Origin of the sequence: Streptomyces sp. NPDC020917 (assembly GCF_044333795.1) — a bacterium.
Taxonomy (GTDB): domain Bacteria; phylum Actinomycetota; class Actinomycetes; order Streptomycetales; family Streptomycetaceae; genus Actinacidiphila.
The window spans coordinates 1-227,343 of record NZ_JBIRRR010000006.1 but is presented as its reverse complement, the minus strand read 5'-3'; the positions used below and the strand labels follow the sequence as shown (position 1 = coordinate 227,343).

The window sequence follows — 227,343 nt, the reverse complement described above, 5'->3', positions numbered from 1 at the left end:
ACGTGCGGCCCACCACCCTGCGCGAGACCGCGAACGGCTACGCCGTCCTCACCCGCCGCGCCGATCTGCAGTGGGTGGTCAGCTCCTTCGCCGGCTTCTACCGGACGCTGCTCGCGCAGTACGCGGCACGCGGCGAGTACCCGGTCAACGGCCAGGTGGAGATCAGGGTGACCGGCCTGGAGGACCCGTCCGTGTGCGGCGTCCCGGGCGCGCGGCCCCCGCTGCTGTCCGCCCTGCGGCCGAGCTCCGACCGGCCGGACGTCGACACCGCCGTGTGGATCGACATCCTGTCCCTGCCCGGCACGCCCGCCCTGCACCGCTTCTACCGCGACATCGAGCAGTACCTGCTGTCCCTGGACGGCGACCGGGCGACGGTCCGCGTCGAGTGGTCCAAGGGCTGGGCCTACACCGACACCGCCGCATGGGCGGCCCCGGAGGTCCTCACCGGAGCGGTCCCCGACTCCCTTCGGGCCGGGGGCGGCCCCGGCTGGGACGCGGCGGTGGCGGTCCTCGACCGGCTCGATCCCCACCACGTCCTGTCCAGCCCGTTCCTCGACGCGCTGCTGCGCTGAGAAGGCGCGGGGCCCCGGGCGGGCGGGACCCCTCAGGCCGCAGCGTCCGCCTCAGGCGGCCGTGTCGAGCACGACGCGGAACCGCGCCTCGCCGGACAGCATCCGCGCGTACGCCTCCGGCGCCCGGTCGAAGGGCATGACCTCGATGCCCGGGCGGATGCCGTGGGCCAGGCTGAACGCGAGGTTGTCCTCGTTCTCGATCGACGATCCGGTCAGGCTGCCGGTGATGGAACGCGTGCCGAAGATCAGGTCCGGGGTGGCGACGGTCAGCGGGTCGGGCGCGGCCCCGACCACCACGAGCCTGCCGTTCGGGGCGAGTCCGCGGACCAGCGGGTCCATCGAGGCGCCGCTGGACGCGGTGGCGACGATGACGGAGGCGCCGCCCAGGGCGCTCAGCGCGGCCCCGGGGTCGGTGGTGCTGCTGTCGATGTACTCGTGGGCGCCCAGCTGCCGCGCGTAGGTCTCCTTCGCGCCGCCCCGGGCCACGGCGGCGACCCGGTAGCCCAGGCTGCGGGCGTACTGCAGGGCCAGATGCCCCAGCCCGCCGATGCCCTGCACCGCCACCAGGGCGCCGGCCCTGGCCGCTCCCTGCTGGAGGGCGACGAAGGTCGTCAGGCCGGCGCAGAGCAGCGGGGCCGCGTCGAGGGACGCCATGCCGTCGGGGACGCGCACCAGACCGCTGGCCCGGGCGTGGACCACCTCCGCGTACCCACCGTCGATGGTGGTCCCGGTCTGCTCCTGGTTCCGGCAGTTCACGAAGTCGCCGCGGCGGCAGGGCTCGCACTCCCCGCAGTGGCCGTTCAAAAAGCCGACGCCGACCCGGTCACCGGGCTGCCAGGCCGAGACACCGGCCCCGACCGCGTCGACGACGCCGACGATCTCGTGCCCCGGAACGACGGGGCGGGAGGGGTCGCCGCGCAGCCCCTCCACGGCGAGGACGTCCGTGTGGCACACCCCGCAGGCCTCGACGCGCACCCGCACCTGCCCGGGGGCGGGATCCACCAGCTCGCGCTCCACGACCCGCAGGTTGCGGACGCCGGTGGCCTCGAAAGCCCGGTATGTGGACATGGCTGCTCCTTTTGACGACTGGACGGCGCGCACGGCTTCGGCGGCCGGCCTCGAATCCAAAATGACCGGTCGTCTTAGAGCGTAGCCGATGCCTCCGCGGGCTCGCGGGGTAAGCTCGACTCAGGAAATATGGCCGGTCGTCTTCGACTTTCGACGAGGCGGCCGCACCCCCGGCGGAAGGTGAACGGCATGGGACGGGCGTCCAAGCGGGAGGAGATCGCCCAGGCAGCGCTGGAGCAGTTCCACGCGCGGGGCTTCAGCGCCACGGGCATCAGCGACATCACCACGGCCGCCGGCGTTCCCAAGGGCTCGTTCTACAACCACTTCTCCAGCAAGGACGAGAGCGCCCTTGAGGCGCTGCGCCGGTACGGGACGGGCCTGCGATTCGAGATGCTCGCCGCGCCGGACCGCGCCCCGCTGGAGCGGCTCCGGGAGCACTTCCGGTTCCTGGGCGGCGACACCGTCGAGAACGGGTTCGTCCGCGGATGCCTGGTCGGCAACTTCGGCGCCGAGGTCGCCGACCACAACGAGGAGATCCGCGCCGCGGTCAAGGAGGGCTTCGACCGGTGGGCGGCCGAGATCCGCCGGCTGCTGGAGGAGGCCCGGGAGGCCGGCGACCTCAGCCGGGACCTCGACCCGCAGGCCACGGCGCTGTTCGTCCTCAGCGCGTGGGAGGGGGCACTGATCACCGCGCGGGCCGGCAAGTCGGCGGCGCCCATCGACGCGTTCTTCGTGACCGTCTTCGACGTGCTGCTCCGCTAGCCGGGAGCCCGCCGGACCGGGGCCCGGCGGGCCGGGTTCCTCAGCCGGACGGGTGGGGCCAGTGCGCGAGGCTGTCCGCCGCGGGCGCGGTACTCGTCGCCTGCTCCGCCGAGGGGTGGAACTCATAGCTCTCGCCCATGCCGCTGAGGTCGAAGATCCGCAGGATCCGGCCCGGGACGGAGGCGATCCGCAGCGATCCCCCCTGCTCGCGGATGCGCTTGGTGATCGCCACGATCACGCCCAGTCCCATCGAGTCCAGGAACGTGACGAAGCCCATGTCCAGGACGAGATCGCGGTGTGCCCCGGGTGCGCCGTCCGTGCCCGGCTCGCCCGGTTCCCCGTCGAGGAGCTTGATGACCGCCTCGCGCAGCATGGACGCGGTCTGGGCGTCGACCTCGCCGTCGATCTCGACGACGGTCCACCCGTTGACCACGTCGTAGCTCACCATCATGTTCTCGTGCCGGATGATGTTCGTTCGCATGGCCATCCCTCTTCAGGTCTGCAGGCGGCGCGGCGTGGGGCGTGGACGGCGGGGGCCGTCACCTTCGGCCGCCGGCGTGTCCGTCACCCTTCCCGCCGGGTCCGGCCAGCCACTCGGCGAGGACGGCGGCCTGGCTGTGGTCCACGTCCTTGGTGGCGGTCAGCAGCATGACCTTGTCGTGGGCGGCCAGGTCGCGCAGGCGGTCGGCTGCCGGGAGGTGGTCGGCGTCGTGCAGTTCCGCCAGGTAGCGGCGGCGGAACTCGGGGAAGCGGCCGGACTCGTGGCCATACCACTTGCGCAGCCCGGTCGACGGCGCGACGTCGCGCAACCACGCGTCGAGGTGGGCGTCCTCCTTGCGCATGCCCCGGGGCCAGACGCGGTCGACGAGCACGCGCCGGCCCTCGTCCGGAGAGGTCTCCTCGTAGACCCTCCGGCAGGTGATCCGTCCCGCCATGGCCGCGCCCCTTCCGACCGGCGGGCGCGCCCGGCCCCCAGCGGGTCGACGGAGCGTGCCCTGATACGGAGTGGATGTTCCCGACCAGGACATTTTATCGGGGTTTGTCGCACCCGGTCGGGCGAGCGGGAGGGACAAACCCCGATCACCGCGGGCGCGGGCCGCCGGCACCGCGGTCAGGGCAGCAGCGAGACCTGGTAGTGGGCGATGGACCAGCTCTCGCCGACCCGCTTCACCAGCAGGCCGAGGTTGACCGTCAGCGGGGCCCGGTCGGTGAAGGCGAACACCACCTTCTGGTAGCCGAACACGACGTCGTCGGCGAGCCGCCGGGTCTCGAGGATCTCGTACTCGGCCGTCATGCCGAGGGGTTGGGACGCGTAGTACGCGGCCACACCCGCCCGCCCCACGCTGTACGGGTGCAGGCCCTGGAACACCGCGTCCTCGGTGAAGCCGGCGGAGACCCGCTCGGGTTCGTGGGCGTCGACGGCCGCCTTCCACGCGTCGAGAACGGAGCGCAGGATCGTGGCGCTGTCCGTCGGACTGGTCATCGGGGTCTCCTTGGCTGTCGGTCCTCGGGTCTGCGCCACGCCTGCGGGCCGGACCTCAGGCCGCGGCCGGGAGGCCGCCGGCCCCCGAGGGGTCATTGTCCTGACATGTGCGGCGGGGCCGCCACCGCGGGCGAGCCGGGTGACGGCCCCGCTCCTGGCGCGCGTCGCCGGCCGGCTCAGTGGCCGGCGCTCATCCCGCCGTCGACGTGCAGGATCTCGCCCGTGACGAACGGGGCGTTCTCCAGGCGGAGCACGGCGTCCACGACGTCGCTCGGCTCGCCCATCCGGCCGACCGGGTGCCGACCGGCGAGGACCTCATGGGCCTCCACGGGGTGCATCGGGGTGTTCACGGTGCCCGGGGACACGGCGTTGACCCGGACACCGCGGGTCGCGTACTCGATGGCCAGCGACTCGGTGGCGGACTGGAGGCCGCCCTTGGTCAGCGAGGCCGGCGCGGACGGCACGCGCGCGTCGGCGCTGTCGACCAGGCTGGCGATGATGTCGGTGATGTGGCCGCCGCCCTGGGCCAGCATCTGACCGCAGCCCCGCGATGCGAAGTCAAAGGCTGGAAAGCACCTGGTCAGGACCTGTTTTCACGTACCTGGGAGGCGCCGACTCCCAGCGCAGGCAGGCGCCGGTGCGACCGCCGTCCTGCCGGCGGTCGGAGGGCTCCGCGGACCCCGCTCCCAGGATGGCGAGGCAGCTCGGCCACAGGGCGCCGCTGCCCTTGGGAACGCCGGCCGCCCGGCAGATCTCCGCGGTGCCCAGCGCCGCGTAACCCCGCTGCGCCATGAGCGTCCGCGCGGCGCCGACGATCCTCTCGCGTGCGGTGCTGGTACGGCCCATGGCGCCAAAATACGACCGGCCGACTACCCGCCGGACGGGACGGCCGGGCCGCGGGCCGTCCCGCCCGTCATCCGCCGGGCAGGGCGTACCCGTCGCTCACCCCACTCCCTCGATGACCGCCTGGAGGGCCGCACCGCTGAGGTCGACGACGACGGCGTCCGCCTGGAGCTCCACCGGGAGGTGCCGGCGCTGTTCTTCGGTACCCAGGATGGCCACCCCCTCCGGCAGGAGGACGACGGCGTCCAGCTGTTCCGCCAGGTCGGCGACGATGTCGAGGATCCCGCCCCAGGAGAACCGGCTGACCGCGACGCTGCCCGGGCCCGCGTAGACGTCGGCCTCACCGCCGTCGCCCGCCCGGATCCGGGTGAACCCGTACTCCGGCATGCTGCTCACGACGTGGGGCGCCAGCAGCTTGCGCCCCAACGCGTCGTCCATCGCGGCGGCATCGCCGTGCGCGAACCGCTGGACGTAGATGCCGTAGCTCACGGCCCGTCAGGCGCCGGCCGGTTCGGCCTTGTCCGACGGCTCGTCGGACGAGCCCTGGGTGGACGCGTAGAAGACGGAGGAGCCCTGCTTGCTGCGGTGGGCCAGGCCCTTGGCGACCAGGCTCTCCGCCGTGGTGCGCACGACCGTCGCCTTGATCCCGCGGTCGGGGTGGCTCGTGGTCAAGGACGCGGTGATCTCGGCTGCCGAGCGAGGCTCGGCGTGTCCGGCGAGGTGCTGGCGCACCAGGGCGATCAGCGTCGGCTTGGCCTCCTTCCCCGCCGCCTTCCCGGCGGCCTTCTCCGCGGCCTTCGCCTCCGGCTTCTTCGCGTCGGCCGGCTCGGCCTTCCTGGTGCTGCTCGGCTCGGCCTTCCTGCGCCGCGCGGGCTTGGACACGCCACTCCTGCGGCGTGGCGCGGGAACGTTCGCCGAGCCGGTGTCCGTGCTGCCGGCGTCCGAAGGCTGCTGGGACTCGGCCTCCTGGCCGCCCGGCGCCTGCTGGGCCCCGGCGCCCTGGCCGCCCAGCGCCTGCTGGACGCTCACCAGGAGCGCGTGATCGCCCTCCAGTGCGTCCAACTGCGCCTTCAAAGCGGCCATTTCGGCTGCGATGCGCTGCTGTTCCTGCGTGTTGTGCTCAAGGTCCGTGGCCACTTGGGCCACATACTGCGCCTTGATGTCGGGGGTCTCCAACGAGGTCTGCGACATGGCCAGTTCCTTCTCCTTGCACGGTGGACTGGGCAGGGATCGTACCTTGCGTGCACCTCATGCCTCATGTCCAGGTATGAGACCGCGCGCCCCGATCTCCGCGGAGAGCCCCTCGGCTTCGGTTGCCGAAAAGCAGAAACACGGCACGGGAAGTGGTTGACGTTCGCGCTTATGGCGCATATCGGCGATGCCGATGGCGCGATCGGAATCCCCGGAGATATTCGACGCTTGGCACTTCCGTCACCTCATAAATGAGGGGACGGAGCGGTGGAGAGCGACGTGCGCGGCTCCTCCGGCTCCGACACTTCCATGGCGAAGGAAAGCACTCATGGGTTCGATCGATCTGGCCGGCCGTGTGGCGCTGGTGACCGGGGCGACCAGCGGAATCGGCGCGGCGACGGCCGAGTTGTTCGCCGAGCGCGGCGCGTACGTGCTGGTCGCCGGTCGCGACGCGGTACGTGGCGAGTCCGTCGTCGCCGGTATCCGGGAAAGGGGCGGGAAGGCCGACTTTCTCGCCGCCGATCTGGCGGACGCAGATTCGGCGCACCGGCTCGCGCAGCAGGCGACGGAATTGGGCGGAGGAGCGGTGGACATCCTCGTGAACAGCGCCGGCGTCTTCCCGTTCGGGCCGACCGCGGACGCGTCCGCACGGGACGTGGACGCCGTGTACGACCTGAACGTGAAGGTGCCCTTCCACCTTGTGGCACGGCTCGCCCCGGCGATGGCCGGGCGCGGGTCCGGGGCCATCGTGAACGTCAGCACGATGGTCGCGGAGTACGGCGCGGCCGGGATGGCCCTGTACGGCTCCAGCAAGGCGGCGCTCAACCTGCTGACCAAGGCGTGGGCCGCCGAGTTCGGCCCCAGCGGGGTGCGGGTCAACGCGGTCGAGCCCGGGCCCACGCGTACGGGAGGAACGGCCGCCATGGGGGAGGGACTTGACGCCCTCGCCTCCCAAGCACCCGCCGGACGGCCCGCCGAGGCCCGGGAGATCGCCGAGGCGATCGCCTACCTGGCCGGCGACGCGGCGAGCTTCGTCCAGGGCGCGATCCTCCCGGTGGACGGGGGCCGCACGGCGGTCTGACGGTCGCCAGCAGCGGGGTCGTGCCTCGGCGGCACCCTCGTCCACGGCTCCGCCGCGGCCGCCGGCTGACCGCGCGAGCCGCCGTCGCCGCCTCCCCCCGGCCCCGGACCTTCCGGCCACCGCGTGCGGGCTGCGCACGTGTCGTGGGAGGGGGCCGGGGAGCGGGGGAGCTATCGTCGGCGGGACAGCGATCGCGGCTGCTGGGGGGCACCGGACGAGTACCTGATGGAGCGTCATGACCGCAGCGGGCTCCGAGCGCCCCCCGTCGCGTGCACGCGCGTCCGCGGTCGTGCGCCACGGCAGGCTGTGGATCGTGCCGACGGTCCTGTCCGCACTGGTCGCGCTCTTCCTGTCGCTGCTGTACATGGGCGGCATCGTTGACCCGAACGGCTCCCTGCACCGCCTGCCGATCGCCCTCGTCGACGCGGACCAGGGGCCACCGCTGCCCGGGCAGCAGCAGACGCTCGGCGAGCAGCTGAGCCGGGAGGTCGTCGCCTCCACGCCGTCGAAGTCCGTGGAGTGGCGCCGCCTGAGCCAGGCCCGGATGCAGGAGCAGATGGCGTCGGGCAAGATCTACGGCGCGCTGGTCGTCCCGGCCGACTTCACCCGGTCGGTGGGGGCGCTGACGACCACCGGCGCGCGCGTGCGGCCCACCCTCCTCACCCTGTCCAACCCCGGGCTCGGCAGCCTCGGTTCCTCGCTGGCGAGCCAGATCACCCAGCGCGCCGCGCACCAGAGCAGCCTGGCGATCGGCCGCGAACTCACCGCCCAGGCGACCGCCGCGGGTTCCGACGCCACCCTCCACGTACTGCTCGCCGACCCCGTGACCGTGACCACCCAGGTCGGCCACCCGATCGGCCGGCACAGCGGGCTGGGCCTGACCGCCTTCTACTACACGCTGCTCCTCGTCCTCACCGGCTTCGTGGGCGGGAACATCATCAACAACGGAGTCGACGCGGGCCTCGGCTACACCGACAACGAGATCGGGCCCTGGCACACGCGGCGGCCGACGGTCCCGATCAGCCGCACGCAGACCCTCCTGCTGAAGATGCTCATGACCGCGGGCATCGTCGTCCTCACCTCCAGCCTCGTCATGGTCGCCACGGTCGCGATCCTCGGCATGGACGCGTCGCACCTGCCGATGCTGTGGCTCTTCTCCTACTGCGCGAGCCTGGCCGTGGGCCTGGGGGTGCAGGCCATCAACGCGGCCTTCGGCGGCATCGGCCAGGTGGTGTCCATGTTCGTGTTCATCGCCCTGGCCCTGCCGTCCTCGGGGGCGACCGTCCCGCTGCAGGCCGTGCCCGGCTTCTACCGATTCCTGTCGCTGTTCGAGCCGATGCGGCAACTGTCCGACGGCGTGCGGGCGATCCTCTTCTTCGACGCCCGGGCCGACGCGGGGCTCAGCCGGGGCTGGGCCATGATCGGGATCGGCCTCGCCCTGGCCCTGCTCTTCGGCTTCGCGATGACCCGCTACTACGACCGCAAGGGCCTCGACCGGCTGACCCCCGTGTCCGGGTGAGCGAGGCCCGGGCGGGGTCAACCGGAGGATCGGAGCATCCGCTCCGACACGGTCCACAGGCGGGCCGCGTCGTCCTCGTCCAATGCATGGGGAAACACGCCGTGTTGCAGGCTCGGATCGGTGGTGACCTCGGCCTCGCTGCCGTCCTCGAAGTAGCGGCCGGTGACGCCATGGACGAGCGGGGAGGCGGCGAGGAGGACAGAGGTCGCGGCGCCCTGCTCGATGGTCCGCCAGGGGAACGAGTCGAAGGTAGCCTGGACTTCGGGGGTCATCGCGGCGAGCTGGTGGCGCAGCAGGTTGGTGCGGATCGTGCCCGGCATCACGGCGTTGGCGGTGATGCCGTCGCCGGCCCACCGCCGGGCCGCCTCGACGGCGAACAGCGAGTCGGCGGTCTTGGACTGCCCGTAGGCCGACCAGGGGTCGTAGGCCCGGTGCTGGAAGTGGATGTCGTCGAAGACGATCGGCGAGAGGTGATGGCCGTAGGAGCTGACCGCGACGATCCGCGCGCCCCGCGCGGCGGCGAGCGCCGGGCGCAGGCCCGTCGCCAGCGCGAAGTGGCCGAGGTGGTTGGTCGCGAACTGCAGCTCCCACCCTTGCGGCGTGCGGTGCAGGTCGGGCAGGGCCATGATGCCCGCGTTGTTCACCAGGATGTGCAGAGGCCCGTGCCAGGCATCGGCGAACCGGGCGACGGAGGCGGGGTCGGTGAGTTCCAGTTCGGCCGCCCTCACCCGGTCGTTGCCGGTCTTCGCGGTGATCTCCTCCGCCACCGTCTCGCCGGCCCCGGTGTCGCGGACCGCGAGCACCACCTCGGCGCCCGCCGCCGCCAGGGCGCGTGCGGTCTCGGCGCCGATACCCGCCGCCCCGCCGGTCACGACGGCCCGCCGGCCGCCGAGGTCGATTCCGGCGATGACGTCGTCCGCGGTGGACGCGGGCCCGAACGGGGTGGTGACCCGGGCGCGTTCCCGCATGGTCCCCATCGTCGCTCTCCCTTCGTTTGCTTCTCTCTCCGGCCGGACGGTCATGCCGCCTGCCGGGACGCGAGGAGTTCGCCGATCGACTGCGATGCCTGGACCGCGCGGGCGAAGCCGGCGGGGATCGTGGTGAGGTAGACGACCTCCTTCAACTCCTCCTCAGTGACACCGGCGTTGAGGGCGTAGCCGCCGTGGAGTTTGACGAAGTCGCCCAAGCCGAGCGCCGCGAAGGCCGCGACAAGGGCGAGTTGGCGGGTGCGCACGTCGAGAACCGTGCGGGCGAGCACCTCGCCGACGGCGTAGGAGGTGAGGGCGTTGGCCAGGAACGGGAACTCCCGGTCCAGGGCCTCCAGCAGTGCCGGGTCCGGGTCCCCGCTGAGCTCCGCGGCGATCCGCTCGCCGCGCTGCCGGCGGGTGGCCGTGGTCTCGTTCGGGTCGGGGGTGTCGGCGTTCATCGCGCCTTCCTCTCGTCTGGTCGGGCGTCGTCTGGTCGGGTGCCGTCTGGTCGGGTGCCGTCAGGTCGGATGCCGGGTCGGGTGCCGGGTCGGGTGCCGGGTCGGGGGCCGGGCAGAGCCGCCCCGTGCGCTGCGTGTCAGATGCGGACCACCGTCTTGCCGCGTGCCCCGGCGCCCCGCCGCAGCGCGCCGGGAACCTCGCTCAGGGCGATGGCCCGCTGGATCGGGACACTGATCCGTCCGGCGGCGGCCTCGGCGGTGATCCGCGCGAGCAGGTCCGGCTTGTCCCGCATCATGAAGTTGCTCACCGCGATCCGGTCCGAGGCGAGCAGGTCCTCGCCCGCGACGAGCGCCACGGACACCGCGGCGCCGCCGTCCCGCACCAGAGCGGCGTTGGCCGCGAACCGGGCCGGGTCGTCGGTCAGATCGAGGACGGCGTCCACTGCGCCGTGGGACCTGCGCACGAGCGCCGCCACATCGCCGGTCGTGTAGTCGACGGTCGCCGCGGCGCCGAGATCCCGGATCCAGCGGTCGGCGTCGGGCCGGGCGGTGGCGATCACCTCCACGCCGCGCGCCGTCGCGAGCTGGACGGCGAAGACCCCCACCCCGCCGGTGGCGCCGGCGATCAGAAGCGACTGTCCGGACCGCAGTCCCATGGCGTCGAGGGCGCCGAGCGCGGTCATGCCGGCGGTCGGCAGCGCCGCCGCGACGTCCGCGGGCATTCCGTCCGGGATCGGCTGGAGCGCCCCGCTGTCCGGGGTCTCGGTGACGACCGTGTACTGCGCGAAGGTGCCGTGACCCAGCGGGGCGCGCAGGAACTGGCCGTGCACGAGGTCGCCGGCGGCGAGCCCGCGCACCTCCTCGCCGACCTCCGTGACGCGACCCGCGCCGTCCACGCCGAGGACGAGCGGGAAGACCCGCGGCATGGGGAGCCGGCCCTCCGCGATCCCGGCGTCGATCGGGTTGACGGAGGCGGCCGCCAGCTCGACGAGGACCTCGCCCGCCGCCGGGCGGGGCGCGGGCAGGTCCATTGGCTCGGGCGTGGCGCCGGTGGCACCTACCGCAACTGCACGCATGGCATCTCTCCTGTTCGTCGGGCGGTCCACCGGCCGGTGGTGTCACCTGCCGGGGGCCTCACCCGCCAGTGAAGTCGCCGCCCGGACGGAACAGAAATACCGATCCGGGTCTTGTTGATACCCTGGAGGTATGAATGAGCTGGAGACGCGGCAGCTCCGGTACTTCGTCGCAGTGGCCGAGGAACTCCACTTCGGACGTGCGGCCGAGCGGCTCGGCATGGCGCAGCCGCCCCTCACACGGGCGATCAAGGAATTGGAGCGCCGGCTCGGGGTGCGGCTGCTGGAACGCACCACGCGCCAGGTCGGCCTCACCCCCGCCGGCGAGAGCCTCCTGGGGGACGCCCGGACCGCACTGGAGGCGGTCGGCGCCGCCGAGCGCCGCGCCCGGCATGCCGGCGCGGCCGAGCCGGCACTGCGGCTCGCCCTCAAGGCGGACATCGACGGCGGCCTGCTCCCGGACATCCTCGACGCCTACGCCCGGGAAGAGGCGTCCCTGCGCGTGGAGTTCGTCCTCGGCGGGGTCGGCGAGCAGGCGCAGGCGGTCAGGGACGGCCGTGCGGACGTCGCCCTGCTGCTCAGCCCGTTCGAACGCCGCGGCCTGGACAGCGAGCCGGTGCTCACCGAGCCGTTCCTGATCGCCCTCACGGCCGACGATCCGCTGGCCGCGCGCACATCCCTGCGCCTGGCCGACCTGGCGGGCTGGTCCCTGCCCGACGGATCGCCCGCAGAGCAGGGACCCATCTCCCAGGAGCACGGCATCAAGGGCGCGCCCCACCGGTCACGGCCGCCCGCCGGCCCCGCGTCCCTCGGGGACACCTCCCGGGACGCCTCGGACCTGCCGCAGATCTTCAAGCTGGTCGAGCTGGGACGCATGGTCTGCTTCTTCCCGAGATCGCTCACCGTCCGCTACCAGAGGCCCGGGATCGCCTACCTCCCGGTCGAGGACCTCGATCCGGTGACGCTGGCGGTGGCCTGGCCGCAGCAGTCCCGCTCGGCCGCCGTCGCCGCCTTTGTCCGCGTGGCAACCTCGGCGGCGGCGGCCACGCGGCAGGACCCGGCCGCACGGCCGTCACCCGGCTAGGTCCGCGCCCGGCGGCGGGGCACCCCAGGGCGCGTGGCCGGTGCCGGTGAGCCGTTCGACGGCGGCGGGAGCCGAGTCGCCGATCAGGTGGGGCGCACGCATGATGGAAGGGCGTACTGCCTTCAGAGCCGGCGGCTGCGGCCGCCGAGCAGCCAGGAGGAGGCTCCCGTGCACGAGAAGCTGCTTCACCGGGCCGGCAGCCGGCTCGTCCACCGGCACCATGACGAGCCCCCTTCGTCCGCTCGGACCGGACCCGACGGGTTCGGGCTCGACCAGGCCGATGTGGGCCGGTTCACCGCGGGCACGCTCGGCCCGCAGGACGAGGCGAGGCTCGCCCAGGAGGTGGCGGAGCTGCTGCCCCACGGCTGGGACCTCCCCTACAAACCGGAGGAGTCGCTGCGGCGCATCGTCACCCACCTCGGCGGTCAGGAGGAGCTGCTGGAGTGGCTGGACGGCTACCAGGGGCTGCCCCAGCTGACCGCGCGGATCTACGCCTTCCTCGGGCTGCTGGACCAGTACGGCGACGAGCCGGCCGTGGTCACCGCACTCCGCGAATCCCGCGGCCAGCAGCCGTACCCGGCGGGGCTGCGTGACTTCCTGGTGCCCCAGACCAACGAGGACACCCTGTCCAACCTGGGTTACCGGGTCGAGGAGTTCCTCTCGGAGGGGCAGGACGACAACGCCACGGCCCTCGCGCTGGCCACCGCGGACTGGCTGCGCCAGTCGCTCTCCCAGCCCGACGCTCCGCGGACCGACCCCGGCGACCTCGCCGACCTGGTGGGTCACGCCCGGACGGACATCGACGAGGCGGCCGCCTCGGGGAACGGCGGGGAAGGCGAGACGCGGCAGTCCTGACCGGTGGCTGTTCCACCCGTGCGACCGCCGCACCGCCGGCCCCGATCGCCGCGTTCGGCCCCGCCCGGCATCCGCGTCGCCCACCGATCGTCACCGGCGTGCTCACCGGCCGGCCGCAAGTGGCTCATCGCCTCGCCTGGGAAGTGGCCCACGCGCGGGGACCAGCCGCGGCATACGGTCGGGATCACGACGCGCGGCGTGCCCAATCTGTGCCCGGCTGATCCGCGCGTACTCCATCGCCGCTGCTGTCGACCCTCAGAGGAACCGCCATGCAAGCCATCACCGTCAGCGACCGTGAAGCCGGTGCCAGCGGACTCGCCCTGGCCGAACTGCCCTATCCGCACGCGTCCGAGAACGACGTCATCGTGCGCGTGCACGCCGCGGGTTTCACCCGCGGGGAACTGGACTGGCCCGCGACGTGGACCGACCGGGCGGGCCGGGACCGGACACCGAGCGTGCCGGGGCACGAACTGTCAGGAGTTGTCGCCGAGTTGGGGTACGGCACCACCGGACTCACCGTTGGCCAGCGGGTCTTCGGGTTGGCCGACTGGACCCGTGACGGCTCGCTGGCCGAGTACACCGCGGTCGAGGCCCGCAACCTGGCCCCGCTCCCCGCGGACATCGACCACACCACGGCCGCCGCGTTGCCGATCTCGGGACTGACCGCATGGCAGGGCCTGTTCGACCACGGGCAGCTCAGGACCGGGCAGACGATCGTGGTCCACGGCGCCGCCGGCGCTGTCGGGTCCGTCGCGGTCCAGCTCGCCCGCGAGGCGGGGGCCCGCGTGATCGCCACCGGCCGGTCCGCGGACCGGGACACCGCCCTCGGCCTGGGCGCCGACGCCTTCCTGGACCTCGGGGCCGACCGGCTGGAGGACGCCGGGGAGGCCGACGTCGTGTTCGATGTGATCGGCGGGGAGATCCTCGACCGCTCGGCCGCGCTGGTGCGCGCGGGCGGCTCCCTGGTCACCATCGCCGCGCCGCCCACCGTCACACCCCGGGACGGGCGCGCCGTCTTCTTCGTCGTCGAGCCCGACCGGGCCCGTCTCGCCGACCTCGCGCAACGTGTGAGGGACGGGCGCCTCAAGCCGATCGTCGGGAACGTGCGGCCGCTCGCCGAGACGCCCCAGGCCTTCGCGCCGGGCGGCCGTTCCGGGAAGACGATCATCCGCGTCGTGACGGACGACCCCGCGTCGTGAGGGACGACCCCGCGTCGGCGCACCGACCGTGACCCGCACGCCGCGCCGTGGGTGGGCCGGCCGGAGCGTCGAACCGCGCCCCGGCCGGGCGCCGCATCACGCGCGGCTGAGTTCGAGGACCGGGATGGTGCGGACTCCCGCCGTCTGGCGGGCGTACTCGGCGAAGCCGGGGTAGCGCCGGGCCTGCTCGGCGTAGACGCGGTCGCGTTCGGCGCCGGGCAGTTCGCGGACGGTCACCCGGTACGCGTCGGTTCCCCGTTCCACACTCCCGTCGCCGGCGGCGACCAGGTTGTGATACCACTCCGGGTTGGTGGGTGCCCCGGCCTTGGACGCGAAGACGTAGACGACGCCCGGGTCGGCCTCGTGCGGAAGGTACATCACCGGCGTCACGTACTCCTGCCGGCTCTTGCGGCCGAGGTGGTGCAGCAGGACGAGGGGGGCGCCCTCGAAGACCCCGCCGACCCTGCCCTCGTTCGCCCGGAACTCCGCGATGATCTGCGCGTTCCAGTCGTGCGCGTCGCTCATGTAGAACTCCCGCTGTCGTTGCGCGCCGGCAAGTCGCCCAGCCGGGTTCTGTCCGGCTCCGGCCGGACCCAGCGTATGCGTGAAAGTCCGCGGGCGGCCGGCTGCCCGGCGCCGCGGCCCGCGAATCACCGGGATCCGGTGACACCTCCTCACCTGACTGGCGGCGACGTGCACGGTCTTCCCCACGTCGTGCGTCGCGGCGCCGAAGAGGACCGCCTCGCGGTCGAAGTCGAGGCCGGGGCAGTGCTCCTCCAGCCGGCCGACCAGCCGGTGCGCGGCATCGTGGACGGCTCGCAGGTGGGCCGCCAGCCGGGGCGGGCAGCTCAGCGCGGACACCAGCTCCGCGGCACGATCCGGCAGCGGGAGCATCGGCGGGTCGGCGGTGCCGCGCATGGCCCGCGCGAGGGTGGGGTCGTTCGTCACCGCGTCAGGGTACTGACGGCCGCCTCCGCGCGTGCCCGATGCCAGGACGGCCTCGGCCAGGGGCTGGATCGCGGGGCGCAGGACGCCTTACGGTGATGCCATGAGTGATCATCAGGACGCGCCTGTCACGCCCGTCGAGGCATTCGAACCCCCCTACTACGTGGCCGTGTTCACCACGGTGCGCACCCAGGAGCAGGGCGGCTACAGCGAGACCAACGCGCGCATGGAGGATCTGGTGAAGGACGTCCCCGGCTACCTGGGGATGGACCACGCCCAGACGCCCGGCGGGTTGGGCATCACCGTCGGGTACTTCCGGGACGCCGACGCCCTCGCGGAGTGGCGGACCAACGCCGAGCACCGCGCGGCGCAGAAGCGCGGGCAGGCCGAGTGGTACCGGAACTACACGCTGCACGTGGCGAAAGTGGAGCGCAGCCACGGATTCACGCGCGCGTAGATCCCGCGGAACACGGGCGTGGCCGGCCCGTGTTGCCGTCGCGGGCGGCGCCGGCCCAGCCCTCGGATCAGGTGTCGCCGCGTTGCCGGCTGCGGTACCGCCAGAGGCCTCCCGGGCGGTGATCGTGTTCGAACTCCGGGCCGAGCGGCCCCACGAGGTCGTAGGCCTGCTCGGTGCGGGGGTCGTCGCGGAGGGCGAGGCCGAACGCGCCGGCCAGCCGCAGCTGCTGGTCCTCCTCCCGCATCAGGGCAGCGAGGGCTTCGGCCACCTCGCTGGTGCGGTCCGTGGAGTGCGAGAGGGTGGCGGCGGCACTGCCCCGGACGCCCGGCTCGGAGTCCTGGATCAGGGTGAGCAGCGCCTCCCGGACCGCGGGGTCGAGGTCGTACCGGCTGCTGAAGCACCCCGCCACGACCTCGCGCACCTCGGGGTCGGGGTCGCGGGTCATGACGAGAAGGGCGGCGGTGCCGGCCTCGCTCAGCGGCCCGGCGTCCCCGCTCCAGCAGTACGGCACTTCGCGGCGTACCCGCGGGTCGGGGTGGGCCATGAGCCGCAGGCCGATGGACTCCCGGGCGGCGTGGACCTCGTTGGTGTAGCAGTCCAGGATCTTGGCGAGGACGCGGCCGTCCGACTCCTCGAGGGCCCACGAGGCGAGGAAGTCCAGGTCCTCGCCGACCGGCCGGCCGGCAAAGCTCGCCCACCAGACCCGCCCCCACACGACGTCCGCGAGGAACAGCCGGTGCAGGGGGTCGGGATGGTCGCGCAGGCCGGTCAGGGCGGAACGGACCTCAGGGCTCCTGCTCCTGGACAGGATGTGGGTGACCTCGGACCAGTTGACGTGCGTCTCGTCCGGGTACCGCAACGCGCGAGCTGCGAGTTCCGCAACGGTCGGCAGCACGTCGAACGCCGCCTGCAACAAGGTGAGGACGCCGCTGTGCCCTGCTCGCACCGTGAGCCCGCCGAGTGAGACCTCCTCGACGCAGTCGTACCCCAGATCCTCGACCGTGCGCCGGGTCGCGGGGCCGGCGTCCCCGGTGCGCCGGCGCAGTTCCTCCTCCGCTCCGGTCTCGTACCAGTGCCGCGCCAGGTCGAGCAGCCGCTTCTGCTCGGCGTCGCTGAGGCGCTGCCGCGGTGCGTCGTCGAGCAGGGACCTGACGAGCGCCGGCGAGCCGAGATCGACGGCCCGCACGAGCGGTGTCGTGCCGTCCGGCAGTCCGGCGCCGGCGTCGGCGCCGGACTCGGTGAGGGCCATCACCGTGTCGTGGTCGAAGCCGGCCACGGCGGCGCAGAGCAGCGGAAGGCCGTCGGGACCCGACGCGTTCGGGTCGGCCCCCTCCGCCAGGCGGTCCTTGACCGCGTCGGCGTCCCTGCCCGTCACCGCCGCGACGAGTGCGCCGTCGAGCTCGTCCTGCGATGCCGCCATCCCGCCCCCTGATGAACCGTCGTCGTGCACGGTAGCGCCCCGAGAACACCCCGAGAAGACACGGAACCCGATCCTGGCGCCGGGTCACATTCGTACAAGACGGAGCCTGATGCCCAGGATCTCATCGCTGGTGGCCCAATGACCCACGCATTAAACTCCGTCGACTGCCGGGGAAGACCGCCGGCGTCCACGGACAGCCGCAGCCGGACCCAGACCGCCCTGCTGCGCTGACGAACACCGCAGCGGCGACGAAAGCACCGTCGTGGACCGTCCATGGCTGCTGCACTGGTACACCCGCTCCGATGTCGAGAAGCTCGCCGCGGCGGCCGGACTCACCACGGTGTCGGTCACCGACGAAGACGGCGACGACGTCGGCGGCGACGCCACCTCCTGGTGCTTCCGGCTACGGCGCTGAGCCGCGCCGCCGGTGGCCCCGGCCGGCGGAGGACGCCAGGCTCGCCGGAATGACGGCGTCGCTGCCGAACCGTGCCCGGGCGCGGTCCGCGGCGGCCTCCACCGCGCGGGCGCGGTCGTCCTCCGGATCGAAACTGAGCTGCCGCACCGCCTCCCCGTCCGGACGCAGTGCCTCCAACCGCAGCTGCACACGCCGGACCCGGGCCCGCTGCAGTCCCAACTGCTCGTACAGGGCGTACGCGGTCCGGGCCAGCGCGGCCGAGTGCGCGGTCGACTCGGGCAGCACCCGCTTGCGCACCGACGTGGACCTGTCCGCGTACCCCACCGTCAGCACCATCGCGCCGGCAACCTGCTCCTCCCGGCGCAACTGCCCACCCAACGCGTCCGCCAGCGACAGCAGCGCGGCGCGGTGCCGCTCGGGATCGAGCACGTCGGCCGGGAAGTCCACCGCCCTGGTGAGCGAGCGCGGCAGTTGTGCCGGGGTGACCGGCCGGGGGTCGATCCCCAGGGCCCGGTCACGGACCGCTCTGCCGGCCGTGCCGCCCAGGATCCGCTGCAGCGTCGCCAGCGGCAGGTCGGCGAGCGAGCCGACCGTGTGCAGACCGTACCGGCGCAGAGACTCGACGGTGGCCGGCCCGACGCCCGGCAGCGCCGCCACCGGCAGCGGACGGAGGAACGACGCCACGGCCTCCCGGGAGGCGCCGACGACGGTGACGCGGCCCGGCGGTGTGACGGACGCGGCCATCGCCGCGAGCTGACGGTTCGTCCCGGCCCCGACGCAGGCGCGGTCCAGCCCGAACAACGCCACCAGGCGCACCTGCACCAGGTACGCGATCCCCCGCAGATCCAGGCCCCAGAACCTCAGCGCACCCGTCACGTCCAGGTCCGCGCCGTCGGGCGGGATCGCCTGCACGACCGGCGTGATGTTCGCCAGCGACTCCAGGACCTCGGCGTACAGGGCCTCGCGGTGGCCGTCCGGAAGCAGCAACCGCACATGCAGCACCTGCCTCTCGCCGACGAGGGGCATCCCCGCGGCCGAGCCGCGAGCCCCGCTCATCCCGCGCTCCCCTGGCTGCGGTGCCCGAGCCGGCGCACGTCGGCCGACCGGGTCCCGGCGGGCTGCAGATCGCTGTACGGGTGCATCCGGGCGCCCGTGGTCGGGTCGGTCAGGGTGCGTTCGGGCTGCGCCGGGGTGGGCTGCGGCGCGTCCCGGCCGAGCAGCTCCAGCGCGGCCTCCGGTCCGCGGTCCCGGCGCACCGCGGCGACCGCGTCCAGGTCCCAGGCCATCTCGCCGACGACGGTGCGGCGGCGGCCGCGGACCTCGACGGTGCCGCGGACCAGCAGCAGACCGGAGTGGAAGACGGTGTGCGCGCACGCCTCGTGGGAGTCGTCGAAGAACGCGAGGTCGACCAGGCCGCTGCCGTCCTCCAGGGTCACGAAGATCACGCGCTTCCCCGAAGCGATCGGCGGGGTCTGGGTCGCCGAGCGCACACCGGCCACGAGGACCTGCTGCCCGCGGTGCAGGCGCTGCAGATGCACGGCGTCGGTGGCGCCGATCTCGCGGAGCAGCCGGTAGTGGTGCTCCATGAGGTGGTGGTCGACGTCGACCCCGAGGATCTGCAGCTGCGCGCCGACGGTCTCCCGGCGGCTCATCTCCGGCAGGCCGCTCGGCTCGCCCGCCCCCACCGGGCCCGTCCTGAGAGGGACCTGGCCGTGGCCGGCGGCCCGGGCCTTGGACTGGCGGTGCAGCTCGGTGATCTGCAGCAGCAGGTCCCGGCGGGTCACACCGTCCGGGCGCAGGCAGTCCAGCGCGCCGATCTGGGCGAGGCGTTCGGCCAGCGGCCGCGACGGGTGCGCCCGCTGCCAGAAGTCCGACAGCGACCGGTAGGGCCGGCCGTCCTGGACCCGCAGGCCCTCCTGCTCGGTGATGCCCCGCACCCCGGACAGCGCCAGCCGCACCCCCAGCCGCCGGTCGGTGTCGGGGCCGGCGGCCTCCACGCGGTAGTCGACGGTGGAGGCGTTGACGTCGACGGGCAGCACCGGCACACCGTGCCGGCGGAAGTCCGCGACGATGACCCGCGGCGGCCACATCCCGGGGTCGGCCTGGAGCAGCCCGGCGAGCAGCGCGGCCGGGTGGTGGGCCTTGAGCCAGGCCGACTGCAGGGCGGGCACCGCGAACGCGACGGCGTGCGCGCGGCAGAAGCCGTAGGCGCCGAACGCGGCGATGGTCTTCCAGACCTGGTCGCGGACCTCCTGGGAGTAGCCGCGGGCGGCCGACGTCTCGTGGAACCAGGCCTCGATCCCCGGCATCCGCTCGGCGTCGGCGAGCGCGCGGCGCGCGACCTCGCCGGCCGCCCGGTCGCAGCCGGTCATCACCGCGAAGGTGGCGATGATCTGCTCGTGCCAGATCGTCACCCCGTAGGTGTCCCGGAGCACCGGCTCCAGGTTCGGGTGCGCGTAGCTGGGCTGCGCGCCGTGCCTGGCCGCGATGTACCGCTCGGGCATCCCGCCGGCCACCGGGCCCGGCCGGAACAGCGAGATGTCGGCGATGACGTCCTGCGGGTCGCGGGGCTGCAGCCGCGACAGCAGGTCCTGCTGGCCGGGCGACTCCAGCTGGAACAGCCCGATCGTCCGGCTCTCCTGGATCAGCTTGAACGCGAAGAAGTCGTCCAGCGGGACCTGCGCCTGGTCGTCGAGGTCGATGCGGTCGCCGGTGACCCGTTCGATCTCGTCGACGGCGTGGGCCATGGCCGACTGCATCCGCACCCCGAGGACGTCGAGTTTGAGGTTGCCCTGGATCTCCACCTCTTCCTTGGCGGCCTGCAGCATCGGGTAGTCGCCCTGCGGGGTGGGCTGCACCGGCAGCCGGTCCAGCAGGGTCGCGTCGGAGATGATCACCCCGCACGGGTGCATCGCCATGCCGCGCACCAGCGCGTCCAGGCCCTCGGCCAGCTCGAACAGCGGCCCGAACCTCCCCGTGGCGGCCTCGGCCGCCAGGCCCCGCAGCTCCGGCAGCTCGGCCAGGGCGCTGCGGATGTCGCAGGCCCGGATGTGAGGAAACGATTTTGCAATCCGGTCGGCCTCGTAGGGGGCGATGCCCAGGGCGAGTGCGGTGTCCCGCAGCGCGTGGCGGGCCCGGTAGGTCTCGGGCATCGCGGTCACCCCGACCCGCTGCCGGCCGAAGCGCTCGAAGATCGCGTCGTAGCACTCCAGCCGCCGCTCGCTCTCCACGTCGAGGTCGATGTCGGGGAAGGAGTTCCGGCGCACGGACAGGAACCGCTCGAAGAGCAGGTGGTGCTCGATCGGGTTGGCGGTGGCGATCTTCAGGGCGTGGCAGATCATGCTTCCCGCCCCGGAGCCGCGGGCGGCGACGCGGATCCCCGACTCCCTGATGTCGGCGACGACCTGGCCGACGGCGAGGAAGTACGGCGCGTAGTCCAGGCGCGCCACCACGTCGAGTTCGTAGTCCAGGCGGTCCCTGGCCGCGCGGTCGCGGTCCAGGCCGCGGTCGGCCAGGCCGGCCAGGCTCCGCTGGCGCAGCAGCCGGTTGGCACCGTCAGGGCCCGGGTCCGCCCCCACCACGGAGGCCTCCGGGAAGTGCCGCGAGCCGATCCCCAGATCCTGCTGTGGATCGGCGCGGCAGGCGTCCGCGACCGCGGACGTGTCGGCCAGCAGCCGGCCCACGCGGCGCTCGCCCATTCCGGCGCACTCCACCACCCGCCGGGCGATCGCGGTCATCTGCTCCGGGCCGGCCAGCCAGCGCCGCCCGGAATCCAGACGCCGCGGATCGGCCGGGCGCAGCAGGCGCGCGGCATCGAGCACGTCGGCGAGCCGGTGGTGCGCCGGATCGGCGTAGCGGACCGCGTTGGTCAGCACGGCCGGGACCCGGACGCGGTCCGCCAGCGCCAGCGTGCGCGCGGCCAGCCGCAACGACCCGGGGCCGGTGCCGGCCGCGTCATGGCAGACCACCTCCAGCCGCACCCCCTCCCCGAACACCTCGCGCCACGGAGCCAGCAACCGCACGGCCTGGTCCTCACGGCCCGCGGCCAGCGCCCGGGCCGGCTCCGACATCGGCCCCAGCAGCACGATCAGCCCCTGCCCGCCCAGTTCGCGCAGCGCCTGCCACCCCACCTGCACCGGCCGGGCCTGACGGGCGGTGCCGTCATGCGCGGCCGACGTGATCCGGCACAGCCGGGCCCAGCCCGCACCATCGCGCGCGAGCAGCGTGAAGCGCAGCGCCGGCTCCCTGACGTGCGCACCGCCGCGGTCCGGGGTGCGCCGGCGCGGCGCCGGCGCACCCGGCACCACGGGCTCCACCGCCAGGTCGATCCCGAAGACCGGCCGCACCCCGGCGGCCGCGCAGGCCTGCGCGAAGCGCACGGTCCCGGTGACCGTGTCCCGGTCGGTCAGCGCCAGGGTGTCCATCCCGCGCTCGGCGGCCCGCTGGACCAGCTGCTCGGGGTGGGAGGCGCCGTACCGGGCGGAGTAACCGGACGCGACGTGCAGATGGGCGTAGCCCGCCATACCGCACCTCCATCACTCCACCCCATTTCATGCTATTCCAGTCCAAAACGGATCGCACGTTCGTTCGAATCGCAGCGTACAGCCCTGTCTCGGGCACGGCGACACGACACGGCGGACCTCACTCGTACGAGCGACGCCGCGCGCTGACCAGCCATGACGCAACTCGCGCCCGCCGTCCGGCACTTGCTGCGCCCTCGGGGTCGCGCAGGGCACCCGGAACGAGACCGACGCCACACGGGATGCCCCGGCGCCGGCACCGGGTACCGGGCGGGTCCGCCGGCGCGGCCCGGACGCGGTGGTGAGCGCACCGTCACAAGAAACCCCCAAGAAGCCGTGCAAGCTTCCGCGGGCGAGGGGCACGGGACGCCCGGAGCGGCGGAAGAGGGAACGGGTGGCTTCGACGATGGGCGGCGCGGGTCCGGTCACGGGACCGGGGGAGGGCGGTGCGGTGTCGCGCCGCAGGTTGCTCGGGCTGTCCGGGGGCGCCGCCGCGGCGGCCCTGGCGTCGGGGTGCGGGCCCTCGTCGACCTCGACCTCATCGGCACGGTGCTGACGCTGAAGTTCCCGTACCAGAACCCGCCGCTGCCCGCGCCCGGCAGCACGCCGGGCGAGAACCCCGTCTGGCTGCCGCAGTTCCGTGCCGCCCAGCACGGCTGAGCAGGCGTTCCTGCGCGGGCGCCCGCGCGTCGACGGCAGCCCGCAGCATGTCGATCTCTGTCACGGCCCGTCGACTCACATGTCACAGAGGCGTCTTGAGTGAACTCCGGCCGCAACTGGCCGCCGGGAAGCGGGTGTCCCAGAAGACGATCACGGTCCGCTCAGCCCGAGTGAGCCGGACGACACCACTTCGCCGGAGTACCGATGCGCCTCAAGAAGATCCCCGCCCTCGCCCTCGTCGTGACCGCTGCCGGCCTCTCGTTGACCGCGTGCAACGGCAGCAAGGGATCGAGCGCGGCTGCCGACAGCAGTGCGCCGGTTGCCGCGAGCAGCTCCACCGGCGGCCAGAGCCCGACCTCCGATTCCTCCGCGTCCGGCTCCTCCACCGGGTCGGCCAGCGGCTCCGCGAACGGGTCCGCCAACGGTTCATCCACCGGGTCCGGCACCGGCTCCGGCACCGGTGGCCGGTCCGCCGTCCCGATCCCGTCCAGGGCGTCGGGAGCGATGTGCAGGACCGACGCCCTCGGTTTCAGCGCCGCCTCCGCGGGAGTCACGAACGAGATCGTCGTCAACCTGAAGAACACCGGTTCCGGCACGTGCAGCATGCACGGCTTCCCCGGCGTCCAACTGGTGGGCCCCGACGGCCTCGGCGACACCGGTCCCGACGCCGCACGCACCGACGCCTCCGCGTCCACCGTCACCCTCGCGCCCGGCGAGGAGACCCGCTTCCTGCTCCGCTACCTCCCGGACACCAGCGGCTCCGGCAAGACCTACACCAGGCTCTCCGTCACCCCGCCGAACGAGACCGTCTCGGAGATCGTGAACCTCGGCCACCAGGACATCACCGTCCCGGCCTCCGGCGGCAACGCGCCCGACGTCTACGTCGACCCCGTCGGCTACCACGTCGGCTTCGGCAAGTGAGCCCACCGGCGGCTGCGCGGTGTCCCCACGGAGTGTGCCCCGCCGCACCGGAGCCGGGCCGGAACCCGTAGGCGTGCGCAGAGCACTGCGCGCCTCGGAGGGGCTGGGCTAGCGTGGCGGGCATGGAATGCTTCGCAGCCCGGCGTACCCGCGACTGAGGGCTCCCCGCCGTTCACCTTCGGCGCGAGTGAGCCCGTCGATGCCCGTTCCCCAGGTTGTCGACCCTCAGCGAGAGGCGCATTTCCATGCTCATTCGCACCCTCGAGCCGCGGGACCGCGCGCGGCTCATCGAGCTCACCCTCGACACGTTCGGGCCGTTCTACGAGGAGTTCTTCCGGCCTCTGGCCGGCGAGGCCGTCTTCACGCGGCAGCACGGCGGGTGGCGCGAGGACTACCACGCCCTCCTCGCCACCCTGCACGACCCGGAGCGCGACAAGTACGTCGCCGTCGCGGACGTCGACGGTGAGATCGCGGGCTACGCGGGGTGGGAGATCGACCACTCCCGCGAGCACGGGCGCATCACGATCCTGGCCGTCGCCGCACACCACCGCGGCCGCCACCTGGGCACCGCGCTCTGCGAACACGCCTTCGGCACGATGCGGGCGCGCGGCGCCGTCTACGTCGAGATCGGCACCGGCGGCGACGAGTTCCACGCCCCGGCCAGAGCGCTGTACGAGAGCCTCGGCTGCGTCAAGGTGCCCGCGGCCGTGTACTTCCGGGAGCTGTGATCCCGCACCCAACCGACCCCCGGCCGGAACCGCTCACGCTCCGCGGGTCCGACCACCGACACTCACGTCTCCCGGGCCGCCGGCCGGGCTGCTCCTGCACGGGGAGGTGTTCTTCGGGGGGTGCGAGCCGGGCGGCGGCGCGGGGGTCAGCGTGTTCTGCGGTCGCCGGGCGAGAGGAACTCGCGCCAGTCGACGCCGGTGTCGATCAGCCGGCCGACGGCCGCTCCGGCGGCGCCGAGCGAGGCGACCAGGAGGAACGCGCCGAACCCCCCGAACCAGCCGGCGAACGCCAGGGCCATGCCCACCAGCAGGCCCAGTGCTGCTCTGCTCATCGCGGTCCTCGCTCACATCACGGGTACACGAGGGGAATTGGGGGAGGGGACGGGACGTCACTCCACGCGCGACTCGCCGGAGTCGTCATCGTCGTCGGGCAGATGGACGTCGTTGACGGCGACGTTGACCTCGACGACCTCCAGGCCCGAGATGCGCTCCACCGCGGCGATCACGTTCTCCCGCACGTCGCGGGCGACGTCGGTGATGGGCACGCCGTACTCCACCACGATGTCCAGGTCGATGGCGGTCTGGCGCTCCCCGACCTCGACCTTGACGCCGCGGCCCACGTTGGGGCGGCCGCCGGGAACACGGTCGCGGACCGCGCCGATCGTCCGGGCCAGCCCGCCGCCCATGTCGTACACGCCGGGGATCTCCCGGGCGGCCATCCCGGCGATCTTGACCACCACGACGTCGGCGATCGACGTGCGCCCGCGCGTCGCGGCCGGCTTGTCGGCACCGGCCGATCCCCCCACCACCGTGGTCGCACCCGCCACCGAACGGTCGGCCCCCGCACCCCGCGCCGCGCCGTTGGCCGCGCCCTTCCGGGTCTCGGTCTCCATCTGCTGAGCCGCCATCGCGAACCTCCGAGTCGTCCTCTTCCAGCGTTGCCTGCGGGAGTTGGACACGGCGAGGCGGCCCCGTGTGACGCACCGGCCGGAGATTTTTTCGCGCGCCTGCCCGCGCACCCGCCCGCGCGCCTGCCCCTACGGCTCCCGCCGGCACGATCGGCCCGGCCGGGCACGACTCGCACCGCGATCCCGGATTGAGGACGGCGCGGCGGAACAGGAGGTACCTGGCGGCTCGCGCGCGTGCCGAGCCGGGTGGCACCGGACCGGTCCTCCATGACCAGGTGGGCCCGGGCCGGAGGGGACGGCGGACGGCGGCGTCACATCCGCTGGTGCGCCGTGTCCAAGCCATGAGGACGAGCGAAGGGGGATCTGCGTGCCAGGGGCCACGCGAGCGATGCCGGCGCCCGGCGCGGAGCGCGGTGATGCGGTGGAGCCGCTGCTGGTGGTGCGCGCCGCGGAGGGGGACGAGGAGGCCTTCGAAGTCCTCATCCGCAGGCACGCGGCCGGTCTGCTCCGGCTGGCGGCACGGCTGCTCGGCGATCCGGCCGAGGCGGAGGACGCGGTGCAGGACGCGTTCCTCGGCGCCTGGCGCCGCCTTCCGGAGTTCCGGGGCGAGGCCGCGTTCGGCACATGGATGCACCGCATCGTCACCAACCGCTGCCTGAACATCCTCCGGGCCCGCCGCCCGGTGGCCGACCTGTCCGAGGTCCCGGAGCCCGCGGCACCGGAGCACTCGTCGTCCCCGGTCCGCGCGGCGGAGTCCCACGCAGCGGCCCGGGAACTGGCCCGGGCACTGGCGCTGCTCTCCGCCGAGCAGCGGGTCTGCTGGATTCTGAGGGAACGGGACGGCCTGCCCTACGAGGAGATCGCGGAGATGGTCGGGATCGCCGCCGATGCCGCCCGCGCCCGCGTGTTCCGCGCCCGACGCTGCCTGACGGAGGCGATGACCGCATGGCGATGAACCCCGGCGCGGACATGCCCACCCCCGGCCCGGACCCGGGCGACGACGAGCGGTTGCCCTGCGGCCGGTTGCTCTCCGAGGTGTGGGACGCCGGCGAGTCCGGCACCGAGGACCCGCACATGGCGTCGTGCCCGCACTGCGGCGAGGCGCTGCGCCAACTGACCCGGCTCGGCGAGGTGGTGCGGGCTGCCGGCGGCACCGGGAGCACGGATCCCGACGCGTCGACGCTCGCCGACCGCGTCATGGACGTGGTCAGGCTCGAACTGCGCCCGGGAAGGCCCCTGCCGCTCGGGGAGCCCGACGAGGACCTGTGGGTGCTGGAGGCGACCGCCGCCAGGACGCTGCGCGCGGCGGCCGACGCCCTGCCCGGCGTCCGAGCGGGCTCGTGCCGCATCGCGCCCGCGGGCACGGGCCGCCAGGACGGACCCGGCCGCGGTCCCGTCTCCGTACGGCTGGAGGTCGTCACGCCCTGGACCGCCGATCTGCAGGCCCTGGCCGACGAGATCCGGCGGCGCGTCCACGCCGCCGCGGACCTCGCACTCGGCATGCCCGTCGCCGCCATCGACGTCACGATCACCGATATCACCGATATCACCGGCATCGCCGGCGTCGACGACAGCACCTACAGCACCGGTATCGACGGTATCGACAAGATCCATGAGATCCACGGCAGCGCCGCCACGGACGCGCCGCCCGCACCGGCGACCGGTGACCGCGGCCGGACCGAGGACGCCGGAGAGGAGGAGTCGTGACGGACGACCGGAACCGCGCGGGCCGGGGCCCGGCGACGGACGCGTCCACGCGCCGCGCCCTGGGGGAGGCCGCCGCCCGCGCCGCCCTGGAGGTACCGGGCGTCGCGTTCCTGCGCCCCGGCATCGCCGACGCCCTGCGCGGCGCGGGCCGGTCGCGGGAGGTCCGCGCCGGCGGCGGACCGCCGGCCGGGGTCGGCGTCAACCGCAAGGGCCGGGGCGGCTCTTGGGAGATCCACGTGCAGGTCGTCGTCCGCCGCGACCGTCGCGCACTGGACGTCGCGCGCGCCGTCGAGACCGCGGTCACCGCGGCGGCGCGGGCCGCCGTGCCGGGCGCGCTCCGGGCACCCGGGGTCAAGGTGACGGTCGCCCAGACGATCTGACCTCGCCCCGGACGATCTGACCTCGCCCGGACGAGCTGACCGTCGCCTGGACGACCCGCCCCCCCCACGCGTGGCCCCCGAACGGCCGTGCGGGCGCGGCCGGTTCAGCGCGGCAGGTCGGGGGCCGCGGCGGTGACGAAGCTCTCCGCGTCGGTGCAGGCGGTCGCCGAGTCGCTCTTCGGGGCGACCATGATCACGCCGATGGAGCCGAAGGACGTCGGCCACCAGATGGCGCAGCTGTCGGCGTCGCCGCCGGAGGCCGTGCCGATGTGCTCCATGGTTCCCGACAGGCCGCGGACGGAGACCGGCGAGGCGGTCCCGACCCAGTCGTGCACGGTGGCGGCCGTGAGGTACTGGAGCACGATGCCGAGGCTGACGCCGCGGTAGTGCCCGGGCCAGGTGCACTGCCGCATGGTCTTCTTGTTCACCACGTGGTCCGCACCCTGCATGGCGAAGCGCTCGCGGACCGAAGTGCTCGGCGCGTCACAGGGCTTGGACAGGCTGCTCAGCGGTACCGCCGCCCGGCTGGTCGGTGCCTGGGTCGTCGGCTCCGCGGTGGTCGGGGGCGTCGTCGTCGGCTGCGTCGTGGGCGGCGTCGTGGGCGGCGGGGGCGTGGTGGTGAGGGCGGAGGAGGGACCCGGCGGGGACGACGCCCCGTCCGTGCCGGAAGCGCCGCCGTCGGTCAGGAAGCCCACGACCAGGGCGACGACGGCCACGAGGACGACGGCCGCCGCGCCACCCGCCGCGTACCTGCGGCGCCGTGCGGCCGCCGGGGAAGGGCCGGGTGCGGCCGGGGTGGCCGTCTCCGTCACGGCCTCGTCGGCGCCGGGGAGTTGGGCCCGCAGCGTCGGCGTGGGAGGCACGGTGGTGGCGGCGGTCCGGGTGCCGTCCAGGGCGGCGAGGGCCTGCGCCGCGGTGGGGCGCCGCGACGGGTCCTTGTCGAGCAGCCGGGTGATCAGCGGGGCCAGCGCCCCCGCCCGGACCATGGGCGGCGGCTCCTCGTTGACGACCGCGTACAGCGCGCCCATGGCCAGTTCGCGGCGGAACGGCGAGACGCCCTCGGCCGCCTGGTACAGCGTCACTCCGAGCGAGAAGAGGTCGCTCGCGGCGTTGCCGTCCTCGCCCCGGGCCCGCTCGGGCGCGGTGTACTCGGCGGAGCCGAGGAAGGTGCCGGTGCTGGTGAGCGCCGTGTCGGTGGCCCGGGTCGCGATGCCGAAGTCCGCCAGCAGGACCCGCCCGTCATCGGTCAGCATCACGTTCGACGGCTTGATGTCGCGGTGCACGATCCCGGCCGTGTGCGCGGCGTCGAGGCCGGCGAGCAGTCCTGCGGCGATCGCCGCGACCTGTTCCGGCGGCAACGCCCCCCGCTGGTCCAGGTACTGGGCGAGCGACCGCCCCGCCACCAGCTCCATCAGGATCCAGGGCGTGCCGTCCTCGACGATCACGCCGTGCACCGCGAGGACGTTGGGATGCGCCCGGAGCTCCACCGCGTGCCGGGCCTCGCGTTCGGCCCGCGCCAGCCACCTGGCGCGCTCCCCGGACGAGGACGGCGGCAGGAAGATCTCCTTGAGCGCGACGTCGGTGCCCGTCTCCTGGTCGCGGGCCCGCCAGACGGTTCCGAACCCGCCCGAGCCGAGCTGCTCGGCCAGCCGGTACCGACCGGCGACGATCCGCCCTTCCCCGGCGTCGTGCGGCATCGCTCCCCCTTGCTCCCGCCGTCTGCCGCGCGCGCGGTCCCCACGCGCCGGGCGTCGCACCAGGCTAGACCCGCGGACGTCGCCATCGGGCGGATGCCGGGGATTCTTCGCCGCACCGGCACCGACCACCACGACGCCTTCACTCCCAAGCGGCACCGTTCTCCGCGCCTGCCCGCAAAGGGAGTTGGGGCGCGCAGAAGGACGGGAGCCCGATTCAGGCGTCCGGTTCGGCGAGCGGGGGGAGGGCGGGCTGGTGGACCCAGGCGTCGAGGACCGGGGCCAGGGGGCGGGAGGCGTACTGGGCGGCGTGCGCGGCGAGCCGGGCCGTGGTCACCACACCGTGGCGGTGCACGGCCGTCCAGCCCCGCAGCATGCGGAAGAACGCGCCCTCGCCCAGCGCCTGGCGCAGCGCGTGGACCGCCAGACCGCCGCGCTGGTAGAGCCGGTCGTCGAACATCAGCCGGCGGCCCGGGTCGCCGAGCGTCAGGTCCTGCCGGAGCCGGGCCAGGTACGCGTGCGCGTTGGCGGCGTGCGTCGCGGCACTCGGGCCGCCGCTGTGCTCGGACCACAGCCATTCCGCGTACTTGGCGAAGCCCTCGTTGAGCCAGATGTGCCGCCAGTCCCCGATCGAGAGGCTGTTGCCGAACCACTGGTGGGCCAGCTCATGGGCGACCAGCCGCTCCGAACGCCGTTGCCCGCCCAGGTGGTTGCTGCCGAAGGTGGCCAGCCCCTGCGCCTCGACCGGCACGTCCAGCTCCTCGTCGGCCACCACCACCGTGTACTCGTCGAACGGGTACGGCCCGAAGACGTCCTCGAAGAAGTCCATCATGCGGGTCTGCCGCCCGAAGTCGACGGCGAACTCGCGGCGCAGCGCGGCCGGCACGTACCCGGTCTGCGGCACGGGGCGGCGCGGGGCGAACACCGAGCTGCCGCCCACCAGTTGCACCGGCTCGTAGCGGCCGATCGAGACGGACACCAGATACGTCGAGGTGGGCGCCGCCTGCTCGTAGACCCAGGTGGTGCTGCTGGCCCGGGTGGTCCTGGACAGCAGCCTGCCGCTGACGACCACGGTGTACACCGACGGGGCGGTGACCGAGATCTGGTACGACGCCTTGTCCGCCGGCCGGTCGTTGCACGGGTACCACGAGGGCGCGCCGATCGGCTGGCTGGCGACCAGGGCGCCGTCGGTGAGCTCCTCCCAGCCCAGGCCGCCCCACTGGCTGGTGAGGGGCTGCGGATTGCCGGTGTAGTGCACCTCGACGGTGAAGGCCGCACCCGCCTCGACGGCCTTCGCGGGACGGACCCGCAGCCGTCCCGCGCGGTGCGTGTAGTGCGCGGCCCGGCCGTCGACGACGACCCGCTGGAGCCGGAAGCCGGCCAGATCGAGGGCGAACTCGCGCAGCGCCGCGCCGCCGGCCACCGCGCTGAGCCTGGCCGTGCCCCGCAACCGGTTGGACGCGGGCCGGTAGTCCAGGGCCAGTTCGTAGCGGTGGACCCGGTAGCGGGTGTCGCCGTGGGCGGGGAAGTACGGGTCCGCCTCCGGCGCCGCCGTTCGCTTCTGGGTCACCAGTCCCTCGCTCCCTCGTGTTCGCCGGACGCGGCGCCGCACACGAACCGCGTCCCGTCACCGTCACCGGCCCCTGGTCATGTCCCTTCCCGCCGCGGCTCCTCGTCGTGCCACGCCTCGGCCGGATTGCCCAGCCAGCGGCTGTCCGCGGGGATGGACTCCGCCCGCATCACCAGCGACGCGGGACCCAGCGTGCTCCGGGCCCCGACCTCGCTGCCGGGCAGCACGATGCCACCGGGACCGAGCGTCGCCCCCGCGCGGAGCACCACCGTATCCATCCGCATGATCCGGTCGTGGAACAGGTGGGTCTGCAGGACGCATCCGCGGTTGACGCTCACCCCGTCCTCGAGGGTGACCAGGTCCGCCTCGGGCAGCCAGTAGCTCTCGCACCACACGCCCCGGCCGATCCTCGCGCCCAGCCCCCGCAGCCACAGGTTCATCACGGGCGTACCCGGTACCGCCCCGACCAGCCACGGCACCGCGAGCACCTCCACGAAGGTGTCGGCCAGCTCGTTGCGCCACACGAAGCCGCTCCACAGCGGGCGTTCCACCGCCCGGAAGCGGCCGGCCAGCAGCCACTTCGCGGCGATCGACACCACGGCGGCCACGCCGCCCGCGGCCAGCAGCAGCGGCCCCGACAGCAGCGCCGCGACCAGGATCCCGTCCTGCGCCAGCCGCGCCAGCGCCGCCAGGACCAGGACGGCCAGCGCTGCCGAGCACAGCACCGGCACCAGCCGGCAGACCTCGACCAGCGCCCGCGCCCACACCAGGCGGGCGGGCGGCGCGTACGTCAGGCTCTGGTCCCCGTCGTCCGCGGTCCGCGGTAGCCGCACCGGCGGCATCCCGAGGTAGGAGCGGCCCTCCTTGGCCTTCTTCGGCGTGGCCGACAGCACCCCCACCAGCCCGCGGTCCGGGACGGCGCGCCCCGGCGCGGTCATACCGGAGTTGCCGAGGAACGCCCGCTCGCCGATCTCGGCCGGGCCGATCCGCAGCCAGCCGCCGCCCAGCTGGTACGGGGCGACCAGGACGTCGTCGGCGAGGAAGGCGCCGTCGCCGACGGTGGTGAGGCTGGGCATCGCCAGCACCGTGGAGACCTCGGCGCCGCTGCCGACCTTCATGCCCAGCGCGCGCAGCCACACCGGGGTGATCAGGCCCGCGTACAGCGGGAACAGCCGGTCGCGGGCGGTGTCCATGAGCTGGATCACCGTCCAGGACTGCCAGCCCACCCGGCTGTGCAGGGGGTGCCAGCCGGGGCTCAGGCGCAGGCTCAGCAGCCGGACGGCGGCCAGCAGCAGCGCCGCGTACGTCAGGCCGAACGCCAGGGTGGCGGGCACCAGGGCGATGAGCGCGCCGCGGACCGCGTCCGCCAGGCCGCTGCCGGTGGGCACCAGGGCGCCGGCCACGGCCAGCGCCGCGACGGCGGCGGCCGGCGGGAGCAGCGTCAGTCCCACCGCGCTGGTGCCGTACGCCGCCGCCCACCGTGCCCTGCGGGCCGGGCGCTGCTTGGGCCAGCGCCGCTCGGCCCGGCCCACCTTGACCGCGGGCGCGCCGGCCCAGCGCTGCCCGGTGGGCACCTGGCCCGTCACGCTGGACCCGGCGACGATCTGCGCCCGCTTCCCTATCCGCGTGCCGGGCAGCAGGGTGCTGCGGGTGCCGACCACGGCACCCGAGCCGACCTTCACCGGGCCGACCTCCAGCCGGTCGCCGTCGAGCCAGTAGCCGCTGAGGTCGACCTCGGCCTCGATCGCGCAGCCCCGGCCGAGCTTGAGCAGGCCCGTGACGGGAGGCAGCGAGTGCAGGTCCACGTCCGGGCCGATCCGGGCGCCCAGCGCCCGGCCGTAGCGGATCAGCCACGCGCCGGACAGCGCCGTCGCGCCGGTGGCGTCGGCCAGGCGCTCGGCGGCCCACAGCCGCAGATGGACGCCGCCGCCGCGCGGGTAGCTGCCCGGCTCCAGCCCGCGCAGCAGCAGCCGGGCCCCGGCGGCGGCCAGCGCCAGCCGGCCGGGCGGGCTGAAGAGGATCAGGGCCGCGGCGCCGACCAGCCACCAGGAGGCGGTCGGCGCCCACGGGTAGTCGCCGATCGCCGCCAGGACGTTGCCCAGGGCCAGCAGCCCGGTCGTCCAGCGCAGCCCGACCAGCGCGTACAGCGGCAGCAGCGCGAGCAGCTGCACCGCCTTGGCGCGATTCGGCACCGGCGCGACCTCCCTGGCCTGCCGTTCGTCGCGTACCGAGCGGTCCAGCATCCGTGCCAGCTTGCGCACGGTGGACGCCTGGTAGATGTCGACGACGGCCACCGAGGGGAAGCGGGTGCGCAGCAGCGTGGTGAGCTGGGCGGCGGCCAGGCTGCCCCCGCCCATCGCGAAGAAGTCGTCGCGCGCCTCGATCACCGGTACGCCCAGGACCTCGGTCCACTGCTCGGCCACCCACGCCTCGGTGCCGCGCAGCGGTTCGGCGGGCTCCTCGCCGGGGGCCGGTCCCGCGGACTCCGGCAGCGGCCAGGGCAGTGCGGCCCGGTCCACCTTGCCGGAAGTCCTCGTCGGCAGTGCCTCCACGGTCGCCAGCAGCGGCACCAGCGCCGCGGGCAGCCGCGCCGACAGCGCGGCGACGGCCGCGGCCCGGTCCCAGCCGTCGCCGGCCACCACGTAGCCGACCAGCAGCTGGTTGCCGCGCCGGGTCGTCCGCACCGCCGCGGCGGCGCCGGCGACGCCGGGCAGCGACTGGAGGGCGGCGTCCACCTCGCCCAGCTCGATCCGCCGCCCGCCGAGCTTGATCTGCTCGTCGGCCCGGCCGAGGAACAGCAGCCCTTCCGGTTCGGCCCTCACCAGGTCGCCGCTGCGGTACGCGCGCTGCCAGCCGAGCGACTCCAGCGGCGCGTACTTCTCCGCGTCCTTGGCGTCATCCAGGTACCGGGCCAGTCCCACGCCGCCGATGATCAGCTGGCCGCTGCCGCCCATGGGCACCGGCTCGCCGGCCTCGTCCACCACGGCCAGCTCCCAGCCGTCCAGCGGAAGGCCGATGCGCACCGGCCCCTCGCCGGTCAGCAGCGCCGCGCAGGCGACCACGGTCGCCTCGGTCGGGCCGTAGGTGTTCCAGACCTCGCGCCCCTCGGTGACCAGGCGCTCGACCAGCTCGGGCGGGCACGCCTCGCCGCCGAAGATCAGCAGCCGCACCTCGTTGAGGGCCTCCGGCGGCCAGAGCGCGGCGAGCGTGGGCACCGTGGACACCACGGTGATCTCCTGCTCGGCCAGCCACGGGCCCAGGTCGCTGCCGCCGCGCACCTGCGAGCGCGGCACCGGCACCAGGCACGCGCCGTTGCGCCAGGCCAGCCACATCTCCTCGCAGGACGCGTCGAAGGCCACCGACAGCGACGCCATCACGCGGTCGCCAGGACCGATCGGCTCCTCCTGGAGGAACAGCGCGGCCTCGGCGTCGACGAAGGCCGCGGCATTGCGGTGGGTGACCGCGACGCCCTTGGGGCGGCCGGTGGAGCCCGAGGTGAAGATGATCCACGCGTCGTCGTCGGGGGAGGGGCGCCGGGCGGCGGGCGCGGCGCGGCGGGCGGCGCCGGTCGGGGCCAGGCTGCGGCCGGCGCCCAGCACGGCCGCCACGCCCGCCTCGCCGAACACCAACTCCGCCCGCTCGTCCGGGTCCTCGGCGTCCACCGGCACGTACGCGGCGCCCACCGCGAGCACGGCCAGGATGCACACGTAGAGGTCGTTGCTGCCCGACGGCACCCGGACGCCCACCCGGTCGCCGGGGCCGATACCGGCCGCGGCCAGCGTGCGCCGCAGCGTGTCGACCTCGGCGGCGAGCGCGCGGTAGGTCAGCGCCGTGCGGCCGTCGTCCAGCGCGGGCTCCTGCGGGTGGGTGAGCACGGTCGCGTGGAGCACGTCCATCAGGGTCCGCGCCCCGGCCGCCGGGCGCCCCGCGAAATGGGCACGCGGCACGCCGGGCCGCTCGCCCGCGCCCGGCCGCTCGTCCACGCCGGTCCGCGCGTCCGCCCCGGGCCGCCCGCCCACGCCGATCAGATCGGCCGCACCGAGTTCGCCCATCAGCAGGTCGGCGTCCCGCAGCGGATCGCCCTGCACCTTCAGATTCATGCGCTCCTCGTCCCTCGTCCCCCTTCGGGGCCCCGCACCCGGCTCCGGGTGCGCGATGGCCGGCCCCTTCGGGCGCCGCATCCGTACCAAAGCAGCCCAAGCCGACCAATGCTAAGTGGCCGCCGCGCGCGGCGCTTCCCGAGCCGGACGGGCCCGCACCGGGCCCCGGAACGCCCCGGACCGGTGGCGCGCCCCCTCTGACCTGCGGGGGAACGGAGCCGCGGCGGCCCGGCGCCGACACCCCGTCAGACGGCCCAACGTGCCGCAACACACACTCCGGGCAGGAGCCACAGGCCGAACCCGCCCCGCGCGCCAGCCGCCCGCGCCAGGCACAGGTGGCCCCCCAGCAGGCGGGGGACGACGCGCCGATGACGGCCGCCGGGGCGAACTGCCGCCGCGGCAGGCCGAGTCCGCGGCGCGACGCGAAGACCTCCGGGCGGTGGGGATGCGACATCCCCACCGCGCCGGAGGTCTTCGCATGGTCAGGACCCTCGTGCGGCACCGCTCGTGATCGAACCCCTAGGGTGTGAGGCTGACCGTGACCGTGTTCGAGCAGCGGTCGGATCCCGCGTCGCACACCTGGTAGCTGTACGGGGAGCCGCCCGCGCCGGGGATCCGGTCGAGATGACCGCCGGTGTTGGGTACGGTCGCGATCACCGTGCCGTCGCGGACCACGTCGACGTCCGGGGTGCTCGCGCCCGCCCAGGCCAGCTCCGCGGCCGGGGCGTCCCGTACGGTCGTCGGGGCGGCCCGGAGCGTGTAGCGGACACCGACCCGCACCTTGACCACCCGGCCCGGGGTGGTGTGCGTGCCGAAGTAGGCGTAGTCGCCGTTCGGGTCGATGACCGCCGAGTCCAGCGCGTTCTCGCCCAGGTTCATCGTGGCGGTGTCGAGCCTGGTGAACGTGGTGAGGTCGATCATCGCCACGTGCCCGGCGATGCTCTGGGTCCCGAAGGCGGCGAACTGGCCGTGCGGATCCATCACGGAGGAGAACACGCCGCCTCCGCCGACCGGGACGGCCCCGGTGCGCTGGAAGGTGGACAGGTCGATGCGCACCACGTTGCCCGCCGTGCCCTCACCGGTGCCGAAGTAGGCGTACCGGCCCTCCGGGTCGACGACCGACGTCCGCAGGTACGACTCCCCGGGCGCCATGGTCAGTTCGCCGACCTTGGCCATCGACTCCAGGTCGACCTTCAGGATCCGGCCCGGCGCGTCCAGCGTGCCGAAGTAGCCGTACCTGCCGTCCGGCGAGACGACCGCGGTGGAGAGGTACTGGTCGGCCGGGTCGAGAGTGGCCTTGCCGACCTCGGTGAAGGTGGCCAGGTCGACCTTCACCACCTTGCTCGCGTACGGGTCGGACGCGGTGCCGAAGTACGCGTACCGCCCGGCCGGATCCATGATCGCCGACCGTACGTTGTTCTCTCCGTTGGCGAGCTTCAGCGACCCGGTGACCTTGAACGTGGCCAGGTCGATGCGCAGCACCAGGCTGGGCGTGGACGCGACGGCGAAGTAGGCGTACTGGCCGGCCGGGTCCATCACGCCGCGCGTGATCAGCTTCAGCCCGTAGTTGACGGTGATCACGCCGACCCTTTTGAAGGTCCGCAGGTCGACCTTCACGATGTACCCGTAGGACAACTGCGCGGTGTTGTACGTGGCGTAGTACGCGTACCGGCCCGACGGATCGATGACCGCGTTGTCGAGATTGTCCTCCAGCGAGTGCGTCTGGATGCTGGCCGCCCGCGCCGGACGGGAGGTGCCGGTACCGGTCAGCGTGAGGTGCGCCGAGTCGTGGATCGAGGTACTGGTCACGTCGGCGCTGCCGGTCGACGAACCCTTGGCCGTCGGGAGGAACGCGAACTGCACCGTGCAGGTCTGCAGCCGCGGCAGCTGGAACGGCGTGTCGGGGCACGTCCCGCCGGCGTGCACGAAGCTGCCGTCGTGGTCGGGCAGCCGGCGCACCGTCACCGGCGCGTTGCCGGTGCTGGTGAGCGTGACGGTGATCGGGTCGCTCCTGGTGCCCACGGCGGTGGTCGGGAAGTCCAGCTCGCTAGGGGTCGCGGCGAGGCCGGGCCCGCGCGGCGCGTCCAGCGCCAGATCGAGGCCGGACGTCCCGTCCTGGGTCACCGTCGCCGGCCCGCTGCCGGTGCGGTACCCGAGCCCGCCGGCCGACACGGTGTAGCCGCCGGCCGACGCCGGGATCCGGTACGTGCCGTCGGCGCCGGTGAGGTGGGGAACCCCGACCTGGCCGGACGCGTTGCTCAGCTGCACCGACGCGCCGGCGATCGGAGCCCCGGTGTCCGCGTCGCGCACGGTTCCGGTCAGCACGCCGGCGGCCCCGCGCGGCGCGGCCTGCACCGCCGCGTACACGTCGAGCTTGCCGTTGCCCCACACGTTGTTGAGCTCGGCGGTGCCACCGCACGACAGGTCCTTGACGTGTGTGGCGGTCTTGTCGAGCAGCAGCCGCGTCTCGCCGATGTCGTGCTCGAGCGCCGGCGCGGCCGACCACAGCAGAGCGATCGCCCCGGCCACGCTCGGCGCGGCCATCGAGGTGCCGCTGGCCACCGCGTACGTGCTGCCCGGCCAGGCGGAGCGGATCGCCACGCCCGGCGCCGACACGTCCGGCTTGATCAGCCCGTTGTCGAAGTCGGAGGGGCCGCGGCTGGAGAACGACGCGATGTTGCCGTCGGAGTCGAACGCGCCGACCCCGTAACTGTCCACCAGGTTCGCCGGGTTGGCGTCGGTGTTGCACACCGGGCCGTCGTTGCCGTTGGAGAACACCGGGAAGATCCCCGCCGCCACCCACGCCTGCACCGTCTGCTGGAACCACGGGTCGGTGTCCGCGTCGCCGCTGCCCCAGGAGTTGTTGACCACGTCGGGGCGCAGATCGGGCCGCGGGTTGCGGCCGTCCAGGTCGGTCGGCGCGAGCATGAACTGGCCGCTGGACAGCAGCGAACCCTGGCTGCAGCTGCTGACCTCGCAGCCCTTCGCCGCGATCCACTTCGCCTTCGGTGCCACACCGATGTGGTTGGTGCCGTCGTCGCCGACCATGATGCCCATGGTGTGGGTGCCGTGCCCGATGTTGTCGCACGGGTACGTCTCGATGACCCCGCACACCCGCGCCGGGTCCCACCAGTTGTAGTTGTCGTCGAAGGTGCCGTCCCCGTTGTTCCCGCGGTACTGGTGCACCAGCGCCGGGTGGGTGTACTCCACCCCCGAGTCGATGCTGCCGACCACCATGCCCGCGCCGGCGGCGTGGTCCTCGCTCCACACCTTCGACGCGCCGATCGCGTCGACGCCCCACTCGACACCGGCGTCGGAGGGTACCGCCGCGGCCTTCCGGTCCTTCGGCAGCGCGTACGTGCGGTCCGCGGTGATCCGGCCGACCTCCGGCAGCGCCTCGATCTGCCGCAGCAGGCCCGCGTCGCCGGTCACCTCGACCGTGTTGGCGATCCAGTACGACCGGTACGCGGCGTGGGCGGCGTCGAGCAGGCCGACCAGACCGGCCTGGCTGTCGTGGGCGGTCGCCTTCAGCCGGCTCTCGACCACCTCGCCCTGCCGGTCGCGGTCGGTGATGCGGGCGGCGTCGGACAGCTTCGCCGTGCTCCTCAGGTAGACCCAGAACGTCGTCGTGCGGTGCGCGGCGAGCTGGCTCTCCACCTTCGGCTCCACCTGCGGGCGCGCGGTCGGCGCCGCGGCCGGCACCGCCGACGCGGTGACCGCCGGCAGGCACACCGCGGCCAGGGCCGTGACGACCCCGGCGACGAGGGTGCGGGTGGAGCGGCGGGTTCTGCCGCGTCTCGATCTGGTTGCCATCACGATCTTCTCCCAGGTGGGCAGCGTGGTCACAGGGGTTCGAACCGTTCGGAGGGCCGCGGCGGTTCGTCCGCGGACGGCGGGTCCTGGACGTCGTCGGGGACCGGTTCCGCGCGTTCCGGTTCGGCCGCGTCGGGCTCTGGACTGGTGCTCATGGCCGAGAGCATCACGGCGCCGCGCGGGAGTCGCGAGTGGTCAAATGACCCAATCCCGCGGCTGCGCCGGGTCACCCCGGCGCCGTGACGGCCGGTCAGGTCGCGGCGCCCGAGGGGCCGAGCAGGCCCGCCTCGGCCGCGGCGATCGCCGCGGCGGTACGGGTGGTCACCTGCAGCTTGCGCATCGCCGAGCCGAGGTGGCGGCCCACCGTGCGCGGCGACAGGAACAGCGCCTCGCCCACCTCGCGGTTGGTCATCCCGCGCGCGACGAACGCCAGGACCTCACGTTCGCGCGGCGACAGCTCCTTCCCGTACCCGCGCTGACCGTGCCGCCAGGTGCGGGCCACGTCGGCGCCGTACCGCCGCAGCAGCCGCGCGACCCGGTCCGCGTCGCGCCGTGCGCCGAGTTCCCCCAGTCCGGCCTGCGCCTGACCCAGCAGCTCGATTCCGTCCGCCGTCGACCCGCCCGCCACCAGGCACCGGCCGGCCCCCTCCAGCGCCAGCAGCCGGTCGTACGGCCGGGGGAGCGCGGCCCACGCCGCGGCGGCGGCCCGGTAGTCCTCGGCCGCTGCCGCGGTGTCACCGGCGGTCTCGGCCAGCACCGCCCGGCAGGCCGGCAGCGCCGCGGCCGGGGCCGGCGCGTCCCGGCGGTCCAGCGCCGCGGCGAAGCGGCCGGCGAACGATTCCGCCGCCGCGCGCGACCCGGCGCGTGCCAAAGCCTCGACGTGCACCGCGGCGAGGTCCGTGTACCACAGCCACACGTCCTTGCCGGCCACCAGTTCGGCCGCCGGTGCGAGCCACGCCACCGCCCGCTCCGGATCGCCTTCGCCCAGCGCGGCCCGGCCCAGGACGGCGAACGGCAGCAGCACCGTCGGCTCGGTGATGCCGAGCTCGAACAGCTGCCCGGTGAGCTCGCGCAGCGCCCGCTCGGCGTCCGGTCCCGGCGCGGTGACCAGCCGCAGCACCCCCTCGATGAGCCGGGCGAACAGCCGGTCGTGCGTCTCGGTGGTGTCCGCGCCCGCCGGCCGCGCCAGCTCCGCGGCGAGGCCGTCCCACCGGCCGGTGTACCAGCACAGCGTGGCCTCGATGATCCGGAACCCCTCGGCCACCCGGTGGTGCTCGGCGTCCGGGATGAACTCCGCGGCGGCGTGCAGCAGCCGGCGGGTCTCCTCGTACCGGCCCCAGGACAGCGATGCCCCGGCCACGTTGAGCAACCCGGTCGCGTGCAGGGTCAGTTCCCGCGCCCCGGCCGGGTGCGGCCGGTCCAGCGCGGCCACCGACGCCCACGCCGACGCGTGCCCCAGCAGCAGCAGGGTCGAGGCGCGGGCGGTACCGACCGCCACCGCCAACTCCCCCGAGCCGGTGGGCTCGACGAGCTCCGCGGCGCGGTCGAGCCAGCCGAGGTGACGTTCCGCCGGCCAGTCCGGGACCAGCGGCAGCGCCAGGTTGCACATCATCAGCCCGGCCAGGTCCGGCCGGTCGCCGAGATCGGCGATCGCCGCCTCGAACTCGCCGAACGCGGCCCGCTGCCGCCCGGCCCGCCACAGCATGCGCCCCAGCAGCAGCCGCAGTTCGCCCCGGTTTCCCCGGCTTGCCCGGGGATCGTCGAGTACCTGGTGGATCGCCTCGATCACCTCGTCGGCGATGTCGCCGAGCGCGGCGCTGCCGTAGAACACCGCCTCACCGAGCCGGGTGGCGTACCGCTGCCGCCGCTCGACCGGATACTGCGGGCCGGCCAGCAACTGGAGCAGCAGGGTCACCGCGTTGCGGTCGTCACCGGAGGCCAGCGCGACGTCGGTGGCGGCCTCGGCGTACCGGCACCACGCCTCGGTGTCCCCGGCCTCCCGCGAGTGCCGGGTCAGCCGGTCCAGCGCGTCCGGCTCCCGCCGCTCGTACGCGGCGGTCGCGGCGGCGTGCAACTGCCGCCGGCGCAGCGCCGGTACGGAGTCGCCGACCGCCTGCGCGTCCAGGGCGTGCCGGAAGGCGAACCGGCCCGGCTCGGTCTCCTGCAGCAGGCCGGAGGAGAGCGCGACCTCGACTCCGCCGAGGGACGCGGCCCCGTCGAGCCCGGCCACGTCCCCCAGCAGCACCGCGCCGGCCGGCACGCCCAGGACCGCGGCGGCCTCCAGGACCACCCTCCCCTCCGGCCGCAGCCGGGCCAGCCGTTCGCGGACCGAGTCTCGTACCGTCGCCGGCACCTCCAGCCCGTCGAGCACCCGGCGGGTCCACTGCCCGTCCTGCCGGACGATGTCGCGCCGATCGGTGAGCAGCCGCACGCACTCCTCGACGGCCAGCGGGACCCCGTCGGTGTGCTGCCGCAGGAACGTCGCGAACTCGGTCGACACGTGGTCGGCGCCGAACATCGACCCGATGAGCCGGCCGGTCTGATCGACGGTCAACGGCCCCAGCCCGACGCGTAACCGGTGCAGACCCGCCGGTGCCCACGACGTCAACCGCAGCAGGGGCGACACCGGGTCGATCTCCGCCGGCCGGTAGGTCACCACCAGGGAGCGGGAGTGCCCCCCGGCCGCGACCAGCGTCAGCAGCAGCTCCAGCGTCGCGGTGTCGGCCCAGTGCGCGTCCTCCAGCACGAGCACCGACACCCGTAGCCGGTCGAGCAGTTCGACCAGCGCCCGGAACACCCGGTGCCGGGTCTCCCCGGCGGTGGGGAGCGGTTCCAGCGCCGCCGGCAGCAGTTCCGACCACTCGGGGAAGAGCGGCCGCAGCGCCCCCGCCATCGGGCTCAGCCCGTCCGGCAGCCGGTCCGCGCACAGCCGCCGGAGGCCGCCGGCGATCGGGCCGAGCGGGAACGGTTCCCGCAGCGGCGGTGAGGTGCACACCAGTACCGTGCGGCCGGGCAGTTCGTCGAGGGCCCGGCGCACCAGCCTGGTCTTGCCGATCCCCGGTTCGCCCTCGACGAGGACCAGCGCGGGTCCCTCGGTGACGGCGCCGACGATCGCGGCCAGTTCGTCGTCGCGACCGACGAAATCGGGTGCGGCGTTCGCCCCGTGCTTGCCGTTCGCCGGCACCCGGCCCACTGCGCCCCCTCGCTGTCCGCGCGCTGCCCGGCACCGGAGCCCGGCAGTATTTCGGCCGTCGGCGATCCGGGGCCGCTTCCTCGGTGGGCGTTCCCGGCCTGAGGACGCAGGCAACGTCCCCTCTCCCGAGCGGGCTCCGCCCTCATCGGGACCGGCGCCGTGCACCGGCCGGTGCGCTGCGGGCCGGCGGGCCGGACGCGGCGGACGGGTTTGCCGCGGGGACGGCGGTGGCCGCGAAGGATCGCAGAAGCACGCAAGGACTCCCGGAATCGAGGGGGCGGTCGCGCACCGATGCTGCCAGCAGGAGGGGCGTCAACACGGCTGCGAGCGTGGCGACTTGACGACGCGACGCAAAGTCGCCAGGCCGCACCGACCCGGACGCCGAGTCCCGGGCGGCGCCGGCCGGGCGCCTTGCCGGGGCTTCTCCCGCTCCTGATCCGCCCACTGCCAGGCGATATTGACGGTCCCTCAGCCGATGCGGAGCGGAACGGTCTTGGCGAGATCACGTCATGCCGGATGCCCGCCAGGGCAGTTCGTGGCCCCCGGCCTCCGCGGTGGCCAAGCATGCCCTTCGTCACGTCCGCTGACGAAGGGAGTCCGATGTCCCCCGGATCGCCACGCCCGCCACGGCGCTCGGGGCGCAGCAGCCTGCTGCTCGCCCTCACCGCGTCCCTCGCCCTGCTGTCCTCACCGCTCGCCGCCGCCGAGTCCCAGGGCGATGCCGCACCCGCCGGCGCCACCCGGAGCCTGGACGCCGCGGCGCCGGCGCCCCGGCACAGCACGGTCACCCTGGTGACCGGGGACGTGGTGGACGCCGACGTCGCCGCGGACGGCCGGGTGCTCTCGGCCGCGCTGCGGTCCGCGGACGGCACCGACCACGCCTCCGCGGTCTGGCAGGACGGCCGGCACACCTACGTGTTCCCGCAGGGCGTCGAGCAGTTGGTCGACGCCGGGACGGTGGACCCCGAGCTGTTCGACATCGACCAGCTGATCGCCGACGGGTACGACGACGCCCACACCGCGGCCGTCCCGCTCGTCGTCGAGTACGGCGGCGGCATCCGGCCCAGGGCCGCCGCCCCGGGCGTGCGGACCACCGCCGCGCTGGACTCGATCGGCGGTGCGGGGCTGTCCGTCGACAAGGCGTCGGCCGCCGGGGCGTGGAAGAGCCTCGCCCCCGTCGCGGTCGCTCCGCGGGCCCGCACGGCCGGCGGCGTCAGCAGGATCTGGCTCGACCGGCCCGTGCACGGCAGCTCGCTGGGCACGCCCACCGTCCCGCTCACCGGCGCCGGAGCGGCGCACGCGCTGGGTCTGGACGGCACCGGCGTGAAGGTCGCGATCCTGGACACCGGCGTGGACACCGGCCACCCCGACCTGGCCGGCCGGGTGCTGGACTCCCGGTCCTTCGTGAACGGCGAGACGATCGAGGACCTCAACGGCCACGGCACGCACACGGCGTCGACCCTCGCGGGCACCGGCGCCGCCTCGCAGGGCCGCTACGCCGGGATGGCGCCGGGGGCCGACCTGCTGGTCGGCAAGGTGCTGGCCGCCGACGGCTCGGGCTCGCTCAGCGGCATCATCAGCGGCATGCAGTGGGCCGTCGCCTCCGGCGCCAGGGTCGTCTCCATGTCGCTCGGCTCGGACGGCGCGACGAGCTGCACCGGTCCCGACGTCGACGCCGTGGAACAGCTCAGCGACCGGGCCCTGTTCGTCATCGCGGCCGGCAACGCCTCGCTGCGCGGCACCGTCTCCACCCCCGGCTGCGCCCCCGACGCGCTGACCGTCGGGGCCGTCGACCGCAGCGGTCACACCGCGTCCTTCTCCAGCCGCGGCCCCTCGGCCGACGGTGTCTCCGCCAAACCGGACATCGCCTCGCAGGGCGTGGACGTGGTCGCGGCCCGGGCCGGCGGCCGCGGGGACCAGGCATACGTCTCCTACTCCGGCACGTCGATGGCCACCCCGCACGTCGCCGGCGGCGCGGTGCTGCTGCTCCAGCAGCACCCGGACCTGACCCCGGCCCGGCTGAAGGCCCTGCTCACCTCGTCCGCCGCGGCGACGGACGCGCCGGTGCTGGAGCAGGGCGCGGGCCAACTGGACCTGGCCCGCGCGATCACGCAGCGCGTGGTGGCCGCCCCCGACCTGACGCTGGGCGACTTCGCCTACCCGCAGCGGCAGTCGGCCCCCGCCGACGCGCCGGTCACCCTCACCAACCTCTCGCCGTCCGACGTCACCCTGTCGCTGGCCGTCGCAGGCGTCCGGGGCGACGACGGGTCCGCGGTGCGCGGCCTGGTCTCGCTGCCCCGGCGCACCGTCACCGTGCCGGCCGGCGGCAGCGCGGACGTCCCCGTGCACCTGGATCCGTCGGTGCCCCTGACCGCCGGCGCGTACGGCACGGTCACGGGCCGGCTCGTCGGGACGTCACGCGACGGGCAGCGGGTCACCGTGCCCTTCGGCGTGCACATGGAGGAGCCGTCCGCGAACCTCACCGTCAACGGCCTCGACCGGCACGGCGACCCGGCGGCGAGCCCGTCGACGTTCCAGCTCTTCGACGCCCACCGCGGCACCGCCAGGCGCTACACCCTCGGCTACCCCGCGGCGGGCAGCACCACGATCCGGGTGCCGCTGGGCACCTACGCGCTCTCCGGCACGGTCATGACCCGTGACGAGCCGGGCGGCGTGGGCAGCGTGGCCTCGGTGGCCCAGCTCTACCGGCCGAAGGTGGTCGTGAACGGCGACACGGCCGTCACGGTCGACGCCCGCGACGCCCGCGCCATCGGCTGGGGCACCGACCGGCCGTCGCAGCCGCGCGGGTTCGCGATGGGCATCAGCTTCGGCCTCGACACCACCGGGCAGCTCAAGGCCGGCTATCTGACGACCATCCCCGCCCTCACCGAGGCCGTCTACGCGCAGCAGGCGGCCGGCGACGACCGCCTCGCCTTCATGGCCTCGGCGCGGCTGGCCGCCCCGGCCGCGGCGCTCACCTCGTCCGGCGGGCGGACCCTCGACGCCGTACCGGTGCAGAAGGGCACGGAGTTCGACGGGCAGGGCTCGGCCGACCTGGTCTATATAGGCCCGGGCACCGACGCCGCCTTCGCCGCCCACGACCTCAAGGGCAAGCTGGTGCTGGTCGACGCCGGAACGGGCGGCGGCAACCCCTACCTGTGGAGCACCTCGGCCGCGAAGGCCGGGGCGATCGGCGTGCTCTCCGCCGTCCCGGACACGGCCGGCCGCTTCCAGTTCACCGGCCCCGAGGGGGTGCCGCAGGCGTCCGTCACCTGGGCCGACTCCCTGGCACTGCAGGCCGAGTCGGCCCGCGGCCCGGTGACCGTGCGCTGGTCCGGCACGGCGACGGCCGCCAGCCCCTACCTGTACGACCTGGCCCGCACCACCACGGGACGGACCTTCACCGGCGTGCAGAAGGTCCACGACAAGGACCTGGCCGTCCGCGACGCGCGCTACCACGTCCAGGGCCCCGACACCACGTACTGGTCCGACGTCCAGGTCGGTGTTCCCGGCATGCCCTCGGTGTGGGCGGGCGGCACCACGCTGCCCCTGCACGCGCCGCAGCAGCGCACCGAGTTCTTCACGCCGTCGCCCCGGCTGACCTGGACCACGCTGATGCGCCGCACCCTGTCCCCCTACGACGGGACGGCGTACGACGGCCCGCACACCGTCACCGCCGGGCGCGCGGACGCCGACTGGTACAAGACGCCGTACGGGGCGACCCGCACCACCTATGCCCGTGCGCTGGTCCGGCGCGACGCGAACCGGCTCACCACCGTGATGCCGCCCGTCGGCGACGCGGGCGGCCACGACTCCACCCTGGACCGGAACGACACCGGCACCCGGCAGCTGCTGCTCGACGGCGTTCCGCAGGTCCCCGTCTCGGGCGTGTACGTGGTCCCGCAGGACCAGGCCGTGGTGACGCTCCGCCAGCAGTGGTCCCGCCCGGCCGGACCCGCCGACAGCCTGGGCCTGGCCTACCGCACCGAGTGGACGTTCCCCACCGACGCGGCCGCGCAGGGCCCCCAGCCCCTGCTGGTGCCCGTCGTGGACGTCCCGTCCGACCTCCGCAACCAGGTGCCGGCAGGCCGGGCGGCCACCGTGCGGCTGGCGGCGGTCACCGACGCGGCCGGCGGACCGGTGCCGCTGGACGGCGTGCGGCTGCAGTACGCGTACGGCGACGGGACCACGGTCGACGACGTCACCGGCTGGCGGGACGCGCCGGTCGCCCGGTCCCACGGCGCCTGGGCCGCGACGGTCGCCGACGACGCGCCCGCCGGCACCTTCGTCCATCTGCGCGTCGTCCTCAGCGGCGCCCACGGCACGCGGGTGGACCAGACGACAGTGCGCGCCTACCGCCTGGCGTGACCCCCGGGCCCGGCCCGCTCCCCCCGTCCGCACAGCTCCGGCACGGCCCGGACCGGTCCGTGCCGGCGCGGGTCCGCACGGGCACGGCGGTGCGCCCCGCGCGTGCCGCCCTGCCCTGCGACCCGCACCCCTCACCCCGCGATCAGGAAGAGAGACCATGCCACGCCAGCACGCCCGCCGCAGAGCCCGGCTGACCGCCGCGGTCCTTGCGGCCGGCCTCACCGCGGCCACCCTCGCGCTGGGGTCCCCGACCGCGCTCGCCGCACCGCCCGCGAGCACCGGCCGCACCCCGCACTCCCTGGGGGCGCCGCGGACCACCACCGCCAAGGCCGACCCGCACGAGAAGTTCGGCGCCCGCGACCGCACCCTGCTGCAGAACGCGCAGAGCCGGAAGGCCGCGACGGTCACCGTGCTGCTCGCCACCGCCGAGGGCCGGACCGCGCAGGTGCGGGCGGCCGTCGCCGCGCTGGGCGGCACGACCGAGAAGGCCTACGACCGCCTCGGCTACGTCCGCGCGACCGTACCGACCGCCAAGGCACCGCAGTTGGCCGCGCTCGACGCCGTCACCGCGATCGACCTCGGCGAGACCTACCAGCTGTCCGACCCTTCCCCGGTCACCGCGCGGGACCGGCAGGCCGGCAAGGGCGACGCCGCCGCCGCGCCGGGACCCGGCACCCCGGCGGACAATCCCTACCTGCCCACCGCCGACACCGGCGCCGTGGACTTCGTCAAGCAGCACCCCTCCTGGGACGGCCGGGGCGTGACCGTCGGCATCCTGGACACCGGCGTGGACCTCGACCACCCGGCGCTGCGGACCACCACCACCGGCGAGCGCAAGGTCGCCGACTGGGTCACCGCCACCGACCCGGTCCTGGACGGCGACCCGACCTGGCTGGAGATGCGCACCAAGGTCACCGTCACCGACGGCACGTTCCGCTCCGGCGGCGTCACCTGGACCGCGCCGGCCGGCGACTACGAGTTCCAGACCTTCGCCGAGAAGACCCTGTACAGCAGCGAACTGGGCGGCGACGTCAACCGCGACGGCGACACCAGCGACGTCTTCGGCGTGCTCTACCGGCCGTCGGACCACACCGTGTGGGTCGACGCGAACCAGGACCACGTCTTCGGCGACGGCGACATCGTCCGCCCGTACGCGCAGAGCGGGCAGGTCGCGCACTTCGGCACCGACGACCCCGGGACGGCCGTCGCCGAGACGGTGCCGTTCACCGTCGAGTACCGGGACGGCGTCGACCTCTCGGCCCGCGGCGGCAGCTACACCGGCAAGACCGCCGACTTCGTCAGCCTCGGACTGGTCTCCGGCACGCACGGCACCCACGTGGCCGGCATCACCGCGGGCCACGGCCTGTTCGGCGGGCGGATGAACGGCGCCGCGCCCGGCGCCCGGATCGTCTCCGAGCGGGTCTGCGTGGCCGCGGGCTGCAGCAACTACGCGCTCACCGAGGGCATGATCGACGCCGTGGTCAACCGGCACGTCGACGTGGTCAACATGTCGATCGGCGGCCTGACCGCGCTCAACGACGGCTCGGACGTACGGGAGTTGCTCTACGACCGGCTCATCGACGAGTACGGCGTGCAGTTCTTCGTCTCCGCCGGGAACGACGGTCCCGGCATGAACACCGTCGCGGAACCGTCGACGGCCGACGAGGTCGTGAGCGTCGGCGCCTCCGTCAGCAAGCAGACCTGGTGGGCCGACTACGGCTCGAAGGTCGCCGCCTCCCAGGCACTGTTCCCGTTCTCGGCACGCGGCCCGCGCGAGGACGGCGGCCTCAAACCGACGCTGGTCGCACCCGGCGCCGCGGTCTCCACCGTGCCCCTGTGGCAGGCCGGCGAGGGCGTGCCGCAGGCCGGGTACGACCTGCCGCCCGGCTACGCGATGTACAACGGCACCTCGATGGCCTCACCGGAGGCCACCGGCGCCGCCGCGCTGCTGCTCTCCGCGGCCGCGGCCGGCCGGTTCCAGGTCACCCCGGCCGCCCTGCGCACCGCGCTGACCAGCAGTGCGGACTTCCTCAACGGTGTCCCCGCTTACGCCCAGGGCGCCGGCCTGATCTCCGTCGGCCAGGCGTGGAAGGTCCTGGCCAAGGGCGCCGGGCCCACCGCGTACGGCGTCCGCGCGCCGGTCTGCACCGTGCTGGCCGACGCGCTGGTGACCCCGCGCACCGGCGACGGCCTGTACAACCGCTGCGCACCCGGCCAGGGAGGCCAGCGGCCCGGGACGGCACGGACGTACCAGGTGCAGCTCACCCGCACCGGCCCCGGCAGCGGCGTGGCCGACCTGTCCTGGCTGGGCAACGACGGGACGTTCACGGCGCCTTCGCGGGTGGACGTGCGACCGGGGCAGGCCACCGCGATCGCGGTGCGCGCGCTGCCGCGCACCGGCGGCGCCCACTCCGCGGTGCTGCGCGTCGACGACCCGGCCACGCCCGGCGTCGACAAGCTGGTGCTGGTCACCGTGGTCGCCGCCGACGACCCGGCGGCGCCGTCCTACGGCGCGGCGCAGAGCGGCCGGATCGACCGCAATGCCGCGGCCTCGCTCTTCGTGGCGGTCCCCGCGGGCGCCCAGGCGGTGAAGGTCGACCTGTCGGGCCTGGCCGACGGCAGCCAGACCCGCTTCCTGGCGATCGACCCGCAGGGCAAGCCGGTCGAGGACACCGCCGCGAGCCGCTGCTACGCCGCCTACTCGGACCCGCAGGACTGCGACCCGGCGACCCGCACCTACCGCCGGCCGATGCCCGGCGTCTGGGAGTTCCAGGTCGACAGCCGCCGCACCTCGCCGCTGCTCGCCAACCCGTACCGGCTGACCGCGGCCGTGCAGGGCGCCGTGCTGAGCCCGTCCTCGGGCACGGTCGACGAGGCCGCGGTCCACGAGCCCGTCGAGCGCACGTTCACGGCCACGAACACCTTCGGCCCGGTCACCGCGCACGTCGCGGGCGGTGCGCTGGGCGCCATGGCGCAGGACCACCCGACCGTCGCCGATGGGCAGATGACCGGCAAGCAGATCACCGTGCCCAGGGACGGCCGGCGCCTGGAGATCGCCATGGGCAACGCGACGGACCCGCAGGCCGATCTGGACCTGTACCTGGTCAGCGCCACCGGCGCCCTCATCGGCTCGTCCACCCACGGCGGCTCGCAGGAGTCGATCACCGTCGACGATCCGGCTCCCGGCTACTACGAGGTCTACATCGCCGGCACGCACGTGCCCTCCGGCAGCACCGCCGTCGACATCCAGGACACCGTCTTCTCGGACTCCCTGGGGTCGGTCACGGTCGACGACGCCGCGCCCGTCGACCTCCCGCACGGCGGCACCCTCACCGTCCGCGGCCGGCTGACCGCCGACACCCGGCCGCCCGCCGGGCACCAGCTGGTCGGCCGGTTCTCCGTCGCCACCGACCAGGGCACCACGATCGGCAGCGCCGACCTGGTGGTGGGCACCCTCACCCAGCCGCAGGCCACGGTCACCGGCAGCTTCGGCCCCGCCACCGGCTTCAGCCTCACCGACCTGGGACAGGTCGCCGGCTCCCAGCAGTCCGGCGGCCGGAGCGTACCGGTCCGCTGGGACGCGGCGACCGGCGTCACCGCGCTCGACAACGGCGGCGCCACCAGCGGCTACGTCCTCGGCCAGAGCCGCACCGCCGGCTACGCGGCCGGCCAGCTCACCATCGGCGGCCAGACCCACGGCGGCCTCTGGGACGCCGGCGGGAAGCTCACGGTGCTGCCGCTGCCGGACTGGAAGGCGTACCGCTTCGACCGGGCCTTCGCCGTCAACGACTCCGGCACCGTCGTCGGCAACGCCACCGGCTACGTCACCGACCCCGCCACCGGCCGGCAGACCGAGGTCAACGACGCGTTCGCGTGGACGGCGGCCGGCGGCTTCCGCGCGCTGCCGCACCTCACCGGCAGCGCGCAGCTCACCGAGCCGCTGGCGATCGGCGACGACGGCACGGTCGTCGGGCACTCGTCCGTCGACGGCAACCGCCGCGCCGTCAAGTGGGCGCCGGACGGCACCCTCACCGACCTCGGCACCCTCCCCGGCAAGGCAGACAGCTACGCGCAGGCCGTCAACGCCTCCGGGGAGATCGTCGGCACCAGCGGCGACGACGCCTTCGTCCTGCGGCCGGGCGGCACCATGACCCGGCTGCCGGACTTCGGGTTCGACGCGCACGCGCTGGCGGTCAACGACGCGGGGTGGATCGCCGGCACCGCCGAGACCGCGCCGGACGAGACGACCGCGGTCGTCTGGGATCCGCAGGGCCGGATGTACGACCTCGGCGCCATGGTCGACGCGCGGCACTGGCGGCCGACCGAGGGCATCGGCCTCAACAACCGCAACCAGGTGGCCTTCTACGCCTACGACCTGACGGACCAGGGCACCACGAAGGTGGTGGTGGCCCAGCTGTGAGCCGGTCCGCCGGATGAGCGCGGGCCGGGTCCGCCCCCGGGTCAGGGGCGGGCCCGGCCCGTCACACCCAGTTGTTGCGGATCGCGTACCAGCCGAGCTGGACGCGCGAGGACACCGCGGCCGCGTCCATCAGCGCGCGCAGCCGGCGCTGCACGGTACGCGGCGACGTGCCGAGCTGGTTGGCGGTCGCCGTGTCGGTGAGCCCCGACAGCATCAACTGCAGGAGCCGCCGGTCGTCCGGGGCGAGGTCGCCCTCCTCGCGCAGATAAGGGCGAGAGCGCCGCCAGTGCGCCTCGAACAGCTCGGTGACCAGCATCACCAGCGGCGGGCTCAGCACCATCGACCGTTCGGGACTCACCTGCACCATCGCCACCTGCGCGTCGACGACGACCAGTTTGGTCAGCGGGTGGTCCATCACCCGCACCCGGTGGCCCTCCGCGAGCCGCTCGTCCAGGGCGTGCACCGCCGTGGGCTCGGACAGGAAGTCCCGGTCCACCAGGACCCGGTAGTCCACCGCGGCCAGCTTGCTGCGCGGATCCTCCCGGGGGCCCGGGGACTCGGGCGCGGGGGTGGTGAACGTCGACGGCACCGGGGCGACCCGGTTCGCGCCGGACTGGCAGACCAGGATCGAGGTCCGGGCGCCGTACTCCAGTTCCAGCAGCCTGCGCCCCTGGGCCTCCCGTCCCTCCACGAACTCCACCAGCCCGGGCATCGCCGCGCCGTGCTCGCGGTCGCACGCCTCGATCACGCCGGCCACCGCCGACTCGGCACGGCGCAGTTCGTCGTGCAGACGGGCGAGGGCGGGTCGCAGCGCGGACCCGTCGGGCGGCGGTACTCCGAGGTCGGACGGCATGCCGACCAGTGTGGTCGATCTTTCCGGCGGTGTCACCGCGTTCCCGGGGGGAGCCCGCAGCCTCCGGCCCGCGCGCGGGGGCCGTCCACCGCGTGGCGACATCTCGTCACGTCGCGGTCTCGCCATCCGATCGGATGTCGCGCCCGTCCGGCGAACGTGCATCCTCGACGGACACCGTCCGCCACCGGCTCCGCACGCGGGCGGGCCATGCCCCGTCCACGACTGGAACGCCCCGATGAACCCTCGCACCGCACACCCCCGGCGCCGGTGGACCGTGCCGGCCGCCGCGCTGGCCGCCCTGCTCCTCGGCCTACCGGCGCAGGCCCACGCCCAGCCCGAGCAGCGCACCTCCACCGCGGCCGGCCACAGCACCGCCGAGCAGCTCCTCGCCTCGCTCAACTCCCAGCAGCGGCAGGCCCTCCACCGGCTGAGCAGCATCGACGCGGACGGCCTGCACTTCGCCGACCCGTCGGTGCTGGCCTCCGACCGGCCGGTCGACGTGGTCGTGCAGTTCCGGCAGCCGGCCGCGGCCGCCGCCCGGCTGATCGCCGCCGAGCAGGGCCGCGACCTGTCGGCGGCGTCGGCCCGGCAGGCCGTGCGGAACGCCCACACCACGTTCACCTCGGCGCTGGCCAAGGCGTTTCCCGGCGGTGCCGCGAGGAAGGCGGGCAGCGGCGGCTACACCCTGCGCCGCGCCTACACCGACGGCTTCGACGGCGTCAGCATGTCCCTGCCCGGCGACAGGGTCGCCGACCTGCTCGCCGTCGACCAGGTGGCGTCGGTCTGGCCGGACACCACCGTGCACGCCCTGGACGACACCGCGCCGACCGGCGCGGCGGACGCCGCCCCGGCGGACGCACCGGCCGCCGGCAGCAGCGACGAGGACGCGATCGCCGCCGGTATCCGCCGACTGCACGCCGAGGGCGTCACCGGCGCGGGCGTGAAGGTCGGCATCATCGACACCGGCATCGACTACCACCACCCGGACCTGAAGGACGCCTACGCCGGCGGCTACGACTTCGTCGACGACGACGCCGACCCGATGGAGACCACGTACGCCGACTGGAAGGCTTCCGGCAGGGCGGAGACCAGCAACGGCGAGACGTACTACACCCTGCACGGCACCCACGTCGCCGGGATCGTCGCCGGCCGCGGGGACGAGTCGACCGAGCGTGCCGCCCACGGCGTCGCACCCGGCGCGAAGGTCTACGCGTACCGGGTGCTCGGCCCCTACGGCAGCGGCAGCACGAGCGCGGTCCTGGCCGGCATGGACCAGGCGGTCAAGGACGGCATGAACGTCGTCAACATGTCCCTGGGCGCGGCCGTCGACGACCCGCTGAGCCCCGAGGCAGTGGCGGCCGACACCATGGTGCTCGACGGCATCACCACCGTGATAGCCGCCGGCAACAGCGGCCCCGGCGCGTACTCCCTGGGCACGCCCGGAGCGGCGGCCCTGGCGCTCACCGTCGGCGCCAACGACACCCCGCTGCACCTGCCGTCGTACACGGTGGCCGCCGGCGGCGCCTCAGCGCAGGCCCGCCTCCTCGCCCAGCCGTACGACGACTCCCTCGCCCAGCTCGGCCGGAACACCTACCAGGTCGTGGACGCCGGCACCGGGACGGCCGCCGGCTACACGGGCAAGGACGTCACCGGCAAGGCGGTCCTCGTCCAGCGCGGCGGGATCACGCTCAACGAGAAGGTCATACGCGCCCGTTCGAAGGGCGCGGCCGCCGTCCTGCTGGTCAACACCAACGCCGACGAGGGCCACATCCCCGCCTACCTCGGCGAGAGCAACACCTTCGCCCCGGCCTTCTCCCTGACCACCGCGGACGGCGCGGCACTCGCCCAGCAGACCGCCGCCGGCGCGACCGTGTCCTTCACCCCGGCAGGGGAGTTCACCCTCGGAACCGGCGGGCTCGCCGACTTCAGCTCGCGCGGCCCGGTCTACGGGACGAACACGATCAAGCCGGAGGTCACCGCGCCGGGCGTGAGCGTCCTGTCGTCGGTCCCCGCCGACGTGGTCGACCCGAACGGCGCGAGCGACGACTACACCTACGCCTACGAGCGGCTCAGCGGCACCTCGATGGCCACCCCGTACGTCGCCGGGGCCGCGGCACTCCTGCTCCAGCACGACCCCTCGCTCACACCGGACGGCGTGAAGACCGCCCTGATGAACACCGCCCGCCCGCTCCCCGGCTCCACCAGCGTCTTCGACAGCGGGGCCGGCCGCATCGACCCGTACGCCGCGGTGCACGCGACCACTGCCGTCGCCGTCGACGCCACCGCCGCGTACATCGCCCTCGACGGCTCCTCGACCCGGCGCCACTACCGCACCGGCGCCCTGGACTTCGGCACGCTGCCGCTGGGCAAGGAGACCTCCCGGACGGACCGGCTCCAGGTCGCCAACGACTCGGGCAGCACGGTCCGCTACACCGTGGCGGCCGCCTTCACCCGCGGCAGCGGCTCCTCCGGCGACGCCGCCGCGGCGGGCATGACGCTCACGGCGACCGGCCACGTCCAGATCGGCGGGCACGGCAAGGGGTACGTCCGCACCGACCTGAAGGTGCCCGCCGGCACACCCGCCGGGTACTACGAGGGCGAGCTGACCCTCACCCCCGGCGACACCGGACACCCCGCCCTGCACGTGCCGTTCGGCATGCGCGTCGTCAAGACCGGCCTGGCCAGGCTGGAGATGACCAAGTCCGTGCTCTCCACCAACCAGGGCACCGGCGCGGCCGGCGCCTCCGGCGGGCAGGCCACCTTCGACCTGCAGATGGCGGGCCAGCTCAGCTCCGTCGACGTCTTCCTCGACGACGCCTCGGGCAACGACATCGGCTACATCGGGTCCATCGACACCACCGGGCTCACCGAGGGCGTGCTGTACGGCCCGGCCGAGGTGGAGGGCTACTACCACCCGCTCACCGGCCGCGCCGACACGCCCGTCGACCCGCGCGGGAAGTGGCCGGCCGACGGCCACTACAAGCTCCGCATCATCGGCACCGACGCGCAGGGCACCACCTACCCCGAACTGCGCGACATCTACGTCGACTCGCAGGCCCCGACGTACACCGACGCCTACGGCGCCTGGGACCCGGCGAAGCCCACCGTCGTCGAACGCCCGGCCGGCACCACGGCGTTCGACGTGTCGGGCACGCTGCTCGACGCCCAGGCCGACACCATCCGCACGGCCGGGATCGACATCGGGCAGGGCGACAACCGGCTCTACTACTCGACGTTCAACCCGATCGCCCCCGACCACCAGCTCGCCCCGGACGCCGCAGGCCGGATCTCCGCCCAGGTCTCGCTCCCCTCCGGCCCGCCGGTCGGATTCGTGAAGCTGTGGCCCACCGACGCGGCCGGCAACATCGGGGACGTGCGGATGATCAACGTGATCGACGCCGGCCGGCCCTACGTCGTCGGCGACGCCTCCGCCGCCGCGGCCCGCCCGGGTGACCGGGTGACCTACACGCTGACCGGTCACGACCTCCAGCAGTGGACCTCGTTCAGCAGCCAGATCCGCTACGACGCCCGCAACACCAGGATCGTGTCGATCGAACCCACCGCGGAACTGGCGAAGTTCGGCCCCTCGCAGATCCGGACGGCGGACGGGGGCAGCGGCACCGGCGCGTACACCACCGCGTCGTTCGACGTGTCGGACGCCGGCGGGATCACCGGCGACACGGTCCCGCTGCTGAAGGTGACGTACGAGGTCCTCGACGGGGCGTGGACCGACACCGCGAGCCTGAACACCGGCACCACCTCCGCCACCCGGGCCGACGGCACCAAGGTGTCGCTCAACACCCAGTTCTACGGATCGGTCCGCAGGCTCAACCAGGCGACGGACTTCAACGCCCGCCCCGCGGCGCAGGCCCTGCTGACGCCCGGGTACGCCTTCGACCCGGCACGCGACTACTCCGCCGACGGCCTCACCGCGACCCTCACCGCCCCCGACGGCACCCGGCACGACCTGAAGCCGGACACCACCGGCCGCATGTCGCTGGGCGGCCTGCCGCCGACCGCCGCGCCCTACCGCTTCGAAGTGCGCGTCCCGGGCCACTTCACCTGGTACGAGGACATCGGCACGGCGCTGCACGGCGCTTGGGGGATCGCCGGCACCACGGCCACCTCCGCGGCCGCGCTGGTCGCCGGGGACGTCAACGGCGACGACGTCATCGACGTCCGGGACGCCGCCGCCGTCTACGCGGCCCGCGGCACGGCGGACCGCGCGGCGGACATCAACCACGACGGCGTGGTCGACGCGAAGGACATGCACTGGGTGGTGGCCAACTACCTGGCGCGGAACAGCACCGCCGACCATCTGACGGCGCCGGTCACCAAGGTGGAGGGGAAGACGCTGGAGTACTTCGCCGACCGCATGTGACGGCACCTGGTGGCGACGGAGACCGGGGGCGGAACAGCGAAGGGGTGTCAGGTGAGCGTACCGACGAGGCAGCACGAAGGCGCTGCCGCTCCCGACTGGCAGGCGCTCGGCCTGGCCCCCTTCGACCGCGCGGTGTACCTGGCGGCCCTGCGGCACCCGGACGCCGGCGCCCCGGGGTGGGCCGCGGCGCTGGACGCCCCGGCGGCGCGCGTCCGGCGGGCGGCGCAGCGGCTCCTCCAGCAGGGGCTGCTGCGCCGCTCCGTCCGGGGTTCCGGCCGGCTGGAGCCGGTCGACCCGCACGAGGCGCTGCGCTCCCTGGCACGCCGCCGTCAGGAGGAGGCGGCCCGGTTCACCGCCGCCGCCCGCGACCTGGCCGAGGAGCTCGGCGCCGAGTACCAGCGGGGACGGGTGCACCACCGCCCCCACGGCACCCTGGAGGTCGTGCAGGGCGGCGCGTCCGTCGCACGCCGCGTCGAGGAACTGGTCGCCGGCGCCGAACGGGAGCTGTGCGGCATCCAGGCGCCCCCGTACGTCGGGGAGCAGGAACTCCTGGCGCGGGCCGGGGCGGAGGCGCTGGCCCGCGGCGTGCGGGTCCGCTCCCTGTACGCCGCGGCCGTCCTCGACGACCCGGCCCGGCTGGCCCACGTGACGGCGATGGTCGCCGGCGGCGAGGAGGCCCGCGTCCTGGCCGGGGCGCCGCTGAGACTCCTGCTGATCGACGGCCGTTCGGCCCTGCTCCCGCTCGCCGTCGGCGACAGCGCGCACGGCCACCGCGCCCTGGTGGTGTACGGCTCCGCGCCGGTCGACGCGCTGCGGGCGCTGTTCGAGGACCTGTGGAAGCAGAGCACCCCCCTTCGTGGCCGCCTCCCCGATCGCCGGCTGCCGCCGGACGGCGGACTCGGCCCGGGCGACCAGGAGTTGGTGGAACTGCTCGGCGCCGGGATGACCGACGAGGCCATCGCCCGGAAGTGCGGCGTCAGCGTGCGGACGCTGCGCCGCCGGGTGCGGGTCCTCCAGGACCGGCTGGGCAGTACCGGCCGCTTCCAGGCCGGGGTGCGGGCGGCCCAGCGAGGATGGCTGTAGCCGCACCGCACCCCTGCCCGGAACCCTGCTGCTGGGCGCAGGTGCGTGCGGGGTGGCGAAGTCTCCAGGCCGTCGGATCGGCGAACCGTGCGGGCGGTGGGGTGCCATTGGATCGTACGCAGAGCTAACCTTTCTGGTATGAGGGCCGCGGAATTCCCCGACACCCTCGCGGACGTGCTGGCCGGCATCCAGCGGCAGATCCGGCGCACCCTGCGAAGAGGGACGCCGGCGCCCGCTCTGCGCGGGGCCCAGGTGGAGCTGCTGCGGCTGGTCGAGGAGAGCCCCGGGATCGGGGTGTCGGAGGCCGCCAGGCAGCTCGGCCTGGCCGGGAACTCGGTGTCCACCCTGGTCAACCAGCTCACCGGGAGCGGGCTGCTGCGCCGTGAGACGGCCCCCGGCGACCGGCGATCCGCGCGGCTGATGCCGACCCCGCAGGCGCGGGCGCGGCTGCGGGACTGGCACGAGCGGCGGGGCGCGCTCGTACGGGAGCAGGTCACACGGCTGTCCGACGAGGACCAGGCGGCGCTGGCCGCCGCGCTTCCCGCGCTGCGCCGGCTGTCGGCGGGCCTGCACGAGGATCTGGAGGAGCGGTGAGCGAGCCACCCGGTGGCGGAGCCACCGAGGCCACGGAAGCCCTCGCGGCGACCGGAGCACCCGGAGCCGCGACTGCCGCCGGCCAGGACGCGGTGACCTGCAGCGCGCTGGAGTACGCCTTCGGCACCACGAAGGCGGTGGACGGCCTGGATCTGTCCGTCGTACCGGGCGAGGTCTTCGGGCTGCTCGGCCCCAACGGCGCGGGCAAGACCACCGCGATCCGCTGCATCACCACGCTGCTGTCCGTGCCGGCGGGCATGGTGCGGGTCTTCGGCCACGACGTGGCCAGGGAGCGCATGGCGGTGCGCCGCCTGCTCGGTTACGTCCCCCAGCAGCTGTCCGCCGACGCGGGCCTCACCGGGCGCGAGAACGTGGCGCTGTTCGCCCGGGTCTTCGACGTCTCGCGCCGCGAGCGCGCCGAACGCGTCGCCCAGGCACTGGACGCGGTCGGGCTCACCGACGCCGCGGACCGGCTGGGGAAGACGTACTCGGGCGGCATGGTGCGGCGCCTCGAACTCGCGCAGGCGCTGGTCAGCGCGCCCCGCCTGCTGATCCTCGACGAGCCGACGATCGGCCTCGACCCCATCGCCCGCACCGGCGTGTGGGAGCACATCAACGCGGTGCGGTCCGCGACCGGCATGACCGTCCTGGTGACCACGCACTACATGGACGAGGCCGACCAGTACTGCGACCGGGTCGCGCTGATGCACCGGGGCCGCATCCACGCCCTGGGCACGCCGGCGGAGCTGCGGGACGACCTGCGCGAGCGCCGTCGCCGCGAGCCCGGCGGGGCAGACGCGGCGACCACGCTGGAGGACGTCTTCCGGGACGTCGCCGGCAGCGGCCTGGACGACCAGGGAGGAGATTTCCGCGATGTCCGCAGCACCCGCCGCACAGCGTCCCGTGTCGGCTGACGGCACGTCCGAGCACACCTCGGCGGAGCGGTACGGCCTGCTCCTGACGGCGCCGCCCGCCCGCAGGGGCTGGCGTGTGGTCGCGGCCAGGGTGGGCGCGATGTGCGCCGTCGAACTGCAGAAACTGCGCCACGACCGCACCGAGCTGTACACCCGCGCCGTGCAGCCCGCCCTGTGGCTGCTGATCTTCGGCGAGACCTTCACGCGTATCCGGGCCATCCCGACCGGCGGCATCCCGTACATCGACTACCTCGCGCCGGGCATCATCGCCCAGTCCGCGATGTTCATCGCCATCTTCTACGGCATCATGATCATCTGGGAGCGTGACGCCGGGATCCTCACCAAGCTCCTGGTCACCCCCACCCCGCGGAGCGCGCTCATCACCGGGAAGGCGTTCGCCGCGGGGGTCAAGGCGCTGATCCAGGCCGTCGTGGTGATCGCCATCGCCGCCGTGCTGGGCGTGGCCCTGACCTGGAACCCGCTGCGCCTGCTCGGGGTCGCCGCGGCCGTGATCCTGGGCTCCGCCTTCTTCTCCTGCCTGTCGATGTCGATCGCCGGGATCGTCCTGACCCGCGACCGCCTGATGGGCATCGGCCAGGCCATCACCATGCCGCTCTTCTTCGCGTCCAACGCCCTGTATCCCGTTTCCGTGATGCCCGGCTGGCTGCAGGCCGTCAGCAAGGTCAACCCCCTCAGCTACCAGGTCGACGCCCTGCGCGGTCTCCTCCTCGGCACCCACGCCCACCTCGGGATGGACTACATGGTGCTGGTCGTCGCGGCGGCCCTCGGCATCACCGCGGCCTCCGCGCTCCTGCCGCGGCTGGCCCGGTGAGCGGGAGGCGGTGCCGCCGTCGCGGGCGGGGCGGGCGGTCAGCCCTGGGAGCCGCTGCCGTCGTGGTGGCCGAGTTCGAGGTAGCGGGTGCGGGTGCTCCAGGAGCCGAGGTCGGGGGTGTCGGCCAGGACGTCGTGCCAGGGCCGGGCGTCGGGAGCGGCCGGCTCACCGGCAGCGGCCTCGCCGGATGCCGTTTCCGCGGAAGCCTGCTCGCCCGAAGTCGCCTCGCCTGAACCGGCCTTGCCGGAAGGCTCCGCGCCGCCCTCGCCGGGGACGGGCGGCGCGGAGCCGGGACGTCGGGCCCAGAGCCGCACTCCCGACCGCGCCTCGCCCGTGGGGACCCGTTCCCACTCGCCCATCGAGAACATGCCGGCGAGCTGGTTCATGGCGATGGCGCCGGTGATGACGGCGTCCTCGGGGTCCGTGCGGCCAAGCCGGCCGGCGACGGCGTGCCGCAGGAAGTACATGCTCGGCAGCCGTATCCCGGGCCTGAAGCGGTACACCAGCCGCTCCAGCCTGATCGAGCCGACGCGCGGCAACTCCACCTCGGTGAGCGGGACGAGTTCGCGCTCACCGCCGTTCCAGGCCAGCCGCTTGTTGCGGCCCAGGTAGCCGGGCTCGCAGAAGACCGTGACGTAGAGCCGTTCCCTGCGCTCCCGCCGGCGGTTGTGCGCCAGCCCCGCGCCCACGGCGCCGCCCACGGAGGCCAGCCCCGCCAACAGGAGTGTCTTCCTGCGCTTCATCGCGATGCCGCACCTCGCTTCTGACGGGACGTGCGCTCCCCATCATGCGCCGCCCGGGGCCGCCGATCCAGGTTTCCGGCCTTCCTCAACCTGACGTGGGGAACTGGCAGTTGAGACGGATCGGGCAAGGGTGGCGGGGGTGCCCGCCCGGGGACGGCGCGGCTGCGCGGAGTAGCCTCGCACGCTGACGGTTGCGGCGGGCTCTGGTGGGGGGCGGCAGTGGCAGGACGGATCGTGTTCAGGGACGGCGAGGGGCGGGAGCTCACCGAGGAGGATCTCGCCGGGACCACCGGCAGGGTGCGGTGGGAGATCGTCGGGGGCGGCGCGGTGCCGGCGGAGGCACGGCTGCTGCATCAGCAGGGCAGGGAGGCGGGCGGGCGCGGCGCGTACGAGTCGGCGCTGCAACTGCTGGGCCGGGCACAGGCACTGGCCCCGCAGTGGCCGTACCCGCTGTACGACGCGGCCTTCACCGTACTGCTGCAGGGCGACACCGCACGCGCCGAGGAGCTGTACGCGCAGGTCGACCGGCTCGCCCCGCGCGGCTTCTTCACCTGCAAGACCACCCTGGACATGCTGCGACGCGAACGCCTGGGCGAACTCTTCGACGGCTTCAGCCAGGCCTTCATGCAACTGGAGTGGATGGGCGACCCGGACCGTAAGCGCGGGCTGCTGCAGGGGATCGTGGCGCGGTACCCGGGATTCCCCCCGGCCTGGAAGGAACTGTCCTCGCTGCTGACCGATCCGGCCGAGCGGAGGGCGGCCCTGGAGCAGGGTCTGGCAGGCGACCCCGATCCGGAGACCCTGGGCATGCTGCTGATCAACAAGGCGCTGCTGCTCCGTGACGGCGACCGCGCCGCCGCCGTCACCCTCCTCGGCAGCCTCGCCCTCGACCCGGACTCCACCCTCGCCACGGAAGCCCTGGCCAAACACGCCCTGGCCCACCTCGACTGACCCGCCCCCCACACGGCCCCACCCGTTCCGGGAAAGCGCAGGGGCGGTCAATTCCCGCTGTGGGCCGATGAGTTGACGCTCACGCCATCAATCAAGAGTGACAGCCCACAGGCTTTCATCGGGATTTCCCGAGGCATCGAGGCCAAAGTTTGCTTCGCCTGCACATTCATCGCCGGACTCGCCGTACAGGACGAGGCGCAGCGGCGGATGCAGAAGGAGTCTCTGGCGGTTGATGTCGGCCACACTCCTTGGATGGCGCAACTGAACACGCCCCAGCGCGTCGCGATCGGAGAAGTCGGCCCAGACGCGCGGGGGTGTCGTCTCGGCCACGTAGGAGGCGACAACGCCGTCCTCGGTCTCCCGGAGCAGCCGACCGCAGTTGTCACAGAGCCAGATCGACGAAAAGGACTTCTCGATGGCCTGCTGACGTTCTACGGACGCCACATCAGAATCATCGGGAAAGGCGATCAGGTCAAAGAGCTCGTCAGGGACCATCCGGAACTGCTCACCAGGGCCACCTGAGTCGCTCAACAAGTTCCCGCAAGAGCATTTGATACTCAAAGATTCAATCCTCCAACGCCACGAACGACCATGGATCATATCGCGCTCATTCAATGGGCTCAATGGGATCGATGGGCTCGATCGGATCAACCGGCTCCCCGGGTTCCACCGGTTCAGGAACACCCCTGGGGAACCCTCCGTCCTCAGGGTTGCGTCTCGTCCTGCCGCCATCGCCGGGCGGACCGTCCCGGCTCCCGCCGCCCCCGGCGCCGACAACCGGATCGACGTCAGAAAGGCGCGATCCACCGCTCTTGAGCGCCTCGGTTATGTCATAGGAGTGATCACCGTCCATGCGAATGGCCCGCACTCCATCAAGATCGACACCCTGCCTACGGGCCTCGTCCAGAATCTTGTTGGCCTCCTCGGCGCTCAAGCCCTTCAGGTTGAGCACCGCCGCATCCGCCTGCCTCGACTTCCCGGCAAGCTGACCCGCCTTGTCTTTGAGCCGCATGATCGCGCCATTGATGTTGGCGTTGGCACGGGTGACGATATCGACCCTCGTCACCTCGACGATTCTTCCTCCCTCCCATCTCACCCGCACCAAGTCGGCCGTGCGAGCGCCGGGTCGCCGCAGCACGGGGAGATACTGAACTCCGTCGCCACCGTTCTCCGCATACTTGCCATCGACCTTGAGGCCATTGTTCAGGTAGTCGAGCACTTCTCTCTCGGACGGATTCGTATTGATCTCGCGGTCACTGATCCGATAGTCCTGGCCACCATACGTAAGCAACCGGTCGCCGGAGAGCGACTTGTCGGGCTCGCTCAACGTGGCAACAGTGCCGGGAATGCCTTCAACCGATGTCGGCGTCGCCGCGGCCAGCGCATTTGCCTCCTGCGCCTGGACGGCCACGTCCGAGGTGAGGACCGGGCCGACCGAGCGGGCCGGGAGCACCAGGCGGAAATGCCCACCGGCCAGCGCGAAAGCATTTCCGACGACCGTCACGTGCCGGTCGGTCTCGTAGATCCGACTCAGCAGGCTGCTCACTTCGATGCCAATCGTGTCCGACTGGCGATGAGAACCGGTCAATCCATAGATGTCGTTCCCGAAGTCCACAGCCCCAGTCTGGTATGCGACGATGTACTGGTTGAAGGCTCCTCGGACCCATGCCGCCAACTCTCCGATAGCACTGGTGGCCTGGACCGAGTACTCAAGCAACTTTTCAGGCGTGGCAGAGGCGTGTCCCATTGCGCGCCTCTCAATGTTTTTCAGAGCGGGCCCTGAGGGCCGATTCCGTCGCCGCATCGACCTGAGACTTCAATCTCATCGCCTCTGTGGCGAAGTGCGCGAGCGCGGCTTGCTCCGCATCGAAGTGATCTCGAAAGTCATTCCAGTTCTGCCCACGCCAGGGCACCGATGCGGGCGGCATGTCAGGGCAATCAAGGTCTGCCGCCCGCAACTTCGAACGAAGCCTGGCCACGTCGTGCAGCCTGGTGCTGAGGTACTTCAGAGCCCAGCTGAGGTCTTCCGCAGCAGCGAAGTTGTACCTGACGTCTTTACGTGGATGCGCCACAGGCCACCGTCCCTCCCGGAGAGTCATCCCGTCAGCTCACGCTCGTGCTCTCCTCCTCGGCTCCCGGGCCGAGTCAGCCGAGTGTCCCGCGGCCCCTGCCGTCAGTCATCGGCACCGAGCGCACAGGAGTTGATCGCTGGTGCAATCCCAGGACGCGGCCGTCCCGGCAGTCGCGTACTTCCCCGCGCCCCTCGGCCTCCGGAGCGCCCCTCGGGCGATTGCCGACCTGCAACCACCACCGCGGCCAGACCGCACTCGGCGGCCGGCCACCCATCAGGCGCGTCAACAACTTTGCAGGTCAACGCATCTAGGGCGCATTGCGAACGTGCCGGTAAACGCTGCTCATCACGGTGACCGGCGACTGAGCCGAGACGTCCGCATCCGTACAGGCCTCCAGGGGCTCGCGGCGCTCACCGGTGGGCCTGGTTTGTCCCTTTATGGTGGGGCGATGACGAGTGCGCCGGTTCCCGGGAGGCAGCCCGGGGGCGATGAGGGGGGTCACCCTGGTCGGACGGACTACGCGGGCGCGGTCTACGGGTCGCTGCTCGCGGCGTCCGTCGTGGCCACCGCAGGCGCGGTCGGCGACTTCCCGCGGCTCCAGCTGATCGTGCTGCTGCTGGTCACCGGCCTGGTCTTCTGGGTGGCGCACGTGTACGCGCACCTCGCCGGCGAGCGCATCCTCGGCAGGCCGGTCGACCGCCGGGAGATGCGGCGCGTCGCCGGGCACGAGTGGTCCATCGTGGAAGCGGCGGTGCTGCCCGCGGTGGCGGTGGCGATCAGCCCGCTGTTCGGCCTCGGCCTGCCGGGCACCGCCTGGCTGGCACTCGGCGTCGCCACCGCCCAGCAGGTCGCCTGGGCGACCCTCGGCGCGGTCCGCGCGGGCGCGTCCCGCCGGTTCGCCGTCGGCGAGGGCATCGCCAACCTGCTGCTCGGCCTGATCATCGTGGCCGCGAAGGCCGCGCTGGCACACTGACTTCCGCCCGCGCAAGCTCCCGCCCGACCGCCCCCGCCGCCCGCGCTCGCTCCCGTCAGTTCCCCCGGTCCTCGGCCTTCTTGCGGCCGCCCTGCTTCCGGTTGGCGCGCCAGCGCGAACGGGTCTGTTCGACGATGCTGTCCCACTGCCGGCGCACCTCGTCGTCGGACGGGCGCCGGCCCTGGCGGATGCGGTCGAGTTCGTCGCGGACCTCCCGGCCCAGCGCCGCCGACACGACGATGACGAGCATGGCGCCGAACAGCGCCGACACGGTTCCGAAGACCGCGCCGGCCGCGCCGTAGCGCGAGGCCTGGGAGTTGAAGAGCGTCGGGAGGTACACGGTCGCGGCCACGGAGTAGGCCGCGGTGAGGACGCCCGCGGTGATCCCGAAGGGGAGCAGGGACCGCACGGTGAGCCGCCTCGCCGAGAGGATCCAGCCGCTCCAGATGAGAAAGGCCCCCGTCAGGGGCGCTTCGCACGCCGCGGCCACCAGCCCGAGCCGGCCCCGGCCCAGGGCGGCGACGAGCGCGCCGGTGGCCGCCGCGTAGCAGGCGAGGCTGACGATCCACCCGAGGCTGTTCCGGGTGTTGCGCACGCTCAGCGGCTTGAGCTCCCAGTTCTGCTCGAACAGCCGCTGGGCGGCCCGCGCGAAGCTCAGCGTCGAGATCGCCAGGAAGATCACGCTGAAGACGCTCACCCCCGCGCTGGCGCCCTCGCCGGAGAACACCGCCCTGACGGCGTCCGCGCCGCCCCCGGTGAGCCCGTAGCGCTGGATGACCTGGTCGGCGATGTCCCCGCCGAGCACCGCGCTGCTCAGGATCAGGAGCGGCGCGAGCCCGGTGAGCGCGCTGGAGGCCAGCGCCATCGAGCGGTCGAAGCCCACGATCTTCTGGAAGCGGTTGATCACGCGCAGCACGAAGGTCGGACGCAGCCAGAACGTCAGCTTCCTGAGCAGGCGTTCGCGGTTGATGCCGGCCGTCCTGTCCTCCGTGCCCTGCGGATCCTGTCGGGGCGCATCAGCCTAGGGGACGCCCGCCACCCCGCCGGGGGCGACACGGGACACGCGGCGGGAACCCTCCGCATGCAGCAGTGCCGGGGACCGTCGCGGGGGCGGTCCGGGCCCGCCCGCCTGTCCGCCGGACAGGGCAGGCGGGCCGGGCGGTCAAGTCGCGGACTCCTCTTCCGCCACCGCGATGGCGATCCCCAGCGCCTCGGTCATGTTGCCCGCGGCCGCCATCACCCGCGCGGTGCCGACGACCGGGGCGATCGCCACCAGCACGTCCTGCAGGTTCTCGGAGGTCAGGCCGCTCTCCATGGCGGGACCGAGGTGGGCGCTGTAGGAGATCGCCGGGGCGTCCATCGCGGCCAGGGCCGCGATGCGGGTGAGGATGAGCGTACGGTCGTCCAGGCCACAACGTTCGATCGAGTCGATCGTCATGGCGGCGAGGGTGTCGAGCACAGGGGTACCCGTGGGAGTGGCCATGGTGGAGTCACCTCTTCTGCGGTTCGCGGCCGCATGCACCATCGGCGCACATGTCGGCCGGCAACGCGCCATCAACGTGCCCTTCCACGGTAAGTCCAAGGTCCGCGCGCACGCATTCCGTGGCCCCTCGCCGCCCGTCCCACCTTCCGGCGGGCACCCCTCGGCGATCACCGTGCGACGACCGCCCTCCGCACCAGATCGAGGTAGCGGTCCCAGTCCCAGTTGGCGCCGGGGTCGGTGCAGGTGGTGCCGGGCACCTCGTGGTGACCCCGGATGTGGGCCCGGTCCAGGGGGATCGCATGGCGCGCGCACACCGCCGCGGTGAGCGCCGCGGACGACGCGTACATCGCCTCGGTGAACCAGGCGGTGGAGTCGACCCAGCCCTCGTGCGTGATGCCGATGCTGCGGGCGTCGTCGTCGGGACTGCCGGTGTGCCAGGCGACGTCCTTCTCCCGTACGCACTGGGCGATGCGGCCGTCCGCCGAGCCCACCAGATAGTGGGCCGAGGTCCTCCGGCCGGGGCTCTGGAAGAGCGCGACGGCGTCGGCGAAGTGCTCCTGGGTGACGTGGACGACCACGGATTCGACCGGGTGGCTCCGAGGGCGCCGCGCGGTGCGGTAGTTGGCGGGATCGGCGGGCAGCCACTGCGCGCCCGGGTGGTCGACGGTGGCGGCGGAAGGGCCGGTGCCGGCCGCCGAGGCGGGTCCGGCGGTGAGTGCCGTGGCGGCGGCCGGCGCGAGGGTGACGGCGGCGGCGCCGCGCAGGACCGTACGGCGGGACGGCGGGGCCTGCCGGTCGCCGCCGCTACGGGGGACCGGTGCGGTCATGCTCGGTCCTCCTCCGCGGTCCGGTACCAGTTGTGCCGGGCGAGCAGGGGCTCGTAGACGCCCTTGGGCAGGTCGTCGGTGAGGCGGACCGACCAGCGCTGCAACCGCTGCGTGAGGTCGGCCTTCACCTTGCGCAGGCTCGGGTCGTCCCAGCGGTTGTGCAGCTCCATCGGGTCCTTCTCCACGTCGTACAGCTCACCGGCGTCGCCGACGTGCTCGTACAGCTTCCAGCGGTCGTGCCGGAGCATCCGCGACGAACCGCTCTGGGTGACGCTGTTCAGCTCGTCGTACCGGGTGCCCTCGTAGGGGAAGTGCAGCGGCGGCCGGGCGTCGTCGGGATAGGGCAGGCCGCCGAAGCCGCGCTCGGTGACGATGTCGGCGAACTCCGCGGCCGGGTAGTCGGCACCGGTGAGCATCTGCCACAGGCTGCGGCCCTGGACGCCCAGCGGGATGGGCCGGCCGATCGCCTCGCACACGGTGGGCAGGATGTCGGCGATCGAGACGAAGTCCGTGCTGTTGTCCCGGGCCTGGACGCCGCAGCCGTGCACGATCATCGGGATGTGCGCCAGGACCTCGGGGATGCCGGCGCCCTTGCGCTGCAGGCCGTACTCGGCGGTGTAGTCGCCGTGGTCGGCGAGGAAGATCAGCAGGGTGTTCTCGTACAGGCCCTGCTCCTTCAGATGGTCGACGAGCCGGCGCCACTGGTCGTCGATGAGGCGGAGCATGCCGCAGTAGGTGGCCAGGTAGCGGCGCCAGATGCCGTCGTAGCCGGGCCGCTTCTCCTCCACCAGGTCGCGCAGCCACTTGTAGGCGCCGCCCTTGGCCTCCGCGTCCGCAGGACCGGAGACCCGGTCGGGGATCGTGTCCTCGCCGAACATCGAGAAGTACGGCTCCGACACCTGGTACGGGTTGTGCGGCTCGGGCGTGGAGACGAACGCGAAGAACGGCTTGGCGGGGTCCCGGGCGTCTATCTGCGCGATGGCGTCCGAGACGATCCGGTACGGGTACTGCTGCTCCGCGGGGAACGGGGTGGGCGCGGTCGTCGGGCCCATGTCGATGGAGTTCAGCCAGGCGGTGAAGGCCCGCTGCTCGGTGGTGGTGTCCGGCCCCTTCGTGTGCCCGTACTCGGAGAAGGCGTCGTACTCCGCCGGCTTGTTCCGGTACATGTGCGTCTTGCCGGAGTAGAACAGCTGGTAGCCGGCACCGCGCAGCACGTCGACCAGGTCGTCGCCGCGCGACACCAGCGCCGGGCCGGTGTTGGAGTTCTGCCGGATGCGGTGGGTGCTGGGCCACCTGCCGGTGAGCAGGCTGGTCCGTGCGGGGACGCAGGCCGGTGCGGTGGTGTACGCGCGGCGGAAGCGGGTGCCCTGGGCGGCGAGGGAGTCCAGGAACGGCATCGTGTCGAGGGGGAAGCCCACGCCCTTGGTGAAGTCGGCGCGGACCTGGTCGGACATCGCGAAGACGATGTTCGGAGCGGTCGGGCAGGTCACAGTGTTCCTTCCAGGTGGAGGCCCCGGCTCTGGCGCTGGACGTACAGGCGGTCGCCCTGCGGACCGGTCCACGCCGGGCACCGCGGCGTCGGCGATCCGCGCCGGGTCGGCCCAGTAGCCGAAGTTCGGGTTGCGGAAGAAGGTCGCCCACAACCGGCCGCCGGCGTCCGCGAAGACGTTGGTGTGGCCGGCGCCCACCCCCAGGGGCCAGCGGTGGGAGTACGGGCCCTCGAGGCGGTCGGCGACGGCGGCGACCGTGTCGTACTGGTACTGGGTACGGCCGGGGGCGGCCGTGTCGTAGGCGTACCGGGTGCTGCCGTCGGCCGCCTTCGAGGTGCGGTCCCACGCGGCCTGCAGCAGGAAGTACTTGCCGCCGTGCTTGAAGACGTACACGCCCTCCAGGTAGGGCTCGGGCGCAGCGAGGGGGCGGTCCAGACGAAGATCCCGTCGTTCCAGGGGCCGGCCGTGTCGAGGCCGGGGACGCGGGTGGTGCCGGTGGCGACGTAGAGCGGGCGGCGGCCCGCGATCCTGAAGCAGTTGACGTAGAAGTCGCGCATCCAGACCCGGCCCAGCTCCTCGTCGCGCGGGCGCGGTTCGAGCGGCAGGACGAAGGAGTTGTCCTCCCGGGGCCACAGGTCCGTGCGGGTGTCCGCCAGACCGTAGGGCTGAAGGTCGGGCCAGTTCGACGGGTAGCGCCCGCCCGACGGGGAAGCGGCCAGAGCCGGGGGAGCCGCGGGAGCCGCGCGGGATGCTGCGGCCGCCCGCGCCGCCGGGCCCAGCGCACCGGCGAGACCGGCCGCACCGGCCGCACCTGCCGCACCGGCCGTCCTGGCCATCCCGGACAGCAGCGCCCGCCGGCCGATGGGGGACCCGTTCGGTGAACCGGTGCTCATGGATCGCACTCTCCTTCGCGCTTTCACGCCCAGCGGATTCGATACGCCTTCTCTGAATGGTGCTGAGCCCAGCATGCGAAAGCTCGCGGATATTCGTCAACAGGCCGGGGAATTAATCCGGATCGGCCCGGCGAACTGTTTTTCGTCAATGGGTCGGAGATATTGTCCGGACCGGTTCCGGTGCCCATCACCCGGTGGGAGAAGCGTCGTTGGCGCAGCGGAAACCGAGATTCCCGGAGGACGACTCCGGTGTGTTGGAGGAGCGGGCGGCGACCCGGTAGCGATTGCAGTAGGAGTCGTGGCACAGATAGGAACCGCCGCGCAGCACCCGCGTTTCTCCCGATTCCGGGCCCTGCGGGTCCACCGGGGGCGATTCGGCGTAGTAGGAGGGTGAGAACCAGTCGGAGCACCATTCCCAGACGTTGCCGGCGGTGTTCCACAGGCCGTAGCCGTTGGGGCGGTAGGCCCGGACCGGAGCGGTGCCCGGACAGCCGTCCTCGGCGGTGGTGTGGTGGGGGAAGTCCCCCTGCCAGATGTTGCAGCGCCACCGGCCGCCTGGGGTGAGCTCGTCACCCCAGGCATAGCGCCGGCCGGCCAGGCCGCCGCGCGCGGCGTACTCCCATTCGGCCTCGGTGGGAAGGCGCTTGCCCGCCCACCGCGCGTACGCCGCGGCGTCGTTCCACGAGACGTGGACCACCGGGTGGTTCTGCCGCTCGGCGATCCCGGAACGCGCGCCCTCGGGACGGCGCCAGCAGGCGCCCCGGACGTTGATCCACCACGGAGTCCCGGCCGCCGAGCCCAGGATGTCCGCGGAGGGGGCGGCGACCACGAGGTGGAACACCGCGGACGAGCCGTAGCGCTCCGCGTCCGTCACATGGCCCGTCGCCTTCACGAACGTGGCGAACCGGGCGTTGGTCACGGCGGTCTCGTCGATGTGGAAGGGCGGCAGGCGTACCGGGTGGACGGGAGTCTCGCCGTCGGCCCGGTAGCCCTCGCCGAAGGCGTCACCCATCGCGAACTCGCCGCCGTCCAGCCGGATCTGGCCGCGGGTGGAGCGGCCGGCGGCGACCGGGCCCGGCGCCGCCGGCACCGGTGAGGTGACGGCCGGTGGAGCGGCTGCCCCCGGGGCGCAGCAGGAGCCGTGTTCGCGTGTCATGGGTCCGTCCCCTCGCCTCGGGTGCCGCCGGCCGGCGGCCCGCCCCCTCCGCGGGCCACCGGCGAACGGCCGGGCGGGCCGGGCCGGACCGGCGCACCGCGGCTCCGGCCCGCGCCGCCCGCTACTTCTGGTAGGTCGACTCGTCGAGCCCGCTCAGCGTCGGGTCGTGACCCACCTCGCCGACGTCGTACATCGACGTCATCCAGTGGTAGAAGTTGTCGCCGCGTTCCCGCAGCACGGAGTACAGGCGGCGCATCATCCGCGAGCGGACCTCCGCCTGCTCCGGATGGCCGTACACGTTCTGCAGCTCGTCCGGATCGGTCCGCAGGTCGTACAGCTCGTTGACCGAGTCCGGATTGACCACGAGCTTGTACCGGTCCTCGCGCAACATGCGCTGCGGGTAAGGGAAGTGGTGGCCGTGGAACTCGCAGACGATGTCGTCGCTCCACTCCACGTCCTCGCCGCGTGCCAGCGGCAGCAGGCTGCGCGAGTCGACCGCGGGCTTCGGGTCGAGGCCCGCCAGTTCGAGGATGGTCGCGGTGCAGTCGAGCAGGCTGACGAACTCCGAGCGCACGACGCCGCCGGGAGCGCCGGGGACGCGCAGCAGCCCCGGCGTCCGGTAGGTGTCCTCGTACATCGCGGGACCCTTGTCGTGCAGCCGGTGCGAACCGGTGAACTCGCCGTGGTCGCAGGTGAAGAACACCGCCGTGTCGTCCACCAGGCCGAGCCGTTCCATGGCCGCCATGACCCGGCCGATCTGCCGGTCGATCAGCGCCACGTAGCCCCAGTAGACCGCGATGAGCTTGCGGGTCGTCTCGATCGGCATCGTGTCGAACGTCCAGTGCGCGCTGTAGTTGCGCTGGACCGGCGGCTTGCCCTCGAAGGTCTCCGCGATGGACCGCGGAAGTTCGACGTCCGCGGGGTCGACGAGGTCGAAGTACTCGTCGGGGAGGATGTACGGCAGGTGCGGCCCGAAGAAGTGCAGCGCGAGGAAGAACGGCTGCTCCCTTTGGTGGAAGTCGGCCGCGTACTCCTCGAGTTGCTCGATGGCGCGGGTGGCCAGGTAGTGCTCGAAGGTCGCCTCGACCGGCTGGTGCAGCCTGGCGGCCAGCAGGTTGCCGGGGCCGCCGTTGGGCAGGGTGCCGCGGACCCGGTCGCTGATCCGGTACGGCGGCAGCCCGCGCTCGGCGAGGTAGGCGAGGTAGTCGGGGTTGTCCACCGGGTTGTGCCAGCCCGGCAGGTCGGGGCCGTCGAAGCCGTAGTCGGCGGCGGTCCGCAGGTTCCCCGCGTGCCACTTGCCGAACAGGCCGCAGTTGTAGCCGCCGTCCCGCAGCGCCCGGGAGAAGGTGAACTGGCCGGCGGGCAGGTCCTCCAGGTAGCCGACGTTGCGCTCGTGGTTGGCCAGCACCTTGTGGCGGAAGGGTGCTTGTCCGGTCAGCAGGCTGGCCCGGGCCGGAGTGCAGATCGCCGTGGGGGTGTACCAGCGGTCGAAACGGGTTCCGGTGGCGGCGAGTTCGTCGAGCACGGGGGTGTGCCCCATGGGGTTGCCGTACGCGCCGAGGGTGTCCGTCCGGTGCTGGTCGGTCATGAGGAAGAGGATGTTCTTCCCGGAGGATGCGGCCTGCGTCACTGACCGGCCCCCGTGAAGAGGTCGCCGGTGTAGTAGGTCTTCGGGTCCACGGACTGCTTGAGCTTGCCCGCACCGACGAAGTAGTCGTCCATGCCCTTCAGCCACTTGTCGATGGTGCCGTTCTTCGTCAGCGTGTCGAGTTCGCCGACGTCCAGCAGCTTATTGTTGGCGGCGTCGGCCTTGACCTGGTCCACCGGGATGCCGAGCTTGCTTGCGGTGATGCTGATGGCCTCGTCGGTGTGGGCGGAGCGGAACGCGATGGCGTCACGCAGGACGGCGAGGACCTTCTTGACCTTGTCCGGGTGGTCGGCCACCAGCTTGTTGCCGGCCACGAACGCGGTGGGGAAGGACACGGTGTCCGCGAAGTCGCTGTCCTTGGCGAGCTCGACCAGATCCGGCACCTGCTTCTTGATCGTGGCGGTCGCGGGGTACCAGAAGCCCGCCGCGTCGACCTTCTTGGAGGAGAACGCGGCCACGATCGTCGACGGGTCCATGGGGACCAGCTTCACGTCGTCCTTGGTCATGCCCGCCTTCTTCAGGGCGAGCGTGAGGATCATGTCGCCGGAGGTGCCCTCGGGGACGGCGACCGTCTTTCCCTTGAGCTGCTGCATCGACGTGATGCCCGGCTGGGCGATGACCCGGTCGGCGTTGCCGAGCGTGTTGATCGCGACGACCTTGGCCTGGCCCGAGGCGGGCAGCCACATGGCGCCCGGGCCTATGTAGCCGAAGTCCAGGTTGCCGGTGCCGAGGGCCTGGATCTGCAGCGGGCCGTTGGTGAACACCTTGGTGTCCGCCTTGAGCCCGTGCTTCTTCCACAGGCCCTCCTTGTCGGCGATGGCGATCAGGCTCGCGCCGTTGAAGTCGCCGATGTAGCCGAAGCGCACGGTGCTGCCCGACCCCCCGGCGGAGGACCCGTTGCCGCACGCGGTCAGCAGGGCGGCCACGGCCAGGCCGGCCACGGAGGCGGTGAGGTGTCTGCGAGTGAGGGAGGTCGACACGAGGAGTCCCTTCCAGGTCATGAGCGTGCGGATGCGGAGGCGGAAGGGACCGCCGTGCGGCCTTCCTGGTGGTAGACGGAGTGCCACACCCGGTTGCGCAGGGCGGCGAACCGGGCGCTGAGGCGGAACTCCTCGGTGCGCTCGATGGCGGGGTCGACGTCGATGACGTCGTAGACGCGCCCGGGGCGGGCCGCCATGACGATCACCCGGTTCGCCAGGAACACGGCCTCGTCGACGTCGTGGGTGATGAACAGAACGGTGCGCTTGTCCCGGCTCCAGGTGTGCAGCAGCTGCTCCTGGAGCTTGACCCGGGTCAGCGCGTCGAGGGCCCCGAACGGCTCGTCCATCAGCAGGATGGAGGGGTCGACGGCGTAGGCGCGGGCGATGGCGCAGCGCTGCCGCATGCCCCCGGACAGGGTCTTGGGGAGCGCGTCGGCGAACCGCTCCAGCCCCACCAGCTCGATGAAGTACTCAGCCCGGCTGCGTCGTTCACGCTTGGGCACGCGAGTGGTCCGCAGGCCGAACTCCACGTTCTGGCGGACCGTCAGCCAGGGGAACAGGGCGTACTGCTGGAAGATCACGCCCCGTTCAGGTCCCGGCCCGGAGACCGGGGCGCCGTCCACCAGGGCGCGGCCCGCGGTGGGCGTCTCCAGTCCGGCGAGGATGTTCATCAGGGTGCTCTTGCCGCAGCCCGAGGGGCCGACGACGGTGACGAACTCGTGGTCCGCGATGTCGAGCGAGACCTTGTCCAGCGCGGTGAAGGTCTCGCGGCCCAGCTCGAACGTCTTGGTGACGTCCTGCACGGAGATCTTGGCCGTCTCGGTGGTCATCGGCGCTCCTGCCATCCGGTGAGCTTGCGTTCTGCGAGAAGGAGGGCACGGTCCATGAGCAGACCGAGGATCCCGATGGAGATCAGTCCGACGAAGATGGTGGGGAGGTCGTAGTAGAGCTGGGCGTTCTGGATGCGGTACCCCAGGCCCTTCTGGGCGGCGATGAGTTCGGCGGCGACCAGCGTGGCCCACGCGGAGCCGAGGCCGACCCGCATGCCGACGAGGATGAACGGGGTGGAGGCCGGCACCACGACGCGGGCGAAGATCGTCAGGTCGTTCGCGCCCAGCACCCGGGCGGCGTTGATGAGCGTCCGGTCGACGCTGACCACGCCCTGGTAGGTCGCGACCACGCACGCCAGGAACGCGGCGAGGAAGATGACGAAGATCTTCGGGGTCTCGTCGATGCCCATGATGACGACGGCCAGCGGGATGATCGCCAGCGGCGGGATGGTGCGGAAGAACTGGATCCAGGGTTCGATCAGGCCGCGCAGGATGTCGTACCAGCCCATCAGGAACCCGACCGGGACGGCGGCCGCGGTGCCGAGCGCGAAGCCGATGAGCACCCGGGTCAGGCTGGCGCGGACGTCGCCGGCGAGCGTCCCGTTGCTGATCAGCGTCCCGGCGCGGGAGACGACCTGGGGCGGCGTCGGCAGCGTGAAGCCCGCGGCCGCCAGCACCCACCACAGCCCGATGCCCAGCAGCACGGACACGGCGTTCAGGACCAGGAACAGCCCGCGCCTGCGGGCCGGTTCACGACTCCGGACGATCTTCGGGCCGCCGTCGGCAGCGGCGCCGGAACCGGCCGGCTGGTCCGGCGCCGTGCCGGCGACGGGGTCCCGCTCTTCGGCGCCCTGCTGGTCAAGAACGGACATGGGCGGCTCTTTCTGGGGTCGGGTCGGATCCATCGGAACGGTCCTTCACGTCGGCGGTCTCTGGGTACTTCGCCAGAAGGGGGGAGTTGTGGAAGACGGCGGCGAGCGCGCCGAGCGCGCCGTCCTCGTCGGAGAGCCGCGCGGCCTCGACGACGGGACCGGCCGCCGCGATCGGGAAGAGCTCGCCGGCGAGCGTGGCGGACACCTGCTCCACCATCACCGGTGAGAGCCGGGCGATCTCTCCGCCGATGACCACCTTCGCCGGGTTCAGCACCATCGTCGCGGCCCCCAGCACGCGTCCCAGTGCCGCGGCCGCCTCCCGCACCACCCGTTCCGCGACGGGGTGCTGGCGGGAGAGGGCGTCCGCGAGGGCCTCGGGGCCGTCCAGGCGCAGCCCGAACTCCCAGCAGGTGGCGAGGATTCCGGGGACCGAGGCGACGGTCTCCAGACAGCCGCGCTTGCCGCACCGGCACGGACGGCCCACCGGTTCGACGGTCACATGCCCGAGTTCGCCCGCCAGCCCGGTGGAGCCGGTGACCAGTTGGCCGCCGATGACGAGCCCGCCGCCGACACCGTCCGCCAGGCGTACGTACAGCAGGTCGGCGACGCTGCCGGCGCCGGTGATCGCCTCGGCGAGGGCGGCCAGGCGGGTGTTGTTGTCGACGATCACAGGCGCGTCGAAGCGTTCGGCGAAGGCCACGTCGACGCCTTCCGGGGCCGGGCGCAGGATCGGCGCCCCGGGGTTGGCGGGCGGCCAGGCAGCCCCCTCGGGCGCCGGGTAGGGGCCCGGGACGCCGATGCCGATCCCCTGAAGTGCCCCGTAGCGGACGCCGGCTTGGGAGCCCAGCCGGTCGACGAGCGCGAGGGCGAGCTCGGTGCGGGTCTGCCACGGCGCCGTGTCGGCGTACCGTACGGAGCCCGAGACCATGATCTCGTGGGCGGCGTCGGCAACGGCGACGTGCACCCGCCGGTGCCCGAAGTCGACCCCCATGAACTGCGCCGACGCCGGGTCGAGCGCCAGCCGTTCGGCCGGCCGTCCGCTGCCCCCGCGGATGGCGGCGTCCGTGTCCAGCACGATGATGGCGCCGCGCTGGAGGAGGTTGCCGGTGATCTCGGAGAGGGTCGTGCGGGACAGGCCGACGATCTGGGCGATCTCGCCGCGGCTCATGGCGCCGTTCGCTTGGAGTGCGCGCAGTACGCGGTCCTCATGGGTCCGCCTGACCAGGGCGTGCGCTCCTGTGGGCTTCTGCATGCAGGTCAAGGTAGGAACGCCGAGATATTCCGTCAACACTCCGACAGAAGTAATTGCCGGATCCTTCACATCAGGCGGCGTCGACGACCGGGGGATCGGGGTGCCGCGATCGGCCCGGTCCTCGCCGCTAAACTGCTGTGACCAGCAACGTTGTTCATCCGGACGGTAGTTGGGCGGACCGGCCGATCCTCCGGCCCGGGCCTTCCGGTGCCTGTGGGGGCCGGGGCGGCCGCGATGGGCGGTGCCGGAGTTGTCCGGGAACGCAACTGCCGTTATCCAATCGTGACATGACGAGCGGTCCTTCCCATCGCCCATCTGACGTGGGGAAATGCCATGCCGCCCGGAGTGCCGGCCCGAGGGCGGCGTCCGGATTATTTATCCGGTCTGTTGACCTAATGAGCGGGCCTTTCCAATGCTGTGCGGCATGCCAACCAGGGACGGCCCTCCGAGACATGGCGGATCGGAGCACGAGGCGCTGCTGCTGGAACTGCTGTGCCGGCACGGCCCGCTCAGCCGGAGCGGTCTGCGGGAACTCACCGGATTCTCGAGGACGACCTTGTACGACACGGTCGCGAAGCTCGTGGACGACGGCGCCGTCGTCGTCAGCAGGTACGGCTGCGGCCGGCGCGGCCGGGGCCGGCCGGCGGAGGAACTGACCCTCAGCCCCGGGACGGCAAGGGCGATCCGCTCCGCCCGCATCCCGCACAACGAAGGAGATGTGACTGAATGACCGGCTTTGACAGCAACGGAATGCGCCGGCGGTCCCTGCTGGCCGGCGCCGTCGGCCTGGGAGCGGCTGCCGCACTGCCGATGAGCGCCGCCCAGGCGGATTCCGGGCCGGCGACCGGGGCGTCGATGCGCCGCTACCCGCCCAACTGGCCCGACCTCCAGCCCTACGGCGCCGCCGACACCCGGCTGGACCTGTGGCCCCGCGACGACAACTCCCTCATCCTTCCGCTCGAACTGCGCCCCCGCGACCAGGACCGCGGCGTGGTGTGGGTACGGGACTTCTACGTCAACTGCTTCCAGGAGCACGGCGCTCCCGTCTACGTGGCCACGGGCACCACCCGCGCGCCCGGTCTCGACATCGCCGCCCCGTGGAACGACGGCATCTTCCTGTGGGTCTCCCCGTCCCTCAAGGGACCGTGGCGGCTGATCGACACCACCGGACTGCGGCCGGACGCCGAGAAGGGCAAGGTGTGGTCCCCGGAGTTCGTCGGTGAGAACACCGCCGCGCGCACCGTCGTCGCTCCGTGGCAGGAGTACTGGTACGACGACATGTTCGGCAAGCGCGGCGAGGTCTGGGCGCCGGAGGTGCACCGCTTCGACGGCAAGTGGTACATCGTCGCCTGCATGGGCGACCACTCCCAGAAGGTCGGGTCGTTCATGCTCGTGAGCGAGGGCGGGCTGGAGGGCCCGTACCGGCTGATCGAGGGCAACGTCGACAAGCCCTTCGGCGACTCGTTTATCGGGGGACCGAGCTTCATCAAGCCCGGGGCGTACTTCCACATCGACGGCAGCTTCTTCTCCGAGGGCGACGACGCCTGGCTCGTGCTGCACAACGACCTGTACGCCAGGTTCCGCCCGGACATGGAGGACATCACCACGCCCACGAACCTCCCGGTCTTTCCGCAGGCGCCCTATGCGCCCGAGCCGTACCGCGAGGGCGTGTACGTCTTCAAGCACGGGGGCAAGTACTACCTCTCCCAGGCCGTCTGGGACCGGCAGTACAGCGCGGCCGACGGCAGCACCCAGTACGCCTACAACCGGCTCGGCGCGGCGACCAAGCAGTACCAGTACGACGCGGTCCTCGCCGTCGCCGACCACTTCGAGGGCCCGTACTCGGTGCGCTGGACCGCGGGCGTGGGCCTGGGCCACAACAACTTCTTCACCGACCGCAGCGGGACGCTCTGGTCGACCTTCTTCCGCAACCCGAACCAGGGCTACTGGGCCGACCCCTCCCGCTTCGCCGAGGGCGCCGTCCCCGGCATCGTCCGGATGGAGTGGACCGGCCCGGAGGGCAACCGCGTCTACGTCGAGCGCCGCAACCCCGGCCGCACGATCACCGGCTGACCGCCCCCGCCTGGCGCCGGCGGCGTCACAGCTTGCCGCCGGCCGCCAGGCGCATCAGGTCCGTGGAGAAGTCCACGTCGTCGGTGCTGCGTTCGGCACGGGTGGCATGGCCGCCGAACCGGTGGTCGTAGCCGCTCCACGCGGCGTCGGCGATGGCGGTGCCGACGCCGCTGCGCACCAGCAGGACGAGTTCGGTGGCGGCGCGGGCGATCCGGTGGCCCAGGTCCGCGTCGCCCCAGTCCTCGGGCGCCGCGAACAGGGACGTGGGAGCGGGGATGGCGCGCAGGAAGGCGAACAGCGGCCGCATCTGCTCGTCCACGACCATGGAGTGCCGGGAGGTGCCCGCGGTGGCGGCCAGCACCACCGGCTTGGCGATGAGCAGGTCGTTGTCGAGCAGGTCGGCGAAGGACTTGAACAGCCCGCTGACGCCCGCCTTGTAGACCGGCGTGCTCACGATGAGCGCATCCGCGGAGGCGAGCCGCTCGAACACGCCCTGCAGCCGGTCGCCGGGGTGGCCGGAGACGATCGCCTGCGCGATGTCGACGGCGAGCGGGCCGAGTTCGACGGTGCCGACGGTCGCCGTGCCGCCGGCGTCCTGTATCAGGTCGACCGCCTTCTGCGCCGTGCGGTCGGCGAGCAGGCGGCTCGACGAGGGGTCGCTGACGCCCGCGCTGACGACGACGATGCGGACGGCCGCCTGGCGCTCCGCGGGGTCGTTCGAGTGGAGGGTTGCCACGGTCATCTCGTGCTCCGTTTCTTCACGTTCTTCGTGTTCGTCGTGTTCTTCGGCTCCTGGGTGCCGCTGCCGGCCCTCTCGCCCGCCCGGCCGCCGGCCCGCCCGGCTCCCTCGCGCCGGGCCGAGGCGAGCAGGCCGGTGGTCAGGTCCCGCAGCACCGCCAGGTCGCCCGGCCCGAGCGCCCGGGTCATCGCCTCGGCCACATGGCGCGCCACGGCCCTGCCGACCAGCCGCTGGGCCTCCGCCCCCGCCGGGGTGAGGCGGATCCGGCAGGCTCGCGCGTCGTCCGGGTCGTCCTCGCGCCCGACGAGCCCGCGGGCCTCCAGTCGGATCACCAGCCGGGACATGCCCGGCTGGGTGATCAGCAGGGCGTCGTCGCGCAGTTCGCTGATCCGCAGGCCGCGCGGCGCGTTGGACAGCGCGTGCAGCACGCCGTACTCGCTCGGCAGCAGGTCGCCCCAGATGTCGGCCTCGGTCAGTTCCATGGCGATGGTCGCCTGCGCGCGGTGCAGCGCCTCCCACGCCTCGTTGGCCAGCTTGATGCTGCGGGCCACGGTCACACGACCTGCGGGAAGCGGGCCATGGTGGCCGGGTCGCTGTCCTGGTACGGGGACGCCCCGGACAGGTTGTCGCCGCGGTTCGGGTTCGGGCGCGGCCGGCGCGGCTCGGCGTCGCCGTACTTCGCCCGGACCAGGCTCGCGTGGGTCGGCGCCTCCGGCACCCCCGGCGCACGCCGCGCCGCCATCTCCTTGCGGAGCACCGGGACCACCTCGGTGCCCAGCAGCTCGATCTGCTCGAGCGCCGTCTCCACCGGCAGGGCCAGGCCGTCGACCGCGAACAACTGCCGCTGGTAGTCGCCGAAGCCCGCCTGGAAGGTGAGGACCTTGTCGATGACCTGCTGCGGGCTTCCGACCGTGAGCGGCGTGGAGGCCATGTCGTCCTCGAGCCGGGAGCCGCGGAACACCGGGTAGTTCTCGAAGTACGGGCGGAAGCGTTCGACCGCGTCCTGCGAGCGCTGGGCGATGAACGACATCCCGCCCAGGCCGACGATGGCCTGGGCCGCGGTGCCGTGTCCGTAATGCTCGAAGCGCGCCCGGTAGAAGTCCACCAGCCGCTTGAAGTGGAAGTTCGGGGCGAGGATGTGGTTGGCGAAGAACCCGTTGCCGTAGAACGCGGCCTGTTCGGCGATCTCCGGCGTCCGGATCGAGCCGTGCCAGACGAACGGAGGGACGTCGTCCAGCGGCCGCGGGGTGGAGGTGAAGCCCTGCAAAGCGGTGCGGAACGTGCCCTCCCAGTCGACCACGTCCTCACGCCACAGCCGGTGCAGCAGGTTGTAGTTCTCCAGCGCCAGGGCGACGCCCTGCCGGATGTCCTTGCCGAACCACGGGTAGACCGGCACCGTGTTGCCGCGTCCGACCATGAGGTCAAGCCGGCCCTTCGCGACGTGCTGGAGCATCGCGTAGTCCTCGGCGATCTTCACCGGGTCGTTGGTGGTCATCAGCGTGACCGAGGTGCTCAGCACGATCTGCTCGGTCAGCGCCGCGATGTGCGCCAGCAGTGTGGTCGGCGACGACGGGACGAACGGCGGGTTGTGGTGCTCGCCGAGCGCGAAGACGTCCAGGCCGACCTCGTCCGCCTTCCGCGCGATGCGCACGATGTTGGTGATGCGCTCCGCCTCGCTCTGGGTGTGGCCGGTGACGGGGTCGGGTGCGATGTCACCCACCGTGAAGATCCCGAACTGCATGGTGTCGCCTCTCTCGCTCGCAGCTGTCGTGACGCCAGCCATAACAACATGACTGGGCATGTATTCCTGCGGCCTCCCGCGGGGCTCCCGGCGGCCGCGGTGTCCTGGCGCGGGCAGGGCCGGCCGCCGCGGAAGGCGGTACGGCGTACGGGGCACGGGGCGGTCCGAAAGGGGGTGCCTCCTGGCGTGTCGAGGGGCGCCGCATCGGCCGCTGCCGAGGATCGGTGGCCAGCAGGGCCGCTCCAGCGGAGCGGCCAGGCAGGCGAACACCGTCACCCAGCGAGGAGTGCCATGTCCCAGCAGGACAACATCGCCGCCCAGACCGCCTTCGGCGAAGCCGTGAACAGCGGTGTGCTCGCCGCTCTCGTGGACGTCGTCGCCCCCGGCTCGATCGACCACGACCCCGGACCCGGCCAGGGCCCGGGTCCCGAGGGCTACCAGGCGATGTTCCGGGACCTGCGGCGCGCCTTCCCCGACCTGCATGTAGAGGTCGAGCACCTGGTGGCCACGGACGACGAGCTGGCCTTCGCCTACACGATCACCGGCACCCACCGCGGCGAACTCGCGGGGCACGGGCCGACCGGCAAGCCGGTCCGCTACCGCGGGATGCAGATCAGCCGGTTCGAGAACGGCATGCTCGTCGAGCGCTGGGGCAGCAGCGACGAACTCGGCATGATGCGGCAGCTCGGCCTCGTCTGAGGTCCGCGCGACGGTCAGTGCCCCGCGCTCTGGCCGCCGTCCACATGCGAGATCTCGCCGGTGACGAAGGGCGCCTGCTCCAGGTAGAGGACGGCGCGGACGACGTCGTCGACCTCGCCCATCCTCCGCACCGGGTGGCGCGCTGCCTGGAACCCGTCCGGGTCGGTCGGGTGCATCGGGGTGCGGATCACGCCGAGGGAGACGGCGTTCACCCGGATCCCGCGGGTGGCGTACTCGATCGCCAGCGACCTGGTGACCGCGTTCAGGCCACCCTTGGTCAGGGACGCGAGCGCCCCGGTCACCTCGGCGTCGGCGTTCTCGACCAGGGTCGTCGTCACGTTCACCACGTGTCCGCCGCCGTTACCGGAAAGCATCGCGCCGATCGCGCTGCGCGAGACCTCGAAGAACCCGCGCAGATTCACCCCCGTCACGGTGTCGAAATCCTCGTCGGTGTACTCCGTGAAGGGCTTGGAGACGAAGATCCCGGCATTGTTGACCAGCGTGTCGATGCGGCCGAACCGTTCCATGGCCGCGTCCGCCAGCCGGGCGCCGGCTCCCGGCCGGGCGATGTCCGCGGGAACCGCGACCACGTCCGGATCGCTCGACGGCCGGATCGAGCGGGCGGTCGCGACGACCCCGTACCCGAGCCCGCGGTAGGCCGTGACCAGGCCCTCTCCGATCCCACGCGACGCCCCGGTGATGACGGCGACTTTCCGGGCGGTGTCCATGAGCGGATCCTTCTCCGCGCGCCCGCCCGCGGCGCGCACCTCGGACGGCGTGTCGCGGGAAGGCCACCTGTGCGTTGGCCTCGACGTGATGCGGGACCACGCGGGCTGCGCGAACGTGGAAAGCAGGCCATGGCACCTGCCCGACGAGGAGCCTGGCGATGCCCTTCATCACGGCGAAGGACGGCACGGAGCTCTTCTCCGAGGACTGGGGCTCAGGGCCCGTCGTGTTCAGCTACGGCTGGCCCTGACCGCCGACGCATGGGACCCGCAGGCGAATCTGGTCGTCGACAACGGCATCCGCTTCAGCGCCGACCTCCTGGCCTTCGCCCGCGCCTGGGCCCACGCCCCGGGAGTTCGCCGGTCGGCCCACGCACGCCACCGGCCGGCGAACCGTCACGCCCAGCGGGATGTCAGTGCCGGGTCGTAGCCTGCGGGCACCATTGCGAAAGCGGGTGTCATGGGGTTCTGGGGCCATTTCGTCTTCGCCCGCAGCGAGCGATCGTTGCTGGAGTCGCCGGTGTTCGATGGCCTGGACCAGGGCCGGAAGGCAGCCGTGCACACGTTGTGGCCGCGGCCCGGCGGCTGGCAGACCCTCCAGCTTGAGCACGACGACTGGGACGACAGCCACCTGCCGACGCTGGTGGCGTGGACCGGCGCGCCGGCCTGCACCGCACAGATCTACGACAGCGACATGGCCCGCGTGACAGGGCTTGGAACCGGCGGCCTTCGGTGGGAGGCCGTGCTCCATCCGGACGTGGCCGCCGCGCTCATGGTCGAAGACCCCGCGGACATGGATGACATGAGCGTGTGGGCGAGCAGCCCGGAGTTCGCCGAGGCGCAGCGCCGCATACGCGCGGAACTGGACGCGCAGGTGCCGGATGTCGCCGCGCTGGCCGTCGCCTGGGCGGCTTCGGCCGGTGCAGGGCCGCCGGCCGGCCGGGAGCGCATCGAAGACGTATTGCGGTCGCAGGAGGTCTTCGCGGAAGAGGTCTTCTTCACGTTGCTGGACGCGCTGGGCTTTCCAGCGGCAGGCGAGCCGTAATCCGAGGTGCGGTAGCCGGAGGCTGCACGCCCGCGGCGACGCCGAACTCCACACCGGGCCACCGCCGGGCCGGCTGAAGGCAGGGCCGTGCGGGTGGTCCTGGGGGCGGTGCGGGCGCGACGGCCCGGCGTGGAGGGCCATCTCCTCGACGGCGTGACCCAGCCGGTGCTGGACCGCGCCTTCGACTACTGGAAGCACATCGACGCGAAGATCGGCCGCCGCATCGAGGAGGCAGTGCGGGCCAAGCTCGGCGACTAGGCCCCGGCAGCGTCCCGCTGCGCCCTGCGCCCCGCGTTCGCTTCGGCCGAGCGCGGGGCGCGGACGCCCAAGTGAGCTTCGGGTACACCCCGTTCGTTCGACGTTCAGCCCGCTCCTGGCCGGAGCGGCCCGCTGAGTGTTCGCCGGCCGCGGAAGCCGCTGGTGCGGCATGGCGGGCCGTCCCTAGTCTCCCGGTATGCACACGCCGCTTGTCTCCGTCCAGGCCCAGCCCAGGGACCGCGCGTCCTGGGCGGCACTCGCCCGCCGCGCCGAAGCCCAGGGGTACGACGCCCTGCTGACCGCCGATCACCCCGGCACCACGGCGTCCCCCTTCGTCGCACTCGCCGCCGCGGCCATGGTCACCGAGAGGCTGGGCCTCGGCTCCTACGTCTCCCACGCGGGGATCCGCGAGCCGTTGCTGCTCGCGTCCGATGTCGCGACGCTGGACGTGCTCTCCGGCGGGCGTGCCCGCCTGGCGCTGGGTGCCGGCCACACTCCCGTGGAGTGGGAGATGCTCGGTTCGCGCAGGCCGGACGTCGCCGGCCGGGTCCGCAGGTTCCTGGCCGTCGCCGAGACCTGCCGTGCGCTGCTGGCGGGGGAGTCGGTGACGCGGACGGCACCGGAGATGCGGACGCACGGCGCAACGCTCGCCGGCCCGCGGCCTGTCCAGCAGCCCGTGCCGTTCGTCTTCGGCGGCGGCAACTCCACCCTGCTGCGCTGGGCGGGCGGGCACGCCGACGTCGTCGCGCTCAGCGGTCTGGGACGGACCCTGCCCGACGGTCACAGCCACGAGACCCGCTGGAAACCGGCCGACATCGACCGGCAGGTCCAGCTGGTGGAGGAAGGCGCGGCGGGACGGGCGCGGGCACCGGAGAGGGAAGCGCTCGTCCAGGCCGTGGAGGTGACCGACGACGCCGAAGGCGCGGTGCAGCGGCTCGCCAGGACCTTCGGTACGACGCGGGCGGAGGTGCTCGCCTCGCCCTACGTGTGGGTGGGCACCGTCGCCGAGATCGCCGAGGCCACGGCCCGCCACGCACAGCGGTGGGGGATCACGCGCTACGTCGTGCGCGAGCCGCATCTCGACGACGCCGATCTCGTCCTCGCGCACCTGCGGGGCGGCCGGCCCTAGAGCGGCCGATTCCGCCTTCACCGCCGGGCCCTCGGCCGGGGGCGTCGGCCCGAACGGTGCAAAAGGCGCCGGCCCCCGGGACACCTGGCAGGTGTCCCGGGGGCCGGATGCGCGCTGGTGTCAGCGCGGGTTCGAAGCCCGGTGCGTGTCGTCAGGCCGGTGCTGGTTGTTGCGGCACTCGTGGTGGGCGGGCTCCCAGACGCGCGTCCAGTAGCCGGCGTGCTGCTGCTGGTGGTGGTTGCGGTCCCGGTAGGCCGGGTGCCACACCCACTTCCAGTGGCCCGCGGTCGTCGTGCAGTGCTGCGGCGCCGGCGCACGGTGGTGCATCGGAGCGGCCGACGCGGTGCCGACCGCGCCGACCACCGCGCCCGCGGCCAGGGCCACCGCCACGGCTCCCCGGGCCACAGCCCGCTTCAGTCCATTGCTCATCTCAGGCCTTTCTGTACGCGCTGGGGCCGATGCCCCGTCACCCCGGACCGTCGCGGTCCGGATGAAGGGATCGTGTGCCACCGGCACGACCAAACACCGCAAAGACGCTGACTTCTATCGAAAATGAACCATTTTCTCATCGGTCCTAAATAGTCACAAAAATCCGCCAATGGTACGGCGCGCTGACCAGAACGGCCTGGCCGTTCGGGCCTGATCTTTGGCCGACGATGCAGGGACGGCCAGGTCCCGGGGAACCTACAGTCGGTAACCCGAGCAGGCCGGATCCTCGCCGGTGAGCGGGGATCTGCCGAGTCTTCCGAGTGCGGAGGCCTGATGGCTACCTTGATCGTCTCCATGTCCGTGTCCCTGGACGGCCGCATCGCCGGTCCGGACGGGTCCATCGACTGGGCAGCGCCCGACAGGGAACTGATGGGGTTCCACAACGAGCAGACCCGGGAGCTGACGGGGCATCTGACCGGGCGCGGCCTCTACGAGAGCATGCTCGGATGGGAGACGGCCGAGCAGACCCGCACCGATCCGCTGGAGCTGGAGTTCGCCCGCATCTGGAAGCCCCTCCCGAAGGTGGTGTTCTCCTCCAGCCTGACCTCGGTGCAAGGCAACGCGCGCCTGGCGAGCCGTGATGTCGCCGACGAGGCCGAGGAGTTGAGGAGCCGGCCCGGTGGCGGCATCGTGTCCGTCGGCGGTGCCGGGCTCGCCGCAGCCCTCGCCGAGAAGGACCTCATCGACGAGTACCGGCTGTTCGTCAATCCCGTCGTCCTGGGCGGCGGCACCCCGTACTTCCCGCCGCTGCCGAAGCACCTCGACCTCGAACTCCTGGAGACGCGGACCTTCTCGCAGGTCGTCTACCTCCGGTACCGGCGAAGCCGCTGAAGCCGCGGCCGCTGAAGCCGCGCACGGCTCACGGCGCTCCGGCGATCCGCCGCTTGTAGGCGGAGGGGCTCTCCCCGCAGTGCCTGGCGAAGGACCGGGCGAACGCCCCGACGTCCTCGAAACCCACGGCGATGGAGACCTCGAGGACGGAACGGTCCGGCTCGGCCAGCAGCGTCATGGAGCGAAGGACGCGGGCGCGGAGCAGGTACGTGCGCCACGACATGCCCAGGCGGGCGTGGAAGAGGCGGCGCAGCGTCCGCTCCGAGACCCCGACCGCGCGGGTCACGTCGCCGAGCGTGACGCGGTCGAGGTGGGCGCGGGTGTACTCGGTGGCGGCGGCGGCCAGCGGGTCGTCCGAGGCCGGCAGGTGCAACGGCCGCTCGTCGTCCAGGACTTCGCCGACCATATGGCCGAGCGTCTGGAAGAACGGGTCCGCTGCGGCCGCGGACTCCCTACGCGAGATCGGCCACCGCACCGAGTAGAGCATCATCTCCCGGAGCAGAGCGGAGACGGACAGGATCCGCACCCGGTCCCCGGCCGTCGGCACGAGTCGTGGCTCGAAGAGCACCGCGAGGGTCCGCGCGTCCGCGTTCAGCGTCGTCCGATGACGCAGGCCCGCCGGAATCCACGCCGCCTGGTGGGGCGGCAGCAGATAGTGGCCGGCCTCCGTCGTGACCTCCACCGTCCCACGGCACGCGTACTCGATCTCGTGCACGTCGTGGAAGTGCCAGCCGGTCACCAACTGCTCGCCGCCGTCGTACAGATGGCTGCCGCCGAGCCAGCGGTGGTGCTCCCGCAGGTCCACCAGGCCGGTGGTGGCCGTTGTCACCCTGTCTCTCGCCGAGTTGGAAGGGGCGGTCATGTTCCGGGGACTCTACCGGCCGCTCCTACCGGCCGGTGGCCGGGCCCGCGAGGCGTTCGAGCAGGACCGCGGCGCCGGCCGGGCCGGGCAGCGCGGCGATGGTGTCCGCGAGGCGGCGGGCGTTGCGCGCGTACGCGTCGCCGGTGAGCACGGTGTGGACCGCGCCGGCGATCTGGTCGGGCGTCGCCGTGTCCCCGTCGAGCGCGATCCCGACGCCGAGGCGTTCGATCTGCCCGGCCAGCGCCGGCTGGTCGGCCGCGGGGTTGGGCAGCGCGACCAGCGGCACGCCGTGCGCGAGGGAGGCGCTGACGGTGCCGTGGCCGGCGTGGGTGACCGTGACCGATGCGTGCGGCAGGACGTCGGCGTGCGCAACGTACGGGGCGAGGACCGCGTCGCCCGGTGCCCGCACCCCGCTGACGTCGGCCATCGCTGTGGTGACCAGAACGCGGTAGCGGTCGGCGGACAGCGCGGCGAGCGTGCGGCTGATCCGCGAGGTCTGGTCCCACGCCTGGCCGGTGGAGAAACTCACCAGTGCCAGCGGGCGAGGGTCCTCCGCCGGCCAGGGCCGGGCCCACGGCGCGCCCCTGCGGGGCTCGAAGACCGGTCCGACGTACGCGAACGCCCCGGGCGCGGGAGGTGCGGGCGGGTCGAGGTCGGGAGTGCTGGCGCAGACCACGGGGAACGGCCGCCAGGTCTCCCACAGGTCCTTGACGGCGGGCAGGCCGGCGCTGCTGCGCAGCTCGTTCACGCGGGCGAGGGCGAGCTGGTCCAGGCCGCCGCCCGGTGGCAGGAGCGCGCCCGGCGCGCTGTGCACGAGCACCGCCGCGGGGAGCGACTCCCGTTCGGCGGCGGCCAGCGCGCCGAACATCAGGCAGTCGATCACCAGCGCGTCGTAGTGCTCGGCGGCCAGCAGCTCGGGGACGTCCCGCAGATGCTCCCCGCAGGCCCAGACCACGTCGGCCAGGACCGGCATCCAGTCCGGCGGCTGCGCCGCGGGCCAGCGCCGCTGCGCATGCCGCAGCGTCCGGAACGGGAAGCCGAGCGCGGTGAAGCGCTCGCGTTGCTCGTCGTACCCGGCGAAGGTGATCTCGTGGCCGCGGCCGGCCAGGGCATCGGCCAGGCCGATCGCGGGTGTCTGGTTCCCCGCGCCACCCCAGGTGACGAAGGCGAAGCGTGCCATCTCAACTGCCCCCCAGTACCGAGTCGATCATCAGCAGCATCGTGGATTCGGCGTCGGGCCGCGGGCGTTGCATGTCCCGGCGCAGGAGTTTCCAGGTGTAGACGTCGGTCATGCACACCAGGGCGTCGACGACACGCTCCCGGTCGCCTGCGGGGAACCCGTCCAACTGCGGCGCGAGCACGGTCCGGACCCGCTCCCGGTGGCGCTCGCGGCCGATGCGGACCACCGGTGCCACCGCCGGGTCGTGTTCCTCCACGAGGTTGGCGATCACCACGTCTCCGAACTGCTCGTAGTGGTCGAACCAGGTGCGCACCGCGCCGGCCACGTCGCCCGGTTCGGTCCGGCCGAGGCCGTCGCGCATCTCCTGGAGCACCTCGTCCAGGGCGCTGCGGAACAGCTCCGCCTTGCTGCCGAAGACCCGCAGGACCGTCTGCACGGTGACGCCGGCCTGCGCGGCCACGTCGTTGAGCCGGATGTCGGACCGCAGCCGCTGCTTCAACTGCCCCACCGCGGCCTGGAGTATGCGGCTGCGCGTGCCCTCCGCGCCGGCCGCCCGGGCCCGCATGGTGTACGGCCTTGCCGATTTCATGTGAACGAGATTAACATCAAATAGGCCCCGGGGAGGCGCACTTCAAGCTTCCGCGCCCGTGCCGGGGCCCGCAGTCCGGAAGGGCCGGATGCCCTGCTCACTCCCGGAGGGGAGCGGGAATCCACGGATCCCGCTGGGAAGGTCAGCAGCACGTCGACGCGTGTCCCGTCCAGCCCTTCCGGCACTGCGCCGGCGGCACATCCCGCGCTCCGCATCCCGTGCTCCATCTCGTATGCGCGGGCGGGGTCGACCGGCGTCGCGCGCGGTCCGCCGGGCCGGCGGTGCGGTCAGCGCGCCCCGCCCGGCGACGCCAGGAGATCGGCGCAGAAGCCGCGCAGGGCGCGGATGACGGTGTCCGGCTTCTCCCAGCTCAGGAAGTGCCCGGCCCCCTTGATCCAGAACGGGCCGACCAGTTGCGGATAGGCGACCTCGCACTTCGCCTCGACATGCTCGCCGAGGGTGGCCTGATCGGTACCGACCAGTACCAGAACCGGCTGCTGGATCTTCCGGTCCTCCATCGTCGGCAGCGACGGCGTGCGGTGCCCCGTCACGATCTCGTAGTCGATGAAGGCGACCCGGAGCCGTTCGTGGTCGGCGTAGGCCGCGGTGAGCACCTCGCGGTCGGCGTCGCTGAACGCGCCGGCCGGCGACCACAGGCGATGACCGAAGAACTCGCCGATGTAACGGCGGCGCCGCTCCGGGGTGTTGAGCATGTCGAGCAGCTCCTCGGCGTGCAGGCCCTGGTTGACGTGGTAGTCCAGCACCACCGTGCGGCCCGGGTCCTGCGCCGTGGGGATCCCGGCCGCGGCGTACTCCGCCGGCAGGTCGGGAAGCGTGTCGTCCAGGAACACCACGCGGTCGACCCGGTCCGGGAACCGGCTCGCGAAGTCGAGGGCGACGGCCCCGCCGAGGTCGTGGGCGGCGACGACGGCGCGGTCCCAGCCCAGGGCGTCCATCAGCTCGGCGAGATCGGCGCTGAACGCGGGAAGCTCGTAGGCGTCGCCGGCCACGAGGTCGGAGCGGCCGTACCCGCGCAGGTCCGGCGCGACGACGTCGAACCTCGCCTCGGCCAGCGGGCCGATGGTGCGTGACCAGATCAGGCTCGTGCACGGGAACCCGTGGACGAGCAGGAGCGGAACCCCTCCGTGGCCGGCGCGGCGGACGGCGATGCGGTGGCCGCCGCTCATCATGATCATGTCCGTGATCTCGGTCATCGGATCATCCTGGCAGCCGCCGCTGACAACGGGCCGCGGCTCCGGCCGCGGAACGCCCGGCCAGCGGATGCGGCCCCTTGCGGGAGCGGGCAGGCTGGCAGGGACCCGACCGGCGGTTCCACGGGAGAGCAGAGACATGCAGATCGACCTGTCCGGCAGGACTGCCCTCGTCACCGGCTCCACCCAGGGCATCGGCATGGCCATCGCGGCCGGACTCGCCCGGGCCGGCGCCCGCGTCGGCGTCAACGGGCGCAGCGCCGGGTCGGTGGACGCGGCCGTCGCGCGCCTGCGGGAGGAGACCGGCGGCGCCGCGTTCGTCGCCGTCCCCGGCGACCTGGCCACCGACGACGGCGTCGCCGACGTGGTCGGCGCCCTCCCGGAGGCCGACATCCTCGTCAACAACCTCGGGATCTTCGGCGCCGCGGCACCGCTGGAGGTCAGCGACGCGGAGTGGCGGCGGTACTTCGAGGTCAACGTGCTGACCGCGGTCCGGATGATCCGTGCCCACCTCCCGGGCATGAAGGAGCGCGGCTGGGGGCGCGTGATCAACCTCGCCAGCGACTCCGCCGTGGTCACCCCCGCGGAGATGATCCACTACGGCATGACGAAGACCGCGCTGCTGGCGGTGACCCGCGGCTTCGCCAAGGACGCGGCGGGCACCGGGGTCACCGTCAACTCGCTGATCGCCGGGCCGACGCACACCGGCGGCGTCGAGGACTTCGTCCGCCAGCTGGTCGGTGACGAGCTGCCCTGGGACGAGGCGCAGCACGCGTTCATGCGCCGGCACCGCCCCCAGTCGCTGCTGCAGCGGCTGATCGAGCCCGAGGAGATCGCCAACATGGCCGTCTACCTCAGCTCGCCCTTCGCCTCCGCCACCACCGGCGGAGCCGTCCGCGTGGACGGCGGCTACATCGACTCGATCCTGCCGTAGAGGCAGGGCGCGCCCTTGCCGCACCCTTGCTTGCACCCTCCGGTATTCATCGGGTGAAAGCTCGTCCAACCCCTTCCGAAGTGCCTCCGTCGTGGATAGCCTCCCCGCTTACATCGGATGTCTTCTCCGTGGATGAGGGTGGGCGTAGTGGAGTTCATGGGCATACCACGACCTAGACGGTTGGTCAGAGCGCTCGCGGGCGCGGCGGGGGTGCTGCTGGCGGGGACGGGCCTCGCGGTCGCACCTGCCGCGGCGGCGCAGCAGCCGGGCGACACCGCGCCGGCGGAACGGCCCGCCATCAACCTGTACGTCGCTCCGGACGGCAGTGACGGGAACGCGGGACGTTCGGCGCAGCAGCCGCTCGCCAGCCTCCAGGGCGCGCAGTCCGCCGCGCGGCGGGCCACCCGGTCCGGTCTCCCGGTCCACGTGTGGATCAAGGGCGGCAGCTACCACCTCGGCCGCACGCTCCAGTTCGACGACCGGGACTCGGGGCGCCCCGGCGCGCCCGTCACGTACTCGGCGTACCCCGGCGAGAAGGTCGTCCTCAGCGGCGGCAGGCAGTTGCACCCCCACTGGTCCACGTACCAGGGCGGCATCCAGGTCGCCGATGTGGGCAGCGGCCTGAGCCTCGACGGGCTGTTCGTCGACGGGCAGCGGCAGACCCTCGCCCGCTACCCCAACTACGACCCCGGCACGGCGGTCCTCGGCGGCTCCACCACGATGCAGGACCTCGCCGCGGAGGCCAAGGCCAAAGGGTGGACCGACGTGACCGCCGGCGACGTGCGGGCCCTGCACTGCAACACCTGGGGCGGCGCGTCGTTCCACATCACGGGCATGGCCGCGGACGGCTCGCTCGGAATGAAGTGGGTCGGCGACAACAACCGCAACCTCGCCTGCGCCAATCCCCAACTCCCGTACGACGCCCACCACGTCGTGGCGGAGGGCATCCTCCAGGAGCTCGACGCGCCGGGGGAGTGGTACTACGCCTCCGGCACCGGAAAGCTGTACTACTACCCGCCGGCCGGTACCGACGTCACCCGGGCCACGGTCGAGACGGCCGAACTCGACGAATTGGTGCACCTGGCGGGGACCTCCGCCGAAGCACCCGTGCACGACCTGTCGTTCTCCGGCATCACCTTCACCCAGACCCACCGCACGCTCTTCGACCACCCCTACGAGGGCACGCAGCTCGGGGACTGGGCCGTCGCGCGCACCGGCGCGGTGTACCTCAAGAACGCCCAGCGCGTCACGGTCACCGGCGCGACGTTCGACCAGGTCGGCGGCAACGGCGTGTTCATGGACGGCTACAACGACCACAACACCGTCTCCGACAGCACCTTCCGCGACTCCGGCGCCACGGACGTGCAGGTCGTCGGCTCGGAATCGGCCGTGCGGGACCCCTCCACATGGCAGCACATGGTCACCGCGCTCGACGACACGGCACCCGGGCCCAAGACGCAGGACTACCCGCGGGACATCACGATCAGCGGCAACAGCATGTCAGGCATGGGGGTGTTCGAGAAGCAGAGCGCGGGCGTCAACATCTCGATGAGCCGGCGTGTGACGGTGTCGCACAACACGATCCACGACAGCCCCCGCTCCTGCGTCAACATCGACGACGGCACGTGGGGCGGGCACGTCGTCGAGTTCAACGACATGTTCGACTGCGTCAAGGAGACCGGCGACCACGGCCCGTTCAACTCCTGGGGCCGCGACCGGTTCTGGCCGTTGAGCGACGACGCCACCCAGCGCGCGTACGCGAAGCTCGACGTCGTCGAGCCCAACATCATCCGCAACAACCGGATCTGGCACAGCTCCGAATGGGCCATCGACCTGGACGACGGTTCGGGCAACTACCAGATCACCGGCAACCTGCTGCTCAACGCGGGCATCAAGCTCCGCGACGGCTTCTTCCGCACGGTGGAGAACAACGTCATCGTCGGCGGCAGCATCTACGAGCAGGTCTCGCACGCCGACAACGGCGACGTCATCCGGCACAACATCGTGCTCTCCCCCCAGCCGTACCAGAACGTGCTCAGCGATCCCGCGGTCGCCCGCTACGTCGCCGACGACAACCTCTTCTGGAACAACGGGGGCAAGGTCACCCTGCCGGGCAACTGGGCCGGCAACGGCCTCGACGCCCACTCCGCGGTGTCCGACCCGCAGTTCACCGCCGGCTCACCGTGGCAGCACCCCTCGATGACGGACTTCACGGTGTCCGGCACCTCCCCGGCACTCGCCCTGGGCTTCACCAACGTCCCCATGGACCGGTTCGGCGACGGCCGCCCCGGCGAGGCGACCCCGCCGGCGGTGACCTGGCCGGCGCCGCCCGTCTCCGTGACGGTCGACTCGCAGCCCGAACCACTCATGGGAGCCACCGCCTCCGCGGTCTACTCCGACGCCGTGATGTCCTCCGTCGGCCTCAGCGACCACGACGGCCTGTACCTCGCCGCCGTCCCCGCCGGGTCGTACGCGGCAGCCCAGGGCTTCCAGGCCGCGGACGTGATCCGGGCGGTGAACGGCACCGCCGTCACCACCCGCGACAGCTTCTGGCGGCTGTACAACGTCCTCCCGCCCGGCTCCACGGTGACGGCGGCCGTGTGGCGCCACCAGGCCGCCACCACCGTCAGCTTCACCAAGCCCACCGGCGATCAGACGTACAACGACACGGCGGGCGTGGAGTACACCGGACCGGGCTGGGACTGGAAGGGACCCGACCGCGGCGGCGCCAACTCCTACCAGAACGACCTCTACGCCACGACGAACCACGGTGACGCCTTCAGCTACACCTTCAACGGCACCGGGGTCGACCTCGTCTCCGAGACCAACAGCGACGAGGGCACCGTCGACATCTACGTCGACGGCACCCTGCTCAAGACCGTCGACTGCGCCACCGGCACCCGCCAGTACCAGCAGACCGTCTACTCCCTCACCGGACTGGCCCCTGGCACCCACATTGTCAAGGGGGTGATGACGGGCGGGAGTTACATGATCGTCGACGCGTTCACCGTCCACGGCTGACGCGGCGCCGAGCGGGCGGGCCGCGGCTTCGCGGCCTGCCCGCCCGCAGCCCGAAGGCGTTGGCGCCGCTGTCACCTCGGGGGACCGGAGAGCGGCTGCTCGGCCCAGATGGTCTTGCAGTCACGGCCGTAGCGGGTGCCCCAGCGGGAGGAGACCTGGGCGACCAGGAAGAGACCGCGGCCGCCCTCGTCGTTGATACGTGCGCGGCGGAGGTGGGGGGCGCTGAGGCTGCCGTCGGTGACCTCGCAGATGAGGCTGTCGGCCCGGACGAGGCGGAGCCTGATCGGGCCGCGCGCGTGGCGGATGGCGTTGGTCACCAGTTCGCTGACGATCAGCTCCGTGGTGAACAGGAGCGACTCGAGGTCCCACTTCGCGAGCTGCCGGGCGGCCAGCGAGCGGGCCTGGGCGACCTGCGCGGAGTCGGCGCGCAGATCCCAGGAGACGACCCGGTCCGCCTCCAGCACGTGCGTGCGCGCCAGCAGCAGGGCCACGTCGTCGGACTGCCGCTGCGGTGCGACCGCCTCCACGATCTCCCCGCACATCTGCTCCAGCGGCCCCTCGGCGCCCGCCAGGGCCCGGGCCAGCCGCTTCAGCCCCACGTCGACGTCCTGGCCGGGAGCCTCGACGAGCCCGTCGGTGTACAGCGCGAGGAGCGTGCCCTCCTCCAGCCGGCGCTCGCTGGTCTCGAACGGGAACGCTCCGACGCCCAGCGGCGGCCCGGACGGGATGTCCTCGAGGAACGCGACCGTCCCGTCGGGCTGCACCAGGGCGGGTGGGGGATGGCCGGCGCGGGCGAGGACGCAGCGGCGGGAGACCGGGTCGTACACCGCGTACAGGCAGGTGGCTCCCTGGACGTCGGGATCGTCCCGGGCCAGGCGGATGACCAGGTCGTCGAGCTGGGTGAGGACCTCGTCGGGGTCCAGGTCCAGATCGGCGAGCGTGTGGACGGCGGTGCGCAGCCGCCCCATGACGGCTGCCGCGTGCAGGTCGTGGCCGATGACGTCCCCCACGACCATGGCGACGCGGGCGCCGGACAGCGGCAGGACGTCGAACCAGTCGCCGCCGGTCCCGGCGTGCGAGGCGGTGGGCAGGTAGCGGTAGGCGGTCTCGACGGCGAGGGTGTCGGGCAGGCTGCGCGGCAGCAGGCTGCGCTGCAGGGCCAGGGCGGTGGTGTGCTCGCGGGTGTAGCGGCGGGCGTTGTCGACCCAGACCGCGGCACGCGAGCAGAAGTCCTCCGCCAGCGCCACGTCGCCCTCGTCGTACGGCTCGGGGTTGAGCGAGCGGCTGAAGAAGGCCACGCCGAGGGTGGTTCCGCGGGCCAGGAGCGGGAGCGCCATGAGGGAGTGGATACCCGTCTCGCGGACCCTGCTGGCCCGCCGCTCGTCGAGGGCGTACGTCTCGTCGGCGTCCACCTTCCGCACGAGTACCGGCATGCCGGTGGCCAGGCACCGTGCCTGCGGGGTACCCGGGTGGTACGCCACCGCCTCACCCACCAGGTACGCGGCTTCCGGCGTGCCCCTCCGCGTCGAGGACAACCCCGCGCGCCGGGCCCGCACGTTGCGGTCCACCGGCCCGGGAGGGAACTCCTCGCCCTGCATGGTCGCCTCGAACAGGTCGACGGCGGCCATGTCCGCCAGGTCGGGGACGGCCGTGTCCGCCAGTTCCTGCGCGGTGATCGCCACGTCCAGCGTGGTGCCGATGCGCTCGCTGGCCTCGCTCAGCAGGGCCAGCCGCTGCTGCGCCCGATGCCCCTCGGTGACGTCCACGTACCACTGGCACATCCCCAGGAGGCCGCCGGCCGGGTCGGTCAGCCGAAACGACGACGCCGACCACACCCGGGTGTGGTCCGGGTCCGAGGGGACACGCCCGTGGACCTGGAGGTCCAGGACGGGCTCGCCGCCGTCCCGTACCCGGCGGAGCATGTGCTCCAGCTTCGACACGTCGGCGTACGGGGAGTCGTCGCCGATCCGCCGGCCGACCAGCCGCTCGGCGGGCACGCCCACCGCCCGCGCGGTCGCGTCGTTCACCCACCGGTACCGCAGATCGCGGTCGTGAACGGTCACCGGGAAGGGGCACTGGCTGAACAGCACCTGCCCGATCGCGCGGTCGACCGTCTCCCGTTCCGCCTGACCCGCGTCCGCGGCGCTCACCGCCCAGCCGGCGTGTCCCGCCGCACCGAGCATCGGGCGCACGCGCACGGCCAGCCGCACGGCGTGCCCATCGTGATGCCTCACCCGCCGGACGCCGTCCCAGCCCTGACCGGCCGGAGGCCCTTCACCGGCTGCCAGCGCCGCTTCACGCTCCCCGGGAAGCGGCAGCAGATCCGCTGCGGGGGTCCCGAGGACCTCTTCCGCCGTGTATCCGAGAAGGGCTTCGGCCTCGGGGCTCCACAGCGAGACCCGGCCCCGGCCGTCCACGAACGCCGTGGCCGGGTAACGCTCCACCGGGACTCCTGACACTCGGCCAAGGCCGCCGGAAGAATCAGGCACGTTCATCCGCACCAGCCCATCCCTGGCCGCACCCTCCTTGCTCCAGCATAGAGCGCCGCCAGGTCACCGGCCGTCCCGCTGCCGGATCGCCGCGGCGGCCCGGTGCAGCTCGGCCAGGACGGTCCGCACCGCCCGCCGGGCGGTGCGTTCCGGCCGGTGGAGGACGTCGATGTGGCGTCGGGCGTGAACCCCGCTCAGCGGCCTGAGGACCACGCCTGGGTGCTCGCGGGTGGTCCAGCGGGGCATCAGCGCGACGCCCCCGCCGGCGGCGACGGCCTCGGCGACCACCGCGAACTCGTTGATGCGGTGGACGATGTCGAGCCGCCGGTTGGCGACGCACGCCATCGCCTCGATGGTGGCCATCAGCGGGAAGCCGTCATGGACCGTGATCCACGGCTGATCGGCAACGTCGTGCGGGGTCAGGACCGGTTTCGGGGCCAGCGGGTGGCCGGCCGGCAGCGCGACGTCGAGGGGCTCGTGGAGCAGGGTCGTGGCGGTCACGGTGCGCGGCCACGGCGGGGCGTGGTCGAGGCGGTGCGCGAGCACGAGGTCGTAGTCGCGGGTCAGCGCGGGGAAGCGGTCCTGGGCCACGTCCTCGTCGGCGAACACCGGGCGGGGACGGCCCGCACCGGCGAGCCCGCGGAGCAGGTGCGGGAAGAAGGCGGAGGCCGCGCTGTGGAACGCGGCCACCGACACGGCGCCGTCGCCCTGCTCGGCGAAGTCGGTGATCGTGTGGCGGGCCCGGGCCAGGGCGCCCTCGACCTCCACGGCCGCGGCGGCCAGGGCCTGTCCGGCGTCGGTGAGCACCACCCGGCGTCCTGCCCGCTCGGTGAGCGGGACGGGCACCGCCCGCTGCAGCAGCCGCAGTTGCTGCGAGATCGCGGAGGGCGTCACGTGCAGGGCCTCGGCGACCGCGCTGACACTGCCCCGGTCTCCCAGCTCGCGCAGGATCCGCAACTGCCGCTCGTCCACACTCACAGTGTAGGACTGCTACAGCTTCGTTGTAGAAGTTGGGGCTGGCCTTCAACGTCCGTCCCGGTGCAGCGTAGGCGCATGCAGATTTCGCGCCGTACCGACGCGGTACTCCTCCTGGTCGCGCTCGTCTGGGGATCCAGTTACCTCGCCGCCAAGACCGCCACCGCGGCGCTGCCGGTGATGGCGGTGCTGTTCGCCCGGTACGCGATCTCCGCACTCGCCTGCGGCGGCCTGGTCGCCACCCGCCGCTCCGGGCGCCGCTGGACGCGGGACGAGGTCCGCGCCGGATCGCTGCTGGGCTGCACGCAGGCCGCCGTGCTCGTGCTGGAGACGTACGGGGTGGCGCACACCAGCGCCGCGAACGCGGGACTGATCATCAGCCTGACCATCGTGCTGACACCGGTGCTGGACCGCGCCGGAGGGCGCGGGCTGCCGTGGCGGTTCTTCCTCGCCGCAGGGCTGTGCGTGCTGGCCGTCGGGCTGCTGACCTCCAGCACCGGACTGCACGCGCCGCGGCTCGGAGACGTCCTCGTGCTCGCCGCCGCCGTCGTCAGGGCCGGGCATGTCGCGCTCGTCGGCCGGCTCACCGCGGGCCGCTCCATGGACCCGCTCCGCCTGACCACCGTCCAGACCGTTCTCGGCTCGGTGCTGTTCCTGGCCCCGGCCGCCGGCCACCTGCCCGAACTGGCGCGCAGCGGTGCGGGCACCTGGGGCCAGCTGGTCTATCTCGCCCTGTTCTGCAGCGTGTTCGCCTTCGTCGCCCAGACCTGGGCGGTGCAGGGCACCTCCGCCAGCCGGGCCAGCCTGCTGCTGGGCACCGAACCGATCTGGGCCGTCGCCGTCGGCATCAGCCTCGGCGGCGAGCGGCTCACGCCCTGGGCGACCCTCGGCGCCGTGCTCATGATCGCCGGAACCTACTGGGGCCAGGCGATCGAACGCACCCACCGCACCACGGCAGGGACCGTGCAGGACGGCGCGGCGAGTCCGGAGCCCGCCGACGAGGGCCGGCGCACCCTGTCGCCCACCTGAGACCCGCCGCGCCCGGTCTGCGGCGCGCGCCGGCGCCAGGAGGGTCGGTCAGGCCGGTCGTCGGGAGGGTCGGGCGGGAGCGGTCGGACGGGGCTGTCCGCGGTGAACGTCAGGGCGCGCCACGAACGTTGATCACCACCACGCCGACGACGACCAGCGCGATCCCCGCCCACTGCGACCGCCCCGGCGTCTCGCCGAAGGCCAACGCGCCGATGGCCACGACCGCCGCGGTGCCGGCGCCCGACCAGACCGCGTACGCGACCGACACCGGGATCCGGGTGAGCGCCCGGCCGAGCAGCACGAACGACAGCACGTAGCCGGCCGCCACGGCGACGGTGGGCCACAACCGCGTGTAGCCGTCGGTGAGTTTGAGGCAGCTGGTGGCGCAGACCTCGGCGGCGATGGCGAGGGCGAGCAGCACGTAGGGCACGCTGGGCTCCAGGTCAGATCCGGGCGGCGGCGAGGGCGGACAGCAGCAGCAGGTCGACGTCCTCGAGGCTGTCGAGCACCACCACCCCGGGCTCCTCGGGAATCGGCACGGTGGACGGCACCGCGACCGCCCGGCAGCCGGCCGCGAGCGCCGCGGCCAGCCCGACCGGGCTGTCCTCCACCACCACGCAGTCCCGCGGCGCCACCCCGAGCCGCGCGGCCGCCCGCAGATACGGGTCGGGGGCCGGCTTGGTGCGGGCGGTGTCCTCCGCCGCCACGGTCAGCGCGAACCAGTCCGCGCCGAGGGTGCGCAGCACCACGTCCACCACCCGCCGCGGCGACGCGGTCACCAGCGCCGCCGGCACGCCCGCGTCCTGCAACCGCGCGAGCAGTCCCAGCGCGCCCGGCCGCGGCCGGACCTCCTCGGCGACGCGCGCGGTGAACGCGGCGTCCAGCTCCCGCGCGATCCGCGCCTCAGGAGCCGCACCGCCGCTCACGCGGTGCAGGTGCCGTGCGGTGTACCCGACCGGGCGGCCCAGCACCTCCGGCAGATCGGCGTCGGTCGGGAGGTACCCCAGCCGCCGCGCGGTCTCCTCGACGGCCCGCCACCACAGGTGCTCGGTGTCGACGAGGGTGCCGTCCATGTCGAGCAGGACGGCGGCGGGCAGGGCGGGGGTGCTACGGGAGTGCACTCGGGTGCCGTTCCTAGGAGTTCGGGGAGGGTGAGGGAGGTGAGGTGGGGTGGTGAGGGACGCGGAAGGGGCACGCACGGGCGCGGTTGCGTGCCGGCCGCGCGGTGGGGTGCGGCGCACGGGCGGCCCGGCCGGTCGTCGTACCCGGCCGGGTGCCGCCGCGCGCACCGCGGCCGGTACGGCACGGGACCGGCGCCCGCGCGCCGCAGCGGAGTCAGCGGGCGCGGCGGTCCACCAGGACGGCGCGGGCCGGCAGCGTGACCGTGGCCGGCGAGCCGACCGGCAGGTCGGCCGCGGTCCCGGTGGGCAGGTCGGCCTTGACCTCGGCGCCGCCGGCGAGCCGGACGGTCAGCCGGGTCACCGCGCCGAGGAAGGAGGCGGCCACCACGGTGGCCGATCCCTGGGCGTCGGAAGCCAGCTGGACGGACTCCGGCCGGACCAGGGCGTCCAGCTCGCCGCCGGCGGGCAGCTCGCCCGCCACCGGCAGCCGCTGCCCCAGCACTTCGACCAGTCCTTCGGCCGCGCGCAGCGCGGGGATCCGGCTCATGGTGCCGACGAACTCCGCGACGAAGGCCGTCGCCGGCCGGGCGTACAACTCGGCCGGTTCGGCGACCTGTTCGAGCCGTCCGGCGCGCAGTACGGCGACCCGGTCGGCCATCGACAGCGCCTCCTCCTGGTCGTGCGTCACGAACAACGTGGTGATCCCCAGGTCCTGTTGCAGCCGGCGGATCTCCTCGCGCAGCGAGAGCCGCACCTTCGCGTCGAGCGCCGACAGCGGCTCGTCGAGCAGCAGGACGCGCGGCCGGAGCGCCAGCGCCCGTGCGAGCGCCACCCGTTGCTGCTGCCCGCCGGACATCTGGTGCGGGAACCGGCCGGCCAGCGGCCCGAGGCCCACCAGCTCCAGCAACTCGGCTGCTCTGCGCTGCCGTTCGCCCCTGCCCGTGCCGCGCATCCGCAGCCCGAAGGAGACGTTCTCCGCGGCGGTCAGGTGCGGGAAGAGGCTGTACGACTGGAACACCATGCCGGTGCCGCGCCGGTGGGCGGGCACCCCGGTGATGTCCTCGCCGTCGACCAGCACCTCGCCGGCGTCCGGGTGCTCGAAGCCGGCCAGCATCCGCAGCGCGGTGGTCTTGCCGCAGCCGGACGGGCCGAGCAGCGCCAGCAGTTCGCCGGGCCGGGCAGCCAGGTCCAGGCCCTCCAGCGCGACCGTGGCGCCGAACCTCCGGTGCAGCCCGCGGAACTCGACGGTGGCGCCGGCCGCCGCGCCGGCGGACGCGGTCTTCTGCGCGGTGCTCGCCGCGGTGGTCGCTGCGGTCATGACGTCTCCCGGACGGTCGGCGCCGCGTCGGCGGCGTGGCGGATGCTGCGCGGGGGGCGCTGCGCGCGCCCGCGTCCGGCGGCGGCGAGCAGCAGCAACAGGGCCCAGGTGAGGACCAGGCTGAGCACCGAGACGGCCACCGAGACCTGGGCGTCGCTGCCGCCCAGGGACACGATCCACACCGCGAAGGGCTGGAACCCGAGGATCGAGGCGACGGTGTACTCACCGAGTACCAGGGCCAGGGTGAGGAACGCGGTGTTGAGCAGGGCGCCGCGCAGATTGGGCAGCACCACGTACAGGACGGTCCGCGGCCAGCCCGCCCCGCAGTTGCGGCTCGCCTCCACCAGCGTGGCGAGGTCGAGCGCGCGCAGCCCGGCGTCCAGCGTGCGATACGCCAGCGGCAGCGCCATCAGCACGTACGCCAGCAGCAGCACCACCGGGAAGCCCGGGTCCTGGATCGCGTTGAACGTCTGGAACAACGGGGTGTCCGCGAAGTCGTCCGGGCCCCACCGCAGCACCGAGCCGATGCCCGCGGTGAGCGCCACCGCCGGGACGACCAGCGGAAGCGAGCAGAGCACCTCCACGAGCACCCGCAGCCGCGGCGCGGCCAGCCGTACCGCGATCAGGGCGGGCACGAGCAGCAGCAGGGTCGCCGCGACGGTGGCCGCGGCCAGTTCCAGGGTCAGCCGCAGGCTGCTCCAGAAGCCGGCGGCGCCGAGGATGCCCGTGTAGGAGCCGAGCGTGAAGCCCTTGCCCGGCACGTCCACGGTGAACAGGACGGAGAACGCCATCGGCCCGAGGAAGCAGACGGCGGCCACCAGGCCGACGAGGCCGCGCCACAGCCGGGGCCTGCCCCTGCGCCGGGCGGTGGCGCCCGCGGGCACCGGCGCGGCGGTGTCCTGGCCGGGGGCGGCCGGGGTCAGTGCAGCCATCGCGCGCTCCTGCGCTGCAGCGGGATGTACGCGGCCATCACCAGACCGGCGATCACGATCATGTCCAGGCTCAGCGCGAGCGCCACGTTGCCCTGGCCGGCGAGGACGTTGCCGGACAGCGCGTTGGCGATCTGCAGGGTGATCAGCGGCACCGAGCTGCCGACGATGGCCGCGGCGGTCGCGTAGGCCGCGAACGCGCTGCCGAAGAGCAGGACGAAGCCGCCGAGCAGCGACGGCGCCAGGATCGGCAGCGCCACGTGCGTCCAGTACTGCCGGGTGGTGGCGCCGCTGTTCTGCGCCGCCTCCCGCCACTGGACCCGCAGGCCCTCCAGCGCCGGCGTGACGGTGAGCACCATCAGCGGCACCAGGAAGTACAGGTACACGATCGTCAGGCCGGTGAAGGAGTACAGGCTCCAGCCGTGCCGGGTCAGGTCCAGCGCGCGGGTCAGCTCGCCGGAGTTGCCCAGGGTGGCGACGAAGGCGAAGGCGAGCGGCACCCCGCCGAAGTTGGCGAGCACCCCGGAGGCGGCCAGCACCGCCTCGCGCAGCGCCCGGAAGCGCGAGGTGACGACCGCGTGGGCGAGCGGCAGTCCGAGCAGCACGCCGAGGGCGGCGGTGAGCGCGGAGAGCCGGACGCTGCCCCACAGGGCGGTCAGGTAGGCGCCGTGCACCGACTGGGTGAGGTTCCCGGTGGTCCAGTGCACGCCGCCGGGGGCGCCGGGCGCGGTCTTGAACGCGTTGGTGACGATCGCGAAGGCGGGCAGCCCGAAGACGACGAGCACGAAGGCGATCAGCGGCAGGACGGCGAGCCAGCCGGCGGAACGGCGCCTGCGGCCGGCGTTCCCGCGGGAGGCCGGGGAGGGGGCGGGGGCGAGGGCGGCCGGGCCGCCGCCGGCCTCCTTCGAGGAGGGGTCGGCGGCGGGCGGCGGCGTCGCGGCGTGAGCCGTGGTCATGGCGCCGGTCAGCTCACGGCCTTGGCCCAGCCGGCGAGCACGGCCTTCTGGGCCGCGTCGACCTGGGCGGAGGTCGGGAACGCCGGGGTGCCGGTCACCGGCGGGAGCTTCGCGGCGGCGGCCTGGTCGACGGTGCCCTTCTGCGCCATCGCGGGCATCTCCGCCGGCCGCGAGAAGCCCTGCAGCCACAGGTTCTGGCCCTCGGCGCTGTAGAGGAACTCCTCCCACAGCCGGGCGGCGGCCGGGTGCGGCGCGTACTTGTTGATCGCCTGGCTGTAGTACTGGGCGTACTGGCCGTCGGAGGGCACCGCGACCTTCCACTGGAGTCCCTTGGCCGCGAACTCCCTGGCGTAGCCGGCGTTCAGGTAGTCCCAGTCGATGCTGATCGGCGTCTCGCCCTTCTCGACCGTCGCCGGGGTGGACTCCACCGGGTTGTAGTTGCCGTTCGCCTTGAGCTTGTGGAAGAAGTCCAGGCCGGGCTGGATGTCGTCCAGCGAGCCGCCGCTCGCGAGGGCCGCGGCGAAGACGCCGCCGAACGCCGAGCCCGACTTGGTCGGGTCGCCGTTCAGCGCCACCTGGCCCTTGTACTGCGGCTTGAGCAGGTCGGCGAAGGTGGTCGGGCACTCCTTGACGGCCTTGGCGTCGCAGCCGATGGAGACGTAGCCGCCGTAGTCGTCGTAGCGCAGGCCGCCCGGGTCCTTCTGGGCGGCCGGGATGTCGTCCCAGGTGGCGACCTTGTACGGGGCGAGGATGCCCTGCGAGGCGGCGCTGAGCGCGAAGGAGTTGCCGAGGTCCACGACGTCGGGGGCGCGGCGCTGGCCCTTGCGCGAGGTGATCGCGTTGATCTCGTCCTGGCTGGCGCCGTCGGGGTTCTCGTCCTGGACCTTGATGCCGTACTTCTTCTCGAACGCGGCGATGACCGCGCCGTAGTTGGCCCAGTCCGGCGGCAGGGCGATGGCGTTGAGGGTGCCTTCCTTCTTCGCTGCGGCGACCAGCGCGTCCATCCCGCCGAAGTCCGCGGCGGAGGTGGCGGTCGCCGCGTTCTTGCCGCCCGCGGCGGCGTTCGAGGCCGAGGTCTCGGAGCCGCAGGCGGCCAGTGCGAGGGCCGTGCAGGCGAGCCCGGCGGCCACGAGTGCGGCTCTGAAACGGTGGGCAGTCACGGGAATGTCCTCCAGGGGGAACGTGGCGAGCGGCGGAGATGTCCCCGGGCCGTCCACGGAGCACCAAAGTTGGCTGTACAACTTGGCTCAGTTCGCCAGACGCCGGTGGCCGGAAGGTGAACGGCCGGACGCCGGCGGGGGGATGGGACGGGAATCTCGCCGTCCGCCGGTAGCGGTCCGGTCACCGGGCGGGACGGGTGGCGCGCGGCGGTCACGAAGCGGATAGGGTCCAGCGGGACTGGTGGTGCGCCACGGCGTCGAGTCGCCGAGGGCGGCGCGCGGCCGCCGGTGTCGAGGGGCCACGACGACCGGTCGATGGCCGTGCCGATCGGGGAGGGACCTTGCAGGACGGGCGTGCGGAGCCGGCCAAGGGCACGCTGTACCGCGAGGTCGCGGGCGATCTGCGCGACGCGATCGCCGCCGGCGAGTACGGCTCGGGCGGCCGGCTGCCCGCCGAGGCCGCCCTGGCCGAGCGGTACGGGGTCTCCCGCGGCACCATCCGCCAGGCGCTGGCGTCGCTGCGGGCCGACGGCCTGGTCACCTCACGCCGCGGCACCCGCCGGGTGGTGCTCGGCACCGCGCGGATGCAGAGCTTCGCCGAAGTGGTGAGCTTCACCAGCTGGGCGCGCTCGCTGGGCGAGGAGCCCGGCGGCCGGGTGGAGCGGGTCGAGCGGCGGCCCGCCGACGCCCGCGAGTGCGAGCAGCTGCGGATGGAGCCCGGCGGCGAGGTGGTCCTGGTGCTGCGGGTGCGCACCCTGTCGGGCCGGCCCGTCATGGTGGAGCGGTCGCTCTACCCGCTGTGGGTGGGGGAGTTGGTGGCGCGGATCCCGCCGGACGCGGTCTCGCACACCGAGCCGCTCCAGGAGCAGGGCGTGGTCTTCGCCGACGCCGACCACACCATCGACCTGACCTCGGCCGACGCCGACGACGCGCGGCTGCTCGGCTGCGAGCCCGGCGACGCGCTGCTGCGCGAGCGCCGCCGCTCCACCGACCCCTCCGGCGCGCCCCTCGAATGGTCCGAGGACCGCTACCTGCCCGGCACCGTCGCCTTCACCGTCCACAACTCCATCGCCGCCTCCGCCCTGACCCGCCGCCACCGCCGCGCCCCCTGACCGGTGCGCCTTCCGGGTTCGGCCGGGCGCCGTCCGGGTGGAGCAGCCGCGGAAACCGGTTGATCGCCCCACCCCGCTCGGATAGCAATGTCCCGTGATACGCGGTGAGAAGATCGGCCTGCGGGCCCGGCGCGAGAGCGACGTCCCCGTTCTCCACTCCGAGTTGTACGACGACGTGGCCACCCGGTCGCGCGCCGACTCCCGCCCGTGGCGGCCCGTCGCACCGGACTCGGGGCACTCGCCGTTCGCCGTGGCCGGACCGTCGGAGGGGGCGGCGTGCTTCTCCGTCGTCGAGCTGGACTCGCGGGAACTGGCGGGCGAGGCCCTGCTCTGGGGGATCGACACACACAACCGGATGGCTCACCTCGGGATCGCGCTGCGCCCCGCCTTCCGCGGCCGCGGGCTCAGCGCGGACGTCCTGCGCGTGCTGTGCGACTACGGGTTCGCCGTACGGGGACTGCAGCGCCTGCAGATCGAGACGCTCACGGACAACGCGCCGATGCTCGCGGCGGCCACCGGGGTCGGCTTCACGCGGGAGGGCACGCTGCGCAACTCCGCATGGGTGTACGGCGCCTTCGCGGACGAAGCCGTCCTCGGCCTCCTCGCGCGCGAGTGGGCCCGCCCGGAGGACAGCACGAGTCCGGCCACGGGGTAGAGGGACCCGAACGGGCGGGACTCTATCCCGCAAGGGACTTGTGGAGGACCCCCAGGTCGGGGCCCTGCTCTACGGTGCGGTCGCGGCCGTTCAGGCCGTGCGGCCGGCCATGCGGCTCCAGGACGTCGATGCGCCCGAAGCGCGAGGCCGCCTCCGTGAGCGCCGCGGTGAGCCGGTCCGGGTCGGCCGCGTCACGTCAACTTCAAGCGTGAAGTGACGCGAACTGTTGATCATTCTTACCTTGAAGTGATGAGGGAGCGTGCGGACCCGAAGGGGCGATTCCGGGACCGCCCCTGGACGGGGCGTCGCTCAGGAGCGCACCAGCCGCGCGATGGCCTCCGAGGCTTCCTTCACCTTCAGGTCCGCCTCGGAGCCGCCGGCGGAGATCGCGTCCGCGACGCAGTGGTGGAGGTGCTGCTCCAGCAGGCCGAGGGACAGCGACTGCAGTGCCTTGGTGGCCGCCGATACCTGGGTGAGGATGTCGATGCAGTACTCGTCGCCCTCCACCATCCGCGCCAGCCCGCGGACCTGTCCTTCGATGCGGCGCAGGCGCTTGAGGTACGCGTCCTTGTCCTGGGTGTAGCCGTGCGCCGCGCCGGCTGTTGTCGAGTCCATGAAAACCTCTCTCCTCGCCGATCCCTCCAGGATACCCCCCCTGGGTATGTACCGGGAGGCTGTGATCGCACGTCACGCGGGGCGGGCCGCCCCCTCGGCGGCCCGCCGGTACAGCTGCCCGGGCGACGATCGCAAGGTCGGCACGCAGGCGCGTCCCGTCCGCGGGCGCCCGCCGAGGGCGGGAACCGGTCGGTGGCGCCGGCCCGTTGGGACGGGCGCCCCACTCGGTTGAGCGGGGCGCCCGAGGGGATGGCGGTGCGGTACTGCGTCAGGCGGTGGTCGCGTACCTGGCCGGGTCGGCGTCGAAGGCCGGGCCGCAGCCCGCGCAGCAGAACCAGTAGCGGTTGCCGTCGTAGTCGCGGAACAGGCCCTGGGCCTCGGCGACGCTCTTGACGACGGTACTGCCGGTCATCACCGGGCAGACGGCGGTGTCGTCGCCCGCGGCCGCCGGGGAAGGCGCCGCCGCCTGGCCGCCGCCGCAGCAGCTGCCGGTGGAGGCGACCTGGTGGCCGGTGTTCTCGGTGTTCACGAGGAATACCTGTCTTTCTGTGAAGGGGTGGGTGATCGGGTCAGGCGGTCGTGGTGGCCGTGCCGGTGAAGCCGCGCAGGCGCAGGCTGTTGCCGACGACGAAGACGCTGGAGAAGGCCATGGCGGCACCGGCGAGCATCGGGTTGAGCAGGCCCAGTGCCGCGATCGGGATGGCCGCGACGTTGTAGGCGAAGGCCCAGAACAGGTTGGACTTGATGGTGGCGAGCGTCCTGCGGGACAGGCGGATCGCGTCGACCGCGCTCAGCAGGTCGCCGCGGACCAGGGTGATGTCGGACGCCTCGATCGCGACGTCCGTGCCCGTGCCCATGGCCAGCCCCAGGTCGGCCCTGGCCAGTGCGGGCGCGTCGTTGACGCCGTCGCCGACCATCGCGACCGTCCTGCCCTCGCTCTGCAGGCGGGCCACGACGTCCACCTTGTCCTCGGGCAGCACCTCGGCGAAGACCTGCTCGATCCCCACCTCGGCGGCGATCTGCCGGGCCACCGCGTCGTTGTCCCCGGTGAGCAGGACCGGCGTCAGCCCGATCCTCTTCAACCGGGCTATCGCCTCGGCGCTGGTGGGCTTGACGGTGTCGGCGACCACGAGCACGCCCCGGGCGGCGCCGTCCCAGGCGACCGCGACCGCGGTCCGGCCCTCGGCCTCGGCCCGGGCCTTGGCGGCCGCGGCCTCGGGGCTCAGGTGCAGGGACCACTCGGCGAGCAGGGACTCGCGGCCGACGAGCACGGCGTGCCCCTCGACGACGCCCTGGACGCCCTTGCCCTCGATGTTCGTGAAGTCCTCCGGGGCCGGCGGGGTGCCGGTCTCCTGGGCGGCGGCCTTCGCTACGGCCTGGGCGATCGGGTGCTCGGAGGAGTCCTCCAGGGCGCCGGCCAGGCGGAGCAACTGCGCCCGGTCGGTGCCCGCTTCGGTGATCACCTCGACCAGCGTCATCTTCCCGGTGGTGACGGTCCCGGTCTTGTCGAGCACGACCGTGTCGACCCTGCGCGTGGACTCCAGCACCTCCGGCCCCTTGATTAGCACGCCCATCTGCGCGCCGCGGCCGGTACCGACCAGCAGGGCCGTCGGCGTGGCGAGCCCCAGCGCGCAGGGGCAGGCGACGACGAGCACCGCGACCGCCGCGGTGAACGCCGCGGCCACCGGGAACCCGGCGCCCAGCCACGCGCCCAGCGCGGCCACGGCGACGGCGATGACCACCGGCACGAACACCCCGGAGATCCGGTCGGCCAGGCGCTGCACCTGAGCCTTGCCGGTCTGCGCGTCCTCGACGAGCCGGGCCATCTGCGCGAGCCGGGTGTCCGACCCGACGCGGCCGGCGCGCACCACGAGACGTCCGCCGGCGTTGACCGTGGCGCCGGTGACCGCGTCGCCCTCGCCGACCTCGACCGGGACGGACTCGCCGGTCAGCATCGACGCGTCCACCGCAGAGGTGCCCGACACGACCACGCCGTCGGTCGCGATCTTCTCGCCCGGGCGGACGACGAACTCGTCGCCGACCGTCAGGTCCTCGATCGGGATCTTCGTCTCGACGCCGGCGCGCAGCACCGACACGTCCTTCGCGCCCAGCTCCAGCAGGGCCCGCAGGGCGGCGCCGGCCTGCCGCTTCGAGCGCTTCTCGAAGTACCGGCCGGCCAGGATGAACATCGTCACCCCTGAGGCGACCTCCAGGTAGATGTTGGAGGCCCCGTCGGACGGCGCGAGGGTCAGCTCGAAGGGGTGCTTCATGCCCGGGGTGCCGGCGTCGCCGAGGAACAGCGCGTACAGCGACCACAGGAACGCCGCGGCCGTCCCCATGGAGATCAGCGTGTCCATCGTGGCGGTGCCGTGCTTGAGGTTCGTCCAGGCCGCCTTGTGGAACGGCAGCGCCGCCCACACGATCACCGGGGCCGCGAGGGTCAGCGACGCCCACTGCCAGTTGGTGAACTGCAGCGCCGGGACCATGGCCATCGCGATCACGGGCAGCGTCAGCACGACCGACACCGCCAGGCGGTCGCGCAGCGACGTCAGTTCCGGGTCGGCGTCGTCAGGGGATCCGCCCGGGCCGGCGTCCTTCCCCGCCGTCTCGGGCCGGGGGAGCTCGGCCGTGTAACCGGTCCTCTCGACCTCGGCGACCAGCAGCGCGGGGTCGTAGTCCGCGGGCACGCTCACCTTGGCCTTCTCGGTGGCGTAGTTGACGGTGGCGGTGACGCCGTCGAGCCTGTTCAGCTTCTTCTCGATCCGCATCGCGCAGGAGGCGCAGGTCATCCCGCCGATGTCCAACTCGATGCTCTGCCCGCTCCCGGCGGGCGCTGTGGTACTCATGCCGATCCTTCTTCCGACTCGTCAGGTCCACCGTCCGTGCGGTCAGTGGCCGTGGGAGTCCGTGTCGTGGGTGGCGCCCGCTCCGCCCAGGGCCGCGTCGAGGACGAACGTGGCGGTGTGCACCCGACCGCCGACCTGGAAGTCCAGGTACAGCAGGTAGCGGCCGGCCGTGGGCGCCTGGGCCCCGAACGCGATCCCCGGGCCGCCCCTGTCACCCGGCTCGGGCTCGGCGCCCTGCGGGTGCACGTGCAGATAGGCGAGGTCCCCCTGGCGCAGGGCGACCAGGTGGCCGTAGGCGCCCAGATAGGGCTCCAGGGCCGTCACGGGCTTGCCGTCCCTGGTGACGGTGGCGGTCAGTTCACCCGTCGACCCCGCCGTCAGGCGCCCGGACAGCGACACCGAGAAGCCGTCGACCACGCTGGTCGTGCGTACCGCCGGGGCGGCGGCCGGGGCGAGGTCGCCCGCGACGTCGACGCTGCTCGTCAGCGTCAGGTTCGCGGCGTCCTTGCCGGCGGCCGGTGTGAAGTCCGTGTACACGCGGTACGTGCCCGCCGCGTCCCACCGCCACGGCACCGACCACGTGCCGGTGGCCCGGTCCAGCGTCGGGTGCACATGGCGGAAGTGCGTCCCGTCGGAGCGCACCACGATCAGGTGCAGGTCCTTGTCGTGCGACGCCGCGTAGTCGAGCAGCGGCCTGCCCGCCCCGTCGTGGATCCGGAAGTCCAGCTCTCCGGGCAGACCGGTCGTCCCGGGCGCGCTCACGTCCGTCAGCAGGTAGCCGCCCGCGGACGCCGAGAGCCCGGCGGGAGCCGTCGAGGACTCCTCGTGGGTCATGGTGTGCCGGTCGTTCATGTCGCTCTTCCTCTCCCAGCCGGTGACCACGCTCTGCGGGACCGCGACGGCGGCGATGCCGAAGGCCCCGGCGAACGCGATCGCCAGTCCCGCCGCGTAGGCGGTCAGCCGTCCCGCCGCGTTCATCGGACCCGCACCGCCGCGTAGCCGGCCTCGTCGACGGCCGCGAGCACCTGCGCGTCGTCGACCGCTCCGGAGCCGGTGACGACGAGCCGGCCGCTCAGGGCGCTGACCTCGATGCCCTCGACCCCCGGCACCTGGCCGACCTCCTCGCGGACGGACATCTCGCAGTGGCCGCAGGTCATGCCCGTCACCTTGTACTCGATGCTGCTCATCACGCCGCTCCCCTTCTCGGCTCATATACCCCCAGGGGGTACCCATGTCGGCGACCATATACCCCCTAGGGGTATATGGCAACGGCGGTTGCGGGCGGGTGCGAGGCGCTCCTCGGCGGCCGGAATCCCGGTCGCCCGCGCCCCGCGGATCCGCCACTCTGGGGACGTGACCGTCCTCCACCTGGTGCAGCACGCGGAGAAGAAGCGAGAGCCCGGTGACCCGGGCCTGACGGAGCTGGGGCGGCGGCAGGCGGCCGCGACGGCCGAGTGGGCTCGGCAGGCCGGTGTGCGGGCGCTGTTCAGCAGCCCGTTGCGGCGCGCCCGGGAGACCGCCCAGCCGATCGCCTTCCGGACCGGACTGCTGGTACGGGAGGACGTCCGGCTGCGCGAGCGGATGAACTGGGACGGAGACCAGAGCATCGAGGAGTTCCTGGCGCAGTGGGCGACCGCGGTGCGGGACCGGGACTTCGTCACCTCTTCCGGTGAGTCCTCCCGTGACATCGGCGAGCGCATGCGCGCGTGCCTGGCCGAACTGGCCGGACTGGCCGGCTCGGCCGGACAACCGGGCCCGGTCGCCGTCGTGACGCACGGGGGTGCCACGGTGGACCTGCTGCGCACCCTGATCGGCGACCGGGCGGTACCGGCCGAACTCATGGACCAGGGCGTTCCGTCCTGCGCGATCACCACGCTGGATCAGCTGTCCGTGGTGGAGATCGCCTCGGTGTCGTATCTGACGTCACTGCCGCCGTCCACCGCGTAGCGCCGGCCGCGCTGCGGGGCGGGGGAGGGCGCCGGTCGCTGGACGTGCAGCCGCCGCAGCGCTGGCGTACGTTCCGTATATGGGCGACGTGCGGTGTCACCGGCCGCCCGGACCAGGTGAGCGCGGTGCGGCATTCCACTGACACCGGCAGGCAGGCCGGCTTCGGGCTGGACCACCTGGAGCCGGTGCTGGCTGCCGCGGTACGCGACAGCGGGGCGTCCGCGGGCCTGCTGTATCTGCTGCCGCCGGGCGAACAGGTGCTGTGGCTGTCCCTGGTCTCGGGCGTCCCCAAGGGACTGGCCGCCCCGTGGGCCCGCGTCTCGCTGGAGGCCCCGACACCGGTCGCGGACGCGATTCGGCAGGAACGACTGGTGTGGCTGGCCGGCCGGGAGGAGATGGCCCGCCGGTATCCCCGGCTCGGGGTCGTCATGCCCTACGAGTTCATGGTCGCCGCCGCACCTCTGACCGGCCGCCGCCAGGTGTGGGGGACGCTGGTGCTGCTGTGGCAGGTCTGGCGCCCGCCGCAGCTCAGCGAGCACGAACGGGACACCATCACCGGATTCTGCCGCCGGGCGTCAGCCGTCCTCGACCAGGCTGCCGACGACGGCCGGCCGGTGCGGGCTCCGGAGGAACCCCGGGTCCTGGCGGCCGAGCGCTCCCCGGCGGACCCCACGCAGGCCCCGGCGGCGCTCGAGTTCACGCACCGCCTCCCCCTGGGATGCTGCGCCCTCGATCTGGACGGCCGCCTCACCCTCGTCAATCCCGCCGCCACCGCACTGATGGACGCGGGGGCCGCCACGCTCATCGGCAGACGCCCCTGGGAAGTCCTGCTGTGGCTGTCCGGCCCGGTCTTCGAGGACCGGTACATGGCGGCCGTGCTCAGCCGGCAGCCCACGTCCTTCACCGCCGTCCGCCCGCCGGACACGCCGTTGCTGTTCCGGCTCTACCCCGGGCCCAGCGGCATCAGCGTCGTGATCTCCCACGCCCCCGCCCATGACGCGGCCGCTCCTGCGGACCGGCAGGACGCGGCGCCCGTGGAGCAGTCCGCCGGGACGCCCCTGTACCTGCTGACGCGTCTGGCCGTGGCCCTGGCCGAGGCGGCGGGCGTCCGTGACGTGGCCGAACTGGCGGCCGATCAGATCGTGCCCGCCTTCGGCCCCCAGGGCATGGCCCTGATGACCATCGAGGGCGGCCGCGAGCGCATCCTCAGCAGCCGCGGCTACAGCACGGAGTTCCTCAGCCGCTTCGACGGGGCCCCGGTGACCGAGGGCTACCCGGGCGCGCACGCCGCACGGAACGCGGAGTGCCTCTTCTTCCCCAGCTTCGCCGACTACCAGCGGGCCTTCCCCCGCGTGCTGCGGTACGGCGACAGGAACGCATGGGCCTTCCTGCCGCTGATCACTTCGGGGCGTCCCATCGGCGCCCTCATCCTGTCCTACGACGAACCCCGCGCCTTCTCCGTACCGGAACGGGCCGTCCTGACCTCGCTGGCCGGTCTGGTCGCCCAGGCTCTGGGCCGTGCCCGCCTCTACGACAGCAACCACGAGCTCGCCCGCACCCTGCAGACCGGGCTGCTGCCCCGCGCCCTTCCCCGTATCCCCGGCCTGGAGACCGCGGCCCGCTACCTCCCGGCCGGCCAGGCCGGCATCGGCGGCGACTTCTACGACGTCATCCGCGGCGACGGTCTGGCCGCCGCCGTCATCGGCGACGTCCAGGGCCACAACACCACCGCCGCCGCGCTCATGGGCCAGGTCCGCACCGCCGTCCACGCCCACGCCTCCACGAGCGCCCCACCCGGCGAGGTGCTCGCCCGCACCAACCGCCTCATCGCCGACCTCGACCCCGGACTGTTCACGAGCTGCCTGATCGCCCACATCGACCTGCCCCGCCACCGGGTCCGCCTCGCGTCCGCGGGACACCCGCCGCCCCTGCTCCGGTTTCCCGACGGGCACACGGAAGTCGTGCGCCTGCCACCGGGACTCCTGCTCGGCATCGAGCCCGCCACGGAGTACTCCACCACCGAGATCCCGCTGCCGCCCGGGGCCGTCCTCGCCCTCTACACGGACGGACTCGTCGAGGTTCCCGGCATCGACATCGACCGGACCACCGAGGACCTCGCCCGCCGCCTCGCCCACGCCCCCGCGCGCGACCTGGAACAACTCGCCGACGCCCTCGTCCCCACCCTCGAACCCCCCGCCACCCGCCACGACGACATCGCCCTCCTCCTCATCCGCCCCCAGGACAACGGCAGATGAGAGCCCCGGCGCGGCCGCGACCTGACCAAACGGGGCGGCGATCCGCGAGAGGTCGCCCGCGCGGCCGGCTCGTCGGCCTACGGTGGGGGAGACCGACACCGAGGAGCTGTGGTTGCGTTGACGTTCTACGTGCCGGCGACGTTCGATCTGTACGAGTTCGACGACGGCAGTGTCGCCACAGGGCAGAGCACGCCTCCGAAGCGGTGGTTCGTCCATTGGGACGGGCTGATCGGCGCGCCTGCCGAGGAGGTCATTCTCGGATGGTCGGCGGGCGATGCCGTCGCGATGGTGTGCACGTCAGGAGGCGACTACGACAGGGCCGGAGCGCGGTTCCGGGCGGCCCACCTGGCGCTCGGCGGTGATGCGCTCCCGATACCCGGCCGGCCGCAGGGGATCCTCGCCACCAACCAGGCCATGGAGGAGTTGACGACCTCGGGACTGTGGACCGGGTCCGGAGACGTACCGGATCACGAGGTCACCGCGGAGACCGCGGCAGCGGACGGATTCGCCATCGGCCACCAGCGAGTCGGAGGCTGCTCGGTCTTCATCGCGGCCGTGAACGTTGAGCCGGCCCGCTTCGCGGTGCGCACCGTGCGGGACTGGTCGGCCTACGACGTCGACGCACGGACCAGCTTTCCCCGCGGCGCGCTGAAAGGGTGAGGCAGGACTCCGGGGCCCCGGGCACGGAAACGGCCGCACCGGTCGGGTGACCGGTGCGGGCGGGGTGGACGGGGGTCGGCTTCGGGGTCGGCTTCGGCTTTTGGGGGAGGAAGGGGTCAGGCCTGGGGCGGGGCGGGGGTGATCATGTAGGTCTCCAGCCTGCTGATCCGGTCGCCGCGGAAGGTGACGAGGTCGCAGAAGAGGACCTCCAACTGGCCGCCGTCGGGGAGGGGGGCGAGGACGGTGCCGTTGACGGCGAGGGTGTCGCCCTCCTCGATCATGCGGTCGATCTTGTGGGTCGGACGTTGCGATCCCGCGCCCTCGAGGACCACGCCGTCCGCGTTGTCGATCATGGCGAGGAGTACTTCCTTGCCGCGGAGGACGGGCTGGCCCTTCCTCTCGAACTCGAAGTCGTCGGTCACCAGGGACAGCAGTAAGTCGCGATCGACATTCTGCACGCCGTCGAGATACTTCTTGATGATGTCCTTGTGTTCGCTCATGCCGAAATTATCGGCCGACGAGGCTCGATCGGCAGTGGAGTCCCGGCGGAGACGGGCTTTCCGGAAGACGATCCCGGAGGCCAGGGTGTGTTCACCCGGACTCAGAATCGCCCGGGCTCCGAAGTGCGCTTGCGGTCATATCCGCGCGCACGGCGGCGGATTCAGCCGTCCTGGTTCTCGTCGGATTCGGACAGCAGCGGGTTCAGCCATGGCCGGAACTGGTAGTACGACTGGATCTTGTAGATCTCCTCGCCGGTCGACGACATGGCGAGGTAGTAGAGGAACTTGTCGTCGGCCACCTGGTGCCGAATTCCGGCCAGAAAATTCTCGATCCCCGGTTCCATCGGCACGGGAAGATCCGACGGATCCTTGGCCACGATGGTGAACGCGATCCGCTCGATCCTCGGGGAGTCCCAGCTGAGGGTGGCGTAGACCGCGAACGCCTGCTCGGTCAGCCGGAGCAAATGGCCGCCGGGCTCCGGGAGTTCCATGTCGCGGAAGATCGCGCGGATGCTGTCCGGATCGTTGCGGACCGTGCTGAGGTACAGGTTCACCGTGCGGTGCCGGTAGTCGATCGCGAACGTGGGGATCTGGTCGCCGTCCAGGCCGTGCCTGGTGAAGAAGCCCTGGTTCTGCGCCACGCTGGGCGGCATGGACGCGAGGCCGCCGAGCGACGAAGGCCGTTCCATGGCGTCCGGGGGGAACACCACGTACATCTTCTTGAGGCCGCCGGCGGCTCCGAAGTCCACGCCGTAGGAACGGACATCGCAGCGTTCCGTGATCTCGGAGAGAAGCGCGGAAACCGGATGGTCGGTACTCTCGATCAATCCCTGCGCCAGTGCGACGGAGTAGGGATCGGCGCCGCCAACCGGAACCGAGAAACGCCAGTCGACATCCTGGGAATACTGCTGTCCGGTCCCCATCCGGAAGGCGATCGCCGCATTCGGCAGCGCATCCGCGTACGTGGTCAGGATGGACCGGACCTTGTCTTCCGAAAACGGAACGTCGAGCACTCGGGCCGATTCCTCGATTGCCGAGCAGAGATCGGATAACTCGGGGCTCCAGGACATGTTTCCTCCACGGGTCGGAGCGTGCATTTGCCGCGAGTCTTGCCGAGGAGGCTCGAGACCCGGTCGAGTCCGATCACGCGGCCGCATCACTTCACGTGCTGCTTCCGGGGGTATGCGACCGGAATGTTGGCCGGGAAGTCGGCTGAATTGTTCCTCAGGTTCCGCTGATGGTCCGGCCGGGCATCGGCTCGGCCAGTGCGGCCCGCCGGGACGGCGCATCGAAGGGGTCGGCGAAGTACTGCGTCTCGTGGACCACGTGCCGGCCGGTGAATTCCATGACGCTCACCGAGTACGACGGCGCACCGTCGTAGGTGATGAGGCATTCGCTGACCCACAGGTCCCCGCCGCCGGTGATCCGCAGGACGGTGAAGTGACGGTCGGCCGGGTGCCCGCCGCGCTGCGCCGCGATCGCCGCGCGGCCGCGGTACCGCTCACCCGACTGCGGGTAGTCCAGGATCGCGTCGGTGGCGTAGATCGCGTGCTCGATCCCGGTGTCCCCGCGTTCCGAGGCCCGCCAGTGCTCCTCGATCGCGGCCCTGGTCAACGCGTCGGCATCCATGGCATCGCCCTTCCGTAGCGGGCACAGCCTAGGCATCGGGTGCCGCGGCAGGCCGGGAGCCTGGCGGACGCCGGCCGCCAAGTCCCCCCTTTGGCCTGATCGGAGGGCGGTGACGTCCACCGCGGCTCCCCTCCGGGGTCTCGTTTCGGTTCCGGCGATGTTTCGGGCTCGTGGGCAATCCAGGTTTTACCCAACGCCTCGGCTGTCGGTTTCCGGCCGCCTTCGGGCCGTCATGACCGGTACCGCGGACCGCTGGTGCGCAGCGGCAAACGTGCACTTCAGGCCAGGTGGTCGGGTTTCCGCCACGCTCCCCGCGGTGCCGGTCCGGACGGCGTCGCCGCGAGTGCCGGCCGGCCGCCTCGCGCCTCGCGCCGTCAGAAGACCGTCTGCAGAAGCGTTGACCGGCCCGTTTCCGCGCACTAGCCTCCCGGTCATTCCAGTGGAAGCAAGGTTCCAGTGAGTGGAAGTCCGACATGAGCGCTGTGCATCTGGAAGCCCCGACCGCCCTCGACGTGCGGCTGACCGACGTCGGGAAGACCTATCCCAACGGCGAGAACGCAGTCGTGGACATGAACCTCGGCGTCGAGCGTGGCGAGTTCTTCTCGCTGCTCGGGCCGTCGGGGTGCGGCAAGTCGACCACGCTGCGGATGCTGGCCGGCCTGGAGCAGCCCACCACCGGGACGGTGGCCATCGCCGGCCAGGACGTCACCGGGGTGCCGGCCAACCGGCGCCCGACCAACCTGGTCTTCCAGAAGCTGGCGCTCTTCCCGCATCTGACGGTGGCCGAGAACATCGCCTTCGGCCCGAAGATCGGCCGCATGCCGCGGGCGGCGGTCCGGTCCGTCGTCGAGGAGATGCTCGCCCTGGTCGACCTCGGCGACTACGCCGGCCGCAAGCCGGCGCAGCTGTCCGGCGGCCAGCAGCAGCGGGTGGCCATCGCCCGCGCCCTGGCCAACAAACCCGCCGTCCTCCTGCTCGACGAGCCCCTCGGCGCTCTCGACCTGCGGCTGCGCGTGCAGATGCAGCGCGCGCTGAAGCGGATCCAGCAGGAGTCCGGCACGACCTTCGTCTTCGTCACGCACGACCAGACCGAGGCGTTCACCGTCTCGGACCGGATCGCCGTGATGAACCGCGGCCGCGTCGAGCAGGTCGGCCGGCCCGACGAGCTCTACAACCGCCCCGCGACCGAGTTCGTCGCCACGTTCCTCGGCGACACGAACATCATCCGCGGCACCGCCGGTGACGGCGTGCTGCGGGCGGGGGAGTTCACCTGCCGCATCCCGGGCCCCGGGACGGCGCTGTCCATCAGGCCGGAGTCCATCGCCATGGGCCACCGGCTGACCACCGCGTTCGACAACCGCTTCACCGCCAGGGTGGCCGACGTGACCTTCCAGGGGGCCGGGGTCCGCTTCCAGGTGGAGGTGGCCGGCAACGGCCCGGCGCTGGTGGTCCAACTTTCCGCCAAGCAGGCGGCGGGGATCGCCACGGGGGACGAGGTCGAGATCGGCTGGCCGGCCGACGCGGCCGTGATGCTCGGCGGCACCGGCGGCACCGCCGGTGACCGGGCCGGCGAAGGAGCCGGCGAGGACGCGGAGCAGCACGGCACGGCGCACAGCGGCCGGGCGCACAACAGCGCGAAGAACTAGGGAGTGACCATGGAAGGCAGCACCACCACCCCCGGCACCGCTGACGCGGCAGCCGGCGGTTCCCCGGACCGCAGAGGCACCGGCACCCCGCTCACCCGGCGTTCGCTGCTGGCCGGCGGCGGCGCCGTCGCGGCAGGGCTGTTCCTCGCCGCCTGCGCCTCCAACAAGCAGCCCGGTTCGACGGGCAGTTCGGGCGGCGGCAAGAAGCTGGTCATCACCATGACGCCGTTCGCCGGCGCCGATCTGGGGCTGATGCCGCGGGAGTTCGCCAAGGAGTACCAGGACAAGCACCCCAACGTGCAGATCAAGATCGACGACACGTTGATCATGACGAAGCAGACCGCGGCCTACCAGGCCGACCCGCACAAGCCGCTGAACAACCTGGCGTTCTCCAACGGCGGTTACACCGCCACCGGCAAGTCCACCGGGATGTACCTCAAGCTCGACTACAGCCGCATACCCAACACCCAGTACCTGCACCCGAAGTTCGTCGAGGCCGACCACTGCGGCGTGGTGTTCGGGGCCGACCAGATGGGCCTGGTCTACAACTCCAAGACCTACCCCCAGGGCTTCAGCTCGTGGGCCGACCTGTGGGCGCCCGCGCAGAACGGCAAGCTCTGCTTCTTCTCCATCCCCTGGTGGGCGATCGGCATGGCCGCCAAGCTCCACGGCGGCGGCTGGGACGCCATGGACCCCGGCTTCAGCCTGTGGGCCGAGCACGCCAAGAACATCCGCACCATCGTGACGGCCAACCCCCAGTTCCTCAACGTGCTGTCCACCAGCGAGGCCCCGCTGACCTCCCACTACCTGGGGACGTCCACCGCCTGGCGCGCCCAGGGAGCGCCGATCGGCTACAGCCGCCCGGACGAGGGCGCCTTCTTCGACCCGGTCGGCATCAACATCAACTCCGGTTCCTCCGACGACCAGTTGGAGGTCTGCTACGACATCATCAACGAGATGCTGGCCCCCAAGTGGAACCAGCGCTGGGTGGACACCTCCGTGGAGATCCCCGCCGTCAGCACCTCCCGCCTCACCGACAAGCTCAAGGCCATCCCGGCCATCGCTGCAGGAGCCGACCAGAAGTTCGTCGACGTCGACTGGGCCACCGTCGGAAAGAGCATGACCGCCTGGACCGAGCGCTGGAACAAGGACGTCGTCTCCAAGATCTGACGTCCCACCACGAAAGGAAGGAAGCGCCCGATGGTGGACACCTCTGCGGGCAGCCTCGGCGGCACGGCCACGGCGGAACCCCCCGCACCCGCGCCGCGCACCCCCCGTCCGAAGCGCCCCGCCCGCGCGGCCGGGCGCCTGCGGGAACGGCGCACCGCGCTGCTGCTGCTGGCGCCCAGCGTGGTGCTGCTCATCGCGGTGTTCGCGTTCGCGATGGAGTCGCTGGTCGAGTACTCGCTGCAGAAGTACCAGCCCGGGGGCGTCAACACCACCGGCACGCTGGCCTCCTGGACGAAGGTGCTGGGTGACTCCTACTACTGGTCGGTGATCTGGCAGACCGTGCTCATCGGTCTGCTGGTCACCGCGATCACCGCGGTGGCCGGCTACCTCACCGCCCTCGCCCTGCACCACACCAAGCGTGCCGGATGGCGCAACACCGGCTACGCGGTGGTCTTCTCCTCGCTCATCTTCTCCGGCATCGCCTCCGTCTACTCCTGGCAACTCCTGCTGGGCCAGGAGGGGTTCGTCAACTCGGCGCTCGGCCTGGTCGGCATCGGCCCGGTGCACCTGCTCTACGAGCGCACCGCCGTGGTGGTCGCCCTGGTGCACACGCTGCTGCCGGTGATGGTGCTGCCGATCGTCAGCAGCCTGCGGCAGATCGACGGCACCCTGGTCGAGGCCGCCGACGACTTCGGCGCCTCGCGCCTGCGCACCTTCCGCACCATCACCCTGCCGCTCAGCGCACCCGGTCTCATCGCCGGCTGCCAGCTCACCTTCGCGCTGGCCATCTCCAGCTTCACCGCCCCCAGCCTGCTCGGCGGAGGGCGGGTGGCGATGCTGTCCACCACCATCTACTCGCTCGTCGGGACCACCGACTTCCCTGCCGCCTCCGTCTGCGCCCTGGTGCTGCTCGTGCTGGCCCTGGTGTCCGCCGGGGTGTTCGTCCTGATCCAGCGACGGTTCGCCGAAGCCGACCAGGGCGGGGTCACCGTCACCCCGTCCGCGCCCCGCGGCCTGCGCGGCATGGGCGTGTGGATGGTCGTGCTGTACGCCTTCCAGTTGCTGCCGGCGGTGATCGTGGTCATCAGCTCGATGTCCTCGGTCTCCTACGGGGTGTGGCCCCCGCCGAGCCTGTCCACCCGCTGGTACACCAACCTCTTCCACCAGGACGGCGTCATGCACGCCTTCCTCGGCAGCCTGTGGATCGGCGCGGTGGTGGCCGTCCTCGCGGTGCTGCTCGGCTCGGCCGCCGCCGTCGCGCTCGTCCGCCACCGCTTCCGCGGCAGCGGCGCGGTGCAGTCCGCGCTGTTCTCACCCGTCGTCGTACCGAAGATCGCCTTCGGCTTCGCGGTGTTCATGCTGCTCGCCAGGACCGGGATGGCCTCCGGGCGCGGGGCGGTGGTGCTCGCCCACACGGTGGCCACCGTGCCCTTCGTCATCGTGCTGCTGTCCGCGGCGCTGGCCAGGGCCGACCGCACCCTGGACCAGGCCGCCGTCGATCTCGGCGCCCGCCCGCTCACCGCGTTCCTGCGCTCCACGCTGCCGCAGATCGCCCCGGCCATGCTGGTCGGCGGGGTGTTCGCCTTCCTGGTCAGCTTCAACGAGATCGACCTGTCGATCTTCCTGCTCAACTCCGACCAGCAGACCCTGCCGGTGTGGATGTTCAGCTACCTGAACAACTATCAGGACCCCACCCCGGCAGCCCTGTCCACCGTGATGACCGCCCTGTCGGTCGTGGTCGTCGGCCTCGGCGCGCTCCTGCTGCGGTTCGTCCAGCGCGGCCGCCGGATCCTGCCGTGACCGCCGCGCACCGCGAGCCCCCACGACCCGCACCCGCCCGGCCCGCCCCCGCCCGCACCGGCCCCGAGGGAGATCCCACGATGCCCGAGCTCTTCCCGCGCCTGCGCCGCCTGTGCGACCTCGACGCCGCCTACCTGCGCGAGTACTCGGGGCTGCACGACCCGTACGACGGCACGATCGCCGACCTGTCGCCGGCCGGCGTGGCCTCTGCGCTGGCCGCGCTCGGCGGACCGCCGCTGCCCGACCCGCACGACGAGGCCCAGCTCGCCGCCACCGAGAACGCCATGCGCACCCGGTTCGGGCGGCTGCGCCAGCACCGCTACGACCCCTGGGTGCACGTCGAAGCCCTCGACCTGTCGCCCTACGACCGGCCCTACGCCGACGAAGCGGCACGCGAGGAGGCCAGGAGCCGGCACCTGCGGCACTGGCCGGACGCGGTGGACAACGCGCTGGAAGCACTCGACGAGGTCTCGGCGCCGGTCGCCGCCATGTTCCTGCCCGCGTCCCGCGGCCTGGCCGCCGGGGTACGGCCGGACGACGGCGACGACGGCCGCCGCGCCCTGGCCGCGCTCGACCGCCTCGCCGCCCACCTCGAACGCGCGGCACGGGAAGGCGAGCAGGCCCCCTCCCTCGGCCGCGACGACCTCACCGCGCTGCTCGGCTGCGAGGACCGCGTCGCGGTGGACATCGACGACCTGGCCGCGGTCGCGGACAGCGAGTACGCCCGGATGCACGACATCCTCGCCGACGCCGCCGCCCGGCTCGACCGCTCGCCCGGCACCGACCGTGCGGACCCGGCCGAACTGGTCCGCAGGGTCAACGCCGTCGTCCGGGCCGACCACGGCGACTTCCCGCGGATCGTGGCCGACACCCAGGCCCAGGTCGCCACCGCCGCCCGCTTCGTACGCGAGCGCGACCTCGTCCCCGTCGTCGACGACGCGTGCGTCATCGAACCGTCCCCGCCGGCCCGCAGCTGGGCGGCCGGCCGGGTGAGCTGGACCGCGCCCTGGGAGACCTGCGGCCACTCGATCTTCCACGTGACCGGGCCGGCCGCCGGCTGGTCGGCGGAGGACCGGCGGGCCTGGCTGGAGCGGTTCAACCGCCCCGCCATGGCGGTGATGACCGTCCACGAGATCGGCCCCGGGCACTGCAGCCACGCCCTGATGATGGGCCAGGTGGACAACCCCGTCCGCAAGACCCTCTGGTCGGAGCTGTTCTTCGAGGGGTGGGCCCACTACGCCGAGGAGATGATGTGGGAGGAGGGCTACCAGGACGACACCCCGCTCTACCAGTTCGGCATGGCGCAGGAAGCCATGATGCGGGTCGTGCGCGTCCAGGCGGTGCTCGGCATCCACACCGGCGCCCTCACCCTGGACGAGGCCACCGCCCTGTTCGAGCAGCGGGCGTTCCTGGCCGGCCCCGCCGCCCGCGCCGAAGCGCTGCGCGCGGTGTGGGAGCCCACCTGCGTGCGCTACACCTGGGGCAAGGTCCTCATGCGGCGGCTGCGCGACCAGGCCCGCGCAGCCTGGGGCCCCGGCTTCTCCCTGCCGCGCTTCCACCGCGAACTGATGGCGTTCGGCTCCCCGCCCGTCGGCCTCGTGGCCGGTGCCATGGGCATCGCGCCACCACCGCGCGAGGCGGGGGAGGAGGGCGTGCCGCGATGACCGACGCACGCAAGTCCCGCCCGGCCGGGACCGACGCAGGCGAGGCGACCGCCGCCGACGGCGAACACCCTTACTGCGCCCGCGACATGGCGAACGGCGAACACCCGCGGTACGCCCGCGACGTGGAGCAGGGCCCCAAGCCGGCCGCCCACGGCACCACCGCCATGGTCTCGGCCTCGCACCCCGCCGTCGCCGACGCGATGGAAGCCGTGGTGCGCCGCGGCGGCAACGCGATGGACGCGGTGCTGACCGCCGTCCCCCTGCAGGCCGTCGTCGAACCGCAGATGACCACGCTGGCCGGCGGCATGTCCGTGCTGTACTACGACGCCGGCCGCCGCGCCTTCTCCTACGTCGACGGCGAACTCGACCACACCCGCGACGATCCGCCGGTGGCCGCCACCTGGGACCAGTACGGCGCGGTGGACGGCGCCCTCGACCCCGGCTCCGGCCGCAGGACCGGCGTGCCCGGCACCGTGGCCGGCATGCACGAGGCCATGACCGGCCACGGCACCCTGGCCTGGGCGGACTACTTCGCCCCCGCGATCGAGGCGGCCGGCAGTGGCTTCCCCATGTACTCCTTCCTCTACGGCGAGACGTTCGCGGCCGCCGGCCGCCTCGCCGTACACCCCTCCGGGCGTGCGGAGTTCCTCCCGGGCGGGCACGTACCGGCGGTCGGCGCCCCCGTGGTGCGGCCCGCCCTCGCCGAGACCCTGCGCCGCATCGCCGCGGACGGCCCCGACCACCTCTACCGCGGCCCCTGGGCACAGCGCTTCGTGGCAGCCGTGCGCGCCACCGGCGGCACCCTGACCGCCGGCGACCTCGCCGGCTACGCCGCCCGCGTCCTGGAACCCACCCGCGCCACCTACCACGGGTACGACATCGTCGGCGCCCCGCCGCCGTCCGCCGCCGGCGTGATGATCTCCCTGACGCTCGGCATCCTCGAACACGCCGAACTGCCGTCGCTGGGCCACTACACCACCGAGGCCGAGGCTCTGGAAGTGCTGCGCCGCGCGGTCGCGTTCGGCGAGTTCTTCACCGAACGCTTCGTCAGGGACCCGCTGTCCTACCAGGTCCCCGACGCCCGGCTGCTCGCACCGGAGTTCGCCGCCTCGCTCGCCGCCCTGGTCCGCGGCTCAGCCCGCCGCGACCCGCTCCCCGCGGGCCCGCCGCGCCCCGCGGCGCACGGCGCCCCGCACGCGACCAACACCGACCACGTGGTCGCCGTCGACGGGGACGGCAACATGGCGTCGCTGACGCACAGCGTCTACGGCACCACCTTCGGGACCGGCCTGGTGGTCGACGGCATCCACGCCAACAGCGGCAACGGCTTCCCCGGCACCGGCTCCGGCCCCGGGCGGCGCGCCCTGTCGCCCTTCCCGCCGACGATGGCCGCCCGCGACGGCGTGGCCTTCCTCGCACTCGGCTCACCCGGCCTGTCCGCACGGGCCACCGCCCTCGTCCTCGCCAACCACCTCGGCTACGGCCTGGACCTGGCGAGCGCGATCGACCAGCCGCGCTTCCAAGGCGCCCAAGTGGACCAGCCGTTCACCGTCGAAGCCCGCATCGATCCGGCCGTGCTTGAGGAGTTGACGGTCCGTTACGGCGCCGACGTGCGCCTGACGACCCCGTACCACTGGCACTTCGGCGCCGTCCACGCGGTCGCCGTCGACGCCGACGGCACCCGGCGCGGATACTGCGACCCGCGGCGCCCGGGCCGGGCCACTGGATGGTGAACGGCCCGGCCGGCAACCGCCGGACAACGCGCAAGCCCAGGGGACGACAGGAGACGAACAGCCATGGCACAGGGGAACGGAAGCAGCGCAGCAGCGGACCCCTCCGACACCACCAAGTCGCCCAGCTACATGGGGCGGATCCTCAACCTGCTGGAACTGTCGGTGATCGCCGACAGCGCCCCGCTGACACTGAGCGGACTGGCCACCGCGGCCGACGCGCCGCTGTCCACCGTCTCCCGGCTGACCGCCCAACTGGTCGCCTGGGGATTCCTCAACGAGACCGCGGAACACCGGTTCGTGCCCGGCCGCCGGCTGGTCGCCATGGCCACCGCCGTCGGTGAGCACCTCTACAGCAACGACCGCCTCCAGCAGGCGACCCGGCACCTCACCGGCGTCACCGGGGAGTCCACCACCGCCGGCCGCATCGTCGGCAACAGCATGTACATCATCGCCCGCACCGAATCCGAGCAGCCGCTGCGCTCGGTCAGCCGGATCGGCGAGGTCATCCCGCCGCACAGTTCCGCGCTGGGCAAGGCGATCATGTCCCGGCTGCCGCGCTCCCGGCAGCTCGCCCTCCTGGGAGGCGCGGGCCTGGAGGACCCGGAGGCGGTCCTGGAGAAGATGCAGCCCGAACTGGAGGAGGCCCGCCGCTGCGGCTACGCGGTGGACGAGGAGACCTACACCGTGGGCCTGCGATGCCGCGCCGCCGCGGTGATCGGCCCCGACGGCACCGCCGTCGCGGGCCTGTCCATCAGCGGGCCGGCCGCCCGCTTCGTGCACGAACTGGCCGAGCAGGCCGTCCCCGCCCTGTGCCGGGAGGCCGCCGCCATCGGAGACCTGCGGTGACGCCCGGGCCGGCGGCCCCGGCCCGGCACACCGTGCCCGTACCGAACAGCACCGAGGAGTAACCGCACATGAACGACACCGCCACCCCCGCCGCCGGCCGCACCGTCGAGACCGTCCCCGTCACGCGGCTGGGCAACGGCCACGACCTGGCGCTGACCGTCCACCGCGTCGTCGGCGCCCGCCCCGGCCCCACGCTGGTCGCCTTCGGCGGGATCCACGGCGACGAGGCGATGGGACCGGAGGAGGTACGCCGCCTGGTCTCCTCGGTCACCACCGACGAACTGGCCGGCACCATCGTCGCCGTCCCCGTCGCCAACCCCTACGCCTACGACGCGATGTGCCGCTTCACCCCGCAGGACGGCCTCAACCTCAACCGCATCTTCCCCGGCGACCGCAACGGCTCGGTGACCGAGCAACTCGCCGCCGTGCTCGCCGAGATCATGCTCCAGGCCGACTACTTCATCGACTTCCACTCCAGCGGCCTGTACTCCACCGTCGAGTACTCCTACCTGATGGACGACGGCCGGGCGATGGCCACCAGCTTCGGCGCCTCCCTCCTCTACCACCACGCCCCCTACGAGGGCACCTCCAACGCGTGGGCCATCAAGAACGGCATCGCCTCCACCGTCTGCGAACTCGGCGGCGGCGGGCAGCTCACCGACACCTACCTCGCCAAGGCCGTACGCCAGGGCCGCAACATGCTCAAGGGCATCGGCATGCTCGACGGCGAGCCGGAGACCCTGGTGGAGCAGCAGACCGTGATGACCGAACTGGTCACCCTGCGCCCCACCAAGGGCGGCGCCATGATCGCGCACTTCGGCCCCGAGCGCCTCGGCGAGACGATCAAGGGCGGCACCGTGCTCGGAGAGGTCGTCGACCCCTACACCTTCGAGGTGCTGGAGGAGCTCGTCGCCCCCTTCGAGTCCAACATCCTCGTCCTCAGCAGGGAGGGCTACACCCGGACGTCGCCGGGCGACTACGGCTTCATGGTCGGCAACGCCGGCACCACGACCACCGTCGAGGAGATCTTCGCCTCCTGACGGCCCGCGCCGCACGCCCAGAAGGAGCCGCGGGCGGGCCCCGACGGGCACGACGAAACACGAGGAAAGGAGCACCGGCACCGATGAACATCAGGCACGTCACCGTGGTCGACCCCGAGCACGAACAGCTGCTCGGCGACCGGCGGATCACCCTGGACGGCGACCGGATCACCGCCGTCGCCGCCGACACCACCGAGCCGCTGCGCGCGGGCGACCTGGACGGGACCGGGCTGTACGCGGTGCCGGGACTCATCGACTGCCACGTGCACGTCACGTCGGTCACCGCCGACGAGTGGGGCGACACCGCGCTGCCGCCGAGCTACGTCACCGCGCACGCGCTGCGCGAACTGCGCCGGATGCTGGACTGCGGGTTCACCGCCGTCCGGGACGCCGGCGGAGCCGACGCCGGCCTCGCCGAGGCCCTCGACGAGGGCATCGCCCCCGGCCCCCGGCTCCATGTGTGCGGGCGCGCCCTGTCCCAGACCGGCGGGCACGGCGACCTGCGCCCGCGCGGCCGCCTGCACGCCGACGACCACCCGGCCGTCCCCGGCATCGGCCGGGTGGTCGACGGCACCGACGCGATGCGGATCGCCGTGCGCGAACAGGTGCGCGCCGGGGCCTCCTTCATCAAGCTCATGCTGTCCGGGGGCATCTCCAGCCCCACCGACCGGATCGACGGGGCGCAGTACTCCGACGACGAGATCCGGGTCGCGGTGGAGGAGGCGGAACGCGCCGGCATCTACTGCGCCGGACACGCCTACACCCCCGAGGCGGTGGCCCGCGCGCTGCGGCTGGGCGTGCGCACCATCGAGCACGGCAACCTCCTCGGCCCGGCGGAGGCCGCGCTGTTCGCCGGCCACGGCGCCTACTACGTACCCACCCTGGTCACCTACACGGTCCTCGCCGAGGAAGGCCCCCGCTTCGGACTGCCGCCGCAGAGCGTGGCCAAGGTCGCGGCGGTGGCCGACGGGGGACTGGCCGCCCTCGGCCACGCCCACCGGGCGGGCGCCCCCATCGCCTTCGGCACCGACCTGCTCGGGCAGATGCGCGGCCACCAGCCACGCGAGTTCGCCCTGCGGGCCCGGGTCCAGCCCGGCTGGGCGGTGCTGCGCAGCGCCACCACCACCGGCGCCCGGCTGCTCGGTGCCGCCGGAACCCTCGGCGTGATCGCCCCCGGCGCCCTCGGCGACATCGTGCTGACCCGGCACGACCCGGGCACGCACGTCGAACTGCTGGCGGACCCCGAGGCCGAGATCGCCGTGGTCGTGTCCCGCGGACGCCTGGCCGTCAGCCGCTAGCGGCACGCCGCCCGCCCACCCGACCGCCGAACCACCTCCACCTTTTCACCCATCACCCGCGAGACAGGTAGACGCATGCCCGAATCCCCTCATCCCACCGGTTCCACCCGCCCCTGCGGGCGTGTGGCGGCCTTCCCGATCGGCCTGGGCGGCATGCGGCTGTCCATCGAGGGGCGCCCCGATCGCGCCCAGGCCGTGGACACCGTCCACGCGGCGCTCGACGCCGGGGTCACCCTCCTCGACAGCGCCTCCGCGTACCACGTCGGCGCCGACGAAGTGGGGCACAACGAGGTGCTGTTCGCCGACGCGCTCGACAGCTGGCCGGGCGACGCCTCGCGGATCACCGTGGCCACCAAGGCCGGTCGGGTCCGGCCCGGCGACGGCCGCTGGCTCACCGACAGCAGCCCCGACCACCTCGTCCGCTCCGCCCACGAGTCCCTCGCCCGGCTGCGCGTCGACCGCATCGACCTGTTCTTCCTGCACGCCCCGGACCCCGAGGTGCCGCTCAAGGACTCCCTCGCGGCCCTGCGCCAGCTGGTGGACGACGCGGTGGTCGCCGAGGTCGGCGTCTCCAACGTCACCGCGCCCCAACTCGACCTCGCCCAGGACGTGCTGGGCGACGCGCTGGTCGCCGTGCAGAACGAGTTCTCGCCGAGCGCACTCCAGCACCTCGACGTCCTGCGCAGAAGCGAGCAGCTCGGCCTCGCGTTCCTGGCCTGGCGCCCGCTGGGCACCGTCGGCCGGAAGGACGACGCGCTGACCGCGGCCTTCACCGAGGTCGCTCGCGCCCACGGGGCCAGCCCGCAGGCCGCGGTGCTCGCCTGGCTGCTGGCGGTCAGCCCCGCGATGATCCCCATCCCGGGAGCCCGCCGCCCCCGGACCGCGCGCGACTCCGCCGCCGCGGCGCACCTGCGCCTGTCGCCCGGGGCCCTGAACACCCTGAACGCCGCAACCGGCCTCGCGGCGCCGCCTCCTGCCGGCTGACCGCCCGCGCCTCATCGCCTGCGCACATCTCCGGCCCGGGACCCTGGCGGGTCAACTCCTCGGTGCCGGTGCGCCGGAGGGCGCGCGGCCGCCGTCCGAGCGAGGGCGCCGCAGCGTGAAGGTGTCCGCGGGCTCGACCACGCCGTAGGGGCCGGTGACCGCGTAGTAGGTGACGGACAGGGTCGTCGGGGCGCCGGGACCCGCGCCGGGATCGACGGTGAACGCCGCGAAGCCATAGGGGTTGACCCGGTCGCGGAAGGCGGACCAGGGGGCGGGCTCGGTGACGTACACCGGCGTCCGCTTGCCGTTCGCGCCGACCGGTCCGACGCCGGTGATGACGTTGCACTGCGGGGTGTCGAAGAGGACGTCGGTCGAAGGAACGGACGTGCCCCCGCCGCCGATGACCATGTGGACGGTGCCGGCCGAGGTGTCCACCACGTCGGTACGGGTGGCCGCCGGGTCGGGGGTCAGCGTGTCGTTGGGCTGCGCGCCCCTGATCGGGTGGGACCGCTCGTAGTGGTGCTCGTGGCCGCACACGACCACGTCCACGCCGTGGCGGTCGAACAGCGGCAGCCACTCCTGGCGGATCGCCAGGTCCGCGCCGTTGCCCGGGTGGTCGGCGGTGGACACGGCGACCTGGTGCATCACGACCACGATCCAGTCGATGTTCCGGTCGGCCCGGGAGCGCGCCAACTCCGCCTCCAGCCAGCGCCGTTGCGCGCCGCCGGAGTAGCCGCGGACATAGCTGCTGCCGGCGTCCTGGTAGACGATGTCGTCGTTGGCCAGGCTGACCACGCGCACCGAGCCGACGGTGAAGGCGTACCACAGGCCGCGGGTTTCCGGATCGCCGCCGTTGCCCGGCAGCGCGAAGTACGCCTGGTAGGCGCCGAACCCGATCGGGCCGTTGCCCAGCTCGTTCTCGTGGTTGCCGGCCGCCGGCATCCAGGGGCGGAACCGCGCGGACCTGCTGGTCATGTCGAACCAGTCCGACCAGGTGCGGATCCGGTCCTGCGCCAGATTGGCGTAGCACAGGTCGCCGTTGACCAGGTGGAACAGCGGTGCGACCCGTTCGACGGCGGTCGTGACGTCGTTGGCGTACGGGGAACCCAGGTTGTCGTTGAGGTACGTCAGCTTCGCGGTGACCTTCGGCGGCCGCGGCCCGTCGAGCCGGCCGACCGTCGGCGTGCCCTGGTCGCCGAAGCTGGTGAAGGTGAACGGCGCGCGTCCGGCCGGCCCGGTCCGGAACGACCCCGGCTCGGGCGTCGTCCCGTCGTGCACGGCCGCGTAGACGTAGTCCGTACCGGGCCGCAGCCCCGCCAGCGCCGCGTGGTGCACGTAGAGGCTCTGCCCGGACTGGGCGTCCTTGTAGTACGTGGTGCGGGCCGCCTTCTCGCCGCCCAGCCCGTGCGTTGCCGTGCCCAGCAGCACGCGCGGGTTCCGCACCGGCACCGGGGTCTGCCAGGACACCACGACCTCGCGGGCCGCGTCCGCCCCGAACTGCAGGTGCAGCCCGCTCACCGGCGGCATGCCGGAGCCCTCGGGCCGCAGCCACAGCACCGGGGAGGCAGCCGCGGTACCGGCGTCGGCGAGCGCGCCGAGTCCCGCGGCCGCCGTTCCGGCCGCGACGACCAGCCCGCGCCGGCTCACCCGGCCGGTGCTCTCCCGCCCGGCGGGCGGTGGGTCGATGGGCCGTCGCTCCGCTGCGGCCGGTGCGGTCGAAGAAGCCTCACGGGGCCCGGTCGATGGAGGTGTTGTCGTCATGCACCGCAAGCTCCCACGCACGGACCGCCCGCCCACACCGGCCCGTTGTGAACAGTGCCGCAACCGGTGCTACGCGCAGGCGACCCCCGGCCGAACCCCGACAACCACATCCCCGTGGGACGTTGCGGCGGGCCGCCGGCCCGGCGCAGGCTGGCCGGGTGGACGGAGCGAGGACGAACGAGAACGGGACGGCCCGCGCGGCGGAAGCCCCGACGGATGAGACGGCGGGCTCGGTCCCGGAGGCGGTGCGCACGCTGGACGCCGCGCTGCGCACCCTGCGGCACGGACGGTTCGGCATGTACGGGCCCTGGGTGCGGGAGCGGTTCCTGTCCGGCCTGCCCGTCACCGTCACGGCGACCGGCTACCGCGTCCTGCGCTTCGTCGAGGCCAGCACCCCGCCGCCGCCGACCGTCTCCGACATCGCGGACCTGCTGCTCACCGACCGCGCCCGCGCCGTACGGGTCGTCGACGGCCTCGCCGGGGTGGGCTGGTCGAACGTGTCCACGACACCGTCGACCGGCGCGTCCGCCGCGTGGCGCTCACCGGTGCCGGCCGCGGCCTGCTCGACGCAGCCACCGCCGCCCGCACCCGCCGGCTGGCCGCCGCCATCGCCGGCTGGCCCGCACAGGACCTCACCGACCTGGCCGCACTCCTGACCCGCCTCAACGACTCCGTCCTGCGCGAAGTCGCCCTCGAACCCGTCGTCGAAGCCGTCGTCGAACCCACCCTCGGTCCCGCCCCGCGCTCCGATCCTCCGCCCGGATGAGGCGCCGTCGCCCGCGCGCGACAGGGCCCGCCCGACGGGCCGTTCGTCCGGCCGCGGCACGACGCGCCGCCGGGCTCAACCGGCTTGTGTCCCCGGGGCGAAGGCCGCGGCGAGCTGTTCGAGCAGCGGCGCGGTGCAGGGGTGGGTGTCGCGGCGCGCTGTGATCGTGTAGATGCCCCGGGTCGGGGGATCGACGAGGCGGACCGCGGTGACGTCGACCCGCAACGCGCACCGCAGCACTCCGGGGACCAGCGCGATGGCGTGACCGGTGGCGACCAGGGCCAGCTTGCCGGACAGATCGGCCGCGGCGAGGTCGATGCGGGCGCTGACCCCGGCCCGGGCGGCGTGCTGGCGCAGGAGCGCCGCGGAGCCGTCGTTGTCCTCGACCCAGATCTGGTCGGCGAGCGCCTCGATGCGCACGGGGCCGCGCCCGGCCTGCGGATGCCCGGCGGGCAGCACGACGACCATCTCGTCCAGCCCGAGGAACCGGCGTTCGACCTGCGGGTCCGCGGGGAGGCCCGGCGGAGCGTCGGTGACGACGGCGACATCGAGATCGCCGGCGACCACGCGGCTGTGCAGCGGCGCGCTCAGCCCGGGGACCAGGCTCCACCGCAGGGAACCGGCCTGCTCCAGCAGGCCGCGGACGGCCTCGGGGACGATCCCCGCGGCGAGGGAGGGCGTCGCGCCGATGGCCAGCGGCCGGGCGAACGCCCCGCCGTGCACCTCACGGGCGGCGCGAACGGCGCGGTCGGCCTCGTTGAGCGTGGCCAGGGCGTGCCGCCGGAACACCTCCCCGGCCGGCGTCGGACGCACGCCACGCGCATGGCGTTCCATCAGAGGCACGCCGAGTTGCCGCTCCAGCCCGGCGATCTGCCGGGAGACGGCCGACTGGGTGTGATGCAGCTCGGTGGCCGCCGCCGACAGCGATCCGAGCCGGCACACGGTCACGAAGGTCTGCCAGACAGCCAGGTCCATGGCGGCAGTATGCCCTGCCGGTATGCGCATCGAGCAGGGCGGCCATGCGAAATCTGCGCTTGTCGCATGTGTCGCGGCGCACCACTGTGATCCGCATGACCACATCGCACACGATCGCCGTCCTCGGCCTGGGGCGCATGGGCAGCGCCATCGCGACACGGCTGGCCGACCAGGGCTGGGACGTCGTCGGCTGGACGCGCTCGGGACGCACCCCGGCCGCCGTCAAGCCGGCCGCAGACCCCGACGAGGCCGTCGCCAAAGCCGACTTCGTCGTCCTCGCGCTGTTCGACGGCCCGGCCTGCCGGCAGGTCCTCGACGGCGTCCGCGACGCGCTGCGACCGGACACGATCGTGCTCAACACCAGCACGGTCGCCCCTGCCGAGGCGTCGGGGCTGGCCCGGCGACTCGGCCGGTCGTACGTCCACGCACCCGTGCTCGGCTCCGTGCCGGCGGTCGGCGCCGGCGCCCTGCAGATCCTCGCCGCCGGCGAGCAGGACGCGCTCGACCGGGCCCGGCCGGTCCTGGACACGCTGGGGACCGTCCGGCAGGTCGACGACGCCTCCACCGCCGCGGCCCTCAAGCTGGTCGCCAACAACAGCCTCGCCGGCGCGGTGCTCGCGCTGCGTGACACGCTGCGCCAGGCGGATGCCCTGGGCCTGCCCCGTGACCGGACGCTGGACATCCTCGAACTCGGCCAGCTCGGCGGGCTCGTGGCCCGCAAGCGGCGCTTCCTCCTCGGCGGGCCGGCGGCTGCCCCCGCCACCGCGGAGTTCACGATCGGTGCGCTGGCCAAGGACATGGCTCTGCTGGCCGCCGCGTCGGACACCCCGTTGCGCAGCGCGGCCGGCCTGGCCGGCACCCCCGCCGCGCCCGAGGCCGACATGGCGGTCGCCGCCACGGATCCGGCCGTGGACGACGCCGTGCTCGCACCGCTCCGCGCCTACATCCGCGGGCACGCCACCGGCGACCCCACCCACTTCCGCGACGCGTTCTGGCCCACCGCCCACATCGAGGGGATCCGGGACGGCGCGTTCGTCTCGTGGCGACTGGACGAGTACTGCGCTCTCTTCGAGGGCCGGCCGGCCCCGGACGAGGCGACCCGCTCCCGCCGCATCGAGGCGATCGACGTCCACGGCACCGTCGCGAACGCGACCATGACGCTGTCGCACGGCGCGGACACGTTCACCGACGTCTTCCTGCTGGTCCGCGCCGGCGGCTGGCGGATCGCCAACAAGGCCTACCACCGGCATTCCTGAGACGGCGGAACCCGGGAGACGGTCAGCACAGGCCCGCGACGAGGTCGGCGACGGCCCGCGGCCGGGACAGGAACGGGTGGTGGCCCGCGGCCATCTCGACGGCCCTGTCCGCGCGGAGCGAGAACCCGCGTTGCGCGGCCACCGGGGTGCCCCGGTCCTCGGCGCAGACCACGTAGGTCGTGGGCACGTCGTGCCACGCCGCCGCGCCGACCGGCTGCCGGGTCACGGCCAGCGTCTGCCGGGCCAGCCGGGCTGCCGCGTCGCGGACGATCCGCGGCGGGCAGTCCTGGGCGAAGGTCTCGGCGAACAGCTCGGGCCGGGCGCCGAACGTGCCGCCGTCGGGATCGAAGTCCAGGAACGGCGGCGGCACTTCGGCACCGAACGTCGACAGCGACTCGCCGGGCTCGGGCAGATAGCTCGACACGTACACCAGGTGGCGCACCGCCTCGACGCCTGCCGCCGCCTCGGAGGCGACGATGCCGCCGTAGCTGTGTGCCACGACCACGGTCGGCTCGTCCCCCTCGGCCAGGGCGGCGCGCACCGCGGCGACGTCCTCGGGCAGCCCGGGACCGTGCGGTCCGGCCGGCCGGTCGCCCTCACCGCAGCTCGGCAGCGCCGGCGCGACGCTGCCGACGCCGTGCTCCCGCAGGGCCGCGGCGGCCAGGTGCCACCACCACGATCCGTCACGGACACACGCCCCGTGCACGAAGACCACACGCATCTCTTCCTCCTCGGTCCGGACGTCCCTTCCCCTGGGACCAACGGTAGACGTAACGCGGGTTACGTGAAAAAGTGCGGTGATGGGACGGCACAAGCAACCCGAGATCCGCGACCGGATCCTCGACGCCTGCGCCGACCACGCCCTCGCACACGGGCTGCCCGACCGCCTGGAGCCGCTCGCGGTGGCGTCCGGCGTCTCGACGCGGATGCTGATCTACCACTTCGGGACCCGGGACGCGCTGCTGCGGGAGACCCTGGGCCGGGCGCGGCGGCGCCAGCGCGACTTCTTCGGCGACCTGCTGTCCCCGCGGCCGGACGAGCCCTATCCGAGCACGCTGCGGCGGGCGTGGCAGGTGATGACCGGCCCGGCCGGCCGCCCGTACCTCGCCATGTTCGGCAGGCTCCGCGAGAACGCCGGGCAGCAGCTGTGGCCGGACTTCCGCCGCGAGGCCACCACGGACTGGCTGCGCCCGTTGGAGGACGGCATGCGCACCGTCGGCCGTCCCGAACTCGGCACCCTCGTCCTTGCCGTCGTCCGCGGCCTCATCATGGACATCGAGGCCACGGGTGACGTGGCGCGAGCCGATCGGGCCTTCGACGACTTCCTGGCCTCGCTGGCCGCCGTCACCCCGTCGGCCTGAGGACCCGCTGCCGGCACCTGCGCCGAGCCGGCGCCGCCGCGCGGAGGAGAAGGGGCACCCGCACCCCGGGCGGACGTGGACCGGCGGTCCGGTCCCGGGGTGCGGGTACGGCGGGCGGGACTACTGCGCGGTGACCGCGAGGTCGTCGAACTGCCCGGCCGCGTAGGAGCCGAGACCCAGGCCGACCTGGCCCTGGCTGTACGTGGTGTCGGTGACGTCGGCCAGCGCGGTGCCGTTCACCTCGGCGGTGATCCGCGATCCGGAGAAGGACAGCCGGAGCCCGGTCAAGGCGCCGTCGACGGGCTCGGGCAGGGTGCCGGAGGCCAGGACGCGGGTGGACTTGTCGGGAGCCAGCACCTCCAGCGACCAGTCGCCGGAGTCCGAGACCTTCAGCGAGTACCCCTCCCACGCGGTGACGCGGCCGGTGCCGACCAGATTGAGCTGGTTCACCACCCGGCCCAGCAGGGACGTCGTGCCACCCTGCGGGATCCGCGCCTTCACGGACACGGCGTAGTCACCCCAGGTGGCGTCGCCGACCAGGGTGAGCGGGCTGGGCACCCTCGCCCACTGGATGGGCTTGGTGGTGATCACCTGCTGCAGGCACTGGTCGTGCTTCCGCGCCGCCGCGCCGTCCTGCGGATCGGGGGAGCAGGGCGCGACCTGGAACGCGCCCTCCATGTCCGACACGTACCGCGGCGTCGCCCCGGTCCTGTAGCCGTCGAAGGACTCCCGGTAGGGCAGCGCCATCGGCTGCGAGGCCGGTGCCTTGGCCGCGGCGGCGCTCTTGCCGCCGGCGACCGTGGTGAGGGTGGTGACCGTGCCGGGCTGGAGGGTCACCCCGTAGCCGCCGTCCGCCCCGGCGTGCACGTCGGCGCCGTGGACGAACCAGTCCGCCGGGTCGGTGGACTCCAGCGTCGTCGACCAGCGGTGCAGCGTGCCGTGCGGCAGCGGACCGGTCGGTGCCAGCTCGACGGACTGCGGCGCGGACGCGCCGGTCGTCTCGAACACCGTGGTGTACTGCGGCCGTTGCCCGGGAGAGCGCAGCGTCACGTAGGTGCCGCCGCCGTCGAGGTAGCCGCTGGCCGAATCGATGTAGGACCAGCCGGGGTGGGTGAACTGCGCGGTCTGGGCCACGGTCCACAGCGTCGGGCCCAGCTCGTAGTGTCCGGTCCACGGCTCGTCGGCGCGCAGCAGCCCGCTGCCCTGCATCTGGACGGTCGGGTACCAGGCATACACGGCCGGCCAGTTGATGAAGGCGGTGATGCGCGAGTCCACGTACTCGTGGTTCATCTCGGCGGCCAGCCGGGTCGCCCCGGTCAGGTAGTTGTTCCAGCCCGACTCGCTGGCGAACAGCGGCTTGTCCAGGCTCAGCGCGTCCGCGGAGGAGGAGCAGTGGACGGCCGAGCAGGGGTAGTGGATCCCGACGACGTCCGTGGCCTGGTCGAAGGCCGGGTCGTTCTTCATGTCGGTGGCCACCTGCCAGCCGGCGTTGTCGGCCGCGACGATCTTCACCCGGCCGTAGCCCTCACGCACCAGGGCGGCCTTGAGCTGCTCGTACCAGGCAGCGTCCCAGCCCTTCTCGTTCCAGCCGCCGAGGTAGTCGATGTTCAGGCCGTGCTGCCTGGCGCAGCCCAGCCACGCCGTCAGGTAGCGGATGTTGTCGGCCGACCAGAACCCGCCGCTGAACCAGCCGGGCGCGCCCCACTCCAGCCCGTAGAACCGGATGTCCGGGTTACGCTTCTGCGCCTGCTCCATCAGCCACCACTCGTAACCGCGGTTGCAGTTGACCTCGGTCGGGGTGCGCATGTGGCTGGGTTCCGCGCCGTTGCTGGAGTTGGTGTCGGAGCCGATCTCGACCTTGAGGATCTGCAGGCCGGCGCCGTAGCCCGGCTTGAACAGGTAGTCGAGGATCTGGTCGCGCTGGGGTTCGGGGTAGTCGACGAGCAGCCGCGAGGTGCCCCCGCCGCCGCTGATGGCGCCGACGCCGTCGAAGACCCGCCCGGTGCCGTTGCCGTCGACGGTGATGTGCTGGGAGGCCGTCGCCTCGGTCGCCGCAACCGCCGTGGGCGGCACCAGCGTTGCCACGCAGGCCGTGACCACCGCGCCGACCGCCCACACGGCACGGCGGGGGGTCCTGCGGCCGAACAGTCGTCTCCAGGTGTGGAGCATGGGTGAGCCTTCCTCAGATCGTGGCGTCGCGGGCCGGCAGCGGAGAGCGGCCGGATGAATGTTCGCGCTCGCGCAATCGGCCGTCGCGGGGTGGGGGCCCGGAAGTGGCGGCCGGCTGGCACACGCGCCGCCCCGGCGCGTGAGTCATCGTCATAGGACCTTCCGTTCGTGTCGGGATGAGCTGTCCCACCTGCACTGACACCGATCGGGATGACGACCTGGGCGTCGTGGGGACAGCCCTACAGAGCCCGCGTGAGGATGGCGCGCGGGCTGCATCGTGAACCGCATGGCATTGTTAGCGTTCACACAATGGGCAGTCAATAGTCCTGACACGACCGGCCGATACCGGATGTCCGCTGCCGTTCGGGAGATCGAACCCGCGGCCCGAGCGGACGGCTGGGTGACGAGGTGATGGGCAGTCCTTCCCGGGCGGGCTCAGGCCGGCTCGGCCGACTCCCTTGACGGCGGCGGGAGTTCGAGGTGGCGGGCGCCCGGGCGACGCAGCGGGCCGGGCCCGGACGGCGTGGTTCCCGGCGCCGGTGGACACAACGCCGCCCTGGCGGAGCGGTGTTCACCGCCAGCACGCGTGCCGGCGGCCGGCCGGCACCGCCGGCGCTCGGCGGAAGGGCTCAGCCGGCCGCCCGTCGCACGTCAGGGAAGCGGAGCCGCGTCCGGGGAGGGCAGGTGGGCGTGGAGGAAGGCGAGTTCGGCGGCGAGGGCCTGGTCGTGGGCGGCGAGGAAGGGCGCGTAGTGGCCCCCGGGGACGTGCACGACGTCCCCGTGCGGCGCCCGTTGCCCAGCGGCCGCGGCGGGAACCGGAGCGGCCGTCGCGTCCTGGTCGCAGACCAGCACGAGGAGCGGGCACGGGATGCGCGACGCGAACCGCCCAGGCCGGGAGAGCGCCATCGCGAGCGCCGACCTCGCGGCGACCTCCTGGCGCCAGTCCGGATACCGCCCGCCGGGATCGAGCGCGGGCCCGGAGTCCGCCACGTCCGGCGTCGTGATCACGGCGATCTCGCCGGGCTCCCCGCCCAGCGGCACGAGCAGCGGCGGCCGCCCGACGAGCCCGCCGAGGACGTCGAGCAGGGCGCGCCCGGTGAACCGCAGCATGGCCAGGGGCTTCTGATGCCGCGTCGCGTGGCGGGTCGCGGCGAGGCCGCCGACGTTCGGCGTCTGCGCGACGACCGCCGCCGGCGGCAGGGACCCGGCAGGGGTCTCCGCGGCCACCCGCAACACGTGCCCGCCGGACGCGGAGAACGCCCAGAGCGCGATCCTCGCGGGATCGACCCCCGGCAGGGTGCGGGCGAACGCGATCGCCGCGTGCCAGTCGGCGCGCTGCCGGCGCAGGGGCAGCACTTGCCTGGGCTGCCCGCCGCTCTCGCCGATACCGCGGTAGTCGAAGGCGAGCACGCCGAACCCCGCCTCCTGGAACCGGCGGGCGAACAGGTCGGTGGCCGGCTCCTTGGTCACCGCCAGGCCGCCGGCCATGACCACGCAGGACTCTTCGGTCCCCGGGTAGTACCAGGCGGCGCACTCGTCGGAGCCGCTGGCGAATCGGACCTTCTGGCGTTCCATGGACATGTGCACGCCTGCCTTCACGCGGATCGGAGGGACCCCTCTCCACCAAGTGAACCACGCGGTTCGCAACGTGTCACGCCGCCCCTCGCCGGGGACACGCGCCCCCGGCGGGCCTACCCGCCGTCCGCCGCCTCCTCGCGGTCCAGCGCGCGGAGCAGCGCTTCGAGCCCCGCGGCCACTCCCGCGTCGTCCCCGCTGGCCGACCGCTCCAGCAGGAAGCCGCGCAGGGTCGCCAGGATCATCTCGGCGACCTCCAGCCGGCGTGGCTCGGGCCACCGCGGCGGGCAGAAGGACGCGAGCACGGGCAGGTACTGCCCGGACGCGTAGCGGCTGAGCCCGCCGTAGCGCTCGCGGTCGTACATGGCCAGACCCATGGCCTGGTCGAGGACGCGGGACAGGCCCGGCTCCTCCTCGACGAGGACCTGCCACACCTGGCGGACCCGCTCGGCGAGCGACCGGTCCGGCGGCCCCGAGGCGGCCGCGAGCGCCTGGGCGATGCGGCGGTCGCGGAGCCGGCCGACGGCCTGCCGCAGCAGGTCCTCGGCCCCCTCGAAGTGGTACAGCAGCACCTTGTGGGTGGTGCCCGCGGCCCGGGCGGCGCGCCGCAGCGAGAAGTCCACCAGGCCGTTGGCGGCCAGATCGTCGGTGACGCGTTCGAGCAGGTCCCTCTTCCTGGCCTCGCCGCGCGGCGAGCCCGCGGAGCGGCGGAACCCCGTGCCGCCGGTCTCCGGGCCGGGCGCGCCCTGCCCGCCCTCGCCTTCCGGCGACCCGCCACCGGTGGGGCCGTTCACCGCAGAAGCGTCCACGTTCGTCCGTCCTCGCGCGCCGGGTCAGTTCCGCCGACCCTAGCGCGTGTGCCCAGGTGGGAGACGTGGCCGCGCCCCGGCCGGAGGGCGCCGGTCAGGGCGTGAGGAGCGCCTTGACGGCGCGGCGCTCGTCCATGGCCCGGTAGCCCTCGGCGACCTGCTCCAGCGGGAGCGTGAGGTCGAAGACCTTGCCGGGGTCGATCCGTCCGGTCAGCACCCGCTCGATCAGGTCGGGCAGGTAGCGGCGCACCGGAGCGGGGCCGCCGCGCAGGCCGACGTGGGAGAAGAACAGCTCCTGGCCGTCGACCGCCACGTCGTGCGGGACGCCGACGAAGCCGATGCTGCCGCCCGGCCGGGTCGCGTGCAGGGCCTGCCGCATCGCCTCGGCGGTGCCCACGCACTCCAGCACCGCGTCCGCGCCGATGCCGCCGGTGAGGTCCTTGATCCGCGCGACACCCTCCTCGCCGCGCTCGGTGACGATGTCGGTGGCGCCGAACTCGCGGGCGAGCTTCTGGCGGGGCTCGTGGCGGCTCATCGCGATGATCCGCTCGGCTCCCCGCTCCTTCGCGGCGATCACCGCGCACAGGCCGACGGCTCCGTCGCCGACGACGACGGCGGTGGAGCCGGGCTCCACCCGGGCGGCGTCGGCGGCGAACCAGCCCGTGCCCATGACGTCGGAGACGGCCAGCAGGCCGGGCCAGTACTCCTGGCCGGGCACCTCGTCGGTGGCGACCAGGGTGCCCTGGGCGTTCGGGATGCGCACGTACTCGGCCTGGCACGTGCTCATGAACTCGCGGTTCAGGCAGTTGGACTGGAAGCCGTTGCGGCAGTTCGCGCAGGTGTTGTCCGAGGTGGCGAACGATCCGACGACGAACTGGCCGGGCCTGACCGCGGTGACCTCGCTGCCGACCTCCTCGACGAAGCCGACGTACTCGTGGCCCATCGGGTGCGCCTCGCCGGTGGCGTCCAGGCCGCGCCAGGGCCACAGGTCGGAGCCGCAGACGCAGGTGGCGGCGGTGCGGATGACCGCGTCGGTCGGGCTGATGATCTTCGGGTCGGCGAGCGTCTCGAAACGTACGTCGCCGGGGGCGTGGATCACTGCTCCGCGCATGGGAGAAGTCCTTACGTTCTGATCGGGTCGGGCCGCACGGGGCGGCCGGTGAGCTGGGTCCCAGGTAACCCGCGTTTCCCGCGGTCAGCGAGTCACCGATGAGAGGTGTACTGCTGGTACATCCCTCGCCGGCCGTCCGCGCCGTACGGTCGAAGACATGGACACCAGCGAGGAGGCCCGCGAGTTCCTGACCTCGCGGCGAGCGAAGATCAGCCCGGAGCAGGCCGGCCTGCCCGCCGGGTCGCGGCGCCGGGTGCCGGGGCTGCGCAGGAGCGAGGTCGCGGCCCTGGCGGACATGAGCGTGGAGTACTACGCGAAGCTGGAGCGGGGCAGCCTCGCCGGCGCCTCCCCGGCCGTTCTGGAGGCCGTCGCCCGTGCGCTGCAGCTGGACGACGCGGAGCGCGCCCACCTCCTCCACCTGGCCCGGGCGGCCGACGGCTCCGACGCCCTCACCCGCCCCCGGCGCCGGTCCGCCCGCCAGTCGGCCCCGCACCGCAGCCTGCAGTGGACCCTGGACGCGATCACCGCCGGGCCCGCCGTCGTGGGCAACGGCCGGATGGACATCCTGGCCGCCAACCCCCTCGGCCGCGCCTTCTACGCCGACCTCCTCGCCTGCGGCGAGAACAAGGCGAACCTGGCCCGCTTCAACTTCCTCGACCCCGCCGCCCGCCGGTTCTACCCCGACTGGGAACGGTTCGCGGACATGGCGGTGGCCATGCTGCGCCGCGAGGCCGGCCGCGACCCCCACGACAAGGACCTGCACGACCTCGTCGGCGAACTGTCCACCCGCAGCGCCGAGTTCCGCACCCGCTGGGGTGCCCACAACGTCCGCCGCCACGGGACGGGAACCAAACGGTTCCACCACGGCGCCGTCGGCGACCTCACGCTCGCCTACGAGACCCTGGACCTGGCCGCCGAGCCTGGACTCACCATGACGATCTACACCGCGGAGCCGGGCTCGCCCAGCGAGGAGGGCCTGCGCCTGCTGGCCTCCCTGGCCGCCACCGAGGAGCCGGCCCGGCTGCCCGGCGCCCCGTCGGCCGAGCCCGTCGAGTGAACCCGCCCTTCTTCCGGGCCTCCCCGAGGCGCGCCGGTACGGGGTGCGCGCGGCGCCCGGGGTAAACCGGAATCCGCACCCGGTTCGTCATTCGCCGGCATAATGCACGGTGGCGCCAATTCCGCCGAGGAGTTCCAAGACGCCCCCGGTGAAGGGTAAGTCGGCCTCCGTTTGCTCTGGGCATATTGCATTCGAATATGCCCCCGGCTGGGCGGATCGATAGAGGCTTCTCTTCGTACCCGGCTGACAAATTGCCTTCGAAATTGGCCGATTCGATGCGGAGTCCGGAGCGGGTCGCGGCTATTGCGGTGCGGTGGCCCGCTGCGTGCCCCGTGCCGATGGCGCGGGGGATGCGGAGCGGCGCCAGGGGCGGTGTGCCGCCACGGTCAGGGTGAGGAGTGCGACGGCTGCCCACAGGGGCGTGCGCAGGTCGCTCTGCTGGGCGGTGAGGCCCCCGGCGAGGGCTCCCAGCCCTGCCGCTCCGATGCCGAAGAGGCGGAAGGCGGAGACGACCCGGCCGAGCAGGTGGTCGGGGGTGAGCGCCGCGCGCGCCGAGCTGGCGGCCACGCTCACCAGGGTGGACGCGGCGCCGATGACGCCCAGGAAGACGGCGATGGCGAGGGCCTGGTGGACGGTGGCGATGCCCAGCCAGGCGACCGCCTGGAGCGCGGTCGCGAGCGTCATGGTCTGCCGGTGGCTCAGATTGCGGGTGATGCGCGCGGCACGCCAGCCGGTGGCGATGCCGCCGAGGGCGCCGAGGGCCAGGAGGACGCCGTAACCGGAGTCGGCGATGTGCAGCGGGCCGGTGGCGTAGAGGACGAAGGTGGCCATGGCGACGTTGTACGAGAAGTTGTACGCGGCCATGGTCGCGGCCAGTTCGCGCAGCTGGCGGGTGCGCCGCAGGTGGGCGAGGCCCTCGCGGATCGCGGTGAGCAGCGGCTGCGGCGTCCCGGCGGCCGGCATCCTCGGCAGGCGGCTGATGCACAGCGCGGAGGCGGCGAAGGAGACCGCGTCGCCGACGAAGGGCAGGGAGCGGCCGGCGGCGAACGACAGGGAGCCGCCCGACGGTCCGAGTAGCGAGCGGCCGACGGTGTCGATGGACCAGTAGCGGCCGTTGACCCTGGCCAGCACCTCCTTGTCCCGCCCGGCCAGGGTCGGGATGACCGCCTGGGAGGACGCGTCGAAGAAGCAGCCTGCGATGCCGGTGAGCAGGATGACCGCCAGCAGGAGGGGCAGCCCGGCGTGCCCGGTCAGGACCAGGGCGGCGAGCAGTCCGATGAGGCAGGCGCGTACCAGGTCGGCGGCGAGCATGACCCGGCGGCGGGGCCACCGGTCGGCCAGCGCTCCCGCGGGCAGCCCGGCGACCAGCCAGGGAAGGTAGAAGGCGGCCGTCACCGTGGAGACGGCGAGCGGGTCGCGGGTGAGCGAGGCGGCGAGGAGGGGCGCGGCCACCAGGAACGCGCCGTCCCCCGTGACGGAGACACCGGCTGCGGCGAGCAGGGGGGTGAGGGAACCGGAGTCCCGCGCGGCGGCCTGGTCCACCGCGCGGGAGCCGGACCTCAGAGAGAGAGCCACTCGGGAGCGAACTCGCCGTGGTGCAGGTCCTGGACGAAGGACGTCCACGCCTGCCGGTCGAAACGCAGAACGGGGCCGCTGCCCTTGTCCTTGGTGTCACGGACACCGACCACCGTGGGGGTGAAGGCCACCTCGACGCAGCCGCCTTCACCGCTTCCGTTCGCCTTGAACCAGAATGCGCCGTCGAATGTCGAGTCGGACACGGGATCCTCCCGATATGGAGAGTGGTCGTCGGGGATGAGGCCATGGAGCCAGCGACCGCACCGCCCAGCAAGAGGGGCGGGTCGAATACCGGCCAATACCCCTACGAGAGCGCCCAATAGGCGTCTATACTCATGTGGTTGGTGAGATGTCGTGATGGCGGTGAGGCGGGGATGGACGCGGCACTGACCACTGTGGCCGTCACGGCGGGCACGACCCTGGTCACCCTGACGGTCACCGCGGTGTGGCAGCGGGCCCGCGCGGGGGCGACGGCACTGGCACGCCGCGTGCGCGGCACCGCGGTTGCCGGCGCCACCGCACCGTCCGGTTCCCCCTCCGGCCCGTCCCGTCCCGCCGGTTCCCCGTCCCGGCCGCACGACGGCCGGCCGGCCGGCGATCCGGAACCCGCGCCGGACGGCGCCGCGGCGGAACCCTTCCGGCCCGGGGGACCGCGGCACGCGTACCGGGACCACCACCACGCGTTCGGGGACCCGTTCGTCAACTCCGCGGAACGGGAGACCGATCTGTGGCAGGAGTCGGTCCGCACCCCCCGGGTGGAGAGCCCGCCGCGGGTCTTCCGCGACCGCGAGGAGCTCGCGTCCGCGCTGACCGCCGCGGCGCACATACCCGGCACCCCGCACGTGCTCCACGGCATGGGCGGGAGCGGGAAGACCGCGCTCGCCGCCGAGGTCTTCCGCGCGGCCGAGTCCGCCGGGCTGACCGGACTGTGGGTGGTCGGCGCCGACCGCGCCGGACTGCGGCGCGGGATGCTCGCCGTGGCCGCCGAACTCGGCGCCGACCCCGCGGACTTGAAGGCCGCCCACGACGGCCGGCTGGCCGCGGCCGACCTGGTGTGGCGGCACCTGGCGCGAGCGCAGCGCTGGCTGCTGGTCATCGACAAGGCGGACAGCCCCGAACTCCTCGACGGGTGGCTGCGCCCCAGCCGCACCGGCACGGTCCTGGTCACCACGCGCCGAGCCCGTGCCCCGCAGTGGCAGAACGCCACGCTCCACCACCTGGAGGTCCTGCCCCAGGAGGACGCGGCCCGGGTCATCACGGACTTCGCCCCCGGCCGCGGCACGGCGCGCGACGCGCTCGACCTGGCGAACCGCCTCGGGCGCCTGCCCCTCGCGCTGCGGCTCGCGGGCAGCTATCTGGAGCGCCAGGCGCTGGAGACCTGGTCCCTGAACGACTACCGGGCCCGCTTCGAACGCGACGGCACCCTCCTGGCCGACCAGGGCGCCGAACTCCCGTACATCGAGGACGCCGGCGCACCGGCCACCGAGGGTGAACTGCGCCAGCGCCTGTCCTGGACCTGGCAGATCACCCTCGACGACCTGGCCGCCCGCGGACTGCCGGAGGCCACCGTCCTGCTGCGGCTGCTGTCCTGCTGGAGCCAGGCCCCCGTCCCCCGATCCGTGCTGTCGGGCCACCACCCGGACCCCGACGCGGGACCCGCGACGCGCACCCGCTTCTGGGACCGCGCGGAGACGGCGCTGCGCGCGCTGATCGACAACTCCCTGGTCTCGGCCCACTCCTTTGCCGGGCCGTCGCCGGCGGGCACGCCGACGCCCTGCCTCCAGGCCCACGGACTGGTCCTGGAGAGCGTCCACGCCGGCATCGACGCCGAGGAACGTCCCGGTTACCTGCTCACCGCCATCCACCTGATCGACGCGGCCCTTCCCGGTGACGCGGCGCCCGCCCATCTCGCCCGGCTGCGGCTCCTCGTGCCGCACGTCACGGCGCTCCTGCACCACACGGACGCCCGGACGTGCCCGCAGGCCGCCGCGCTCGGCATCAGGACGGCCCAGCTCGTCTGCGAGGCCGGGGACTACCGCGGCGCCGTGGAGGCCGCCACGCTGACGGGCGACGTCTCACAGCGGCTGCAGGGCCCCGACCACCACGACACCATGACGGCCCGCCACCACCAGGGGGACTACCTGCGCCGCCTCGGCGCCTACGACGAAGCCGAGCACGTCCTGCGCGGCGTCCACACCCGGCGCGCGGCCACCCTGGGGGCACGCCACCACGAGACGCTGGAGACCGCGGCGGCGCTGAGCATGACGCTCTACCTGATGGGACGGTCCGAGGAGTCCCTCACCTGGATCCGCCGGGCCATCGACGGACAGCGGCGCACCCTCGGCAACGACCACGCGGAGACCCTGCGCAGCCGCGCCTACGCGCTGGAGTTCCTCGCCCACGCCGGCCGCACGGAGACGTTCCTGCGCGACGGCCCCGCCACGATCGCCGACGCCGAGCACAGCCTGGGCCCCGACCACGTGGTCACCGCCATCGCCTACAGCAACTACGCCTACGGGCTGCTGCGCACCGACACCCCCAAGGAGGCCAAGCTCGCGGCCGCGGAACGCGCCCTCCAGGCGCGCATCCACCTCTACGGCGAGGGGCACCCGCTCGTCCACTCCGCGAAACTCGTCCTCAGCTGGGCCCGTTCGCTGTCCGGCGACCACGCGTCGGCGCTCGCCCTGATGCGCGAGGCACTGGAAGGACGCGAACGCCTCCTCGGCGCCTCGCACCCTCTCACCATCAAGGCCCGCGTGCTCTACGCCGAACGGCTCGCCGAAGCCGGCCACGCCGGCCGGGCCGCCCGCCTCCTCCGGGACAACCTGCCCCAGGCCGAGGCCATCTACGGCCCGCACGACTTGGACGTCCGGCGCGCGACGGCACTTCACGCCCGCCTCACGGCCCCGTAGCGGGCCGGCCGGCACCGGCCGCCCGGGCCACGGGACGGGCGTGCGGGGCGACGAGGCGTTGACTACCCTTGACCGGGTCAAGGAATGTTCCCGGGCAGGAAGCGAAAGGCGCGCCATGGCGGAGGAATTCGCGGTCGGCGACCACGTGCGGTGGAATTCGGAAGCCGGACACGTCCAAGGGACGATCATCAGGAAGCACACCCGGGACGTGGAGTACAAGGGTCATATGCGCCGGTGCAGCGAGCAGGACCCGCAGTACGAGATCAGGAGCGACACGACCGATCACATCGCCATGCACAAGAGTGGCGCGCTCACCAAGCTGTGACGGCGCGGCACGATGACGGCACGCGTCTGCACCGTGGGGCATTCGACCCATGCGTTCGAGGAGTTCCTGGCGATGCTCCGGGAGAACGGGGTGCACTGCCTGGTCGACGTCCGCTCCTTTCCGTCGTCGAGGAAGTTCCCGCAGTGGAACCAGGCGGCCATCGTCGAGAACCTGCCGGACGACATCGGCTACCGGTGGATCAGGAAGCTGGGTGGCCGCCGGCACACCCCGAAGGGCACCCCGAGCGAGAACGGTGCGTGGCGGGTCAAGGCGTTCCGTGACTACGCCGACTACATGGCGACCGGGGAGTTCGCGGAGGGCCTGGACGAACTGCTCGCGCTGGCCGAGCAGGAGCTCCCGGCGATCATGTGCAGCGAGGCGCTGCCGTGGCGCTGCCACCGCCGGCTGATCACCGACGCGCTGATCGTCCACGGCGTGGACGTGCGGGACATCATGTCGGACGGCTCGACGCGCGAGGCGACGTTGAACCCCCACGCGCGCGTGGTGGACGGGCGGTTGACCTATCCGCCCGCAGCCTGACGGTCCCCTGGTTCACTCCGCGGTGGGAAGCGGGTGGGGCGGCGGGGTGCGGGCGATGAGGCCGGTGCCGCGGCTCTTTGTGGTGGGCTCGATGTCGCGGGGGCAGAGGCCGAAGGAGGCGGCGAGGTCGGGAGCCATGTCGAAGGTGGCCCACGCCCACTCCTCCTGGTCCTCGTCGGGCTCGGTGGCCTCGTCCCAGGCCGGGGGAAGGCCGAGTTCACGGCGCCGGTCCCGCTCGTAGGGGAGGGGTTCGCCGAGGGTGAGGAGGGCGTCCTCGGGGTCGCCGGCTTCGCAGTAGCGGCGCAGGACCGTGCCGTTCTCGGTGATCAGCCAGGCGGACCCGTCACCCTGGGCGCCGTAGTAGAAGGCGTGCGCGTGCCCGTACCGGGCGCTGAGGGCGGCGCACAGCCGGGCCACGTCCTCGGTGCGCTCGGGATCGGCGGGGCTGCACCAGCGGCCGATGACGAAGGTCCAGCCGTCGAGTTCGGGGCTCACGTACACCCGGACGCTCCCCTGGGGGTCGACGGCGGCCAGATCGTTGTGGCTGTCCAGGTCCACGAACTCCTCGGCCCCGGCGAACCCCACGGGCTCGGGATCGGTCAGCCCGAGCACCTCCAGGACGCCCGCCTGGTCGCCGGTGGGAACGGCGATCCAGTGCAGCCAGCACGTCGTGAACGCCCTGGGCGGATCGGCTGTCGCGGCACTGCCGTGGATCGTGGACACGGCAGACACCATGCCATGGTTCGGCTGCTTGTTCGAGAGCCCGCGTCGGCACACTCACCGGATGCCGGCCGTTCTCGTCGGTCCGGCGTCATGCCGGGGCGGAGGCGGCGGCGAGGAAGAAGGGGAGGGCGACGAGGAGGCGGTCGGTGGCGGCGCGGCGACGCTGTTCGGCGAGCCAGGACCCGGCCCGGTCGCCGGCGACGGTGTCGCCGGCTGCGGCCTGGTGGGCAAGACGGGAGAGCAGCGGGAGGCCCGGGGCGCCGGTGAGGACGAGGGTGTACACCTCGACGGTGACGTCGTCGAAGCCGCCGTCGAGCAGGAGGTTGCGGTACCGGCGGGCGGAGACGGGCGCGCTCAGGAGGTCGGCGCGGGCGTGCACGACGGCGCGGGTGAGGGCCGCGTCGTCCGAGTCGATCATGAAGGCGTCCCAGTCCTGCCCGATCAGGACGATCCGCCCTCCGGGGGCGAGGACGCGCCGCGCCTCGGCCACCGCGCGTTCCGGCTCCGCCAGCAGGTGGAGGACCTTGTCGGCGCGGTAGCCGCGCACACTGCCGTCGGCGAACGGCAGTTGCTCCGCCCCCGCCTCGCGGAACACGGCCGCCGGCCACCGCTCCCGGGCCGCGGCCAGCATCAACGGGTCGGGGTCCACGCCCACCGCGCGGACGCCGCGTTCGGCCAGTTCGGCGACGGCCCGTCCGGCACCGCAGCCGACGTCCACGACGGCGGTGCCGGGGAGGGGAGCGAGCAGTTCGTAGGAGCGGGCCCGCATCCGGGCCACGCTCGGCATGCGGTCCGCCGTGTCGAGGAGCGACAGCAGGGCCTGCGTGCCGCGGTGCTCTCCCCCCGCCTCCTGCGGTCCCACCGATTCCTGGTCTTCCACCGCTTCCTGGTTCTTGGACATGCACGGCAGCATGCGACTTAATGTCGACATGAAGTCAAGCGAGGCCGGCGACCGCGCGGAAACGATGAGTATCGGCGCGCTCGCGGCACGGTTCGGCCTGGACACGCATGTCCTGCGGCACTGGAAGAAGATGGGACTGCTCCACCCCGGACGGGACGCGGGCGGCCGCCGCCGCTACGACGCGGACGACCTCACCCGCGTCGCGGTGATCCTCCTGTACAAGGAGGCCGGCCTCGCACTGGACACCATCAGAGGCCTGTTCGCCACCGCCGACCGCGGCACCCGGCGCGGGATCCTGCACCGCGAGGCCGAACAGCTCCGCGCGCGCATCGCCGCGGCCCAGGCATCCCTGGACCTCATCGAGGGCGGCCTGAACTGCACCCACCAGGACATCACCCGCTGCCCCAACTACCAGCGCCGGGTGGCCGATCGCATCAGCGCCCGGGCGGCGCCCGCGCCCTGACAGTGAGAGCCGGTCATCGGCCGTCGGGCACACCCGAGTCGTCGAACGAGCATGCGACGTGTTCGTATACTCCGGTCGTGAAGTTCTTCCGGCCACGAGGCCGCAACGACCGTGTGCGGACGGCGAGATCCCCCCTGACGCAGGCCACGGCCCTGTACCGCGCCGGACGTTATGCCGCGGCGGAGGCCGAGGCCCGAGCCGTCGCCCGGTCCCGGGTGCCGGACGATCCCTACGCGTCGCTGGCGCTGGGCTTCGTCGCGATGGCGATCGGCGCCCAGGGCCGCCACGGCGACGCCGTTGCCGCGTACGACGCCCTCCTGCCGGACTTCGGCCGGCTCTTCGGCGCCGAACACCCGCAGACCCTGAAGCTGCGCTCGGACCGGGCCCAGCAACTGACGGCGCTCGGCCGGCACGCGGAATGCGAGGCGGAATGCGCGGCCGTCGCACGGACCGCCGCCCGCGGCACCGGGCCCGAGATGCACCTCATCGCCGCGGCCGCGGCCAACGGACTGGTCTTCGCCGTCAACGCCCAGGGCCGGCACGCCGAGGCCGAGGCGCTCGCCCGCGAGGCACTCACCGCCTACGGCGAGCAGGACCTGCTCGCTCTCGTACTGCGGCTCGGCCTGGCCCGCGGCCTCAACGGCCAAGGCCGCCACGGGGAGGCCCTCGCCGAAGCGGAAGGCGCCGACGAACTGCGCCGGCACGTGCCCGAGGACGAGTACCGCCCGCAGGGCGGAGCCGTCGACCTGGTCATGGCCACCGCCCTCTTCGGGCTGGGGCGCAGCAGCGAGGCCCGCTCCCGGGCGACGGCCGCCCACGACGCCTGCCTCGCCGCCGTCGGCCCTGATCACCGCCGCACCGTGGAGGCGCGAACCCTGCTGGACCGCATCGACGGCGCCTGAGCCCCGGCTCCGGCTCCGCCCCGAAACGGGTGCCCGCCGGCCCAGTTGGTCCGCGGCCGGCGACGGACGACCCCGGCGGGCACCCGGTCGTGCCGGGGTCCGCCGGGGTCGGCTCGGGGCCGGAGGGGTCAGCCGTTGGGGAGGATGACCGCGCGGCCGTTGACGGTGCCGGCGTGCAGCCGCTCGTAGGCGCGCGGGGCGTCGTCCAGGGAGAAGGTCTCCGTGTGGACGGAGACCGCGCCGGCGCGGGCCAGCGCCAGCACCTCCTGGAGCTCGGCGCGAGAACCCCAGTAGGGGGCGCTGACCGAGACCTCGAAGGGCAGCACGCCGAACCCGACCGGGAGGGTGCCGCCGCCGATGCCCACCAGGACGACCTCGGCCTCGACCGCGGCCACGGCCCCGGCGGTGCGGACGGTGGGGGCGGCGCCGACGAAGTCGAAGACCGCCTGCGCGCCCAGGCCGCCGGTCAGCTCGCGGACGGCGGCGGGGGCGGCGTCGTCGGAGAGCACCGTCTCGTGCGCGCCGACCTCGCGGGCCAGCCGCAGCTTGTCCTCGCTGACGTCCAGGGCGACGACCCGGGCCGGGGTCAGCGCCCGCAGCAACTGGATCGCGACGTGCCCGAGGCCGCCGGTGCCGATGACGACCGCGGTGGAACCCGGGACCAGCTTGGGCAGCGCCCGCTTGACGGCGTGATAGGGCGTCAGGCCCGCGTCGGTCAGTGGGACCGCGGCCACCGGGTCGAGCCCGTCCAGCGGGACGAGGTGGCGCGGGTCGTCGACGAGGAGGTACTCGGCGATCGCGCCGGGCGCTCCCAGACCGGGCGGGCGGATGCCGAGCTCGTCGGCGCGCAGGCAGTAGTTCTCCTTGCCCTCGGCGCACTTGGCGCACCGGCCGCAGCCCCAGGGGCCGTACACGGCGACGGCGTCGCCCTCGCGTACCCCGGTCGCGCCGGGGCCGAGCGCGGCGACCGTGCCGACGCCCTCGTGGCCGAGGGTCAGCGGCAGCGCGTACGGGAAGCCTTCGGCGGGCCAGCTCATCACGGCGATGTCGGAGTGGCACACGCCGGCGGCGGTGACCTTCAGGAGCACCTGGCCGGGGCCGGGCTCGGGGTCGGGGACGGTCACCACCTCGGGGGCGGCGCCGATGGTGCGGTACTGAAGTGCCTTCACGGTGGTCTCCTCTCCGGTGGTTCAGACGGCGGTGTAGGCGCCGTCGACGAGGTGGTAGCTGCCGGTGACGAACGAGGCGCGGTCGGAGAGGAGGAACGCGATCAGCTCGGCGACCTCCTCGGGGCGGCCCAGCCGGCCGGCCGGGTGCAGGCCGACGAGCGCGGCCCTGGCCTGGTCGTCCATCTGCCGCAGCAGCGGGGTCTCGATGAAGCCGGGGCCGACCGAGTTGATCCGGATGCCCCGGGCCGAGTACTCGGCGGCGGCGCTCTTCGTCAGCCCGACGACGCCGTGCTTGGCGGCCACGTACGCGGGCGACCCGGCGAAGCCGACCGAGCCCAGGATGGAGGCCACGTTGACGACGGCGCCGCCGCGACCTGCGGCCTCGATGGCGGGCAGCTCGTGGCGCAAGCAGTAGAAGACGCCGTCGAGGTTGGTGCGGATGACGCGGTCGTACTCCGCGATGTCGTACGCGCCCGTGGGAGCGCTCGGGCCGCCGATCCCGGCGTTGTTCACGGCGAGGTGCAGGCCGCCGAAGGTCTCGGTGGCGAACCGGACGGCCGCCTCGGCCGACTCCGGGCGGGTGACGTCCAGCGCGACCGCCGCGGCCGAGCGGCCCTCCGCGGTGAGTGCGGCGGCGGCCTTCTCGGCGCCCGGGACGTCGTAGTCGGCGATCACGACGTCGGCGCCGCCGGCGGCCAGCAGCCGCGCGGTGGCCAGGCCGATGCCGGACGCGGCCCCGGTGACCAGGGCGGTGCGGCCGGCGAACTCGGCAGAGTCGGGGGTGGGGGTGGGGGTGGTGCTCATGGTGGTCTCACTCATCGGTAGTGCGGGGTTCTTCGGTGGTGCGTGATGGATCGGTGGTGCGGTGGGCGGCCGCCGAGGCGGCCTCCCGGGTCAGGGCGTCGTAGGCCCGCTCCACGAGGTCCGCGAGGTCGGCGCCGGCCGCGTTCCCGGCGTCCCGGCCGTCCGGACCGTCCGGGATGCCTGTGCTGTCGGTTCCGGTCGTGGTGTCCGGGCCGTCCCGGTCGTCCGGGCCGCGGGCCCAGGCACGCAGCGCGGCGGTCAGCACGCCCGCCGCCGCCTCCACGACGACGGCCGGGCGCAGGTCCCGGAGGTCGTCGGTGCCGAGGCGCTCGGCGATGATCCGGATCGACTCCTCCTGGGCGTCGACGCGGATGCGCTCGTAGGCGGCGAACAGGGTGGGCTCCTGGTCGAGGAGGCCGATGATCCGCCGCATCTGCGGGCGCAGGTGCCGGGCGGGGGAGTCGCGGTCGGCCAGCCAGGCACGGACGGCCCGCCGGTAGGCCAGCAGCGGCGGTTCGCCCGCCGGCCGGGCGCGCAGCAGCGCGTTGATCCGCTCGCCGTCGTCGCGGACGAAGCCGAGGGCGGCGTCCTCCTTGCCGGTGAAGTACCGGCTGAAGGTGCGCCGGGTGACGTCCGCGCGTTCGGCGACGGCCTCCACCGTGGTGGCGGCCAGACCCCGTTCCAGGATCAGGTCGACCGCTGCGGTGGCCAGCGCCTCACGGGTGCGGCGCGCCCGCAGCAACCGCCGGTCCGGCACGGCGGAGCCGCCCGGTTCAGGTTCGTCGGCGTCCATGTCTCCGACGGTACGCCTCGATGTCTCACTGGGACATATTTCCCGATGAGACATATGTCCCAACGGGACATCCGCGCCGTCCGGCGTCGGGAGTGGCTCGCCGGGAGCCGCGGCCGCCGGCGCCGGGCTCAGGCGGGCGGGTCGCCGTGCAGGGCCGGGGCGTAGGAGATCCCGACGATCAGGCCGTCGGAGGTGAGGACCCTGGCCACCGTCTGCCCCCAGGGCTCGGTGCGGGCCGGGTGCAGCAGGGCGAAGCCCGCGTCCTGCAGCTCGGCGGCGGCAGCCTCGACGGCCGCGGCGTCGGCCACTTCGAACTCGATCGATGCCTGCGGGACCACGCGGTCGGCCGGCCACCGGGGCGTGCCGAAGCAAGCCTCCGCGGCCTGCGAGAGCGGCCACAGACCGAAGTGCTTGCTGCCGGGGACGTCCCCGCTGGACCAGTAGCCGTCGCCTTCGCCCTCCAGGGGGAGGCCGAGCAGGTCGACGAACAACTTGCGGCTCTGCGGCGGGTCGGCGACGACCGCGGCCACGCTCGTGAGGAAGAGGACGTCCATCCTGATCGCTGCTCCGCTGCTGGGACCGATGCCGTGGTCGCGGGACGGCCGCGAGGCGGCCTCCGGCGGGTGGGACGCCACGCTAGCGCCGGTGGCCGCGGTGATCGGGTCACCACGCCGGAACGTGCCGTGCCGCGCCGGGCGGGGGTCTCTGCCGGGCGGGTGAAGGCTGTGGTGCCGGCGGGTGATCAGCGCAGGGGCCGTGTGGCTGGAGCAGGTGTTCGGGCTAGGAAACGGGGGCCATACGAGTCGATGTGAGGGGCTGGCCCGACCATGTTCAAGACCGCGCTGCGGATCGCATCCGCTGCCTCCCTTGTCGTCGCTTCGCTGACGTTCGCCTCCTCGGCGGGCGCGACGACGGAGCCTTTCCCGGGGACCCCGGAGCAGATCCGTGACACCGGGCCCTGTGGTCCGACGGGCGGCTACCGGTCGTCGGAGTGGACGCAGACGACGACGAACCGCGCCCTGCGGCCGCAGGTCGATCTGGCCGCGGTGAGCGAGGACTGGTACTGGCGCCACGATGTGAACACGCTGTGGCGGGGGGACACCCGGCCGGACCCGCAGGCGATCTTCCGGAGCGGCTTCACGCCCCTGGGGACGGACCTGACGCCGCTGTCGAAGTGGATCATCGGTGGCGGTGGCCAGAACTCCGCGCATGTGAGCACGAGTTGCGACCGGTGGGTGGCGCAGGGCTTCGCCACGGGGGGCGGGAAGGACGGCTGGGTGTACGCGATCCAGGCGCCGGGCGGGATCGACGTGAACGCCACCGCGCGGATGACCGGCATCCAGTCGCAGTACCTGTGGAACAAGGAGATCGACTTCCCCGGCGGTGTGCAGGGCCGGTTCATCGAAGGCGCGTGCCAGTACCACTGGGCCGGCCAGGACCCGCAGACGAACGTGAACATCTACCAGAACCTGGGCTGCGTCACGAACAGCGCCTTCCACCCCGTCGACGACCGCGTGAAGACCCCGGCCCTGCCGTCCCGCTGAACGCCCGTGCCGCGGGGGCGAACCCGCCCCCGCACCCGGCAACGGGCGCTGTCCGCCGCGCGGTTCATGGCGCACAATGGACGGCATGACGATGTGAAGAGCACCTGGCGAGCGGCGGCGGTGGCTGAACGTCGGGACCTGGGAGACGGTCCCCGACGGTGACCGGCGGGTCTGCGCCGACTGCGGGACGCCCGTCCGCTCCTACCAGTACCGCTTCCACCCGCCCGAGTCGTCCCTGTTCGAGCGGTGCGTCGGCTTCGCCTGGTGCTCCACATGCCGGGTCTACTCCGGCGCTATGGTGCACGTTCCCCGCAGGCGGGTCCTCGTCGACGCCCTGGCCTCCCTCCCTCGCGAGCAGCGGGAACGGCTGCGGCGCAACGAGTCGCGCCTGATCGAGTACCTCGACCGGCGGTTCGGGGACGGCGAGGCGCCGCCCGGCCGCTGACGGTTTCCCGGGCACCCCCGACGAGGCGGATCCATCGGAGGTATTGCCCCTCCTTGGGCTGGAATCCCCTCGCCTACCCCCACGTTGCGGCGGATGCGGCGCCTGCCCATGTGAGCGCCCACAGACCCATCTTCTTGCGCAGTACCCTCTCCCACCCTGGTGGAGAGTATTGACGTGCTCACGGCGTCCTGTTAGGAAGTCATCGGACCTCTGCCTCCCCCCTCGGACCTACGACGGAGAGGACTTCCTCCATGACCCGACACGACGTCACCAGACGCGGGTTCCTCCACCGGACCGGCGCGATCGGCGCGGGTGCCGCGCTCGCCTCGCTCGCGGGACGGCAGACCGCTTCCGCATCCACCGCCGCCTCCGCGACCCCGCTGCTCCAGGCGCCCGGTCCGTATGTCGCGACCTCCGCGTCACTGGCGGCGCACACCGCACCCGCGTGGTACCGCGACGCGAAGTTCGGCGTCTTCATCCACTGGGGCGTCTACTCCGTCCCCGCCTGGGGCGCCAACGCCGCCTACCACTCCGCGGAGTGGTACTCGTACGCGATGCACATCAGCTCCCCGGACCAGACGTACCAGCACCATCTGCAGACCTACGGCGCCGACTACGACTACGACCGCTTCATCCCGCAGTTCCGGGCCGAGCACTACGACGCGCGGGAATGGATCGACCTCATCGAGCGCGCCGGCGCCCGCTACTTCGTGCTCACCTCCAAGCACCACGACGGCTTCCAGCTCTTCCCCAACCCGGCCTCCGACCGGAACTCGGTCATGATGGGGCCGCGCCGCGACCTGGTGGGGGAGCTGTTCCACGCCGCACGCACCAGCCATCTCAAGGGCGGCATCTACCACTCGCTCGGCGAGTTCTTCAACCCCGCGCTGCAGACGCCGCCGTGGAACCCGTACACCAAGGCGCCGATCCCCTACACCGGATACAAGCCGGTCCAGAACTACGTCGACGACTACCTGCACCTGATGCTGAAGACGCTCGTCGAACGCTACGACCCGGACCTGTTGTGGGCCGACGGCGAGCACTGGCACGCCGACCTCGGCGCGGGCCCGGCGTTCAAGCCGCAGGACATGGACTGGCGCGGCAACGAGATCCTCGCCTACTACTACAACCAGGCCCTCTCCCGGCCGAATCCGAAGGAGGTGCTCGTCAACGACCGCTTCGAGGCCAGTCACCGGGACTACGCCACCCTCGAGGGCGACAAGTCGAGCTACTCGCTGCGGGCGGACAAGTGGGAGGCGTGCCTGACGCTGGGCCGCTCCTGGGGCTACGACACCAACGAGGACCCGGCGTCCATCAAGTCCTCGCCGCAGATCGTGCGGCTGCTCGTCGACATCGTCAGCAAGAACGGCAACCTGCTCCTCAACATCGGCCCCAAGGCCGACGGGACGATCGCCTCCTGGCAGTCCGAGCGGCTGCTGGCCGTCGGGTCATGGCTCGACACGAACGGCACGGCCGTCTTCGACACCGCTCCCTGGAGCCGCGCCGCGGACGGCAACCTGCGCTACACCGTCTCCGACGGCTCGTTCAACGTCCTGGGCCTGGACTGGCCCGGCGCGCAGCTCACCGTCCCGGCGGATCTGCCGATCGACGCCCACTCGCAGATCAGACTGCTGGGCGCGGAAGGGCACAAGCTGCCCTTCCGGATCACCGCTTCCGGGGTGGAGATCGACCTTCCGGACCGCAACCCGAACGGCGACGACTACCCGTTCGTCCTCCGGATCACCAGCAGCTGAGACCGGCCGGGCGGCCCCGCGGAGCACTCCTCGGCGGGGCCGCCCCGGTGGGCGGGCGGCGTCAGCCGCCCGCGGTGAGCTCGCCGCTGAGGGCCTCGTGCATCCGGGCGCTGGGCTGGTTGAGGCCGACGATCTCCACGGACTTGCCGCGGGCGGCGTACCTCGTGGTGACAACCCCTGGCCCCCACCGACCCCGCCTGAGACGCCGCCACGGCACGCCGGTCCGTTGCGGGCGCGGGGGGAGCGGGGCGGTCAGAATGCGTCGTATGGACGCTGAAGTGCGGGACTACATCGACGCGATCGCGGCCGAGCACCGGCCGCTGTTCGACCGGGTGCACCGGCTGATTCTGCAGGCGTACCCGGAGGCGGGCCCCACGCTGTCCTATGGGATGCCGACGTACCGGGTGGGGGACCGGAAGGTGCATGTCGGGGTGTGGCAGCACGGGGTCTCGATCTACGGGTGGGACAGGGAGCGGGGTGCCGGATTCACCGCCCGGCACCCGGACTTCCTCAGCGGGAAGGCCACGATCAGGCTGCCCTCCCGGAAAGCCGCGGACGTCACCGACGCCGAACTGAGCGACCTGCTGCGCGGTTCGCTGGACGCCTGACGCGTGTCACCGGGCGACATGGCGTTGTGCGCCAACACCCTTGCGCGCAGGGCCAACGACATTCCCGCGGGCAGCGGGAAGAGTCGTGTCCGTGCCCATCGACCGGAACGGCTCGGCGCCGCTCGGCCCCGCTCGAACCCGGTCGGGCGCGGACCGGACCACAGCATCGGGGAAAGCAGGAAGCATGAAGAAGCGGAAGACCGCGGCGCTGGCCGCGAGCGCGCTCGCCCTCGCGGTCGGCGCCTCGGTGCCGGCGGCGGCCGCCCCGGCGGCCGCCGCGTCCCGTACGGGGACGTTCTACGGCACCTACCAGCACGCCGACGGGTGCGTGTACCTGCGGTCCAAGGCCGGGTACCACTACCTGCTGGTGGGCTACACGATGGGCGGCAACGGCGGCCTGTACAAGAAGGGCGGCGGCTTCGTCGCGTACCCGGGCTGGCGGATCGCGGCCAAGGGCACCCAGTACAACACGTCCGGCGGCACCACCCTGTGCACGACCTGGGGTGCCTACCGCCGGATCAAGGCGACGTCGATCCACGCCTACTGAGCGCGCGCGGCCCCGCCCGCCTGCCGGTACACGGCGACGGCGACCACCAGGTCCTCCCAGCCCATCCCGGACGTCTTGACGACGACCGGCCGGCCTGCGGGCAGCGCGGCCTTCGAGGTGAGCAGATCGGCCATGGTCAGCAGCGTCCGGGGGTCGAGCCTGCCCTCCGCCGCCGCCAGGACGACGTCCCCGGCCTCGCGCAGCGCGGTCTCCCGGCTCTCGACGACGACGGTGGCGCGTTCCATGAGCACGCCGTCGAGTTCGCGCACCGCCGGCTCGTGGGAGCCGACGGCCAGGACGAGCGCCGTGTCGCGGACGAGGCGCCCGTCGACGACCGGCTCGCGGGCCGAGGTCGCGGTGACGATGACGTCCGCGTCCCGGACGCGCTCGGCGACGGCCGGGTCGTCCGCGGCCAGCCGGCGGTCCGTCCAGGCCGCGCTCGCGCCGCCGCGGCGGGTGACCGCCGTGACGTCGGCGACCGGTGCGTGGGCTCGCATGGTACGGACGTGCCACTCGGCCTGCGGGCCCGCGCCGAAGACCACGACGCGCAAGCCCTCCGCCGCGCTCTCGGCCAGCTCGTGCAGCCGGTCCAGGCCGGCGCCGACCGAGACCGCTGGCGTGCGCAGCGTCGTCAGCGCGACGCCGTCGAGGATCGCGGTGGGCATCAGCGTCTCGCTGTCGTGCAGGAGGTAGGTCGCGTTGATGCGGTCCAGGCCGCGCGCGGCATTGCCCGGGGCGACGGTCGCGACCTTCACCCCGAACCAGCCGCCGGCCTCGGACGGCATGAGCAGGCCCTGGCCGTTGGCCAGCGGGATGATGGCGCGCGGCATGTCGGCGTCCGGATCGAGTCCGGTGGCCAGCGCGTCACGGACGGCCCGGACCGCGCCGGCCGGGCCGAGCGAGAAGACCGCTGCGGCGTCGATGACCGCGGTCACCGGAGCACGAACCCGGGCAGGAGCGAGTCGCGGGGGTCGACGGTGAAGCGGCACGTGCCGACTTCGTGCGCCGTTCCCGTGACCTCCGTGACGACCGCCGGGATCCCGTGGGCCGTGGTCTGCTCCGCGATCCGGGCGTGGAACACGGAGCCCACCACGGACTCGTGCCGCAACTCGTCGCCCGGGCCCAGCTCTCCGGTACCGGCCAGCACCGCGACCCTGGCCGACGTGCCGGAACCGCAGGGGGAGCGGTCGACCTGGCCGTCCGCGAACACGGTGAGGTTGCGCTGCCGCACCAGCCGGCTGCCGTCGGCCCGCACCTGGGTGGGCCCGGTCTCCTCGGTGAAGATCGTCCCGTAGATCCCCGAGAGCCGGGGGTCCAGGGGGTGTTCGGCGGCGCGGGCGGCGTTGAGCGCATCGCGGATCTCCCGCCCGACGGCGGTGAGCCCGGTGACGTCGCCCGGCCGGACGCTCAGTCCGAAGGACCCGGCCGGCACCACCGCGTACATCGCGCCGCCGAAGGCGATGTCGACGGTGACGTTCCCGCGGGAGGTCGCCACCTCGACGCCGCGCGCGTGGACGTAGCTGGGCACGTTCGTGAACGTGGCGTCCTGGACCAGGCCGCCACTGGTGCGGACGCTCGCCGTCACGCGCCCGGAGGGGACGTCGATCACGACGTCCGTCACGCCGTCGGCGGGTGCCGGGACCAGGCCCGAGGCGACGGCCCAGGCCCCCAGGGCGATCGTGCCGTGCCCGCAGGCGGTGGAGAACCCGTCGTTGTGCCAGAAGAGGACGCCCAGGTGGGCCCCGGCGTCGTCGGGCGGAACCAGGAACCCGCCGTACATCCCGGCGTGGCCGCGCGGCTCACCGCACAGCAGCGCCCGCACCCACTGCGCTTCCTCGCTCCCGATCGCGGCGACCCGGCGCTCGGCGACGGTCAGCCCGTCACCCGTCACGGCTGCCGGGCTGTCCGCGACGATCCGGAACGGTTCGCCGCCGGTGTGCCAGTCGATCGTCTCGATCGGCTGCGTCCTCGTCATCCCCACACACTCCCAGGTAGGCATCGACCCCGCGCAGCCCCGGCTCGGCGGGCACGCCTGACGGCGGGCGGTGTTCTGGGTGGTCCGGCGACAGTGCTGGGTACCGGAGCATTGTCGGCGACTTCCCCCCAGTGCAATGTTACATAGCGCTGCCTGCCCCGGGTGGCTCCCCTCCGCTCCCCCCACGGGAGATGCGATGCATCGTCGATCACTCCTGCCCGGATTCCTGGCCGCCGGGCTGGCGGCCGGAGGGCTGGTCGCCGGCCTGATGACCACTCAGGCCGCGGCGGCGACGGCCACCGACCGGCACGCGGACGGTGGTCACCAGGCGATTCCGGCGGCCACCGGCAAGTGGTCGCTCCCGGTGGCCGGCAGCACCCGTGAACTGACCGGCTTCACCCCCCTGACCAGGATCTGGTCGATCCGCACCACCGGGAACCCGGCCGGCCAGGTGAAGCCGAAGCCGCTTCCGGCCACGTCCTGGGCCGACCGCAGTTGCGACGTGACGCCGGCGAACGCGCGGTCGTCCATCGCGCCGTTCAGGTCGCCGAGCAGCACCACCCGCGGGCTCGGATCGGCGGCGACGGCCTCGGCCAGCGCCCGCGCACCCCTGTCCCGGTCGGCCGTACCGAAGCCCCCCCGGGGAGTCACGCGCACGGATCCCAGGTGGGCCACGTACACCGTCAGCGGCCCCCGGTCCGTGGCCACCGTGGTGCGCAGGGCCCGGTTCACGGCCATCCTGGCCTCGACCGACTTGGTCGCCGCCAGCGGCCCGTAGTCCGTCCGGATGTCGACCGGCCGGGTGCCCGACAGGGGCAGCCTGCTCCACAGCCCCACCGTGCCCAGCACCACGTGGTACCGGTACGCCTTCGCCAGCCCCTTCTCGTACGTGCCCCGCGCCTGCTCGGTCAGCTCGACCAGGGCCAGCACGTCCGCCCCTGACGCGGCCAGTTCGCGGGCGGTGCCGGCCGGATCGTGGTTGCCGGCGTCGACGTTGTGCTCGGCCAGCGTGAGGTCGCCGCCCGACTGGGACTTGTCGACCAGGAGCCCGCCGAAGAGGCCGAGCCACACCACGAGCGGCAGCAGGACCGCGACCAGCGCGGAGGCCGAGCGCCGCCACAGCGCCGCGGCCAGCAGTACCGGGACGAACAGGCCGAACCACGGCAGGAAGGTCTCCACCAGGCTGCCCGGATTCCCGAACCCGTTCGGGATCCGGGCGTGCAGCGCCATGAGCAGGCCCAGCAGCACCGCCAGCGCCGCGAGCACCCGGCCGCGCTTCCACGGCCCCGGCCGGGAACCGATGCGGCCGGCCCAGCGGATGCCCGCCTGCCGGATCCGGGCGCCGGCGGTCCGGTGGCCGTCACCGGCCTGTTCGGTCTCCCCGGTCTCCCCGGCGTCCACCCGTGCCACCGGCCGCCGGGAAGGGGGATCCGGTGCGTCCTGAGGCGGGTCGTCGGTGCTGACGGCGGGGAGGTGCTTCATGCTGCCAGCCAACGCCCTCCGGTGTTGCCGGCACGTATGCGGTTTTCGATACGCGGACGATATGCCCCGGGCGCCGCGGCTCAGCGCGCGAGGCGGTAGAGGTGCTCGGGGCGGCCGTTGGTGCCGTAGCGGAGTTCCAGGCGGACCGTGCCCTCCTTGACGAGGTAGGACAGATACCGCTGGGCCGTCGCCCGGGAGACGCCGGTCGCCTCGGCGGCCTCGGCGGCCGAGAGGGAACCGCGGCTGTCGCGCAGGGCCTGGTGGATCGCCCCGAGGGTGGGTGCGGAGTGTCCCTTGGCGGGGATGCGCAGGGCGGCGGGGGGACGGGCGGCGCTGAACAGGGCGTCCACGTCGGCCTGGTCGGTGGTCGCCGTCCGGCTGAGCGCGTCGACGCGGTCGCTGAGCCGGCGGTAGGCGAGCAGGCGTTCGGCGAGATCCGGGGCGCCGAACGGCTTCACCAGGTAGCCCACCGCCCCGAGCTTCATGGCGGCCCGCACGGAGGAGATGTCGTGGTCGGCGGTGATCACGAGCGCGTCGGGGCGGGTGTCGCCCTGGTCCTGGCTGAGCCGCCGCAGGATGTCGAGCCCGCTGCCGTCCGGCAGGAAGATGTCGAGCAGCAGCAGGTCCGGCTCCTGGGCACGGACGGCGACCAGGGCCTCGGCCACGCTCACGGCTCTGCCGACCACGTCGAAGCCCGGGACGCGGCGCACGTAGTCGCTGTGGATCTGGCCGACCCGGAAGTCGTCGTCCACCACGAGGGTCCGGATCATCCCAGGTCACTTCCCATCGGCAACGCCTTCGTGAACAGTGCGCCCTGCGGTACCGGCGCCGTGGCGGGGTGCGGCAGCACGACTGTGAAGACCGCCCCCGGGCCCTCGCTGACCGTGATGGTGCCGCCGTGCCGCTGCACCAGGCGGTGCACCAGCGCCAGCCCCAGGCCGCGGCGTGCGGTGCCCCGCCCGGGGCGGGTGGACCAGCCGTCCTCGAAGATCGACTGGGCGGTGCCCGGGGCGATGCCCCGGCCGTTGTCGGCAACGCGCAGGACGACGACGTCCTCGGCCTCCGTCACCGTCAGCAGGATCCGCCGCCCTTCCTCGGCGGCCGGCGCCTCCGCCGTCGCGTCGACCGCGTTGTCGAGCAGGTTGCCGGCGATGGTCAGCAGCCGCCGCAGGTGCGGCGGGTCGTCGCCGAGCGCGGAGTCGTCGGTGAGGACGATCCGCACCCCGCGTTCGGCGGCGACGGTGGTCTTGGCCACGATGAGCCCGACCATCAGCGGGTTGCCGATGTGCCGGCGCACGGCCTCGGTGAGGGCCTGCCCGGAGCGTGCCGTCTCGATGGCGTAGTCGTACGCGGACTCGTGGTCGCCGATGTCCAGCAGCCCGGCCAGCGTGTGCATCCGGTTGGTGAACTCGTGCTGCTGGGCCCGCAGGGCGTCGGTGAGCCCGCGTACGGAGTCCAGTTCGCGCAGCAGGCCGATCATCTCGGTGCGGTCGCGGACGGTGACGACGGCGCCCAGCGCGCGGCCCTGCAGGGTGACCGGCATGCGGTTGACGACGAGGCAGTGGTCGTCGGTCAGGACGCTGACGTCGGTGCCGGTCAGCGTGCCGTCCAGGGCGCGGCGCAGCCGGCCATCGGGCAGCACCTCGTCCAGCCGGTGGCCGAGCGCCGTGCCGATGCCGAGCAGCCGCCGGGCCTCGTCGTTGACGACGGTGATCGTCTTGTCGGGGGCGAAGGCGACCACGCCTTCCCGGATGCCGTGCAGCATCGCCTCCCGGTCCTGCAGCAGGCAGGCGATCTCCTCCAGTTCCAGGCCGAACGTGGTCCGCTTCAGCCGCCGGGCCAGCAGTGAGGCGGCGACCGCGCCGATCGCGGTGGCGAGCGCGGCGTAGAGCCCGAAGGTGGGCAGTTCGAACCACAGCTCGCCGAGCACGGCGCGTTCCGCGATGCCGACGGACACCTCGCCGACCAGGGCGCCCGACGTGCCGTACAGCGGGGCCTTGGCATTGGCGGACCGGCCCAACGCGCCCTGGTCGATGCCGACATGCGTGCGGCCGTCCCGCACCACGATCGGCTCGGCGACCCGCTTCCCGATGAGGGACGGCATGGGGTGCGAGTGCCGTACCCGCTCCAGGTCGATCACCACCACGTACGACGCCTGGGCCGCCTTGCCGATGCGCTGGGCGACGGACTGCACCGTGTGGCCGCGGTCCCCGTGCTCGGTGGCGTGCCGGATCTGCGGATCCGCCGCCGCGACCTTGGCGATCTCCAGGGCCCGCTGCTCGTAGGAGCGGTCGAGTTCGGCCCGCTGCGCGAACGCGAACAGGACGAAGCCGATCAGGCCGGTGAGCGCGAGGATGGCGAGCTCGTTGGCGAGGATCCGGGTGGAAAGCCGCCGCCTTCCGCCGCGTCCCGCCCGGAAACGGATGGCTGTCACGGCTACCTCTTGGTTCCGGTGGTGCGTCGTGCCGGGTCGGCCCGTGCAGGATGCGCGGGTGGCGCGATTGTGCCCCACGGCCGGGACGCTGCCCACCCCGTGTTCGCCGAGCAAAACGAGCAGAAGTCCGCGTTACGCGGGCATCGCGGGATAGCTCGGAAACAGCGACGCAACAAAGGCCCCGCCCCTAGCGTCTGCCTTCCTCGGCCGGCGAGGGACCCCGGCGCATCGTCCGAAGGGCACCCCGAGGAACGGCCGGTGAACCCCGAAAGCAGGAAGGAAGCGGTCCATCCATGGCTTCGCGAAACGATGTCGCGACGAGCCCGGGCACCGGTGCGGCGGCCCCGTCGAACGCACGCATCGAGATATCCGGTCTCACGAAGCGGTTCCTGACCCCCGCCGGTGAGGTGTTCACGGCGCTGCAAGGTGTCTCGTTCACCGTGGAACCCGGCCAGTTCTGCGCCGTGGTGGGGCCCACCGGCTGCGGCAAGTCGACGACGCTGAGCATGGTCTCCGGGCTCGACCGGCCCAGCGAGGGCTCGGTCCGGGTCGGCGGCCGCGAGGTGAACGGCATCACCGACGGCGTCAGCTTCATGTTCCAGACCGACGCGCTCCTGCCCTGGAAGACGGTCCTCGGCAACGTGCTGATGGGCCCGGTCTTCCGCAAGGTGCCCAAGCAGCAGGCGCAGACCTCCGCGCGTGACTGGCTGCGCAGGGTCGGCCTCGCCGGCTTCGAGGACCGCTACCCCCACCAGCTGTCCGGCGGGATGCGCAAGCGCGTGGCGATGGCGGCGGCCCTGATCAACGAGCCCAGGATCCTGATCATGGACGAGCCGTTCGGCGCCCTCGACGTGCAGACCAAGGCCATCATGTCGACCGAGTTGCTGAGCCTGTGGGAGCAGATCCGCCCGTCCGTGGTGTTCATCACCCACGACCTGGACGAGGCGGTGGCACTCGCCGACCGGGTGGTCGTGATGACGTCCGGCCCCGGCTCGGTCAAGGCGGTCTTCGACATCGACCTGCCCCGCCCGCGCGGGTCGGTCCAGGAGATCCGCTTCCAGCCCCGCTTCATCGAACTGCAGCAGCAGATCTGGGAGACGCTGCGCGAAGAGGTCGAGCGCGCGTACGCACTCACCGCTGGAGGCACGGCATGAGCACGACGTCCACCCCTTCGACCCCTCCCACGCCCTCCTCGTCTTCCTCGCCTTCCACCGGGTCGGCCCCTTCCGCCGCCAAGGGCCCGGCCGCGCACCTCGCACGCCGCGCCGCCCGGCGCCGTGCCGCCCGGGTGTGGGCGGGGCGGGTCGGCCTCGCGGTCCTTGTGATCGGCGGCTGGCAGGCGTTCACGACCTGGGGCATCGTCGACCCGTTCTTCTACGGCCAGCCCTCGGGGATCTGGAAGCGGCTGCTCGAACTCTTCCAGCACGGAACCCAGTTCGGCTCCTTCTACCAGAACATCTGGACCACCATCCAGGAGGCGCTCGTCGGCTTCGCCGTGGGCTCGGTCAGCGGGATCGTCTTCGGCGTCGCACTCGGCCAGAGCCGCTACCTCTCCGACGTGCTCGGCCCCTACATCAAGATGGTCAACGCGATCCCGCGGATCGTCCTCGGCTCGATCTTCATCGTCGCCTTCGGCATCGGTGTGACCCCGAAGATCCTGCTCGCCGCGGTGCTGGTGTTCTTCATCGTCTTCTTCAACGCCTTCCAGGGCGTCCGCGAGGTCGACCGCAACGTCCTCGCCAACGTCCGGGTGCTCGGCGCCTCCCGGATGCAGATCACCCGGCACGTCATCGTGCCCTCCGCGCTGACCTGGATCATCGCCAGCCTGCACAGCGCCTTCGGCTTCGCCATCGTCGGCGCGCTCGTCGGTGAGGTGCTCGGCGCGCAGAGCGGACTGGGCCTGGTCATCAAGACCGCGCAGAACAACTTCGACCCCAACGGCGTGTTCGCCACGATGCTCGTCATCGCGGTGATCGTGCTCGGCGCGGAATGGCTGATCGGCAAGCTCGAACGCCGGCTGCTCTCCTGGCGCCCACCGGCCCCCTCCGAGGCGAACACGCTCTGACCGGCGCCTCGCCTCGCCCCCGCTTCCCCCATCGATTTCCGTCCCCCCGGAATGCGGTTCCCGCATGCCCGCATGCGCCGCATCCCCCGTCAGGGCACCCGCGCTCCCGAAAGGTGAACACCCCGTCATGACCACGAGAACCCTCACCGCCTCGCTCGTCACCGTTCTCGCCCTCGCCGCGGCCTCGGCGTGTTCCGGTAGTTCCGGCTCCGGTGGCACACCGACCGTCACGCTCATGGTCGGCGGCATCGACAAGCAGATCTACCTGCCCTACCAGCTCGCCGAGAGCCTCGGCTTCTACACGAAGTACGGTGTCAAGGTCCGTCTGAGCACCGAGCAGGACGGCGGTGTCGGCGCCGAGGAGGCCATGGCCTCGGGCCAGGTGGACATGGCGGGCGCCTGGTACAACCACACGATCGAGTTCCAGGCCAAGGGCAAGGCGGTCGAGGACATCGTCCAGCTGTCCGGCGCGCCGGGCGAGCGGGAGATGTGCACCGCGAAGAGCGGCGTGAAGTCGGGCGCCGACTTCAAGGGCAAGACGCTCGGCGTCACCGACCTCGGCTCCGGCACCGACACCCTCACCCAGTTCATCGCGGCGCAGAAGGGCGTGAAGGCGGGGGAGTTCCACCGGCTCGCGGTCGGTGCCGGCTCCACGGCCGTCGCCGCGCTGCAGAACGGCAAGGCCGACTGCGTCATGACGACACAGCCGACCGTCGCCGCGATCCAGAAGAAGGGCGTCGGCACCTCCGCGGTCGACCTCGCCACCATCGACGGTGCCAAGGCCGCGCTGGGCGGGGCGTTCCCGGCCGCGAGTGTCCTCGCGCGCACCGACTGGGTGACGTCGCACAAGGACGCGGCGCAGCGGGTCGTCGACGCGCTCGTCGCCACCATGCACTGGATCAACACGCACAGCGCGGCCGACATCGCCGACAAGCTGCCGCAGTCGTTCGTGCAGAACCAACTGGTCACCAAGGCCGACTACATCAAGGCGCTGGACGAGGACAAGGGACAGTTCCTGCCGGACGGGATCATGCCCGCGGGCGGCCCGAAGACCGCGCTGGCCACCGAGAAGATGGTCGGGACCGTGACGTCGCCGGTGGACCTCGGCACGACGTTCACCAACGAGTTCGCGATCAACGCGAACAAGAAGGAGGGCTTCACCACCACCACGAACCCCGCCGGCGCCGACGGCTGAGCACCGATCGTCCAAGGGGCCGTCCGGGCACGCGCAGCCCGGGCGGCCCCAAGCGCTGAGGGGAGATCGCGCCCGGAGCGCCGCACCGGCGCCCGGCGTCGCTGAGGCACCGTCACCCCGTCCTGAGGGGTGTCCCGCCCTGCCGGGTCCGGCGTCCGGTTCACGAGAGTCGCGAATTCCCGGCCCTCGTGAACCGGACGCCGGTGTGCCGCAATAGAGGGAGTGATGGACGACGACGAGCTGATCGCCCGCCTGGCCGGTGGCGACGAGAGTGCGCTCCGCGAGCTGTTCCGCCGGCATGCGCCCTGGCTGGCGGCGCGGCTGCGCACGGCGCTGCCGGCCCGGGACGTCGAGGACGTGCTGCAGGAGACGTTCCTCGCGGTCTGGCGCAGCGCGGGGGACTACCGTCCGCAGGGATCGGCGGGCGGCTGGCTCTGGGTGATCGCCCGCCGGCAGGCGGCCGGGTGGCTGCGCCGCCACGGACGCGACGCGAGCCCGGTCGACACCGCCGCTCTCGACGACACCGCTTTCGACGGGGCCCTGGCGGCGGCGGGACGGGCGGCTGCCAGGGACCCGGTGGAGGCCGTGATGGCGCGGACCGACCTGGCCGCCGCGCTGGCGGTGCTCGGTCCGGAGGGCAGCCCCGAACGGGAGGTCTGGCGGCTGCTGTACGTGGAGGACCAGCCGGTCGCGCAGGTGGCACGGCAGATGGGGGTTCCCCAGGGAACGGTCAAGAGCCGGGCCCACCGGGTGCGGCGGCTGATGAGGACGGCGCTGGCCGGGCGTGCGGCGCAGGAGGAGGGACTGTGAGGGAGGCACCGCGTGACCCGCGGCGTACGGGTCGGGCCGGCTCGGCCCCCGACGCCCCTGCCGGCGTGGCCCAGAACCGGGCAGATATGACCCCCGACGACGACGGCGCGGGCGGTGTCGACCTCGACCGGGTGTGGCTGGGCGTGGCCGCCGCGGTGTGGCGGCGCGAGCCCGGCCGGATCGAGCGGCTGGCCGCGCGGCTGCTGCGTTCGCCGGGACTGGCCCGGGCGCTGCTGACCACCCCGTCCCTGCTGCTGCCGTGGCTGATCGCCACAGTCGTGGTGTTCGCAGCCGGCGCCGTGGCAGCCGCCGGTACCGGGCAGCCGGTGGTGGCGCTGGCCGCGCCGGGGCTGGCCGGGGCCGCGGTCGCGTACTCGTACGGGCCTGGGCTCGACTCCGCCTGGGAGCTGTCGCGCACCATGGCGGTCAGCGACCGGATGGTGCTGCTGGCCCGGGTCCTCGCGGTCTTCGCGGTCAACGCCCTGCTGGCCTCCCTCGCCTCGGTGGTGTCGCCCACCGCGGCGGGCATCGCGTTCGGCTGGCTGGTGCCGATGGCCGCAGTGTCGGCGCTCGCCCTGGCGGTGGCCACGGTCGCCGGGTCGGCGAACACCGGCGTCGGCGCGGCCCTCGCCGTCTGGGCCCTCACCGTGATCGGGAGCCAGTCCGCCACCGGGCGGCTCGCCGCCGCCGTCACCGGATCCGCGCTCGTCCTTCCCTACCTTGCGGTCGCCGCCTGCTGCGTCGCCGTCGTACTGCACTCCACCAGGACCACGAAGGGAACCCGGTGAACATCGAGATCGCTGAGCTGACCAGGCGGTTCGGCCGCACCCGGGCGGTGGACGGCGTCAACCTCCTCGCGGACACGGGCGTGTTGGGGCTGCTCGGCCCCAACGGCGCGGGCAAGACCTCGTTGCTGCGGATGCTGGCCACGGTCATCCCGCCGAACTCCGGCACCCTGCGCCTGCTGGAGCGCGACCCCTCCGAGCACGGACCGCGCCGCGAGATCCGGCGCAGGCTGGGCTACCTGCCGCAGAACCTCGGCTACTACCCGGGGTTCACGGTGGTCGAGTTCGTCGAGTACTTCGCGCTCCTGAAGGAGATGCCGCCGCGCCGGGTGGCCGCGGCGGTCGCCACCGCGGTGGAGCGGGTCGGCCTGGGCGACAAGGCCAAGGCGAAGCTGCGCACCCTGTCCGGCGGGATGCTGCGCCGGGCCGGGATCGCGCAGGCGATCGTCAACGAGCCGGAACTGCTGCTCTTCGACGAGCCGACCGCCGGGCTCGACCCGGAGCAGCGCGTGGAGTTCCGGTCCCTGCTCCGGGAGTTGGGGCAATGCTCGACCGTCGTCGTCAGCACCCACCTGGTCGAGGACGTGGGCGCCGCGTGCGCCGGGGTCGCCCTGATGCACCAGGGCAGGATCGCCTTCCAGGGCACCCCCGACGAGCTGGTCGCCCGCGGCGCGGGCCACGGCACCGGCGACGCACCCCTGGAGCGCGGCTACAGCGCCGTCCTCGCGGCGGCGCGGGCATGAGCGCCGTCACCGTTCCCGCGCAGGGCGGCCGCCGGCGGCCGCGCCCCGGGATCCCGGACGTGTGCCGGCTCGCCGCGGGCCGCCTGCTGCTCCTGGAACTGCGGCGCAGCACCATGATGTGGATGGTGCCGCTGGCCCTGCTGGCGTTCTGGCTGGACACCTACCGCAGCAGCATGGCCCTTTCCCCACTGTGGAGTTCGCGCACGCTGATCCTGCGCCAGGGGGCTGCCGTGGACGACTTCGCGCCCTTCGCCGTGGGCGCGGCGGCCTGGGTCGGCGGCCGCGACCGCCGGCGCGGTATCCGGGAGCAGGTGGACATCACGCCGCTGCCGCGCTGGGCCGGCCGGCTGGCCGCCTGGGGGGCGACCGCCGGCTGGGCGCTGGGTGCGTATCTGGCCTGTGTGGGCGTGCTCTACGGGGCGATCGCCTGGGAGGGGGCCGCGGGCAGCCCGCTGTGGTGGCCGGTGGTGGTCGGCGCGGTCGCGCTGGTCGCCTGCAGTTCTCTGGGGTTCGCCGCAGGGGTGCTGATCCCCAGCCGGTTCACCGCACCCCTGGCGGCCATCGTCACCGCACTCGTCCTGCGGCAGACCCTGCGCAGCGGCGGGCAGTACGTCCTGCTGTCGCCAGTGACCTCGCCCGCCTACTCGCTGGCGCCGCCCAAGTCCGACGCGGGCGTCTTCTTCCCCTACCTGCCCGACCTCTCCTACGTGCAGCTGCTGTTCCTCGGCGGCCTGGCGGTGACGGGGCTCGGGGTGCTCGGCGTGCAGGCGGTCTGCGGCCGGGCCGGCCTGCGCCGCCTGGCGGCCGCGGTCACCGCGGCGGGCCTCGCCTCGTGCGGGACCTCGGTCGCCCTGGTCGGGACCGCCCGGGTGGAGGCCAACGGCGTGGTCGTGCCCGCCCTGCACGACGCGGCCGACGACCGGCCCCTCGCCTACACGCCGGTGTGCGGCGGATCGGTGATCAAGATCTGCCTCAACCCCGTCTACCGGGCCTATCTGCCGACACTGGCCACGGCCCTGGACCCGCTGCTGCGCGAGGTGGCAGGACTGCCGGGCGCGCCGGTGCGAGCCGTCCAGGTCGCCCTGTCCGAACGGGGATGGCCCCTCGCGGGTGCGACCGTCGGCGGCGAACCACCGGTGGTCCGCCTGGCCCTGAACATCGGGTACGACGGTGCGATGTGGATCGGGCCGCCCACCCCGGCCGGGAACGTGTCACCCGGACACTGCTGCACCTCCCAGCAGATGTGGACCAGCGTCCCCCGCATCACCGCGGAGGTGCTGCCCCCGGTCGCCGGCGCGGTCGTCGACCACCTCGTCGGCGACACGGGCCAGGCGCAGCAGGCGGTCCGCGAGGGCCTGCTCAAGGCGGTCGGGGTGGCGCCGGACGCCATGGCGGTCCTCGCCCGCATCGAGGGGGTGACGGACGCCCTGCCGCGCCCGGGTACCGCTGCCTATGCCGCCGGCGAGCGTTTCGCCGCGCTGCCCGCGGCGGACCGGCACGCCTGGCTGGCCGCCCACCTGCCCGCGCTGCGGGCCGGCCACGTCACCCTGGAGCAACTGCCATGACCGGCACGGCCCTGACCGCGGACCTGCCCGGCTCGCGGCAGGCACATCTGCGGCTGCTCCGGCTCCATCTGACCAGCCGGGGGACGCCGGGCGCCCTGGCGCTGCTGGCCGGTTGCGCGGCGGTGCTGCGCCTCGTCCTGCAATTGCACGGCCTCCAGAGTGACGGCGCGGCCGGCCGGCAGACGCTGCTGCTGATCGAATGCGCGGCCGCTTCCGCCGTGGCCGTCGCCGCCCGGAACCCCTTCGGCGAGAGCGAGCGGGCCACCGGCCGGCCGCTGCCCCTGCTGCGGCTGAGTGCCGCCCTGCTGCTCAGCGCGGTCGCCGTCGCCGCCCTGGCGCTCGGCGCCACCGGGGCGAGGCTGCCGGGCGGCGGCGCGGGGCTGCCGCGCGATGTGGCGGGCCTGGTCGGCATCGGGCTTCTCACGGCCGCGGCTCTGGGCGGCCCGCTCGCCTGGGCCGGGCCGCTGACGTACACCGTCGTCGCCGAGTTCGCGCTCGTCGAGGGCTGGCAGACCCCGTGGACATGGCCCGCGCGGCCCGCCCACGACACGGGTGCCTGGTGGTGCGCCGGCCTCGTGTTCGCCGCCGGCACCGCGGTCGTCGCCGCTCGCGGTGCCAGGGACACCGCGGGGGAGGCGTAGGCGTTCCACCCGGGGAAGGACGGGGCCGGCCCGCCTCCCGCACCGTGATGGTGCGGAGGCGGGCCGGCCCGCCGTGTTTACTTGCCGATGCGCGGGATGTTGCCGAGCGCCCCGGGCAGCGCGGTGTCGGTCTGCTGGGCCCGCATGAGCGCGACGACCGCGCCGGCGCCCGCGAGGATCAGGCTCAACCAGAAGCTGAACCCGTGGCCGCCGGCCGGCCCGAAGTCCGAGTGGGCGAAGATCGCGATGAGGTAGAGCACGAAACCGGCCCCGAAGGCGACGAAGGTCAGCATCCGGGCCGGCGCGGGCAGGTTGACCGTAGGGGCGAACAGGCTGACCGCCAGTACGCCGGCGCCGAGCACGGTGACGACCATTGCCAGCCAGGCTATGAACAGGCCGTGGTCGAAGTGCCAGGCACTCCAGCTCACGCTACCGATGTTGATGCCGTATCGGTTGCCGAAATCCCAGGAGTAGTAGTCGAAGAACGAGAAGATGAACACGATGAATCCGATACCGAGAATCGCCCAGTCCAGGCGGTTGACCGATGCCGGGTCGAAAGAACCGCCGGACGGACCGCCGGCGTTCGGCGGCGGAGCCGGTGAGTTGGGGGGCGGCGGCACGTCGTGCGTCATGGTGTCCTGTCTCTCTGGTGATGGCGTCCCATGGACTTTGGGGGCTGAGACTAGCGGTACGCCACCCCCGCTGTATGCACGTTCGGTCAGGCCGGCATCGGGTGGTTTCATTCGTTACCCGATCCGTACATACGGCTTTGCCCGTGACGGGAGTTGATTTCCCGGACCTGTGGGATCAGCGGGATCGAGGAGAACTCCCAGCGGGGCCATCGGCACCTGTTCCAGGTTCAAACGACCGTAAATTCCGGGCAATTGACCCGATTGCCGTGCGTGCGGCGTCACTACGCCTCGGTGAGCAGCGGGTCGTACGGGGACGAGCGCAGGCGGCCCGACATGAAGGAGAGGAAGTCCTTCACGAACGCGCTGCGGGTGTAGCTCGGGGCGGAGCCGGCCACGGTGCGGCGCAGCCCGGTCCGGAACAGCGCCCGGTACTCGTCCTCGTCGATCACCTGGTTGCCGTCCCTGTCGGTGACGTCGAAGAGGACCTCGGCGACCCTGATCAGCGCGGGCCCGGCGAGGGAGGGAACGGCGGCCGCGTACTCCTGCCTGCTGACCCGGCCGTCCCCGTCGGCGTCGAGGGCCCCCTGGAGCTCCCGCCACCATGCGGCGTAGGCGTCGTAGAGCCTGGTCTCCTGAGGTTCGTCCAGGTCCAGGCGGGAGGAGATCTCCCGCGCCATGGCGGCGAGGTCGGGCCACTCCAGGTAGCCGTCGCCGGTCTGGTCCAGCACCTCGGTGAAGAACTCGGCGGCAGTGCGCCGCGGCGCGGCCGACGAGGCCGGCGCGCCCGGCGCGGACAGCGGCGTCACCAGGCGCACGAAGGCGCCGGCCTGCTTCATGCGCTCGCGCAGCGCGCCGAAGGCGGCCGCCCGGGGATCGTCGCCGTCCGGCGACAGGTAGAGCAGGTCGGTGAGGGTCTCGGTCCGGATCCACTCGTCGGGCAGGAAGCGGGCCAGACCCACGGCCGTGTAGACGCTCTGCATCAGGGTCCGGGCACCGGGGACCTCGGGCAGCCCGGCCCGCCGGCGGAACGGCTCGGGAAGGGACGCCACGGTGATCGTGCTGACCACCGGGCCGGCGAGGGCGCGGCCCGCCGCCCACACCGTGGGGAGCCCGTCCAGCAGGGGCGGCGCCGGGACGTGGTCGAACAGCTTGTAGAGGATGATGCGCATCGCCTCGGTGTCCTCCAGCACCTCCGCCACCATGTGGTCGTAGTACGACCAGAACTCCGGAAGCGTGGACGGCAGTTGACCCGGGCCGTCCTCCAGGGCCGCCAGGAACGCGCGGAATTCGGCGTAGAGCTGCTCCATGGTGGCCTGGTCGAGCGGCTGCCCGCTCAGCCGGCACATGGTCACCGAGCTCTCGAAGAGCGTCGCGACCACCCAGGCGCGGACCTGCGGATCCATCGCATGGTACGGCCGGTGCCGGGCGTCGGTCCCGCTCAGCCGGGCGTGCAGGCGGTTGAGCCGCGCCGCCTCCCGCTGCCGCGTGCCCTCGTCGGTGCCGAACATGCGCTGCAGGCTCACCAGGGTGTTGCGCAGCCGCCGCCAAGGGTGCGCCACGAACGTCGAGTTGTCGATCAGGGCCGCGCCGACCTGCGGATGGGCGGCCTCCAGCACCGTCGCCCTGAGCATGGCCAGCGCCCAGCGCGGATCGTTGAAGAAGCGGTGGAACTGGGAACCGGGGCCGAACATCGACCCCGGCGGCACGCCGGGAGCGGGCCGTGCGGGACCGCCCGGGTCGCCGGTCGTCGCGGAACGGGGGCGCTGGGGCCGGCTGCTGCCGCCTGAGTCCGTCACGTGTGGGGTTCTCCGTTCGCGTGCGGGGTCACGCCGCCGAAGCGGCGATCGCGGGACTGGTAGGCGCGCAGGCACTCCAGGAAGTGCGGCGCGCGGAAGTCGGGCCACAGCACCGGCGGGAAGACCCACTCGGCGTAGGCCACCTGCCAGAGCATGAAGTTGGAGATGCGCTGCTCGCCGGAGGTCCTGATCACCAGGTCCACGTCGGGGGTGTCGGGGAACGGCAGATGGGCGGCGAAGTGCCGCTCGTCGACGGCGTCGGCCGGCACGCCGCTGCGGATGAGGGAGCGGGCCGCCTCGACGATGTCCCGGCGGCCGCCGTGGTCGAACGCGACGGTCAGCGTCATGCCGCGGTTGGCGGCGGTCAGCGTCATCAGGTCGGCGAAGTCACGGGCGAGCGGTGCGGGGATCCTCGGGTCCGCCACGCCGAGGAACCGGCAGCGGATGCCGCGCGCATGCAGCAGGGCGGCGTGCTTGCGCACCACCCGGCGCACCAGCCACATGAGGAAGTCGACCTCGTCGTCGGGCCGCTGCCAGTTCTCCGTGGAGAACGCGTACAGGCTCAGCCAGCGCACGCCCGCCGACCGTGCCGCCTCGATGACGTCGATCACCGTCGCCTCGGCTGCCTTGTGACCCGACGTGCGCGGCAGGGCCCGCCGGGCCGCCCACCGCCCGTTCCCGTCCATCACGCAGGCGACGTGGGACGGCACGCCCCGGGCGCGCCGGTCAGCGCCCGGTATGTGACGTGACGGGTCCGCCGGCGATCCGGCAGCCGTCCCGCCGGCTCGGTCAAATGCCATACGTGCCCCCCGGCCGTCACTCCACCACCACCCACCCCGCACTCAGGAGTCTCCCCGCGCCCGGACCGTCGTGCGCCGGATCGCCGGCCGCTTCACCCGCCGTACGCACGTCGCATTTCGCGGGCGGGCGACGGGACCCCGGCGGGCGGACCGCCCCGGGCGGCGCTCCCGGCCTGCCCCGTTCCCGGCGGACGCGTAGGGTGACAGCGAGGGTGAGGATGCCGGTGTCGGAAGGACGCACCATGGCGCACGACCCGGGGGTGCCGCCGTTCGAGGGCCGGCCGCCGGAGGTCGCCCCGGCCGCCCGGTCCCTGGGCGCGCTGGACCGGCACCAGCTGCGGGGACTGCTCGACGTGGTGCTGGCGATCAGCGCCGACATGGACACCCGCACCGTGCTGCACCGCATCGTGGAAGCCGCCGCGGACCTCGTCTCCGCCCGCTACGGGGCGCTGGGCGTGCTCTCGGAGACCGGCGAGATCACCGACCTGATCACCGTGGGTGTCGACGACCCCGGCATGTGCGCCGCCATGGGCCTGCCGCAGGGCCACGGCCTGCTGCACAGCCTGGTGAAGGAGCGGCAGCCGCTGCGTGTGGCGGACGTGGCCGCGCACCCCCGCGCCGTCGGTTTCCCGGACCGGCACCCGGTCATGCACACCCTGCTGGGCGTCCCGCTCCTGGTGCGCGGCACTGCCTACGGCGACCTCTACGTCGCCGACAAGGAGGACGGCACCGCCTTCGACGACGAGGACGAGGGCCTGCTCACCGTGCTGGCCAGCGCCGCGAGCGTCACCATCGAGAACGCCCGCCTGTACGAGCACCTCAAGAGCACCGCCGAGCACTTCCAGCGCCGCATGCTGCCGGTCCTTCCCGAGCTGGCGCCGCTGCAGGCCGCGGCGCGCTACGAACCCGCCTCCGAACTGCCCAGGCTGGGCGGCGACTGGTACGACGCCCTGGTCCTGCCCGACGGGGCGATCTGCGTGGTGGTGGGCGACGTCACCGGCCACGACGTCGAGGCGGCGCCGCTGATGGGCCAGATCCGCAACATGCTGCGGGCGCTGGCCCTGGACCGGGGCGGGCCCCCCGACCTCGTCGTGGCGCGCCTCGACCGCGCCCTGACGATGCTCGACGACCCGCCCACGGCCACGCTGGTGCTCGGGCTGATCGAGCGCGGCCGCGGCCCGGGCGGCGGGTACACGTTCGCCTGGAGCAACGCCGGGCACCCGCCGCCGCTGCTCGTCGGCGCGGACGGCGGCACGCGCTATCTGGCACCGGACAGCCACGGGATCCCGGTGGGGATCGACGCGTCCGTCCCCCGGTTCACGCACGAGCACCCGCTGCCGGCGGGCGGCACGCTGCTGCTGTTCACCGACGGGCTGGTCGAGCGCCGCGGCCAGGACATCGACGCCGGGCTGGGCGACCTGGCCGCACACGCGAGCCGTCTCGCCGGCGCACCGCCGGACGAGCTGTGCGACGCCCTGGTCGGCCGGAACGGCGAGGTGTTCCACGACGACGTCGCGATCCTCGCCCTGCGCATCCCGGCCTCCGGGCGGTAGGCGCCCGCGTCCCGGCGCCGAAGCCGCGGCCTAACGGGCCGGCGAGGCGGCGGGAGCCGTGCGGATCATCGTCCAGGAGACCGGCGGGAGTTCCGCGGACAGACCGGTGGGCTCGACGAAGTGGCGGGTGGAGGTGCGCGGTTCGGCGCGGCGCGGCGCCGTTTTCGCGTTCGTCGCCAGCAGGTCCTGCCCGCCGAGGACGACGTGCTCGACGACCTCGTGCCCGCCGCCGACCAGCCGCAGCCGCAGGGTCGCCGCCTGGCTGTCGTCGCGGTTGACGGCGAAGACCGTGGTCTCTCCCGTCTCCGGGTCCCGGGTGGCGGTCACGTCGACCGCGGCCACGTCGCCGAGCGTGGCCGAGTGCAGCGACGGCGAGACCGGCTCGACCCGCAGCACCTCGCCCCGGGCGTGCCGGGCGGTGAGGGCGAACGGGTAGAAGATGGTCTGCCGCCAGGCCCCGGTGTCGGGCTCGGTCCTGATCGGCGCGATGACGTTGACGAGCTGGGCGAGGCAGGCGATCGTCACCCGGTCGCTGTGCCGCAGCAGGCTCATCAGCAGGTTGCCCAGTACGACGGCGTCCTCGACGGTGTACTCGTCCTCGATCAGCCGCGGTGCCCGCGCCCAGTCCAGGTTGTCCTGGCCGGCGAACCGGCTCTCGTACCAGAGGTTCCACTCGTCGAAGGACAGCATCAGCCTGCGCCGGGAGCGGCGCTTGGCGGCGATGTGGTCGCAGGTCGCGACGACGCCCTCGATGAAGGAGTCCATGGCCTGCGCCGAGGCCAGGAAGCCGACCCGGTCGTCGCCGTGCTGCTCGAAGTAGGCATGCAGGGATATGTAGTCGACCACGTCGTACGCCTCGTCGAGGACCTGCGCCTCCCAGGAGCCGAAGGTCGGCATCCGCTCGTTGGAGCTGCCGCAGGCGACGAGTTCGATGTCGGGGTCGATGCGCCGCATGGCCTTGCCCGTCTCGGCGGCCAGCCGGCCGTACTCGGTGGCCGTCTTCTGCCCGATCTGCCACGGGCCGTCCATCTCGTTGCCCAGGCACCAGGTCCTGATGCGGTGCGGCTCCCGGACGCCGTGCGCGACGCGCAGGTCCGACCAGCGGGTCCCGCCGGGGAAGTTGGCGTACTCCAGCAGGTTGCAGGCGTCCTCGACGCCGCGGGTGCCGAGGTTGACCGCCATGATCGGCTCGACGTCGGTCTGCCGGGCCCAGGCCATGAACTCGTTGAGCCCGAAGGTGTTCCGCTCGATGGACCGCCAGGCCAGGTCCAGCGTCTCCGGGCGCTGCTCGCGCGGGCCGACACCGTCCTCCCACCGGTAGCCGGAGACGAAGTTGCCGCCGGGATAGCGCACGGCGCTGACGCCCAGCTCCCGGGTCAGCTTGATGACGTCGAGCCGCAGGCCGTCCACGTCGGCCTCGGGGTGGCCGGGCTCGTAGATGCCGCCGTACACGCAGCGGCCCATGTGCTCGACGAACGATCCGAACAGGCGCGGCGGCACCGGCGCGACGGTGAAGGCGGGGTCGATGGTTGCAGTGCAGGTGAGCACACCTGTCTCCGATTTCTGTGCAGGAGCGTGAGGTCACTTGATGCCCGTGGTCGCGACGCTCTGCACGAAGTAGCGCTGCAGGACGAGGAAGGCGACGGCGAGCGGGGTGAGGGAGATGGCGGCGCCGGCCATCAGCGCGGCATGGTCCACCCCGGACTGGCTGGAGAACAGGGTCAGGGCGGCCGGCAGCGTCTGCATGTCGGCGTTGCTGGTGACCACCAGGGGCCACAGGAAGTCGTTCCACAGCGCCGCGAACTGGATGATGAACAGCGAGGCGAGGACGGGCCTGGCGTTGGGCAGGATGATCCGCCAGAACAGGGTGAAGTCGTTCGCCCCGTCGATCCGTGCCGCGTCGTCCAGTTCGCGCGGGAGCTGGAGGAAGAACTGGCGCAGCAGGAAGATGCCCAGCGCGCTCGTCGCACGCGGCAGGACCAGCCCCTGGTAGGAGTTGAGCCAGCCCAGATGGAACAGGGTGAGGAAGACCGGCACCAGGGTGACCTGGAACGGCACCATCAACGTGGCCAGGATGAGCAGGAACACCACGTTGCTGCCGCGGAACCGCAGCCGCGCCAGCGCGAAGGCGGTCATCGAGTCGAACAGCAGGAGCAGCACGGTGGTGCCGCCGGCGAACACGAAGGTGTTCACCACCAGCCTGCCGAACGGCAGTTGGTGGAGCACCGCGTGCACGCCGTGCATCGTCCAGTGCCCGGGGAGCAACCGCGCGGGGTCGGCGTAGAGGTCGGCGTTGGTGCGGAAGGCGACGCCGAGCATCCACAGGAACGGCACGATCGTCGCGAGGGCGCCGACGACGACCGCGGCCCAGGACAGCACCGCGCCGCCACGGGCGAGGAGCCGGCCCGCGGCCAGCAGGCGGGCCGACCGCGGCGACCGCGGCCCGCCGTCGTACGGTCCGCCGAGGCCGAGGGCGGAACGCCGGGGCAGGGTGTCAGTCGGCATCGCGGTACCTCGACAGTCGCAGTTGGAGCGCGGAGATCGCCAGGATGACCACGAACAGCACCCAGGCGATCGCACTCGCGTAGCCCATCCGGAACTCCACGAAGCCCGTCTGGTACAGGTACATGACCACCGATTCGGTGTGGAAGATCGGCCCGCCGCCGGTCATCGAGAAGACCAGATCGAAGAGCTGCAGACCGGTGACCGTGGCGATGAGGGTGGTGAACAGCAGGGCCGGCCGCAGCGCGGGCAGCGTCACATGGCGGAAGCGCTGCCACGCCCCCGCGCCGTCGAGCGCGGCCGCCTCGTACAGGTCGGGCGGGATCTGCTGCATGCTCGCCAGCAGGACGATCATCGTGAAGCCGACGTTCTTCCAGATGCCCACGGCGATGACCGTCGGCAGCGCGAGGGACGTCGACTGCAGCCACTCCGGCGGGGTGACGCCCGCCTTGGACAGCCAGGCGTCCACCAGGCCGACCTGCGGGTCGAGCAGGAACTTCCAGACGATCCCGCTCACCACCAGCGACGCGATGAACGGGAAGAAGTACGCGGTGCGCAGCAGCGCGGTGTACCAGGTGGTCCTGCGCAGCCGGGAGGCGATCGCCAGGCCGAGCAGCACCTGCCCGGCGGTGACGGCGGCGGTGTAGAGCACCGTCACCCGCAGGGCGTTCCAGAACCGGTGGTCGTGGTACAGCGCGGTGTAGTTGTCGAAGCCGACGAAGGCGTGGTGGGACTCGCCGACCGTCCAGTCGTGCAGGCTCATCCAGCCCGACTGGACGATCGGCTCCGCGATGAACACGCCGATCAGCAGCACGCTGGGGAGGATGAACAGATAGGCGCTGTTGAGGCGGGGCCGGCGGGTGCGCGGCCGGGCGGGGGACAGGGGAGTGCTCGACATCGTGGCGCTCAGTTCTTGTGGCATCCGGTGAGCGAGTCGATCGACTTCGCCGCCGCGCTCGCGGTCGACGCGACGTCGGCGCCGCGCTCTATCTTCTGGATGAGCGGGATGTAGACGTCGGAGTCGATCCGGGTGGCGTCGGCCTGGCCGGCGAGGTAGAGCTTCGCGTGCGGCAGGGCCTTGGCGAACTCGGCGACGGTGGGGTCGCCGGACACGGCGCTGCCCAGGTCGGTCCTGGCCGGCGGGAAGCCCGACAGCTTGGAGAACTGCGTCTGGGCGGCCTTGCCGGTGTACCAGGCGAGGAACTCCTTGGCCTGCGCGGCGTGCTTGGTGGTGCGGGCGATCATCAGCGGCACGGTCGAGGCCAGGGTGACCGGGCCGGCCGAGCCCACCGGCACCTGCGCGATGCCGAGGTTGACGCCGGCGGACCGGAAACCGGCCGCGGCCCAGGGGCCGTTGATCTCCATCGCGGCCTTCTTGGACGAGAACAGCGTGTCGGCGTCGGCGCCGGACTGCCCGACCGGGCTGATGTGGTCCCTGGCGACCAGGGTGCTCCACCGGGTCAGCGCGCCGGTGCTGGCCGGGCTGTCGACGAGCGCGCAGCCGTCGCTGCCGACGATGTCGCCGCCGTTCATCCACTGCAGGATCGGCCACATCTGGATGGTGTTGTTGTCGGCCAGCGAGAGCCCGTACTGGCTGGGCCTGCTGCCGGAACCGGTGGTGAGCTTCCTGGCGTCGGCGACGAACTCGGCCTCGGTGGCGGGCGGCGCAGCGATGCCCGCGGCGGAGAACATGTCCTTGTTGTAGTAGAGCACCAGCGTGGCCATGTTGGCCGGCACCGCGTACAGCTTGCCGTCCACCGTGAACGCCGACTTCACCGGCGCAGGGAAGGCGCCGGAGTCGATCTGCCCGCTGCCGGTGCCGACCGAGGAGTCCAGCGGCAGCACCGAGTTGGTCTTGATGTAGGTGAAGATCGAGCCCGGGTCGGAGCTCGGGGTGGCCAGGTCCGGACCCTGGCCGGTGGCCCAGGAGGCGGGCAGTTTCTGGCCGATGGTGGCCCAGGGCTGGGCCGTCATGGTGACGTGGATCTTGGGGTGGGTGGCGTTGAACTGCTTGACCAGCGCCTGGTACGACGGTGCGTCGGGTCCGGTGAACCCGGTGAGCATCGTCAGGTTCACCACCCCGCCGGCGGACGTGCCGCCGCCGCCCGCGCCGTTGTCGCCGCAGCCGGCGAGGAGCAGCGAGACCGTGGTCGCCGCGGCCACCGCGGCGGCCGCTCTGCCGAAGCCGGGAAATCGACTGTGACTGACGTGCATGCCGATCGTTCCATTTCGTCCGGTGCCCCGTGTCCAGGGGCGGGAGGGTCGATGGGACTGTCTCCTTCTGCGGACCGCCGGTCCGGCGGTCGTTCCGGCAGCGGGCGGGCCGCCGGTGCGGCGGCCGGCCGGGTCAGCCGGCGTGGGTGCCGCAGGACTCGCGGATCACGAGGTCGAACGGCAGAACGGTGTGGACGGGCTCCGGCGCCGTGCCGTCGACCAGGTCGAACAGGACGGCCGCGGCCTTGCGGCCGAGCGCCTCGGCCGGCACGTGGACGGTGGTGATGCCGGGAGTGGTCAGCCGGGAGATGCCGAAGTCGTCGTAGCCGGCCAGCGCGACGTCCTCGGGGATGCGCAGGCCGCGCGACCGGATCTCCAGCATCGCGCCGTACGCCATCTCGTCGTTGGCGGCGAAGATCGCCTGGACGTCGGTCATGCTGTCCAGCACCTGCCGGGCCGCGGCGCGCCCCGACTCCTCGCTGAAGTCGCCCACCGCGAGGGTGTGGGTGCACGGTTTCCCCGACGCGGCGAGCGCGTCGCGGAAGCCCTCGTAGCGGTCCACCGCGGTCTGGTGGTCGAGCGGCCCGCTGATGTGCGCGATGCGGGTCAGCCCGTGCTCCTCCACCAGGTGGCGGGTGATCGCCGCGGCTCCGGCGATCTCGTCGATGCCCACGCTCACCGCGTGCGGCAGGTGGACGAACCGGCCGATGAGCACCACCGGCAGGGCGGCGTCCACCATGCGGTTCACGTTCGGGTCGGTGATCGAGGCCGAGGCGACGATCGCGCCCGACGCGGCCTGCGAGCGCAGCACCCGCTCGTACGCGGCGACGCCGTGGGTCTCGTCCGGGTTGGTGGACAGCATCAGGGCCGCGTCCCGGGCGTTGGCCTCGGCCGTGACCCCCACCAGCAGGTGCATGAAGTAGGGATGGCCGAAGACGTGCTGGCCGGTGTGCGGGACGACGACCGCGATGGACGTCGAACGCCCCGCGCGCAGCGCCCGCCCGGCCGAGTTGGGGACGTAGCCGAGCCGGGCCGCGGCGGCCCGCACCGCCTGCTTGGTGGACTCGCTGATGCGCGGATGGTCCGACAGCGCCATGGACACCGCGCTCTGCGAGATCCCGACCGCCGTCGCGACGTCCTTGAGCGTGACGCTGGTGCGCCTGCCCGCCGTCCGCCCCGCCCCCGAAGGGCCGTCGCCCGGCACGGTGTCCGTCACGCGGCACACCCCCTTCCCGCCAAGGGCCCACGTCCGACAGGAAGGCGGCCCGACGATCGACTGCTTCAACGTTTCAGCGCCATGGACGCTAGGTGCAGCCCGAAAGGGCGTCAAGCGTTCGGACGACATTTTCCGAGGCAAATTCGCCGTGCTCGGGAGGGTTGACGGAGCCGGCGGTGCGCTCTACCTTCGCAGCTGCTGAATCGTGTGAGCACCGCAGCGAGGGACCGCGGCGCTCACGGTGGCGGCGGTCGCGCGCGCCAACCAGTGGGGAGGACGCGCGTGATCGCCGCGACGTCCTCCCCCAAGTGGTGCGTCAGACCGCGGGCTTCCGGTCGGGGAGTGGGCCCGTGGCCATCAGGGCGGCGATCTCGGCGCCGAGCTGCGTGCCCAGCTCGCCCCAGCCGTCCTTGTAGCCGTAGACGCTCGCGAGCGTGCGGGCGTCGTAGTCGCCGTTCATGACCTCGACGTCGGTGGCGGTGATGAGGCCCGGGTGCGGCACGCCGAGCGCCGCCGAGACCTTGGTCAGCTCCTTGCGCAGGGTCTGCAGGTAGACGGCGGCACGGGTGGACTTCGACGCGGGGTCGACCCCGCGGGCCAGCCACGGGTTCTGGGTGGCGATGCCGGTGGGGCACTTGTCCGTGTGGCACTTCTGCGACTGGATGCAGCCGATCGACAGCATCGCCTCACGGGCGACGTTGATCATGTCGGCGCCGAGGGCGAAGGCCACCGCGGCGTTCTCGGGCAGGCCCAGCTTGCCGGAACCGATGAACGTCAGGTCGTCGGTCAGGCCCAGCTCGGCGAAGGTGCCGTAGACCCGCGAGAAGCCCATCCGGAACGGCAGCGACACCGAGTCGGTGAAGGTCAGCGGCGCCGCACCGGTGCCGCCCTCGCCGCCGTCGACCGTCACGAAGTCGACCCCGCGGTCGCCGCGCGCCATCAGGGTCGCCAGCTCCTGCCAGAAGTCCCGCTCGCCGACCGCGCTCTTGATCCCGACCGGCAGTCCGGTCTCGGAGGCGAGGAGTTCGACGAAGTCGAGCATCGAGTCGACGTCGCCGAACGCGGTGTGCCGCGACGGGGAGGCGCAGTCCTTGCCGAGCGGGATCCCGCGGATCTCGGCGATCTCCGGGGTGACCTTCGCGCCCGGGAGCATCCCGCCGAGCCCGGGCTTGGCTCCCTGGGACAGCTTGATCTCGATCGCCCTGACCGGGGCGCTGCCGACGACGTCCTTGAGCTTGCCGAGGTCGAAGCTGCCGTCCTCGTTGCGGCAGCCGAAGTAGGCGGTGCCGATCTGGAGCACGAGGTCGCCGCCGTTGCGGTGGTAAGGGGAGAGTCCGCCCTCGCCCGTGTTGTGCATCGTGCCCGCCAGCGCGGCGCCCTTGTTGAGGGCCGTGATCGCCGCACCGGACAGCGAACCGAAGCTCATCGCGGATATGTTGACCACGCTCGCCGGCCGGAAGGCCTTGGCACGCCCGCGGGGACCGCCCAGCACCTTGGCCGAGGGCAGCGGCGCCTGCGGGTCGTGCATGGCCGGGAGCTCGCCGGCGAAGGCGCGGTGCTTGAGGTACGCGTGCCCCTGCATGTGCTCGACGTCGGCGTCGGTCCCGAACCCGAAGTAGTTGTTCTCGCCCTTCGCCGAGGCGTAGACCCAGGTGCGCTGGTCACGGCTGAACGGTCGCTCCTCCTCGTTGGAGGTCACGATGTACTGCCGCAGTTCCGGACCGACCCTCTCCAGCAGGTACCGGGCGTGCCCGATCACCGGGAAGTTCCGGAGCAGGGCGTGCTTCTTCTGGATGAGGTCGCGGGCGGCCACCACGGCCAGTGCTGCTGCGGTGGCTGCGCCGACTGTCCGGGCGCGCATGAACGTTCCTCTCCTCGCTGATCGGCTCCGTTGCCGTCTCAGGACAAACCCCGACAGTAGAGGATGGCCTCCGCCGGGAGCATCGCCGGGCCCCGGGAGCCCCGCCGGGCCCGGGGATCAGGGCGCCCGGTTTCCGCGCCGGACGGTGTCCTCACCATGGAGGTTCCGAGGCCGCACGCGGCCCGGTCCCGCAGGCACTGGCGAAGGAGTACGGGTGGCAGGCGAGGCGACGGGCGAGGCAACGGGTGCGGGCACGGCGGCCGGGGTGGCGGAGGCGTCGCGGGCGGAAGGCTTCGCCCGCCGGCTCGAACCGTTCCGGAGCGAGCTGCTGGCGTACTGCCACCGGATCCTCGGCCCGGCGCACGACGCGGAGGACCTGGTCCAGGAGACCTACCTGAGGGCGTGGCGGGCGCGGGAGCGGTACGACGAGACGCGCAGTTCCCTGCGCACCTGGCTCTACCGGATCGCCACGAACGGCTGCCTGACCGCCTTGGAGGTCCGCGGGCGCCGGCCGCTGCCGTCGGGGCTGGTGGCCGCCTCGGAGTCGGGCGCCGCTGAACCGTCCGTTGCGCGAACCGCGCCGTCGAACGGCGTGCGGCCCCTGGTGGGCGGAGGTCGTGACGAGAGTCCGACCTTCCGGGGGCTGCACGCCTTCACCGCCGTGGCCGAGCGACAGCGCCGAGGGCCGCGACGGCCATGCGCACCGCCCGGTCCGCCACGGCGGCGTAGTCGTCGCCCGCTTCCAGGGCCGCGGTCGCGGCGTGGACGAGTCCCTGGAGCAGCCGCGCCGTCCTGAGCGGGGCGTCGTCCCCGAGATCCCGCAGGGTGTCCACGAGCGGGTCGAGCAGCGCGCGGTGTGCGGCGTCCGCGCTCTCCCGCAGGACCGCGGCGTCCTGCGCGTCCGCGCCGGCGCGGGCGATGCGGTGCTCGCCGTCGCGCACCATCTCCAGTTGGGCCGTGACGTAGGCGGCGACCCGGTCCTCGGGCGCGTCGCCGGCCGCGGCGAGGGATGCCTGGATCCGCTCGGTCCAGCGCGGTGCGGCCTGGCGGACCACCTCGTCCAGCAGTTCACGGCGGTCGGTGAAGTACTTGTAGACGCTGTTGCGGGCCAGTCCGGTGCGGCGGGCGACCGTCGCGAACGTCACCCGGGAGGCGTCGCCCTCGGCGAGCAGTTCCCGTGCCGCGTCGAGCAGGGCGGCACGCTGCTGGGCACGGTGGTCGGCGACCGATGCCGCGTGGATCTTGGGCACGGAGCCAGTCTAGGACCCCGCTTGGAGACGCCCTGTCCCCATCTTCTATTTTGGGGACACCATGTCCCTATCTTTGGAAGGAACGCCGTGTTCCTCGCCCTGCTGGAACTCAGAGCGGCCCGGGGCCGCTTCCTGCTGATGGGCGGCGTCGTCGTCCTCGTTGCGGCGCTCGTCGGCATCGTCTCCGGGTTCACCACCGGCCTCGGTGACGACACCGTCTCCGCCCTGCGGAGGCTGCCCGCCACGCACATCGCCTTCGCCGCGGGGTCCGACTCCGACCAGTTCGCCCGCAGCCTGATCGACGAAGGGAGCGCTGACGGCTGGGAACGGGAGAAAGGCGTCGCGGCCACCCCGCTGGGCGTCGCCATCACCCGCGGCACCACGGACCGCCAGGTCGAGGTGGACCTCGCCGCGTTCGGCGTGGAACCCGGCGCCTTCACCGACCCCGGAGCCACCACCGGCCGGCCCCTGGACGCCGCTGCGCCGGACGGCGTCGTGGTCTCCCGCCAGCTCGTGAGCGACGGCATCCGCATCGGCGACGTCCTCACCGTCGACCGGCTCGGCATCCGCCTGAAGGTGATCGGCACCACCGGCCGCTCCTCCTACGGCCACGTCCCCGCGGCCTACGTCACCACGGACACCTGGCGGCGGATCCGCTTCGTGGCGCCCGGCGGGGACGCCCGCGCCGTCGACCTCCCGCGCCAGTACAGCGCGATCGCTCTCGAGCTCCCCGCGGGCTTCGGCGGGAAGGCGCTGGCGGACGCCGACCGCCGCCACCGCACGACGACCGTCCCGCTCCGAAACGCCTTCGCCGCGGCCCCCGGCTACCAGGGCGAGCGGTTGACGATGCTCTCCATCCAGACCTTCCTCTTCCTCATCGCCCCGCTGGTCGTCGGGGCCTTCTTCGCCGTCTGGACCATCCAGCGCACCCCGGAACTCGCCCTGCTGCGGGCCATGGGCGCCTCCCGGCGCCGCCTGCTCGGCCACACCCTCACCCAGGCCGCCGTGGTCGTCGTCGCGGGAACCGCGGTCGGAGCCGCCATCGCCTCCGCCGTCGGAATGGCCGTCGGCGAGCGGGTGCCTTTCAGCCTGCCCGCCACCGCCCTCGTCACCACCATGGCGGCGGTGGCCCTGGTCGGGCTCGCCGGCTCCGCCTTCACCCTGCGCCGGGTCGCCGGCGCCGACCCGATGACCATGCTGGGAGCCGCGCGATGACCCTCCGCCTGAACGCCGTGACCGTCTCCCTCGGTCGCGGTGAATCGCGCACCACGGCCCTGCGCGGGCTGACCGCGGCCTTCCGTCCGGGCGCCTTCACCGCCCTCGTGGGTCCCTCCGGTTCGGGAAAGTCGACCCTCCTCGCCGTCGCCGGCGGGATGCTCCGCCCGGACGAGGGGCAGGTGCTGCTCGGCGACACCGACCTGGCCGCTCTCACCGACCGCGAACGCGCCCGCGTCCGCCGCACGTGCATCGGCTACGTGTTCCAGAGCGGTAACCTCCTCGGCGGCCTCACCGCCGAGGAACAACTGCTCGCGGCCGCCTCGGTCGCCGGCCGCGGGCCTCGCGCCCTGCGGGGCAGGGCCCGCGAGCTGCTCGCCGAGGTCGGGCTCGCCCACCGGCTCCGCCACCGCCCGGACCAGCTCTCCGGCGGCGAGCGCCAGCGAGTCGCCCTGGCCCGCGCGCTTCTGATGCAGCCTCGTCTGCTGCTCGTCGACGAGCCGACCGCCGCCGTCGATCGGACCCGTGCCGACGACCTGACCGCGCTTCTCGTCCGCACCACGCACCAGCACGGCTGCGTCACCGTCGTCGCCACCCACGACCCGGTGGTCGTCGAGGCGGCCGACAGCGCGATCGACATGCTGGACCAGGAGGGGGGAAACGGGCGCTGACCCGTGCGGACGGTCGCTCCGCGCTGGTGTGCGTGTACCCCATGGGGTGTATGCGCGCCAGCGAGGGACGACCACCCTGTGCCGGCGAGCCGGCTGCCGGAATGCGACAAGGTCACCTGCCGCGGCTGCGGAAGGCACGTCGGGCAGGTCCTGGCCGGAGTTCCGGCGTCGCGGCGCTGCACCTGCGTGAAGGAGGCGCCGTCCGCCTCCTCGCGTGCTCCTGCGTCGTGCAGCCACGACTGACCGGCGTCCGCGCGGGCCCGACACCCCGCGCACCCCCAACGCGGCCCTGCCGCCCGCCTGTTGGCCTGCAGGTGTGACGAAATCGGGACAACCCCGAGGGGCGGGACCGCATCTGCCTCTGTGCCCGCACCACTCACAGGGGAGTCACAGGTGACAGAGCAGGGGGAAGACCACCGCTCCGGGAAGCAGGACGGAGCGAGGGCACGCACGCTCAGGAGGGCACTGTGGGGCGCCGGCCTCGCCGTCGCGGCCACCGCCGCCATGATCGCCGTCACGCTGCCGAGGGGAGCCTCGGCGCACGGCGGCAGCACCACCGCGGGCGCCACCGCGCCGGCGGCACGGCCGGGACGGGACGGCACGGGCACCACCGCCGTGACCGAGAACGCCGCGCCGCAGGGACCGCAGACCGGGATCGGGCCTCTGACCAAGGCCGAGGTCGACCGGGCCAGGTCCCTGGCACTTCAGCACGCGCCGCGCGGCCTGCGCGCCGCCGACGGTACGCAGGGCGCGGAGTACCTCGACACCGACCTGGTGGACGCGCCGGACGCCACGGCCGGCACACCGCGCCGCGTCGAGGTGCTGTCCTACGACTACGCGCACGACCGGCTGGTGAAGCAGACCGTCAACCTCCTTACGGGGACGGTGGAGCGCACCGACACGGCGACCGGCGTCCAGCCGCCGCCGTCCGGGGACGAGACGCGGCGCGCGGCCGCGCTGCTCATCGAGGACCCGCTGGGCCGGGCGCTGCGCACCGACTTCAAGGCCGCCACGAAGGGGCAGACCCTCACGTCGCCCGGCCAGCTGCGGCTGCGCGGCATGTCCTTCAACACCGGGGAGCAGTCCGCACCGGCCGGCCTCGACAAGTGCGGGACCCACCGCTGCGTCCGGCTGTTCACACAGGTGGAGAACGGTCCCTGGATCGACACGACGGACTACGTCATCGACCTGAGCGACCACACCGTCGGCCGGATCGTCTGAGAGCGGAGACCACGGCAATCATGCGCATACCCAACGCCCGCCGCGCACTCGGCGCGACCTCGGCACTGCTGCTCCTGCCCGCCCTGTTCACCGGGGCCATGACCGGCAGCGCGGCAGCCGCCCCGCCCACGGCCCCCGCCGCGACGGAGCACACGGATTCCGCCGCCGCGCCGGCCACCTGCGGCACGGCCCGGCCGATCACCAGGAAGCTGCGCGGCGGCACCACATGGACCATGTGCTGGCGGATCAGCGGCACGAAGGGGCTGGTCCTGGAGAAGATCGCCTACCAGCCGAAAAGGGAGCCCAGGCCGATCACCGTGCTCGCCTCGGCGGCGCTCGCCCAGGTCGACGTCCCCTACGACTCGGGTTCGGTGGAGTACAACGACCTGTCGGACATCGGCTTCGGCAACACCGCCGTCGACATCGGTCCCTCCGAGTGCCCCGGCGGCGCCATCAGTTCGGCGTACATCCCCCAGCAGGAGCGGAACGTCAAGGCGCTGTGCGTCACCACCGCGCCGCACGGCTACGCCTACCGCAACGACGACTCCGACGCGCACGGCAACCCGAAGAGGTACACCGCGCAGGGCAGCGACCTCGTCGTCTTCTCGGTCTCCCAGCTGGGCTGGTACGAGTACGTGACCCAGTGGAACTTCTCCGACGACGGCACCGTCACCGCCAAGGTCGGCGCCACCGGCGACCTCTCGCCCGGCGACTACAGCGGCCAGGGCACCGGCTGGCCGATCGGCAAGGGGAACCACGACCGGGCCACCAGCCACTACCACTCCGTCTTCTGGAGGCTGGACTTCGACCTGGACGGCTCGTCCAGGGCCAAGGTCGAGCAGTACGACACCGGGAAGGCGGGACGGGGCAGCGGCGCGGCCATCCTGAAGACGACCAGGACCGCCGTCACGAAGGAACTGGCCGCCACCTCCGCGCTGCGCCGCTGGTGGCGGGTGGTGTCCACGGCGGGCCGGAACAGCGACCAGCACCCGCGGTCCTGGGAACTCGTCCAGCAGCACTCGGACCACTACGACGCCCACGCCTACACCTCGAAGGACCTGTACGTCACCCAGTACCGGGCCTGTGAGCAACTCGCCAGCGGCAACAGCGATCCCGCGTGCGCCGGCCGCGGCACGTCGGTCGACAGGTGGGTCGACGGCGAGACGCTCACCCACCCGGTGATGTGGGTCAACGTCGGCTTCCACCACATCCCGCGCGACGAGGACCAGACCCCGATGCCCATCCACTGGCAGGGCTTCCAGCTGGTGCCCCGGGACGTCACCGCGATGAGCCCGCTCACCCCTGACGCCCTCGCCGGCAACGACGGCCGGGGCCACTGACCCGTCGCCGTCCGCCCGACCCGCGCCCCGCCCGGTGTCCCCGGGCGGGGCGCGGCGTTCACCGCCGCAGGGGAAGGCGAGGGCAGGTCACAGCCGGGTGGCCGTGCGGACCAGCCCGGCGAGGGCGAGGGAGCGGCTGTGCGCGGGCCAGGCGATGTGGGTGACCACGGGCGGCGCGTCGGACAGGGGGACGGCGGCGTGCTCGGCCCACAGCCAGGCGCGGGCGGAGTCGGGGAAGACGGCCGCCGTGCGGCCGAGGGCGATCAGCTGGGCGAGTTGCGTCTGGTCGTGGATCTCGGGCCCCGGGCCGGGCGGGTACGTGCCGTTGCGGGCCCAGCGGGCGAGCGGAAGACCGGGGATGTCGCCGGCCTCCGCCACGGAAAGGCTCGTGCGCGCGGCGAGGGGGTGGCCGGCGGGCAGGACGGCGATCTGCCCCTCGGTCATCAGCTCCTCGCTGTCGAACCCGGCGAGGGAGTTGAACGGCGCGTGCATCAGCGCCACGTCGGCGCGCCCGTCGCGCAGCATCCCCTCCTGCTCGCACGTGCCGCTCGGCAGCACCTCGACCTCGGCGGCACCGGGCTCGGCCGCGTAGGCGTCGAGGAGCTTGTGCAGCAGTTCGTGGGACGCGCCGGCCTTCACCGCCAGCACGAGGCGGTCGCGTGGGCCACCCGGCCCGTCGGCGCCGCCGGCGCGCCGGGTGCGGCGGGCGGCGGCCTCGGTCGCGTCGAGGGCCGCGCGGCCCTCGTGCACGAGTGTCTCCCCGGCGCGGGTCAGGGCGACGCCGCGGCGGTTGCGGGTGAGCAGGGCGACGCCGAGCCGGCGTTCCAGCTGCTGGATCGCCCGGGACAGCGGCGGCTGGGCCATGCCGAGGCGCTCGGCGGCGCGGCCGAAGTGCAGCTCCTCGGCGACGGCCATGAAGTACCGCAGCTCGCGGGTCTCCAAGGTGTCCATGGCCCGAGCATACGTCGGTGATACCCGGCGGGTATGACAGGGCACCGGGCCGGTATTGGATGCGCCGCCCCTCCGCGGGCGACCATCGGCGGCAGGAGCGAACCGCTGCGCGCGCGGGTGAACCGCGCGGACACGCGGTGCCGTCGGCGTACGGCGCACCGGTGACGGGCCACGCTCCGCAGTACCCACCTCAGCTGAAGGACACAGGTATGAGCACACCCTCCGCGTCCCTGCCCGGCGGCACCTGGACGCTCGGCGATCTGACCGTCTCCCGCGTCGGCTACGGCGCCATGCAGCTCGCCGGCCCCGGGGTGATGGGACCGCCCGCGGACCGCGACGGCGCACTCGCCGTCCTCCGCGAGGCCGCCGGACTCGGGATCACCCATGTCGACACCGCGGGTGCGTACGGCCCGCGTGTCACCAACCGGTTGATCCGAGAAGCCCTGCACCCCTATCCCGCGTCGCTGCACATCGTGACGAAGGTCGGCGCGGTGCGCGACGAGCAGGGCGGCTGGCCCCCCGCCCGGCGGCCCGGGGAACTGCGCCGGGCCGTCCAGGAGAACCTCGAGGACCTCGGCCTCGACGCGCTCGACGTGGTCAACCTCCGCCTCGGCGACGCCCAGGGGCCCCGGCCCGGCTCGCTCGCCGAGCCCTTCGAGGCCCTCGTGGAGCTCCAACGGCAGGGCCTGATCCGGCACCTCGGCGTGAGCAACGTGACGGCGGAACAGGTCGCCGAGGCGCAGGCGATCGCGCCGATCGTGTGCGTGCAGAACCTGTACAACCTCGCCCACCGCCAGGACGACGAGCTGATCGACGACCTCGCCGCCAAGGGCATCGCCTACGTGCCCTTCTTCCCGCTCGGCGGCTTCACCCCGCTGCAGTCCACGGCGCTGTCCGCCGTGGCCGCCCGGCTGGACGCGACGCCGATGTCGGTGGCCCTGGCCTGGCTGCTGCGGCGGTCGCCCAACATCCTGCTCATTCCCGGCACTTCGTCGGTGGCGCACCTGCGGGAGAACGTCGCGGGCGCGGGACTCCCGCTGTCCGACGCGGACCTCGCCGAGCTGGACAGGATCGGCGGCTAGCACCGCGGCCCGGCCCGGCCTTCCGGCCTGCGCGGCTCAGCCGGGCGCCGCCGCGCCGGGCCGGCTCGCCGCCGCCTCGCGCAGCGGCCCGGTGAGGCGCTCGGCCATCAGCCGGTAGCCCTCCGGGCCGGGGTGCAGGCCGTCGGGCAGGAGCCCGGCGTCCCGCGCGCCCAGGACGGTGCGGCCGTCGATCACCCGGAGGTGGCGGTCGCCGAGCCGCTGGAGCGCACCGGCGACCGAGGCCACCGTGTCCCGGACGTTGGCCAGGGTCATGCCGGCGGCGTTGGGCCTGTCCTCGCGCGCCGGGGAGACGATCGGCGAGATCACCGCGAGGGGCGTCCGCGGATGCCGCTCGCGGATGGCGCCGATGAACGCGGCGACCCGCCCGGGCAGCGTCCGCGGACCGTAGCTCGCCACCCCGTAGATGTTGATGCCGAGGCACAGCGAGACGAAGTCTGCCTCGGCCTCGGCGATCGTCTGCGCGGCCACCGTGTCCATGTGGCACTGGCCGGCCACCCCCAGGCAGGTGAGGTCCCAGCCGAGGCCGCGTGCCACCAGCGCCGGCCAGGTCTCGCTCGGCCCGGGGGCGGCGTCGCAGTGGGTGAGGGAGCTGCCGTAGGTGATCCAGCGCGGCCGGGGTTCCGGTGCGGCCGGCGGGTCCAGCGTGCCGTCCAGGGTCAGCGGCCCGACGGTGATCTCGCCGAACTGCGGCAGCCACACCTCGACGTCCTTGGTCCCGGCCGGCAGACGCACCCGGTGCACGTTCGAGCCGGCGTGCTGCGGCCGCCGTGCCCACAGCACGCCGTCGACCAGGACGTCCAGCGGCGAGACCCGGTTGTCGGCCGCCGTGATCTCGAGGGTCAGCTTCCTGGCGTCGGTACGGACCGCCGCGCGCACCCCGGCCGCCATCCGGGCGATCCGGCCCAGAGCCGGGGCGAACGCGGTGTCGAGGCGGGCGGGCGGCAGGCGCCACGGCTGCCAGGCGGAACCCACCGGAGTCCACGCGACGCATCCGCGCCAGACGCCCGGCGCGTCGCCCGGCGTCACGCGCAGGCTTCGTCTGTGCTCCATGGTCCACTCTCCGATCCGTCGACATCCCGCGCGGGTTGCGCGGTGCGGGCGTGCGGGACACGGCGGTTGCGCCTACGCGGCGCTCACCCGCGGCCGGGTCGCCCGTGGTGCGGTCACCAGTTGGTGAACGCGCCGTCAGGGGTGCGCAGATGGGGCCGCTCGTCGGCCACGGCCTGGTAGCGCCGGGCTTCCTTGCGGTCGATGTCCACCCCGATGCCCGGGACCGTGCTGCGCTCGATCCGGCCCGGCAGCACGGTGGGGCGGACGGTGAACAGCTCGGCCAGGACGCCGTCCGGCTCCGTCTGGTGCTCCTGGATGGCGACGTTGGAGCAGGCCAGGTTGAGCTGGAGGGAGGAGGCGGCCGTGACCGGGCCCAGCGGGTTGTGCGTGGCGAGCCGGATGTAGTGCGTCTCGGCCATGGCGGCGATCTTCCTGGCCTCCGTCAGGCCCGCCACCACGCCCACGTCGACGCGGGCGTAGTCGATCAGCTCCTCCTCGATGAGCTGCCGGAACTCCCACTTGGAACCGAACTGCTCGCCCGCGGCCAGCGGCACCCCGGTACGCGCCCGCAGCATCCGGTAGCTGTCGGGGTTCTCGCTGCGCAGCGCGTCCTCGACGAAGTAGGGCCGGGCGGCTTCGATCTCCCGGCACAGGGTGACGGCCTCCGGCGGGTCGAGGCGGGTGTGGACGTCGAGGATCAGCTCCACGCTGTCGCCGACGGTGTCGCGGACCTGGTGGAAGAGGTCCACGGTGTCGCGCAGGCAGCGCCGGGGGTCGAGGATGCCGTCCTCGTCGTGCACGGTCGAGAACCGCAGATGGCGCCAGCCCTCGGCGACCAGCGACCGGCACCGGTCGAGGAACCGCTCGCGGTCGTGGTAGCCGTCGCCGACGTGGACGTACGCCGGCACGTGGTCCCGCACGCGGCCGCCGAGCAGTTCGTGCACCGGCACCCCGAGGGCCTTGCCGCGGATGTCCCACAACGCCACGTCCACCGCGGCGATGGCGGCGGAGAGGAAGCGGTCGGCGGGGAAGAAGCCACGCCGGAACATCACTTGCCACAAGTGCTCGATCCGCGCCGGATCCTCGCCCACGAGCAGCTCGGCCAGGTGCTCCAGGCCGCCGGCGACGGCTCTCTGCCGCGAGCGTATGCCGACCTCGCCGAGCCCGTGGATGCCCTCGTCCGTGTCCACGGCCACCAGCATCATGCTGTCGCCGTGGTCCGGGAGAGTGAGCACTTCGAGGCCGGTGATCTTCATGGGACTCCTCAGGGCCGATGGACGATGAGAACGTTCCCGAGATTCTGAGAATCGTTCGCGGAGCATCATCGCCGCACGCCGGCCGCCACGGCAAGACCCGTTCATGTTCTGCATTTTTTTCGATGCAACGCTCTTGACGCTCGCGGGAACGTTCGCAAAGCTTCGGTCCATTCGCCGCACCTTCGACCCGAGAGGCCACCACGTGGCAGTCACCATCAGGGAAGTCGCCAGCGCCGCGGGGGTCTCCGTGTCGACGGTGTCCCGCGCCTTCATCTCGCCGGACCAGGTCCAGGCGGCCACCCGGCAGCGGATCATGGAGGCGGCGGCCAAGCTCGGTTACGCGCCGAACCCGGCTGCCCGGTCGCTGCGCGGCGCCGGCACCAACTCCCTGGGGCTGATCATCCCGGACATCGCGAACCCGTTCTTCCCGCCGATCGTCAAGGCGATGCAGGCCCGCGCCCGGCGCCAGGGCTACACGGTGCTGGTCGCCGACAGCGACGAGCGGGAGGCCGACGAGCTGGAGACGATCGCGGCCGTCTCCAAGAAGGTGGACGGCCTGATCCTGTGGGCCTCGACGCTCGGCGAGGAGCGGCTGCGCGAGCTGAACAGCCAGATGCCGCTGGTGCTGGTGAACCGTCATGTGCCCGGCATCCCCGAGCTGCACATCTCGCTGGAGGCCGGGATCCACCAGGCCGCTGAGCACCTGCGGGCCTACGGCCACCGGCGCTGCGTGTTCGTCAACGCCTCGCGGGCCGAGCTCAGCCGCGGCAAGTCCATCCAGGAGTCCTTCGAGGCCCTCGACCTCTCGCTAGTCGAACTGGGCCCCTACGAGCCGCGGTTCGAGACCGGCGTGCACGCCGCGACCCTGGTCGCGGCGCACGGGGCCACGGCGGTCGTCGCCCACAACGACCTGGTGGCCCTGGGGGTCCTGCACCAGCTCGCCAAACTGGGCATCTCCGTACCCGACCAGGTCAGCGTGATCGGCATCGACGACACGCTGCTCGCCTCGGTGTCCACTCCGAGCCTGTCCACGATCCGGATCGACCCCGAGGAACTGGCCCGCCAGGCCGGCGATCTGCTGATCGACACCATCGCCGGCAAGGGCGGCGGCGGTCCGGTCTCCCTGGTCGAGGTCGGCTCGCGACTCGTTCCCCGCGCCTCCACCGGTCCTGCGCCCCGGTAGCCGGCCCGCTCCGCGTCGCACACCCCGCACGACACCCGCATCGATCCCGCACGCCCCTCTGGAGATGAAATGTTCCGTATATCCCGAAGAGTGCTCAGAGCCACGGCCATCGGAGCCATCGCCACCCTGTCGGCGACCGCGGCCACCGCGTGCTCCTCCGTCACCCCCGGCAAGTCCGGCGGCGACGGCGGGGGAAAGACCGTGCTGCGCGTGCAGGGCATGCCGCCGGGCACCGACAAGGCGGGTCTCGCCCAGTTCGACAAGCAGGTCGCGGAGTTCGAGAAGGCCAACCCCGACGTCAAGATCCAGGGCTCCACCACGGTCTTCGACCCGCTGACCTTCTCCGCCAAGCTCGCCGGCGGCAGCGTCGAGGACGTCATCAAGGTCCCGCTCACCGAGCCGCAGCGGCTGATCGCCCAGGGCCAGGTGCAGCCGATCACCGGCCGCCTGAAGGAGTGGGACCACTTCAAGGAGTTCAACCCGCAGGTGCTCAAGCCCCTGTCGGACGCCGCGGGGGGCGTGTACGGCGTCCCGCAGAACCCGTACGCGCAGGGCCTGGTCTACAACCGCGACCTCTTCAAGCAGGCAGGACTCGACCCGGACAAGCCGCCCACGACCTGGGAGGAGGTCCGCTCGGACGCGAAGCAGATCAGCTCCAGGACCGGCAAGGCGGGCTTCGTCCAGGAGTCCAAGGACAACCAGGGCGGCTGGCAGCTGACGATGCTCAGCTACGCCCACGGCGGCGACATGGAGCGTGACAGCGGCGGCACCTACACCACCGCCTTCGACTCCGCCCCCACCAAGCAGTCCCTGCAGCTGCTGAAGGACATGCGCTGGAGCGACGACTCGATGGGTCGCAACCAGCTCGTCAACCAGAACGACGTCATCAAGGCGTTCGCCGCGGGCCAGGTCGGGATGTACATGGGCAGCCCGGGCACCTACCGGCTGGCGAAGATGCAGTTCGGCATGGAGAACATCGACGCCTTCGGCATCGGGCCGATGCCCCAGTCCGGCGGCAGCGCCACGCTCATCGGCGGCGACGTCTACATGGTTCCCAAGTCGGTCGACGCCAAGCACGCCCAGGCGGCGGTCAAGTGGCTGATCTACGCCTACGCCCAGCCGCAGTACGACACCACGGCCGCCGCGCAGGCCGCCAAGGACCTGGCCGCCGACCCCAAGGCGGCGGTGGGCGTACCGACGCTGCCGGTCTTCGACGCCCAGCGGCAGACCGCGATCAACGCGGCCATCAAGCCGTACGTCAACGTCAAGCTGGAGAACTTCCAGCCCTACACCGACGGCCTGGGCAAGCTGGAGCTCAAGCCCGAGCCGCCGTTCGAGGCGCAGACCGTCTACACGGCCCTGGACTCGGTCGTCCAGTCCGTCCTCACCGAACGCAACGCCGACATCGACGCCCTGCTCTCCAAGGCCGCCAAGGAAGTCGACGCCAAGCTCGCCACCGACCAGAAGTAGCATCCGATGAGCGCACTGACGCACCCCCCGAGCACCGCCGGTGTGGAAGCCACCCCGCCCGGGGCGCGCACGAAGCGGCGCCCGTCCGGCCGCGGCACCGGTACCCGCCGGCAGCTGACCGCCTGGCTGTTCCTCGTCCCCGCGCTGGTGATCTTCGGCCTCTTCGCATGGTGGCCGATCGTCCGCGGCCTGCTGATGAGCTTCCAGCACAACGACCTCGTCAACCCCCCGACCTGGGTCGGCCTGGACAACTTCCGCGCCGTGTTCGACGATCCGCTGCTCGGCACGGCCGTCTCGAACACCGCGGTGTTCGTGGGGCTCGCCCTGCTCATCGGCTTCCCGCTGCCGATCGTCCTGGCCTCGGTGATGTCGACGGTGCGGCGCGGCGCGGGCGTCTACCGCTTCCTGGCCTACCTGCCGGTGGTCATCCCGCCGGTCGTGGCGATCCTGCTGTGGAAGTGGTTCTACGACCCGGGCGCCGGTCTGTTCAACAACGCCCTGGGCACGATCGGCCTCGGCCCCTATCCGTGGCTGGACTCCCCGCACAGCGCGATGTTCTCGCTGGTGCTGGAGTCCACCTGGGCCGGCATGGGCGGCGCGGTGCTCATCTACCTCGCCGCCATGGCCGGGATCCCCGGCGAGCTGTACGAGGCGGCCGAGATGGACGGCGCGAGCGTGTGGCGGCGCATCTGGCACGTGATGCTGCCGCAACTGCGGCCGGTCATCGGCCTGATGCTGCTGGTGCAGCTGATCGGCACGGTCCAGGTGTTCACCGAGCCGTACGTCTTCACCGGCGGCGGCCCCAACAACGCCACGCTCACCGTGCTGCTGCTGATCTTCCGATACGCCTTCCAGGACGGCGAGTACGGCCAGGCGGCCGCGCTCACCCTCCTGATGGTGCTCGTCCTCGCCGCGCTCTCCGCGGTCTATCTGCGGGCCACCCGCAGCTGGAGCAAGTCATGACGGCCTCGCCGACGTTCCTCGCCCTCGACCGGCAGCGCCCCGCCTCCCGGGCCGCGGTCCGCACCCTGCAGGCGGTCACGCTGCTGGGACTGCTGGTGGCCGGCATCGGGCCGCTGTTCTGGATGGTCAAGGGCGCGGTGTCCACGCCGACCCAGCTGACCTCGAAACCGCTCGCCCTGTGGCCGGACAACCCGCGGTTCGGCAACTTCTCCTCCGCGTACACCGATCTGGGCATCGGCCGCTCGCTGCTCAACACGGCGCTGATCGTGGGCGGTTGCTGGATCGTGCAGCTCTTCGTCTCGACCACGGCCGGGTTCGCCCTGTCCGTGCTGCGGCCGAAGTTCGGCAACGTCGTCTACGGCGCGATCCTTGCCACGATGTTCGTGCCGTACAGCGTCAACATGGTCAGCCTCTTCCTGACCGTGATCGACGTGCCGATCCTCCACCTCGACCTGGGCGACACCTACTGGGCGATCTGGCTGCCCGCGGGCACCAACGCCTTCACCGTGCTGCTCGCCAAGCAGTTCTTCGACGCCCTGCCGAGGGAGCTCTTCGACGCGGCCCGCGTCGACGGCGCGTCCACCCGCCAGTTGCTCACCCGGATCGTGCTGCCGATGAGCCGTCCGGTGCTGGCGGTGATCAGCCTGCTGTCGGTCATGCACGCGTGGAAGGACTTCGTCTGGCCGCTCGTCGCGCTCACCGACCCGGCCAAGCAGCCCATCAGCGTCACGCTCTCCCAACTCGCCAACCAGGCACCGCAGGACCAGCTGATCGCCGCGATGGTGATGGCCGTCGCGCCGCCGGTGCTGGTGTTCGTCGTCTGCCAGAAGTACATCGTCGCCGGTCTCGGCTTCACCGGCGTCAAGGGCTGAACACCCGCCCCTCCACGCTCCTTTCGCTCCTTCCTCTTCCGGGACAAGAGAAAGGCACCGCCATGTCCGGATTCCCGCGCCGCCGTTTCGTCCAGGGCGCAGCCGCGGCAAGCCTCGTCACCGCCGTCGGCACGACGACCGCCGCACACGCCGCCGAACCCGTCACCGTCTCCGCCGAGGGCATCACGCTCGTCGGCAACGCCGACGGCAGCCTGCTGATCCGGGACGGCTCGGGCGCCGACCGGGTACTGCTCCCGCACTTCATGATCAAGGACAGCCAGTACGGCCAGCAGCGCACCTTCGGCGGCACACCCGCCCTGATCACGCTTCCGGACGGGCGCCAGGCCGTGCGGATCACCTACGCCATGGGTTCCGCCGCGCCCGGCGTCACCGTCCGCGGCACCTTCAACGTCACCTCGTACAAGGCCCATCTGAAGTGGGAGGTCGGCGGCTCGGCGACGCTGCTCCCGACCGGGTTCATGTTCGCCCGCACCCTGTACGGCACCAGCGCCGCGGAGTCCTACGAGGCGCTGACCGTCTGGGAGCGCGACAGCCGCGGCGGCATCCCGTACGAGGTCGACGCGGGCCGCGCCTACACCGAGACCTGGCCGCAGACCAAGGGATCCTTCTGCCTGGCGACCAGCAACGCGAGCTACACCAACGCCACCTGGGTCCACGCCCCCGGAACCGCGACCGGCACCGGCACCGCGGTCTGCGAGGCGGACTTCGTCCTCGGGGGGCTGCGCCCGCGCGCCGCGGGAACGATCGCCGCCGGCCGGCCGCTGGGCGTGGAGGTGTGGACCGACCAGCCGTTCAACCTCTACCAGGCGGCCGGACAGCCCATGACGGTCAACACCCAGGTGGTCAACGGCGGTCCGGCGGCGAAGTCCGTGACGCTGACCTGGTCGGCGCGCGACTTCGCGGGACGGGTGGTGGGCAGCGGGAGCACGACGCAGGAACTGGCCGCCGGCTCCGGCTGGGACACCTCCTTCACCCTGCCCGCGCCGAAGCAGGGCATCGTCTTCACCGAGGTCGAGGCGGTCTCGGGCGACGACCGGGCACTGGCCCGCACCAATCTCGGCGGGCTCCCCGACTTCGACTACCGGGCCGGCGCCGACTCGATGTTCGGCCTCGCCAACTACCCCTGGCTGCTCCAGCCCAGCAGGGACGCCGTCCTCGGCCTGCTGAGGACCCTCGGCATCAAGTGGATCCGCATCGCCTACGCGGGCGCCCCCGGGATCGACACCGCCACCCTCGACGCCCACGGCATCGGCCACAACGTCGAGTTGAGCGGCATCCCGGTCGGCAGCTCCGCCGACCAGATCGCCGCGTGGGCCGACACAGCCGTGGCGAAGGCGCTCGACGCCCGCGCCGCGTACTTCGAGGTGTCGAACGAGGTCAACCAGCCCTGGATGTCCGGCCGCGGCGCCGACGCGTACGTCAGCGACGGGCTGAAGCAGGTCACCGACCGGCTGGCCGCGGCGGGCTCCTCGATGAAGGTGATGAACGCCGGACTCGGCGGCATGGACTACGTGTGGGCGGAGAACTTCCGGAACGCCGGCGGCTGGGACCTCATCGACGTCTTCGCCTTCCACCCCGGGCGCGGCAACTTCGCCCCCGACTACGCCCCGCCGCCCGAGGAGTGGACGCAAGGGTCCAGCGGCAGCTACTGGAACTTCCTCGGCGCGCTGCGCAAGGCCCGCCAGATCGTCGACGAGTACGGCGGCGGCAAGGAACTGTGGCTGACCGAGGCGTACGCACCCACCAAGCCCAACGTCTGGTGGTCCGACACCTACCGGACCGCCGCCGAGAACGTGCTGCTGCAACTCGCGCTCGCCAAGTCCGAAGGGGTGCGCGGCGTCAACTGGTACCAGCTGCACGACTCCACCATCAACCACCCGCAGGAGGCCGACCCGTCCAACGCCGAGTTCCACCACGGCCTGACCAACCGTGACACCTCCCTCAAGCCGTCCCTGCTGGCGTACGCCACGGCGGCGCGGGTGCTCGACCAGGCCACCTTCGTCCGCTGGCTGTCGTTCACCGACGACGAGGTCAGGGGACTCCTCTTCTCGACCCCCGACGGGCCGGTGTCGATCCTGTGGACCCGCAAGGACGGCTACATCCTCAACGCCGACCACGGCACCGACCCCTGGTACGCCACCCCCGAGCCGTGGGTGGACCCGTGGCCGACGAAGACCGACGTGCTGCTCACGACCGCGAAGTCCGGCGGCGCCGTCCGCGTACTGGACTGCATCGGGCAGGAGTCCGTGCTGACCGCCCAGGGCAACCATGTCAGAGTGCGTCTCGACGGCGCACCGCGGGTGTACTACGGGTTGACCGACGCGCCGGAGGGCGTCGTCCTCCCGCACGCGGCGACCGCCGCACCGATCAAGGGAGAGCAGACGGCGCGATGAGGAACGAAACAGCGACCCACGACCTGACGGTCATCGGCGGCGGACTCGCCGGGATCAACGCGGCCATAGCCGCCGCCCGGCTGGGCAGCACCGTGGCCCTGGTCAACAACCGCCCGGTACTCGGGGGCAACTCGTCCAGCGAGGTCCGCGTCTGGGTGGTCGGGGCCACCGGCCACGGAAAGAACCACTACGCCCGCGAGGGCGGCATCATGGGCGAGCTGCTGGTCGAGAACCAGTACCGCAACCCCGACGGCAACCCCTACTACTGGGACACGGTCGTGCTCGACGCGGTCCGGGCCGAACCCAACATCACCCTCTACCTCAACACCGACGTCCGCGAGGTCGAGGCCGAGGGCCCGGAGGACGAGCGCCGCATCACCTCCGTGACCGGCTGGATGATGGGCTCGGAGCGCCGTATCCGCTTCGAGTCCGCGCTCTACCTCGACTGCACCGGCGACGGCCTGATCGGCGCGCTGGCCGGCGCCCGGCACCGGATCGGCCGGGAGTCGCGGGAGGAGTACGGCGAGCCGTGGGCACCGGAGACGGCCGACGACATCACCCTCGGCTCCACGCTGCTCTTCTACACCAAGGACGTGGGCCACCCCGTCAAGTACGTCCCCCCGGCCTTCGCCAAGGACATCACCACGACGTCGATCCCCGAGCGGCGCATCATCAAGGCCGGCGACAACGGCTGCGCCTACTGGTGGATCGAGTTCGGCGGCGAGCTGGACACCGTCCACGACAACGAGCGCATCCGCGACGAGCTCTGGTCGGTGATCTACGGCATCTGGGACCACATCAAGAACTCCGGCCGGTTCGACGCCGAGACCATGACCCTGGAGTGGGTCGGATCGGTGCCGGGCAAGCGCGAGTACCGCCGCTTCCTCGGCGATCACGTCCTCACCCAGCACGACATCATCGGCCAGACGGAGTTCGCCGACCGGGTCGCCTTCGGCGGCTGGTCCATCGACCTGCACCCGCCGCAGGGCATGTACGCCACCGAGGCCGGCGCCAAGCAGCGCTACGCGGACGGCACTTACCACATCCCGTACCGGTGCCTGTACTCCGTGAACACCGCCAACCTGCTCTTCGCGGGACGCGACATCTCCGCCAGCCACGTCGCCTTCGGCTCCACCCGGGTGATGGCCACCTGCGCCACCCTCGGCCAGGCCGCCGGCACCGCCGCGGCGCTGTGCGCCGCGCACGGCGTCAGCCCGCGCGAGGTGGACGTGGCGGAGCTCCAGCGCACGCTGCTCCGCGAGGACGCGTCGGTGCTGGGCCTGGCGGCCGACGACCCGGCGGACCTGGCACGGACCGCCCGTGCCGGCGCGTCGTCGGAGCTGGCCGCGCTGTCGGTCGAGACCCCCGCCGAGCGGTGGCCGCTGACCGCGGACGCGGGCCTGCTGCTGCCGGTCGACCCGTCGCTCACCGGGCTCTCGCTCCTCGTGGACGCCGAGGCGGACACGGAGCTGGTCGTCGAGCTGTTCGACCCCGAGCTGGGGCAGAACTACGTGCCGCGGAAGCTGGTGGGCACGGCGACCGTTCCCGTCCCGGCCGGCTCCAAGCAGTGGGTCGACACCGGGCTCGACTGGACCCCGGACACCCCCCGCAACGCGTTCGTCGTCGTACGGGCCGACCCCGACCTGGCCCTGTACGCCTCCGACGCGCCCACCCCGGGGATGCTGAGCTTCACCCGGGTCCCGCTGCGCCCGCAGGACGAGGCGCCGCAACTGCTGCGCGAGTGGTCCGACGCGGGGCTGCTGCGGCGCAGCTACTGCCTGCGCACCGGGCCCACCCGCGCGTACGCGCCCGGGAAGGCGGTCGACGGATACGCCCGGCCGCACGGCGGCCCGCACATGTGGGTGTCGTCGCCCGGCGACGACGCGCCCTGGCTGCGGCTGGACTGGCCCGAGCCCGTGGAGATCGGCCGGATCGAGCTGCTGCTGGACGACGACGTGAACGAGGACCTGATCAACCTGCACCACCACAGGACCCCGTTCGACACGCTGCCGACCCTGCTGCGGGACTACCGGATCGAGTCGCTCGGCGACGACGGCAGCTGGCAGCGCGTGGCAGGCGGCACGGACAACCGCCGCCGCCGGCTGGTGCACACCACGCCCGGGCCGCTGCGCACCTCGGCGCTGCGCGTCGTCGCCGAGGCGACCAACGGGGCACCGTCCGCGCATGTCGTCGCGGTGCGCGCGTACCGGCCGGAGCAGGGCGCGTAGGAACGGGGACCGGGCGTCCGCCCGGTCGTGACGAGAGGTGTGGGATGGTCGCCAGGGTCATGGTCACCGGTGCCGCGGGGCGCATCGGGCGCGCGGTGCTCGCGCTGTGCGCCGAGGAGGGAGTCGAGGTCAACGCCCTGGTGCTGGACGACCCCGGCGACCTGCCCGCGCGCCTGGTGGTGACGGGCGACGCCGCCGACCCCGCCACCGTGCGGCAGGCGCTGGCCGGCGCGGACGCGGTGGTCCACCTCGCGGCCATCCCCACACCGCTGCGGCACCCGGCACGCGAGGTCTTCGCGGTCAACACGCTGTCCACCTTCACGGTCCTGGAGGAGGCCGGCCGCGCGGGCATCCGCCGCGCGGCGCTGGCCAGTTCGTGGGGCGTCACGGGCCTGCCCTGGACCGCGGTGGAGGACCCGCACCCTCCGTACGTCCCGGTGGACGAGGCGATGCCCTCGCAGGTCGCGGACCCGTACGGTCTGTCCAAGCAGGTCGACGAGGCGACCGCGACCGCCATGGCGCGCCGGCACTCGATGACCGTGGTGTGCCTGCGCTACCCCTACGTCGGCGGCTTCGACGAACGGCTCCGCGCGCACGCGGCGGAGGTCACCGCGGACCCGGCCAAGGGCGCCCGCGAACTGTGGACGTACCTGGAGGTCCGCGACGCGGCGCGGGCCGCGCTCGCGGCCCTGTCCGTCCGGGACCAGGGCGCCCACACGGCCTACCTGTGCGCCCCCGAGACCCTCGTCCCGCACCCGACGGAGGAGCTCCTGGCGCGCTACCATCCGGGCACCCCGCTGCGCCGCCCGATCCCCGGGCGCCAGGCGCCGGTCGATCTGTCCGCGGCGGAGCGGCTGCTGGGGTTCCGGGCGCGCCACCTGCTGTGAGGGCGGGGCGGAGGGCTCCGGCGCCGCGTGACGAAGCCGGCGGAGCGGCCGGGTCCGCGGCGGCGGTCAGCCGGCCGGCTGGCGCGGCCGTGCGCCGCCGTCGGAGGCGGGTGCCTCGCGGGCGACGATGAGGCGGTCGGCGCTGCGGATCGGGCCGATCTGCGGGTCGCAGTAGCGCAACGGGCGCCCGTCGCGCACCACGGCGAGCAGGGGTTCGCGGACGTGCTCCGTGCCCTTGCCGACCTCGGTCGCGTCCGGCGCCCGCTCGGCCACCTCCAGGCCGAGCCCCACCGACAGCAGATCCTCCAGCACCGTCCCGACGGCCGGGCTGAGCGCGGCCACACCGAGCAGGTGGCCGGCCGTCTCGGAGGACGTGATGACGTTGTCCGCCCCGCCCTCGCGCAGCAGCGGGACGTTCTCCGAGCGGTTGACGGAGGCGGTGATGACCGCGGACGGGTTCATCCGGCGGGCGGTGAGCGCGGCCAGCACGGCCGTGTCGTCCCGCGACGTGGCGATCAGCACGTGCCGGGCCTTGCCGAGTTCCGCCCGCGCCAGGACGTCGCTGCCGGTGCCGTCGCCGACGATCCCGACCAGGCCGTGCCGGTTGGCGTCGCCCACCGCCGCCGGGTCGAGGTCGATCGCGACGATGCGGCGCGGCCGGCCACCACGCGCCCGCAGGGTCGCGACGGCCGCGCGTCCCGTGGTCCCGTAGCCGATGACGACGGTGTGGTCGTGCACCTTGCGCCTCCAGGACTGCTCGCGCCACTCGCGGCGGGTGCGCTCGGTCAGCGCGCGGAAGGTGGTGCCGACCAGGACCAGCAGGAAGCCGAGCCGCAGCGGCGTGATCACCAGCGTGTTGACCAGGCGGGCCCGCCCGCTCACCGGCACGACGTCGCCGTAGCCGATGGTGGTCAGCGTCACCACCGCGTAGTAGAAGCTGGTCAGCCAGTTGACCGGCCGCCCGGTGGAGTCGCTGTAGCCGGCGCGTCCGACGTAGACCACGCAGGCGGCCACCACGATGAGGGCCAGCGCCACGGCCAGCCGGCCGAGGATGGTCCGCACCGGCCCGCGCACGCGGTACGGCATGCGCACCCATGCCCGTGCCTCTCCCTCCCCGTAGTCGCCGTCCACCGCCTCCGCCACGTCCCGAGTGTCCCCGAGCGCCCGGGCGGCGGCGACCGCACCCACCCACCTGGGTCAAGCGGGTCCGCCCGGTCCCGGCCAGGGGCCGTGACGACGAGCCGGGCCGTGGGGGAGGGGGAGCCGGGTCACCCCGCCCTGGTGAACGTCGACGGCGCGCCCGGGGCCTGCGAGCCCGCGCCGAGGTGCAGCTTCCCGCCGGCCATCGTCACCCGAGCTCCGTTGCCGTCTGCCGCAGCGTCGCCCGGGGACGGCTATCCCGAGGCGGCCGCCGTGCCGGTGGTCGTGAAGCGGCTGCGGAACTCGGTGGGGGTGGTGCCCAGATGGCGGGCGAAGACCCGTCGCAGGGTCTCGTCGCTGCCCAGGCCGCTGGCCTGCGCGGCCAGGGTGACGCTGTGCCCTTCGATGAGCAGCTGCTGCGCGCGGTCGAGGCGGACGCGTTCGAGCCAGCGTGCCGGTGTGGTGCCCAGCTCGGCGCGGAAGAGGCGGGTCAGATGGCGCGGGCTGACGGCCGCGCGGGCCGCCATCGCGTCCATCCCGTGGTCGGCGGCCGGATCGGAGAGCACCTCGGCGACCAGCGCACGCAGCAGGGTGCTGCGCGCGGGCGGGGTGTCCAGCGCGGTGGAGAACTGGGACTGCCCGCCGGGCCGCTGCATGAAGACCACCAGTTCGCGGGCGACCTCCCTGGCCACGCCGGCTCCGTGGTCCTCCTCCACCAGGGCGAGGGTCAGGTCGATCCCGGCGCTGATGCCCGCCGAGGTGACGTACCGTCCGTCGCGCACATGGATGGCGTCGGACTCCACGCGCACTCTCGGGTAGCGGCGGGCCAGCGTCCCGGCGTGGCGCCAGTGCGTCGTCGCGCGCCGGCCGTCCAGCAGGCTGAGTTCCGCGAGGACGAACGCGCCGGTGCATACCGAGGCGACCCGCTCGGCATGCCCGCTGAGCGTGGCGACCGCGTCCAGCAGCTCCCGCTCCACCGGCTGCCGGGCCAGGCGGTCACCGCCGGCGACCACGAGCGTGTGCAGCGGACCGGCCTCCGACGCGGGGACGGTCCCGCTCAGCGTGATCCCCGGGGACGTGGTGACCGGGCCGCCGCGCGGTGAGACCAGCAGGACCTCGTAGGGCGGAGCGAGGCGGCCCGCCTGGTGCAGCACCTCCGACGGGCCGGTGACGTCGAGCATCGTCACCCCGTCGAAGACCACGAAGGCGACCCTGCGGTGCGGTCCGGCCATCGCGGTCATGTCCGGATCTGTGGGGTGTGTGGCTGTGAGGACATGGCACCAGGGTAGGCCGTCCGACCACTGTGGAGGCACACCGCCAGACCGGCGAGCAGACGTGGAGGAACCATGAGCGAGACGATCGCGGACGTGCGCATTCCGGACAGCGCCCTGGCGAAGGAGGCAACCGAGCTGGTCCGGGAGGCCGCGTCGCCGCTGCTGTTCGACCACTCCCGGCGGGTCTACCTGTGGGGCTCGCTGCGGGGACGCGAGCAGGGTCTCGACTTCGACCCCGAACTGCTCTACGTGGGCGCGATGTTCCACGACCTCGGGCTCACCGAGCGGTTCCGCCGCACCGACCAGCGCTTCGAGATCGACGGCGCCGACGAGGCCCGGCGGTTCCTGCACGCCCACGGCGTCACCGGCGAGCCGGCGACGCGGGTGTGGACGGGCATCGCCCTGCACACCACCCCCGAGATCCCGCTGCACATGGCCCCGGAGATCGCCCTGGTCACCCGCGGCGTGGAGCTGGACGTCCTCGGCATCGGCTACGACGCCGTCGCGGCGGAGCAGCGCGCCGCCGTGGTGGCCGCCCACCCGCGCCCGGACTTCAAGAACCGGATCCTCGCCGCCTTCACCGAGGGCATCCAGGACCGCCCGGGCACGACCTTCGGCAACGTCAAGGCGGACGTGCTGGCGCACTTCGCGCCCGGCTTCGTACGCGGCGACTTCGTCGAGGTGATCAAGAACTCCGCCTGGCCGGAGTGACGCGGCCGGCCGCCCCGGCGCACCGCCGGCTCATCGACCCCCTTCCACCCAGCGAGCCCCTCCGGACAAGGACAAGGCGCACCATGGCAACCCAGGACGACCGGCGTTCCCCGCTCACCACCGAGACCGGCGCACCCGTCGGGGACAACCAGCACACCGAGACGGCGGGCCCGGGCGGGCCGCTGCTCGTGCAGGACCAGCAACTCTTCGAGAAACTCGCCCGGTTCAACCGCGAGCGGATCCCGGAGCGGATCGTGCACGCGCGGGGTGCCGGCGCGTACGGCACGTTCACCGCGACCCGCGACGTCAGCCGGTGGACCCGGGCCGCCTTCCTGTCCCGAGTGGGCAAGGAGACCGAGGTGTTCGCGCGCTTCTCCACCGTGGCGGGAAACCTGGGCGCGGCGGACGCGGTGCGCGACCCGCGCGGCTTCTCGCTCAAGTTCTACACCGAGGAGGGGAACTACGACCTCGTCGGCAACAACACGCCCGTCTTCTTCATCAAGGACCCGAGCAAGTTCCCCGACTTCATCCACACGCAGAAGCGCGACCCGTACACCGGGTCCCAGGAGCCGGACAACGTCTGGGACTTCTTCGGGCTGAGCCCGGAGACGACCCACCAGGTCGTCTGGCTCTTCGGCGACCGCGGCATCCCCGCCTCCTACCGCCACATGAACGGCTACGGCTCCCACACCTACCAGTGGAACAACGCGGCCGGCGAGGCGTTCTGGGTCAAGTACCACTTCACTACCGACCAGGGCATCGCGACCCTCACCTCCGAGGAGGCCGCCGTCCTCGCCGGCCGGGACCCCGACAGCCACCAGCGGGACCTGCGGGAGGCCATCGAGCGCGGTGAGTACCCGAGCTGGACGGTGCGGGTGCAGATCATCCCCGCCGCCGAGGCCGCGGGCATCCGCTTCAACCCGTTCGACCTGACCAAGGTCTGGCCGCACGCCGACCACCCGCTGATCGAGATCGGCCGCCTGGAACTGGACCGCAACCCCGAGAACGTCTTCGCCGAGGTCGAGCAGTCGGCGTTCTCTCCCGCGCACTTCGTGCCCGGCATCGGCCCGTCCCCGGACAAGATGCTCCAGGGCCGCCTCTTCGCGTACGGCGACGCGCACCGCTACCGGGTCGGCGTCAACGCCGACCAGCTCCCGGTCAACCGCCCCCACGCCACCGAGGCGCGCACCTACGGCCGCGACGGCCGCCTGTACGACGGACGCCACGCCGGCGCCGCGAACTACGAACCCAACAGCTCCGGTGGCCCCGCCGAGACCGGCCAGCCGCTGTGGGCGGCCACGCGGGTCTCCGGCCCCACCGGCAACCACGCCGCCCCGCCGCACCGCGAGGACGACGACTTCGTCCAGGCCGGGAACCTCTACCGGCTGATGCCGCCGGACGAGCAGGAGCGCCTGGTCACCAACCTGGCCGGCAGCATCGCGGCCGTCTCGGCCGACCGCGACGACATCGTCGAGCGGGCCGTCCGGAACTTCCGCCGCGCGGACGCCGGCCTCGGCGACCTCCTCGCGACAGCGGTGAAGCAGCGCCGCGGCCGGTAGCTCCACGCACCCGGCGGCGGAGCGTCGGCCGGCTCACTCGCCGAGGACCAGCCGCTCCAGCGCCGCCCGGGCCCGGGCGTCGGAGCCGGCGCGGGTGGCGACCGCGACCGCGAGGGTGCGGACCCACTCGTCGAGGGCCACCGGGCGGCGCGAGAGGACGACTCCGCGGACCTCCTTGCAGACCTGGCCCTTCGGGCGGCCGCCCGCCAGGTCGAGGACGAGGCGGTGCTCGTCGAGGACGACCTCGACCCGCTCGACCCGGCCCTCGCGGCCGGCGAGCCGGTCCGACATGCTGCGCTTGCGCACCACGGTGACGGAGTCCGGCGGCAGCGCCTCGGCCAGCGTCGTCGTCAGCACCTGGGCGTAGACGTCCAGATCCGCGGCGTCCCTGCGCAGCGCGGCGGTCAGCAGGTCGATCGAGGCGGCGTCCCCGCCGGCCTGGAACGCCGGGGGATCGTGGGGCGAGGTCATCGTGGCGTCTCCCGTGGGGTGGTTGCTCCGGGCTTGGCGGGCAGGGCGGTCAGCCGTCCAGGCTGAGGACCATCGCCGGGCGCTCGATGACATGGTCGTCACGCAGCGGCCGCACGGCGGTGCCGATCGCGAAGAACTCGGTGGTGTGCCCACCCCAGCGGTGGTTGTGGGCGTTGAGCTGCACGCCGACGACGCCCTCCGCCTGAAGCTCCTCCGCCTCGTGCTGCATCCGCTCCATCGCCAGCTCCCGCGCGTCGTACAGCGCCTGCGTGAACTGCTCGATCTCCACGTTCTGGCCGATGTTGGACAGCATCTGCCCCATGCGCCGGTGCGCGATGTGGTAGACGCAGGTGCCCATCACCATGCCCAGCGGGGCGTACCCGGCGCGGATCAGCGTCCAGAAGTCCTGGCCGTTGAGGTCGGAGGTGAACGGCTGGCCCTTGCGGTTGCGCCAGCTGCCGCCGTTGCCGCCCGGCGCCGGGTGGTCGGCCTTGACCGCCGTCCCGATCGCGATGAACTCCGCGATGTCGTTGCCGAACTCGCGGGCCTCCACGCTCAGCCGGACGCCGACGATGCCGTCCGCGCCCAGCTGCGCCGCCTCCGCCTCCATGCGGGTCATCGCCAACTCGCGGGCGTGGTACATCGCCTGGCTGAGCGTGGTCAGCTCCTGGTTCTTCCCCCAGCGGCCCAGCTGGATGCCCACGTGGTAGATCGAGCTGCCCAGGACGAGGCCGATGGGCCGGAAGCCCGCCTCGCGCACGAGCAGGAACTCGTTGACCGACAGGTCGCTGGTGAAGATCGACCCCGGCCGGCCCGGCTGGAGTTCGGCCAGCCGCCGCATCGCGTCGGCCGGCACGCCCTGGGCCGGCACGCCGTCGGACGTGCCGTCCGCGGAGTTGAAGACGGTCATGAACGGGTTCCCCTCATCGGATGTCGGTTCCGGTACGGCGTGTGGTGCGCCCGCGTCCTCGCGGGCCGAGCGGCATCACGGTGAGGGCGCGCGGCGGCTCCTCGCGCACCGTGAAGCGGGCGACGCTGGTGCCCACCAGCGTCGCCTCGGCCACGTGGTCCTCCTGGTCGTTGTTGTTGCTGCGGATGCAGGACTCCTTCCACACCCGGAAGCTGCCGGCGGACAGCACCACGCCGTCCCCGCCCCGCCGCCCGCCCTGCGCCGCCAGCGCGGCCCGGGCGTCGGCACGCACGTCGTGGACGAGCTCGCTCCAGCCGCCGACCTCGGTGTTGCGCCACGAGGTGCGCTGCATGCGGGTGCGGTAGTCGTCGTGCCGCACGCCGATGGACATCCCGTACAGCAGCTCGACGGGGACCCACCCGGCGGTCACCAGCTTCGCGAAGCCCTGGCCGTCGAGGTGGCAGGTGAACGGCCACGGCGCCCGCACGGTGCCGGCCGCGCGGACCGCGGTCCCGATGACCTGGAACTCGAAGCAGTTGGACTGCGCCACGAAGGGGGCCACCGTCAGCCGCGCCGCGACCACGCCGTCCCCGCCAAGGGCCGAGCACTCCGCGGTCATCCGCCCGAGGGCCGAACGGCGCGCCTCGTCGAGCACGGTGACCAGCCCGGCCGAGGGCGCGCCGCGCCCCGAGAGGGCGACCGGGGCGCCGCTGCCGGTGCCGAACAGGCCGGACCTGAACTGGCAGTCGTGATAGCCCCAGTACCGGCCGGAGCGCCCCACATGGTAGACCGCCGAGCCCATGACCTGGCCCACCGGGTCGAAGCCCACGGCGCGCAACGCGGCGAACTCGCCGGTGGAGAGCGCCGAGGACCACGTGCCGCTGCTCCGCGCCTCCGCGGTGCGCGCGGCTGCCATCGGAGGCAGCCCCGCCCCGTTCCATTCCCCGCTCACGGCCCCCACTTCCCGCCGCGCCCCGACCGAGGACGCAGCGGCCGGATTCTACGCCCGGCCCTCGGGCCGCTTCCTGCGGCGCCCCGCACCGGCGGCGCCGCCGGCCCCGGTCCCGGCGGCCGAGCCGTTCGCCGACCCCGCTCCGCCGCCGCTCCTGCGGCGCCCGGCACCGGTGCCCGCACCGGCCGAGCCGTTCGCCGAACCGGTCCCGCCGCCGCTCCTGCGGCGCCCCGCACCGGCGGCCCCGCCGGCCCCGGTCCCGGCGGCCGAGCCGTTCGCCGACCCCGCCCCGCCACCGCTCCTGCGGCGCGGGCCGGAACGGCGGGCGGGCCTGGCACCGGGCTTGCGCTCCGGTCCGGCCGCCGCCGGGGCGGCCGGCTGCGGCACCTCGATCGTGACGGGCACGCCCGACGGTTCGCGGGCGCCGGTGATCGTCGCCAGCTCCGGGTCGCCCGAGGTGATCCGGGCGGTCCGCGGCCGGATGCCCGCGTGCGTCATCAGCCGGCTGAACTCCCGCTTCTGGTCCGGCAGGACCAGCGTGACCACGCTGCCTGACCCGCCGGCGCGGGCCGTGCGGCCGCCCCGGTGGAGGTAGTCCTTGTGGTCCGTGGGCGGATCGACGTTCACGACCAGGTCGAGGTCGTCGACGTGTATGCCCCGGGCCGCGACGTTCGTCGCCACCAGCGCGGTGACCTGGCCGCTCTTGAACTGCTCCAGGGTGCGGTTGCGCTGCGGCTGGGAGCGGCCCCCGTGCAGCGCGGCCGCGCGGACACCGACGGCCAGCAGCCGCTTGGCGAGCCGGTCGGCGGACCTCTTGGTGTCGAGGAAGAGGATCACCCGGCCGTCGCGGGCGGCGATGTACGCGGTGACCTGCTTCTTGTCGGTCTCGTCCTGGACGTGGAGCACGTGGTGCTCCATGGTGGTGACCGCTCCGGCGGACGGGTCCACGGAGTGCACCACGGGGTCGGACAGGAACCGCTGCACCAGGCGGTCGATGTTGTGGTCCAGGGTGGCCGAGAAGAGCATGCGCTGGCCGTCCGGCCGCACCTGCTGGATCAGCCGGGTGATCTGCGGCAGGAAGCCCATGTCGGTCATCTGGTCGGCCTCGTCCAGCACCGTGATGCGCACGTCGCCGAGCACGCAGTCCCCGCGGTCCACGAGGTCGTTGAGCCGGCCGGGGCTCGCCACGACCACCTCGACGCCGCGCCGGAGCGTCGCGGCCTGCTTGGTGATCGACAGTCCGCCGACCACGGTCGCCATCCGGAGGTTCACCGCCGTCGCATAGGGCGTCAGCGCGTCCGTCACCTGCTGGGCGAGTTCACGGGTGGGGACCAGCACCAGGGCCAGGGGCGCCTTGGGCTGCGCGCGCAGCCCGGCGGTGCGGGCCAGCAGCGCGAGCCCGAAAGCGAGGGTCTTGCCGGAGCCGGTGCGTCCGCGTCCCAGCAGGTCACGGCCGGCCAGCGAGTTCGGCAGTGTGGCGGCCTGGATGGGGAACGGTGTCGTCACGCCCTGGGCGGTGAGGGTCGCGACCAGCGCCGCGGGCATGTCCAGGGCGGCGAAGTCCGCCACGGCGGGAAGCGCGGGCGTCGTGCTCTCCGGCAGCCGGAATTCCCGGGGCGACGACGGGGACGGTGAGGGTGACGCGGCGCGCCGGTTCGGCTTCTGGGGCCTGCGGGACATGCGGCTTTCTGCCTTCCTGGATACAGCACAAACCGGGGTCTGCACCGTGCGGTGCGGACCCCGGTGAGTGACGAGGCGTCCTGCGATCAGGCGGGGACGATGTTCTCCGCCTGCGGGCCCTTCTGGCCCTGCGTGACGTCGAAGGAGACCCGCTGGCCCTCCTGGAGCTCACGGAATCCCTGGGTCGCGATGTTCGAGTAGTGGGCGAAGACGTCCGGGCCGCCGCCGTCCTGCTCGATGAATCCGAAACCCTTTTCGGAGTTGAACCACTTCACGGTTCCCTGTGCCATGACAATTCTCTTTCTGTAAGGCAGAGGGACCCATCCGGAGATGCCGGAAAACAAATAATGCGCCTGGACGAAACATTCCCGTCAGGCGCACATAGGTTCATGGGTACCACAACTGCAACACCAGAGAATCTAGCACAGTCCCGCCCTGCGGCGCGCGTCGACAACACGATGGGACGACCCGCGGACGACTGTTGACGCCGCCGGACCGGGGAGCGATAGTGGGCGGTCACACGCGGCGTGTCACTCAGCGTTATCAACACGAGTAGATACGTCGCCGTCGTCAATCAACACGAGTAGATAGCGCCATGGCGCTGGAGGAGGGCCTGGGATGCGGAACGGCCAGGTGGTGGTCGTCGGCTCGGCGAACTGGGACAGGACGGTCGTGGCCGGCCGCCTGCCGCTGCCCGGCGAGACCGTGCTCGGGCGGTCGGTGCAGGCCGGGGCGGGCGGCAAGGGCGCCAACCAGGCCGTGGCCGCCGCCCGGGCCGGAGCCCGCTGCCGCCTGGTGGCCACGGTCGGTGACGACACCGAGGGCCGGGAACTGCGCCGGCGGCTGGACGAGGCCGGCGTCGACACCGATGTCGTGCGGTCGGACCCGGCACGGCCGACGGGCGCGGCCCTGGTCACCGTCGACGACGGCGGGGAGAACACCATCGTCGTCGTCCCGGGAGCCAACGCCGCCACCGACGCCACCGCCGTCCGCGCGGCGGCCCCGCTGCTGCGCGGCGCGGACGTGGTGGTCGCCCAGGCGGAGATCCCCGCGGCCGCGATCGAGGAGGCGGTCCTGGCCGGAGCGCGGCTGTTCGTCCTCAACCTCGCCCCCTACACCCCGCTCGCGCGCGGCGCCCTGGAACGCGTCGACGTCCTGGTCGTCAACGCCACCGAGGCCGGGCAGGTGCTGGGCGCGCAACCGCCGGCCGGTGTCGCCGAGGCGCTGGCGGCGGCCGACCGGCTGGCCGGCCTCGCCCGGTCGGCGGTGATCACCCTCGGCGGTCTGGGGGCGGTCGTGTCGGCCGGCCCGCAGGGCGGCGGCGCACGGCACGTGCCCGCCCCCCGGCCCGCGCGGGTCGTCGACACCACGGGCGCCGGCGACGCGTTCGTGGGCGTGCTCGCCGCGCGGCTCGCCGCCGGCGAGGACCTGCCGCAAGCCGTGTCCGCCGGAGTACGGGCGGCCACCCTCAGCGTCGCCACTCCCGGAGCGGCCTCGTCCTACCCGGACTTCACCGCCCTGCCCGAGCCCGGATCCGAGCCCGGATCCGAGCCCGAGTCCTCGTCCGAGTCCTCGCCGCAGCCCGGGCAGCACGGCGGGCCGCGCGGCGCCGGCGGGCTCCCGCAGGGCGCCGCCCGCCACGTCCCGGCCGCGGCGGCGGCCGGGGGCAGCCCCCGACCGCCGCACGAGGCCGGTCGCCGTACTGGAGGTGCGCACGCATGACCACCGACGCACAGGCCCCGCAGGCCGGCGGGCGGCGCGAGTCCCGGCCCGGCGAGCCCGGCGCCGCACCCGCGCGCCGCGGGATCCCCGACGCCCCGCGGGTCGCCACCCGCGCCGATGTGGCACGCCTGGCCGGCTGCTCCAGCGCGGTCGTCAGCTACGTCGTCAACGGCGGCCCCCGCTCGGTGGCGCCGGCGACCCGCGAGCGGGTCCTCGCGGCGATCGACGAGCTGGGCTACCGGCCCAACGCCGTGGCCCGGGCCCTGCGCAAGCGGGCCACCTCCACGATCGCGCTGCTCGTCCCCGACATCTCCAACCCGTTCTTCGCCGACTTCGCGCGGGCCGTCCAGGACGCGGCCTTCGACCGCGGCAAGGTGCTGCTGATGGGCGACTCCGGCGGCAACGTCCTGCGCGAGGAGGCGTACCTGGAGCGGTTCGTCGACGAGCAGGTCGAGGGGATCGTGGTGATCGGCGCCAGCCGCGCCTCGGTGCTGCGGGCCGTCGGCGCCTCGCCGGTGCGCGCCGTGGCGCTGGACCGGCCGCTTCACGGCGCCGGCATCCCCTTCGTGGGCATCGACAACCAGCGGGCCGCGTTCGAGGCGACCCGGCACCTGCTCGACCACGGCCACCGCCGCGTCGCCTGCCTGGCGGGACCCGACGACCAGTCCAACGCCACGGCCCGGTTGGCCGGCTGGGCGCAGGCCCTGCACGGAGCGGGGGTCGCGGCGGGGCCCGACCTGGTCGGCGTCCACCCGTTCTCCGCCGAGGGCGGCGAGGCCGGCGGGCGGGCGCTGCTGGACGTCCCCGCCGACCGGCGCCCCACCGCGGTCTTCGTCAGCAGCGACTCGCAGGCCGAGGGGCTGCTCGCGGTGGCCCGCCGGATGGGCCTGTCGATCCCCGAGGACCTGGCCGTGTTCGGCTTCGACGGCACGCGGCGCAGCGTCTACTCCGAGCCGGCGATGTCCGTGGTGGAACAGCCGGTACGGGCCGCGGCCGCCGCGGCCGTCGACCTGCTTCAGAACCCGCCCCCCGCCGGTGCCCCGCTCGAGCACCGCATCCTCGACTTCTCCCTGGTCCTGCGCCGCTCGTGCGGCTGCACCGGCCGCACCCCGTCCCCCGAACCGCTCGCGCCGGCGAACGAAGGAGTTCACCCATGAGCCAGACCGACCATCCCGCCCCCGCCATACGGCAGGTGGAGCGCAACGGCGTCAACCCCGTCCCCGACGGTGAACGCCACGGCACCCCGCGCAGCCTGTTCGGCGTGTGGTTCTCCTGGAACGTCTCGATCCTCGGCGTCAGCTACGGCATCTACGTCTTCGGTGTCGGCCTCAACGCCTGGCAGGCGGTCCTGGCCGGGCTGCTGGGATACGCGCTGTCGGCCGTCCTCGTCGGCATCCTCGCCGTCGGCGGGCCCCGCACCGGACTGCCGACCCTGACGCAGACCCGCGTCGCCTTCGGCTTCCACGGCAACAAGTTCCCCACGTTCTTCGCCTACCTGTCGAACGTGGGCTGGAAGGTCACCATCATCACGCTGGCCTCCACCACCGGGGCCGACCTCTTCGCGCGGCTGTGGCCGGGCGCGTTCGCCGACTCCCACGGCAAGGGGACGACGGCCGGCGTGGTGGTGTGGTTCGTGGTGGTGCTGCTGGTGACCGTCACCGTCGCCGTCCTCGGCCACGCCGTGATCGTGCGGGTGGAGCGGTGGATCGCCTGGCTGACCTCCGTGATGACGGTGGTCTTCATCGGCCTGATGATCCCGCACATCCACTGGAGCCGGATCGGTGACGCCCCCGCCGGATCGTTCGGCCAGTTCGTCGGCGGCATGATCCTGGCGTTGACGTTGGTCGGTATCGGGTTCCTCAACTACGGCGGCGACTTCGCCCGCTACCTGCCGCGCCGCACGCCGGCGCCCGGCGTCGTGGGCTGGACCGCGGGCGGCATCACCCTGCCCGTCGCCGTGCTGCTGATCCTGGGCGTGCTGCTCGTCGCCGGCGACCCCCAGCTCGGCTCCGCCGCCGCGGCCGACCCGGTGGGGGCGCTGACCGCGCTGCTGCCGATGTGGTTCTTCGTCCCGTTCAGCATCGTCATCGTCATCTCGCTGGTGGCCGCCGCGATCACCGGCCTGTACTCCTCCGGCCTGGCGCTGCTGGCGCTCGGCGTCCCGGTGTCGCGGGTGGGCACCACCGTCATCAACATGGTCGTGATCTCGGCCGGTGCCTTCTACCTGCTGTTCATCTCCACCTCCTTCCTCGCCACCTTCCAGGCGTTCCTGGCACTGATCGCCGTGGTCATGGGCACCATGGGCGGCATCCAGCTGCTCGACTTCATCCGCCAGCGCCGCCTGGGATGGCCGGTCTCGCAGGCCATGCCCGCCGGGCAGGGCGGCCGCAACGGCCGCTGGACGGCACTGCTCTCGCTGCTCGTGGCCACCGTCATCGGCCTGGGCATGGTGACCTCCTCCGACCCGAACATCGCCAAGGCCGTCGGCTTCCTGCTGAGCGACGACGAGAAGAAGGGCGTCATCGGGACCACCAACGTGGGCGTGCTCGTCGCGATGGCCGTCGGAGCGGCCCTGTACGCGCTGCTCACCTTCGTGCTGAAGCTCGACCCGAGCCGCCGGACCGCGCTCGGCGGCACGGCGCCCGCCGCCGGCGACCGGCAGGCCGCCGGGACCGAGCACGGCGGCCGCTCCACGCGGACGCCGGCCTGAGACCGGCCGAGCCCCCGGCACCGCACCCCAGCCCTCCCACCCACAGGACGCCGCCATGAGCTTCACCGACCCCGACCCCTGGCACGCGCCGGCCACCTACTGGTTCTGGCAGCGCGTTCCCACCGACCAGGAGATCAGCGAGCAGCTGGACGCCATGGAAGCGGCCGGGTTCGGATCGTTCCAGATCCAGGCCCGGCTCTCCTTCCCGCGCCGGCAGTACCTGGACGAGTCCTTCCTCGGCGCCTACGCGCGGGTGGCAGAACAGGCCGCGGCCCGCGGCCTGATGATGGGTGTCTACGACGAGTACAACTGGCTGTCGGGTCACGCCGGGGGCCGTACCGTCGAGGGCCGCGACGACCTGCGCGAGCGGCACATGTTCTTCTCCTCCGCCCCCGCCGGGACCGGCGGGCAGCCGGTGGAGTGCCCGGTCGACGCGATCACCGCCCAGGACGTGGAGTACCTCCTCCAGCCCGGCAGGGACTGGGTGTTCGACGGCGGAGCCCCGCGGTGGGCGGACTGGGAGATCGTCGCGGCCTTCGCCCACCCCCGCGGCCCGGTCACCGGCGAGGCGCAGATCGTCGACGTGACCGGCCGGGCGCGGCTGGTGCGCGCCGACGCCGGCGGCTGCACGGTGTCCGTACCGGCCGAGGCGGTGGCCGCCGCCGGTGCGGACGCCGAGGTGACGGTGTTCACTGCCGCCCGCTGCACGACCAGCCGCATGATCAACTACCTGCTGCCGCAGGCCGCGGAGCGGTTCGTGGAGGTGGGCTACGAACCGCTGGCCCGCGCCCTCGGAGAGCATCTGGGCACCACGGTGAGGTATGTCTTCTTCGACCAGCCGCACGGCTGCTTCTACCACTGGCGCCAGCTCCACGACGCGACGCACGCCCGGCAGCAGCAGGGGGAGACGGGCCACGTCACCGCGTCGCTGATGTACGCGCCGTCGGTGGTGCCCGAGGACCGCCGGGTCCTGCTGTCGCTCGCCCGCGACGTGGGCCCGCGCACCGGGGAGTGGCGGAGCGCGTTCTTCGAGCGGTACGCGCGCACCGGCATCGACGCCTTCTTCGGCACCCTGTCCCGGTGGTGCCGCGACCACGGCGTGGCCCTGTCCGGCCACGAGGTGCTCGGCTACGTCTCCTCGTGGGACCCCACCAGCACCGTCATCACCGACGATCCGCGGACCAACTTCGGCACGGACTACTTCGCCGTCGACCGCCTGCGGGACCTGACCGCCGTCGACGCCCGCAACGACCACCCGCAGCTCGCCGCGAAGTTCGGCGACTCCCTCGCCCGCGCGCACGGCCGCTCCGGCTGCCTGGTCGAGCAGTACTTCGCCAGCACCGACGCCGGCACGCACTTCGCAGAGGGGGCCTGGGAGCTGACGCTGGGGCGCATGCGCGCGGCCGCGGTCCGCCACCACCTGCTGGGCGCACGCCAGTTGCTCACCCACGCCTTCTGGCTCACCGACACCCCCGCCGACCCCCAGGACGCCGGCCAGGTCTTCACCGACCCCCGGCTGGACTTCCCGCCCGGCGTCAACTTCGAGCCGTGGTTCTCCCACCACCGCGCGCTGGCCGCCGAGTCGGGCCGGCTCTCGGAGTTCCTCGACGCGGCCTCCCCGCTGCCGGGCATCGCACTGCTCTACCCGCTGCGGACCAGCTGGGCGGGCGGCCCCGACCACCCCTACGGCGCGCACTTCGCCTTCTGGGCCGAGCACCTGGCGCGCGCCGGGCACGAGTTCCGCATCGTCGAGGAGCGGCAGGTCCGCGACGGTCTCACCGGCGACACCACCGCACTGGTCCTGCCCGGCGCGGAGGTCCTGGAGGACACCGCGACACTGGCGGCGGTGGCGACGTTCGTCGAGGCCGGCGGCACGCTGCTGGCCTCCGGGCCGCTGCCCCGGCTGTTCCAGCACGGCGACGGCGGGCCCGCCGCGACCGAGCGGACGAAGGCGCTGCTGGCGGGGCCGCGCGGCGCGTACTGGCCCGAACTGCCCCTGCCCCACGAGGTGGACAGCCACCTGGCCGCCGTGCCGGGCCCGCGGGCCGCGACGGTCGAGGCCGCCACGGACGTGTGGACGTCCCGGCGCGCCGGCCCGGACGGCGGGACCCGCCTCGCGCTGTTCAACGACACCGGCGAGCCGCGCGCCGTGACCGTCCGCCCGGCCGCGCTCCCCGCCCGGCTCAGCCGGTGGGACGGCGCCACCGGGCAGGTGACCGCGCCGAGCGCCCTCGCCGGGGAGCTGACCCTGCTGCTGCGGCCCGCCGAACTGGCCTGCCTGCAGGTCGAGGACGCGGCCGGCGCCGTGCCCGTGCCCGCACCGCACGTCCTCGACACCGGCTGGACCCTCGCCCTGGACGGCCGCGAACTGGCCGGCGCCGACGTGCGGCAGGGATGGGAGCGGCAGGGCTTCGCGGGCACCGCGGGCGAAGGCGTCTACCGGGCCCGGTTCGCGCTGCCGGCCGGGGAGTTGGAGCAGTGGCCCGCGTGGCAGCTGGTGCTGCCCGCCGTCGCCGGCAGCGCGCGCGCCGACATCGACGGTCAGCAGGTGGGCGCATGGGGCTGGGGCCCGTTCGCGTGCGAGGTGCCGGCCGGCGTGCTCACCGGCGGAACGCAGACCCTCACGATCACCGTGGCGTCCTCGGCGGTGAGCCGATACGCGCCGGATCGCGCCGAGCCCTGCGGCCTGCTGGCAGCCCCCGTGCTGCGGCCCGCCCTGACGGCGGGCGCATGACGCGGGCGGCCCCGCCCCCCGGAGAGGGGCGGGGCCGCCCGCTTGCGTGCCGGCCGGCCGCGAGGGTCAGCCGGCGGTCAGCCCGTAGGCGTCGTAGGTGGTCTGGGTGACCGAGTCGCCCGCGGCGTCGGCGGCCTGGACCTTGACGGACACCGCGCCGCTGGTCTTCGCCAGCGACGGCACCCGGTAGTCGGCGCTGTAGGCGCCGGACTCCGAGCGGGAGACGGCCGACTCCGTCCAGGTGCCGCCGCCGTCCGTCGACGTCCACACCTTCAGGCTGGTGAGGGCGTACGGGGTGGACGGGTCTGCCATGGTGTACGGCGTGATCTCGATCCGGTGCCGCGCGTCGGCCCGCACCGTGTCGCCCGTGCCGGCGAAGGCGTTGTAGCGCAGCTGGATCAGCGGGTCGGCGCCGCAGGGTCCGCTGTGGCCGAAGTACTGCCCGACGCAGTTGAACGCCTGCGGAAGCCCGTTGGCGGTCGGCCGGCGCGAGGTGAACGTCCAGTCGCTGTGGAGGTCGCCCGCGTCGACGGTGAAGCGGTCCGTGGCCGGCTGGTCGGAGAGCTGGTAGAGGGCGACCCCGCCGACCATGTGCTGCGGCAGTTCGGCTCCGTCCTGGTAGAGGTGGATGGTCGAGGGGTCGAAGATGTACGGCAGGTACGGGCTGTTGACCAGCGACGGGTTCGCGCCCGAGGTGAGATAGGTCGTCGGGTAGAAGAGGTCGCCCTGCCGGCAGAACGCGCAGTAGTAGAGGCCGCCCAGCGGCAGGCCCGTCCCGTAGACCGCGTCCGGCACCGCCGGCGCTCCTGGCGCGTCGGGAGCCGCGAACCACTCCTCGGTCCCCTTCGCGGGCTTGTCGAACACGTCGAGCGCCTGGTCGGGTCCGGAACCGCCGCCCGCGTTGCTCAGGGAGCCGATCCGGTCCCAGATCAGATCAGGCGAGACCGGCCCGAAGTACTGCTGCACCGTCGAGGGCGCCGGGGCGAACACCGAGGGCACGAGCAGCGCGAAGAAGTCGTCGGGGTGGAACACCGACTCCGCCTGCGTCACGCTGCCGGGCTGCGGGCTGTGGTACGACGTGGTCCGCTGGGCGAGCCGGCCGTCGTCGACGGAGTAGTGGAGCGTGGCCGGCACCCGGCCCTCCTCGGCGAAGGCCAGGTTGTAGAAGTAGGGGCTGTACCCGTGATCGGTGATGCTGACCGTCGCCGCGCCCTTGGCGAGCAGCGCGGAGAGCGCGGTCGCGTCGTCCGGCGTGATCGTGGCGAACGGGATCTTCACCGGCTGCTCGCCGGTCCACCACCAGTAGGGCTCGACGGGAATGTCCGGCAGGTTCGTCGGGTCGTCGTCGCGCGGATCGATCAGCACCCCGGCCGCGCCCGCCTGGAGCGCGGCGGCGAGCTGCGCGGTGGAGATGACGGAGATGCCGGAGACCCGCCGCATCAGCACGAGCTTCCCGTGCACGTCCGCCTTGGCGAAGTCCGCCGCGCTGCCGGATCCGACACTCACCACCTGGGCGGTGGTCGTGCCGGAGAACCGGGTGAACCGGGGCGCGTCCAGATCGGTGTAGCGCGCGTAGTACGGGTGCAGGGTCAGCCGCGACGGCGCGCTGACGGCGGCGGAGACCGGCGCCTGGCCGCGCAGCCAGAAGCTGCTCAGGTGGAAGTTGCCGACGGTGACCGGCTCGGTCGGGGTGACCCAGTCGGTGTCCAGACCGCTGCTGTCGGGCTGCTGCCAGGCGCTGTAGACGCCGGGCGCGGTGCGGCTGTTGCTGATGTAGTGCTCCAGGTCGACGGCCGCCCGCGGGGTGTCCACCGAGACCTTGGCGGCCTTGTCCAGGTCGCTCGTCACGGTGGTGTCACCGGCCACCACGACCTGCGGGACCACCGTGTCCACGAGCTGCACGATGCCGTGCAGGCGGAACGTGGCGCTCATGTCCTGCGCGTCGTACACCCCGTTGGGCACGGTGAAGGTCACCGTGTACCTGGTGCACGGGTCGGCGTCGAGGCAGTCGAAGCCGGTCGGGGTGACGGTCTGTCCCGCCGCCGCCCCTGTCAGTCCGATGAGGACGGGGTAGTACGGGCAGGCGGTGGAGGAGTCGACGCCGAGGAACCACCCGAAGATCGGGCACCAGGCCGCGTCCCCCTGCTTCTTGGTGAAGGTCCAGGTGACGGTCGAGCTCGGCGCGCCGGCCGGGACGACCGACGCCGGAGCCTGATGGCCCGTCAGCCACGCCTTGGTGACACCGCCGGCGAACGCCGGACGGGCGGTGCCGCGGGCCGCTGCCGACTGCCGGGCGCCCCCGGTCAGGGCGGCCCAGAAGGCGCCCGCCCTGGCCGCCGGCACGCTCAGCCGGACGTCCCCGCTGCCCGCGTCGGCGCGGACCACGGTGGCACCGGTGAGCGTCCGCGCCTTGGCGGTGAGTGCCGCGGCGCTGTTCCGGCCGCCGTAGTGCACGGTCAGCGGGATGCGGGCCCTGGCGCCGCTGTCGCCGTGGCCGGCCAGCCAGGTCACGTCGAACGCCTGGGCGTCCAGCAGGTGCAGCTGGACGAAGGCCGCGGCCGCTTCTGGAAACGCGGACACATGGGCCTGCTCGGCGGTCCTGCCGAGCACCGAGAAGGTGATCCGTGACGGGCTGTCGGGCGCCGCCGACATCAGGTACTTGCCGGACTTCTCCCGGCGCAGGGTCACCTTGTCGCCGGTGGGCAGGGTGACGGTGGCGGCGCTCCCGGTCAGGCCGGGGACGCTCACCGGCTTGAGGGCCGGGGCGGGGGCAGGGGCGTGCGAGGCGACGCCCGGGGTCCCGGGGGCCGGTGTCGCGGTCGCGGCGGCGGAGGCCGCCGTCGGCGAGCCGGCCGTCGGGGACTGCGCCGGGCTCGTCGCGCTCGCCGTGCCGGGCAGGGCCACGGCGAAGCCGAGGGCCACGGCGAGCAGGCCGCGCAGGGCCAGGCGTCTGCGGGCAGGGGGCTGCCGTCGTGAGTTCACCAGCGCGTTCTCCAGAACCTTCGTCATCGGGTGCCTCCCACGGCGTGCAGGTCCCAGTCCAGCCGGGTGACCCGGTCCGGGGAGACGGCGGTGGTGGCGGTGGCGGTGGTGTAGCCGGGTGTGGTGGCGCCGAGCTGCTTGCGGCCGGCCTCGAGGAACAGCGAGTAGAAGCCGGACACGGTCGCCTGCTCCGTCGTCCCCGCGACGGCGCGGTCGCTCGGCGACGCGGTGTCCGCGACGACGCTTCCCTGGACGGGCTTGCCCGTGGCGTGGTCGGTGACCAGGCCGCTGACGATGCCGCCGGGCAGCGCGGTGCAGGTGCGGGTGCCGAGCAGCAGGTCGTCCAGCGACCACCACCAGCCGTGGACGCCGGTGAAGTGGAACCGGACCCGCACGTCCTTCTTGCCCGCGGCCTGCGGGACCGGCAGGTCGACGCTGCCCGCGCCGTTGGCCGTCGTCCGGTGCCAGACGCCGGTCCAGGAGCGGCCGCCGTCGGTGCTGAGTTCGACGTCCGCGCGCTGCCCGTTCGCGCCGTAGTAGCCGGACATGAAGGTGAGGTGCGGTGCCTTCTGGCCCGACAGGTCCACGGCCGGGGAGGTGAGCGTGCTGTCGATCCGCCCCTTGGCGGCGCCGCTGTCCGCCACCGCGAAGTGGCTGTCCAGCTGGTTCACCGCCGCGCGGTTGCCGGGGTTGTCGAACCGCCAGCCGGTGCTGGAGCCGGACACGGTCCAGCCGTCGCCCGGGGTACCGCCCTGGGCGTCGGAGAAGCCCTCGGACAGGCCGTTCCAGCCGTATCCCGGTGCGGTGCACGCGGTCTGGTCGACCGTCAGCCGGAAGTCCCGGCTGACGTCGCTGCTGCTCACCGTGAGATCGGTGTCCTGCTGGAGGTAGCCGTCGTCCGGGGCGCCCAGCACGCCGGGGTACACCGGGACCACGTGCACCTGGTAGGTGCTCTGGCCGGCGAGGGTCACGCTGTAGCGCCCGGTGAACGGGTCCGTGTAGATCGGGCCGCCCGGGTAGCCGTCGATGGTGATCCGCGCGAACAGCGGCCAACCGTGCCCGGAGCCGTCGGCCACCGTGCCGGACACGGTCGCCCGCGACTTGGCCTGGAGCGTGAAGTCCGCGGTGGTACCGGCGTCCGCGGCGACGTCGACACCGGTACGGCTCGCTGACGCGTACGTGTACGACGTCGCGGTGACGGTGTAGGAGCCGACGTTGGCGCTGATGTCGTAGTGCCCGGTGGAGTCGGTGTGGGTGAGGTACCCGCCCGGCGACGCCGTGATCACCGCGTCCGTGACGGGTGCCCCGGTCGCCGCGTCGGTCACCTGCCCGGTGATGTCGCCGTGCTCGCCGTAGGACAGCGCCTCGACGCCGTTGGGCGTGCCCAGACCGGTGGGACCGTCCCAGCCGGGACCGGCGTTGCACAGCACGTTGCCGCAGGTGCCGTTCGAGCCCTGGGTGATGTCGAACAGGTCGGTGGCCGCGTGCGCGTCGTGGTAGGGGTAGGTCACCGGGTAGGTGCCGGCCGCAGGGGTGCCCGCCAGCGCGTACATCGCGGTGACCAGCGGGGAGGCCAGGCTGGTGCCGCCGACCTGCAGCCAGCCGCCCTGGCCCAGCGTGTCGTAGATCGCCAGACCGCTGGCCGGGTCCGCGTCGGCGGAGATGTCGGAGGTGGCCCGGTTCGCGCAGTGCGTGTCCTGCGCCACCTGGTAGTCCGGCCGGGCCGAGATGGTCGAGCATCCGGAGCCCGCGGACGTCCAGGCGGTCTCGTTCCAGCCGCGCGACGTCGAGGTGTCCTTGGCCAGCTTGGTGCCGCCGACCGAGACGACGTTCTGGAAGCTGGACGGCGAGCCGACCTTGTTGCCGACGTCACCGCTGGACGCGGCGATCACCACGCCGGGGTGGTCGTAGTAGTGGCTGTAGGCGAGTTCGCTCGGGTCCTCGTCGGCGCCGTAGGAGTTGGACACGAACTTCGCACCGAGCGCCACCGCGGTGTTCTCGGCGGTCCCCAGGCTGTCGAAGGACGCGTCGTCGCCCTGCACCAGCAGGATGTTGCAGGCCGGGCAGGCCGCGGACACCGCGTCGAGGTCGAGGGTGGTCTCCGTACCCCATTCGGGGTCGTCCGGCGGGTAGTTGCTGCCGCCGTTCTGGTCCACCTTCTTGAAGCAGCCGCTCGCGGTCGTGCAGGGAGGCAGGTTGTAGTAGGCGCGGTAGGCGGCCAGGTCCTCCTCGGCCTTCGAGTCGCCGTAGGCGTCCACGATGGCCACCGTCTGGCCCCCGCCGCGTCCGGCCGGGAGCCGGTACGCGCCCTGGATGTCCGAGGGGGTCAGCGCGGTGGCGGGCGGTGCGGCGACCTGCGGGGTCACCACGTGGTCCGCGGGCGTCCGCACGACGGACATGCAGCGCACGAATCCCTTGCGCGGCGTCTTGTTGCAGCCGGTGTTGGTGCTCGTGGTCAGGGGCACCGTCGCGGCCGCGACGGTGCCCGGCGCGGACCGGGCCGGCAGGTGCAGGCCCAGTCCGATCAGGGCCGCGAGGGCCAGGGCCACCACCGGGGCGACGACCGGCCTGCGTCGGATGAGTCCAGGTATGCGCATATGCGCGTGCCTTCCCGCCCGGCCGGCACGGGTGCGCCGCTCGGGCTGGCTCAGGGGTACGGGGAATCGGGAACGGGGGAACGGAACGGGAACGGGGCAGCGGGTGTCCGCTTGCGGGTACGGGGGAGCGGTGCGCCGGGCGCGGGCGATCAGGAGCCCGGGCGCGGGGAGTTCACAGCGGCCGGTAGTGGTCGCTGCCGTGCCCCGTCCCGCTGTCGTGCCCGGCGTCCGTCGTGGGGCCGGGCACCGTGCCGCCGGGGGTGCTCTGGTCGTCGGCGGCGGTGGGATCCGGGTCCGCGGAGGCCGGCTGGGGATCCTCCTGGTCCCTGGCGAAGGGTCCCGCGGCGGTGCTCGGGCTCCCGTCGGGACGGTTCATGTGCAGATCCCCTCTCGGAGTGCGTCGCGTACCCGTCGAGTGTCGACACGCCGCGGCGACCGGGGATGCGTCAGATGACCCAAACATCGCCGTGCCCATGACCCAAAGTTCCGGGCGCCCCTGAACGCCCGCCGTGCTCAGGCGTCGGGGTTCACGTGACCCCCGTCGCGGCCCGCGAGGTCGAGGCGGACCCGCCCGTCTGTTTTGGCGGCGACGGCGTCGGCCACCTCGGCCCAGTCCGCGCCGGTCAGGTGCGAGGAGTCCAGCGCGTGGCGGCGCGTCCCCTGGGCGGGGAGGACGTAGAGGGACACGACCGGGTCGCGGTAGTCCTGGGCGAACTCCAGGCCCGACACGTCACGCCACGGGAGGTCCAGATGGCTGCGCCAGGTCCCGGTGATCGACTGCTCGACCGCGAAGCCGTCCGGGCCGACCGTCACCCGTACCTGCCGCGAGGAGACGGTCATCCGGTACGGCCGGTGCCGCTGCTTGTGCTGCCGGGTGGCGGCCTCGTAGATCCGGTCCGCGGGCGTCGTCCCCGCGCCGGAGGGGGCAGGCTTCGGCCGCCTGGCGGACGGGCGCGTCCGCCCGCCGCCCGCCGGGCGCGGACCCGGTGGACGCGGCGGCACGTAGTAGGTGCCCTTCGCATTCCTGAGGGCACGCCGCCGCTTGGCGCGCACCGACACGCTCACGAGCAGCAGGAAGGGGATGAGCAGGCCCGGCAGGAGCCCCCAGAGCAGCTTCGGCAGCGGCTCCAGGCCCAGCGGCGCCAGACCCGGCGTCCCCGCGTGGAGTCCCGTCGTCTCGAACGCGGTGCCGTCGACGACGAGGACCTTGACCGTCACCCCCGTCGGGTCGTCGGCGCTTCCCGGCTCCGGCCCGAACATCGGGTTGTCCAGGCCGGCAACGGTGTAGTAGTGGCCGTAGCGGTCCCATGCGCCGGGGCCGAACTCGAGGTTCATGGTGCGCCACCACTGGCCGTCGACCCTCACGGTGGTCGGCCCGTTCCACCCCCGGGGCAGGTCCGCCGTCCCGGCCCGGCCGTACCGCAGGACGTAACCCGGGCCGTCGTGCTGATCGGCCGCCACCGCCCCGGCCAGGCCGGTGGGGAGGGCGACGGCCGCGACCAGCGCGACCGGCCACCAGTACCACGCGTACGAAGGGCCCGCCCCCAGCATCAGCCCGCACAGCAGCAGGACGACCGGGCCCACCGCGGCGAGCAGCAGCAGCGTGCCGACCGGAACCCAGGACGAGGGGCCGAGCACCGCGGCGAGGCCAAGGAGCAGCAGCACCCCGGTCAGGTACAAGCACAGCAGGATCCGCAGCGGTATCCCGTGCCGCCGCGCCTGCCCACGGCTCCGTACGGCGCCCAGCACGGCGAGTGCGACGGCCGCCGCGGCCGCGGCGCTCATCCCGGAGATCCGCAGTGCCGACATGTCCTCGGTCCCTCCCCGTCCTCCGAGCCGTGGCCGCGAGCGCCCGCTGCCCGGCGCCCCGCGCCGACCGGCCCACCGGCGCCCACCGGCCGCCACAGGCAGGGCAGTCGCCCGCTCCGGCCCGCCCCGTCCGTGCGGGCACCATGCCACCCAGGCGCCCCAGGCTACCCATCACGGGCGAACACGGACAGGCGCTCGGCCCGTCGCCCCACCTGTCGAGTCGGATCCCTCGCGGCGACGAGGGCGGTATGACGGGCCGGCGGCGTCAACTCGTCCGGTAGTAGGTCTCGATGGGCCGGCGGGCCTGCTCGAACAGGGCCGGGCCCTCCTGCGCCACCGCCGGCCACTGACCCGACGCCGGGTTGAGCTCGACGAGTTGCTCGGTGGAGAGCGCGAAGACGACCCGGCCGATGCCGGAGCGCAGGATGCCGCCGGCGCACATGCCGCACGGCTGGCAGCTGGTGTACATCGTGGTACCCGCGGCCGCCTGCTGGTCGAGTTCGCGGGCCGCCCAGCGGGCCAGCTTCAGTTCCGGGTGGGCCGTGATGTCGTCGTCGCGCCGCACCGTGTTGTGGGCCTCGGCCAGGACGGTGCCGTCGGGGCCGGCCAGCAACGAGCCGTAGGGCGCGTCGCCTTGGGCGACGGCGCCGGCCGCGATGCCGATGGCCCGGCGCAGCAGCGTCTCGTCGGCGGTGGTGATCACGATGCGTTCCTCCAGTGGGTGGCCATCTCGGTGAGCGCCCGCCAGGCCGCGTGCGGCCGGCGCGCCTCCTCCGGATCGCCGTGGCAGGGATCGAGTACGACGGCGCCGCCGCCGAGCAGGCGCAGCCGGCCGCGTGCCCGGCCCGCGGTCGGGAATGGCGACGCCGCGTCGCATGACCGGAAGCTACCGCGGCGACTGCCCGATGGGGAACCTGAACCTGCCGGTGAAAGCGGTCTTGTTCCGTGGTTCTGCCGGTAGGATCGTCGGATGACCGTGAATCTCGACGCCATCGACTGGGCGATCATCGAGCAGCTGCAGCGGGAGGCCCGGATCTCCCTCAGCGAGCTGGGGCGGCGAGTCGGGCTCAGCTCGTCGGCCACCACGGAACGGGTGCGGAACCTCGAGTCGCTGGGCGTCGTCACCGGCTACCGGGACTATTCGCAGTGCACCGGGCTTTAGCCCGGTGGTGAAGCGAATCTGAGAGCTGCTCTCTGACCTCAGCGGTGTGCGCGGATCCGCACTATTCACCTCAGCTCGGGTCAGAGCCGGTTCTGCTGCTCGATGTACTGCTTCACGATGCTGAGCGGCGCACCTTCGACGGATCCGGCGAAGTACGAGCCGGACCACAGGCGCTGCGCCCGCCAGTAGTGGCGGACGAGGTCAGGGAACTCCTGGCGCAGCCGCCGGGAAGAGACGCCCTTGAGGCTGTTGACCAGCTTGGACACGGCGACCTTTGGCGGGAAGTTCACGAGGAGGTGCACGTGGTTGGACTCGCCGTTGAACTCGACCAGCTCCGCCTCGAAGTCCTCGCACACGGCCCGCATGATCTCCTCGCACCGCGTCAGGTGCCGGTCGGCGAAGACCTTGTGCCGATACTTCGTCACGAAAACCAAGTGGACATGCATACGGAAGACGCAGTGACGACCAGTACGAACGTTCTCATCGATACCCATAAACCAATTGTGTATCATGATCAGCGTGCGGCTTCGATACAGCTTCCGCTTGTACCCGGGCGCCGGTCAGCGCAGCGCGTTGGCCAGGGCGTTTGGATGTGCGCGGGTGGTCTACAACGATGCGCTTCGCGCTCGGGAGACCG

Annotated in this window: 197 protein-coding genes and 5 pseudogenes (1 of these 202 only partly in view); 92 read left to right on the top strand and 110 right to left on the bottom strand. The window is 73.1% G+C overall.

Annotation, left to right across the window (positions count from 1 at the left end):
• Window positions 1-572, top strand: the end of a protein-coding gene (locus tag ACH4TG_RS15715) for a cholesterol oxidase substrate-binding domain-containing protein (RefSeq protein ID WP_398242824.1). Its footprint begins 1,270 nt before the window's first position; only the last 572 of its 1,842 coding nucleotides appear in the window; its start codon lies beyond the left edge, outside the window; its stop codon occupies window positions 570-572.
• A gap of 51 nt (window positions 573-623) precedes the next feature.
• Here ACH4TG_RS15715 and ACH4TG_RS15710 read toward each other — a convergent pair whose 3' ends face one another.
• The gene (locus ACH4TG_RS15710) at window positions 624-1,640 is read right to left on the bottom strand and encodes an alcohol dehydrogenase catalytic domain-containing protein (protein WP_398242823.1); all 1,017 of its coding nucleotides are present in this window, start codon (window positions 1,638-1,640) and stop codon (window positions 624-626) included.
• A 189-nt stretch (window positions 1,641-1,829) separates the two neighbouring features.
• On the opposite strand from ACH4TG_RS15710, the gene ACH4TG_RS15705 reads away from it, so the two are divergent.
• On the top strand, window positions 1,830-2,402 hold the full coding sequence (locus ACH4TG_RS15705; protein WP_398242822.1) for a TetR family transcriptional regulator C-terminal domain-containing protein: 573 nt from the start codon (window positions 1,830-1,832) through the stop codon (window positions 2,400-2,402).
• A 40-nt stretch (window positions 2,403-2,442) separates the two neighbouring features.
• Here the strand turns inward: ACH4TG_RS15705 and ACH4TG_RS15700 are convergent, their stop codons facing one another.
• The 7 genes and pseudogenes from ACH4TG_RS15700 to ACH4TG_RS15670 form a co-directional block, all read right to left on the bottom strand.
• A complete protein-coding gene (locus ACH4TG_RS15700; protein ID WP_398242821.1) occupies window positions 2,443-2,883 on the bottom strand; it encodes an STAS domain-containing protein in 441 nt (146 codons plus the stop codon).
• Window positions 2,884-2,941: 58 nt separating this feature from the next.
• Window positions 2,942-3,337 (bottom strand): DUF488 domain-containing protein, encoded by a 396-nt coding sequence (locus tag ACH4TG_RS15695; protein WP_398242819.1) that lies wholly within the window; start codon window positions 3,335-3,337, stop codon window positions 2,942-2,944.
• A 176-nt stretch (window positions 3,338-3,513) separates the two neighbouring features.
• Complete coding sequence (locus ACH4TG_RS15690) at window positions 3,514-3,885, bottom strand: YybH family protein (protein WP_398242818.1); 372 nt, start codon at window positions 3,883-3,885, stop codon at window positions 3,514-3,516.
• Between the two features lie 176 nt (window positions 3,886-4,061).
• Window positions 4,062-4,421 (bottom strand): annotated as a pseudogene (locus tag ACH4TG_RS15685) (SDR family NAD(P)-dependent oxidoreductase); the annotation flags it as partial.
• 184 nt (window positions 4,422-4,605) lie between these two features.
• Window positions 4,606-4,731, bottom strand: a pseudogene (locus tag ACH4TG_RS15680) (helix-turn-helix domain-containing protein); the annotation flags it as partial.
• Window positions 4,732-4,827: 96 nt separating this feature from the next.
• Complete coding sequence (locus ACH4TG_RS15675; protein WP_398242817.1) at window positions 4,828-5,217, bottom strand: hypothetical protein; 390 nt, start codon at window positions 5,215-5,217, stop codon at window positions 4,828-4,830.
• A gap of 6 nt (window positions 5,218-5,223) precedes the next feature.
• Window positions 5,224-5,919, bottom strand: a complete 696-nt coding sequence (locus ACH4TG_RS15670; RefSeq protein ID WP_398242816.1) for a hypothetical protein — start codon at window positions 5,917-5,919, stop codon at window positions 5,224-5,226.
• 328 nt (window positions 5,920-6,247) lie between these two features.
• Between ACH4TG_RS15670 and ACH4TG_RS15665 the strand changes: the two genes are divergently transcribed.
• Window positions 6,248-7,000: an SDR family NAD(P)-dependent oxidoreductase gene (locus ACH4TG_RS15665; protein WP_398242815.1), complete on the top strand. Its 753-nt coding sequence runs from the start codon at window positions 6,248-6,250 to the stop codon at window positions 6,998-7,000.
• Between the two features lie 235 nt (window positions 7,001-7,235).
• Complete coding sequence (locus ACH4TG_RS15660) at window positions 7,236-8,519, top strand: YhgE/Pip domain-containing protein (RefSeq protein ID WP_398242814.1); 1,284 nt, start codon at window positions 7,236-7,238, stop codon at window positions 8,517-8,519.
• Window positions 8,520-8,536: 17 nt separating this feature from the next.
• On the opposite strand, the gene ACH4TG_RS15655 is transcribed toward ACH4TG_RS15660, so the two are convergent.
• From ACH4TG_RS15655 to ACH4TG_RS15645, 3 genes are all read right to left on the bottom strand, one after another.
• Complete coding sequence (locus ACH4TG_RS15655) at window positions 8,537-9,487, bottom strand: SDR family NAD(P)-dependent oxidoreductase (protein WP_398243049.1); 951 nt, start codon at window positions 9,485-9,487, stop codon at window positions 8,537-8,539.
• 50 nt (window positions 9,488-9,537) lie between these two features.
• Window positions 9,538-9,945 carry a carboxymuconolactone decarboxylase family protein gene (locus tag ACH4TG_RS15650; protein ID WP_398242813.1) on the bottom strand — a complete coding sequence of 136 codons (408 nt, stop codon included), beginning with the start codon at window positions 9,943-9,945 and terminating at the stop codon, window positions 9,538-9,540.
• Window positions 9,946-10,082: 137 nt separating this feature from the next.
• Window positions 10,083-11,021 (bottom strand): NADP-dependent oxidoreductase, encoded by a 939-nt coding sequence (locus ACH4TG_RS15645; protein ID WP_398242812.1) that lies wholly within the window; start codon window positions 11,019-11,021, stop codon window positions 10,083-10,085.
• 130 nt (window positions 11,022-11,151) lie between these two features.
• Between ACH4TG_RS15645 and ACH4TG_RS15640 the strand changes: the two genes are divergently transcribed.
• The 3 genes from ACH4TG_RS15640 to ACH4TG_RS15630 all read left to right on the top strand — a co-directional run bounded on the left by ACH4TG_RS15640 (window position 11,152) and on the right by ACH4TG_RS15630 (window position 14,156).
• Entirely contained in the window at window positions 11,152-12,102 is a 951-nt protein-coding gene (locus ACH4TG_RS15640) for a LysR family transcriptional regulator (RefSeq protein ID WP_398242811.1), read from the top strand.
• Window positions 12,103-12,270: 168 nt separating this feature from the next.
• Window positions 12,271-12,957 (top strand): hypothetical protein, encoded by a 687-nt coding sequence (locus tag ACH4TG_RS15635; protein ID WP_398242810.1) that lies wholly within the window; start codon window positions 12,271-12,273, stop codon window positions 12,955-12,957.
• 269 nt (window positions 12,958-13,226) lie between these two features.
• Window positions 13,227-14,156 carry an NADP-dependent oxidoreductase gene (locus ACH4TG_RS15630; RefSeq protein ID WP_398242809.1) on the top strand — a complete coding sequence of 310 codons (930 nt, stop codon included), beginning with the start codon at window positions 13,227-13,229 and terminating at the stop codon, window positions 14,154-14,156.
• A 96-nt stretch (window positions 14,157-14,252) separates the two neighbouring features.
• On the opposite strand, the gene ACH4TG_RS15625 is transcribed toward ACH4TG_RS15630, so the two are convergent.
• Entirely contained in the window at window positions 14,253-15,104 is an 852-nt protein-coding gene (locus ACH4TG_RS15625; protein WP_398242808.1) for a nitroreductase family deazaflavin-dependent oxidoreductase, read from the bottom strand.
• Window positions 15,105-15,204: 100 nt separating this feature from the next.
• On the opposite strand from ACH4TG_RS15625, the gene ACH4TG_RS15620 reads away from it, so the two are divergent.
• Complete coding sequence (locus ACH4TG_RS15620; protein ID WP_398242807.1) at window positions 15,205-15,558, top strand: antibiotic biosynthesis monooxygenase family protein; 354 nt, start codon at window positions 15,205-15,207, stop codon at window positions 15,556-15,558.
• 67 nt (window positions 15,559-15,625) lie between these two features.
• Here ACH4TG_RS15620 and ACH4TG_RS15615 read toward each other — a convergent pair whose 3' ends face one another.
• Entirely contained in the window at window positions 15,626-16,978 is a 1,353-nt protein-coding gene (locus tag ACH4TG_RS15615) for a HEAT repeat domain-containing protein (protein ID WP_398242806.1), read from the bottom strand.
• A gap of 262 nt (window positions 16,979-17,240) precedes the next feature.
• Between ACH4TG_RS15615 and ACH4TG_RS15610 the strand changes: the two genes are divergently transcribed.
• Window positions 17,241-17,393: a hypothetical protein gene (locus ACH4TG_RS15610; protein ID WP_398242805.1), complete on the top strand. Its 153-nt coding sequence runs from the start codon at window positions 17,241-17,243 to the stop codon at window positions 17,391-17,393.
• On the opposite strand, the gene ACH4TG_RS15605 is transcribed toward ACH4TG_RS15610, so the two are convergent.
• Window positions 17,382-18,449: a DNA polymerase thumb domain-containing protein gene (locus ACH4TG_RS15605; RefSeq protein ID WP_398242804.1), complete on the bottom strand. Its 1,068-nt coding sequence runs from the start codon at window positions 18,447-18,449 to the stop codon at window positions 17,382-17,384. The two genes, ACH4TG_RS15610 and ACH4TG_RS15605, sit on opposite strands and share 12 nt — an antisense overlap.
• The gene (locus tag ACH4TG_RS15600) at window positions 18,446-21,916 is read right to left on the bottom strand and encodes a DNA polymerase III subunit alpha (RefSeq protein WP_398242803.1); all 3,471 of its coding nucleotides are present in this window, start codon (window positions 21,914-21,916) and stop codon (window positions 18,446-18,448) included. The genes ACH4TG_RS15605 and ACH4TG_RS15600 overlap by 4 nt, the downstream gene beginning before the upstream one ends.
• A 510-nt stretch (window positions 21,917-22,426) precedes the next feature.
• Here ACH4TG_RS15600 and ACH4TG_RS15595 point away from each other — a divergent pair.
• The 3 genes from ACH4TG_RS15595 (at window position 22,427) to ACH4TG_RS15585 (ending at window position 24,222) form a co-directional block, all read left to right on the top strand.
• Entirely contained in the window at window positions 22,427-22,573 is a 147-nt protein-coding gene (locus ACH4TG_RS15595) for a hypothetical protein (protein WP_398242802.1), read from the top strand.
• Window positions 22,574-22,777: 204 nt separating this feature from the next.
• Complete coding sequence (locus tag ACH4TG_RS15590) at window positions 22,778-23,494, top strand: DUF4232 domain-containing protein (protein WP_398242801.1); 717 nt, start codon at window positions 22,778-22,780, stop codon at window positions 23,492-23,494.
• Window positions 23,495-23,739: 245 nt separating this feature from the next.
• The gene (locus ACH4TG_RS15585; RefSeq protein WP_398242800.1) at window positions 23,740-24,222 is read left to right on the top strand and encodes a GNAT family N-acetyltransferase; all 483 of its coding nucleotides are present in this window, start codon (window positions 23,740-23,742) and stop codon (window positions 24,220-24,222) included.
• 146 nt (window positions 24,223-24,368) lie between these two features.
• On the opposite strand, the gene ACH4TG_RS15580 is transcribed toward ACH4TG_RS15585, so the two are convergent.
• On the bottom strand, window positions 24,369-24,554 hold the full coding sequence (locus ACH4TG_RS15580) for a hypothetical protein (RefSeq protein ID WP_398242799.1): 186 nt from the start codon (window positions 24,552-24,554) through the stop codon (window positions 24,369-24,371).
• A 57-nt stretch (window positions 24,555-24,611) separates the two neighbouring features.
• Entirely contained in the window at window positions 24,612-25,130 is a 519-nt protein-coding gene (locus ACH4TG_RS15575; RefSeq protein ID WP_398242798.1) for an Asp23/Gls24 family envelope stress response protein, read from the bottom strand.
• 388 nt (window positions 25,131-25,518) lie between these two features.
• Between ACH4TG_RS15575 and ACH4TG_RS15570 the strand changes: the two genes are divergently transcribed.
• Genes ACH4TG_RS15570 through ACH4TG_RS15560 form a run of 3 tightly spaced genes read left to right on the top strand, consistent with a single transcriptional unit; the run spans window position 25,519 to window position 27,217 of the window.
• The gene (locus ACH4TG_RS15570) at window positions 25,519-26,085 is read left to right on the top strand and encodes an RNA polymerase sigma factor (RefSeq protein WP_398243048.1); all 567 of its coding nucleotides are present in this window, start codon (window positions 25,519-25,521) and stop codon (window positions 26,083-26,085) included.
• Window positions 26,076-26,837 (top strand): Asp23/Gls24 family envelope stress response protein, encoded by a 762-nt coding sequence (locus ACH4TG_RS15565; protein ID WP_398242797.1) that lies wholly within the window; start codon window positions 26,076-26,078, stop codon window positions 26,835-26,837. Before ACH4TG_RS15570 ends, ACH4TG_RS15565 begins: the two co-directional genes overlap by 10 nt.
• Window positions 26,834-27,217, top strand: coding sequence for an Asp23/Gls24 family envelope stress response protein (locus ACH4TG_RS15560; protein WP_398242796.1), 384 nt, complete (start codon window positions 26,834-26,836; stop codon window positions 27,215-27,217). The genes ACH4TG_RS15565 and ACH4TG_RS15560 overlap by 4 nt, the downstream gene beginning before the upstream one ends.
• Window positions 27,218-27,321: 104 nt before the next feature.
• Here ACH4TG_RS15560 and ACH4TG_RS15555 read toward each other — a convergent pair whose 3' ends face one another.
• The 6 genes from ACH4TG_RS15555 to ACH4TG_RS15530 all read right to left on the bottom strand — a co-directional run bounded on the left by ACH4TG_RS15555 (window position 27,322) and on the right by ACH4TG_RS15530 (window position 41,587).
• Complete coding sequence (locus tag ACH4TG_RS15555) at window positions 27,322-28,914, bottom strand: serine/threonine-protein kinase (RefSeq protein ID WP_398242794.1); 1,593 nt, start codon at window positions 28,912-28,914, stop codon at window positions 27,322-27,324.
• Between the two features lie 214 nt (window positions 28,915-29,128).
• Entirely contained in the window at window positions 29,129-30,481 is a 1,353-nt protein-coding gene (locus tag ACH4TG_RS15550) for a M1 family metallopeptidase (RefSeq protein WP_398242793.1), read from the bottom strand.
• Between the two features lie 77 nt (window positions 30,482-30,558).
• Entirely contained in the window at window positions 30,559-34,581 is a 4,023-nt protein-coding gene (locus ACH4TG_RS15545; RefSeq protein WP_398242791.1) for a Pls/PosA family non-ribosomal peptide synthetase, read from the bottom strand.
• A gap of 519 nt (window positions 34,582-35,100) precedes the next feature.
• Window positions 35,101-38,394 carry a S8 family serine peptidase gene (locus tag ACH4TG_RS15540; protein WP_398242790.1) on the bottom strand — a complete coding sequence of 1,098 codons (3,294 nt, stop codon included), beginning with the start codon at window positions 38,392-38,394 and terminating at the stop codon, window positions 35,101-35,103.
• Window positions 38,395-38,423: 29 nt separating this feature from the next.
• Window positions 38,424-38,549, bottom strand: coding sequence for a hypothetical protein (locus ACH4TG_RS15535; RefSeq protein ID WP_398242789.1), 126 nt, complete (start codon window positions 38,547-38,549; stop codon window positions 38,424-38,426).
• A 95-nt stretch (window positions 38,550-38,644) separates the two neighbouring features.
• Window positions 38,645-41,587: an AAA family ATPase gene (locus ACH4TG_RS15530; protein WP_398242788.1), complete on the bottom strand. Its 2,943-nt coding sequence runs from the start codon at window positions 41,585-41,587 to the stop codon at window positions 38,645-38,647.
• A gap of 600 nt (window positions 41,588-42,187) precedes the next feature.
• Between ACH4TG_RS15530 and ACH4TG_RS15525 the strand changes: the two genes are divergently transcribed.
• Window positions 42,188-45,955, top strand: coding sequence for a S8 family serine peptidase (locus tag ACH4TG_RS15525; protein ID WP_398242787.1), 3,768 nt, complete (start codon window positions 42,188-42,190; stop codon window positions 45,953-45,955).
• A 157-nt stretch (window positions 45,956-46,112) separates the two neighbouring features.
• Complete coding sequence (locus tag ACH4TG_RS15520) at window positions 46,113-50,375, top strand: S8 family serine peptidase (RefSeq protein WP_398242786.1); 4,263 nt, start codon at window positions 46,113-46,115, stop codon at window positions 50,373-50,375.
• A 61-nt stretch (window positions 50,376-50,436) separates the two neighbouring features.
• Here the strand turns inward: ACH4TG_RS15520 and ACH4TG_RS15515 are convergent, their stop codons facing one another.
• Window positions 50,437-51,228 (bottom strand): LuxR family transcriptional regulator, encoded by a 792-nt coding sequence (locus ACH4TG_RS15515; protein ID WP_398242785.1) that lies wholly within the window; start codon window positions 51,226-51,228, stop codon window positions 50,437-50,439.
• Window positions 51,229-51,463: 235 nt separating this feature from the next.
• Here ACH4TG_RS15515 and ACH4TG_RS15510 point away from each other — a divergent pair, with 235 nt between their 5' ends.
• The 5 genes from ACH4TG_RS15510 to ACH4TG_RS15490 all read left to right on the top strand — a co-directional run bounded on the left by ACH4TG_RS15510 (window position 51,464) and on the right by ACH4TG_RS15490 (window position 59,032).
• Window positions 51,464-55,609 (top strand): S8 family serine peptidase, encoded by a 4,146-nt coding sequence (locus ACH4TG_RS15510; RefSeq protein ID WP_398242784.1) that lies wholly within the window; start codon window positions 51,464-51,466, stop codon window positions 55,607-55,609.
• A 51-nt stretch (window positions 55,610-55,660) separates the two neighbouring features.
• Window positions 55,661-56,692, top strand: coding sequence for a TrmB family transcriptional regulator (locus ACH4TG_RS15505; RefSeq protein ID WP_398242783.1), 1,032 nt, complete (start codon window positions 55,661-55,663; stop codon window positions 56,690-56,692).
• Window positions 56,693-56,830: 138 nt separating this feature from the next.
• On the top strand, window positions 56,831-57,286 hold the full coding sequence (locus tag ACH4TG_RS15500; RefSeq protein WP_398242782.1) for a MarR family winged helix-turn-helix transcriptional regulator: 456 nt from the start codon (window positions 56,831-56,833) through the stop codon (window positions 57,284-57,286).
• 92 nt (window positions 57,287-57,378) lie between these two features.
• The gene (locus ACH4TG_RS15495) at window positions 57,379-58,200 is read left to right on the top strand and encodes an ATP-binding cassette domain-containing protein (protein ID WP_398243047.1); all 822 of its coding nucleotides are present in this window, start codon (window positions 57,379-57,381) and stop codon (window positions 58,198-58,200) included.
• Entirely contained in the window at window positions 58,160-59,032 is an 873-nt protein-coding gene (locus ACH4TG_RS15490; RefSeq protein WP_398242781.1) for an ABC transporter permease, read from the top strand. The genes ACH4TG_RS15495 and ACH4TG_RS15490 overlap by 41 nt, the downstream gene beginning before the upstream one ends.
• A gap of 38 nt (window positions 59,033-59,070) precedes the next feature.
• Here the strand turns inward: ACH4TG_RS15490 and ACH4TG_RS15485 are convergent, their stop codons facing one another.
• On the bottom strand, window positions 59,071-59,775 hold the full coding sequence (locus ACH4TG_RS15485; protein WP_398242780.1) for a hypothetical protein: 705 nt from the start codon (window positions 59,773-59,775) through the stop codon (window positions 59,071-59,073).
• Window positions 59,776-60,009: 234 nt separating this feature from the next.
• Between ACH4TG_RS15485 and ACH4TG_RS15480 the strand changes: the two genes are divergently transcribed.
• Window positions 60,010-60,726, top strand: a complete 717-nt coding sequence (locus ACH4TG_RS15480) for a hypothetical protein (protein ID WP_398242779.1) — start codon at window positions 60,010-60,012, stop codon at window positions 60,724-60,726.
• A gap of 87 nt (window positions 60,727-60,813) precedes the next feature.
• Here the strand turns inward: ACH4TG_RS15480 and ACH4TG_RS15475 are convergent, their stop codons facing one another.
• From ACH4TG_RS15475 to ACH4TG_RS15465, 3 genes are all read right to left on the bottom strand, one after another.
• Window positions 60,814-61,221: a hypothetical protein gene (locus tag ACH4TG_RS15475; protein ID WP_398242778.1), complete on the bottom strand. Its 408-nt coding sequence runs from the start codon at window positions 61,219-61,221 to the stop codon at window positions 60,814-60,816.
• Between the two features lie 112 nt (window positions 61,222-61,333).
• Window positions 61,334-62,341 carry a hypothetical protein gene (locus ACH4TG_RS15470; RefSeq protein WP_398242777.1) on the bottom strand — a complete coding sequence of 336 codons (1,008 nt, stop codon included), beginning with the start codon at window positions 62,339-62,341 and terminating at the stop codon, window positions 61,334-61,336.
• A gap of 142 nt (window positions 62,342-62,483) precedes the next feature.
• Window positions 62,484-62,798 carry a hypothetical protein gene (locus tag ACH4TG_RS15465; RefSeq protein WP_398242776.1) on the bottom strand — a complete coding sequence of 105 codons (315 nt, stop codon included), beginning with the start codon at window positions 62,796-62,798 and terminating at the stop codon, window positions 62,484-62,486.
• A 448-nt stretch (window positions 62,799-63,246) separates the two neighbouring features.
• Between ACH4TG_RS15465 and ACH4TG_RS15460 the strand changes: the two genes are divergently transcribed.
• Window positions 63,247-63,771: a hypothetical protein gene (locus ACH4TG_RS15460; RefSeq protein ID WP_398242775.1), complete on the top strand. Its 525-nt coding sequence runs from the start codon at window positions 63,247-63,249 to the stop codon at window positions 63,769-63,771.
• Window positions 63,772-63,826: 55 nt separating this feature from the next.
• Here the strand turns inward: ACH4TG_RS15460 and ACH4TG_RS15455 are convergent, their stop codons facing one another.
• From ACH4TG_RS15455 to ACH4TG_RS15405, 11 genes and pseudogenes are all read right to left on the bottom strand, one after another.
• On the bottom strand, window positions 63,827-64,678 hold the full coding sequence (locus tag ACH4TG_RS15455; protein ID WP_398242774.1) for a hypothetical protein: 852 nt from the start codon (window positions 64,676-64,678) through the stop codon (window positions 63,827-63,829).
• Between the two features lie 255 nt (window positions 64,679-64,933).
• On the bottom strand, window positions 64,934-65,254 hold the full coding sequence (locus tag ACH4TG_RS15450) for a carboxymuconolactone decarboxylase family protein (protein WP_398242773.1): 321 nt from the start codon (window positions 65,252-65,254) through the stop codon (window positions 64,934-64,936).
• Between the two features lie 167 nt (window positions 65,255-65,421).
• Entirely contained in the window at window positions 65,422-66,081 is a 660-nt protein-coding gene (locus ACH4TG_RS15445) for an N-acetylmuramoyl-L-alanine amidase (RefSeq protein ID WP_398242772.1), read from the bottom strand.
• Window positions 66,078-67,571: a sulfatase-like hydrolase/transferase gene (locus ACH4TG_RS15440; protein ID WP_398242771.1), complete on the bottom strand. Its 1,494-nt coding sequence runs from the start codon at window positions 67,569-67,571 to the stop codon at window positions 66,078-66,080. The genes ACH4TG_RS15445 and ACH4TG_RS15440 overlap by 4 nt, the downstream gene beginning before the upstream one ends.
• Window positions 67,568-68,407, bottom strand: a pseudogene (locus ACH4TG_RS15435) (hypothetical protein). Before ACH4TG_RS15435 ends, ACH4TG_RS15440 begins: the two are co-directional and overlap by 4 nt.
• A gap of 244 nt (window positions 68,408-68,651) precedes the next feature.
• Entirely contained in the window at window positions 68,652-69,620 is a 969-nt protein-coding gene (locus ACH4TG_RS15430) for a formylglycine-generating enzyme family protein (RefSeq protein ID WP_398242770.1), read from the bottom strand.
• Between the two features lie 121 nt (window positions 69,621-69,741).
• The gene (locus tag ACH4TG_RS15425) at window positions 69,742-71,208 is read right to left on the bottom strand and encodes a sulfatase-like hydrolase/transferase (RefSeq protein WP_398242769.1); all 1,467 of its coding nucleotides are present in this window, start codon (window positions 71,206-71,208) and stop codon (window positions 69,742-69,744) included.
• Window positions 71,209-71,246: 38 nt separating this feature from the next.
• Entirely contained in the window at window positions 71,247-72,269 is a 1,023-nt protein-coding gene (locus tag ACH4TG_RS15420; protein ID WP_398242768.1) for an aliphatic sulfonate ABC transporter substrate-binding protein, read from the bottom strand.
• The gene (locus ACH4TG_RS15415) at window positions 72,266-73,078 is read right to left on the bottom strand and encodes an ABC transporter ATP-binding protein (RefSeq protein ID WP_398242767.1); all 813 of its coding nucleotides are present in this window, start codon (window positions 73,076-73,078) and stop codon (window positions 72,266-72,268) included. The genes ACH4TG_RS15420 and ACH4TG_RS15415 overlap by 4 nt, the downstream gene beginning before the upstream one ends.
• Window positions 73,075-73,950 carry an ABC transporter permease gene (locus ACH4TG_RS15410; protein ID WP_398242766.1) on the bottom strand — a complete coding sequence of 292 codons (876 nt, stop codon included), beginning with the start codon at window positions 73,948-73,950 and terminating at the stop codon, window positions 73,075-73,077. Before ACH4TG_RS15410 ends, ACH4TG_RS15415 begins: the two co-directional genes overlap by 4 nt.
• Complete coding sequence (locus ACH4TG_RS15405; protein ID WP_398242765.1) at window positions 73,937-75,202, bottom strand: ROK family transcriptional regulator; 1,266 nt, start codon at window positions 75,200-75,202, stop codon at window positions 73,937-73,939. Before ACH4TG_RS15405 ends, ACH4TG_RS15410 begins: the two co-directional genes overlap by 14 nt.
• A gap of 424 nt (window positions 75,203-75,626) precedes the next feature.
• On the opposite strand from ACH4TG_RS15405, the gene ACH4TG_RS15400 reads away from it, so the two are divergent.
• Both ACH4TG_RS15400 and ACH4TG_RS15395 read left to right on the top strand, forming a co-directional pair.
• Complete coding sequence (locus ACH4TG_RS15400; protein ID WP_398242764.1) at window positions 75,627-75,932, top strand: hypothetical protein; 306 nt, start codon at window positions 75,627-75,629, stop codon at window positions 75,930-75,932.
• On the top strand, window positions 75,929-77,275 hold the full coding sequence (locus tag ACH4TG_RS15395) for a family 43 glycosylhydrolase (protein WP_398242763.1): 1,347 nt from the start codon (window positions 75,929-75,931) through the stop codon (window positions 77,273-77,275). The genes ACH4TG_RS15400 and ACH4TG_RS15395 overlap by 4 nt, the downstream gene beginning before the upstream one ends.
• 25 nt (window positions 77,276-77,300) lie before the next feature.
• On the opposite strand, the gene ACH4TG_RS15390 is transcribed toward ACH4TG_RS15395, so the two are convergent.
• Genes ACH4TG_RS15390 through ACH4TG_RS15380 form a run of 3 tightly spaced genes read right to left on the bottom strand, consistent with a single transcriptional unit; the run spans window position 77,301 to window position 79,755 of the window.
• A complete protein-coding gene (locus tag ACH4TG_RS15390) occupies window positions 77,301-78,017 on the bottom strand; it encodes a CE1759 family FMN reductase (RefSeq protein ID WP_398242762.1) in 717 nt (238 codons plus the stop codon).
• On the bottom strand, window positions 78,014-78,565 hold the full coding sequence (locus tag ACH4TG_RS15385; RefSeq protein WP_398242761.1) for a MarR family winged helix-turn-helix transcriptional regulator: 552 nt from the start codon (window positions 78,563-78,565) through the stop codon (window positions 78,014-78,016). Before ACH4TG_RS15385 ends, ACH4TG_RS15390 begins: the two co-directional genes overlap by 4 nt.
• A gap of 2 nt (window positions 78,566-78,567) precedes the next feature.
• Window positions 78,568-79,755, bottom strand: coding sequence for a CE1758 family FMN-dependent luciferase-like monooxygenase (locus tag ACH4TG_RS15380; RefSeq protein WP_398242760.1), 1,188 nt, complete (start codon window positions 79,753-79,755; stop codon window positions 78,568-78,570).
• A gap of 291 nt (window positions 79,756-80,046) precedes the next feature.
• Here ACH4TG_RS15380 and ACH4TG_RS15375 point away from each other — a divergent pair, with 291 nt between their 5' ends.
• The gene (locus ACH4TG_RS15375) at window positions 80,047-80,454 is read left to right on the top strand and encodes an ester cyclase (protein ID WP_398242759.1); all 408 of its coding nucleotides are present in this window, start codon (window positions 80,047-80,049) and stop codon (window positions 80,452-80,454) included.
• Window positions 80,455-80,468: 14 nt separating this feature from the next.
• Here ACH4TG_RS15375 and ACH4TG_RS15370 read toward each other — a convergent pair whose 3' ends face one another.
• Window positions 80,469-81,182 (bottom strand): SDR family NAD(P)-dependent oxidoreductase, encoded by a 714-nt coding sequence (locus ACH4TG_RS15370; protein ID WP_398242757.1) that lies wholly within the window; start codon window positions 81,180-81,182, stop codon window positions 80,469-80,471.
• 457 nt (window positions 81,183-81,639) lie between these two features.
• Between ACH4TG_RS15370 and ACH4TG_RS15365 the strand changes: the two genes are divergently transcribed.
• The 3 genes from ACH4TG_RS15365 to ACH4TG_RS15355 all read left to right on the top strand — a co-directional run bounded on the left by ACH4TG_RS15365 (window position 81,640) and on the right by ACH4TG_RS15355 (window position 83,611).
• Window positions 81,640-82,224 (top strand): hypothetical protein, encoded by a 585-nt coding sequence (locus ACH4TG_RS15365; protein ID WP_398242756.1) that lies wholly within the window; start codon window positions 81,640-81,642, stop codon window positions 82,222-82,224.
• Window positions 82,225-82,311: 87 nt separating this feature from the next.
• A complete protein-coding gene (locus tag ACH4TG_RS15360) occupies window positions 82,312-82,482 on the top strand; it encodes a hypothetical protein (RefSeq protein WP_398242755.1) in 171 nt (56 codons plus the stop codon).
• A gap of 196 nt (window positions 82,483-82,678) precedes the next feature.
• A complete protein-coding gene (locus tag ACH4TG_RS15355) occupies window positions 82,679-83,611 on the top strand; it encodes an LLM class flavin-dependent oxidoreductase (protein WP_398242754.1) in 933 nt (310 codons plus the stop codon).
• A gap of 120 nt (window positions 83,612-83,731) precedes the next feature.
• Here the strand turns inward: ACH4TG_RS15355 and ACH4TG_RS15350 are convergent, their stop codons facing one another.
• Window positions 83,732-84,040, bottom strand: coding sequence for a hypothetical protein (locus ACH4TG_RS15350; RefSeq protein WP_398242753.1), 309 nt, complete (start codon window positions 84,038-84,040; stop codon window positions 83,732-83,734).
• 333 nt (window positions 84,041-84,373) lie between these two features.
• Between ACH4TG_RS15350 and ACH4TG_RS15345 the strand changes: the two genes are divergently transcribed.
• A complete protein-coding gene (locus tag ACH4TG_RS15345; protein WP_398242752.1) occupies window positions 84,374-84,931 on the top strand; it encodes a dihydrofolate reductase family protein in 558 nt (185 codons plus the stop codon).
• Window positions 84,932-84,959: 28 nt separating this feature from the next.
• Here ACH4TG_RS15345 and ACH4TG_RS15340 read toward each other — a convergent pair whose 3' ends face one another.
• From ACH4TG_RS15340 to ACH4TG_RS15325, 4 genes are all read right to left on the bottom strand, one after another.
• Entirely contained in the window at window positions 84,960-85,760 is an 801-nt protein-coding gene (locus ACH4TG_RS15340) for an AraC family transcriptional regulator (RefSeq protein WP_398242751.1), read from the bottom strand.
• A 58-nt stretch (window positions 85,761-85,818) separates the two neighbouring features.
• Complete coding sequence (locus ACH4TG_RS15335; protein WP_398242750.1) at window positions 85,819-86,973, bottom strand: glycosyltransferase; 1,155 nt, start codon at window positions 86,971-86,973, stop codon at window positions 85,819-85,821.
• Between the two features lies 1 nt (window position 86,974).
• On the bottom strand, window positions 86,975-87,562 hold the full coding sequence (locus ACH4TG_RS15330; protein WP_398242749.1) for a TetR/AcrR family transcriptional regulator: 588 nt from the start codon (window positions 87,560-87,562) through the stop codon (window positions 86,975-86,977).
• A 287-nt stretch (window positions 87,563-87,849) separates the two neighbouring features.
• A complete protein-coding gene (locus ACH4TG_RS15325) occupies window positions 87,850-88,776 on the bottom strand; it encodes an alpha/beta fold hydrolase (RefSeq protein ID WP_398242748.1) in 927 nt (308 codons plus the stop codon).
• Between the two features lie 136 nt (window positions 88,777-88,912).
• Here ACH4TG_RS15325 and ACH4TG_RS15320 point away from each other — a divergent pair, with 136 nt between their 5' ends.
• The gene (locus ACH4TG_RS15320) at window positions 88,913-89,707 is read left to right on the top strand and encodes an SDR family NAD(P)-dependent oxidoreductase (RefSeq protein ID WP_398242747.1); all 795 of its coding nucleotides are present in this window, start codon (window positions 88,913-88,915) and stop codon (window positions 89,705-89,707) included.
• A gap of 180 nt (window positions 89,708-89,887) precedes the next feature.
• Window positions 89,888-92,728 (top strand): right-handed parallel beta-helix repeat-containing protein, encoded by a 2,841-nt coding sequence (locus ACH4TG_RS15315; RefSeq protein WP_398242746.1) that lies wholly within the window; start codon window positions 89,888-89,890, stop codon window positions 92,726-92,728.
• A gap of 71 nt (window positions 92,729-92,799) precedes the next feature.
• Here ACH4TG_RS15315 and ACH4TG_RS15310 read toward each other — a convergent pair whose 3' ends face one another.
• Both ACH4TG_RS15310 and ACH4TG_RS15305 read right to left on the bottom strand, forming a co-directional pair.
• Complete coding sequence (locus ACH4TG_RS15310; RefSeq protein WP_398242745.1) at window positions 92,800-95,172, bottom strand: SpoIIE family protein phosphatase; 2,373 nt, start codon at window positions 95,170-95,172, stop codon at window positions 92,800-92,802.
• Between the two features lie 108 nt (window positions 95,173-95,280).
• Window positions 95,281-96,189, bottom strand: a complete 909-nt coding sequence (locus ACH4TG_RS15305; protein WP_398242744.1) for a LysR family transcriptional regulator — start codon at window positions 96,187-96,189, stop codon at window positions 95,281-95,283.
• 81 nt (window positions 96,190-96,270) lie between these two features.
• Here ACH4TG_RS15305 and ACH4TG_RS15300 point away from each other — a divergent pair, with 81 nt between their 5' ends.
• On the top strand, window positions 96,271-97,221 hold the full coding sequence (locus ACH4TG_RS15300; protein ID WP_398242743.1) for a DMT family transporter: 951 nt from the start codon (window positions 96,271-96,273) through the stop codon (window positions 97,219-97,221).
• 109 nt (window positions 97,222-97,330) lie between these two features.
• Here the strand turns inward: ACH4TG_RS15300 and ACH4TG_RS15295 are convergent, their stop codons facing one another.
• The 6 genes from ACH4TG_RS15295 to ACH4TG_RS15270 all read right to left on the bottom strand — a co-directional run bounded on the left by ACH4TG_RS15295 (window position 97,331) and on the right by ACH4TG_RS15270 (window position 102,705).
• The gene (locus tag ACH4TG_RS15295; RefSeq protein ID WP_398242742.1) at window positions 97,331-97,651 is read right to left on the bottom strand and encodes a DMT family transporter; all 321 of its coding nucleotides are present in this window, start codon (window positions 97,649-97,651) and stop codon (window positions 97,331-97,333) included.
• A gap of 13 nt (window positions 97,652-97,664) precedes the next feature.
• Window positions 97,665-98,342 carry an HAD family hydrolase gene (locus tag ACH4TG_RS15290; RefSeq protein WP_398242741.1) on the bottom strand — a complete coding sequence of 226 codons (678 nt, stop codon included), beginning with the start codon at window positions 98,340-98,342 and terminating at the stop codon, window positions 97,665-97,667.
• A gap of 214 nt (window positions 98,343-98,556) precedes the next feature.
• On the bottom strand, window positions 98,557-99,660 hold the full coding sequence (locus tag ACH4TG_RS15285; RefSeq protein ID WP_398242740.1) for an ABC transporter ATP-binding protein: 1,104 nt from the start codon (window positions 99,658-99,660) through the stop codon (window positions 98,557-98,559).
• Window positions 99,657-100,592 carry an ABC transporter permease gene (locus tag ACH4TG_RS15280; protein WP_398242739.1) on the bottom strand — a complete coding sequence of 312 codons (936 nt, stop codon included), beginning with the start codon at window positions 100,590-100,592 and terminating at the stop codon, window positions 99,657-99,659. Before ACH4TG_RS15280 ends, ACH4TG_RS15285 begins: the two co-directional genes overlap by 4 nt.
• Entirely contained in the window at window positions 100,580-101,545 is a 966-nt protein-coding gene (locus ACH4TG_RS15275) for an ABC transporter permease (RefSeq protein ID WP_398242738.1), read from the bottom strand. Before ACH4TG_RS15275 ends, ACH4TG_RS15280 begins: the two co-directional genes overlap by 13 nt.
• A gap of 8 nt (window positions 101,546-101,553) precedes the next feature.
• Window positions 101,554-102,705 carry an ABC transporter substrate-binding protein gene (locus ACH4TG_RS15270; RefSeq protein WP_398242737.1) on the bottom strand — a complete coding sequence of 384 codons (1,152 nt, stop codon included), beginning with the start codon at window positions 102,703-102,705 and terminating at the stop codon, window positions 101,554-101,556.
• Window positions 102,706-103,046: 341 nt separating this feature from the next.
• On the opposite strand from ACH4TG_RS15270, the gene ACH4TG_RS15265 reads away from it, so the two are divergent.
• Together ACH4TG_RS15265 and ACH4TG_RS15260 are read left to right on the top strand one after the other, a co-directional pair.
• Window positions 103,047-103,817 carry a GntR family transcriptional regulator gene (locus ACH4TG_RS15265; protein ID WP_398242736.1) on the top strand — a complete coding sequence of 257 codons (771 nt, stop codon included), beginning with the start codon at window positions 103,047-103,049 and terminating at the stop codon, window positions 103,815-103,817.
• Between the two features lie 94 nt (window positions 103,818-103,911).
• Window positions 103,912-104,472 carry a GNAT family N-acetyltransferase gene (locus ACH4TG_RS15260; protein ID WP_398242735.1) on the top strand — a complete coding sequence of 187 codons (561 nt, stop codon included), beginning with the start codon at window positions 103,912-103,914 and terminating at the stop codon, window positions 104,470-104,472.
• A gap of 309 nt (window positions 104,473-104,781) precedes the next feature.
• Here the strand turns inward: ACH4TG_RS15260 and ACH4TG_RS15255 are convergent, their stop codons facing one another.
• The 5 genes from ACH4TG_RS15255 to ACH4TG_RS15235 all read right to left on the bottom strand — a co-directional run bounded on the left by ACH4TG_RS15255 (window position 104,782) and on the right by ACH4TG_RS15235 (window position 109,120).
• Entirely contained in the window at window positions 104,782-105,087 is a 306-nt protein-coding gene (locus ACH4TG_RS15255; protein WP_398242734.1) for a metal-sensitive transcriptional regulator, read from the bottom strand.
• Between the two features lie 268 nt (window positions 105,088-105,355).
• Window positions 105,356-105,616, bottom strand: coding sequence for a YHS domain-containing protein (locus tag ACH4TG_RS15250; RefSeq protein WP_398242733.1), 261 nt, complete (start codon window positions 105,614-105,616; stop codon window positions 105,356-105,358).
• 40 nt (window positions 105,617-105,656) lie between these two features.
• Window positions 105,657-107,933, bottom strand: a complete 2,277-nt coding sequence (locus ACH4TG_RS15245) for a heavy metal translocating P-type ATPase (RefSeq protein WP_398242732.1) — start codon at window positions 107,931-107,933, stop codon at window positions 105,657-105,659.
• A 42-nt stretch (window positions 107,934-107,975) separates the two neighbouring features.
• A complete protein-coding gene (locus ACH4TG_RS15240) occupies window positions 107,976-108,911 on the bottom strand; it encodes a hypothetical protein (RefSeq protein ID WP_398242731.1) in 936 nt (311 codons plus the stop codon).
• Window positions 108,908-109,120: a heavy-metal-associated domain-containing protein gene (locus ACH4TG_RS15235; protein WP_398242730.1), complete on the bottom strand. Its 213-nt coding sequence runs from the start codon at window positions 109,118-109,120 to the stop codon at window positions 108,908-108,910. The genes ACH4TG_RS15240 and ACH4TG_RS15235 overlap by 4 nt, the downstream gene beginning before the upstream one ends.
• 166 nt (window positions 109,121-109,286) lie before the next feature.
• Here ACH4TG_RS15235 and ACH4TG_RS15230 point away from each other — a divergent pair, with 166 nt between their 5' ends.
• The 3 genes from ACH4TG_RS15230 to ACH4TG_RS15220 all read left to right on the top strand — a co-directional run bounded on the left by ACH4TG_RS15230 (window position 109,287) and on the right by ACH4TG_RS15220 (window position 112,795).
• Entirely contained in the window at window positions 109,287-109,880 is a 594-nt protein-coding gene (locus ACH4TG_RS15230; RefSeq protein ID WP_398242729.1) for a histidine phosphatase family protein, read from the top strand.
• Between the two features lie 125 nt (window positions 109,881-110,005).
• On the top strand, window positions 110,006-112,135 hold the full coding sequence (locus ACH4TG_RS15225; RefSeq protein WP_398242728.1) for a SpoIIE family protein phosphatase: 2,130 nt from the start codon (window positions 110,006-110,008) through the stop codon (window positions 112,133-112,135).
• Window positions 112,136-112,243: 108 nt separating this feature from the next.
• Window positions 112,244-112,795: a hypothetical protein gene (locus ACH4TG_RS15220; protein ID WP_398242727.1), complete on the top strand. Its 552-nt coding sequence runs from the start codon at window positions 112,244-112,246 to the stop codon at window positions 112,793-112,795.
• 116 nt (window positions 112,796-112,911) lie between these two features.
• Here ACH4TG_RS15220 and ACH4TG_RS15215 read toward each other — a convergent pair whose 3' ends face one another.
• The 3 genes from ACH4TG_RS15215 to ACH4TG_RS15205 all read right to left on the bottom strand — a co-directional run bounded on the left by ACH4TG_RS15215 (window position 112,912) and on the right by ACH4TG_RS15205 (window position 114,924).
• Window positions 112,912-113,295: a nuclear transport factor 2 family protein gene (locus tag ACH4TG_RS15215; RefSeq protein ID WP_398242726.1), complete on the bottom strand. Its 384-nt coding sequence runs from the start codon at window positions 113,293-113,295 to the stop codon at window positions 112,912-112,914.
• Between the two features lie 161 nt (window positions 113,296-113,456).
• On the bottom strand, window positions 113,457-114,365 hold the full coding sequence (locus ACH4TG_RS15210; RefSeq protein WP_398242725.1) for an aromatic prenyltransferase: 909 nt from the start codon (window positions 114,363-114,365) through the stop codon (window positions 113,457-113,459).
• Between the two features lie 154 nt (window positions 114,366-114,519).
• Window positions 114,520-114,924, bottom strand: coding sequence for a nuclear transport factor 2 family protein (locus ACH4TG_RS15205; protein WP_398242724.1), 405 nt, complete (start codon window positions 114,922-114,924; stop codon window positions 114,520-114,522).
• 473 nt (window positions 114,925-115,397) lie between these two features.
• Between ACH4TG_RS15205 and ACH4TG_RS15200 the strand changes: the two genes are divergently transcribed.
• The 9 genes from ACH4TG_RS15200 (at window position 115,398) to ACH4TG_RS15160 (ending at window position 127,105) form a co-directional block, all read left to right on the top strand.
• Window positions 115,398-116,570 carry an ABC transporter ATP-binding protein gene (locus ACH4TG_RS15200; protein WP_398242723.1) on the top strand — a complete coding sequence of 391 codons (1,173 nt, stop codon included), beginning with the start codon at window positions 115,398-115,400 and terminating at the stop codon, window positions 116,568-116,570.
• Window positions 116,571-116,579: 9 nt separating this feature from the next.
• Window positions 116,580-117,740, top strand: coding sequence for a PotD/PotF family extracellular solute-binding protein (locus ACH4TG_RS15195; protein WP_398242722.1), 1,161 nt, complete (start codon window positions 116,580-116,582; stop codon window positions 117,738-117,740).
• A gap of 30 nt (window positions 117,741-117,770) precedes the next feature.
• The gene (locus ACH4TG_RS15190; protein WP_398242721.1) at window positions 117,771-119,540 is read left to right on the top strand and encodes an ABC transporter permease subunit; all 1,770 of its coding nucleotides are present in this window, start codon (window positions 117,771-117,773) and stop codon (window positions 119,538-119,540) included.
• Window positions 119,541-119,620: 80 nt separating this feature from the next.
• On the top strand, window positions 119,621-121,204 hold the full coding sequence (locus ACH4TG_RS15185) for a DUF885 family protein (RefSeq protein WP_398242720.1): 1,584 nt from the start codon (window positions 119,621-119,623) through the stop codon (window positions 121,202-121,204).
• The gene (locus ACH4TG_RS15180; protein ID WP_398242719.1) at window positions 121,201-122,937 is read left to right on the top strand and encodes a gamma-glutamyltransferase family protein; all 1,737 of its coding nucleotides are present in this window, start codon (window positions 121,201-121,203) and stop codon (window positions 122,935-122,937) included. Before ACH4TG_RS15185 ends, ACH4TG_RS15180 begins: the two co-directional genes overlap by 4 nt.
• A gap of 63 nt (window positions 122,938-123,000) precedes the next feature.
• Complete coding sequence (locus ACH4TG_RS15175) at window positions 123,001-123,783, top strand: IclR family transcriptional regulator (protein ID WP_398242717.1); 783 nt, start codon at window positions 123,001-123,003, stop codon at window positions 123,781-123,783.
• A 68-nt stretch (window positions 123,784-123,851) separates the two neighbouring features.
• Window positions 123,852-124,823: a succinylglutamate desuccinylase/aspartoacylase family protein gene (locus ACH4TG_RS15170; protein WP_398242716.1), complete on the top strand. Its 972-nt coding sequence runs from the start codon at window positions 123,852-123,854 to the stop codon at window positions 124,821-124,823.
• 83 nt (window positions 124,824-124,906) lie between these two features.
• Complete coding sequence (locus tag ACH4TG_RS15165; RefSeq protein ID WP_398242715.1) at window positions 124,907-126,121, top strand: amidohydrolase family protein; 1,215 nt, start codon at window positions 124,907-124,909, stop codon at window positions 126,119-126,121.
• Between the two features lie 75 nt (window positions 126,122-126,196).
• Entirely contained in the window at window positions 126,197-127,105 is a 909-nt protein-coding gene (locus ACH4TG_RS15160) for an aldo/keto reductase (protein WP_398242714.1), read from the top strand.
• Between the two features lie 51 nt (window positions 127,106-127,156).
• Here ACH4TG_RS15160 and ACH4TG_RS15155 read toward each other — a convergent pair whose 3' ends face one another.
• The gene (locus ACH4TG_RS15155; protein ID WP_398242713.1) at window positions 127,157-128,752 is read right to left on the bottom strand and encodes a purple acid phosphatase family protein; all 1,596 of its coding nucleotides are present in this window, start codon (window positions 128,750-128,752) and stop codon (window positions 127,157-127,159) included.
• A gap of 272 nt (window positions 128,753-129,024) precedes the next feature.
• On the opposite strand from ACH4TG_RS15155, the gene ACH4TG_RS15150 reads away from it, so the two are divergent.
• Entirely contained in the window at window positions 129,025-129,522 is a 498-nt protein-coding gene (locus ACH4TG_RS15150) for a hypothetical protein (protein WP_398242712.1), read from the top strand.
• Window positions 129,523-129,707: 185 nt separating this feature from the next.
• Here ACH4TG_RS15150 and ACH4TG_RS15145 read toward each other — a convergent pair whose 3' ends face one another.
• Window positions 129,708-130,607 (bottom strand): LysR family transcriptional regulator, encoded by a 900-nt coding sequence (locus tag ACH4TG_RS15145; RefSeq protein WP_398242711.1) that lies wholly within the window; start codon window positions 130,605-130,607, stop codon window positions 129,708-129,710.
• A gap of 95 nt (window positions 130,608-130,702) precedes the next feature.
• Here ACH4TG_RS15145 and ACH4TG_RS15140 point away from each other — a divergent pair, with 95 nt between their 5' ends.
• Window positions 130,703-131,863 (top strand): nuclear transport factor 2 family protein, encoded by a 1,161-nt coding sequence (locus tag ACH4TG_RS15140; protein WP_398242710.1) that lies wholly within the window; start codon window positions 130,703-130,705, stop codon window positions 131,861-131,863.
• A 22-nt stretch (window positions 131,864-131,885) separates the two neighbouring features.
• Here the strand turns inward: ACH4TG_RS15140 and ACH4TG_RS15135 are convergent, their stop codons facing one another.
• Window positions 131,886-132,584: an alpha/beta fold hydrolase gene (locus tag ACH4TG_RS15135; RefSeq protein WP_398242709.1), complete on the bottom strand. Its 699-nt coding sequence runs from the start codon at window positions 132,582-132,584 to the stop codon at window positions 131,886-131,888.
• 79 nt (window positions 132,585-132,663) lie between these two features.
• Between ACH4TG_RS15135 and ACH4TG_RS15130 the strand changes: the two genes are divergently transcribed.
• Complete coding sequence (locus ACH4TG_RS15130) at window positions 132,664-133,224, top strand: TetR/AcrR family transcriptional regulator (protein WP_398242708.1); 561 nt, start codon at window positions 132,664-132,666, stop codon at window positions 133,222-133,224.
• Window positions 133,225-133,344: 120 nt separating this feature from the next.
• On the opposite strand, the gene ACH4TG_RS15125 is transcribed toward ACH4TG_RS15130, so the two are convergent.
• The 4 genes from ACH4TG_RS15125 to ACH4TG_RS15110 all read right to left on the bottom strand — a co-directional run bounded on the left by ACH4TG_RS15125 (window position 133,345) and on the right by ACH4TG_RS15110 (window position 138,888).
• A complete protein-coding gene (locus tag ACH4TG_RS15125) occupies window positions 133,345-135,393 on the bottom strand; it encodes a galactosylceramidase (RefSeq protein ID WP_398242707.1) in 2,049 nt (682 codons plus the stop codon).
• A 651-nt stretch (window positions 135,394-136,044) separates the two neighbouring features.
• Window positions 136,045-136,974, bottom strand: coding sequence for an alpha/beta hydrolase (locus ACH4TG_RS15120; RefSeq protein ID WP_398242706.1), 930 nt, complete (start codon window positions 136,972-136,974; stop codon window positions 136,045-136,047).
• A gap of 110 nt (window positions 136,975-137,084) precedes the next feature.
• Complete coding sequence (locus tag ACH4TG_RS15115) at window positions 137,085-137,777, bottom strand: TetR/AcrR family transcriptional regulator (RefSeq protein WP_398242705.1); 693 nt, start codon at window positions 137,775-137,777, stop codon at window positions 137,085-137,087.
• A gap of 94 nt (window positions 137,778-137,871) precedes the next feature.
• Entirely contained in the window at window positions 137,872-138,888 is a 1,017-nt protein-coding gene (locus ACH4TG_RS15110; RefSeq protein WP_398242704.1) for a zinc-dependent alcohol dehydrogenase family protein, read from the bottom strand.
• 157 nt (window positions 138,889-139,045) lie between these two features.
• Between ACH4TG_RS15110 and ACH4TG_RS15105 the strand changes: the two genes are divergently transcribed.
• Window positions 139,046-139,945, top strand: a complete 900-nt coding sequence (locus ACH4TG_RS15105; RefSeq protein ID WP_398242703.1) for a helix-turn-helix transcriptional regulator — start codon at window positions 139,046-139,048, stop codon at window positions 139,943-139,945.
• Window positions 139,946-140,245: 300 nt separating this feature from the next.
• Here the strand turns inward: ACH4TG_RS15105 and ACH4TG_RS15100 are convergent, their stop codons facing one another.
• Window positions 140,246-141,520: an MFS transporter gene (locus ACH4TG_RS15100; RefSeq protein ID WP_398242702.1), complete on the bottom strand. Its 1,275-nt coding sequence runs from the start codon at window positions 141,518-141,520 to the stop codon at window positions 140,246-140,248.
• On the bottom strand, window positions 141,505-141,723 hold the full coding sequence (locus ACH4TG_RS15095) for a DUF397 domain-containing protein (protein WP_398242701.1): 219 nt from the start codon (window positions 141,721-141,723) through the stop codon (window positions 141,505-141,507). Before ACH4TG_RS15095 ends, ACH4TG_RS15100 begins: the two co-directional genes overlap by 16 nt.
• 171 nt (window positions 141,724-141,894) lie before the next feature.
• On the opposite strand from ACH4TG_RS15095, the gene ACH4TG_RS15090 reads away from it, so the two are divergent.
• From ACH4TG_RS15090 to ACH4TG_RS15080, 3 genes are all read left to right on the top strand, one after another.
• The gene (locus tag ACH4TG_RS15090) at window positions 141,895-144,432 is read left to right on the top strand and encodes a tetratricopeptide repeat protein (protein WP_398242700.1); all 2,538 of its coding nucleotides are present in this window, start codon (window positions 141,895-141,897) and stop codon (window positions 144,430-144,432) included.
• A 115-nt stretch (window positions 144,433-144,547) separates the two neighbouring features.
• Window positions 144,548-144,757, top strand: a complete 210-nt coding sequence (locus tag ACH4TG_RS15085) for a DUF2945 domain-containing protein (RefSeq protein ID WP_398242699.1) — start codon at window positions 144,548-144,550, stop codon at window positions 144,755-144,757.
• A gap of 12 nt (window positions 144,758-144,769) precedes the next feature.
• The gene (locus ACH4TG_RS15080; RefSeq protein ID WP_398242698.1) at window positions 144,770-145,297 is read left to right on the top strand and encodes a DUF488 family protein; all 528 of its coding nucleotides are present in this window, start codon (window positions 144,770-144,772) and stop codon (window positions 145,295-145,297) included.
• A 12-nt stretch (window positions 145,298-145,309) separates the two neighbouring features.
• Here the strand turns inward: ACH4TG_RS15080 and ACH4TG_RS15075 are convergent, their stop codons facing one another.
• On the bottom strand, window positions 145,310-146,020 hold the full coding sequence (locus ACH4TG_RS15075; protein ID WP_398242697.1) for a hypothetical protein: 711 nt from the start codon (window positions 146,018-146,020) through the stop codon (window positions 145,310-145,312).
• Between the two features lie 88 nt (window positions 146,021-146,108).
• A complete protein-coding gene (locus ACH4TG_RS15070; RefSeq protein ID WP_398242696.1) occupies window positions 146,109-146,921 on the bottom strand; it encodes a methyltransferase domain-containing protein in 813 nt (270 codons plus the stop codon).
• Window positions 146,922-146,949: 28 nt separating this feature from the next.
• Between ACH4TG_RS15070 and ACH4TG_RS15065 the strand changes: the two genes are divergently transcribed.
• Window positions 146,950-147,384: a MerR family transcriptional regulator gene (locus ACH4TG_RS15065; RefSeq protein WP_398242694.1), complete on the top strand. Its 435-nt coding sequence runs from the start codon at window positions 146,950-146,952 to the stop codon at window positions 147,382-147,384.
• 77 nt (window positions 147,385-147,461) lie between these two features.
• On the top strand, window positions 147,462-148,286 hold the full coding sequence (locus ACH4TG_RS15060; RefSeq protein ID WP_398242693.1) for a tetratricopeptide repeat protein: 825 nt from the start codon (window positions 147,462-147,464) through the stop codon (window positions 148,284-148,286).
• Between the two features lie 128 nt (window positions 148,287-148,414).
• Here the strand turns inward: ACH4TG_RS15060 and ACH4TG_RS15055 are convergent, their stop codons facing one another.
• The 4 genes from ACH4TG_RS15055 to ACH4TG_RS15040 form a co-directional block, all read right to left on the bottom strand.
• Window positions 148,415-149,455, bottom strand: a complete 1,041-nt coding sequence (locus ACH4TG_RS15055; protein WP_398242692.1) for an NAD(P)-dependent alcohol dehydrogenase — start codon at window positions 149,453-149,455, stop codon at window positions 148,415-148,417.
• Window positions 149,456-149,476: 21 nt separating this feature from the next.
• Window positions 149,477-150,259, bottom strand: a complete 783-nt coding sequence (locus tag ACH4TG_RS15050) for an SDR family NAD(P)-dependent oxidoreductase (RefSeq protein ID WP_398242691.1) — start codon at window positions 150,257-150,259, stop codon at window positions 149,477-149,479.
• 7 nt (window positions 150,260-150,266) lie between these two features.
• The gene (locus ACH4TG_RS15045; protein ID WP_398242690.1) at window positions 150,267-151,052 is read right to left on the bottom strand and encodes a TetR/AcrR family transcriptional regulator; all 786 of its coding nucleotides are present in this window, start codon (window positions 151,050-151,052) and stop codon (window positions 150,267-150,269) included.
• Window positions 151,053-151,180: 128 nt separating this feature from the next.
• The gene (locus ACH4TG_RS15040) at window positions 151,181-151,606 is read right to left on the bottom strand and encodes a VOC family protein (RefSeq protein WP_398242689.1); all 426 of its coding nucleotides are present in this window, start codon (window positions 151,604-151,606) and stop codon (window positions 151,181-151,183) included.
• Between the two features lie 273 nt (window positions 151,607-151,879).
• Here ACH4TG_RS15040 and ACH4TG_RS15035 point away from each other — a divergent pair, with 273 nt between their 5' ends.
• From ACH4TG_RS15035 to ACH4TG_RS15015, 5 genes are all read left to right on the top strand, one after another.
• Window positions 151,880-152,596 (top strand): hypothetical protein, encoded by a 717-nt coding sequence (locus ACH4TG_RS15035; protein ID WP_398242688.1) that lies wholly within the window; start codon window positions 151,880-151,882, stop codon window positions 152,594-152,596.
• Between the two features lie 295 nt (window positions 152,597-152,891).
• On the top strand, window positions 152,892-153,041 hold the full coding sequence (locus ACH4TG_RS15030; RefSeq protein ID WP_398242687.1) for a hypothetical protein: 150 nt from the start codon (window positions 152,892-152,894) through the stop codon (window positions 153,039-153,041).
• 251 nt (window positions 153,042-153,292) lie between these two features.
• On the top strand, window positions 153,293-154,795 hold the full coding sequence (locus ACH4TG_RS15025; protein ID WP_398242686.1) for an alpha-L-fucosidase: 1,503 nt from the start codon (window positions 153,293-153,295) through the stop codon (window positions 154,793-154,795).
• 266 nt (window positions 154,796-155,061) lie between these two features.
• Entirely contained in the window at window positions 155,062-155,403 is a 342-nt protein-coding gene (locus ACH4TG_RS15020; RefSeq protein ID WP_398242685.1) for an iron chaperone, read from the top strand.
• A gap of 184 nt (window positions 155,404-155,587) precedes the next feature.
• Window positions 155,588-155,950 (top strand): hypothetical protein, encoded by a 363-nt coding sequence (locus ACH4TG_RS15015; protein WP_398242684.1) that lies wholly within the window; start codon window positions 155,588-155,590, stop codon window positions 155,948-155,950.
• Here the strand turns inward: ACH4TG_RS15015 and ACH4TG_RS15010 are convergent.
• The 5 genes from ACH4TG_RS15010 to ACH4TG_RS14990 form a co-directional block, all read right to left on the bottom strand.
• Window positions 155,944-156,885, bottom strand: coding sequence for an ornithine cyclodeaminase family protein (locus tag ACH4TG_RS15010; RefSeq protein ID WP_398242683.1), 942 nt, complete (start codon window positions 156,883-156,885; stop codon window positions 155,944-155,946). The two genes, ACH4TG_RS15015 and ACH4TG_RS15010, sit on opposite strands and share 7 nt — an antisense overlap.
• A complete protein-coding gene (locus tag ACH4TG_RS15005; RefSeq protein WP_398242682.1) occupies window positions 156,882-157,925 on the bottom strand; it encodes a proline racemase family protein in 1,044 nt (347 codons plus the stop codon). Before ACH4TG_RS15005 ends, ACH4TG_RS15010 begins: the two co-directional genes overlap by 4 nt.
• 321 nt (window positions 157,926-158,246) lie before the next feature.
• Complete coding sequence (locus tag ACH4TG_RS15000; protein WP_398242681.1) at window positions 158,247-159,407, bottom strand: endonuclease/exonuclease/phosphatase family protein; 1,161 nt, start codon at window positions 159,405-159,407, stop codon at window positions 158,247-158,249.
• Window positions 159,408-159,487: 80 nt separating this feature from the next.
• Window positions 159,488-160,177, bottom strand: coding sequence for a response regulator (locus ACH4TG_RS14995; RefSeq protein WP_398242680.1), 690 nt, complete (start codon window positions 160,175-160,177; stop codon window positions 159,488-159,490).
• Complete coding sequence (locus ACH4TG_RS14990) at window positions 160,174-161,841, bottom strand: ATP-binding protein (RefSeq protein WP_398242679.1); 1,668 nt, start codon at window positions 161,839-161,841, stop codon at window positions 160,174-160,176. The genes ACH4TG_RS14995 and ACH4TG_RS14990 overlap by 4 nt, the downstream gene beginning before the upstream one ends.
• Window positions 161,842-162,134: 293 nt before the next feature.
• Between ACH4TG_RS14990 and ACH4TG_RS14985 the strand changes: the two genes are divergently transcribed.
• The 8 genes from ACH4TG_RS14985 to ACH4TG_RS14950 all read left to right on the top strand — a co-directional run bounded on the left by ACH4TG_RS14985 (window position 162,135) and on the right by ACH4TG_RS14950 (window position 169,645).
• The gene (locus tag ACH4TG_RS14985; protein ID WP_398242678.1) at window positions 162,135-162,995 is read left to right on the top strand and encodes an ABC transporter ATP-binding protein; all 861 of its coding nucleotides are present in this window, start codon (window positions 162,135-162,137) and stop codon (window positions 162,993-162,995) included.
• Window positions 162,992-163,906 carry an ABC transporter permease gene (locus tag ACH4TG_RS14980; protein ID WP_398242677.1) on the top strand — a complete coding sequence of 305 codons (915 nt, stop codon included), beginning with the start codon at window positions 162,992-162,994 and terminating at the stop codon, window positions 163,904-163,906. The genes ACH4TG_RS14985 and ACH4TG_RS14980 overlap by 4 nt, the downstream gene beginning before the upstream one ends.
• Window positions 163,907-164,033: 127 nt before the next feature.
• A complete protein-coding gene (locus tag ACH4TG_RS14975) occupies window positions 164,034-165,101 on the top strand; it encodes an ABC transporter substrate-binding protein (protein WP_398242676.1) in 1,068 nt (355 codons plus the stop codon).
• 225 nt (window positions 165,102-165,326) lie between these two features.
• Window positions 165,327-165,911 carry an RNA polymerase sigma factor gene (locus tag ACH4TG_RS14970; RefSeq protein WP_398242675.1) on the top strand — a complete coding sequence of 195 codons (585 nt, stop codon included), beginning with the start codon at window positions 165,327-165,329 and terminating at the stop codon, window positions 165,909-165,911.
• An 86-nt stretch (window positions 165,912-165,997) separates the two neighbouring features.
• Complete coding sequence (locus ACH4TG_RS14965; protein ID WP_398242674.1) at window positions 165,998-166,699, top strand: hypothetical protein; 702 nt, start codon at window positions 165,998-166,000, stop codon at window positions 166,697-166,699.
• Window positions 166,696-167,439 (top strand): ATP-binding cassette domain-containing protein, encoded by a 744-nt coding sequence (locus ACH4TG_RS14960; protein WP_398242673.1) that lies wholly within the window; start codon window positions 166,696-166,698, stop codon window positions 167,437-167,439. The genes ACH4TG_RS14965 and ACH4TG_RS14960 overlap by 4 nt, the downstream gene beginning before the upstream one ends.
• The gene (locus ACH4TG_RS14955) at window positions 167,436-169,004 is read left to right on the top strand and encodes a hypothetical protein (protein WP_398242672.1); all 1,569 of its coding nucleotides are present in this window, start codon (window positions 167,436-167,438) and stop codon (window positions 169,002-169,004) included. Before ACH4TG_RS14960 ends, ACH4TG_RS14955 begins: the two co-directional genes overlap by 4 nt.
• Window positions 169,001-169,645, top strand: a complete 645-nt coding sequence (locus ACH4TG_RS14950; protein WP_398242671.1) for a hypothetical protein — start codon at window positions 169,001-169,003, stop codon at window positions 169,643-169,645. The genes ACH4TG_RS14955 and ACH4TG_RS14950 overlap by 4 nt, the downstream gene beginning before the upstream one ends.
• Before the next feature lie 77 nt (window positions 169,646-169,722).
• Here ACH4TG_RS14950 and ACH4TG_RS14945 read toward each other — a convergent pair whose 3' ends face one another.
• From ACH4TG_RS14945 to uppS, 3 genes are all read right to left on the bottom strand, one after another.
• Entirely contained in the window at window positions 169,723-170,277 is a 555-nt protein-coding gene (locus ACH4TG_RS14945) for a hypothetical protein (RefSeq protein WP_398242669.1), read from the bottom strand.
• A gap of 281 nt (window positions 170,278-170,558) precedes the next feature.
• The gene (locus ACH4TG_RS14940) at window positions 170,559-171,968 is read right to left on the bottom strand and encodes an oxygenase MpaB family protein (protein WP_398243046.1); all 1,410 of its coding nucleotides are present in this window, start codon (window positions 171,966-171,968) and stop codon (window positions 170,559-170,561) included.
• A gap of 101 nt (window positions 171,969-172,069) precedes the next feature.
• Entirely contained in the window at window positions 172,070-172,873 is an 804-nt protein-coding gene (uppS, locus tag ACH4TG_RS14935) for a polyprenyl diphosphate synthase (RefSeq protein ID WP_398242668.1), read from the bottom strand.
• Between the two features lie 242 nt (window positions 172,874-173,115).
• Here uppS and ACH4TG_RS14930 point away from each other — a divergent pair, with 242 nt between their 5' ends.
• On the top strand, window positions 173,116-174,426 hold the full coding sequence (locus tag ACH4TG_RS14930) for a PP2C family protein-serine/threonine phosphatase (RefSeq protein WP_398242666.1): 1,311 nt from the start codon (window positions 173,116-173,118) through the stop codon (window positions 174,424-174,426).
• Between the two features lie 30 nt (window positions 174,427-174,456).
• Here ACH4TG_RS14930 and ACH4TG_RS14925 read toward each other — a convergent pair whose 3' ends face one another.
• The 6 genes from ACH4TG_RS14925 to ACH4TG_RS14900 form a co-directional block, all read right to left on the bottom strand.
• Window positions 174,457-175,974, bottom strand: coding sequence for an alpha-N-arabinofuranosidase (locus ACH4TG_RS14925; protein WP_398242665.1), 1,518 nt, complete (start codon window positions 175,972-175,974; stop codon window positions 174,457-174,459).
• A gap of 33 nt (window positions 175,975-176,007) precedes the next feature.
• The gene (locus tag ACH4TG_RS14920) at window positions 176,008-176,931 is read right to left on the bottom strand and encodes a carbohydrate ABC transporter permease (protein WP_398242664.1); all 924 of its coding nucleotides are present in this window, start codon (window positions 176,929-176,931) and stop codon (window positions 176,008-176,010) included.
• Window positions 176,921-177,826 carry a carbohydrate ABC transporter permease gene (locus tag ACH4TG_RS14915; RefSeq protein ID WP_398242663.1) on the bottom strand — a complete coding sequence of 302 codons (906 nt, stop codon included), beginning with the start codon at window positions 177,824-177,826 and terminating at the stop codon, window positions 176,921-176,923. Before ACH4TG_RS14915 ends, ACH4TG_RS14920 begins: the two co-directional genes overlap by 11 nt.
• An 8-nt stretch (window positions 177,827-177,834) precedes the next feature.
• Entirely contained in the window at window positions 177,835-179,142 is a 1,308-nt protein-coding gene (locus tag ACH4TG_RS14910; protein ID WP_398242662.1) for an ABC transporter substrate-binding protein, read from the bottom strand.
• Window positions 179,143-179,275: 133 nt separating this feature from the next.
• Window positions 179,276-180,358, bottom strand: a complete 1,083-nt coding sequence (locus tag ACH4TG_RS14905; RefSeq protein WP_398242660.1) for a LacI family DNA-binding transcriptional regulator — start codon at window positions 180,356-180,358, stop codon at window positions 179,276-179,278.
• 316 nt (window positions 180,359-180,674) lie between these two features.
• Window positions 180,675-182,219, bottom strand: a complete 1,545-nt coding sequence (locus ACH4TG_RS14900) for an FMN-binding glutamate synthase family protein (RefSeq protein WP_398242659.1) — start codon at window positions 182,217-182,219, stop codon at window positions 180,675-180,677.
• 265 nt (window positions 182,220-182,484) lie between these two features.
• On the opposite strand from ACH4TG_RS14900, the pseudogene ACH4TG_RS14895 reads away from it, so the two are divergent.
• Window positions 182,485-182,763, top strand: a pseudogene (locus ACH4TG_RS14895) (sigma-70 family RNA polymerase sigma factor); the annotation flags it as partial.
• A 109-nt stretch (window positions 182,764-182,872) separates the two neighbouring features.
• Here ACH4TG_RS14895 and ACH4TG_RS14890 read toward each other — a convergent pair.
• Entirely contained in the window at window positions 182,873-183,469 is a 597-nt protein-coding gene (locus ACH4TG_RS14890; protein ID WP_398242658.1) for a TetR/AcrR family transcriptional regulator, read from the bottom strand.
• A gap of 87 nt (window positions 183,470-183,556) precedes the next feature.
• On the opposite strand from ACH4TG_RS14890, the gene ACH4TG_RS14885 reads away from it, so the two are divergent.
• From ACH4TG_RS14885 to ACH4TG_RS14870, 4 genes are all read left to right on the top strand, one after another.
• A complete protein-coding gene (locus tag ACH4TG_RS14885) occupies window positions 183,557-184,684 on the top strand; it encodes an ABC transporter permease (protein WP_398242657.1) in 1,128 nt (375 codons plus the stop codon).
• A complete protein-coding gene (locus ACH4TG_RS14880; protein ID WP_398242656.1) occupies window positions 184,681-185,355 on the top strand; it encodes an ABC transporter ATP-binding protein in 675 nt (224 codons plus the stop codon). Before ACH4TG_RS14885 ends, ACH4TG_RS14880 begins: the two co-directional genes overlap by 4 nt.
• 393 nt (window positions 185,356-185,748) lie before the next feature.
• Entirely contained in the window at window positions 185,749-186,576 is an 828-nt protein-coding gene (locus tag ACH4TG_RS14875) for a Tat pathway signal sequence domain protein (RefSeq protein WP_398242655.1), read from the top strand.
• Between the two features lie 20 nt (window positions 186,577-186,596).
• Window positions 186,597-187,916, top strand: coding sequence for a copper amine oxidase (locus ACH4TG_RS14870; protein WP_398242654.1), 1,320 nt, complete (start codon window positions 186,597-186,599; stop codon window positions 187,914-187,916).
• An 87-nt stretch (window positions 187,917-188,003) separates the two neighbouring features.
• On the opposite strand, the gene ACH4TG_RS14865 is transcribed toward ACH4TG_RS14870, so the two are convergent.
• Window positions 188,004-188,867, bottom strand: coding sequence for a LysR family transcriptional regulator (locus ACH4TG_RS14865; protein WP_398242653.1), 864 nt, complete (start codon window positions 188,865-188,867; stop codon window positions 188,004-188,006).
• 209 nt (window positions 188,868-189,076) lie between these two features.
• On the opposite strand from ACH4TG_RS14865, the gene ACH4TG_RS14860 reads away from it, so the two are divergent.
• Entirely contained in the window at window positions 189,077-189,949 is an 873-nt protein-coding gene (locus ACH4TG_RS14860; protein WP_398242652.1) for an aldo/keto reductase family oxidoreductase, read from the top strand.
• Window positions 189,950-189,985: 36 nt separating this feature from the next.
• Here ACH4TG_RS14860 and ACH4TG_RS14855 read toward each other — a convergent pair whose 3' ends face one another.
• Together ACH4TG_RS14855 and ACH4TG_RS14850 are read right to left on the bottom strand one after the other, a co-directional pair.
• On the bottom strand, window positions 189,986-191,020 hold the full coding sequence (locus ACH4TG_RS14855; protein ID WP_398242651.1) for a GDSL-type esterase/lipase family protein: 1,035 nt from the start codon (window positions 191,018-191,020) through the stop codon (window positions 189,986-189,988).
• 113 nt (window positions 191,021-191,133) lie between these two features.
• Window positions 191,134-192,276 carry a mandelate racemase/muconate lactonizing enzyme family protein gene (locus ACH4TG_RS14850; RefSeq protein WP_398242650.1) on the bottom strand — a complete coding sequence of 381 codons (1,143 nt, stop codon included), beginning with the start codon at window positions 192,274-192,276 and terminating at the stop codon, window positions 191,134-191,136.
• 202 nt (window positions 192,277-192,478) lie between these two features.
• Between ACH4TG_RS14850 and ACH4TG_RS14845 the strand changes: the two genes are divergently transcribed.
• The 7 genes from ACH4TG_RS14845 to ACH4TG_RS14815 all read left to right on the top strand — a co-directional run bounded on the left by ACH4TG_RS14845 (window position 192,479) and on the right by ACH4TG_RS14815 (window position 202,293).
• The gene (locus ACH4TG_RS14845) at window positions 192,479-193,459 is read left to right on the top strand and encodes a LacI family DNA-binding transcriptional regulator (RefSeq protein ID WP_398242649.1); all 981 of its coding nucleotides are present in this window, start codon (window positions 192,479-192,481) and stop codon (window positions 193,457-193,459) included.
• Between the two features lie 90 nt (window positions 193,460-193,549).
• On the top strand, window positions 193,550-194,929 hold the full coding sequence (locus ACH4TG_RS14840) for an ABC transporter substrate-binding protein (protein WP_398242648.1): 1,380 nt from the start codon (window positions 193,550-193,552) through the stop codon (window positions 194,927-194,929).
• Between the two features lie 6 nt (window positions 194,930-194,935).
• Entirely contained in the window at window positions 194,936-195,892 is a 957-nt protein-coding gene (locus ACH4TG_RS14835; protein ID WP_398242647.1) for a carbohydrate ABC transporter permease, read from the top strand.
• A complete protein-coding gene (locus tag ACH4TG_RS14830; RefSeq protein WP_398242646.1) occupies window positions 195,889-196,764 on the top strand; it encodes a carbohydrate ABC transporter permease in 876 nt (291 codons plus the stop codon). The genes ACH4TG_RS14835 and ACH4TG_RS14830 overlap by 4 nt, the downstream gene beginning before the upstream one ends.
• Window positions 196,765-196,826: 62 nt before the next feature.
• Window positions 196,827-199,178: a hypothetical protein gene (locus tag ACH4TG_RS14825; protein ID WP_398242645.1), complete on the top strand. Its 2,352-nt coding sequence runs from the start codon at window positions 196,827-196,829 to the stop codon at window positions 199,176-199,178.
• The gene (locus tag ACH4TG_RS14820) at window positions 199,175-201,406 is read left to right on the top strand and encodes an FAD-dependent oxidoreductase (RefSeq protein WP_398242644.1); all 2,232 of its coding nucleotides are present in this window, start codon (window positions 199,175-199,177) and stop codon (window positions 201,404-201,406) included. The genes ACH4TG_RS14825 and ACH4TG_RS14820 overlap by 4 nt, the downstream gene beginning before the upstream one ends.
• 44 nt (window positions 201,407-201,450) lie before the next feature.
• Entirely contained in the window at window positions 201,451-202,293 is an 843-nt protein-coding gene (locus ACH4TG_RS14815; protein WP_398242643.1) for an NAD-dependent epimerase/dehydratase family protein, read from the top strand.
• Window positions 202,294-202,359: 66 nt separating this feature from the next.
• Here ACH4TG_RS14815 and ACH4TG_RS14810 read toward each other — a convergent pair whose 3' ends face one another.
• Window positions 202,360-203,436: a potassium channel family protein gene (locus tag ACH4TG_RS14810; RefSeq protein WP_398242642.1), complete on the bottom strand. Its 1,077-nt coding sequence runs from the start codon at window positions 203,434-203,436 to the stop codon at window positions 202,360-202,362.
• Between the two features lie 251 nt (window positions 203,437-203,687).
• The gene (locus ACH4TG_RS14805) at window positions 203,688-204,674 is read right to left on the bottom strand and encodes a GlxA family transcriptional regulator (protein ID WP_398242641.1); all 987 of its coding nucleotides are present in this window, start codon (window positions 204,672-204,674) and stop codon (window positions 203,688-203,690) included.
• A 105-nt stretch (window positions 204,675-204,779) separates the two neighbouring features.
• On the opposite strand from ACH4TG_RS14805, the gene ACH4TG_RS14800 reads away from it, so the two are divergent.
• A complete protein-coding gene (locus ACH4TG_RS14800) occupies window positions 204,780-205,418 on the top strand; it encodes an HD domain-containing protein (protein ID WP_398242640.1) in 639 nt (212 codons plus the stop codon).
• Between the two features lie 83 nt (window positions 205,419-205,501).
• Window positions 205,502-206,977 (top strand): catalase, encoded by a 1,476-nt coding sequence (locus ACH4TG_RS14795; protein WP_398242639.1) that lies wholly within the window; start codon window positions 205,502-205,504, stop codon window positions 206,975-206,977.
• Between the two features lie 33 nt (window positions 206,978-207,010).
• Here the strand turns inward: ACH4TG_RS14795 and ACH4TG_RS14790 are convergent, their stop codons facing one another.
• The 5 genes from ACH4TG_RS14790 to ACH4TG_RS14770 all read right to left on the bottom strand — a co-directional run bounded on the left by ACH4TG_RS14790 (window position 207,011) and on the right by ACH4TG_RS14770 (window position 211,280).
• The gene (locus ACH4TG_RS14790) at window positions 207,011-207,448 is read right to left on the bottom strand and encodes a hypothetical protein (protein ID WP_398242638.1); all 438 of its coding nucleotides are present in this window, start codon (window positions 207,446-207,448) and stop codon (window positions 207,011-207,013) included.
• 49 nt (window positions 207,449-207,497) lie between these two features.
• The gene (locus ACH4TG_RS14785) at window positions 207,498-208,358 is read right to left on the bottom strand and encodes a heavy metal-binding domain-containing protein (RefSeq protein WP_398242637.1); all 861 of its coding nucleotides are present in this window, start codon (window positions 208,356-208,358) and stop codon (window positions 207,498-207,500) included.
• A 13-nt stretch (window positions 208,359-208,371) separates the two neighbouring features.
• Window positions 208,372-209,274 carry a heavy metal-binding domain-containing protein gene (locus ACH4TG_RS14780; RefSeq protein WP_398242636.1) on the bottom strand — a complete coding sequence of 301 codons (903 nt, stop codon included), beginning with the start codon at window positions 209,272-209,274 and terminating at the stop codon, window positions 208,372-208,374.
• A gap of 84 nt (window positions 209,275-209,358) precedes the next feature.
• Window positions 209,359-210,990: a DEAD/DEAH box helicase gene (locus tag ACH4TG_RS14775; protein WP_398242635.1), complete on the bottom strand. Its 1,632-nt coding sequence runs from the start codon at window positions 210,988-210,990 to the stop codon at window positions 209,359-209,361.
• An 86-nt stretch (window positions 210,991-211,076) separates the two neighbouring features.
• Complete coding sequence (locus ACH4TG_RS14770; protein WP_007502648.1) at window positions 211,077-211,280, bottom strand: cold-shock protein; 204 nt, start codon at window positions 211,278-211,280, stop codon at window positions 211,077-211,079.
• Between the two features lie 328 nt (window positions 211,281-211,608).
• On the opposite strand from ACH4TG_RS14770, the gene ACH4TG_RS14765 reads away from it, so the two are divergent.
• From ACH4TG_RS14765 to ACH4TG_RS14750, 4 genes are read left to right on the top strand one after another with little or no spacing between them, the layout of a single operon-like run.
• A complete protein-coding gene (locus ACH4TG_RS14765; protein WP_398242634.1) occupies window positions 211,609-212,712 on the top strand; it encodes a ribokinase in 1,104 nt (367 codons plus the stop codon).
• Window positions 212,709-213,869 (top strand): LacI family DNA-binding transcriptional regulator, encoded by a 1,161-nt coding sequence (locus tag ACH4TG_RS14760; RefSeq protein ID WP_398242633.1) that lies wholly within the window; start codon window positions 212,709-212,711, stop codon window positions 213,867-213,869. The genes ACH4TG_RS14765 and ACH4TG_RS14760 overlap by 4 nt, the downstream gene beginning before the upstream one ends.
• Entirely contained in the window at window positions 213,866-215,422 is a 1,557-nt protein-coding gene (locus ACH4TG_RS14755) for a purine-cytosine permease family protein (RefSeq protein WP_398242632.1), read from the top strand. Before ACH4TG_RS14760 ends, ACH4TG_RS14755 begins: the two co-directional genes overlap by 4 nt.
• Window positions 215,423-215,477: 55 nt before the next feature.
• On the top strand, window positions 215,478-218,156 hold the full coding sequence (locus tag ACH4TG_RS14750; RefSeq protein ID WP_398242630.1) for a hypothetical protein: 2,679 nt from the start codon (window positions 215,478-215,480) through the stop codon (window positions 218,154-218,156).
• 66 nt (window positions 218,157-218,222) lie between these two features.
• Here the strand turns inward: ACH4TG_RS14750 and ACH4TG_RS14745 are convergent, their stop codons facing one another.
• From ACH4TG_RS14745 to ACH4TG_RS14725, 5 genes are all read right to left on the bottom strand, one after another.
• Window positions 218,223-221,165, bottom strand: a complete 2,943-nt coding sequence (locus ACH4TG_RS14745) for a PA domain-containing protein (RefSeq protein WP_398242629.1) — start codon at window positions 221,163-221,165, stop codon at window positions 218,223-218,225.
• Window positions 221,162-223,735, bottom strand: a complete 2,574-nt coding sequence (locus ACH4TG_RS14740; protein ID WP_398242628.1) for a carboxypeptidase regulatory-like domain-containing protein — start codon at window positions 223,733-223,735, stop codon at window positions 221,162-221,164. The genes ACH4TG_RS14745 and ACH4TG_RS14740 overlap by 4 nt, the downstream gene beginning before the upstream one ends.
• 172 nt (window positions 223,736-223,907) lie before the next feature.
• Window positions 223,908-224,111 carry a hypothetical protein gene (locus ACH4TG_RS14735; protein WP_398242626.1) on the bottom strand — a complete coding sequence of 68 codons (204 nt, stop codon included), beginning with the start codon at window positions 224,109-224,111 and terminating at the stop codon, window positions 223,908-223,910.
• Window positions 224,112-224,248: 137 nt separating this feature from the next.
• Window positions 224,249-225,544 carry a hypothetical protein gene (locus tag ACH4TG_RS14730; RefSeq protein WP_398242625.1) on the bottom strand — a complete coding sequence of 432 codons (1,296 nt, stop codon included), beginning with the start codon at window positions 225,542-225,544 and terminating at the stop codon, window positions 224,249-224,251.
• Between the two features lie 265 nt (window positions 225,545-225,809).
• On the bottom strand, window positions 225,810-226,247 hold the full coding sequence (locus ACH4TG_RS14725) for a nucleoside deaminase (protein WP_398242624.1): 438 nt from the start codon (window positions 226,245-226,247) through the stop codon (window positions 225,810-225,812).
• Window positions 226,248-226,514: 267 nt separating this feature from the next.
• On the opposite strand from ACH4TG_RS14725, the pseudogene ACH4TG_RS14720 reads away from it, so the two are divergent.
• Window positions 226,515-226,676, top strand: a pseudogene (locus ACH4TG_RS14720) (AsnC family transcriptional regulator); the annotation flags it as partial.
• A 110-nt stretch (window positions 226,677-226,786) separates the two neighbouring features.
• On the opposite strand, the gene tnpA reads toward ACH4TG_RS14720, so the two are convergent.
• Window positions 226,787-227,200, bottom strand: coding sequence for an IS200/IS605 family transposase (tnpA, locus tag ACH4TG_RS14715; RefSeq protein WP_398242622.1), 414 nt, complete (start codon window positions 227,198-227,200; stop codon window positions 226,787-226,789).
• Window positions 227,201-227,225: 25 nt separating this feature from the next.
• Here tnpA and ACH4TG_RS14710 point away from each other — a divergent pair.
• The coding region (locus ACH4TG_RS14710) for a helix-turn-helix domain-containing protein (RefSeq protein WP_398243045.1) at window positions 227,226-227,343 on the top strand (118 nt) is incomplete at its 3' end.

Coding starts and splice junctions, on each gene's coding strand:
- ACH4TG_RS15005 (WP_398242682.1), bottom strand. CDS start 157,925: ATGACGAGGACGCAGCCGATCGAGACGATCGACTGGCACACCGGCGGC.
- ACH4TG_RS14950 (WP_398242671.1), top strand. CDS start 169,001: ATGACCGGCACGGCCCTGACCGCGGACCTGCCCGGCTCGCGGCAGGCA.
- ACH4TG_RS14980 (WP_398242677.1), top strand. CDS start 162,992: ATGAGCACGACGTCCACCCCTTCGACCCCTCCCACGCCCTCCTCGTCT.
- ACH4TG_RS15090 (WP_398242700.1), top strand. CDS start 141,895: ATGGACGCGGCACTGACCACTGTGGCCGTCACGGCGGGCACGACCCTG.
- tnpA (WP_398242622.1), bottom strand. CDS start 227,200: ATGGGTATCGATGAGAACGTTCGTACTGGTCGTCACTGCGTCTTCCGT.
- ACH4TG_RS14780 (WP_398242636.1), bottom strand. CDS start 209,274: ATGGCAGCCGCGCGCACCGCGGAGGCGCGGAGCAGCGGCACGTGGTCC.
- ACH4TG_RS15665 (WP_398242815.1), top strand. CDS start 6,248: ATGGGTTCGATCGATCTGGCCGGCCGTGTGGCGCTGGTGACCGGGGCG.
- ACH4TG_RS15640 (WP_398242811.1), top strand. CDS start 11,152: ATGAATGAGCTGGAGACGCGGCAGCTCCGGTACTTCGTCGCAGTGGCC.
- ACH4TG_RS15580 (WP_398242799.1), bottom strand. CDS start 24,554: ATGAGCAGAGCAGCACTGGGCCTGCTGGTGGGCATGGCCCTGGCGTTC.
- ACH4TG_RS15325 (WP_398242748.1), bottom strand. CDS start 88,776: ATGACCGAGATCACGGACATGATCATGATGAGCGGCGGCCACCGCATC.
- ACH4TG_RS15085 (WP_398242699.1), top strand. CDS start 144,548: ATGGCGGAGGAATTCGCGGTCGGCGACCACGTGCGGTGGAATTCGGAA.
- ACH4TG_RS15525 (WP_398242787.1), top strand. CDS start 42,188: ATGTCCCCCGGATCGCCACGCCCGCCACGGCGCTCGGGGCGCAGCAGC.
- ACH4TG_RS14850 (WP_398242650.1), bottom strand. CDS start 192,276: ATGAAGATCACCGGCCTCGAAGTGCTCACTCTCCCGGACCACGGCGAC.
- ACH4TG_RS15245 (WP_398242732.1), bottom strand. CDS start 107,933: ATGAGTACCACAGCGCCCGCCGGGAGCGGGCAGAGCATCGAGTTGGAC.
- ACH4TG_RS15450 (WP_398242773.1), bottom strand. CDS start 65,254: ATGGCCACTCCCACGGGTACCCCTGTGCTCGACACCCTCGCCGCCATG.
- ACH4TG_RS15690 (WP_398242818.1), bottom strand. CDS start 3,885: ATGACCAGTCCGACGGACAGCGCCACGATCCTGCGCTCCGTTCTCGAC.
- ACH4TG_RS14750 (WP_398242630.1), top strand. CDS start 215,478: ATGAGCTTCACCGACCCCGACCCCTGGCACGCGCCGGCCACCTACTGG.
- ACH4TG_RS15390 (WP_398242762.1), bottom strand. CDS start 78,017: ATGACCGTGGCAACCCTCCACTCGAACGACCCCGCGGAGCGCCAGGCG.
- ACH4TG_RS15235 (WP_398242730.1), bottom strand. CDS start 109,120: ATGAGCAGCATCGAGTACAAGGTGACGGGCATGACCTGCGGCCACTGC.
- ACH4TG_RS15215 (WP_398242726.1), bottom strand. CDS start 113,295: ATGAGCGAACACAAGGACATCATCAAGAAGTATCTCGACGGCGTGCAG.
- ACH4TG_RS15370 (WP_398242757.1), bottom strand. CDS start 81,182: ATGGACACCGCCCGGAAAGTCGCCGTCATCACCGGGGCGTCGCGTGGG.
- ACH4TG_RS14760 (WP_398242633.1), top strand. CDS start 212,709: ATGACCACCGACGCACAGGCCCCGCAGGCCGGCGGGCGGCGCGAGTCC.
- ACH4TG_RS15330 (WP_398242749.1), bottom strand. CDS start 87,562: ATGAAATCGGCAAGGCCGTACACCATGCGGGCCCGGGCGGCCGGCGCG.
- ACH4TG_RS14880 (WP_398242656.1), top strand. CDS start 184,681: ATGACCCTCCGCCTGAACGCCGTGACCGTCTCCCTCGGTCGCGGTGAA.
- ACH4TG_RS15655 (WP_398243049.1), bottom strand. CDS start 9,487: ATGCGGGAACGCGCCCGGGTCACCACCCCGTTCGGGCCCGCGTCCACC.
- ACH4TG_RS15205 (WP_398242724.1), bottom strand. CDS start 114,924: ATGGATGCCGACGCGTTGACCAGGGCCGCGATCGAGGAGCACTGGCGG.
- ACH4TG_RS14820 (WP_398242644.1), top strand. CDS start 199,175: ATGAGGAACGAAACAGCGACCCACGACCTGACGGTCATCGGCGGCGGA.
- ACH4TG_RS15670 (WP_398242816.1), bottom strand. CDS start 5,919: ATGTCGCAGACCTCGTTGGAGACCCCCGACATCAAGGCGCAGTATGTG.
- ACH4TG_RS14940 (WP_398243046.1), bottom strand. CDS start 171,968: ATGTTCGGCCCCGGTTCCCAGTTCCACCGCTTCTTCAACGATCCGCGC.
- ACH4TG_RS15345 (WP_398242752.1), top strand. CDS start 84,374: ATGGCTACCTTGATCGTCTCCATGTCCGTGTCCCTGGACGGCCGCATC.
- ACH4TG_RS14740 (WP_398242628.1), bottom strand. CDS start 223,735: ATGCGCATACCTGGACTCATCCGACGCAGGCCGGTCGTCGCCCCGGTG.
- ACH4TG_RS15255 (WP_398242734.1), bottom strand. CDS start 105,087: ATGGACTCGACAACAGCCGGCGCGGCGCACGGCTACACCCAGGACAAG.
- ACH4TG_RS15575 (WP_398242798.1), bottom strand. CDS start 25,130: ATGGCGGCTCAGCAGATGGAGACCGAGACCCGGAAGGGCGCGGCCAAC.
- ACH4TG_RS15020 (WP_398242685.1), top strand. CDS start 155,062: ATGGACGCTGAAGTGCGGGACTACATCGACGCGATCGCGGCCGAGCAC.
- ACH4TG_RS15400 (WP_398242764.1), top strand. CDS start 75,627: ATGCCAACCAGGGACGGCCCTCCGAGACATGGCGGATCGGAGCACGAG.
- ACH4TG_RS14955 (WP_398242672.1), top strand. CDS start 167,436: ATGAGCGCCGTCACCGTTCCCGCGCAGGGCGGCCGCCGGCGGCCGCGC.
- ACH4TG_RS15600 (WP_398242803.1), bottom strand. CDS start 21,916: ATGGCGGGCTACGCCCATCTGCACGTCGCGTCCGGTTACTCCGCCCGG.
- ACH4TG_RS14945 (WP_398242669.1), bottom strand. CDS start 170,277: ATGACGCACGACGTGCCGCCGCCCCCCAACTCACCGGCTCCGCCGCCG.
- ACH4TG_RS15585 (WP_398242800.1), top strand. CDS start 23,740: ATGCTCATTCGCACCCTCGAGCCGCGGGACCGCGCGCGGCTCATCGAG.
- ACH4TG_RS15545 (WP_398242791.1), bottom strand. CDS start 34,581: ATGAATCTGAAGGTGCAGGGCGATCCGCTGCGGGACGCCGACCTGCTG.
- ACH4TG_RS15280 (WP_398242739.1), bottom strand. CDS start 100,592: ATGGCTGCACTGACCCCGGCCGCCCCCGGCCAGGACACCGCCGCGCCG.
- ACH4TG_RS14745 (WP_398242629.1), bottom strand. CDS start 221,165: ATGACGAAGGTTCTGGAGAACGCGCTGGTGAACTCACGACGGCAGCCC.
- ACH4TG_RS15500 (WP_398242782.1), top strand. CDS start 56,831: ATGAGGGCCGCGGAATTCCCCGACACCCTCGCGGACGTGCTGGCCGGC.
- ACH4TG_RS15050 (WP_398242691.1), bottom strand. CDS start 150,259: ATGAGCACCACCCCCACCCCCACCCCCGACTCTGCCGAGTTCGCCGGC.
- ACH4TG_RS15160 (WP_398242714.1), top strand. CDS start 126,197: ATGCCCGAATCCCCTCATCCCACCGGTTCCACCCGCCCCTGCGGGCGT.
- ACH4TG_RS14790 (WP_398242638.1), bottom strand. CDS start 207,448: ATGACCTCGCCCCACGATCCCCCGGCGTTCCAGGCCGGCGGGGACGCC.
- ACH4TG_RS14815 (WP_398242643.1), top strand. CDS start 201,451: ATGGTCGCCAGGGTCATGGTCACCGGTGCCGCGGGGCGCATCGGGCGC.
- ACH4TG_RS15650 (WP_398242813.1), bottom strand. CDS start 9,945: ATGAACGCCGACACCCCCGACCCGAACGAGACCACGGCCACCCGCCGG.
- ACH4TG_RS15035 (WP_398242688.1), top strand. CDS start 151,880: ATGTTCAAGACCGCGCTGCGGATCGCATCCGCTGCCTCCCTTGTCGTC.
- ACH4TG_RS14785 (WP_398242637.1), bottom strand. CDS start 208,358: ATGACCGTCTTCAACTCCGCGGACGGCACGTCCGACGGCGTGCCGGCC.
- ACH4TG_RS15065 (WP_398242694.1), top strand. CDS start 146,950: ATGAAGTCAAGCGAGGCCGGCGACCGCGCGGAAACGATGAGTATCGGC.
- ACH4TG_RS15200 (WP_398242723.1), top strand. CDS start 115,398: ATGAGCGCTGTGCATCTGGAAGCCCCGACCGCCCTCGACGTGCGGCTG.
- ACH4TG_RS14910 (WP_398242662.1), bottom strand. CDS start 179,142: ATGCACGTCAGTCACAGTCGATTTCCCGGCTTCGGCAGAGCGGCCGCC.
- ACH4TG_RS15080 (WP_398242698.1), top strand. CDS start 144,770: ATGACGGCACGCGTCTGCACCGTGGGGCATTCGACCCATGCGTTCGAG.
- ACH4TG_RS15300 (WP_398242743.1), top strand. CDS start 96,271: ATGCAGATTTCGCGCCGTACCGACGCGGTACTCCTCCTGGTCGCGCTC.
- ACH4TG_RS15210 (WP_398242725.1), bottom strand. CDS start 114,365: ATGTCCTGGAGCCCCGAGTTATCCGATCTCTGCTCGGCAATCGAGGAA.
- ACH4TG_RS15540 (WP_398242790.1), bottom strand. CDS start 38,394: ATGGCAACCAGATCGAGACGCGGCAGAACCCGCCGCTCCACCCGCACC.
- ACH4TG_RS14855 (WP_398242651.1), bottom strand. CDS start 191,020: ATGGAGCACAGACGAAGCCTGCGCGTGACGCCGGGCGACGCGCCGGGC.
- ACH4TG_RS14870 (WP_398242654.1), top strand. CDS start 186,597: ATGCGCATACCCAACGCCCGCCGCGCACTCGGCGCGACCTCGGCACTG.
- ACH4TG_RS14775 (WP_398242635.1), bottom strand. CDS start 210,990: ATGTCCCGCAGGCCCCAGAAGCCGAACCGGCGCGCCGCGTCACCCTCA.
- ACH4TG_RS15355 (WP_398242754.1), top strand. CDS start 82,679: ATGCACACGCCGCTTGTCTCCGTCCAGGCCCAGCCCAGGGACCGCGCG.
- ACH4TG_RS15140 (WP_398242710.1), top strand. CDS start 130,703: ATGACCACATCGCACACGATCGCCGTCCTCGGCCTGGGGCGCATGGGC.
- ACH4TG_RS15120 (WP_398242706.1), bottom strand. CDS start 136,974: ATGTCCATGGAACGCCAGAAGGTCCGATTCGCCAGCGGCTCCGACGAG.
- ACH4TG_RS15350 (WP_398242753.1), bottom strand. CDS start 84,040: ATGAGCAATGGACTGAAGCGGGCTGTGGCCCGGGGAGCCGTGGCGGTG.
- ACH4TG_RS14730 (WP_398242625.1), bottom strand. CDS start 225,544: ATGTCGGCACTGCGGATCTCCGGGATGAGCGCCGCGGCCGCGGCGGCC.
- ACH4TG_RS15365 (WP_398242756.1), top strand. CDS start 81,640: ATGGGGTTCTGGGGCCATTTCGTCTTCGCCCGCAGCGAGCGATCGTTG.
- ACH4TG_RS15130 (WP_398242708.1), top strand. CDS start 132,664: ATGGGACGGCACAAGCAACCCGAGATCCGCGACCGGATCCTCGACGCC.
- ACH4TG_RS15165 (WP_398242715.1), top strand. CDS start 124,907: ATGAACATCAGGCACGTCACCGTGGTCGACCCCGAGCACGAACAGCTG.
- ACH4TG_RS14735 (WP_398242626.1), bottom strand. CDS start 224,111: ATGAACCGTCCCGACGGGAGCCCGAGCACCGCCGCGGGACCCTTCGCC.
- ACH4TG_RS15415 (WP_398242767.1), bottom strand. CDS start 73,078: ATGACCACCGAGACGGCCAAGATCTCCGTGCAGGACGTCACCAAGACG.
- ACH4TG_RS15460 (WP_398242775.1), top strand. CDS start 63,247: ATGACGAGTGCGCCGGTTCCCGGGAGGCAGCCCGGGGGCGATGAGGGG.
- ACH4TG_RS15660 (WP_398242814.1), top strand. CDS start 7,236: ATGACCGCAGCGGGCTCCGAGCGCCCCCCGTCGCGTGCACGCGCGTCC.
- ACH4TG_RS15180 (WP_398242719.1), top strand. CDS start 121,201: ATGACCGACGCACGCAAGTCCCGCCCGGCCGGGACCGACGCAGGCGAG.
- ACH4TG_RS15380 (WP_398242760.1), bottom strand. CDS start 79,755: ATGCAGTTCGGGATCTTCACGGTGGGTGACATCGCACCCGACCCCGTC.
- ACH4TG_RS15425 (WP_398242769.1), bottom strand. CDS start 71,208: ATGACCGACCAGCACCGGACGGACACCCTCGGCGCGTACGGCAACCCC.
- ACH4TG_RS15000 (WP_398242681.1), bottom strand. CDS start 159,407: ATGAAGCACCTCCCCGCCGTCAGCACCGACGACCCGCCTCAGGACGCA.
- ACH4TG_RS15445 (WP_398242772.1), bottom strand. CDS start 66,081: ATGACCGCACCGGTCCCCCGTAGCGGCGGCGACCGGCAGGCCCCGCCG.
- ACH4TG_RS15510 (WP_398242784.1), top strand. CDS start 51,464: ATGAACCCTCGCACCGCACACCCCCGGCGCCGGTGGACCGTGCCGGCC.
- ACH4TG_RS15490 (WP_398242781.1), top strand. CDS start 58,160: ATGTCCGCAGCACCCGCCGCACAGCGTCCCGTGTCGGCTGACGGCACG.
- ACH4TG_RS15405 (WP_398242765.1), bottom strand. CDS start 75,202: ATGCAGAAGCCCACAGGAGCGCACGCCCTGGTCAGGCGGACCCATGAG.
- ACH4TG_RS15375 (WP_398242759.1), top strand. CDS start 80,047: ATGTCCCAGCAGGACAACATCGCCGCCCAGACCGCCTTCGGCGAAGCC.
- ACH4TG_RS15030 (WP_398242687.1), top strand. CDS start 152,892: ATGGTGCACGTTCCCCGCAGGCGGGTCCTCGTCGACGCCCTGGCCTCC.
- ACH4TG_RS14860 (WP_398242652.1), top strand. CDS start 189,077: ATGAGCACACCCTCCGCGTCCCTGCCCGGCGGCACCTGGACGCTCGGC.
- ACH4TG_RS15175 (WP_398242717.1), top strand. CDS start 123,001: ATGGCACAGGGGAACGGAAGCAGCGCAGCAGCGGACCCCTCCGACACC.
- ACH4TG_RS15475 (WP_398242778.1), bottom strand. CDS start 61,221: ATGGTCCCTGACGAGCTCTTTGACCTGATCGCCTTTCCCGATGATTCT.
- ACH4TG_RS15695 (WP_398242819.1), bottom strand. CDS start 3,337: ATGGCGGGACGGATCACCTGCCGGAGGGTCTACGAGGAGACCTCTCCG.
- uppS (WP_398242668.1), bottom strand. CDS start 172,873: ATGGCATTTGACCGAGCCGGCGGGACGGCTGCCGGATCGCCGGCGGAC.
- ACH4TG_RS15025 (WP_398242686.1), top strand. CDS start 153,293: ATGACCCGACACGACGTCACCAGACGCGGGTTCCTCCACCGGACCGGC.
- ACH4TG_RS15590 (WP_398242801.1), top strand. CDS start 22,778: ATGCGCCTCAAGAAGATCCCCGCCCTCGCCCTCGTCGTGACCGCTGCC.
- ACH4TG_RS15485 (WP_398242780.1), bottom strand. CDS start 59,775: ATGAAGCGCAGGAAGACACTCCTGTTGGCGGGGCTGGCCTCCGTGGGC.
- ACH4TG_RS15420 (WP_398242768.1), bottom strand. CDS start 72,269: ATGACCTGGAAGGGACTCCTCGTGTCGACCTCCCTCACTCGCAGACAC.
- ACH4TG_RS15570 (WP_398243048.1), top strand. CDS start 25,519: ATGCCGGCGCCCGGCGCGGAGCGCGGTGATGCGGTGGAGCCGCTGCTG.
- ACH4TG_RS14965 (WP_398242674.1), top strand. CDS start 165,998: ATGACCCCCGACGACGACGGCGCGGGCGGTGTCGACCTCGACCGGGTG.
- ACH4TG_RS14900 (WP_398242659.1), bottom strand. CDS start 182,219: ATGCGCGCCCGGACAGTCGGCGCAGCCACCGCAGCAGCACTGGCCGTG.
- ACH4TG_RS15275 (WP_398242738.1), bottom strand. CDS start 101,545: ATGACCACGGCTCACGCCGCGACGCCGCCGCCCGCCGCCGACCCCTCC.
- ACH4TG_RS14865 (WP_398242653.1), bottom strand. CDS start 188,867: ATGGACACCTTGGAGACCCGCGAGCTGCGGTACTTCATGGCCGTCGCC.
- ACH4TG_RS15110 (WP_398242704.1), bottom strand. CDS start 138,888: ATGCGCGGAGCAGTGATCCACGCCCCCGGCGACGTACGTTTCGAGACG.
- ACH4TG_RS14755 (WP_398242632.1), top strand. CDS start 213,866: ATGAGCCAGACCGACCATCCCGCCCCCGCCATACGGCAGGTGGAGCGC.
- ACH4TG_RS15070 (WP_398242696.1), bottom strand. CDS start 146,921: ATGTCCAAGAACCAGGAAGCGGTGGAAGACCAGGAATCGGTGGGACCG.
- ACH4TG_RS14995 (WP_398242680.1), bottom strand. CDS start 160,177: ATGATCCGGACCCTCGTGGTGGACGACGACTTCCGGGTCGGCCAGATC.
- ACH4TG_RS15700 (WP_398242821.1), bottom strand. CDS start 2,883: ATGCGAACGAACATCATCCGGCACGAGAACATGATGGTGAGCTACGAC.
- ACH4TG_RS15125 (WP_398242707.1), bottom strand. CDS start 135,393: ATGCTCCACACCTGGAGACGACTGTTCGGCCGCAGGACCCCCCGCCGT.
- ACH4TG_RS15015 (WP_398242684.1), top strand. CDS start 155,588: ATGAAGAAGCGGAAGACCGCGGCGCTGGCCGCGAGCGCGCTCGCCCTC.
- ACH4TG_RS14915 (WP_398242663.1), bottom strand. CDS start 177,826: ATGTCGAGCACTCCCCTGTCCCCCGCCCGGCCGCGCACCCGCCGGCCC.
- ACH4TG_RS15045 (WP_398242690.1), bottom strand. CDS start 151,052: ATGGACGCCGACGAACCTGAACCGGGCGGCTCCGCCGTGCCGGACCGG.
- ACH4TG_RS15105 (WP_398242703.1), top strand. CDS start 139,046: ATGGACACCAGCGAGGAGGCCCGCGAGTTCCTGACCTCGCGGCGAGCG.
- ACH4TG_RS15535 (WP_398242789.1), bottom strand. CDS start 38,549: ATGAGCACCAGTCCAGAGCCCGACGCGGCCGAACCGGAACGCGCGGAA.
- ACH4TG_RS15410 (WP_398242766.1), bottom strand. CDS start 73,950: ATGTCCGTTCTTGACCAGCAGGGCGCCGAAGAGCGGGACCCCGTCGCC.
- ACH4TG_RS15240 (WP_398242731.1), bottom strand. CDS start 108,911: ATGAACGCGGCGGGACGGCTGACCGCCTACGCGGCGGGACTGGCGATC.
- ACH4TG_RS15705 (WP_398242822.1), top strand. CDS start 1,830: ATGGGACGGGCGTCCAAGCGGGAGGAGATCGCCCAGGCAGCGCTGGAG.
- ACH4TG_RS15645 (WP_398242812.1), bottom strand. CDS start 11,021: ATGCGTGCAGTTGCGGTAGGTGCCACCGGCGCCACGCCCGAGCCAATG.
- ACH4TG_RS14795 (WP_398242639.1), top strand. CDS start 205,502: ATGGCAACCCAGGACGACCGGCGTTCCCCGCTCACCACCGAGACCGGC.
- ACH4TG_RS14930 (WP_398242666.1), top strand. CDS start 173,116: ATGGCGCACGACCCGGGGGTGCCGCCGTTCGAGGGCCGGCCGCCGGAG.
- ACH4TG_RS15555 (WP_398242794.1), bottom strand. CDS start 28,914: ATGCCGCACGACGCCGGGGAAGGGCGGATCGTCGCCGGTCGGTACCGG.
- ACH4TG_RS15185 (WP_398242720.1), top strand. CDS start 119,621: ATGCCCGAGCTCTTCCCGCGCCTGCGCCGCCTGTGCGACCTCGACGCC.
- ACH4TG_RS15145 (WP_398242711.1), bottom strand. CDS start 130,607: ATGGACCTGGCTGTCTGGCAGACCTTCGTGACCGTGTGCCGGCTCGGA.
- ACH4TG_RS15710 (WP_398242823.1), bottom strand. CDS start 1,640: ATGTCCACATACCGGGCTTTCGAGGCCACCGGCGTCCGCAACCTGCGG.
- ACH4TG_RS14975 (WP_398242676.1), top strand. CDS start 164,034: ATGACCACGAGAACCCTCACCGCCTCGCTCGTCACCGTTCTCGCCCTC.
- ACH4TG_RS15565 (WP_398242797.1), top strand. CDS start 26,076: ATGGCGATGAACCCCGGCGCGGACATGCCCACCCCCGGCCCGGACCCG.
- ACH4TG_RS15605 (WP_398242804.1), bottom strand. CDS start 18,449: ATGAGCGGGGCTCGCGGCTCGGCCGCGGGGATGCCCCTCGTCGGCGAG.
- ACH4TG_RS15615 (WP_398242806.1), bottom strand. CDS start 16,978: ATGGCGGCATCGCAGGACGAGCTCGACGGCGCACTCGTCGCGGCGGTG.
- ACH4TG_RS15285 (WP_398242740.1), bottom strand. CDS start 99,660: ATGACCGCAGCGACCACCGCGGCGAGCACCGCGCAGAAGACCGCGTCC.
- ACH4TG_RS15430 (WP_398242770.1), bottom strand. CDS start 69,620: ATGACACGCGAACACGGCTCCTGCTGCGCCCCGGGGGCAGCCGCTCCA.
- ACH4TG_RS15320 (WP_398242747.1), top strand. CDS start 88,913: ATGCAGATCGACCTGTCCGGCAGGACTGCCCTCGTCACCGGCTCCACC.
- ACH4TG_RS14970 (WP_398242675.1), top strand. CDS start 165,327: ATGGACGACGACGAGCTGATCGCCCGCCTGGCCGGTGGCGACGAGAGT.
- ACH4TG_RS14770 (WP_007502648.1), bottom strand. CDS start 211,280: ATGGCACAGGGAACCGTGAAGTGGTTCAACTCCGAAAAGGGTTTCGGA.
- ACH4TG_RS14835 (WP_398242647.1), top strand. CDS start 194,936: ATGAGCGCACTGACGCACCCCCCGAGCACCGCCGGTGTGGAAGCCACC.
- ACH4TG_RS15335 (WP_398242750.1), bottom strand. CDS start 86,973: ATGGCACGCTTCGCCTTCGTCACCTGGGGTGGCGCGGGGAACCAGACA.
- ACH4TG_RS15040 (WP_398242689.1), bottom strand. CDS start 151,606: ATGGACGTCCTCTTCCTCACGAGCGTGGCCGCGGTCGTCGCCGACCCG.
- ACH4TG_RS14830 (WP_398242646.1), top strand. CDS start 195,889: ATGACGGCCTCGCCGACGTTCCTCGCCCTCGACCGGCAGCGCCCCGCC.
- ACH4TG_RS15630 (WP_398242809.1), top strand. CDS start 13,227: ATGCAAGCCATCACCGTCAGCGACCGTGAAGCCGGTGCCAGCGGACTC.
- ACH4TG_RS15620 (WP_398242807.1), top strand. CDS start 15,205: ATGAGTGATCATCAGGACGCGCCTGTCACGCCCGTCGAGGCATTCGAA.
- ACH4TG_RS14825 (WP_398242645.1), top strand. CDS start 196,827: ATGTCCGGATTCCCGCGCCGCCGTTTCGTCCAGGGCGCAGCCGCGGCA.
- ACH4TG_RS15515 (WP_398242785.1), bottom strand. CDS start 51,228: ATGCCGTCCGACCTCGGAGTACCGCCGCCCGACGGGTCCGCGCTGCGA.
- ACH4TG_RS15135 (WP_398242709.1), bottom strand. CDS start 132,584: ATGCGTGTGGTCTTCGTGCACGGGGCGTGTGTCCGTGACGGATCGTGG.
- ACH4TG_RS14765 (WP_398242634.1), top strand. CDS start 211,609: ATGCGGAACGGCCAGGTGGTGGTCGTCGGCTCGGCGAACTGGGACAGG.
- ACH4TG_RS15170 (WP_398242716.1), top strand. CDS start 123,852: ATGAACGACACCGCCACCCCCGCCGCCGGCCGCACCGTCGAGACCGTC.
- ACH4TG_RS14800 (WP_398242640.1), top strand. CDS start 204,780: ATGAGCGAGACGATCGCGGACGTGCGCATTCCGGACAGCGCCCTGGCG.
- ACH4TG_RS15520 (WP_398242786.1), top strand. CDS start 46,113: ATGCCACGCCAGCACGCCCGCCGCAGAGCCCGGCTGACCGCCGCGGTC.
- ACH4TG_RS15190 (WP_398242721.1), top strand. CDS start 117,771: ATGGTGGACACCTCTGCGGGCAGCCTCGGCGGCACGGCCACGGCGGAA.
- ACH4TG_RS15395 (WP_398242763.1), top strand. CDS start 75,929: ATGACCGGCTTTGACAGCAACGGAATGCGCCGGCGGTCCCTGCTGGCC.
- ACH4TG_RS14805 (WP_398242641.1), bottom strand. CDS start 204,674: ATGACCGCGATGGCCGGACCGCACCGCAGGGTCGCCTTCGTGGTCTTC.
- ACH4TG_RS14985 (WP_398242678.1), top strand. CDS start 162,135: ATGGCTTCGCGAAACGATGTCGCGACGAGCCCGGGCACCGGTGCGGCG.
- ACH4TG_RS14920 (WP_398242664.1), bottom strand. CDS start 176,931: ATGCCGACTGACACCCTGCCCCGGCGTTCCGCCCTCGGCCTCGGCGGA.
- ACH4TG_RS15195 (WP_398242722.1), top strand. CDS start 116,580: ATGGAAGGCAGCACCACCACCCCCGGCACCGCTGACGCGGCAGCCGGC.